Origin of the sequence: Streptomyces sp. NBC_01551 (assembly GCF_026339935.1) — a bacterium.
Lineage (GTDB): Bacteria > Actinomycetota > Actinomycetes > Streptomycetales > Streptomycetaceae > Streptomyces.
Map to the genome: position 1 here is coordinate 2385001 of NZ_JAPEPX010000001.1, position 230686 is coordinate 2615686.

At 72.7% G+C, this 230686-nt stretch carries 190 protein-coding genes, 3 tRNA genes, 5 pseudogenes and 1 riboswitch (1 of these 199 cut by a window edge); of the genes and pseudogenes, 70 read left to right on the forward strand and 128 right to left on the reverse strand.

Annotation, left to right across the window (positions count from 1 at the left end; all coding sequences use genetic code 11):
- On the forward strand, positions 1-897 hold the 3' portion of the coding sequence (locus OG982_RS10680) for an RDD family protein (protein ID WP_266948404.1). Its footprint begins 6 nt before the window's first position; only the last 897 of its 903 coding nucleotides appear in the window; its start codon lies off the left edge, out of view; the stop codon is at positions 895-897.
- A 17-nt stretch (positions 898-914) separates the two neighbouring features.
- On the opposite strand, the gene OG982_RS10685 is transcribed toward OG982_RS10680, so the two are convergent.
- The 8 genes from OG982_RS10685 to OG982_RS10720 form a co-directional block, all read right to left on the reverse strand.
- Complete coding sequence (locus tag OG982_RS10685) at positions 915-1535, reverse strand: hypothetical protein (protein WP_266787847.1); 621 nt, start codon at positions 1533-1535, stop codon at positions 915-917.
- An 89-nt stretch (positions 1536-1624) separates the two neighbouring features.
- Positions 1625-3061, reverse strand: a complete 1437-nt coding sequence (gene ahcY, locus OG982_RS10690) for an adenosylhomocysteinase (protein ID WP_266787846.1) — start codon at positions 3059-3061, stop codon at positions 1625-1627.
- A gap of 251 nt (positions 3062-3312) precedes the next feature.
- Positions 3313-4248 (reverse strand): cation diffusion facilitator family transporter, encoded by a 936-nt coding sequence (locus tag OG982_RS10695; protein WP_266787845.1) that lies wholly within the window; start codon positions 4246-4248, stop codon positions 3313-3315.
- A gap of 92 nt (positions 4249-4340) precedes the next feature.
- Positions 4341-5498: a mannose-6-phosphate isomerase, class I gene (gene manA, locus OG982_RS10700; RefSeq protein WP_266787844.1), complete on the reverse strand. Its 1158-nt coding sequence runs from the start codon at positions 5496-5498 to the stop codon at positions 4341-4343.
- Between the two features lie 56 nt (positions 5499-5554).
- On the reverse strand, positions 5555-6688 hold the full coding sequence (locus OG982_RS10705) for an SIS domain-containing protein (protein ID WP_266948406.1): 1134 nt from the start codon (positions 6686-6688) through the stop codon (positions 5555-5557).
- Positions 6689-6748: 60 nt separating this feature from the next.
- The gene (locus OG982_RS10710) at positions 6749-6934 is read right to left on the reverse strand and encodes a Trm112 family protein (RefSeq protein WP_037797711.1); all 186 of its coding nucleotides are present in this window, start codon (positions 6932-6934) and stop codon (positions 6749-6751) included.
- Between the two features lie 99 nt (positions 6935-7033).
- On the reverse strand, positions 7034-8404 hold the full coding sequence (locus OG982_RS10715) for a phosphomannomutase/phosphoglucomutase (RefSeq protein WP_266787842.1): 1371 nt from the start codon (positions 8402-8404) through the stop codon (positions 7034-7036).
- A 76-nt stretch (positions 8405-8480) separates the two neighbouring features.
- Positions 8481-8885 carry a DUF3499 domain-containing protein gene (locus OG982_RS10720; protein WP_266787841.1) on the reverse strand — a complete coding sequence of 135 codons (405 nt, stop codon included), beginning with the start codon at positions 8883-8885 and terminating at the stop codon, positions 8481-8483.
- Between the two features lie 348 nt (positions 8886-9233).
- Between OG982_RS10720 and OG982_RS10725 the strand changes: the two genes are divergently transcribed.
- Positions 9234-9617 carry a metallopeptidase family protein gene (locus OG982_RS10725; RefSeq protein WP_266787840.1) on the forward strand — a complete coding sequence of 128 codons (384 nt, stop codon included), beginning with the start codon at positions 9234-9236 and terminating at the stop codon, positions 9615-9617.
- A 136-nt stretch (positions 9618-9753) separates the two neighbouring features.
- On the opposite strand, the gene OG982_RS10730 is transcribed toward OG982_RS10725, so the two are convergent.
- The 3 genes from OG982_RS10730 to OG982_RS10740 form a co-directional block, all read right to left on the reverse strand.
- Complete coding sequence (locus tag OG982_RS10730) at positions 9754-11247, reverse strand: DUF5719 family protein (RefSeq protein ID WP_266948408.1); 1494 nt, start codon at positions 11245-11247, stop codon at positions 9754-9756.
- Entirely contained in the window at positions 11244-14837 is a 3594-nt protein-coding gene (locus tag OG982_RS10735; RefSeq protein WP_266787838.1) for a glycosyltransferase family 2 protein, read from the reverse strand. The genes OG982_RS10730 and OG982_RS10735 overlap by 4 nt, the downstream gene beginning before the upstream one ends.
- 254 nt (positions 14838-15091) lie before the next feature.
- Entirely contained in the window at positions 15092-15355 is a 264-nt protein-coding gene (locus tag OG982_RS10740; protein ID WP_003983763.1) for a WhiB family transcriptional regulator, read from the reverse strand.
- A 654-nt stretch (positions 15356-16009) separates the two neighbouring features.
- Between OG982_RS10740 and OG982_RS10745 the strand changes: the two genes are divergently transcribed.
- The 3 genes from OG982_RS10745 to OG982_RS10755 are packed head-to-tail and all read left to right on the forward strand — an operon-like array spanning position 16010 to position 18852.
- A complete protein-coding gene (locus OG982_RS10745) occupies positions 16010-16546 on the forward strand; it encodes a cysteine dioxygenase family protein (RefSeq protein WP_266787837.1) in 537 nt (178 codons plus the stop codon).
- Positions 16547-16588: 42 nt separating this feature from the next.
- A complete protein-coding gene (gene cofD / locus OG982_RS10750; protein WP_266787836.1) occupies positions 16589-17548 on the forward strand; it encodes a 2-phospho-L-lactate transferase in 960 nt (319 codons plus the stop codon).
- Positions 17545-18852, forward strand: a complete 1308-nt coding sequence (locus OG982_RS10755) for a coenzyme F420-0:L-glutamate ligase (RefSeq protein ID WP_266948410.1) — start codon at positions 17545-17547, stop codon at positions 18850-18852. Before cofD ends, OG982_RS10755 begins: the two co-directional genes overlap by 4 nt.
- A 13-nt stretch (positions 18853-18865) precedes the next feature.
- Here the strand turns inward: OG982_RS10755 and OG982_RS10760 are convergent, their stop codons facing one another.
- Positions 18866-19864: a DNA-3-methyladenine glycosylase gene (locus OG982_RS10760; protein WP_266787834.1), complete on the reverse strand. Its 999-nt coding sequence runs from the start codon at positions 19862-19864 to the stop codon at positions 18866-18868.
- 98 nt (positions 19865-19962) lie between these two features.
- Entirely contained in the window at positions 19963-21387 is a 1425-nt protein-coding gene (locus tag OG982_RS10765) for an N-acetylmuramoyl-L-alanine amidase (RefSeq protein ID WP_266787833.1), read from the reverse strand.
- Between the two features lie 140 nt (positions 21388-21527).
- Here OG982_RS10765 and OG982_RS10770 point away from each other — a divergent pair, with 140 nt between their 5' ends.
- The 4 genes from OG982_RS10770 (at position 21528) to OG982_RS10785 (ending at position 27390) form a co-directional block, all read left to right on the forward strand.
- Complete coding sequence (locus OG982_RS10770) at positions 21528-22277, forward strand: TIGR03089 family protein (RefSeq protein WP_266787832.1); 750 nt, start codon at positions 21528-21530, stop codon at positions 22275-22277.
- 179 nt (positions 22278-22456) lie between these two features.
- A complete protein-coding gene (locus tag OG982_RS10775; RefSeq protein ID WP_266787831.1) occupies positions 22457-23704 on the forward strand; it encodes an LCP family protein in 1248 nt (415 codons plus the stop codon).
- A 224-nt stretch (positions 23705-23928) separates the two neighbouring features.
- The gene (locus OG982_RS10780; RefSeq protein ID WP_266787830.1) at positions 23929-25650 is read left to right on the forward strand and encodes an LCP family protein; all 1722 of its coding nucleotides are present in this window, start codon (positions 23929-23931) and stop codon (positions 25648-25650) included.
- A gap of 78 nt (positions 25651-25728) precedes the next feature.
- Entirely contained in the window at positions 25729-27390 is a 1662-nt protein-coding gene (locus OG982_RS10785; protein WP_266787829.1) for an LCP family protein, read from the forward strand.
- A gap of 79 nt (positions 27391-27469) precedes the next feature.
- Here OG982_RS10785 and OG982_RS10790 read toward each other — a convergent pair whose 3' ends face one another.
- Positions 27470-28507: a glycosyltransferase family 2 protein gene (locus OG982_RS10790; RefSeq protein ID WP_266787828.1), complete on the reverse strand. Its 1038-nt coding sequence runs from the start codon at positions 28505-28507 to the stop codon at positions 27470-27472.
- Between the two features lie 278 nt (positions 28508-28785).
- On the opposite strand from OG982_RS10790, the gene OG982_RS10795 reads away from it, so the two are divergent.
- Positions 28786-30168 (forward strand): LCP family protein, encoded by a 1383-nt coding sequence (locus OG982_RS10795; protein ID WP_266792048.1) that lies wholly within the window; start codon positions 28786-28788, stop codon positions 30166-30168.
- 33 nt (positions 30169-30201) lie between these two features.
- Here the strand turns inward: OG982_RS10795 and OG982_RS10800 are convergent, their stop codons facing one another.
- The gene (locus OG982_RS10800; RefSeq protein ID WP_266787827.1) at positions 30202-30738 is read right to left on the reverse strand and encodes an acyl-CoA thioesterase; all 537 of its coding nucleotides are present in this window, start codon (positions 30736-30738) and stop codon (positions 30202-30204) included.
- A 105-nt stretch (positions 30739-30843) separates the two neighbouring features.
- Here OG982_RS10800 and OG982_RS10805 point away from each other — a divergent pair.
- A pseudogene (locus OG982_RS10805) lies at positions 30844-32210 on the forward strand (LCP family protein).
- Positions 32211-32270: 60 nt separating this feature from the next.
- Here the strand turns inward: OG982_RS10805 and OG982_RS10810 are convergent.
- Positions 32271-33353 carry an NDP-sugar synthase gene (locus OG982_RS10810; protein WP_266787825.1) on the reverse strand — a complete coding sequence of 361 codons (1083 nt, stop codon included), beginning with the start codon at positions 33351-33353 and terminating at the stop codon, positions 32271-32273.
- 118 nt (positions 33354-33471) lie between these two features.
- Positions 33472-34644, reverse strand: a complete 1173-nt coding sequence (locus OG982_RS10815; protein ID WP_266787824.1) for an acyl-CoA dehydrogenase — start codon at positions 34642-34644, stop codon at positions 33472-33474.
- Between the two features lie 200 nt (positions 34645-34844).
- On the opposite strand from OG982_RS10815, the gene OG982_RS10820 reads away from it, so the two are divergent.
- Both OG982_RS10820 and OG982_RS10825 read left to right on the forward strand, forming a co-directional pair.
- On the forward strand, positions 34845-36188 hold the full coding sequence (locus OG982_RS10820; RefSeq protein WP_266787823.1) for a UDP-glucose/GDP-mannose dehydrogenase family protein: 1344 nt from the start codon (positions 34845-34847) through the stop codon (positions 36186-36188).
- Between the two features lie 125 nt (positions 36189-36313).
- Positions 36314-37588 (forward strand): glycosyltransferase family 87 protein, encoded by a 1275-nt coding sequence (locus OG982_RS10825; RefSeq protein ID WP_266787822.1) that lies wholly within the window; start codon positions 36314-36316, stop codon positions 37586-37588.
- On the opposite strand, the gene OG982_RS10830 is transcribed toward OG982_RS10825, so the two are convergent.
- The 4 genes from OG982_RS10830 to OG982_RS10845 all read right to left on the reverse strand — a co-directional run bounded on the left by OG982_RS10830 (position 37585) and on the right by OG982_RS10845 (position 41709).
- Positions 37585-38667, reverse strand: coding sequence for a membrane dipeptidase (locus tag OG982_RS10830; RefSeq protein WP_266787821.1), 1083 nt, complete (start codon positions 38665-38667; stop codon positions 37585-37587). The genes OG982_RS10825 and OG982_RS10830 overlap by 4 nt on opposite strands.
- A 167-nt stretch (positions 38668-38834) precedes the next feature.
- Positions 38835-40025 carry a dipeptidase gene (locus OG982_RS10835; protein WP_266787820.1) on the reverse strand — a complete coding sequence of 397 codons (1191 nt, stop codon included), beginning with the start codon at positions 40023-40025 and terminating at the stop codon, positions 38835-38837.
- On the reverse strand, positions 40022-40573 hold the full coding sequence (gene purE, locus OG982_RS10840) for a 5-(carboxyamino)imidazole ribonucleotide mutase (RefSeq protein ID WP_266787819.1): 552 nt from the start codon (positions 40571-40573) through the stop codon (positions 40022-40024). Before purE ends, OG982_RS10835 begins: the two co-directional genes overlap by 4 nt.
- On the reverse strand, positions 40570-41709 hold the full coding sequence (locus tag OG982_RS10845) for a 5-(carboxyamino)imidazole ribonucleotide synthase (protein ID WP_323139245.1): 1140 nt from the start codon (positions 41707-41709) through the stop codon (positions 40570-40572). Before OG982_RS10845 ends, purE begins: the two co-directional genes overlap by 4 nt.
- Positions 41710-41943: 234 nt before the next feature.
- Here OG982_RS10845 and OG982_RS10850 point away from each other — a divergent pair, with 234 nt between their 5' ends.
- A complete protein-coding gene (locus OG982_RS10850) occupies positions 41944-42507 on the forward strand; it encodes a GtrA family protein (RefSeq protein ID WP_266787818.1) in 564 nt (187 codons plus the stop codon).
- 40 nt (positions 42508-42547) lie between these two features.
- Here OG982_RS10850 and OG982_RS10855 read toward each other — a convergent pair whose 3' ends face one another.
- Together OG982_RS10855 and OG982_RS10860 are read right to left on the reverse strand one after the other, a co-directional pair.
- Positions 42548-43816 carry an ATP-binding protein gene (locus tag OG982_RS10855; RefSeq protein WP_266787817.1) on the reverse strand — a complete coding sequence of 423 codons (1269 nt, stop codon included), beginning with the start codon at positions 43814-43816 and terminating at the stop codon, positions 42548-42550.
- Positions 43817-43861: 45 nt separating this feature from the next.
- Positions 43862-44539 carry a response regulator transcription factor gene (locus OG982_RS10860; protein WP_266787816.1) on the reverse strand — a complete coding sequence of 226 codons (678 nt, stop codon included), beginning with the start codon at positions 44537-44539 and terminating at the stop codon, positions 43862-43864.
- Between the two features lie 506 nt (positions 44540-45045).
- On the opposite strand from OG982_RS10860, the gene OG982_RS10865 reads away from it, so the two are divergent.
- The gene (locus tag OG982_RS10865) at positions 45046-46560 is read left to right on the forward strand and encodes a peptide MFS transporter (RefSeq protein ID WP_266787815.1); all 1515 of its coding nucleotides are present in this window, start codon (positions 45046-45048) and stop codon (positions 46558-46560) included.
- Between the two features lie 66 nt (positions 46561-46626).
- On the opposite strand, the gene OG982_RS10870 is transcribed toward OG982_RS10865, so the two are convergent.
- From OG982_RS10870 to hutU, 8 genes are all read right to left on the reverse strand, one after another.
- Positions 46627-47982: a hypothetical protein gene (locus OG982_RS10870; protein ID WP_266948411.1), complete on the reverse strand. Its 1356-nt coding sequence runs from the start codon at positions 47980-47982 to the stop codon at positions 46627-46629.
- 14 nt (positions 47983-47996) lie between these two features.
- Positions 47997-49061 (reverse strand): hypothetical protein, encoded by a 1065-nt coding sequence (locus OG982_RS10875; protein ID WP_266949882.1) that lies wholly within the window; start codon positions 49059-49061, stop codon positions 47997-47999.
- 77 nt (positions 49062-49138) lie between these two features.
- The gene (locus OG982_RS10880) at positions 49139-50116 is read right to left on the reverse strand and encodes a hypothetical protein (protein WP_266787813.1); all 978 of its coding nucleotides are present in this window, start codon (positions 50114-50116) and stop codon (positions 49139-49141) included.
- A 17-nt stretch (positions 50117-50133) separates the two neighbouring features.
- Positions 50134-50829, reverse strand: coding sequence for an LPXTG cell wall anchor domain-containing protein (locus tag OG982_RS10885; RefSeq protein ID WP_266948413.1), 696 nt, complete (start codon positions 50827-50829; stop codon positions 50134-50136).
- A gap of 158 nt (positions 50830-50987) precedes the next feature.
- The gene (gene hutI, locus OG982_RS10890; protein WP_266948414.1) at positions 50988-52166 is read right to left on the reverse strand and encodes an imidazolonepropionase; all 1179 of its coding nucleotides are present in this window, start codon (positions 52164-52166) and stop codon (positions 50988-50990) included.
- 192 nt (positions 52167-52358) lie between these two features.
- Positions 52359-53699, reverse strand: coding sequence for a formimidoylglutamate deiminase (locus OG982_RS10895; protein ID WP_266787810.1), 1341 nt, complete (start codon positions 53697-53699; stop codon positions 52359-52361).
- Positions 53690-54880, reverse strand: a complete 1191-nt coding sequence (locus OG982_RS10900; RefSeq protein WP_266949884.1) for an allantoate amidohydrolase — start codon at positions 54878-54880, stop codon at positions 53690-53692. Before OG982_RS10900 ends, OG982_RS10895 begins: the two co-directional genes overlap by 10 nt.
- Before the next feature lie 35 nt (positions 54881-54915).
- Complete coding sequence (hutU, locus tag OG982_RS10905) at positions 54916-56580, reverse strand: urocanate hydratase (RefSeq protein WP_266948415.1); 1665 nt, start codon at positions 56578-56580, stop codon at positions 54916-54918.
- 104 nt (positions 56581-56684) lie between these two features.
- Between hutU and OG982_RS10910 the strand changes: the two genes are divergently transcribed.
- The gene (locus OG982_RS10910; RefSeq protein ID WP_266948416.1) at positions 56685-58049 is read left to right on the forward strand and encodes a diaminopimelate decarboxylase; all 1365 of its coding nucleotides are present in this window, start codon (positions 56685-56687) and stop codon (positions 58047-58049) included.
- A gap of 82 nt (positions 58050-58131) precedes the next feature.
- Here the strand turns inward: OG982_RS10910 and OG982_RS10915 are convergent, their stop codons facing one another.
- Positions 58132-58974: a MurR/RpiR family transcriptional regulator gene (locus OG982_RS10915; RefSeq protein WP_266787807.1), complete on the reverse strand. Its 843-nt coding sequence runs from the start codon at positions 58972-58974 to the stop codon at positions 58132-58134.
- A 162-nt stretch (positions 58975-59136) separates the two neighbouring features.
- Between OG982_RS10915 and OG982_RS10920 the strand changes: the two genes are divergently transcribed.
- A complete protein-coding gene (locus OG982_RS10920; protein WP_266787806.1) occupies positions 59137-59514 on the forward strand; it encodes a hypothetical protein in 378 nt (125 codons plus the stop codon).
- A gap of 357 nt (positions 59515-59871) precedes the next feature.
- Here the strand turns inward: OG982_RS10920 and OG982_RS10925 are convergent, their stop codons facing one another.
- Positions 59872-61254: a cystathionine beta-synthase gene (locus OG982_RS10925; RefSeq protein ID WP_266792043.1), complete on the reverse strand. Its 1383-nt coding sequence runs from the start codon at positions 61252-61254 to the stop codon at positions 59872-59874.
- Between the two features lie 134 nt (positions 61255-61388).
- On the opposite strand from OG982_RS10925, the gene OG982_RS10930 reads away from it, so the two are divergent.
- From OG982_RS10930 to OG982_RS10940, 3 genes are all read left to right on the forward strand, one after another.
- Positions 61389-62546: an SGNH/GDSL hydrolase family protein gene (locus tag OG982_RS10930; RefSeq protein ID WP_266948417.1), complete on the forward strand. Its 1158-nt coding sequence runs from the start codon at positions 61389-61391 to the stop codon at positions 62544-62546.
- A 51-nt stretch (positions 62547-62597) separates the two neighbouring features.
- Positions 62598-63818 (forward strand): acetyl-CoA C-acetyltransferase, encoded by a 1221-nt coding sequence (locus OG982_RS10935; RefSeq protein WP_266948419.1) that lies wholly within the window; start codon positions 62598-62600, stop codon positions 63816-63818.
- Between the two features lie 357 nt (positions 63819-64175).
- Positions 64176-64988 carry a hypothetical protein gene (locus OG982_RS10940; protein ID WP_266792041.1) on the forward strand — a complete coding sequence of 271 codons (813 nt, stop codon included), beginning with the start codon at positions 64176-64178 and terminating at the stop codon, positions 64986-64988.
- Here the strand turns inward: OG982_RS10940 and OG982_RS10945 are convergent.
- A complete protein-coding gene (locus OG982_RS10945) occupies positions 64972-65304 on the reverse strand; it encodes a hypothetical protein (protein ID WP_266787803.1) in 333 nt (110 codons plus the stop codon). The two genes, OG982_RS10940 and OG982_RS10945, sit on opposite strands and share 17 nt — an antisense overlap.
- Before the next feature lie 101 nt (positions 65305-65405).
- Here OG982_RS10945 and OG982_RS10950 point away from each other — a divergent pair, with 101 nt between their 5' ends.
- Positions 65406-65636 carry a DUF4287 domain-containing protein gene (locus OG982_RS10950; protein WP_048479109.1) on the forward strand — a complete coding sequence of 77 codons (231 nt, stop codon included), beginning with the start codon at positions 65406-65408 and terminating at the stop codon, positions 65634-65636.
- Between the two features lie 125 nt (positions 65637-65761).
- On the opposite strand, the gene OG982_RS10955 is transcribed toward OG982_RS10950, so the two are convergent.
- Together OG982_RS10955 and OG982_RS10960 are read right to left on the reverse strand one after the other, a co-directional pair.
- Complete coding sequence (locus OG982_RS10955) at positions 65762-66622, reverse strand: Bax inhibitor-1/YccA family protein (protein ID WP_266787802.1); 861 nt, start codon at positions 66620-66622, stop codon at positions 65762-65764.
- Positions 66623-66758: 136 nt separating this feature from the next.
- Positions 66759-66840 (reverse strand) — tRNA-Leu (locus OG982_RS10960).
- A 461-nt stretch (positions 66841-67301) separates the two neighbouring features.
- On the opposite strand from OG982_RS10960, the gene OG982_RS10965 reads away from it, so the two are divergent.
- Positions 67302-68066: an ABC transporter ATP-binding protein gene (locus OG982_RS10965; protein ID WP_266792039.1), complete on the forward strand. Its 765-nt coding sequence runs from the start codon at positions 67302-67304 to the stop codon at positions 68064-68066.
- A gap of 55 nt (positions 68067-68121) precedes the next feature.
- Positions 68122-70674, forward strand: a complete 2553-nt coding sequence (locus OG982_RS10970) for an ABC transporter permease (protein WP_266787801.1) — start codon at positions 68122-68124, stop codon at positions 70672-70674.
- 89 nt (positions 70675-70763) lie between these two features.
- On the opposite strand, the gene OG982_RS10975 is transcribed toward OG982_RS10970, so the two are convergent.
- The 9 genes from OG982_RS10975 to OG982_RS11015 all read right to left on the reverse strand — a co-directional run bounded on the left by OG982_RS10975 (position 70764) and on the right by OG982_RS11015 (position 81504).
- Positions 70764-72107, reverse strand: coding sequence for a cyclopropane-fatty-acyl-phospholipid synthase family protein (locus tag OG982_RS10975; RefSeq protein ID WP_266787800.1), 1344 nt, complete (start codon positions 72105-72107; stop codon positions 70764-70766).
- A 197-nt stretch (positions 72108-72304) separates the two neighbouring features.
- The gene (locus OG982_RS10980; protein WP_266787799.1) at positions 72305-73687 is read right to left on the reverse strand and encodes an NAD(P)/FAD-dependent oxidoreductase; all 1383 of its coding nucleotides are present in this window, start codon (positions 73685-73687) and stop codon (positions 72305-72307) included.
- 489 nt (positions 73688-74176) lie between these two features.
- Positions 74177-75130 carry a Ppx/GppA phosphatase family protein gene (locus OG982_RS10985; protein ID WP_266787798.1) on the reverse strand — a complete coding sequence of 318 codons (954 nt, stop codon included), beginning with the start codon at positions 75128-75130 and terminating at the stop codon, positions 74177-74179.
- Entirely contained in the window at positions 75127-75687 is a 561-nt protein-coding gene (locus OG982_RS10990) for a DUF501 domain-containing protein (RefSeq protein WP_266787797.1), read from the reverse strand. Before OG982_RS10990 ends, OG982_RS10985 begins: the two co-directional genes overlap by 4 nt.
- A gap of 45 nt (positions 75688-75732) precedes the next feature.
- Complete coding sequence (locus OG982_RS10995; protein ID WP_266787796.1) at positions 75733-76221, reverse strand: septum formation initiator family protein; 489 nt, start codon at positions 76219-76221, stop codon at positions 75733-75735.
- A gap of 101 nt (positions 76222-76322) precedes the next feature.
- Positions 76323-77609, reverse strand: a complete 1287-nt coding sequence (gene eno, locus OG982_RS11000; protein WP_266787795.1) for a phosphopyruvate hydratase — start codon at positions 77607-77609, stop codon at positions 76323-76325.
- A 273-nt stretch (positions 77610-77882) separates the two neighbouring features.
- A complete protein-coding gene (locus OG982_RS11005; protein WP_266948420.1) occupies positions 77883-78638 on the reverse strand; it encodes a transglycosylase family protein in 756 nt (251 codons plus the stop codon).
- Positions 78639-78640: 2 nt separating this feature from the next.
- Positions 78641-78807: riboswitch (cyclic di-AMP (ydaO/yuaA leader) on the reverse strand.
- 276 nt (positions 78808-79083) lie between these two features.
- Complete coding sequence (locus OG982_RS11010; RefSeq protein ID WP_266787793.1) at positions 79084-80127, reverse strand: transglycosylase family protein; 1044 nt, start codon at positions 80125-80127, stop codon at positions 79084-79086.
- 102 nt (positions 80128-80229) lie between these two features.
- The gene (locus OG982_RS11015; RefSeq protein ID WP_266787792.1) at positions 80230-81504 is read right to left on the reverse strand and encodes a cytochrome P450; all 1275 of its coding nucleotides are present in this window, start codon (positions 81502-81504) and stop codon (positions 80230-80232) included.
- 148 nt (positions 81505-81652) lie between these two features.
- Between OG982_RS11015 and OG982_RS11020 the strand changes: the two genes are divergently transcribed.
- On the forward strand, positions 81653-82846 hold the full coding sequence (locus tag OG982_RS11020) for a globin domain-containing protein (RefSeq protein ID WP_323139246.1): 1194 nt from the start codon (positions 81653-81655) through the stop codon (positions 82844-82846).
- Here the strand turns inward: OG982_RS11020 and OG982_RS11025 are convergent.
- Together OG982_RS11025 and OG982_RS11030 are read right to left on the reverse strand one after the other, a co-directional pair.
- Positions 82843-83823, reverse strand: a complete 981-nt coding sequence (locus OG982_RS11025; RefSeq protein WP_266787790.1) for a nucleoside triphosphate pyrophosphohydrolase — start codon at positions 83821-83823, stop codon at positions 82843-82845. The two genes, OG982_RS11020 and OG982_RS11025, sit on opposite strands and share 4 nt — an antisense overlap.
- A 28-nt stretch (positions 83824-83851) precedes the next feature.
- The gene (locus OG982_RS11030) at positions 83852-84472 is read right to left on the reverse strand and encodes a SurA N-terminal domain-containing protein (RefSeq protein WP_266787789.1); all 621 of its coding nucleotides are present in this window, start codon (positions 84470-84472) and stop codon (positions 83852-83854) included.
- Positions 84473-84665: 193 nt separating this feature from the next.
- Here OG982_RS11030 and OG982_RS11035 point away from each other — a divergent pair, with 193 nt between their 5' ends.
- On the forward strand, positions 84666-87086 hold the full coding sequence (locus OG982_RS11035) for a YfhO family protein (RefSeq protein ID WP_266787788.1): 2421 nt from the start codon (positions 84666-84668) through the stop codon (positions 87084-87086).
- Between the two features lie 15 nt (positions 87087-87101).
- Here the strand turns inward: OG982_RS11035 and OG982_RS11040 are convergent, their stop codons facing one another.
- From OG982_RS11040 to OG982_RS11050, 3 genes are all read right to left on the reverse strand, one after another.
- A complete protein-coding gene (locus OG982_RS11040) occupies positions 87102-88607 on the reverse strand; it encodes a serine/threonine-protein kinase (RefSeq protein WP_266787787.1) in 1506 nt (501 codons plus the stop codon).
- The gene (locus OG982_RS11045; RefSeq protein ID WP_266948422.1) at positions 88604-89215 is read right to left on the reverse strand and encodes a hypothetical protein; all 612 of its coding nucleotides are present in this window, start codon (positions 89213-89215) and stop codon (positions 88604-88606) included. Before OG982_RS11045 ends, OG982_RS11040 begins: the two co-directional genes overlap by 4 nt.
- A gap of 163 nt (positions 89216-89378) precedes the next feature.
- Entirely contained in the window at positions 89379-91493 is a 2115-nt protein-coding gene (locus OG982_RS11050; RefSeq protein ID WP_266948424.1) for an N-6 DNA methylase, read from the reverse strand.
- Between the two features lie 147 nt (positions 91494-91640).
- Here OG982_RS11050 and OG982_RS11055 point away from each other — a divergent pair, with 147 nt between their 5' ends.
- The 3 genes from OG982_RS11055 to OG982_RS11065 all read left to right on the forward strand — a co-directional run bounded on the left by OG982_RS11055 (position 91641) and on the right by OG982_RS11065 (position 94007).
- The gene (locus OG982_RS11055; RefSeq protein WP_266787784.1) at positions 91641-92369 is read left to right on the forward strand and encodes a hypothetical protein; all 729 of its coding nucleotides are present in this window, start codon (positions 91641-91643) and stop codon (positions 92367-92369) included.
- Positions 92369-93097, forward strand: a complete 729-nt coding sequence (locus OG982_RS11060) for a hypothetical protein (RefSeq protein ID WP_266948426.1) — start codon at positions 92369-92371, stop codon at positions 93095-93097. Before OG982_RS11055 ends, OG982_RS11060 begins: the two co-directional genes overlap by 1 nt.
- 73 nt (positions 93098-93170) lie before the next feature.
- Positions 93171-94007: a hypothetical protein gene (locus OG982_RS11065; protein WP_266787782.1), complete on the forward strand. Its 837-nt coding sequence runs from the start codon at positions 93171-93173 to the stop codon at positions 94005-94007.
- Between the two features lie 59 nt (positions 94008-94066).
- On the opposite strand, the gene mfd is transcribed toward OG982_RS11065, so the two are convergent.
- The 3 genes from mfd to OG982_RS11080 all read right to left on the reverse strand — a co-directional run bounded on the left by mfd (position 94067) and on the right by OG982_RS11080 (position 101265).
- Positions 94067-97600, reverse strand: coding sequence for a transcription-repair coupling factor (gene mfd / locus OG982_RS11070; protein ID WP_266787781.1), 3534 nt, complete (start codon positions 97598-97600; stop codon positions 94067-94069).
- 294 nt (positions 97601-97894) lie between these two features.
- On the reverse strand, positions 97895-100480 hold the full coding sequence (locus OG982_RS11075; protein ID WP_266787780.1) for an ABC transporter permease: 2586 nt from the start codon (positions 100478-100480) through the stop codon (positions 97895-97897).
- Positions 100477-101265, reverse strand: a complete 789-nt coding sequence (locus OG982_RS11080) for an ABC transporter ATP-binding protein (protein WP_266787779.1) — start codon at positions 101263-101265, stop codon at positions 100477-100479. The genes OG982_RS11075 and OG982_RS11080 overlap by 4 nt, the downstream gene beginning before the upstream one ends.
- Before the next feature lie 325 nt (positions 101266-101590).
- Between OG982_RS11080 and OG982_RS11085 the strand changes: the two genes are divergently transcribed.
- Both OG982_RS11085 and OG982_RS11090 read left to right on the forward strand, forming a co-directional pair.
- Positions 101591-103183: an MFS transporter gene (locus OG982_RS11085; protein ID WP_266787778.1), complete on the forward strand. Its 1593-nt coding sequence runs from the start codon at positions 101591-101593 to the stop codon at positions 103181-103183.
- 91 nt (positions 103184-103274) lie between these two features.
- Complete coding sequence (locus tag OG982_RS11090) at positions 103275-104198, forward strand: hypothetical protein (RefSeq protein WP_266948427.1); 924 nt, start codon at positions 103275-103277, stop codon at positions 104196-104198.
- Between the two features lie 25 nt (positions 104199-104223).
- Here OG982_RS11090 and OG982_RS31045 read toward each other — a convergent pair whose 3' ends face one another.
- Together OG982_RS31045 and OG982_RS11100 are read right to left on the reverse strand one after the other, a co-directional pair.
- Positions 104224-104409, reverse strand: coding sequence for a CGNR zinc finger domain-containing protein (locus OG982_RS31045; protein WP_353963101.1), 186 nt, complete (start codon positions 104407-104409; stop codon positions 104224-104226).
- Positions 104410-104445: 36 nt separating this feature from the next.
- Positions 104446-104801, reverse strand: a pseudogene (locus tag OG982_RS11100) (ABATE domain-containing protein); the annotation flags it as partial.
- Between the two features lie 81 nt (positions 104802-104882).
- Here OG982_RS11100 and OG982_RS11105 point away from each other — a divergent pair.
- A complete protein-coding gene (locus tag OG982_RS11105; RefSeq protein ID WP_266948431.1) occupies positions 104883-105761 on the forward strand; it encodes an alpha/beta fold hydrolase in 879 nt (292 codons plus the stop codon).
- A 566-nt stretch (positions 105762-106327) separates the two neighbouring features.
- Here the strand turns inward: OG982_RS11105 and OG982_RS11110 are convergent.
- The 3 genes from OG982_RS11110 to OG982_RS11120 all read right to left on the reverse strand — a co-directional run bounded on the left by OG982_RS11110 (position 106328) and on the right by OG982_RS11120 (position 110930).
- Positions 106328-107209: a DivIVA domain-containing protein gene (locus tag OG982_RS11110; RefSeq protein ID WP_266787774.1), complete on the reverse strand. Its 882-nt coding sequence runs from the start codon at positions 107207-107209 to the stop codon at positions 106328-106330.
- A 147-nt stretch (positions 107210-107356) separates the two neighbouring features.
- Entirely contained in the window at positions 107357-109909 is a 2553-nt protein-coding gene (locus OG982_RS11115; protein WP_266948432.1) for an SUKH-4 family immunity protein, read from the reverse strand.
- A gap of 7 nt (positions 109910-109916) precedes the next feature.
- Positions 109917-110930, reverse strand: coding sequence for an SMI1/KNR4 family protein (locus tag OG982_RS11120; protein ID WP_266787772.1), 1014 nt, complete (start codon positions 110928-110930; stop codon positions 109917-109919).
- A gap of 227 nt (positions 110931-111157) precedes the next feature.
- On the opposite strand from OG982_RS11120, the gene OG982_RS11125 reads away from it, so the two are divergent.
- Positions 111158-111781, forward strand: coding sequence for a YwqJ-related putative deaminase (locus tag OG982_RS11125; protein ID WP_266787771.1), 624 nt, complete (start codon positions 111158-111160; stop codon positions 111779-111781).
- A gap of 11 nt (positions 111782-111792) precedes the next feature.
- The gene (locus OG982_RS11130) at positions 111793-112305 is read left to right on the forward strand and encodes an SUKH-3 domain-containing protein (protein WP_266948434.1); all 513 of its coding nucleotides are present in this window, start codon (positions 111793-111795) and stop codon (positions 112303-112305) included.
- Positions 112306-112397: 92 nt separating this feature from the next.
- Here the strand turns inward: OG982_RS11130 and OG982_RS11135 are convergent, their stop codons facing one another.
- Entirely contained in the window at positions 112398-113666 is a 1269-nt protein-coding gene (locus OG982_RS11135) for a sensor histidine kinase (RefSeq protein ID WP_266787769.1), read from the reverse strand.
- Between the two features lie 131 nt (positions 113667-113797).
- Between OG982_RS11135 and OG982_RS11140 the strand changes: the two genes are divergently transcribed.
- From OG982_RS11140 to pth, 6 genes are all read left to right on the forward strand, one after another.
- On the forward strand, positions 113798-114688 hold the full coding sequence (locus tag OG982_RS11140; protein ID WP_266948436.1) for a hypothetical protein: 891 nt from the start codon (positions 113798-113800) through the stop codon (positions 114686-114688).
- 29 nt (positions 114689-114717) lie between these two features.
- Positions 114718-114789, forward strand: a tRNA-Gln gene (locus OG982_RS11145).
- Positions 114790-114898: 109 nt separating this feature from the next.
- Positions 114899-116365 carry a bifunctional UDP-N-acetylglucosamine diphosphorylase/glucosamine-1-phosphate N-acetyltransferase GlmU gene (glmU, locus tag OG982_RS11150; protein ID WP_266787767.1) on the forward strand — a complete coding sequence of 489 codons (1467 nt, stop codon included), beginning with the start codon at positions 114899-114901 and terminating at the stop codon, positions 116363-116365.
- A 124-nt stretch (positions 116366-116489) separates the two neighbouring features.
- Positions 116490-117467 carry a ribose-phosphate diphosphokinase gene (locus OG982_RS11155; RefSeq protein ID WP_266787766.1) on the forward strand — a complete coding sequence of 326 codons (978 nt, stop codon included), beginning with the start codon at positions 116490-116492 and terminating at the stop codon, positions 117465-117467.
- A gap of 182 nt (positions 117468-117649) precedes the next feature.
- Entirely contained in the window at positions 117650-118234 is a 585-nt protein-coding gene (locus tag OG982_RS11160) for a 50S ribosomal protein L25/general stress protein Ctc (RefSeq protein ID WP_266787765.1), read from the forward strand.
- Between the two features lie 99 nt (positions 118235-118333).
- Positions 118334-118924, forward strand: coding sequence for an aminoacyl-tRNA hydrolase (pth, locus tag OG982_RS11165; RefSeq protein ID WP_266787764.1), 591 nt, complete (start codon positions 118334-118336; stop codon positions 118922-118924).
- Between the two features lie 89 nt (positions 118925-119013).
- On the opposite strand, the gene ppc is transcribed toward pth, so the two are convergent.
- Entirely contained in the window at positions 119014-121707 is a 2694-nt protein-coding gene (ppc, locus tag OG982_RS11170; protein WP_266792037.1) for a phosphoenolpyruvate carboxylase, read from the reverse strand.
- 448 nt (positions 121708-122155) lie between these two features.
- On the opposite strand from ppc, the gene OG982_RS11175 reads away from it, so the two are divergent.
- The 3 genes from OG982_RS11175 (at position 122156) to OG982_RS11185 (ending at position 125839) form a co-directional block, all read left to right on the forward strand.
- The gene (locus OG982_RS11175; protein ID WP_266787763.1) at positions 122156-123139 is read left to right on the forward strand and encodes a fatty acid desaturase; all 984 of its coding nucleotides are present in this window, start codon (positions 122156-122158) and stop codon (positions 123137-123139) included.
- Positions 123139-123810 (forward strand): TetR/AcrR family transcriptional regulator, encoded by a 672-nt coding sequence (locus tag OG982_RS11180; RefSeq protein WP_266792035.1) that lies wholly within the window; start codon positions 123139-123141, stop codon positions 123808-123810. The genes OG982_RS11175 and OG982_RS11180 overlap by 1 nt, the downstream gene beginning before the upstream one ends.
- Before the next feature lie 265 nt (positions 123811-124075).
- Positions 124076-125839 carry a VCBS repeat-containing protein gene (locus OG982_RS11185; protein WP_266948437.1) on the forward strand — a complete coding sequence of 588 codons (1764 nt, stop codon included), beginning with the start codon at positions 124076-124078 and terminating at the stop codon, positions 125837-125839.
- 72 nt (positions 125840-125911) lie between these two features.
- Here the strand turns inward: OG982_RS11185 and OG982_RS11190 are convergent, their stop codons facing one another.
- Both OG982_RS11190 and OG982_RS11195 read right to left on the reverse strand, forming a co-directional pair.
- On the reverse strand, positions 125912-126280 hold the full coding sequence (locus tag OG982_RS11190) for a VOC family protein (RefSeq protein ID WP_266948439.1): 369 nt from the start codon (positions 126278-126280) through the stop codon (positions 125912-125914).
- Between the two features lie 2 nt (positions 126281-126282).
- Positions 126283-127140: a trans-aconitate 2-methyltransferase gene (locus tag OG982_RS11195; protein WP_266948441.1), complete on the reverse strand. Its 858-nt coding sequence runs from the start codon at positions 127138-127140 to the stop codon at positions 126283-126285.
- A 175-nt stretch (positions 127141-127315) separates the two neighbouring features.
- On the opposite strand from OG982_RS11195, the gene OG982_RS11200 reads away from it, so the two are divergent.
- Positions 127316-127813: a MarR family winged helix-turn-helix transcriptional regulator gene (locus tag OG982_RS11200; RefSeq protein WP_073778511.1), complete on the forward strand. Its 498-nt coding sequence runs from the start codon at positions 127316-127318 to the stop codon at positions 127811-127813.
- Here OG982_RS11200 and OG982_RS11205 read toward each other — a convergent pair.
- The 13 genes from OG982_RS11205 to rsmI all read right to left on the reverse strand — a co-directional run bounded on the left by OG982_RS11205 (position 127772) and on the right by rsmI (position 143888).
- Positions 127772-128533 (reverse strand): response regulator transcription factor, encoded by a 762-nt coding sequence (locus OG982_RS11205; RefSeq protein WP_266787759.1) that lies wholly within the window; start codon positions 128531-128533, stop codon positions 127772-127774. The two genes, OG982_RS11200 and OG982_RS11205, sit on opposite strands and share 42 nt — an antisense overlap.
- A gap of 473 nt (positions 128534-129006) precedes the next feature.
- The gene (galE, locus tag OG982_RS11210; RefSeq protein ID WP_266948443.1) at positions 129007-129981 is read right to left on the reverse strand and encodes a UDP-glucose 4-epimerase GalE; all 975 of its coding nucleotides are present in this window, start codon (positions 129979-129981) and stop codon (positions 129007-129009) included.
- 87 nt (positions 129982-130068) lie between these two features.
- Complete coding sequence (locus OG982_RS11215) at positions 130069-130749, reverse strand: LuxR C-terminal-related transcriptional regulator (RefSeq protein ID WP_266787757.1); 681 nt, start codon at positions 130747-130749, stop codon at positions 130069-130071.
- A gap of 171 nt (positions 130750-130920) precedes the next feature.
- The gene (locus OG982_RS11220; RefSeq protein ID WP_323139247.1) at positions 130921-132594 is read right to left on the reverse strand and encodes a PQQ-binding-like beta-propeller repeat protein; all 1674 of its coding nucleotides are present in this window, start codon (positions 132592-132594) and stop codon (positions 130921-130923) included.
- A 167-nt stretch (positions 132595-132761) separates the two neighbouring features.
- Entirely contained in the window at positions 132762-134462 is a 1701-nt protein-coding gene (locus tag OG982_RS11225) for a PQQ-binding-like beta-propeller repeat protein (RefSeq protein ID WP_266948445.1), read from the reverse strand.
- Between the two features lie 156 nt (positions 134463-134618).
- A complete protein-coding gene (locus OG982_RS11230; RefSeq protein WP_266787755.1) occupies positions 134619-136418 on the reverse strand; it encodes an ABC-F family ATP-binding cassette domain-containing protein in 1800 nt (599 codons plus the stop codon).
- A 27-nt stretch (positions 136419-136445) separates the two neighbouring features.
- The gene (locus OG982_RS11235) at positions 136446-137768 is read right to left on the reverse strand and encodes an acyltransferase family protein (RefSeq protein ID WP_266787754.1); all 1323 of its coding nucleotides are present in this window, start codon (positions 137766-137768) and stop codon (positions 136446-136448) included.
- 188 nt (positions 137769-137956) lie between these two features.
- The gene (locus tag OG982_RS11240) at positions 137957-138901 is read right to left on the reverse strand and encodes a 4-(cytidine 5'-diphospho)-2-C-methyl-D-erythritol kinase (protein WP_266948447.1); all 945 of its coding nucleotides are present in this window, start codon (positions 138899-138901) and stop codon (positions 137957-137959) included.
- Positions 138898-139800 carry a 16S rRNA (adenine(1518)-N(6)/adenine(1519)-N(6))-dimethyltransferase RsmA gene (rsmA, locus tag OG982_RS11245; RefSeq protein WP_266948448.1) on the reverse strand — a complete coding sequence of 301 codons (903 nt, stop codon included), beginning with the start codon at positions 139798-139800 and terminating at the stop codon, positions 138898-138900. The genes OG982_RS11240 and rsmA overlap by 4 nt, the downstream gene beginning before the upstream one ends.
- Entirely contained in the window at positions 139797-141344 is a 1548-nt protein-coding gene (locus OG982_RS11250; RefSeq protein ID WP_266948449.1) for a resuscitation-promoting factor, read from the reverse strand. The genes rsmA and OG982_RS11250 overlap by 4 nt, the downstream gene beginning before the upstream one ends.
- Positions 141345-141456: 112 nt before the next feature.
- Positions 141457-142332 carry a TatD family hydrolase gene (locus OG982_RS11255; RefSeq protein WP_266787750.1) on the reverse strand — a complete coding sequence of 292 codons (876 nt, stop codon included), beginning with the start codon at positions 142330-142332 and terminating at the stop codon, positions 141457-141459.
- A 10-nt stretch (positions 142333-142342) separates the two neighbouring features.
- Positions 142343-142831, reverse strand: a complete 489-nt coding sequence (locus OG982_RS11260; protein WP_266787749.1) for a hypothetical protein — start codon at positions 142829-142831, stop codon at positions 142343-142345.
- Between the two features lie 160 nt (positions 142832-142991).
- Positions 142992-143888, reverse strand: coding sequence for a 16S rRNA (cytidine(1402)-2'-O)-methyltransferase (rsmI, locus tag OG982_RS11265; RefSeq protein ID WP_266948451.1), 897 nt, complete (start codon positions 143886-143888; stop codon positions 142992-142994).
- 189 nt (positions 143889-144077) lie between these two features.
- Here rsmI and OG982_RS11270 point away from each other — a divergent pair, with 189 nt between their 5' ends.
- Positions 144078-145754 carry a dolichyl-phosphate-mannose--protein mannosyltransferase gene (locus OG982_RS11270; protein WP_266792031.1) on the forward strand — a complete coding sequence of 559 codons (1677 nt, stop codon included), beginning with the start codon at positions 144078-144080 and terminating at the stop codon, positions 145752-145754.
- 153 nt (positions 145755-145907) lie between these two features.
- Entirely contained in the window at positions 145908-147548 is a 1641-nt protein-coding gene (locus OG982_RS11275) for a penicillin-binding transpeptidase domain-containing protein (RefSeq protein ID WP_266787747.1), read from the forward strand.
- Between the two features lie 256 nt (positions 147549-147804).
- Here the strand turns inward: OG982_RS11275 and OG982_RS11280 are convergent, their stop codons facing one another.
- From OG982_RS11280 to OG982_RS11295, 4 genes are read right to left on the reverse strand one after another with little or no spacing between them, the layout of a single operon-like run.
- A complete protein-coding gene (locus OG982_RS11280) occupies positions 147805-148983 on the reverse strand; it encodes a serine hydrolase domain-containing protein (protein ID WP_266948453.1) in 1179 nt (392 codons plus the stop codon).
- A gap of 40 nt (positions 148984-149023) precedes the next feature.
- Complete coding sequence (locus tag OG982_RS11285; protein WP_266787745.1) at positions 149024-149791, reverse strand: energy-coupling factor ABC transporter ATP-binding protein; 768 nt, start codon at positions 149789-149791, stop codon at positions 149024-149026.
- Positions 149779-150540: a cobalt ECF transporter T component CbiQ gene (cbiQ, locus tag OG982_RS11290; protein ID WP_266948454.1), complete on the reverse strand. Its 762-nt coding sequence runs from the start codon at positions 150538-150540 to the stop codon at positions 149779-149781. The genes OG982_RS11285 and cbiQ overlap by 13 nt, the downstream gene beginning before the upstream one ends.
- A gap of 1 nt (position 150541) precedes the next feature.
- Positions 150542-151594, reverse strand: a complete 1053-nt coding sequence (locus OG982_RS11295) for an energy-coupling factor ABC transporter permease (RefSeq protein WP_266787743.1) — start codon at positions 151592-151594, stop codon at positions 150542-150544.
- Positions 151595-151796: 202 nt separating this feature from the next.
- On the opposite strand from OG982_RS11295, the gene OG982_RS11300 reads away from it, so the two are divergent.
- Positions 151797-152222 carry an SsgA family sporulation/cell division regulator gene (locus OG982_RS11300; RefSeq protein WP_266787742.1) on the forward strand — a complete coding sequence of 142 codons (426 nt, stop codon included), beginning with the start codon at positions 151797-151799 and terminating at the stop codon, positions 152220-152222.
- Positions 152223-152295: 73 nt separating this feature from the next.
- Here OG982_RS11300 and OG982_RS11305 read toward each other — a convergent pair whose 3' ends face one another.
- Both OG982_RS11305 and OG982_RS11310 read right to left on the reverse strand, forming a co-directional pair.
- Entirely contained in the window at positions 152296-154545 is a 2250-nt protein-coding gene (locus tag OG982_RS11305; RefSeq protein WP_266948456.1) for an MMPL family transporter, read from the reverse strand.
- Positions 154546-154695: 150 nt separating this feature from the next.
- Complete coding sequence (locus OG982_RS11310) at positions 154696-155298, reverse strand: TetR/AcrR family transcriptional regulator (protein WP_266787740.1); 603 nt, start codon at positions 155296-155298, stop codon at positions 154696-154698.
- Positions 155299-155451: 153 nt separating this feature from the next.
- On the opposite strand from OG982_RS11310, the gene OG982_RS11315 reads away from it, so the two are divergent.
- The gene (locus tag OG982_RS11315; protein WP_266948458.1) at positions 155452-158730 is read left to right on the forward strand and encodes a S41 family peptidase; all 3279 of its coding nucleotides are present in this window, start codon (positions 155452-155454) and stop codon (positions 158728-158730) included.
- Positions 158731-158811: 81 nt separating this feature from the next.
- Here OG982_RS11315 and OG982_RS11320 read toward each other — a convergent pair whose 3' ends face one another.
- The 4 genes from OG982_RS11320 to OG982_RS11335 form a co-directional block, all read right to left on the reverse strand.
- Complete coding sequence (locus tag OG982_RS11320; RefSeq protein WP_266787738.1) at positions 158812-158997, reverse strand: hypothetical protein; 186 nt, start codon at positions 158995-158997, stop codon at positions 158812-158814.
- Positions 158998-159073: 76 nt separating this feature from the next.
- Positions 159074-159970, reverse strand: coding sequence for an SDR family oxidoreductase (locus OG982_RS11325; RefSeq protein ID WP_266787737.1), 897 nt, complete (start codon positions 159968-159970; stop codon positions 159074-159076).
- Positions 159967-160893, reverse strand: coding sequence for an alpha/beta fold hydrolase (locus tag OG982_RS11330; protein WP_266948460.1), 927 nt, complete (start codon positions 160891-160893; stop codon positions 159967-159969). The genes OG982_RS11325 and OG982_RS11330 overlap by 4 nt, the downstream gene beginning before the upstream one ends.
- A complete protein-coding gene (locus tag OG982_RS11335; protein ID WP_266792029.1) occupies positions 160890-162464 on the reverse strand; it encodes an NAD(P)/FAD-dependent oxidoreductase in 1575 nt (524 codons plus the stop codon). Before OG982_RS11335 ends, OG982_RS11330 begins: the two co-directional genes overlap by 4 nt.
- A 164-nt stretch (positions 162465-162628) precedes the next feature.
- On the opposite strand from OG982_RS11335, the gene OG982_RS11340 reads away from it, so the two are divergent.
- Positions 162629-163342, forward strand: a complete 714-nt coding sequence (locus OG982_RS11340) for a MerR family transcriptional regulator (RefSeq protein WP_266949889.1) — start codon at positions 162629-162631, stop codon at positions 163340-163342.
- Here OG982_RS11340 and OG982_RS11345 read toward each other — a convergent pair.
- Positions 163324-164127 (reverse strand): exodeoxyribonuclease III, encoded by an 804-nt coding sequence (locus tag OG982_RS11345; RefSeq protein WP_266787735.1) that lies wholly within the window; start codon positions 164125-164127, stop codon positions 163324-163326. The two genes, OG982_RS11340 and OG982_RS11345, sit on opposite strands and share 19 nt — an antisense overlap.
- Before the next feature lie 38 nt (positions 164128-164165).
- Between OG982_RS11345 and OG982_RS11350 the strand changes: the two genes are divergently transcribed.
- Positions 164166-164666, forward strand: coding sequence for a GNAT family N-acetyltransferase (locus OG982_RS11350; RefSeq protein ID WP_266787734.1), 501 nt, complete (start codon positions 164166-164168; stop codon positions 164664-164666).
- Between the two features lie 137 nt (positions 164667-164803).
- Here OG982_RS11350 and OG982_RS11355 read toward each other — a convergent pair whose 3' ends face one another.
- Entirely contained in the window at positions 164804-166141 is a 1338-nt protein-coding gene (locus OG982_RS11355; RefSeq protein WP_266948461.1) for a CoA transferase, read from the reverse strand.
- Positions 166141-167505: a hypothetical protein gene (locus tag OG982_RS11360; RefSeq protein ID WP_266787732.1), complete on the reverse strand. Its 1365-nt coding sequence runs from the start codon at positions 167503-167505 to the stop codon at positions 166141-166143. The genes OG982_RS11355 and OG982_RS11360 overlap by 1 nt, the downstream gene beginning before the upstream one ends.
- A gap of 104 nt (positions 167506-167609) precedes the next feature.
- Here OG982_RS11360 and OG982_RS11365 point away from each other — a divergent pair, with 104 nt between their 5' ends.
- Complete coding sequence (locus OG982_RS11365; protein ID WP_266787731.1) at positions 167610-168101, forward strand: MaoC family dehydratase; 492 nt, start codon at positions 167610-167612, stop codon at positions 168099-168101.
- A gap of 62 nt (positions 168102-168163) precedes the next feature.
- On the opposite strand, the gene OG982_RS11370 is transcribed toward OG982_RS11365, so the two are convergent.
- The 7 genes from OG982_RS11370 to OG982_RS11400 are packed head-to-tail and all read right to left on the reverse strand — an operon-like array spanning position 168164 to position 175275.
- Positions 168164-169108 (reverse strand): ornithine cyclodeaminase family protein, encoded by a 945-nt coding sequence (locus OG982_RS11370; RefSeq protein WP_266792025.1) that lies wholly within the window; start codon positions 169106-169108, stop codon positions 168164-168166.
- Positions 169109-169134: 26 nt separating this feature from the next.
- Entirely contained in the window at positions 169135-170151 is a 1017-nt protein-coding gene (gene dmpG, locus OG982_RS11375; protein WP_266787730.1) for a 4-hydroxy-2-oxovalerate aldolase, read from the reverse strand.
- Entirely contained in the window at positions 170148-171077 is a 930-nt protein-coding gene (locus OG982_RS11380; protein ID WP_266787729.1) for an acetaldehyde dehydrogenase (acetylating), read from the reverse strand. Before OG982_RS11380 ends, dmpG begins: the two co-directional genes overlap by 4 nt.
- Complete coding sequence (locus tag OG982_RS11385) at positions 171064-171972, reverse strand: CoA ester lyase (protein WP_266787728.1); 909 nt, start codon at positions 171970-171972, stop codon at positions 171064-171066. The genes OG982_RS11380 and OG982_RS11385 overlap by 14 nt, the downstream gene beginning before the upstream one ends.
- The gene (locus OG982_RS11390) at positions 171969-173243 is read right to left on the reverse strand and encodes an aminotransferase class I/II-fold pyridoxal phosphate-dependent enzyme (RefSeq protein WP_266787727.1); all 1275 of its coding nucleotides are present in this window, start codon (positions 173241-173243) and stop codon (positions 171969-171971) included. Before OG982_RS11390 ends, OG982_RS11385 begins: the two co-directional genes overlap by 4 nt.
- Positions 173240-174127, reverse strand: coding sequence for a cupin-like domain-containing protein (locus tag OG982_RS11395; protein ID WP_266787726.1), 888 nt, complete (start codon positions 174125-174127; stop codon positions 173240-173242). The genes OG982_RS11390 and OG982_RS11395 overlap by 4 nt, the downstream gene beginning before the upstream one ends.
- Positions 174124-175275, reverse strand: a complete 1152-nt coding sequence (locus tag OG982_RS11400) for an MFS transporter (RefSeq protein WP_266787725.1) — start codon at positions 175273-175275, stop codon at positions 174124-174126. The genes OG982_RS11395 and OG982_RS11400 overlap by 4 nt, the downstream gene beginning before the upstream one ends.
- 683 nt (positions 175276-175958) lie before the next feature.
- Between OG982_RS11400 and OG982_RS11405 the strand changes: the two genes are divergently transcribed.
- On the forward strand, positions 175959-177458 hold the full coding sequence (locus OG982_RS11405; RefSeq protein ID WP_266787724.1) for an aminopeptidase P family protein: 1500 nt from the start codon (positions 175959-175961) through the stop codon (positions 177456-177458).
- Between the two features lie 87 nt (positions 177459-177545).
- Here the strand turns inward: OG982_RS11405 and OG982_RS11410 are convergent, their stop codons facing one another.
- The 8 genes from OG982_RS11410 to galU all read right to left on the reverse strand — a co-directional run bounded on the left by OG982_RS11410 (position 177546) and on the right by galU (position 184033).
- Positions 177546-178016 carry a hypothetical protein gene (locus tag OG982_RS11410; protein ID WP_266948463.1) on the reverse strand — a complete coding sequence of 157 codons (471 nt, stop codon included), beginning with the start codon at positions 178014-178016 and terminating at the stop codon, positions 177546-177548.
- A 619-nt stretch (positions 178017-178635) separates the two neighbouring features.
- Positions 178636-178709, reverse strand: a tRNA-Ala gene (locus tag OG982_RS11415).
- A gap of 78 nt (positions 178710-178787) precedes the next feature.
- Entirely contained in the window at positions 178788-179843 is a 1056-nt protein-coding gene (locus OG982_RS11420) for a hypothetical protein (RefSeq protein WP_266787722.1), read from the reverse strand.
- Between the two features lie 137 nt (positions 179844-179980).
- Positions 179981-180583, reverse strand: coding sequence for a GNAT family N-acetyltransferase (locus OG982_RS11425; protein WP_266787721.1), 603 nt, complete (start codon positions 180581-180583; stop codon positions 179981-179983).
- 17 nt (positions 180584-180600) lie between these two features.
- Positions 180601-181101 carry a molybdenum cofactor biosynthesis protein B gene (locus OG982_RS11430; protein WP_266792023.1) on the reverse strand — a complete coding sequence of 167 codons (501 nt, stop codon included), beginning with the start codon at positions 181099-181101 and terminating at the stop codon, positions 180601-180603.
- A gap of 92 nt (positions 181102-181193) precedes the next feature.
- The gene (moaC, locus tag OG982_RS11435) at positions 181194-181673 is read right to left on the reverse strand and encodes a cyclic pyranopterin monophosphate synthase MoaC (RefSeq protein WP_008741807.1); all 480 of its coding nucleotides are present in this window, start codon (positions 181671-181673) and stop codon (positions 181194-181196) included.
- A gap of 73 nt (positions 181674-181746) precedes the next feature.
- On the reverse strand, positions 181747-183126 hold the full coding sequence (gene glp / locus OG982_RS11440) for a gephyrin-like molybdotransferase Glp (RefSeq protein WP_266948465.1): 1380 nt from the start codon (positions 183124-183126) through the stop codon (positions 181747-181749).
- A gap of 4 nt (positions 183127-183130) precedes the next feature.
- Positions 183131-184033, reverse strand: a complete 903-nt coding sequence (galU, locus tag OG982_RS11445) for a UTP--glucose-1-phosphate uridylyltransferase GalU (RefSeq protein WP_266787717.1) — start codon at positions 184031-184033, stop codon at positions 183131-183133.
- 94 nt (positions 184034-184127) lie between these two features.
- Here galU and OG982_RS11450 point away from each other — a divergent pair, with 94 nt between their 5' ends.
- A complete protein-coding gene (locus tag OG982_RS11450; RefSeq protein WP_266787715.1) occupies positions 184128-184736 on the forward strand; it encodes a 5-formyltetrahydrofolate cyclo-ligase in 609 nt (202 codons plus the stop codon).
- Between the two features lie 29 nt (positions 184737-184765).
- On the opposite strand, the gene OG982_RS11455 is transcribed toward OG982_RS11450, so the two are convergent.
- A complete protein-coding gene (locus OG982_RS11455) occupies positions 184766-187645 on the reverse strand; it encodes a penicillin acylase family protein (protein WP_266948468.1) in 2880 nt (959 codons plus the stop codon).
- Between the two features lie 260 nt (positions 187646-187905).
- On the opposite strand from OG982_RS11455, the gene OG982_RS11460 reads away from it, so the two are divergent.
- From OG982_RS11460 to mscL, 6 genes are all read left to right on the forward strand, one after another.
- Positions 187906-189384, forward strand: coding sequence for a potassium/proton antiporter (locus OG982_RS11460; protein ID WP_266949890.1), 1479 nt, complete (start codon positions 187906-187908; stop codon positions 189382-189384).
- Positions 189385-189843: 459 nt separating this feature from the next.
- Positions 189844-191166: an MFS transporter gene (locus tag OG982_RS11465; RefSeq protein ID WP_266787711.1), complete on the forward strand. Its 1323-nt coding sequence runs from the start codon at positions 189844-189846 to the stop codon at positions 191164-191166.
- 67 nt (positions 191167-191233) lie between these two features.
- On the forward strand, positions 191234-191545 hold the full coding sequence (locus tag OG982_RS11470) for an FmdB family zinc ribbon protein (protein WP_266787709.1): 312 nt from the start codon (positions 191234-191236) through the stop codon (positions 191543-191545).
- Between the two features lie 90 nt (positions 191546-191635).
- Positions 191636-192469, forward strand: coding sequence for an S-methyl-5'-thioadenosine phosphorylase (locus OG982_RS11475; RefSeq protein WP_266787707.1), 834 nt, complete (start codon positions 191636-191638; stop codon positions 192467-192469).
- Positions 192470-192654: 185 nt separating this feature from the next.
- Complete coding sequence (locus tag OG982_RS11480; protein WP_266787705.1) at positions 192655-193182, forward strand: hypothetical protein; 528 nt, start codon at positions 192655-192657, stop codon at positions 193180-193182.
- Between the two features lie 138 nt (positions 193183-193320).
- Positions 193321-193827 carry a large conductance mechanosensitive channel protein MscL gene (gene mscL / locus OG982_RS11485; RefSeq protein WP_266948470.1) on the forward strand — a complete coding sequence of 169 codons (507 nt, stop codon included), beginning with the start codon at positions 193321-193323 and terminating at the stop codon, positions 193825-193827.
- A 1-nt stretch (position 193828) separates the two neighbouring features.
- Here the strand turns inward: mscL and OG982_RS11490 are convergent, their stop codons facing one another.
- A complete protein-coding gene (locus tag OG982_RS11490) occupies positions 193829-194053 on the reverse strand; it encodes a hypothetical protein (RefSeq protein WP_266787701.1) in 225 nt (74 codons plus the stop codon).
- Positions 194054-194256: 203 nt separating this feature from the next.
- Between OG982_RS11490 and OG982_RS11495 the strand changes: the two genes are divergently transcribed.
- Complete coding sequence (locus OG982_RS11495) at positions 194257-195396, forward strand: low temperature requirement protein A (RefSeq protein WP_266792020.1); 1140 nt, start codon at positions 194257-194259, stop codon at positions 195394-195396.
- 38 nt (positions 195397-195434) lie between these two features.
- Positions 195435-196727: a cytochrome P450 gene (locus OG982_RS11500; RefSeq protein ID WP_266948472.1), complete on the forward strand. Its 1293-nt coding sequence runs from the start codon at positions 195435-195437 to the stop codon at positions 196725-196727.
- A gap of 94 nt (positions 196728-196821) precedes the next feature.
- Here the strand turns inward: OG982_RS11500 and OG982_RS11505 are convergent, their stop codons facing one another.
- On the reverse strand, positions 196822-197316 hold the full coding sequence (locus OG982_RS11505; protein ID WP_266787697.1) for a DUF5949 family protein: 495 nt from the start codon (positions 197314-197316) through the stop codon (positions 196822-196824).
- Positions 197317-197373: 57 nt separating this feature from the next.
- The gene (locus OG982_RS11510; RefSeq protein ID WP_266787695.1) at positions 197374-197994 is read right to left on the reverse strand and encodes a hypothetical protein; all 621 of its coding nucleotides are present in this window, start codon (positions 197992-197994) and stop codon (positions 197374-197376) included.
- A 208-nt stretch (positions 197995-198202) separates the two neighbouring features.
- Here OG982_RS11510 and OG982_RS11515 point away from each other — a divergent pair, with 208 nt between their 5' ends.
- Positions 198203-198622, forward strand: a complete 420-nt coding sequence (locus OG982_RS11515; protein WP_266787693.1) for a DUF6299 family protein — start codon at positions 198203-198205, stop codon at positions 198620-198622.
- A 71-nt stretch (positions 198623-198693) separates the two neighbouring features.
- Here the strand turns inward: OG982_RS11515 and OG982_RS11520 are convergent, their stop codons facing one another.
- The 5 genes from OG982_RS11520 to OG982_RS11540 all read right to left on the reverse strand — a co-directional run bounded on the left by OG982_RS11520 (position 198694) and on the right by OG982_RS11540 (position 204524).
- Positions 198694-198837, reverse strand: coding sequence for a hypothetical protein (locus OG982_RS11520; RefSeq protein WP_266787691.1), 144 nt, complete (start codon positions 198835-198837; stop codon positions 198694-198696).
- A 109-nt stretch (positions 198838-198946) separates the two neighbouring features.
- Complete coding sequence (locus tag OG982_RS11525; RefSeq protein ID WP_266787689.1) at positions 198947-201034, reverse strand: SpoIIE family protein phosphatase; 2088 nt, start codon at positions 201032-201034, stop codon at positions 198947-198949.
- A gap of 14 nt (positions 201035-201048) precedes the next feature.
- Complete coding sequence (locus tag OG982_RS11530; RefSeq protein WP_266787687.1) at positions 201049-201297, reverse strand: hypothetical protein; 249 nt, start codon at positions 201295-201297, stop codon at positions 201049-201051.
- 27 nt (positions 201298-201324) lie between these two features.
- A complete protein-coding gene (locus OG982_RS11535) occupies positions 201325-202608 on the reverse strand; it encodes an NAD(P)-binding domain-containing protein (protein ID WP_266787685.1) in 1284 nt (427 codons plus the stop codon).
- A 383-nt stretch (positions 202609-202991) separates the two neighbouring features.
- Positions 202992-204524, reverse strand: a complete 1533-nt coding sequence (locus tag OG982_RS11540) for an ATP-grasp domain-containing protein (protein ID WP_323139248.1) — start codon at positions 204522-204524, stop codon at positions 202992-202994.
- 294 nt (positions 204525-204818) lie between these two features.
- On the opposite strand from OG982_RS11540, the pseudogene OG982_RS11545 reads away from it, so the two are divergent.
- A pseudogene (locus tag OG982_RS11545) lies at positions 204819-205970 on the forward strand (glycoside hydrolase family 26 protein); the annotation flags it as partial.
- Between the two features lie 656 nt (positions 205971-206626).
- Here OG982_RS11545 and OG982_RS11550 read toward each other — a convergent pair.
- From OG982_RS11550 to OG982_RS11590, 9 genes and pseudogenes are all read right to left on the reverse strand, one after another.
- Complete coding sequence (locus OG982_RS11550) at positions 206627-207769, reverse strand: GNAT family N-acetyltransferase (RefSeq protein ID WP_266787681.1); 1143 nt, start codon at positions 207767-207769, stop codon at positions 206627-206629.
- The gene (locus OG982_RS11555; RefSeq protein ID WP_266787679.1) at positions 207766-208485 is read right to left on the reverse strand and encodes a lipopolysaccharide biosynthesis protein; all 720 of its coding nucleotides are present in this window, start codon (positions 208483-208485) and stop codon (positions 207766-207768) included. The genes OG982_RS11550 and OG982_RS11555 overlap by 4 nt, the downstream gene beginning before the upstream one ends.
- Before the next feature lie 329 nt (positions 208486-208814).
- Positions 208815-209924 (reverse strand): annotated as a pseudogene (locus OG982_RS11560) (glycosyltransferase); the annotation flags it as partial.
- 14 nt (positions 209925-209938) lie between these two features.
- Complete coding sequence (locus tag OG982_RS11565; RefSeq protein ID WP_266787677.1) at positions 209939-210718, reverse strand: polysaccharide deacetylase family protein; 780 nt, start codon at positions 210716-210718, stop codon at positions 209939-209941.
- A complete protein-coding gene (murJ, locus tag OG982_RS11570) occupies positions 210708-212411 on the reverse strand; it encodes a lipid II flippase MurJ (protein ID WP_323139249.1) in 1704 nt (567 codons plus the stop codon). The genes OG982_RS11565 and murJ overlap by 11 nt, the downstream gene beginning before the upstream one ends.
- A gap of 204 nt (positions 212412-212615) precedes the next feature.
- Positions 212616-213980 (reverse strand): O-antigen ligase, encoded by a 1365-nt coding sequence (locus tag OG982_RS11575; RefSeq protein WP_266787673.1) that lies wholly within the window; start codon positions 213978-213980, stop codon positions 212616-212618.
- A 2-nt stretch (positions 213981-213982) separates the two neighbouring features.
- Positions 213983-215487 (reverse strand): annotated as a pseudogene (locus OG982_RS11580) (sugar transferase).
- 2 nt (positions 215488-215489) lie between these two features.
- Entirely contained in the window at positions 215490-216647 is a 1158-nt protein-coding gene (locus tag OG982_RS11585; protein ID WP_266792016.1) for a glycosyltransferase, read from the reverse strand.
- 94 nt (positions 216648-216741) lie between these two features.
- Positions 216742-217923 carry a DUF3344 domain-containing protein gene (locus OG982_RS11590; protein WP_266948474.1) on the reverse strand — a complete coding sequence of 394 codons (1182 nt, stop codon included), beginning with the start codon at positions 217921-217923 and terminating at the stop codon, positions 216742-216744.
- 337 nt (positions 217924-218260) lie between these two features.
- Here OG982_RS11590 and OG982_RS11595 point away from each other — a divergent pair, with 337 nt between their 5' ends.
- From OG982_RS11595 to OG982_RS11615, 5 genes are all read left to right on the forward strand, one after another.
- Positions 218261-218671 (forward strand): rodlin, encoded by a 411-nt coding sequence (locus OG982_RS11595; RefSeq protein ID WP_266787669.1) that lies wholly within the window; start codon positions 218261-218263, stop codon positions 218669-218671.
- Between the two features lie 216 nt (positions 218672-218887).
- On the forward strand, positions 218888-219121 hold the full coding sequence (locus OG982_RS11600; RefSeq protein WP_323139250.1) for a chaplin: 234 nt from the start codon (positions 218888-218890) through the stop codon (positions 219119-219121).
- A gap of 121 nt (positions 219122-219242) precedes the next feature.
- Positions 219243-220052, forward strand: a complete 810-nt coding sequence (locus OG982_RS11605) for a chaplin (RefSeq protein ID WP_266948475.1) — start codon at positions 219243-219245, stop codon at positions 220050-220052.
- Entirely contained in the window at positions 220049-220444 is a 396-nt protein-coding gene (locus tag OG982_RS11610) for a hypothetical protein (RefSeq protein ID WP_266948477.1), read from the forward strand. The genes OG982_RS11605 and OG982_RS11610 overlap by 4 nt, the downstream gene beginning before the upstream one ends.
- A gap of 174 nt (positions 220445-220618) precedes the next feature.
- Entirely contained in the window at positions 220619-220966 is a 348-nt protein-coding gene (locus tag OG982_RS11615; RefSeq protein WP_266787665.1) for a hypothetical protein, read from the forward strand.
- An 81-nt stretch (positions 220967-221047) separates the two neighbouring features.
- On the opposite strand, the gene OG982_RS11620 is transcribed toward OG982_RS11615, so the two are convergent.
- Both OG982_RS11620 and OG982_RS11625 read right to left on the reverse strand, forming a co-directional pair.
- Positions 221048-221287: a chaplin gene (locus OG982_RS11620; protein ID WP_266787663.1), complete on the reverse strand. Its 240-nt coding sequence runs from the start codon at positions 221285-221287 to the stop codon at positions 221048-221050.
- A gap of 135 nt (positions 221288-221422) precedes the next feature.
- Positions 221423-222106, reverse strand: a complete 684-nt coding sequence (locus OG982_RS11625) for a hypothetical protein (RefSeq protein WP_266948478.1) — start codon at positions 222104-222106, stop codon at positions 221423-221425.
- 291 nt (positions 222107-222397) lie between these two features.
- On the opposite strand from OG982_RS11625, the gene OG982_RS11630 reads away from it, so the two are divergent.
- Positions 222398-222808: a rodlin gene (locus OG982_RS11630; protein ID WP_266787659.1), complete on the forward strand. Its 411-nt coding sequence runs from the start codon at positions 222398-222400 to the stop codon at positions 222806-222808.
- Positions 222809-222913: 105 nt separating this feature from the next.
- Here OG982_RS11630 and OG982_RS11635 read toward each other — a convergent pair whose 3' ends face one another.
- Entirely contained in the window at positions 222914-223555 is a 642-nt protein-coding gene (locus OG982_RS11635; RefSeq protein ID WP_266948479.1) for a vitamin K epoxide reductase family protein, read from the reverse strand.
- Positions 223556-223747: 192 nt separating this feature from the next.
- Here OG982_RS11635 and OG982_RS11640 point away from each other — a divergent pair, with 192 nt between their 5' ends.
- On the forward strand, positions 223748-224524 hold the full coding sequence (locus tag OG982_RS11640; RefSeq protein ID WP_266787655.1) for a DUF6227 family protein: 777 nt from the start codon (positions 223748-223750) through the stop codon (positions 224522-224524).
- A 316-nt stretch (positions 224525-224840) separates the two neighbouring features.
- Here the strand turns inward: OG982_RS11640 and pfkB are convergent, their stop codons facing one another.
- The 3 genes from pfkB to OG982_RS11655 form a co-directional block, all read right to left on the reverse strand.
- Positions 224841-225782: a 1-phosphofructokinase gene (pfkB, locus tag OG982_RS11645; protein ID WP_266948480.1), complete on the reverse strand. Its 942-nt coding sequence runs from the start codon at positions 225780-225782 to the stop codon at positions 224841-224843.
- The gene (locus OG982_RS11650) at positions 225779-226540 is read right to left on the reverse strand and encodes a DeoR/GlpR family DNA-binding transcription regulator (protein WP_266787651.1); all 762 of its coding nucleotides are present in this window, start codon (positions 226538-226540) and stop codon (positions 225779-225781) included. The genes pfkB and OG982_RS11650 overlap by 4 nt, the downstream gene beginning before the upstream one ends.
- A gap of 134 nt (positions 226541-226674) precedes the next feature.
- Positions 226675-228237: an MFS transporter gene (locus OG982_RS11655; RefSeq protein ID WP_266787649.1), complete on the reverse strand. Its 1563-nt coding sequence runs from the start codon at positions 228235-228237 to the stop codon at positions 226675-226677.
- A gap of 63 nt (positions 228238-228300) precedes the next feature.
- Here OG982_RS11655 and OG982_RS11660 point away from each other — a divergent pair, with 63 nt between their 5' ends.
- Positions 228301-229248, forward strand: a complete 948-nt coding sequence (locus OG982_RS11660) for a YafY family protein (RefSeq protein ID WP_266787647.1) — start codon at positions 228301-228303, stop codon at positions 229246-229248.
- A gap of 126 nt (positions 229249-229374) precedes the next feature.
- On the opposite strand, the gene OG982_RS11665 is transcribed toward OG982_RS11660, so the two are convergent.
- On the reverse strand, positions 229375-230355 hold the full coding sequence (locus tag OG982_RS11665) for an RNA polymerase sigma factor RpoD/SigA (RefSeq protein ID WP_266787645.1): 981 nt from the start codon (positions 230353-230355) through the stop codon (positions 229375-229377).
- Between the last annotated feature and the right edge of the window lie 331 nt (positions 230356-230686).

Below are 230686 nucleotides of genomic sequence, written 5' to 3' on the forward strand. Positions count from 1 at the left end.
GATCTGGTGACGGGGGACGCGGTCGTCCTGGGGTTGCGGCCGGCGAGGCTGCCGAGCCGCGCGTTGGCGTTCGCGCTGGACCTGCTCGTGTACTTCACCGGCTATCTGATCGCCTCGCTCGGGCTGCTCTTCGCGACGGCCTCGCTCGACGACGCCGCGGCCGCCGCGGTGACGATCGCGAGCTTCCTGCTGGTGCTGGTCGGGGTGCCGATCGCGGTGGAGACGCTGAGTCACGGGAAGTCCCTGGGCAAGCTGGCGTGCGGGCTGCGGGTGGTACGGGAGGACGGCGGGCCGATCCGGTTCCGGCACGCGCTGGTGCGCGGGGCGATGGGGGTCGTGGAGCTGCTGGCGACCTTCGGGTCGGTGGCGTGCATCGCCTCGCTGGCGTCGGAGCGGGGGCGGCGGCTCGGGGACGTGTTCGCGGGGACGCTGGTGATCCGGGAGCGGGTGCCGGGGGCGCGGGTGATGCCGGTGCCCGCGCCGCCGCCGTGGTTGGCCGGGCGGTTCGCGGGGCTGGATCTGTCGGCCGTCCCCGACGGGCTGTGGCTGGCGATACGCCAGTACCTGACGCGGATGAGCCAACTGGACCCGGCGGTGGGCGCCGCGATGGCGGCGAAGCTGGCGGACGAGCTGGTGTCCCGTACGGGCGCGCCGCCGCCGGCGGGGGTGCCGGCTGCCGCGTACCTGATGGCGGTGGTGCACGAGCGGCAGTCGCGGGACGCCGCGCGGGCCTTCGGCCAGCAGCAGCAACAGGCCGTTCCCGCCGTTGCCCCGCCGTACGCGGCTCCGCAGGCCGGTCCTGCTCCGGCTCCTGCGCCGGAGCTGCACGTCGCGCCACCGCAGGTGGTGGCGCCCGTACAGCCGCCGGGTGGGACCGGGTTCGCGCCGCCCGCCTGAGCCGGCCGTCTGCTCGGCTACTCGTCCTCGAACGTGGAGGGCGGCGTCTCCAGGTGTTCCAGTTCGATGCCGGGGGCGGAGAGCACCACGTCCCCGGCGATGTGGACGGTGTGGACCTCGCCGGTGTCCAGGGCGCTGACCTGGTACTCGTCCACCAGGAGCGGGCCGCTGTCCGTGGGGTGCTCCTCGCGCCCGAGCAGGGCCCAGGCCTGGTCGACCGTACGGGGTGCGAGGACCGGGTCGGTGAGGGCGACGAGCCGGACGCGGGTGGCGGGCGCGCCGGGGGTCAGCCGCAGCAGGCGGGCGGTGGCGACGAGGAAGGCCGGGGAAGTGCCGGTGAAGCCGGGGGCCTGGACGTTGCCTTCGGTGGCCTCGGCGCCGGCCGGGTCGGTGCGGACCCAGGTGACGCCGTCGATGGCGGCGCCGCGGACCTGCCAGCTCGCGGCGTTGGCCTCCAGGCGGATGGGGCGGCCGAGCGAGTCGATGGCCAGGTCGAGCGAGCCGCGGTGGTCGCCGTCGGGGCCGGTGAGCTGGGCGACGTACCGCCAGCCGGAGGGGCCGGGGGCGCAGTGGAAGTGCTCCTCGCCGAGCGGGGTGTGGTCGTGCGGGTCGTGGAGCGAGTACCGGCCGCGGGGCATCGTGTGGGTCCTTGCCTGGATACGGGGCAGGCCCCCGGCATCTCCGCCGGGGGCCTGCGTGACGTGCTGCCGTTACTGCCGCGTGGGGATCAGTAGCGGTAGTGGTCCGGCTTGTACGGGCCCTCGACCTTGACGCCGATGTAGTCGGCCTGCTCCGGGCGGAGGGTGGTGAGCTTGACGCCGAGGGCGTCGAGGTGGAGGCGGGCCACCTTCTCGTCGAGGTGCTTGGGGAGCACGTAGACGTCGGTGGGGTACTCGGCCGGCTTGGTGAAGAGCTCGATCTGGGCCAGCGTCTGGTCCGCGAAGGAGTTCGACATCACGAACGACGGGTGGCCGGTGGCGTTGCCCAGGTTCAGCAGGCGGCCCTCGGACAGGACGATGAGGACCTTGCCGTCGGGGAACTTCCAGGTGTGGACCTGGGGCTTGACCTCGTCCTTGACGATGCCCTCGATCTTGGCGAGGCCCGCCATGTCGATCTCGTTGTCGAAGTGGCCGATGTTGCCCACGATCGCCTGGTGCTTCATCTTGGCCATGTCCGAGGCCATGATGATGTCCTTGTTGCCGGTCGTGGTGATGAAGATGTCGGCGATCTCGACGACGTCGTCCAGCGTGGCGACCTGGTACCCGTCCATCGCGGCCTGAAGGGCGCAGATCGGGTCGATCTCGGTGACGATGACACGCGCGCCCTGGCCCCGGAGGGACTCGGCGCAGCCCTTGCCGACGTCGCCGTATCCGCAGACGACCGCGACCTTGCCGCCGATGAGGACGTCGGTGGCGCGGTTGATGCCGTCGATCAGGGAGTGGCGGCAGCCGTACTTGTTGTCGAACTTCGACTTCGTCACGGCGTCGTTCACGTTGATCGCCGGGAAGAGCAGGGTGCCCTCGGCCATCATCTCGTAGAGACGGTGCACACCGGTGGTGGTCTCCTCGGTCACGCCGCGGATCTCGGACGCGAGCTGCGTCCACTTCTGCGGGGCCTCACCCAGGGTGCGGTTGAGCAGCGTGAGGATGTGCGCGTACTCCTCGGAGTCCGCCGTCGACGGGTCCGGGGCCGCGCCGGCCTTCTCGAACTCGACGCCCTTGTGGACGAGGAGGGTGGCGTCGCCACCGTCGTCGAGGATCATGTTCGGGCCGCCGGTGGGGGTGTTCGGCCAGGTCAGCGCCTGCTCCGTGCACCACCAGTACTCCTCCAGCGTCTCGCCCTTCCAGGCGAAGACGGGGACGCCCTGCGGGTTCTCCGGGGTGCCGTTCGGGCCGACGGCGATGGCGGCGGCCGCGTGGTCCTGGGTGGAGAAGATGTTGCAGGAGGCCCAGCGGACGTCGGCGCCGAGGGCGACGAGCGTCTCGATCAGGACGGCGGTCTGCACGGTCATGTGCAGGGAGCCGGTGACGCGGGCGCCGGCCAGCGGCTGGGTCGCCGCGTACTCCCGGCGGATCGACATCAGACCCGGCATCTCGTGCTCGGCCAGGGTGATCTCCTTGCGGCCGAAAGCGGCAAGGGAAAGGTCTGCGACCTTGAAGTCCATGGGTGCTGCTCCTCATGGTTCGAGAGGGTGGGTACGGCTGGGCCGCGCACCGGCCGTGCCTGGGCATGGCGGCGCACCGAGCACAGTCCGTCGGGGGCCCTCTCTCCCCTCGGCCGGTCACGAGGGACCGCCCGACCGCCATCAGCAGCGACGCCTGACACTGGCTACGAATCTACACCGATCGGCCCTGCCCGCCCCAGTGGGTCGGGGGACGAACCGCCTCTGGGACGGGCGTACGGCGGCGGCCGGGGTCAGGCCTTGGCGGAGGTGTCCGACTCCGCGTGGTAGATGTCCGGCTCCAGGTAGATCACCCGGGCGATCGGGACCGCCTCGCGGATGCGGGCCTCGGCGGCGTTGATGGCGTCCGCCACCTGCGTCGCGGTGTCGTTGCCCTCGACCGCGATCTTGGCGGCGACCAGGAGCTCCTCCGGGCCGAGGTGGAGGGTGCGCATGTGGATCACGCGGGTGACGACGTCGCCGTCGACGAGCGCGGTCTTGATCTTCTCGACGTCCTCCGTGCCCGCGGCCTCGCCGAGCAGCAGCGACTTGGTCTCGGCGGCCAGCACGACCGCGATGACGAGCAGCAGGGTGCCGATGCAGAGGGTGCCGATGCCGTCCCAGACGCCGTTGCCGGTCGCGAGCGCGAGGCCGACGCCGCCGAGGGCGAGGACCAGGCCGACGAGGGCGCCGAAGTCCTCCAGGAGGACCACCGGCAGCTCGGGGGCCTTGGCGCGCTTGATGAACTGGCTCCACGACAGGGAGCCGCGGATCTCGTTCGACTCCTTGATCGCCGTACGGAAGGAGAAGCTCTCGGCGATGATGGCGAAGACGAGCACGCCGATCGGCCAGTACCAGGCCTCGATGGGGTGCGGGTGCTGGACCTTCTCGACGCCCTCGTAGATGGCGAACATGCCGCCGACGGTGAAGAGCACGATGGAGACGAGGAAGGCGTAGATGTAGCGTTCGCGCCCGTACCCGAAGGGGTGTTCCGGTGTCGCCTCGCGCTGGGCCTTCTTTCCGCCGAGGAGCAGCAGCCCCTGGTTTCCGGAGTCCGCCAGCGAGTGGACGCTTTCCGCGAGCATCGACGACGATCCGCTGAAGACGAATGCCACGAACTTGGCTACAGCGATGGCGAGATTGGCGGCGAGTGCCGCCACGATCGCCTTGGTACCGCCCGACGCGCTCATGGGTCTGGATGTCCCTTCCTCGTTACGGCGGCCCAGGCCGGAGCGCCGCGCTACGGGCGGACATTGTTGCAGCCGCCGCTACGGACGGTACGTCAGACCACCACCGTGGCACGGAATACCGTACCCGTTCCGGACAGTTCGGACTTTTCGCTTGCCGGGATGAAGACCGCCTCGCCGGGGGCCAGGGTCATGTCGCCGGCCTTCGGGCGGCCCGCCGTGCAGAGCAGGATCTGCGGGGCGCCGGACGGCAGGACGCGGGGCTCGCCACCGGGCGCGAGGACGAACCGGGAGAGCCGGAACTCGTCGATGGGGGACTCGTAGACCTCCTCGACGTCGCCCTCGGGGCGCAGCAGGGCCGGGTCGCCCGACTCGAACCTGACGATCCGCAGCAGCTCGGGCACGTCCACGTGCTTGGGGGTGAGCCCGGCGCGCAGCACGTTGTCGGAGTTGGCGAGGAGTTCGACGCCGAGGCCGTCGAGGTAGGCGTGCGGGACGCCCGCGCCGAGGAACATGCCTTCGCCGGGCTGGAGTTCGACGTGGTTGAGCAGCATGGCGGCGATCACGCCCGGGTCGCCGGGGTACTCGTGGACGAGCGAGGCGTACGGCTCGTACGGGCCGCCGAGGCGGTCCGCGGCGGCCGCGGCCTCGTGGACCGTACGGGCCGTCTCCGCGCGCTCGGCGCCCAGTACGGCGGTGAGCACCTCCCGCAGCGCCGCCTCCTCGGGGTGGGCGCGCAGCAGGTCGACGTACGGCTTGAGGGAGTCGACGCCGAGGCCGGCCAGGAGGTCGGCGGCCTCCTGCGGCGGCCGGAATCCGCAGAGCCCGCTGAAGGGGGTGAGCGCGCAGATCAGCTCGGGCTTGTGGTTGGGGTCCTTGTAGTTGCGGTGGCCGGCGTCGATCGGGACGCCGCGCTCCTCCTCGTCGGCGAAGCCGGCGCGCGCCTGGGCCAGGTCGGGGTGGACCTGGAGGGAGAGCGGGGAGCCGGCAGCGAGGATCTTGAGGAGGAACGGCAGCCGGGGGCCGAACTTGGCGACGGCCGCCGCGCCGAGCTCGCGCTCCGGGTCGGCGGCGATGACCTCGCCGAGGGTGGTTTCGCCGCTGCCCCGGTCGAGGCGGGAGGGGGCTCCGGGATGGGCGCCCATCCACATCTCGGCCTGGGGCTCGCCGCTGGGCTCGACCCCGAGGAGGGCCGGGATGGCGGTGGTGGAACCCCAGGCGTAGGGGCGGATCGTGTTCGTCAGGCGGTCCATCGTCATCTTCCTGGAAGAAGGGCCGGGCGCAGGGGCCTGGCCCCTGGCCTTGTCCCTTAACCGTGTCCCCTGGAGGCCAACGCCAGGTAAGCGGTGGCGAAATCCGTGACGGCGAGGAGTTCCGCGAGCTGCTCCAGCTCGGCCCCCTCCTCCGGTTCGAGCTCGCTGAGCGCCGTGTCGTGGCTGAGCGCGAGCTCGCGCGCCGCCGGGGCGGCGGTGAGGCCGCCGGTCGGCCGGTCGCGCAGCAGGACGACGCGTGCGCGGAGGGCCTGGGGCTCCTCCACCCGGTCACGGAAGAAGTCGTCGGGGTCGCCGCCCGCGGCGAAGGCGCCGGCGAGCAGGACCCCGTGGGCGGGGAGCGCCTCGGGGAGTTCGGCGGCCAGCGCGGGGCGGCCGGCGAGCTCGGCGAGGGTGGCGGCGAACCGGCGCCCGGCCGGGCCCGCCCCGGCGCCCTCGCTCCAGATGAGCGGGAGGGAGTCGGCGAGCTCGGCGGCGAGGGTCTTGGCCGGGTTGGAGTACGTGGCGATGGCGGGCCCGCAGCGCTCGGCGGTGCGGTCGAGCCGGTCGGCGACGCGCTGGAGGGTGTCGGGGGCCGCGCTGATCAGGCCGACCTTGTCGAGCAGTACCAGCAGCGGCGTCAGCAGGGCCCACAGGGCGCCGGGACCGGCCGCGGCGGACTCGTCGTACTCCTGGTACGGGGCCTTGGCCATGGGTACGAGGACCCCGTGCGCGCCGTCCACCGACTCGCTCAGCGGCGAGCGCTCGGGCGCGACGGCGACGACGGCGCAGCCGCGCCGGTAGGCCTGCTCGGCGAGGACGCCGAGGCCGGGCTCGGTGCCGTCGGTGGTGGCGATGAGCAGCAGGTCCACGGGGCCGGCCCAGCCGGGCAGCGTCCAGCGCAGCGCCCCGGGGGCGTGGGCCACGCCGGTGGGGTGCAGCCGGGTCACCGGGGCGGAGGCCCCGGCGAGGGCGCCGAGCAGGTCGGCGACGCCGGTCGCGGCCGTCCCGGGCCCGGCGATGAGCACGGCGCGGGGCCGGCCGTCGGGGCGCAGGTCGGCGAGTCCGGCCTCGGTCGCGTGCCGTGCGGCGGTGCGGACTCTGGCCCCGGCCTCGGCGGCGCCGCGGAGCAGGCCGCGGCGGTCGGCGCGGGCGAGATCCTCCGGTGCGTCGAGGAGCGACTCGTCGAGCATGGCGGCCTCCGGCAGTGGTGGTGACGGACCCAGGGGGACGGACTCGGCTTCCGGCGCGCCTTACGCGGGGCGGCGGGCCTCGTCGACGAGGAGCACCGGGATGCCGTCGCGGACGGGGTAGGCGAGGCCGCAGTCCTGGCCGGTGCAGATCAGCTCGGGGGCCGTCTCGTCGGCCGACTTGTCCTCAAGGGGCGAGTGGCAGGCGGGGCAGGCGAGGATCTCCAGAAGACCGGCTTCGAGCGGCATGGCGCTTCCCTTCAGACATGCGGATTGGGCGAGGTCAGCGTACCGCCGGGCCGCGCGGCGTGCGGCCCGGTGGCGGCGGCGTCAGTGCGGTTGGCGCTGTCAGGCGCGGACGAGCGCGAGGACCTCGTCCTTGACCTTGGCCAGGGTGGCCTCGTCGCGGGCCTCGACGTTCAGGCGGAGCAGCGGCTCCGTGTTGGAGGGCCGCAGGTTGAACCACCAGTCGGAGGCGGTCACGGTCAGGCCGTCCAGCTCGTCGAGGGTGATGCCCTCCTGGCCTTCGTACGCGGTCTTGACGGCGGCGAGGCGGCCGGCCTGGTCGGCGACGGTCGAGTTGATCTCGCCGGAGCCGGCGTAGCGGTCGTAGGAGGAGACCAGCTCGGAGAGCGGTCCCTGCTGGCCGCCGAGGGCCGCGAGGACGTGGAGCGCGGCGAGCATGCCGGTGTCCGCGTTCCAGAAGTCCTTGAAGTAGTAGTGCGCGGAGTGCTCGCCGCCGAAGATGGCGCCGGACTTGGCCATCTCCTCCTTGATGAAGGAGTGGCCGACGCGGGTGCGGACGGGGGTGCCGCCGTTCTCGCGGACGACCTCCGGGACGGACCAGGACGTGATCAGGTTGTGGATCACGGTGCCCTTGCCGCCGTTGCGGGCGAGCTCGCGGGCCGCGACCAGGGCGGTGATCGCGGACGGGGAGACGCCCTGGCCGCGCTCGTCGACGACGAAGCAGCGGTCGGCGTCGCCGTCGAAGGCGAGGCCGAGGTCGGCGCCCTCGGCCAGCACGCGGGCCTGGAGGTCGACGATGTTCTTCGCGTCGAGCGGGTTGGCCTCGTGGTTCGGGAAGGTGCCGTCGAGCTCGAAGTACATGGGGACGAGGTCGAGGGGCAGGCCCGCGAAGACGGTGGGGACGGTGTGCCCGCCCATGCCGTTGCCGGCGTCGACGACGACCTTGAGCGGGCGGATGCCGGTGAGGTCGACCAGGCCCTTGAGGTGCTCGGCGTAGCCGGGGAGGCTGTCCCGCTCGGTGATGGTGCCGGGGACGGTGCCCGCGGGGGCGGCCGGGGCGCCCTCGTCGGACCACTTCTCGGCGAGCTCGCGGATGGCGGAGAGGCCCGTGTCCTGGCCGACGGGGGCGGCGCCGGCGCGGCACATCTTGATGCCGTTGTACTGGGCCGGGTTGTGGGAGGCCGTGAACATCGCGCCGGGCAGGTTCATCGAACCCGAGGCGTAGTACAGCTGGTCCGTGGAACACAGCCCGATGAGGGTGACGTCCACGCCGAGGGCGGCGGCGCCGCGCGCGAAGGCGCCGGACAGGCCGGGCGAGGAGGGGCGCATGTCGTGACCGACGACGATCGCCGTGGCTCCGGTGACCTCGACGAACGCGGCCCCGAACAGCTCCGCGAGGGACTCGTCCCACTCATCCGGTACGACGCCGCGTACGTCGTATGCCTTGACGATGTTCGAAAGATCTGCGGCCACTGCCTGCCCTCCTGAGGTCCTGTGCGCTGGAGCAAACCTACCGTGCAGGGGGCGGCGTTGTTCGGATGAACGGGTGTCAGGAATCCGGCGAACGAAGAACGCGCAGGTGCCCGCGGCGGGCCTGGCCGGTGGCGGGGCCGTTGCCGGTGGGGCCGTTCGGGCCACCGCCCGGGCCGCTTCCGCCGGCCTCGGCGGCGCGGCGGTCGTGCGGACGGGCCGCCTCGCGGACGGCGTTGGCCAGGGCTTCGAGGTCGTCGCCGCTGGGGCGCGACGGCGCGGAACCGTCGGACAGGCGTACGACTTCCCAGCCGCGCGGGGCGGTCAGGCGCTCGGAGTGCTCGGCGCACAGGTCGTAGCAGTGGGGTTCGGCGTAGGTGGCGAGCGGGCCGAGAACTGCGGTCGAATCGGCGTAGACGTACGTCAGTGTTGCGACGGCAGGGCGGCCGCACGCGGTGCGCGAACAGCGACGTACAGGGCTCACGACGTTGGACGGTACCGCACTCTTGACCGGGCCGCGACGACTCGCCCCCCGCTCACTCCCCCGTGTCGCCCCCGGGGCAGGGTGCCAACTCGGCCAAGGGGGCCGGAAAGAGGGGTTCCTTGGCCGGAATGTCCTGGGTGGGAGGGCTACCCTGCGGGGGTGACGGACAGCCCTCTGCCTTCTGGCCCCGCCGGTTCTTCCGGACCTGATGGATCTGTGCCCGGTGCGGTGCCTGGGCCGGTACCGGATGCGGCGCCCGGGGCGGTGCCTGGGCCGGTGCCGGGACCGGTGCCCGGGGCGGTGTCCGCCGAGGCGAGGCCGCGGCGGCGGGACCGGCACGGGCGGGGGATGCGGGGGCCGGTGGCGCCGCCTCAGGTCCCGTTGTCGGCGAGCCGGGCGGAGCTGTTCGGGGACCTCGTACGGGATTCCGTGGAGCGGCTGGAGCGGCGGTGGCCGCAGCTCGCGGAGGTCGAGTTCGTCGTCGCGGACGTGCCGGGGCCGCCGGGCGGGCCGGAGGGCGGCTGGAACGACGAGGCCGTGCCGTTGGGCGGGCTGGTGGAGGCGGCCGGGGGGCGGCCGGCGCGGATCGTGGTGTTCCGGCGGCCGGTGGACATCCGGACGAAGACCCGGGACGAGAAGGCGTTGCTCGTGCACGAGGTGGTGGTGGAGCAGGTGGCGGAGCTGTTGGGGCTGTCGCCGGAGACCGTGGACCCCCGGTACGGGCAGGACTGAGCCGTCCGGCGCCGGTGCGTCCGGCAGGGCGGGGTGGGGGCCGCTGCGCGGGCCTGCTCCCCGCCCCGCCCTTTCGCCGTTTCCCGGGGCTCCGCCCCGCACCCCGGTCCTCGAACGCGGACGGGCTGGACGATCCCTAGCGCGTGGGGACCGAGAGGTCCTGGGTGGCCTTCGGGACCAGGACCGTGGAGCGGTCGTCCGTGAAGGGCTGGACGGTGAACATCGTGATGCCCTCGTGCGGGAGCGTCAGGGTGCGGGAGGCGTGAACCGGGCCGCCCGAGAGGGTTTCCAGGGTGAGGGCGTAGGAGCCCTTGCCGCCCGCGGGCGCCGGGGGCGGGGTCACCGCGAGGGTGGTGCCCGCCTTGACCTCGATCTCCTTGGACTCCGGTTCACCGCCCTCGGTGCCCGGCGAGGCCGTCACCCGGACCTTCGCGGCGGCCTTGCCCGGCGCCGTCACGTACAGCACCGTCGCGTTGTCGCCGATCCGGTTGTCGGCGACGGTGGCCCGCGCCCCGACCGGGCCGCTCGCCGGGATGAAGCCCAGCTCCTGCTTGGCGCCGCTGCCGCGGACCACCCGCAGCGCTGCGACGACCGGGACGGCCTTCTTCGCGTCCGCCGGGGTGAGGACGAGGGAGCCCGCTTCGCCCCGGGTGACGTCCTTGAGGTCCAGGCTTCCCGTCATGCCCGCCTTGAGGTGCAGCGCGTCGTTGCCCGCCGGGCTGATCGTGCCGGACGGTCCGGCCAGGCGGACCGAGACGTCGGCGTCGTCCTCGCCCGGCGCGAACGCGACCAGCCGCACGGAGGTGGCGTCCGCCGGGATGCCGGGGAGCACCAGCGAGCCCGCCGGGTCGGTGGAGGCGGGCAGCCAGTCGGTGCCGACGCCGTCCTCGGCGACCTGTACCGAGGCGCCGACCCGGCCCGAACGGGTCGTCACGTGCGCGGTGACGTCCGCCAGCTGGGTCTCCGGCGCGAGCGTGGACAGCAGCAGCTTCTGGCTGGACTTCGGGGCGATGGTGACCCGGTCCCGGCCGGGCTCGGACTTGACCGCGCCCTCGGGGCCGAAGAGCTTCACGTCGACCTCGGCCGGGGTGTCGTCCGGGTTGGTGAGGTGGACGTAGTCCTCGCGGCCCTTGGAGGTGCCGACCGCGGGGAACCAGAAGTCGGTGCCGGGCATGGCGCAGGCGACGCCGAGGACGCCGCGCGCCCGGCCGACCGCGACCTTGGTGGTCTGCTGGACCGTCCAGCCGGGGGCGAGGGTTCCCTCGGCGATGCCCGTGAGCGCGGGTGCCTCGGAGCCGGAGGAGGTGGCTCCGACGGGCTTGCCGGGCTCCTTGGGCTCCAGTACCGCCTTGGCGTCCTTGGTCGCGCCGAGCAGCCGGGCCGTGCCCTGGGCGGCGCCCTTGGCGCCCGCGGCCGCGCCCGGGGTGTACGAGGTGTACGTGGTCTCGGCGATGTCGGAGGAACTGGGCGCCGGGCAGACCAGCCCGGTGCGCTCCACCGGCATCCGGGCCGCCGCCGTCTTCTTGCCGTCGGCCGCCGGCGCGGCGGGCGCGGTGAGGGAGGCGACGGCGGTGACGGCGGCGAGCGCCGCGGTCACGGCCGCCAGCGTGAGGGGTGCGCGCTGCTTCACTGCTGGGGGCTCCCGTCCGGACGCTGCTGTTCGTGCTGTCCCTGCCCGCCGTACGTGTCGTACTGCTCGTACGGGTAGGAGGGGTACTGCTGCTGTTGCTGCGGGTACGGGTACGGGGCGTAGCCCTCCTGGGCGCCGTACTCGTACTGCTGGGGCATCTGGGGCACCTCGGGCTGCTGGGGCTCGACGGGCTGTTCGTAGCCGTAGCCCTGGTACGCGTACGCGTCCTCCCCGTACGCCGGCTGCGCCGGGATCTGCGCGTACGGATCGGCGGCGGCCGCCGCCTCCACGGGCGTGGGCGCCGCGGCGGACTCGGCCTCGGCGCGCAGCCGGCGGGCGCGGCGGCCCTCGCCGGCCTCGGCCGGGCCGGGCTGGGCCGGGACGGCCCTCTCCTCGTCGGGCAGGTCGTCGTCGAGCCGGGCCCGGCGGCCGGGCAGGGCCATCACCAGCAGCACCAGCGCGAGGACGCCCTGCGCCCAGTGCCAGGCGGTCCGGGTGAGGGAGTCCTCGTGGACGAGGTCGAGGCGGCCGCCGCCGGCGGGCAGCTCGAAGCCCTGCGCCCAGCCGTCCACCGTCTTGGCCTTGAGCGGCTTGCCGTCGAGGGTGGCCCGCCAGCCGGCGTCGGCGCGGTCCGCGATGCGCAGCATCCGGCCCGCTTCGCCGGCCTCGATCTTGGTGTGGGCCTCGACGGGGCCGGAGGCGACCGGGATCGGGGCCTGGCCGTCCTTGCCGGAGAGGATCACGGCGCGGGGCAGGGGCGGGTCGACGGCCCACAGGGCGGTGCCGTCGGGCTGGTGGCGGCGGGTCAGGCCCGGGGTGGCGTCGAGGGTGCGGCGCACCTGTTCCTGGGCGCCGGCGCGGATCATGACGTAGCGGATGGCGAAGCCGCCGAGCTGGTCGGACTGGTCGGCTCCGGAGCCGGAGACCAGGCCGGAGACGGCCTTGTCGAGGCGGGCCTCGCTGCCCGCCTCGGCGGCGAGTTCGGCGTCGCCGAGGCGGACACCGGAGCCGCGGACCAGGGTGTAGGAGACGGTGGCGGGCGAGTCGCCGCCGAGGATCAGCGTGCGGTTCTGGTTGCGGTCGCCGCTCTCGTCGGCGACGAACGCCGGGACCTGGACGGGGTCGCGCCGCTCCAGCGGTCCGGCGGCGCCGCTGAGCACCCAGCCGGCGGCGCCGAGGACCGGTCCGACGGCGGCGGCGAGCGCGATGAGCGCGGCCAGCGGCTGGCGCCAGCCGAAGCTGCTCGCGGCGACCCGGTCCTTGGCGCCGTCCGCGCCGAGGACGGCGGCGGCGAGCAGGGCGAGTCCGTAGACGAGGGTGGCTGGGCCGGCCCAGCCGGTGCGGTTGACGAGGACGGCGAGCAGCAGCGCGGCCAGGGCGGTGGCCCAGGCGGTGCGGATGGCGAACTGCCGGTCGGCGCGCAGCAGGGCGGCCAGGGCGGCGAGCACGATGCCGATCAGCAGCAGGCCGCCGGCGGTGCGGGGTCCGCCGGGGCTGATGCCGAGCAGGTCCAGGGCGCCGGCGGAGCCGGCTCCGTAGGGCAGGCCGGCCTCGCGCAGGAAGCGGCCGGGGTGCGTGAGCAGGCCGAGCGACCAGGGGGCGAGGACGAGGAGCGGTACGGCGAGGGTGGCCAGGAGCCGGGGGGCGTACGTCTTCCAGCCGGCCCGGCGCAGTGCGACGGCGGCGACGGCGAGGGCGGCGGCGAGCGGCCACACGACCGGGGTGAAGGCGGTGGCCAGGGTCAGCAGCAGGGTGTAGGTCCACACCGCGCGCCAGCTGCCCCTGTCCCCGTCGGCCCCGCCGAGGCCGAACGCGGCGACGGCCGAGCGGGCGATGAGCGGGAGCAGGATCGCGAGGACGGCGGTGCCGAGGCGGCCCCCGGCGAGGGCGCCGGTGACGGCGGGGAGGAAGGCGTAGGCGATCGCGGCCCAGGCGCGCAGCAGCCGGGACTCGACGAGCGGCCGGGAGGCGAAGTAGGCGGTGAGTCCGGACAGCGGCACCGAGCAGACGAGCAGCAGGGTCAGCGCGTACTGGGTGGAGCCGAACAGCAGGACGGAGAAGGCGCCGAGGACGGCGAGGTACGGGGGCGCCCCGGCGGTGGAGCCGGTGGCGACGGTCTGCCAGTCGCCGGTGTAGCCGCGCCAGAGGTCGAGGCCGCTGCCGGGGGCGGGCAGCAGGGCGCCGCCCATGAGGGTGCCGCCGAAGAGCAGGCCTCGGCAGGCGGCGAGGGAGACGAGGAGGAGGACGGCGAACAGGACGGGCGCGGGGTTGCGGGCGATCCGCTTGAGGCGCGCGAACTGCTCGATCTCCAGGTAGTCGGCGTCGTCGCCGCCGGGCCCGGACTCGACGGCTCCGCCGTGTCGGCCGGCGGCGCCGCCGTCGGTGTCGCGGTCGCCGCCGAAGTACCCGGCGAGCTGTTCCGCGTTGGCGCGCAGGGTGGCGCCGGGCGGCGGGAAGAGCGGGCGCAGTTCCTTGGCAGGGACGGCGGCGCGGCCGCGGGCCCGGCGGGCGCCGAGGATCCGGCCGGGGCGCAACAGGGTGGCGAGGAGGCCGGTGAACTCGTCGACCGCCTGGCCGGGGGCCTTGCCGACGAGGTAGGCGAGGGTGCGCAGCACGGTGCCGACGAGGAGGCGCAGCAGGACGTACGGGAGGGCGGGGCCGGAGCTGTTGGCGAGGATCGTGTAGACGGCGCCGGCCTTGTCGACGCGGTGCGGGCTGGCGGCGCCGCGGCCGGCGCAGTCGACGGTGCGGCGTTCGCGGGCGGCTGCCTCGGCGTGCCGCAGGACGGCGTCGGGGGCGACGAGGACGGTGTGGCCGGCGCTCTGGGCGCGCCAGCACAGGTCGACGTCGTCGCGCATGAGGGGCAGGCGGCGGTCGAAGCCGCCGAGGGCCTCGTAGACGTCGCGGCGCACCAGCATGCCGGCGGTGGAGACGGAGAGGACGGGGCGGACCTGGTCGTGCTGGCCCTGGTCCTGTTCGCGGCGGTCGAGGCCGGTCCAGCGGCGACCGCTGCGGGCGATGGTGACGCCCGCTTCGAGCAGCTGCTTCTTGTCGTACCAGCCGCGCAGCTTGGGGCCGATGACGGCGGCGTCGGGGTTCTCGTCGGCGACGCGCAGGAGTTCGGTGAGGGCGTCGGCCTCGGGGGCGCTGTCGTCGTGGAGCAGCCAGAGCCACTGGACGGGTTCGCCGTACGGGAGTTCGGGGAGGTCGTACGCGTCGTCGCGCCAGGTGCGGCTGACGGGGTCCCAGCCGCTGGGGCGCTTGAGGTACGGGAGGTCCTCGGGGGTGGGGGTGCCGGCGCCGCGGACGGCTTCGTCGACGGCGGCGCCGAAGCCGGTGCGGCGGGCGAGGTGCAGGACGCGGTCGCCGCCGAGGGCCTCGCCGAGCAGCCGCGCGGAGTCGTCGGCGCTGCCGGTGTCGGCGGCGATGAGGTTCTGCGCGGGGCGCTCCTGGCCGAGCAGGCCGGCGAGGGTCCGGGGGAGCCAGCGGGCGCCGTCGTGGGCGACGAGGACCGCGGTGACGACGTGCCGGGGGAACTCGGGTGTGGCGGCAGCCTGGTGGGAGGCCGCCGACTGGCTGTGCAGGGACATCGCTCTACTGGCCCTCCGGCCTGGGGGTCCCCCCGGACGAGGTCGGGGGGAGGGTCCGGGGGTGGTGTGCCCTCGGAGGCTGCTGGACAGCGCCCCACACTAACGGCTGGGAACACAGCGGTCCGCCTCCTGCGGGGAAGGTGCGGGAGGCGGACCGTTTGCTCTGCTCGATATGTCGTTGTGTGGATCCCCGTGGATCCCGCGGGTGTGGCGGGCCGTGCCGTCCGCGCCGGTCGGGGGGCGCTGGAGGCGTGTCAGACCGCGGCCTTTTTCAGGCGCCGGCGCTCGCGCTCGGACAGACCGCCCCAGATGCCGAATCGCTCGTCGTTGGCGAGGGCGTACTCAAGGCATTCGGAGCGGACTTCGCAGGCGAGGCAGACCTTCTTGGCCTCGCGGGTGGAGCCGCCCTTCTCGGGAAAGAAGGACTCGGGGTCGGTCTGGGCGCAGAGGGCGCGCTCCTGCCATCCGAGCTCCTCGTCCGCTTCCTCGACCAGCAGTTCCTGAAACAGCTCGGTCATGTGCGCCCCTCGCTCTGTCTGTGCGTCCCCGTGGTGTTGCCGTTACCGATCGATATGTAACGACACGAGTGAAATTACAAGTGGGGGGCTCCAGCGCAGTCAAGCCGAGATCTGCTATTGGGCCCCTTATTCACTCTGCGGAACCAAGCGTATGCAGAAAGTGTTCATATCGCCAAAAATCGTGACACAAGGCATGGCCTCCGCGCCGCCCGCCCACGTCCGTAGTCGACGCGCCCCTTCGCGACGGGGGTTGCGATCCGGCCAGACATGCGGCGCAGATCACATTCTGGTCACGAGGTGACATCGACAGGTTTGGACGCTGGACGGGTGGGCCGTGAAGCCCGACTTGGAGCGCCACATCCCCGGGCAGGCACTGCACAAACCTTTCTCCCGGCACAGTAACCGGATGAGGTGAAACTTTTACCCCAAACCGGACATTGGGTTGACAGTCCGACCCTCCTCCCGTTCTCCTTGTCTGCATGTCAGCGCCCGCAGCCGCCACCCGGACCCCCATTCGTGGGTTCCTGTGCGCTGCCCAGGTTCGCTGTTGCTGTTGCAGCTGTTGATGCCTCCGGAGCTTCGGCTCCGTTGAGCTCCGGCCACTCCCCGCAGCAACCGCCAGCACGACTGACATCCGTCGAGGACTCCCCCACGATGAACAGCACCCCGGTCAACGCCACCGCCGCCGTCGCCCCGGTCGCCGCCGAGAGCGACCTGCAGGTCGCCGGCGACATCCTCGCCGTCCAGCACCTCCTCCAGCCCGCCCGCGAGCACCCGGCCACCGTCGCCGAGTTCGCCGGCCTGGCCCGCTCCATCGCCGCGGACCGCGCGAGCTGGCAGCACCTGGTCGAGTACGACGCCACCACCCGCTGGTACCACCGGCTGCGCACCGGACCCGGCTACGAGGTCTGGCTGCTCAGCTGGGTCCCCGGCCAGGGCAGCGGCCTGCACGACCACGGCGCCTCCTCCGGCGTCATGACCGTCCTGGAAGGCGAGCTCACCGAGCACGGCACCCGCGGCGCCCGCACCCTCGGCGCCGGCACGCAGCGCGTCTTCGCCCCCGGCTACGCCCACGAGGTCGTCAACGACAGCCTCGACGGGGCCGTCAGCCTGCACGTCTACTTCCCCGGCCTCACCGAGATGCCGATGCACCACTGCTCCCCGGCGCGCCCCGAGGCGCTCTCCGTCTGACCGGGCGCGCCCGCCCCGCGGGCGCCTGACAGACTGCCGCTCATGCGCATTGTTGTTCTGGCAGGCGGCATCGGCGGCGCCCGTTTCCTCCGCGGCCTCAAGGCCGCCGTCCCCGACGCGGACATCACGGTCATCGGCAACACCGGTGACGACATTCACCTGTTCGGGCTGAAGGTGTGCCCCGATCTGGACACGGTGATGTACACCCTCGGCGGTGGCATCAACGAGGACCAGGGCTGGGGCCGCACCGACGAGTCCTTCACCGTCAAGGAGGAACTCGCGGCGTACGGGGTCGGACCCACCTGGTTCGGCCTCGGCGACCGCGACTTCGCCACCCACATCGTCCGTACGCAGATGCTCGGCGCCGGCTACCCGCTCAGCGCCGTCACCGAGGCGCTCTGCGACCGCTGGCAGCCCGGGGTCCGGCTGCTGCCCATGTCCGACGACCGGGTCGAGACGCACGTCGCGATCACCGACGCCGCCTCCGGCGAGCGCCGGGTCATCCACTTCCAGGAGTACTGGGTGCGGCTGCGCGCCTCGGTGGACGCGGAGGCGATCGTCCCCGTCGGCGCCGAGCAGGCCAAGCCCGCACCCGGCGTGCTTGAGGCCATCGCGGCCGCCGACGTCATCCTCTTCCCGCCGTCCAACCCGGTGGTCTCCATCGGGACGATCCTGTCCGTCCCCGGCATCCGGGAGGCCGTGGCCTCCGCCGGGGCTCCCGTGATCGGCCTGTCCCCCATCGTCGGGGGCGCGCCGGTGCGCGGGATGGCCGACAAGGTGCTCGCCGCGGTCGGCGTGGAGAGCACCGCGGCGGCCGTCGCCCTGCACTACGGGACCGGGCTGCTGGACGGCTGGCTGGTGGACGGCGCCGACGCGGACGCGGTCGCGGAGGTCGAGGCCGCCGGGATCACCTGCCGGGCGGTGCCGCTGATGATGACCGACGTCGCGGCCACGGCCGAGATGGCCCGGGCCGCGCTGGAGCTGGCGGAGGCCTCGCGGTGACCCGCGCCGGGCACGTTCCCTCGTACGAGGTGCGCGCCGTCCCCGGGATGCCGCAGGTGCGGCCGGGGGACGACCTCGCGACGCTGATCGCGGCGGCCGCGCCCGATCTGCGCGACGGGGACGTCCTGCTCGTCACCTCGAAGGTCGTCTCGAAGGCGGAGGGCCGGATCGTCCACGCGGACTCGCGCGAGGACGCCATAGACGCCGAGACGGTACGGGTGGTCGCGCGCCGGGGTGCGCTGCGGATCGTCGAGAACCGGCAGGGGCTGGTGATGGCGGCGGCCGGAGTGGACGCCTCCAACACGGAGCCGGGCACGGTGCTGCTGCTGCCCGTGGACCCCGACGCCTCGGCGGCCGCGATCCGCGCGGGGCTGCGGGAGGCGCTCTCGGTCGACGTCGGCGTGGTGGTGACGGACACCTTCGGGCGGCCGTGGCGCACCGGTCTGACGGACGTGGCGATCGGCGCGGCGGGCGTGCGGGTGCTGGACGACCTGCGCGGCGCCACCGACGCGCACGGCAATCCGCTGAGCGCGACGGTGGTGGCGACCGCCGACGAGCTGGCGGCGGCCGGGGACCTGGTCAAGGGCAAGGCGGCGGGGCTGCCGGTGGCGGTCGTGCGCGGGCTGGCCCACGTACTGGGCGAGGGCGCGACGGCGGCGGAGCTGGTGCGCGCGCCGGCCGAGGACATGTTCCGGCTGGGCACCTCGGAGGCGGTACGGGAAGCCGTGACGCAGCGCCGTACGGTACGGGCCTTCACGGCCGACCCGGTGGACCCGGGCGCGGTCCGGCGCGCGGTGGCGGCGGCGGTGACGGCCCCGGCGCCGCACCACACGACGCCGTGGCGGTTCGTGCTGCTGGAGTCGGCGTCGGCGCGGCTGGAGCTGCTGGACGCGATGCGGGACGCGTGGGTCGAGGACCTGCGGCGGGACGGGAAGTCGCCGGAGTCGATCGCGAAGCGGGTGAAGCGGGGGGACTTCCTGCGCCAGGCCCCGTACCTGGTCGTGCCGTGCATGGTGACGGACGGCGCGCACGACTACGGGCACGCGCGGCGGGACGCGGCCGAGCGGGAGATGTTCGTCGTCGCGATGGGCGCGGGCGTGCAGAACTTCCTGGTCGCGCTGGCCGGGGAGCGGCTGGGGTCGGCGTGGGTGTCCTCGACGATGTTCTGCCGGGACGTCGTACGCAAGGTGCTGGACCTTCCTGAGGGCTGGGACCCGATGGGCGCGGTGGCCGTGGGGCATGCGGCCGAGGCCCCCCGGGAGCGCCCGGCGCGCTCGGCGGAGGCGTTCATCGAGGTCCGGTGACGCCCGGCACCCTCTAGATCTTGCCGATGTCGCCCCGGTACATGCGGGGTGCGCGGCGGGGCGGGGCGTGGCCGGCGAGGAGGATGAGGCGCGCGGCGCGGTGGCGCTGGCCGGCGTACGGGGCGAGGAGCTCCAGCATGGCCGCGTCGTCGGCGTCGCGGTCGCCGGCGAGGGCGTAGCCGATGATGCCGGGGAGGTGCAGGTCGCCGGTGGTGACGGCGTCGGCGGCGCCGTTGCTGCGCTGGAGCGTCTCGGCGGAGGTCCAGGGACCGATGCCGGGTACCGCCTCCAGGCGTCGCGCCGCCGCCGGGAGGTCCATGACGGCGGCCTCTTCGAGCCTGCTCGCGACGCGGGCGGCGCGGACGATGGTCGCGGAGCGTTTGGCGTCGACGCCGGCCTTGTGCCAGTCCCAGGACGGGATCAGGGCCCAGGTGCGGGCGGGGGGCATGACGTAGAGGCCCTCGGGGGCCTCGTCGCCGGGGGCGGGCTCGCCGTACTGCCGTACGAGGCGGCGCCAGGCGCGGTACGCCTCGTCGGAGGTGACCTTCTGCTCCAGGACGGTCGGGATCAGGGACTCCAGGACCAGTCCCGTGCGGGTGAGGCGCAGGCCGGGGCGGCGGCGGTGGCTGGCGTGCACGAGGCGGTGGCGGGGGACGAAGGCGGCGGGGTCGTCGCCGGCGCCGAGGAGTGCGGGCAGGGTGTCGAGCGCCCGCTCGGCGCCGGGACCCCAGGCGTCGGCGTGCACGGCGTCGACGCCGCTGGTGATGCGCAGGGTGACGGGGCCGTCGCCGGTCTGGGCGGTCTTCCACACGGCGCCGTCGGGGGTGACCCGGAAGGTCGGATCGTGCGGCCCCCGCCGCAGCGGGCCGAGGGTGAGCCCGAGGTCCACGACCCCGTCGGGAACCCACACCCGCCGCTTCGCCGCCGCGCCGGGCGCGTGCCGTCCCGCCGGCACGTCGACGCGGCCGCCGCGGGCGGCGGTGCGGGTGAGGGGGTCGAAACGGCCGGCCATGCCTTCGAGCGTAGCCGCGCACCGCACCGCTGAACCCCCGGGCTCCGCCCCGGACCCCGCGGGGCGGTGTTTCGGCTGCCTGCCCGCCGGTCACAGCACTAGGGGCGGCCCTGGAGTTTGGCCGACGTCGTGCGGGTCGGGGGGAGCTGGCCGTAGAGCTTCTTGCCCGGGCATTCCGTCGCGAAGCCGTCCCGGTGGCCCGAGATGACGTTCATCGAGACGACGGTGCCCTTCGGGAACCGGTTGCCGCCGCCCGACTTGAGGCTGGTCTTCGCGCGCGGGTCCCGGCCGAAGAGGCCGAGCTTCCACGCCGTGAGCTGCGCGACCGCCTTCACGGCCGCCGCCGGCGGAGCGCTCGTGGTGAAGGTGCCGAGCACCGCGACGCCCATGCTGTCCGTGTTGAACCCCATGGTGTGCGCGCCGAGCACCGCCTTGGTGACTCCGCCCGCGCGGCCCTCGTAGATCGTGCCGCACTTGTCGACGGCGAAGTTGTACCCGAAGTCCCGCCAGCCGCTGCTGAGCACGTGGTACCGGTACAGGCTGCGGATCACCGCCGGGGCGTCCTTGCAGGCGTAGTTGTTGCCGGAGACCGTGTGGTGGACGAACGCCGCCTTGACCGTGTTCGTGTAGACGAACCCCTTCTCCCGCAGGCCCTCGTCCGCTCCCCACCCCTTCCTCGTCACGATCCGCGGCCGCGGCCCGATGTACGGGGCGGCCGCCGCCGCGAGGGTGCCCTCGCCGGCGAACACCGCGTCGGCCGTCGAGTCGGCCTTGTCGAGCTCCGGGATCTCGTCCGCGCCGAGCGGCGCGTGCGGGAGGTTGGCGGAGGAGGCCTCGGCCATCTCCATCGTCATGCCCGGGGCGGCGGCCCCCGCCTCGCCCTTGCCGTCGCCCGCCGGGTCGTCGTCCGCGCCGCTGTTCTTGCCGTCCGCCGCCCCGGACGCGCTCTCCCCGGGGTCGACGAGCTCGATCCGCATGCCCTGCGGGAGTCGGCCCGCCGCCCGCCCGGCCACCCGGGTGGCGCCCGGTTCCGCCTGGACGCGGACCTCCACGCCGTCGGACTCGCCGACCCACAGCGGGGCGGTGCTGCCGCGGACCTTGCCGGTGCCGCGTTCCGCCGAGTCGAGGTCGGCGGCGTGCTCGCTGTTGTGGGTCTCGACGTCCTGCCAGTCGGACCACACGGCCGTCCGCTTGGCGCGGGTGCGGACCTGGACGCGGCCGAACAGCTCAGCGCTCGCGTCGTCCCAGACGACGCCGACGAGCGAGAACGTCTTGACCTCGCGCGCGCTCAGCCCGCGCGTCTCGGGCAGCCGGGGCGCGGCGCTCATGCCGGGGACGCCGGGGCTCCGGTCCGCCGAGGGCCCCAGCGGGACCAGCGGCAGCGACTGGGTGGACCCGGCGGGGGCCACGGCGGCGACCGCGCTCATGGACGGGATCGCCAGGGCCGGAGTAGAGAGCGCGAGCGGCAGGGCCAGTGCGGCAGCCGTCGCGACGCCGATCGAGGAAGCAAGGAATCCACGCATGAAAAGGATGCTGAACACACGGGCGGCGGCGCGCCATCCGAAACCTGACGCCCCGTCCGCTTTCCGGCCCGATACCCCTCCCCCGTACGGAGGACCGCGTGCCCGCCGGACGGAGGAGGGGCCCGCGTAACCTGGGCCGGGTGAACGCCACTGACCGCACCCCTGCCGACCTGCTGCGATCCGCGCTCGCCGCCGATCCGGGCCGCCCCCTCGTCACCTTCTACGACGACGCCACGGGCGAGCGCGTCGAATTGTCCGTCGCCACCTTCGCCAATTGGGTGGCCAAGACCGCCAATCTGCTCCAGGGCGACCTGGGCGCCGGGCCCGGCGACCGGCTCGCGCTGCTGCTGCCCGCGCACTGGCAGAGCGCCGTGTGGCTGCTCGCCTGCGCCTCGGTCGGGGTCGTCGCCGAGGTGGGCGGGGACCCGGCCGACGCCGATCTCGTCGTCAGCGGGCCCGACACCCTGGAGGAGGCCGCGGCCTGCTCCGGGGAGCGGGTCGCGCTCGCGCTGCGCCCGCTGGGCGGGCGGTTCCCCCAGCCGCCCGCCGGGTTCGCGGACTACGCGGTGGAGGTGCCGGGCCAGGGCGACCGGTTCGCCCCCTTCGTCCCGGTCGACGCGGACGGCCCGGGGCTGGTGGTCGGCGGCGAGGAGCTCTCGTACGCGCGGATCGTCGAGCGGGCGCGCGAGGACGCCGCCGAGCGGGGCCTGGGCGAGGGCTCGCGGGTGCTGTCCGCGCTGGGCTACGACGACTGGGACGGCCTCTCGGCCGGGCTGTTCGCCGCGCTGGCGACCGGCGGTTCCGTGGTGCTGGTCCGGGGCGCGGAGCGGCTGTCGGCGGACGGACTGGCGCAGCGGATCGAGAGCGAGCGCGTCACCCACACCGCGTAGCCGGGGCGCCGGGCCGCCGTCACCCGGACCGCTCAACAGCGCAAACCCGCGATTTGTCACCCACACGGCCCTATCGGGGGGCCCGCCCCCGGGCCTCTCCGGCTTCCCGGGGGCACGATCGGCGAGAGGCCCGTACCCACCCGTACGGCCGACAGTCGCGGTGAGGGGACGGAACGCGAGTGACGGACAGCGCAGGCATACCGGGCGGCGCGGACGCGGCCGGAGGCACCTCGAAGCCTCCCCGCGACCGCGGCCGCCGGCTGCTGCGCCGGCTCGCCCTCGCGATGGTGCTGCTGGTCCTGGTGGGGGCGGGCGGCGCCTGGTGGGTCTACCACAAGCTCGACGGGAACATCACCGAGGACACCTCGGCGGCGGCCGAGCTGCGGCGCTTCGAGCGGGAGCGCCCCACGCCCGCCGTCGGCGGCGCCCAGAACATCCTGCTGATCGGCTCGGACTCGCGCTCCGGCGCGGAGAACCGCCGGTACGGGCAGGACGGCGGCAGTGAGCGCTCGGACACCACGATCCTGCTGCACCTGCCGGCGGACCGGAAGAGCGCGACGGCGGTGTCGATACCCCGGGACCTGATGGCGGACATCCCGAGCTGCCTGCAGCCGGACGGGAGCCGCACGGCCGCCCGGTTCGCCCAGTTCAACTGGGCGTTCCAGTGGGGCGGGGCCGCCTGCACGATCCGTACCGTCGAGAAGCTCTCCGGGATCCGGATCGACCACCACATGGTGGTGGACTTCGGCGGCTTCAAGAAGATGGTCGACGCCATCGGCGGGGTGGAGATCTGCCTCAAGCAGCCGGTGGACGACGCGGAGGCCAAGCTGAGGCTGCCCGCGGGCCGGCAGACCCTCCAGGGCGAGCAGGCGCTGGGGTTCGTCCGCGCCCGCTACAGCCTGGGCGACGGCAGCGACACCGAACGGATGGAGCGGCAGCAGCAGTTCCTCGGCTCGCTGGTCAAGAAGGTGCAGAGCAACGGGGTCTTGCTGAACCCGGGCCGGCTCTACCCGCTGCTGGACGCGGCGACCTCCTCGGTGACCACGGACCCGGAGCTGGCCTCGCTGCGCGGCCTGTACGAACTCGTGCGGGAGGCCCGGGACATACCGACGGCCCAGGTGAAGTTCCTGACCGTGCCGCGGCGGCCCTACACGGCCAACCCCAACCGGGACGAGCTGCTGGAGCCGGACGCGGCCCTGCTGTTCCGGCAGCTGCGGATGGACATGCCGCTGACGGTTACCCCGCCGAAGCCGTCGCCGGAGCCGTCAGCCCCCTCGATCTCCTCGTCGCCCCCGGCCCCCTCGTCGAAGGGCGACCTCACCGGCCCCCGCGAGACGGCCGAGGAGGCCTCCGACGGAACCACCGCCACCCCCAAACCCGTCCCCACCTTCACGGGAACCACGGCGGGCACCGCCGATTGCCGGTAAAGCAATCCCAAAAGGCGGAGACCGAACCGACCTGCTTGCGCGGTTTGGCCCGTTATAAGGGGAGTGGAATTTGTCACCAGCATGGTTTGCAGCTGACCAGGGCGGATAGGGTGAGCGATCCGGTGCACTGGCCAGCGAAGAGGTCGTGCACCAGCAGCCGGATCGTTGACCGAGCGCCTGGGGGGAGGCGCTTCGCGAGGCACCGACGGAGGATTCGAGCAACCGTGGATGCACAAAGCCGTGGGCGGGCGGACGAGATCGACCCCGCAGACCAGTGGGTCCTCAATCCCCGCACCGGCAACTACGAACTGCGACTGGACGACCCCGCTGCGCAGCAACAGCAGCAACGTCCGTCCGTAGGAGCCCCCCGCAGAAGCCGCAAGGCACCCGCCCCCGAGGCTCCGTCGCCGGTGGTGCCGGGGCCGCGGCGCGGCGACGGCCCGCCCGGCGGGCGCCGTGGTGGCCGCTCGCGCAGGATCGGCGGCGGCGGCCGCAAGAAGGCGCTGATGATCACCGGTGGGACGCTGGCGTTCCTGCTGGTCGGCGGCTCGGTCGCGGCGTACCTGTACTACGACCACCTCAACGGCAATCTCAATGTCACCGACATCGGGACCGCGGGCAGCGGTGGTTTCAAGAAGGACCAGCCGATCAACATCCTGGTCATCGGCACCGACAAGCGCAGCGGCGCCGGCAACGAGGGCTACGGGGACAAGGACAGCGTCGGCCACGCCGACACCACGATCCTGTTCCACGTCTCGAAGGACCGCAGCAACGCGACCGCGCTGTCGATCCCGCGCGACCTGATCACGACCATCCCGGACTGCCCGACGAAGCAGCCCGACGGGTCGACGAAGGACATCCCCGGCGAGAAGGGGACGCGCTTCAACACCAGCCTGGGACAGGCCGGGCGCGACCCGGGCTGCACCATGCGCACGGTCAAGGAGATCACCGGGATCCAGGTCGACCACTTCATGATGGTCGACTTCAACGCGGTGAAGAACCTGAGCACGGCCGTCGGCGGCGTTCCCGTCTGCCTGGAGAAGGACGTCAACGACAAGGACTCCAAGCTCAAGCTGACGGCCGGTGAGCACCGGCTGGCGGGCGAGGACGCGCTGGCCTTCGTACGGACCCGGCACGCCTTCGGCAACCAGAGCGACCTCGACCGCATCAAGACCCAGCAGCAGTTCCTGGGCTCGATGATGCGCGAGATGAAGTCCAAGGAGACGCTGACCAGTCCGAAGAAGTTCCTCTCCCTCGCGGAGGTGGCGACCAAGTCGCTGACCGTGGACTCGGGCATAGGGAGCATCGACAAACTCACCGATCTCGCGGGCGAGTTGAAAGACATAAACCTCAAGAACATCTCCTTCACCACCCTTCCGGTGATCGACAACCCGGCCGAGCGGGTGAAGGCGACCGTGGTCGTGGACCAGGCCCAGGCGACTCCGCTGCTGCAGATGATCCGGGGGGACGTCTCGCTCACGGACGTCGAGAAGAAGGAGAAGGCCGCCAAGCAGTCGGCGGCCGCGGAGGACAAGGCCAAGCAGGAGGCGCTGCTCCAGGGCGAGAAGGCCCCGGCCGGCGACGTCCGGGTGGACATCCTCAACGGCGGCGGCCCCTCCGGTTCCGCCTCGACCACGCTGAACTGGCTGCAGAACAGCAAGGGCGTCAACAGGGCGAGCAACCTCGGCAACGCGCCCGCCAAGATCGAGAACACCCAGCTGGAGTTCGCCCCGAACCAGGCCGCCCAGGCCCGGACGCTGGCGGAGATGATGGGTCTTCCGGCTTCGGCGCTGAAGGCGGGGACGGCGGACGCGGGGGCGAAGACCCCGATGAAGCTGACGCTCGGCTCGGATTTCAAGGGGGCGGGGATCGCCCTGACCGCACCGCAGGAGGCCCCGAAGGACATCCAGCGGGTCGAGGCGGACAAGGCGATCTGCGCAAAGTGACCGTCGTCGGCTGACGACGGACCGCGGCCGGCGGGACCGGCACATCAGTCGAGTCATCAGGATGTTGAGGGGGGACACGTGAGGCACAGCAGCGTGCGCGGGGAGGGGGCGCCCGACGACGCCGCCGACATATCCGGCGGCGGCGGTCCGGGCGCGACCGGCGCGGTGCCTTCGCGGCGCAAGGGCGGGGCGGCCACGGGCTCCCGCCGCCGCAAGGGCAAGCGGCGCGTCCTGCTCTGGACGGCCTCGACCATGGCGTTCCTGATACTCGGGACGGCCGGCGCCGGATACCTGTACTACCGCCACCTGAACGGCAGCATCCAGACGGACGCGCTGAACCTCGGCGACAACAAGCTGAGCGGGCCCAAGCCGAACGCGTTCGGGCAGACCCCGCTGAACATCCTCCTCATCGGCTCCGACGCGCGCAACGACAAGGAGAACCAGGACCTGGGCGGGGGCCGGGACACCTTCGACGGACCGCCGCTCGCCGACGTGCAGATGCTGCTGCACCTGTCCGCGGACCGCAGCAACATGTCGGTCGTCTCCATGCCGCGCGACACGCTGGTCAAGATGCCCAAGTGCACCGAGCCCGGACCGAACGGCAAGGTACACCCCGCCAGCAAGGGCCTCGTCCAGACCAACGAGTCCCTCAGCCGCGGCGGCCCCGGCTGCACGGTCGCCGCCTGGCAGGAGCTGACGGGCATACCGATCAGCCACTTCATGATGATCGACTTCAAGGGCGTGGTGTCGATGGCGGACGCCATCGGCGGCGTCCCGGTCTGCGTCCAGGAGAACGTCCACTCGCGCAACCGGGCCGGCAAGGGCTCCGGCCTCAAGCTCCCCAAGGGCGAGAGCGTCATCCAGGGCGAGCAGGCCCTCCAGTGGCTGCGCACCCGCTACGGGTTCGAGGACGGCACCGACCTCGGCCGTACGCACGCCCAGCACATGTACATGAACTCCATGGCCCGCGAGTTCCGCAAGAACGCCAAGCTCACCAACCCGGTGAAGCTCAACAGCCTGGCGAAGGCGGCGATCGACGCGATGGTGGTGGACCCCGGCCTGAACAAGATCGACCGGCTGTACGACCTGAGCATGGAGCTCAAGAAGGTCCCCCCGGGCCGGATCACCATGACCACCATGCCGTGGATCCAGAGCCCGTACGACAGGGACCGGGTCGAGCCCAAGCCGGGTGAGGCCGAGGGCCTGTTCCGGATGGTCCGCGAGGACATCGCGCTCGACGGCCAGGACGCCGCCAAGCAGCCCGCCGCGGCCCCCTCGGCGCCGGCCGCCTCAGGCTCCCCGTCGACCGCGGCCACCGCCGCGGCGCCCGCGGCGATCCCGGTGACGGTCCGCAACGCCACCAGCGGCAAGGACGGCTCCGAGGGCACGGCGAAGGGCCGGGCCTCCGACGTCGTGGCGCTGCTCGTAGGCAAGGGCTTCACGAAGGCCAGGGCCGACAACCTGACGGCCGGCGAGGACGCCACCGTCATCCGCTACGCCAAGCCGGGGCAGGCCGCCGACGCGGCCGCCGTGGCCACCGCCCTCGGTCTCCCGTCGGGCTCCGTCCAGCAGTCGGCCGAGGTCCCCGGGATCACCCTGTTCGTCGGCAAGGACTGGCGGACGGGCAACGCGCCGGCCGCCGCGGCGCCCGCGCCGACCAAGGCCCCGGACTCGGCGCGCCCGCTCAACGGCGACGACGACAAGGCCTGCATGAAGATCCAGGAAGGCTTCACCTGGTAGCGGCTCCCACGCGAAGGGGCCCGGCGGACGCACTGTCCGCCGGGCCCCTTCGTCGTACGTACCGCCTGCGCGGCCCCGCCTAGCGGCCCTGGCCCGCCGGGGCGGAGTCCGCCCGGACCGACGGGCGGCGGCTGGCGATGACCTTGTTCGCGAGCGAGCGCGGGCTGGTCAGGAAGCCGAAGCCCCAGCACATGTGCATGGTGGCGAGAGCCACCGGGATCTGCGCCCGGGCCTTGAGCGACAGCCCCTTGCCGGCCGGGACGGACCCGGCGGTGATCGCCGCGAGGTAGCCCGCCGGGATCAGGAACGCCCACGGGGTGAGCACGGCGCCGGCCACCAGACCGGCCGCGATCGCGCAGACGGCGGTCGGCGGGGCCAGGTAGCGCAGGTTGATGGAACCGGAGTGGTAGCGGGCCACCACGTGCCGCCAGCGCCCGTAGTCCTTGTACTGCTTGGCGAGCGCCCGCACGGAGGGCCGCGGGCGGTACTGGACCTTCAGCTCGGGCGAGAACCAGATGAGCCCGCCCGCCTCGCGGATGCGGAAGTTCAGCTCCCAGTCCTGGGCGCGGATGAACTCCACGTTGTAGCCGTCCTGCTGCTCCAGCGCCTCGCGGCGGAAGACGCCGAGGTACACGGTCTCGGCGGGGCCGGCCTGGCCGCCGGTGTGGAAGGCCGCGTTGCCGACGCCGATCTTCGAGGTCATCGCGGCGGCGACGGCGTCTTCCCAGGCGTTCTCGCCCTCGGCGTGCATGATGCCGCCGACGTTCTGCGCGCCGGTCTCCTCCAGGAGGCGCACGGCGGTGGCGATGTAGTTCGGCGAGAGCATGCCGTGGCCGTCGACGCGCACCACGATGGGGTGGCGCGAGGCCTTGATGGCCGCGTTGAGCGCGGCGGGGGTGCGTCCGGTGGGGTTCGGCACGGTGTGGACCCGAGGGTCCTCGCGTACGAGCTCGGCGGCGATCTCGTCGGTGCGGTCCGTGGACGGCCCGAGCGCGATCACCACCTCCATCTCGCCTGCGTACTCCTGTCCGAGGATGTGCCGGACGGAGTCACGCAGGTGGCGCTCCTCATTGAGCACCGGCATGATCACCGAGACTGCGGGCTGCTGGGCGGGCATGTCGTCCTTCAAGGTCGGGTATCGGTGTCACGTTACCGCGTACGGGGGAAACGGGTGCGCGCCGGACGAGCGGTACGGACAGACGCTGATCGTATGGGCCTACTGTTCGGAAAAATCCCGTCCGGAGAGCCTGACCCACTGCCCCTGCTGCCCCCGCGGAGGTGTCCGCCGTGCCCCAGCCGCACCGTCCCACCCGTCCCGCCAGGCCACCTCAGCCGCAGCGTGCGCGGCGGAGCGGCGGCCGGGCCCGGCGCCGGGGTGACAAGCCCCGGTGGGGCGTGCGGATCGCGGCCGGGCTGTCGGTGGTGGTGCTGGGCTCCGGGGCCGTCGGGCACGCCGTGATGACCGGGCTGGACACCGGGATCGAGCGGGTGGACCCCTTCAAGGACATGAAGAACCGCCCGCAGGCCGGGCACGGGGTGAACTTCCTGCTCGTCGGCACCGACGGGCGCGAGAAGATCACCCCGGAGGAGAAGCGCGAGTACCGCCTCGGCGGGGCGCCGTGCCACTGCACCGACACGATCATGCTGGTGCACCTCTCGGCCGACAAGGAACGGGCCAGCGTGGTCAGCCTGCCCCGGGACAGCTACGCGGAGGTGCCCGCGCACCAGGACCTGGTGACCGGCAAGGCCCACAAGGCGCACCCGGTCAAGCTCAACGCGGCGTACGCGGAGGGCGGGCCCGGGCTGACCGTGCGCACGGTCGAGAACATGACCCGGGTGAAGATCGACCACTACCTGGAGGTCGATTTCACCAGCTTCATGAAGACGGTGGACGCCATGGGCGGCGTCGACATCTGCACCGCCAAGACGATGCGCGACCCCAACACCGGCCTGGACCTGCTGCCCGGCACCCACCGGCTGAGCGGCGGACAGGCCCTGCAATACGTGCGCTCGCGCCATGTGGACGGGGCCTCGGACCTCGGCCGGATGCAGCGTCAGCAGCGTTTCCTCGCCGCCCTGATCAAGGAGGCGACGGGCGGCGGGATGCTGCTGAACCCGGTGAAGTTCAAGCAGGTCAGCTCCACGCTGCTGGGCTCGGTGCGGGCCGACCGGGACTTCGGCTCGGAGCAGATGCTGGCGCTGGGGCAGGCGATGCGGGACTTCACGCCCTCCTCCTCCGAGTTCGCCTCGGTGCCGGTCGGCGACCCCTCGTACAAGGTCAAGGGCATCGGCTCGACGGTGAAGTGGGACGAGCCGAAGGCCGCGAAGCTCTTCGAGGCGCTGCGGTCCGACCGGCCGCTCGCCCCGGCCCGGCCCGGCGGGAGCGGCGCCGCCCGGCCCCCGGCGGTGCCGGTGGACGTGGCGCCGCAGCAGATCCGGGTGCAGGTGGAGAACGGGACCCGGATCGACGGGCTCGGCGGCCGGGTGGACGAGGCCCTGCGCGCGACCGGCTTCGACACCACCCGGGCCCCCGGCAACGGGGCGAGCCGGGACGTCAAGCGCACGGTGATCTCGTACGACCCTCGCTGGGACCGCTCGGCCCGTACGGTGTCCACCGCGCTGCCCGGCAGCGAGCTGCGCGCGGTGACGGGGCAGGGGCGGACGGTGCTGGTGATCGCGGGCGCGGACTACCGCAAGGTGGTCCCCGTCCGGGCGGAGGACCCGTACCAGGGCACGGTCGGCGTGGTCACGGGCGACCAGGTGGTGTGCGGGGACTGACGCCGCAGGGGGCCGGACGCCGGGCGGCCGGGATCAGTCGTCGAGGCCCTCGGCCACCCGGCGCTCGCGCAGCTCCTTGATCGCCTGGCGGCGGGCGAGCCGGTGCGTGCGGCGGATCTGGGCCTCCTGGTAGCGGCGCTTGTCCTGCTCCGTCTCGGGCAGCACCGGCGGGACGGTGCGGGGCTTGCCCTCGGCGTCGACCGCGGTGAACACCAGGTAGGCGCTGCCGACCTGGGTGGGCGGGGTGGACTCGTTCCAGCGCTCCGCGAGGACGCGTACGCCGATCTCCATCGAGGAGCGGCCGGTCCAGTTGCACTGCGCGCGGACGTGCACCAGGTCCCCGACGCGGACCGGGGCGAGGAAGGCCATCTCGTCCATGGACGCGGTGACGGCGGGACCACCCGAGTGACGGCCGGCCACGGCGCCCGCCGCGTCGTCCACCAGTTTCATGATCACGCCGCCGTGTACGGTGCCGAGGAGGTTGGTGTCGTTGGCGGTCATGATGTGGCTGAGGGTGGTCCGGGCAGCCGAGGTCGGCTTGCCGGGGAGTTCGCCCGGTATTTCTGTCATGGAGCCACCTTAGAGCTGTCCGGCGTGCATCAGCTCTGCAACAGCACCGGTACGAACCTCCCCCCGGGCTGTCGGGCATCGGTCCTGGCCAGGCATCCTTGGCGCATGAATGAGTGGCCAGAAGGGTGGGCCGGCGACCGCGACGACCGCGGCCGCCGCGATGACGGGTACGGACGCGGCAGCGCCCAGGCGGAGCCTGAAGGTCCGCAGCGGATGCGGCACGTCCAGCGCGGGCAGCAGCCGCAGGCGCGGGCCCCGCGCCTGCCCGCGCAGCCGCCGGCCGCGCCGCCGGCCCGGCACCCCGGCGTACCGCCGCAGCAGACGCAGAGCCCTGATCCGTACGGCGGCCAGGGCGGCGGCTACGACAGCGGCTACAACACCGGCCAGGTCTACGGGAGCCCCGCGGGCGCCCGGGCCGTCCGCCGGGCGGCCCCGGCGGCCCCGGCGGGCCCACCGGGCCGCAGCAGCCCGGCCGGCGTCCCGGCGCGGCCCCGAACTGGGGCCGGCGGATCAAGATCGGCTCCATCGTGCTGGTCTCCGCGCTGCTGGTCACCACCATCGGCACCTACTTCTGGGCCGACTCCAAGGTGCGCCGCGAGGTCGACCTCTCCAAGGTCATCGAGCGCCCGAAGGAGGGCGACTGCACCACGTACCTGATCGTGGGCTCCGACAGCCGCGAGGGCCTGACCGCCGAGGACAAGAAGAAGCTCCACACCGGCTCGGCCGAGGGCAAGCGCACCGACTCGATGATGATCCTGGCGGCCTGCTCCAGCGGGAACACCATGGTCTCGCTGCCGCGCGACTCGGACGTGGAGATCCCCTCCTTCGTCGGCTCCGAGTCCGGGAAGAAGTTCCCGGGCAAGGGCAAGCACACCAAGCTGAACGCGGCGTACGCGGACGACGGCCCCGAGCTGCTGGTGCGGACGGTGGAGTTCAACACCGGCCTGCGCATCGACCACTACGCGGAGATCGGCTTCGCCGGCTTCGCGAACATCGTCGACGCGCTCGGCGGGGTGGAGCTGAACATCGAGAAGGGCTTCAAGGACGAGAAGTCGGGCGCCGACTTCAAGACCGGCAAGCAGACCCTGAACGGCGAGCAGTCCCTGGCCTACGTACGCACCCGGTACGCCTTCGCGGAGTCGGACCTCCAGCGGACGAAGAACCAGCAGAAGTTCCTGTCGGCCCTCGCCAGCCAGGCGGCCACGCCGGGCACGATCGTCAACCCGTTCAAGCTCTACCCGACGCTGGGCGCGGGCCTGGACACGCTGATCGTGGACAAGGACATGTCCCTGTTCGACCTGGGCGAGATGTTCTTCGCGATGAAGGGCATCAGCGGAGGCGACGGCGTCTCGATGAACATCCCGATCAACGGCGAGCGCGGCGGCAACCTGCTGTGGGACAAGCCGAAGGTCCAGGAGCTGGTGAAGCAGATCCAGAACGACGAGAAGGTCACCGTCAAGTCCAGCCGCTGACGACGGCCGGGGCCGGCTTCCCCGCGGGGGGAGCCGGCCCCGCCGTACGCGGTGGGCGGGTCAGCGGTCGGAGGAGAAGCGGACCGCGCCGGCCGGGAGCTCGGTCTCGCACCAGACGCGGACGCCCGCGCGCAGTTCGTTGTCGGAGCCGACCACCGCGCCGTCGCCGATGACCGCGCCGTGCAGCACCGTGCGGGAGCCGACGCGGGCGCCGGCGCCGATCAGACTGGCCGTCACCCGGGTGTCCGCGCCGACGGTCGCGCCGTCCAGCACGATCGACCCCTCGACCACCGCGCCCACCTCGACCCGGGCCCCGGCGCCGACCACGGTGCCGCCCGAGAGCAGCGCCCCCTCCGCCACCTCGGCGCCCGGGAGCACCAGGGCCTCGCCGCGCGGGCCGGGGACCGCCGGGGAGGACACGACGCCGCGCACCAGGTCGGCGGAGGCCTGCACGAAGGACTCGGGCTTGCCGAGGTCCAGCCAGTACGTGTCCTCGGTGACGCCGTGCAGCCTGGCGCCGGAGGCGAGCAGGCCGGGGAAGGTCTCGCGCTCGACGGAGACGGGTCGCCCGGCCGGGATCGAGTCGATGACGCTGCGCCGGAAGACGTAGCAGCCGGCGTTGATCTGGTCGGTGATGATCTCCTCGGGCGTCTGCGGCTTCTCGGTGAAGGCCAGCACCCGCCCCTCGGAGTCCGTGGGGACCAGGCCGAAGGCGCGCGGGTCCTCGACCCGTACCAGGTGCAGCGAGACGTCCGCGTCGGCGGCGCGGTGGGCGTCGACGAGGCCGGCGATGTCCAGGCCGGTGAGGATGTCCCCGTTGAAGACGAGGACGGGCTCGTCCGGGCCGCCGGTCAGGCGCCGCGCCGCGTTGCGGATGGCGCCGCCGGTGCCCAGCGGCTCGTCCTCGACGACGTACTCGAGGGTGAGACCGAAGGCCGAGCCGTCACCGAAGTAGGGCTCGAAGACCTCGGCGAGGTAGCAGGTGGCCATCACGATGTGCGTGACACCGGCGGCAGCGGCCCTGGCTATCTGGTGGGCGAGGAACGGGACACCCGCCGCCGGAACCATCGGCTTGGGGGTGTTCACCGTGACGGGGCGCAGGCGCGTCCCCTGTCCGCCGACCAGCAGGATCGCTTCCGTCATAGGTATCCCCCCAAGCGGATCGGTCGTAAGGAGCCCCAAACTTAGCCCATCCGGAGGACGGCGCGAGGCCGGAGGCGGCTCGTGGAGCCGACTCCGGCCTCGGACGGGGCACAGCAGGTCAGGGCAGGTTGCGGGCCATGACGATCCGCTGGACCTGGTTCGTGCCTTCGTAGATCTGCGTGATCTTCGCGTCGCGCATCATGCGCTCCACCGGGTAGTCACGGGTGTAGCCGTAGCCGCCGAGGAGCTGGACGGCGTCGGTGGTGACCTCCATGGCGACGTCGGAGGCGAAGCACTTGGCCGCGGCGCCGAAGAAGGTCAGGTCCTCCTTGTCACCTCCGGCGGAAACGCGCTCCGACTTGGCGGCGGCCGAGTAGGTCAGCTGGCGGGCGGCCTCGATCTTCATGGCCATGTCCGCGAGCATGAACTGGACGCCCTGGAAGTCGCCGATCGGCTTGCCGAACTGCTTGCGCTCCTGGACGTAGCCCTTGGCGTAGTCCAGGGCGCCCTGGGCGATGCCGAGCGCCTGGGCCGCGATGGTGATGCGGGTGTGGTCCAGGGTCTTCATGGCGGTGGCGAAGCCGGTGCCCTCGGCGCCGATCATGCGGTCGGCGGGGATGCGGACGTTGTCGAGGTAGACCTCGCACGTCGGGGAGCCCTTGATGCCGAGCTTCTTCTCCGGGGCGCCGAAGGAGACGCCCTCGTCGCTCTTCTCGACGACGAAGGCGCTGATGCCCTTGGAGCGCTTCTCCGGGTCGGTGACGGCCATGACCGTGTAGTACTCGGAGACGCCTGCGTTGGTGATCCAGCGCTTCACGCCGTTGAGGACCCAGAAGTCCCCGTCGCGCACGGCGCGGGTCTTCATGCCGGCGGCGTCGGAGCCCGCGTCGGGCTCGGAGAGGGCGTACGAGAACATCGCGTCGCCCTTGGCCAGCGGGCCGAGGTACTTGGCCTTGAGCTCCTCGGAGCCGGAGAGGATCACCGGGAGGGAGCCGAGCTTGTTCACGGCCGGGATGAGGGAGGAGGAGGCGCAGACGCGGGCCACTTCCTCGATCACGATCACGGTGGCGAGGGCGTCGGCGCCGGCGCCGCCGTAGATCTCGGGCACGTGGACGGCGTGCAGGTCGTTGGAGACGAGCGCGTCGAGGGCCTCCTGCGGGAAGCGGGCCTCCTCGTCGACCGCCGCCGCGAACGGCAGGATCTTCGCCTCGGCGAGAGCGCGGACGGACTCGCGGAGCATGTCGTGCTCCTCCGCCGGACGGTACAGGTCGAAGTCGGCAGAACCCGCCAAGATCTCTCACTCCCCAGGTGTGATGCTAACTACCGTTAAGTAACCCAAATCTTAGTGTCCGGGGAACCGGCAGCGATATGTGACGCGTACGTGAGCTGCGTGACAGCGGTGGCCAAGGACGGGAATCCCCGGGAGCGTGCCCGGTCGCACGGCCGACTATGCTCGGTTGCCGCAATCGCCCCGCCACCTCTGGAGCACGCATGGCCCTCAAGATCACCGTGATCGGCACCGGCTACCTCGGCGCCACGCACGCCGCGGCCATGGCGGAGCTGGGGTTCGAGGTGCTGGGCCTGGACGTGGTGCCGGAGAAGATCGAGATGCTGGCCTCCGGCCGGGTCCCGATGTACGAACCGGGGCTGGAGGAGCTGCTGGCCACGCACGTGGCCGGGCTGCCGGGCTCGACGGGCCGCCTGCGGTTCACGACCTCGTGGGAGGAGGTCGGCGCCTTCGGCGACGTCCACTTCGTGTGCGTGAACACGCCGCAGAAGCGTGGCGAGTACGCGTGTGACATGTCGTACGTGGACTCCGCGATGGAGTCGCTGGCCCCGCACCTGACGCGGCCGGCGCTGGTGGTGGGCAAGTCCACCGTGCCGGTGGGCTCGGCGGAGCGCCTCGCGGCGAAGCTGGCGGAACTGGCCCCGGCGGGCGACGAGGTCGAGCTGGCGTGGAACCCGGAGTTCCTGCGGGAGGGCTTCGCGGTGCAGGACACCCTGCACCCGGACCGCATCGTGATCGGCGTCCAGGGCGACCGCGGCGAGAAGCTGCTGCGCGAGGTGTACGAGACGCCGATGGGCGAGGGCACGCCGCTGGTCGTGACCGACTACCCGACCGCGGAGCTGGTCAAGACGGCCGCCAACTCCTTCCTCGCGACGAAGATCTCCTTCATCAACGCGATGGCGGAGGTCTGCGAGGCCGCCGGCGGTGACGTGGTGAAGCTGGCGGAGGCCATCGGCTACGACGACCGGATCGGGGCGAAGTTCCTGCGGGCCGGGATCGGGTTCGGCGGCGGGTGCCTGCCGAAGGACATCCGGGCGTTCATGGCGCGGGCGGGCGAGCTGGGTGCGGACCAGGCGCTGACGTTCCTGCGCGAGGTCGACTCGATCAACATGCGGCGGCGCGGGCACATGGTGGAGCTGGCGCGGGAGGCGGTGGGCGGGTCCTTCCTGGGCAAGCGGGTGGCCGTCCTGGGCGCCACCTTCAAGCCGGACTCGGACGACGTGCGCGACTCCCCCGCGCTGAACGTGGCCGGACAGATCCACCTGCAGGGCGGGCAGGTCACGGTGTACGACCCCAAGGGCATGGACAACGCGCGGCGCGTGTTCCCGACGCTGGGGTACGCGGACTCGGCGCTGGAGGCGGCGCTGGGGGCGGAGGTCGTGCTGCACCTGACCGAGTGGCGGGAGTTCCGCGAGGACCTCGACCCGGTCGCGCTGGGCGCGGTCGTGACGGAGCGGCTGATGCTGGACGGGCGCAACGCGCTGGACCCGGACGCGTGGCGCGCCGCGGGCTGGACGTACCGCGCGATGGGCCGCCCCCGCGCCTGACCCCGCCGCTCCGGCCTCGCCGGCGTTTGAGGCGCGGGGCCCGGGGCCGGCCCACGGACGACGGGCCGGACGTGGCCGCGGTGGACGGCCCTGGGGGCGGAAACGGGGTGGGTAGACTCCCGCCGGTGACCACGACCAGCGGGCTGCGGCCCTCATCCACCGCCGGCTCGTCGGCGTCGGTACCGGGAAGGCGGGCCGCCCGCCTCGGCGTTCTCGTCGGGATCGCCGGCGTCTGGGCGCTCACGCGGGCCGTGATGCTGGTGATGCTCGTACGCGGATTCCACAGCTCGGACATAGTCCGCGTCGAGGTCAGCGCGACCTATCACAACTGGTACAACGTGCTGGCCACCGGCACGATGCCGCACAACGACATCATGTGGCAGTACCCCCCGGCGGCCGCGGCGATCTTCCTCTCGCCCGACCTGCTCCCCTTCCTCACGTACTTCCAGGCCTTCGTCGCGCTCACCGTGCTCTGCGACGGCCTGATCCTCCTCGGCCTCTGCCGCGCCGCCCGCCGCCGCGACGGCAGCATCTCCGGCGCGCTGCTCTGGCTCGGCGCGCTGCCGCTGCTGATGGCGACCCCGTTCGCCCGCTACGACGTACAGGTCACGCTGCTCGCCGTCGGCTCGCTGCTCTGCCTGCGTTTTCGTCCCCGCCTCGGCGGCGTGGTCGCCGGGATCGGCGCCATGGTGAAGGTGTGGCCGCTGCTGACCCTGCTCGGCACCCCGCGCGGGAAGTCCACGCGGGACGCCGTCGTCGCGGCCGCCGTGTCCTGCGCCGCGCTGCTCGCCGTGTTCTCGCTGCTCTTCCGCGACACCCTCGGCTTCCTCGGCAACCAGGGCGACCGCGGCATCCAGATCGAGTCCCTCGGCGGTTCGGTGCTGATGCTCCTCCGGGTCGTGGAGGTGTGGCCGGGCGAGATCACCTTCCAGTACGGGGCCTTCGAGTACACCGGTCCGTACGTCGCCGCCATCGCGCGCGCCTCGCTCGCGCTGACCGTGGCCGGGTTCCTGCTGCTCCTGCTGTGGCGGGTCAAGGCCAGGCGCTGGACGAGCGCGACGCCGCTGGACGCCGCGCTCTGCGCCATCATGGTGTTCACCGTCACCAGCCGCGTGCTCAGCCCGCAGTACCTGATCTGGCTGCTCGGCCTCGCCGCGGTCTGCCTGACCTCGAAGCACACCACCCAGCGGCCGGTCGCCTGGCTGGTGGTGGTCGCCACCGCGCTCACCAACCTGATCTTCCCGGTGCTGTACGGGACGGACATCCTGGCGAGCACGCCGCTGGGCACGTTCCTGCTCTGCGCCCGCAACGGCATCCTGCTCTACGCGACGGTCTGGTCCGGCATCCGGCTCTGGAAGGCCACCGTGCCGGCCGACGCCCCGACCGCCCCGACCGCCTAGACCGGCCGCCGGTGTTGCGCGGCGCGCGCCGTGAACTCCGCGTCCCGTAGCACCCGCTGTGCGTTGCCCCAGGTCAGCAGCGAGAGCTCGTCCTCCGACCAGCCCCGGTCGAGGAATTCGGCGATCAGCCTCGGGTAGCCCGAGGGGTCGGTCAGCCCGGCCGGCCGGGGCTGGCCCGGCTCGCCGCCGAAGGCCGCGCCCAGTCCGACGCACTCGGGGCCCGCGACCTCCCGTACGTGCTCCACGTGGTCCGCGACGGCGTGCAGGGAGTCCCCGGTCCGCTCGGTGTCGAAGGTGACCATCGCCAGCCCGTTGGCCGCCCGCAGCGCGAGCAGCACCTCGTCGGTGACGTTCGCCGGGTGCGGGTTGAGCGCGGCCGCCGCCGTGTTGGAGATGATCACCGGGGCCTTGGAGGCGCCGGCGAGCTGGCAGGCGGCCACCGGCGGGCAGCCGGTCAGGTCCACCAGCATCGACAGCCGGTTCATCTCCTTGATCACCTCGTGGCCGAAGGCGGTCAGGCCCTCCTCGGCCCACGGTGCCCCGGCGGGCGCGAGGAGGCGTACGCCCAAGGCGTGGAAGGCGCGCAGCGCGCCCAGCGAGTCGGTCAGCGTACGGCCGGAAACCGGGCCGAGGAACGAGGCGATCCGGCCCCGGTTGCGGGCGTCGACCAGGTCGTCGGCGGTCAGGGCCAGGCACAGGCTGTCGGGGTAGCGGCGCATCAGGGTCAGCGCCACGTCGATCTGTTCGAGGGTGTCGGACACCACCTGGTCGGCGGCCGCGGCCTCGCGCTGCGTCAGCAGCGTCCAGAACTGGGCGCCCACTCCCCCGGCGCGCAGCCGCGGGATGTCGGTGTCGACCCCGGCGTCCGGGGTGTCGATGTCGTGGTACGGGCTCTGGCGCAGGGTCCAGACGAGGGTGTTGCACCCGTCCGCGACGGGATGGACGGACAGCAGCGCGGCAGCCCGTTCGAGGGAGCTGCCGGCGACCGCGGGCGCGGGGACGGGGTTGTCTTCGGCTCCGAGGGAGCCGGGACCCACATCGGCGGTCGCCGTGTGGGGGTCATCCTGCAGGTCGGCCATGGCGTTCGCTCCGGTCTCGGCGGCAGCAGGGAGAGATGTTGCCACCGTGACATGTGGGACGCCTGGGCCGCCCGGCGGATGTGGCGTTCGGGTGAAACCCGCAGGTCACGCCCGCCGCTCACCGCGCGGGGTGACCGGCGGGCAGCCGCCGGCCGCCGGGGCGTCCCTCAGGCCGTCCCGTCCAGGACCGCGTTCGACGGCGGTCGGGACGCCGCGTGCTCGCGCGCCACCGCTTCCGCGTCGCGCAGCGCCCGTACCGCGTTCGACCACGTCAGCTTGGCCAGGTCGGCCCGCGACCAGCCGCGCGTGAGCAGTTCCGCGATCAGGTTCGGGTAGCCGGAGACGTCGTCCAGCCCGGCCGGGGTGAAGGCCGTGCCGTCGTAGTCCCCGCCGATGCCGATGTGGTCGACGCCGGCCACGTCGCGCATGTGGTCCAGGTGGTCGGCGACCGTCGCGGCCGTCGCCACCGGGCGCGGGTGCTCCGCCTCGAAGGCCCGGTGCAGGGCCATCGCCTCGGGGGTGGTGTCGAGGTGGTGCAGGCCGTGCGCGCGCAGGTTCTCGTCCGCGGCCTGGGTCCAGGCGACCGCCGCGGGGAGGATGAACTTCGGTACGAAGGTGGCCATCGCCACGCCGCCGTTGGCGGGCAGCAGTTCCAGTACGTCGTCCGGGACGTTGCGCGGGTGGTCGCAGATCGCCAGCGCGGACGAGTGCGAGAAGATCACCGGTGCGGCCGAGACGGCGAGGGCGTCGCGCATCGTCGTCGCGGCGACGTGCGAGAGGTCGACGAGCATGCCGACGCGGTTCATCTCGCGGACGACCTCGCGGCCGAAGTCCGTCAGGCCGCCGTGGCGGGGCTCGTCGGTCGCGGAGTCCGCCCAGTCGATCGTGTCGTTGTGCGTGAGCGTCATGTACCGCACGCCCAGGCGGTGCAGGGCGCGCAGGGTGGCGAGGGAGTTGTTGATGGAGTGGCCGCCCTCGGCGCCCATCAGCGAGGCGATCCGGCCGTCCGCCCGGGCCGCCTCCATGTCGTCGGCCGTCAGCGCCCGGACCAGGTCGCCGGGGTAACGGGCGATCAGCTGGTCGACCGCGTCCATCTGCTCCAGCGTGGCGCTGACCGCCTCGTCGCCGGTGAGCTCGGTGCTGACGTACACCGACCAGAACTGGGCGCCGACCCCGCCGGCCCGCAGCCGGGGGATGTCGGTGTGCAGGAACCGCGACTGGTCGCCGGCGATGTCGCGCCGGTCGAGGTCGTAGCGGACCTGCTTGCGCAGCGCCCAGGGGAGGTCGTTGTGGCCGTCCACGACGGGGTGCTCGGCCAGCAGCTCACGCGCCTCGCCCAGGCGCCGCGCCGCGCTCACTTGCCGAATCCGAAGGACTCCGCGCCCGCCACCTTCGCGCGCAGCCGCTTGCCCTTCTCGGTGGCCTGGTCGTTCAGCTCCTGCTGGAACTCCCGCATCCGGCCGAGCAGCTCGCTGTCGTGCGCGGCCAGCATCCGTACGGCGAGCAGCCCCGCGTTGCGGGCGCCGGCGACCGAGACGGTGGCGACGGGAACCCCGGCGGGCATCTGGACGATCGACAGCAGCGAGTCCATGCCGTCGAGGTACCTCAGCGGGACCGGGACGCCGATGACGGGCAGCGGGGTGACGGAGGCGAGCATGCCGGGCAGGTGGGCCGCCCCGCCCGCGCCGGCGATGATCGCCTTCAGGCCTCGGTCGGCGGCGCGCTCCCCGTACTCGACCATCTCGCGCGGCATCCGGTGGGCGGAGACCACGTCGACCTCGTAGGGGATCTCGAACTCGTCCAGGGCCTGGGCGGCGGCCTCCATGACCGGCCAGTCCGAGTCCGAGCCCATGACGATGCCGATGACGGGCGCCCGGCGGGAGCCCGCGGTGCTGGAGGTGCTCATTCGGTGATCGTTCCTCTGAGGTAGCCGGCTGCGTGACGTGCGCGCTCCAGCACATCGTCCAGGTCGTCGCCGTAGGTGTTGACGTGGCCGACCTTGCGGCCGTGTTTCACGTCCTTGCCGTACATGTGGATCTTGAGCTGCGGATCGTGCGCCATGCAGTGCAGGTACGCCGCGTACATGTCGGGGTAGTCCCCGCCGAGCACGTTGGCCATGACCGTCCAGCGGGCCCGGGGGCGCGGGTCGCCGAGGGGGAGGTCCAGGACCGCGCGGACGTGGTTGGCGAACTGGGAGGTGATCGCGCCGTCCTGGGTCCAGTGGCCGCTGTTGTGCGGGCGCATGGCCAGTTCGTTGACGAGGATGCGGCCGTCGGTGGTCTCGAACAGCTCGACGGCCAGGTGGCCGGTCACGCCGAGTTCCCGGGCGATGCGCAGGGCGAGGGCCTGGGCCTCGCCCGCCAGGGCCTCGGGGAGGTTCGGGGCGGGGGCGATCACCGTGTCGCAGACGCCGTCCACCTGGACGGACTCGACGACGGGGTAGGCCACCGCCTGGCCGTGCGGGGAGCGGACGATGTTGGCCGCGAGCTCGCGGACGTAATCGACCTTCTCCTCGGCGAGGACGGGGACACCGGCCTTGAAGGGGGCCTCCGCGTCCTCCGGGGAGCGGACGAACCACACCCCCTTGCCGTCGTACCCGCCGCGGACGGTCTTGAGGATGACGGGGAAGCCGCCGACCTCGTCCGCGAAGGCCGCCGCGTCCGCCGGATCGCTCACGATCCGGTGGCGGGGGCTGGGCGCGCCGATCTCGTCGAGCTTGGCGCGCATCACCCCCTTGTCCGCGGCGTGCATCAACGCGTCGGGCCCCGGGCGGACGGGGATGCCGTCCGCTTCCAGGGCCCGCAGGTGCGCGATGGGCACGTGCTCGTGGTCGAAAGTGATCACATCGCAGCCGCGCGCGAAGGCGCGCAACGTCTCCAGATCGCGATAGTCGCCGATGACGACATCGCTCACGACCTGGGCCGCCGAGTCCTGTGGGGTGTCACTGAGGAGCTTGAATCTGATGCCGAGGGGGATGCCCGCCTCGTGGGTCATGCGGGCGAGCTGACCGCCGCCGACCATGCCGACTACCGGGAACGTCACTCCTCCAGGGTATCCGTCTGTATTGCGCCATCCGGACGTGACCCTTGCGAGGTCCCGCCCCCGGCGGTGTGTGCCGTGTGTCGCACGTGGTCCGAAGGCACAGACGCGGTCGCGGGGCGACACTTAGCATGGGCGGGTTGAGGTACACGAGTGGCGCCCGAAAGCGAAGCATCGAGACATCCCCGCACCCCGCAGCCCCGCGCATCCCCTACCGGACAGGGACCGAACCGACTCATGAGCACGCCGAAGCACGGATCCGCCCTCGACCGCGTACGCGCCCTCTCCAGGGAGGTCGCGAAGTTCGGGGCCGTCGGCGGCATGGGCGTGCTGGTCAACCTGGGCGTCTTCAACCTGATCCGGGCCACGACCGACCTCCAGGTCGTGCGGGCGAGCGTCATAGCCACCGTGGTCGCCATCGCCACGAACTACCTCGGTTTCCGCTACTTCGCCTACCGGGACCGCGCCCAGTCCGGGCGCACCCGCGAGCTGGCCCTGTTCGTCGCGTTCAGCGTGATCGGGCTGGTCATCGAGAACGGCGTGCTGTACACGGCCACCTACGGGTTCGGCTGGGACGGCAAGCTGGAGACCAACGCGTTCAAGTTCATCGGGATCGGTGTCGCCACCGTGTTCCGGTTCTGGTCCTACCGGACCTGGGTCTTCAAGGCCCTGCCCACCCCGGCCGCGGCCTCGCTGGTCGTCGAGCAGCGGGACGGGCAGGCGGAGGGCCAGAGCGGCGCTCCGGGCGGCGGTGCCCCCAGCGCACCCGCCGCCCGTACGCCGCAGCCCGCGGGGAAATAGCGGCGTACCGCGGGGACGGCGTCGTCGGCCTCCTGCCGCGCTAGCGGACCGTCTGCTCCCGCTCCGCCCGCTCTTCCGGGGCGGTCATGCTGAGGAACAGCGCGAACACCGGCGGCTGCGTCTGGAGCAGCTCCAGGCGGCCCCCGTCCGCCTCCGCCAGGTCCCGGGCCACCGCCAGGCCGATGCCGGTGGAGTTGCGGCCGCTGATGGCCCGCTCGAAGATCCGGTTGCCGAGGTCGGCCGGGACCCCGGGGCCCTCGTCCGTGACTTCCAGGACCGCCTGGTTGCCGATCACCCGGGTGCGCAGCGCGACCGTGCCGCCCCCGTGCATCAGGGCGTTCTCCACAAGCGTCGCCAGCACCTGCGAGACCGCGCCCGGCGTGCCCACGGCCCGCATGCCCGTCTTCCCGGAGCGCACGATGGCCCGCCCGGCGCTGCGGTAGGCCGGCCGCCACTCCTCGACCTGCTGCTTGACGACCTCGTCGAGGTCGAAGGGCACGGCCGAGCCGGTCCGGGGGTCGCGGGAGTTCGTCAGGAGCCGCTGCACCACGTCGGTGAGCCGCTCCACCTGAGTGAGGGCGATGGTCGCCTCCTCCCGTACGGTCTCCAGGTCATCGGTGACCGTGATCTCCTCCAGCCGCATCGACAGGGCCGTCAGCGGGGTGCGCAGCTGGTGCGAGGCATCCGCGGCCAGCCGCCGCTCGGCGGTCAGCATGCGGGCGATCCGCTCGGCGCTGGAGTCCAGTACGTCGGCGACCCGGTCCAGCTCGGGCACTCCGTACCGCTTGTGGCGCGGGCGCGGGTCGCCGGAGCCCAGCCGCTCGGCTGTCTCCGCGAGGTCGGTGAGCGGGGAGGCGAGCCGGTTGGCCTGGCGTACGGCGAGCAGCACGGCCGCGACGACGGCCAGCAGGGCCACCGCGCCGACCACGGCCAGCGTCCGCCCGACCTCGCGGGTCACGGTGGAGCGGGACTCCTCGACGACCACGAGCTCGCCCTGCTCACCGCGCGCACTGCCCCGGATGACGCTGTCGGGGATCCGCTCGCCGACCTCCACGGCCGGCCGGCCGGGGACCTGGACGCGGGCGTAGCGGCCCGCGTCGAGCTGCTCGGCGAGCGCCTGGGCGTCGACGGGCTGCTTCTCCAGGATGTTCGCCTCGACGATGCCGACCAGCCGCAGCGCCTCGGACTCGATGCGGTCCTGGGCGCTGCTGGTGATGGTGCGGGTCTCGACGATCACCAGGGAGACCCCGAAGACGGCGATGACGACGAGCACCACGGCGAGCGTGGAGTTGATCAGGCGGCGGCGCATGACTCAGTACGACCGGCTCTTCTCGGACCTGGCTCTTCTCGGGACCTAGCTCTTCTCGAACCGGAAGCCGACGCCCCGCACGGTGGCGATGTAGCGGGGGTTGGCGGCGTCGTCGCCGAGCTTCTTGCGCAGCCAGGAGATGTGCATGTCGAGGGTCTTGGTCGAGGACCACCAGGTGGTGTCCCAGACCTCGCGCATCAGCTGGTCGCGGGTGACGACGCGGCCGGCGTCGCGGACCAGGACCCGCAGCAGGTCGAACTCCTTGGCGGTGAGCTGGAGCTCCTCCTCGCCCATCCAGGCGCGGTGCGACTCGACGTCGATCCGCACCCCGTGGGTGGCGGGCGACTGCGCGGCCTCGTTGGCGCCGCGCCGCAGCAGGGCCCGGACCCGGGCGAGCAGTTCGGCGAGCCGGAACGGTTTGGTTACGTAGTCGTCGGCGCCGGCGTCGAGGCCGACGACCGTGTCGACCTCGTCCGCGCGGGCGGTGAGCACCAGGATCGGGAAGCCGTGCCCTTCGGCGCGCAGCCGGCGGGCCACCTCCAGGCCGTCCATGCCCGGCAGGCCGAGGTCGAGGACGACGAGGTCGACGCCGCCCTGCAGTCCCGCGTCCAGGGCGGTGGGGCCGTCCTCCCGGACCTCGACCTCGTACCCCTCCCGGCGCAGGGCGCGGGCCAGGGGTTCCGAGATGGATGCGTCGTCCTCGGCGAGCAGTACACGCGTCATGTGGGTGATGGTAGTCCGCAGAGGCTGAAAGCAGAGGCGTGCTTCAGCACCCCTGGGCTTCGGGTGTGCTGAACTACTAACGGCCTTCGAATGTGGCCGAACGGTTCCCACGCAGCCTGTGATCCATGTCTCAAGTCCTTCCATATGCCGCAGTGTCGTGTCGTATGGTGGCGAGACGCCTGATGCACTACCCAGGGGACCTTTGTGCCGAAAAGCGAGCACGAGGTCTCGATTGTGTTCCGGCCGGTTCAGCGGTCTTGCGCGTACTGACGTGACGGACCGCCACCCCCGGCCGGATGACGGTGAATGACCTGTGGGCCGGGCCCTGCGCGTGAAGGTGCGCGTCAGGGCGTGGATCCCGGTGACGGACCTCCCCTCGCTCCCGCACCCCTGTGGGGCGAGCCCCCGGGCGTGGGGCAAGGAGGTGCGTAGCCGGTGCCGGCCACCCCCCACCGGGCGCTGATGAGCTCACGAAGCGCAGCGTCCCGAGCAAGCAAGGATCGACCATGGCTTCCAGCCTGACGACGGCTTCTCAGAGCCCCGCTCACGAGAAGACCTTCCTCGGCCACCCGATCGGCCTGGCCACGCTGTTCATGACCGAGATGTGGGAGCGCTTCTCCTACTACGGCATGCGTGCGCTTCTCGTCCTGTACCTGGTCTCCGGCGGCGTGGACGCCGCGACCGGGAGCCAGGGCGGCGGCCTCGGCTTCAAGATGGGCGCGGCCACGGCGATCTACTCCGTGTACGTGGCCATGGTCTACCTGATGGCCATGCCCGGCGGCTGGTTCGGTGACCGCGTCTGGGGTGCCCGCAAGACGGTCGCCATCGCCGGTTTCGTGATCATGGCGGGTCACGTGGCGCTGGCGCTGCCCGGCCAGCTCGCGTTCTTCGGTGGTCTGGCGCTGGTCGCCGTGGGCTCCGGTCTGCTGAAGGCCAACATCTCCACGATGGTCGGCCACCTGTACAAGGGTGCGGACGACCCGCGTCGCGACGGCGGCTTCACGCTGTTCTACATCGGCATCAACCTGGGTGCCTTCGGTGCGCCGTTCCTGATCGGCACCGTCGGCGAGGTCGTCAACTGGCACCTCGGCTTCCTGCTCGCCGCCATCGGCATGGGCATCGGCCTCACGGTGTTCCTGCTCTTCGGCCGCACGCTGAGCCCGCAGAGCAGCATCGTCCCGAACCCGCTGTCGGCCACCGAGCGCAACGGCATCATCGTCAAGGCCGTCGCCGTCTTCGCGATCGTCGCCGCGTTCTACGGCACCGTGACCGCCATGGGCATGTTCACGATCAACTGGGCGCTGTACCCGATCACCATCGCCGGCCTGATCATCCCGGTCGTCGTCCTGGTCCGCATCAAGCGCGACAAGGACCTCTCGGTTCCCGAGCAGTCGAAGATGACCGCGTACATCTGGTTCTTCGTCGCCGCCGCCGTCTTCTGGATGATCTACGACCAGGGTGGCTCGACGCTGTCGCTGTTCGCCGACTCCAAGACCGGTGGCATCCTCGGCTGGACCCCCTCGACCACCTGGTACCAGTCGCTGAACCCGCTGTTCGTCATGGCGCTGGCCCCGGTCTTCGCCTGGCTGTGGCTGTGGCTGGCCCGCAAGAACCAGGAGCCGAACACCATCGTGAAGTTCGCGATGGGCCTGGTCCTGGTCGGCGCGTCCTTCTTCGTCTTCATCGTCCCGATGAGCATGGCGGGCGACGGCACCAAGGTGTCGCCGATGTGGCTCGTCTCGATCTACATGATCCAGACCATCGCCGAGCTGTGCCTCTCCCCGGTCGGCCTCTCCGTCACCACGAAGATGGCCCCGCAGAAGTACGCCTCCCAGATGATGGGCGTCTGGTTCCTCGCGGTCACCGCCGGTGACTGCACCACGGGTCTGCTGTCGCTGGCCGGCGTGGACCTGAACGGAACCTCGATCATCGGCATGCAGGCGGCGCTCGCCGCCGCCGCCGGCTTCGCGGTGTACATGTACCGCAAGAAGGTCCAGTCCCTGATGGGCAGCGTCCACTGACGCACCCCGCACGCTGAGAGCGGCCCGGCACACCCCACGGTGTGCCGGGCCGCTCCGCTGTACGGGTCAGCGGCCGCCGCGCAGGCGGCGCCAGGGGGTGAAGGTGAAGACGGCCGCGCCGAGCAGGATGACCGTGCCGGCCACCAGGGCGAGGGCCTGGATGCCGCCCTCGTCCTCCGCGCCGGTCTCGGCGAGGTTGCCGGTGCTGCCGGTGCTGCCGGTGCTGCCGGTGGTGGACGGCGAGCCCGAGCCGCCCGGCTGGGCGGTGGTGTCCAGCTCCAGCGAGACGCCGCTGCTGGCCGCCTTGCAGGGCACGTTGATCGGGGTGGATCCCGGGGCCATCGTGACGTCGATCGTCAGCTGGTCCGGGCTCAGCGTGACCTTGCCGCTCTTGCCGGGCTTGTAGGTGCCGGTCATGTCGCTCAGGCTGACCGGGGCCTTGTCCGGGATGGGCTCCGCGTTGGCCGGGCCGGACACCTTGACGGTGCCGGAGTCGGCGCCGCCGAGCTTGATGTTCATCGAGGGCTTGAGGGCCCCCGCCGGGAGGGCCATCGGGCTGGCCATCGCGCCCTTGGCGGTCTTGACGGTCAGGTCGTAGTTGCCGCCGTTCTTCTTGGCGTTGACGGTGACCGGGGTCTTGATGCCGCCGGGGACGACCGGGCCGCAGTCGAAGGAGACCTCGACGGGCTTGCCCGGGAAGTCGGTCTGGCCGCCGCTGCCGCCGCTCGTACCGCCACCGCTGGTGGATCCACCGGTGGTCGAGCCACCGCTGGTCGAGCCACCGCTGGTGGATCCACCGGTGGTCGAGCCACCGCTCGTGGTCCCACCGCTGGTGGTCCCGCCGCTCGTCGAGCCGCCGCTCGTGCTGCCGCCGGTCGTGCTGCCGCCGCTGCCGGAGCCCTGCGCCACGTCGATCGTGGCCCCCACGCCCACGCTGCCCGTCGGCGCGCACTTGGTGACGAAGGTGCCGAACGAGAAGGTGACGGCGACGTCGTACTTGCCCGGGGTCAGGGTGATCTTGCCGGCCTTGGTGAGCTTCAGCTTGCCCTTCATCGTCGACATCTGCATCGGCGCCTTCTTCGGGATCGGCGGGTTCTTCTTCTCCCCGACGACCTTCAGCTCACCGCCCCCGCCGCCCACCGTGATCCACCCGGTGGGCTGGACCGAGTCCTTCGGGATGTCCATCAGGTCCGTGTTGTTCGAGGCGGGCTTCACCGTCTCCCAGGACACCTCGACCTCGTCGCCGACCTTGGCCGACGCCGGAGCGCTGACCTTGGCGGTGGTCTCGCCCTCCACCGGGCTGCCGCCGCCCGCCGGCGGCACGCACTTGACGTTGAACTTGGTCTCGGCAGCCTGGGCAGGGGTGGCCCCGATGGCGATGCCGGCGCCGCCGAGCAGCAGCGCGATCACGGCCGCGCTCACCCTCCGTTGGGTTTTCACGAATGTCCCTTCGTCGTCGAACGGTTCTCAGACGGTGCGGACGCCTGTGGTGCTGTCTCCGGCGCGCTGTCCGGGGTGAACCACGGCAGGACCGCCGTGGAGGTCTGGGGGGACGCGTCCGGCGGCCCGGGACGCGGCGGCGCTGCGCCCCGTACCGCCGGGATCCGCGGCAGCCTGGCGGTCACCGCGGCCGCCGCGTCGAGCGCGTTCGCGCCCCGGTGGCGCCCGCCCGGCGGCGCGGGGCGCGGCCGGACCCGGTCCACGACGGCCATGCCGGTACGGAAGACCGCGGCCGGGATCACCAGCAGGAGCAGGCCCCAGAACAGCACCACCCCGTACGGGCGGTCCACGCCCCAGGGCTGGGTGGCCACGACCTTGTCCCCGTACTTGAGGGAGACCGTGTAGTCGCCGTGGGCGCCGGCGGACAGGGTGACGTTCAGCTTGACCTCCGCCTTGCCGCCGGGCGGGATCGTGCCCTTCCAGCGGGCCTCCTCCCACACCGGGGCGAAGACGCCGTGGGCGGTGCCGAGCTGGAAGACCGGGTCCTTGACGGGGGCCGAGCCGAGGTTGCCGACGGTGACCGTGAACGTCCGACCGGGCGGGGCGCCGAACCAGGTCAGCACGCCGTCGTCGCCCTGGAGGCGGACCCCGGTGAGCATGGCGAGGCGGGCCGTGCCGCTCTCCTCGGGCAGCTCGGCCACCGGATGGTCGGTGATCTTGACGGGGACGGCGACCGTGGACTGGTCCCCGTTGACGGAGGTCACGTTCACGACGCAGGGGCAGGGCTTGGGCGGGGCCGCGAGCGGCAGCCGGGCGGCGAAGTGCCCGTCGGCGGCGACGGCGACGGCGACGCCGTCGGAGTTGGCGCAGCTGTTGGTGCCGCCGATCATGTTCTGGCCGCAGACCAGCAGCATCACCATGGTCTTGGCCGGCCAGCCGGTGCCGGTGACGCTGATCTCCGTCCCCTTGGCGGCCTCCTTGAGCGAGAGCTCCACCGCCGGCTTGCCCGCCTCGGCCGCGGCCGGGGCCGCCGGGAGAAGCGCCAGGGCGCACACCGCCAGCCCCGCCGCGAGGAGGGCCCCGAACCGGGACGCCGTGCTCCGCCGGGCGTTCCCGCCGGCCTTGGCGACCTTGGCGCTCACCTGGATGCTCCCGTCAGCTCGTGTTCCGGTGCCGCGGCCCGTACGGATGCGGGCGGGTGGGCCGGCTCGCGCCGGGTACGCCGCGTGCGTACGAGGAACAGCGCGGCCAGGGTCGTCGCGCCGAGGGCGAGCAGCCCGGCGCCCGTGCGCCCGGCGATCCCCCAGGGCACGCACCACACCGAGGCGGCGGCCGTGGCCCGGGCGCCACCGGGGGCGGTGACGGTGAGGGTGAGGCCGACCTTGTCGAACACGGGCGCGCCGGGCCAGGGCTCGGTCAGCTCCACCCGCTGGCCCGGCAGGAGTTCCACCGGGACCGGGCGCCGGGCGCGCCCCGGGACCTCGCCGAACCGGCCCTCCGCGCGGATCGCCAGCTCGGGGGCGAGGGCCACGTTGCCCCGGTTGACCAGGGTGTACGCGACGACACGCCCCGCGCCCCGGCCCCGTACGGCCACGTCCTCGACGGTGAGGGCGGCCAGCGTGGGGCCGCTGACCCGCAGGTGGACCCGTACGCCCACCTCGCGGCCGGCCTCGGTGGCGACCACGGCGGCCGGGTGGTCCCCGGGCGGGGAGGCGGGCGGCACGGTGACGGTGAAGGGGACCACGGCCCGGGTGCGGGGCGGGATCCTCACCGTCGCGCCGCCGCCGAAGCTGATCCAGGAGCCGGCGCCGGTGGACTCCCTGGCCGGGCGCACCGCGAAGGCGCCGCCCGCCGTGTTGTAGGCGTCGGCCCCGCGCAGGGTGAGGGTGCGCTCCTGGTCGGTGGTGTTGGCCAGGGCCAGCCGGTCCTCCAGCACGGCGCCGGCCGGCCCGGCCAGGTAGAAGTACGGGCGGGCGGCCGAGTCCGGGCGGGCGGAGACGGGTTCCGCGGTCCAGCCGGGTTCGTCGGCGGCGGCGGGCGGCGCGGCGGCGGCATGGAGCGCGGCGACCGCGAGGAGCGGGACGCCGAGCCGGGTGAGCGCGTGGAGCACGGGCATGGCCGGGGGCGCTCCGTTCAGGACTCGGCCTGCCGGCCGCGCCGGGTCAGCCAGAGCACACCGGCGGCGCCGGTGAGCAGCACGGTGGCACCGAGGGTGCCGAGGGCGAGGGCGGAGTCGGTGGGTCCGGTCTGCGGCAGGGCCTCGGCGCCTGCGGAACCGCCGCCCGAGCCGCTGCCCGAGCCGCCGGAATCCCCGCCGCCGGCCGCCGTGACGTCGAGTTGCAGGGAGGGCCCGGGGCTGTTGCCGGGGGTGCAGGTGGTGGTGGTGCCGAGCGCCTTGATGGTGAGCACGCCGGCGGTGAAGGTGGCCTTGCCGCTCTTCTTCGGGGTGTAGGTGCCCGAGAGGTCGGTGATCTTGATGGGGGTGTTGGCGGGCACGGCCTCGGGGTTGGGCGGCCCGGTCACCGGGACCGCGGCCTTCTCCGCGCCGCCCACCTGGATGACGGCGCTGGGGCTCATCGCGCCCTTGCCGAGTTCGACGGGGCTGGAGGAGACGCCCTTCTGGAAGGACATCGTCAGCTTGTAGCCGGCGCCTTCCTTGACGGCCTTGATGTCGATGGGCGAGACCGCCGACTTGTCGCCGATCGGGGTCTGGCAGTCGTAGGCGACGTCGACGACGTCGGCGTGGGCCGCTGGGGCGGCCAGCAGGACCGCCGCTGCGGCCAGCGCGGAGGCCAGCGCTGGCGCGGTGGAGCGTTTCCGGTCGGTCACCTTCGTCTTCCCCTCAGGCCACAAGTTACTGACGACACATCAGATTGGTGGCTCAAGGTACGCCCGGGACCTTACGGAGGGAAGACACGGGACAGGCCTGGATCCACGGCCTTTCGGCCGCCCGGATTCAGGCCATGTCCGTGCGGGGCGGGGGCGGTTCAGACGGCGCGGACACCCCGCTGCCAGACGGCGGAGACGAGCGGGACACCGGGCCGGTAGGCGAGGTGGACGTGGCTCGGGGCCTCCAGCAGGGCCAGGTCGGCGCGGGCTCCGGGGGTCACGACGCCCACGTCGGTGCGACGCAGCGCGCGGGCGCCGCCGGCGGTGGCGGACCACAGGGCCTCGTCCGGGGTCATCCGCATGTCCCGGACGGCGAGCGCGATGCAGAACGGCATCGAACTCGTGTAGGAGGAGCCGGGGTTGCAGTCGGTGGACAGCGCGACGGTGACGCCCGCGTCGATCAGGCGGCGGGCGTCGGGCCACTGGGCGCGGGTGGAGAACTCGGCGCCGGGCAGCAGGGTGGCGACGGTCGTCCCGGCGGCCTGCGCGAGGGCGTCCACGTCGGCGTCGGTGAGGTGGGTGCAGTGGTCGGCGGAGGCGGCCTCCAGCTCCACGGCGAGCTGCACGCCGGGTCCGTACGAGAGCTGGTTGGCGTGCACGCGCGGGATCAGCCCGGCGGCGGCGCCGGCGGTGAGGATCGCGCGGGCCTGGTCGCCGTCGAAGGCGCCCTTCTCGCAGAACACGTCCACCCAGCGGGCGTACGGGGCGCAGGCGGCCAGCATCTCGCCGGTGACGAGTGCGACGTACCCGGCCGGGTCGTCGGCGTAGTCGGGGGAGACGATGTGCGCGCCGAGGTAGGTGACCTCCTCGGTGTGCGCGGCGGCGATGCGCAGGGCGCGGGCTTCGTCGGCGACGGTCAGGCCGTAGCCGGACTTGGTCTCGAAGGTGGTGGTCCCCTGGCGGCGGGCCTCGTCGAGGTGGCGCAGCAGGTTGGCCTCCAGCTCCGCGTCGGTGGCGGCGCGGGTGGCGGCGACGGTGGTGCGGATGCCGCCGGCGGAGTAGCTGCGGCCGGACATCCGGGCGTTGAACTCGGCGGTGCGGTCGCCGGCGAAGACGAGGTGCGAGTGCGAGTCGACGAAGCCGGGGATGACGGCCCGACCCTGCGCGTCGAAGGCCTCGTCCGCGGCCGGCGCCTTGGCGGCGGGGCCGACCCACGCGACCTTGTCGCCGTCGATGACGACCGTCGCGTTCTCGATCAGGCCGAGGGGTGAGCCGTCGCCCAGGGCGGGGTCGTTGGTGACGAGGCTGCCGATGTCGGTGATGGCGGTGGTGGTCATGGGGGTTCCTCTCAGAGGGTTCGTTCCCCCACCCCTTCCTTTCGCCGTTTCCTGGGGCTCCGCCCCAGACCCCGCGCCTCAAACGCCGTCGGGGCTGATTTCAGTCCGTCCGGCGTTTGAGGACCGGGTCCGGGCAGAGCCCGGTTTCGGGAAGGGGCGGGGTGGGGGAAAGGCCCGCCGCAGGCGCCGCGGTCAGGCGCGCAGGGCTGCGATGGACTCGGACAGGGCCGTCGGGACGTCCCCGACCAGAGTGTGGTGGCCGTCGCGGACCACGTGGCGGCCGGCCACGACCGTGTGGCGGACGTCGGCGGCGGTGGCGGCGAACACCGCCGTCTCGGCACCCAGCCGGGCCGGCGGACCGGCCGTGCGGACGGAGTCCAGCGCGATCGTGGTGAAGTCCGCGAGCGCGCCCGCCTCCAGGCGGCCCGCGTCGGCCAGGCCGAGCGCCGCGTGCCCGTCGGCGGTGGCGGCGGTGAGCAGGGCGTTGGCCGTCCAGTGCCCCCGCGTCCGGCTGCGCAGCCGCTCGTTGAGCTCCATCGCCCGCGCCTCCTCCAGCAGGTCGATCACCGCGTGGCTGTCGCTGCCCAGGGACAGCGGGCTGCCCGCGTGCTGGAGCCGGCCGGCCGGCCCGATGCCGTCCGCGAGGTCGCGTTCGGTGGTGGGGCACATGCAGGTGCCGGTGGTGGTGCCGCCGAGGAGCGCGATGTCGGCGTCGGTGAGGTGCGTGTTGTGGACGCCGGTGGTGCGCGGCCCGAGCACGCCGTGATCGGCGAGGAGCTGCGTCGGCGTACGGCCGTGGGCGTCCTGGCAGGCCTCGTTCTCGGCGGTCTGCTCCGAGAGGTGCACGTGCAGCGGGGCCCGCCGCTCGTCCGCCCAGCCCGCGACGGTCGCCAGCTGCCCCGCCGGTACGGCGCGCACCGAGTGGATCGCGGCGCCGATCAGGGCGTGCTCGCGGGGCTTGAGCGCGCTGACGCGCTCGGCCCAGGCGTCGGCCGTGCCGTCGGAGAACCGCAGCTGGTGCGGGTTCGGGGCCTGGCCGAAGCCCGACGAGAGGTACGCCGTGTCGAGCAGGGTGATCCGGATGCCCGCCGCGGCGGCCGCCTCGATCAGGGCCTCGCCCATCGCGTTCGGGTCGGCGTACGGGGTGCCGCCGGGCGCGTGGTGGACGTAGTGGAACTCGCCGACGTTGGTGATGCCGGCCAGTGCCATCTCCGCGTACACGGCCCGGGCCAGCGCGAAGTAGCTGTCGGGGGTGAGGTTCTGGGCGACCTTGTACATGACGTCGCGCCAGGTCCAGAAGGTGCCCGAGCCGACCTGGACCACCGAGCGCAGCGCCCGGTGGAAGGCGTGGGAGTGGGCGTTCGCCAGACCCGGGACCGTCAGCCCGCGCAGCACCCGCGCCCCCGGCGGCGGGGTCTCGGCCCCGGTGCGCAGGGCTGCGATCCGGCCGTCCTCGCCCGCCTCCAGGGCGACGCCCGGCTCGACGTGCGTGCCGAGCCAGGCGTGCTCCAGCCAGTACGTCGTCAGCGGCATGCCAGGCCTTCCAGTACGTCGGCGAGGGCGAGGACGCCGGCCACGCAGTCGTCCTCGGCGGCGAACTCCCGCGGGGAGTGGGAGACGCCGGTCGGGTTCCGTACGAACAGCATGGCGGTCGGGACGGCGGCGGAGAGGATTCCGGCGTCGTGTCCCGCCCCGGTGCCCAGGACGGGGACGGCCCCGCCCAGGATCCGGTTCATCTCGTCGCGCAGGGCGTGCTCGAACTCCACGACCGGGGTGAAGGACTCCCGGACGATGGCGAGGTCGATGCCGTCCTGGTCGGCGCGCTCGCGGGCGGCCTTCTCGATGGCGGTGACCACGGTGTCGAGGGTGGCCTGGTCGGCGGCGCGGGAGTCGAGCCAGCCGCGCACCAGCGAGGGGATGGCGTTGACCCCGTTGGGCTCGACGGCGATCTTCCCGAAGGTGGCGACGGCCCCGGCGAGGGCCGCCTCGGTGCGGGCCGCGAGGACGGTCGCCGCGTACGTGAGCATCGGGTCGCGGCGGTCCACCAGGCGGGTGGTGCCCGCGTGGTTGGCCTCGCCGTGGAAGTCGAACCGCCAGCGGCCGTGCGGCCAGATCGCGGACGCGATGCCGACGCGGTCGCCGGACAGGTCCAGGGCCCGGCCCTGTTCCACGTGGAGTTCGACGAAGGCGCCGATCTGGGCGAGGCGTTCGGGGTCGGCCCCGATGGCGTCGGGGTCGTACCCGGCGGCCTCCATGGCCTCGGGCAGCCGGATGCCGTCGGCGTCGCGCAGTTCGTACGCCTTCTCCTTGGTCAGCTGCCCGGCGGCGAGCCGGGAGCCGACGCAGGCGAGGCCGAACCGGGCCCCTTCCTCGTCGCCGAAGTTGGTGATGGCCAGCGGCCTGGAGAACTCCGCTCCCCTGCCGCGGAGCTCGTCCAGGGCCGCGAAGGAGGACACCACCCCGAGCGGGCCGTCGAAGGCGCCGCCGTCGGGGACGGAGTCCAGGTGGGAGCCGGTGACGACGGCGTCGCCCGCGAGGGGGTCGCCGAGCCAGGCCCACTGGTTGCCGTTGCGGTCGGTCTCGTACGTGAGGCCGCGGGCCTCGGCCTGTGCCTGGAACCAGGTCCGGCAGTCGGCGTCGGCGCCGGTCCACGCGTAGCGGCGGTACCCGCCGGTGTCCGCGTGGCGGCCGATGGGGGCGAGCTCGTCCCACATGGTGTGGAACGAGGCCGCCCCTGCGGGGTTGTCGCTCACGCGTCGTCGCCCTCGCGCATGGGGACGCGGACGCCGCGCTCGTCGGCCACCGACTCGGCGATGTCGTAGCCGGCGTCGACGTGGCGGATGACGCCCATGCCGGGGTCGTTGGTGAGGACGCGGCGGATCTTCTCGCCGGCGAGCTTGGTGCCGTCGGCGACGGTGACCTGGCCCGCGTGGATCGAGCGGCCCATGCCGACGCCGCCGCCGTGGTGGATGGAGACCCAGGAGGCGCCGGAGGCGACGTTGACCATGGCGTTCAGCAGCGGCCAGTCGGCGATCGCGTCGGAGCCGTCGAGCATGGCCTCGGTCTCGCGGTACGGGGAGGCGACGGAGCCGCAGTCGAGGTGGTCGCGGCCGATGGCCAGCGGGGCGGCCAGGGTGCCGTCGGCCACCATCTCGTTGAAGCGCTCGCCCGCCTTGTCGCGCTCGCCGTAGCCGAGCCAGCAGATGCGCGCCGGCAGGCCCTGGAAGTGGACGCGCTCGCCCGCCATCTTGATCCAGCGGTGCAGGGACTCGTTCTCCGGGAAGAGTTCGAGCATCGCCTTGTCGGTCTTGTGGATGTCCGAGGCCTCGCCGGACAGCGCCGCCCAGCGGAACGGGCCCTTGCCCTCGCAGAACAGCGGCCGGATGTAGGCCGGGACGAAGCCGGGGAAGTCGAAGGCGCGGTCGTAGCCGGCCAGCTGGGCCTCGCCGCGGATGGAGTTGCCGTAGTCGAAGACCTCGGCGCCGGCGTCCATGAAGCCGACCATGGCCTCGACGTGCTTGGCCATCGACTCGCGGGCCCGCTGGGTGAAGTCGGCGGCCTTCTCGGCCGCGTAGGAGGCCATGTCGTCGAAGTCGACGCCGATCGGGAGGTAGGCCAGCGGGTCGTGCGCGGAGGTCTGGTCCGTGACGATGTCGATCGGGGCGCCCTCGGCGAGCATCTGCGGCAGCAGCTCGGCCGCGTTGCCGAGGAGGCCGATGGAGAGCGGCTTGCGGGCGTCGCGGGCCTCGACGGCGAGCTGGAGCGCGTGCGCCAGGTTGTCGGCCTTGACGTCGAGGTAGCGGTGCTCGATGCGGCGCTCGATGGCGCGCGGGTCGACGTCGATGCAGATCGCGACGCCGTCGTTCATCGTCACGGCCAGCGGCTGGGCGCCGCCCATGCCGCCGAGGCCGGCGGTGAGGGTGATGGTGCCCGCGAGGGTGCCGTTGAACTTCTTGGCCGCGACGGCCGCGAAGGTCTCGTACGTGCCCTGCAGGATGCCCTGGGTGCCGATGTAGATCCAGGAACCGGCGGTCATCTGGCCGTACATGGTGAGGCCGAGGGCCTCCAGGCGCCGGAACTCCTCCCAGTTGGCCCAGTCGCCGACCAGGTTGGAGTTGGCGAGCAGGACGCGCGGGGCCCACTCGTGGGTCTGCATCACGCCGACCGGGCGGCCGGACTGGACGAGCATGGTCTCGTCCTGCTTGAGGGTCCGCAGCGTGCGCACCATCGCGTCGAAGGAGCGCCAGTCGCGCGCGGCCTTGCCGGTGCCGCCGTAGACGACCAGCTTGTCGGGGTGCTCGGCGACCTCGGGGTCCAGGTTGTTCTGGAGCATCCGCAGGGCGGCCTCCTGCTGCCATCCCAGGGTGCTGAGCTGCGTGCCTCGCGCTGCCCGTACGGGGCGGGGTCCTGACATGGCGGTGCCTCCTCCGATGTTGGTCAATCTATTCACATCCTCGCTCCCTGAATAGATCCAGTCAACAGCTGCGGGCGGACGCGCCGGGTGATTGGCTTTTCCGCATGGCTGACGAGACGCACACGGCGGCGGACGCGGCGGACGCCGCCGCCCGCCGGGACCTGGCCGTACGGGCCGCCGTCGAGCAGGGCCTGGTGGGCGGTACGGAGGGGACGGAGCCGCTGGTCTGCCTGCTGGACGTGGCCGGAATCCGGGCCTCGGCAGGCGCCCTGACCGCCGCTTTCTCGGCCGCGCTGCCGCCCGGCACCCCGGTGCTGCACGCCTTCGCGGTCAAGGCCGCACCGCTGGTCCCCGTGCTGCGGCTGCTCGCGGAGGCCGGGCTCGGCTGCGAGGTGGCCAGCCCCGGCGAGCTGGCGCTGGCCCGGGCTGCGGGGGTGGCGCCGGACCGCACCGTGCTGGACTCCCCCGCCAAGACCGCGGCCGAACTGCGCGAGGCGCTGGCCCTCGGGATCGCCGTCAACGCCGACAGCCGGCAGGAACTGGAACGCCTGGACGCGCTCGTCGCCGCCTCGACCACCGCCTCGCCCGTCGGGATCCGGATCAACCCGCAGACGGGCGCCGGCGCCATCGACGCCCTCTCCACCGCCACCGCGACCTCGAAGTTCGGGGTCGCGCTGCGCGATCCGGGGGCGCGCGAGTGGCTCGTACGGGCCTTCCTGGAACGACCGTGGCTCACCCGGCTGCACACCCACTCGGGCTCCCAGGGCGTCCCGCTGTCCCTGATCGCCGAAGGCGTACGGGAACTGCACGCCCTGGCCGAGGAGATCAACGCGGCGGCCGGGCGCCGCCAGGTCGACACCCTCGACATCGGCGGCGGCCTGCCGGTGAACTTCACGTCGGACGCCTCGGCGCCGACGTACGCGCAGTACGTGGCGGCCCTGCGCGCGGCCGCCCCGGCCCTGTTCCGCGGCCGCTACGGCCTGGTGACGGAGTTCGGCCGGTCCCTGCTGGCCAAGCACGGGCTGGTGCTCTCACGGGTCGAGTACACGAAGACCACCGGGGGCCGCCCGATCGCGCTCACGCACGCGGGGGTCCAGCTGGCCACCCGTACGGTCTACGCGCCCCAGGCGTGGCCGCTGCGGATCCTGCCGTACGACGCGAAGGGCGCCCCGAAGACGGGCCCGCCCGTCGCCCAGGACATCGCGGGCCCGGCCTGCTTCGCGGGCGACCTGCTGGCCACGGCCCGGGAGCTGCCGGAGCTGGCCCCGGGCGACCTGATCGCGGTCCCGGACACGGGCGCGTACTTCTTCACGGCCCACTACGGCTACAACAGCCTCCCGCGCCCGGCGGTCCACGGCTTCACCACGACCCCCTCGGGCGCGGTCCGCTTCGCCCTGGCCCGCCCGGCGCAGTCGCTGTCCGCCCTGACCGCGGAGGCCGGAGCCGCCCTCCGCGACGCGCTGCTCTGACCCCGCGGACCCGGCCCGGCGAACCCGGCCGAACCCGGGGTCCGGGGTCGGCGCCCCCCGCCGCGACGCCGCGGCCGGCGCCCTACTCCACGAACAGCCCGCGCGCCGCGGCCCGGGCGTCGAAGGCCTCCAGGCGGGCCTGGGCGTCCGGCAGGGCGTCCGCCATGGCCTCCAGCAGCACCCGGCCGAGCAGCATCGGCGCGCAGGCCGTGTCGAAGGCCAGCCCGGTCCCGACGGGCGCCGGGATCAGCAGGTCCGAGTGGCGGGCCACGGGGGCGAACGCCGAGTCCGCGACGGTGACGACCGTCAGCCCGGCCGCGCGGCTGTGCTCCAGGGCCTCGGCGACCTCCCGGGGGTGCCGGGGCAGCGCGAAGCACAGCAGCGCGGAGGCGCCGGCCGCGACACAGGCGTCGATCCGGTCGGCGAGCATCGAGCCGCCCTCGTCGAGGAGGCGTACGTCCGGATGCACCTTGGCGGCGAAGTACGCGAACCCGCGCGCCTGCGAGGACGCCGCGCGCAGCCCGAGCACCGGCAGCGGCCTCGACCCGGCGAGCACCCGGCCGGCCTCCTGGACCGGGGCGGGGTCGGCGAGCATGGCCGACAGCCGGCGCAGGTTCTCGATCTCGCCCTGGACGGCCTGCTGGTACTCGTTGTACGCGTCCTCGCCGGCGGCCTCCGGGCGCTCGGCGGGGGCCACCTCGCGCAGGTGCCTGCGCAGCGCTGGGTACCCGTCGAAGCCGAGCGCCACCGCGAACCGGGTCACCGACGGCTGGCTGACCCCCGCCAGCTCCGCGAGCTCCACGCTCGACAGGAACGGCACCTCCGCCGCCCCGCGCACCATGCAGTGTGCGATCCGCCGCTGGGTGGGTGTCAGCCGGTGCCCCTCGAACAGCTTCTGCAGCCGCGCGGCCGGGCTGTCGCTCATCCCGTCCCCTCCGTCCCCGTCCCGGTGAATATTCACTTACGGAGCACTCTGCATGCGGTTATGCAGGACGGCAAGCGCGTGGCCGCTCCGCGAGACGGGACACGGGGAGAGACGGGGGCTACCCCCAGTGCGGCGGCCCCGCCCGCTTCCTACGCTGACGCCATGGAGCGCCAAGAACTGAAGCGGGACCTCGACGCCGCGTTGGACGCGCGGCGCGAGCTGGGCCCCGAGTACGAGTCCGCGCTGGTGGAGTCCTTCGTCGAACGGGTCGACACCCAGGTCCGCCGCCGCCTGGCGGAGGAACGCCTCGTCGCCGCGCGCGGCGGCGCGGTCTCCGGCCCGCCGGGCGCGGGCACCTTCGCCGAACGCTTCGGCTTCGCCGTCGTCACCCTGGTCCTGGCGATCCCCCTGACCGCGATCGGCGCGGCCCACGCCCACCTGAGCGGCCTGCTGGTGGTCTGGGCCGGCATCGTGGGCGTCAACTTCATCCACGCCAGGTCGCTGCGCGACCGGAACCGGACCCACTCCCCGCAGGACTGACGTGGCCGGACGCGGCGGCCCGCCGCGTCCGGCCCCGGGAAAAGAAAACGGCGGGGACCGCCGCACCCCGGTTGCCCGGGGGCGGGACGACGGCGGTCCCCGCGAAGGACACGGGCCGGGTCAGGGCCGTCCGCGTCCAACGGCGTCCAACACGGTCCGGGAGCCGCTCCGGAGTCACGCCGACGCCAGTCGGTGGTGTCGGCCGGGGAGGCATCCGGGGCATCCCCGCCGACAACCACCACTGTGCAGGAGCCGTGTTAAGCCGGTGCTGCCGCCACATGTCGGGCCCGTACCGTTTGAACGGCTACTTCGGCTGCTTCGGCTGCTTCGGCCGCTTAGGCAGCCCGGCCGGTCCGGCTACTTCGGCGCCTTCGCCAGGAACGCCAGCAGGTCCTGCCGGCTGACCACACCGGTCGGCTTGCCCTCGACCAGCACGATCGCCGCGTCCGCCTCGCCCAGCACCGACATCAGCTCCGACACCGGCTCGCCCGAGCCGACCTGCGGCAGCGGCGAGCTCATGTGCTTCTCCAGCGGGTCCGTCAGCGCGGCCCGCTGCGCGAACAGCGCCGCCAGCAGCTCCTTCTCCACCACCGAGCCGATGACCTCGGCCGCCATCACGTCCGGGTGGCCCGCGCCCGGCTTGACGATCGGCATCTGCGAGACGCCGTACTCGCGCAGCACCTCGATGGCCTCGCCCACCGTCTCCTCGGGGTGCATGTGGACCAGGGAGGGGATGCCGCCCTCCTTGTCGTTCAGCACGTCGCCGATGCGCGCGGCGGGGCCGGCCTCCTCCAGGAAGCCGTGTCCAGCCATCCACTCGTCGCTGAAGATCTTGCTGAGGTAGCCGCGGCCGCTGTCCGGCAGCAGGACGACGACCACGTCGTCCGGGCCGAGACCCTCGGCGGCCTTCAGCGCCGCGACGACCGCCATGCCGCAGGAGCCGCCGACGAGCAGGCCCTCCTCCTTGGCGAGGCGGCGGGTCATCTGGAAGGAGTCCTTGTCGGACACCGCGATGATCTCGTCCGTCACGTTCGGGTCGTAGGCGGTCGGCCAGAAGTCCTCGCCGACGCCCTCGACCAGGTACGGACGGCCCGAGCCGCCGGAGTAGACCGAGCCCTCGGGGTCGGCGCCGATGACCTTGACCGTGCCGCCGGACACCTCCTTGAGGTAGTTGCCCGTACCCGAAATCGTGCCGCCCGTGCCGACGCCCGCGACGAAGTGGGTGATCTTCCCGTCCGTCTGGTCCCACAGCTCGGGACCGGTGGTCTCGTAGTGCGAACGGGGGTTGTTCGGGTTGCTGTACTGGTCGGGCTTCCAGGCGCCGGGCTCGCGCGCGAGGCGGTCGGAGACGTTGTAGTACGAGTCCGGGTGCTCCGGGTCGACGGCGGTCGGGCAGACCACGACCTCGGCTCCGTACGCGCGCATCACGTTGATCTTGTCCATGGACACCTTGTCAGGGCAGACGAAGATGCACTTGTAGCCCTTCTGCTGGGCCACGATGGCGAGTCCTACACCCGTGTTGCCGCTGGTCGGCTCCACGATGGTGCCGCCGGGCTTGAGGGCTCCGCTCTGCTCGGCCGCCTCGATCATCCGAACGGCGATCCGGTCCTTCACCGAACCGCCGGGATTGAAGTACTCGACCTTCGCGAGCACGGTGGCCTGGAGGCCTTCGGTCACACGGTTGAGCTTCACCAGCGGGGTGTTGCCGACGAGGCTGATCATCGAGTCGTGGAATTGCACCATGTTCTCCAAGGAGGGGACTCCACGGGTTCTCCGGGAGGTCCGGCCAGAGTATGCGGAAAGGGATTGGCCGACCGGCACTACGGGGCAGGTAGCTCATCGAGGCCAGGCAGGGAAGCGAGGTGGCCCGCAGGGTGTCCAGAGCGAGGACGGCCCGCCGGATCGCGGCGGGAGCGGCGTACGGCGGTGGCGGGATCGGACTCATCGGGGTCGCCGCAGTCGGCGTGGTGGTGGCCGAGCTGCAGTTCGCGAAGCGGACGGTGGGGAGCGGGCTGCCGGATCCGCCGCGCGCCGACGGCCTGTACGGGAGCGAGTTCGGCGGGCCGGAACTGAGCCCGGGCCCGTTGCGGCTGGCCATGCTGGGCGATTCCACGGCCGCCGGGCTGGGCGTGAGACGGGCGAGACAGACCCCGGGCGCCCTGCTGGCCTCCGGCCTCGCGGCGGTGGCCGAGCGGCCCGTGGAGCTGCGCAACGTGGCCCTCTCGGGAGCGATGTCGGACGACCTCGACAGACAGGCGGGCGTCCTCCTCCAGGATGGCACCCCGCCCCCGGATGTGGCGGTGATCATGATCGGCGCGAACGACGTGACGCGCCGGATGCCGCCGACCCAGTCGGTCCGCCTCCTCACCGCCGCCGTGCGCAGGCTGCGCCTGGCGGGCACCGAGGTCGTGGTCGGCACCTGTCCCGACCTGGGGACGATCGAGCCCGTCTACCAGCCGCTGCGCTGGATGGCCCGCCGCGTCTCGCGCCAGCTGGCCGCCGCCCAGACGATCGGCGTGGTCGCGCTGGGCGGCCGTACGGTCTCCATGGGCGACCTGCTCGGCCCGGAGTTCGCCGCGAACCCGCGCGAGATGTTCGGCCCGGACTCCTACCACCCCTCCGCCGAGGGGTACGCGACCGCCGCGATGGCCGTCCTGCCCACCGTGTGCGCCGTGCTCGGCGTCTGGCCGGAGTCCGACCGGCTGGACCACACCCGCGACGAGGACATGCTCCCCGTGGCCAAGGCGGCGTCCGCGGCCGCCGGACAGGCGGGTACGGAGGTCACGGCCGCCCGCGCCCCCTGGGCCCTGCTCAAGCACCGGCGGCGCCGGCGGATGCCCAGCGGGCCGGAGATCGGCCAGCCGGGAGACCACGAGGCAGACCACGAGGAGCCGCCCGCCGACGCGCCCCCCGAGGACCCGTCGCGGGGCCCGGCACAGGGCCCGGTGCAGGACCCGGCGCGGGCCGGGGACGCGCCGAAGCGACCCTCATCACACGCCAAGGCCGGTGACCTCGACGGTACGGGCCGGTAACTTCGCATGCGGTCCCGGTAAGAGCCGCAACTCAACCCCCTTGGAGCCCCGATGCCCGAAGCCGTCATCGTTTCGACCGCCCGCTCTCCCATCGGGCGCGCCGGCAAGGGGTCCCTCAAGGACGTCCGGCCGGACGATCTGACCGCGACGATCATCCAGGCCGCCCTCGCCAAGGTCCCGGAGCTGGACCCGCGCGACATCGACGACCTGATGCTCGGCTGCGGCCTGCCCGGCGGCGAGCAGGGCCACAACCTGGCCCGCATCGTGGCCGTGCAGATGGGCATGGACTACCTGCCCGGCACCACGATCACCCGCTACTGCTCCTCCTCGCTCCAGACCTCCCGGATGGCGCTGCACGCCATCAAGGCGGGCGAGGGCGACGTCTTCATCTCCGCGGGCGTCGAGACGGTCTCCCGGTTCGTGAAGGGCTCCTCGGACGGCCTGCCGGACACCCACAACCCGTTCTTCGCCGACGCGGAGGCCCGTACGGCCGCCGTCGCGCAGAGCGAGGGCTCCTCCTGGCGCGACCCGCGCGAGGACGGCCTCGTCCCCGACGCGTACATCGCGATGGGGCAGACCGCGGAGAACCTGGCCCGCCTCAAGGGCGTGACCCGCCAGGACATGGACGAGTTCGGCGTGCGCTCGCAGAACCTCGCCGAAGAGGCCATCAAGAACGGCTTCTGGGCCCGCGAGATCACCCCGGTCACGACCCCGGACGGCACCGTCGTCTCCGCGGACGACGGCCCGCGCGCCGGGGTCACGCTGGAGGGCGTCCAGGGTCTGAAGCCGGTCTTCCGTCCCGACGGCCTGGTCACGGCCGCCAACTGCTGCCCGCTCAACGACGGCGCCGCCGCGCTGGTCATCATGAGCGACACCAAGGCGCGGGAGCTGGGCCTGACCCCGCTGGCGCGGATCGTCTCCACCGGCGTCACCGCCCTCTCCCCCGAGATCATGGGACTGGGCCCGGTCGAGGCGTCCAAGCAGGCACTGAAGCGGGCGGGCCTGACCGTCGGCGACATCGACCTGTTCGAGATCAACGAGGCGTTCGCGGCCCAGGTCATCCCGTCCTACCGCGACCTGGAGATCCCGCTGGAGAAGCTGAACGTCAACGGCGGGGCCATCGCCGTCGGTCACCCCTTCGGGATGACCGGTGCCCGCATCACCGGCACCCTGATCAACAGCCTGCAGTTCCACGACAAGCAGTTCGGTCTGGAGACCATGTGCGTGGGCGGCGGCCAGGGCATGGCCATGGTGATCGAGCGCCTCAGCTGAGGCGGCGACCGGTCCGGACCCGGCCCGCGCCGGGTTTCAGCCGGTTTGATCGCCCCTGACCGAAGCGATCAAGACCGGAGGCCAGACGCCACAAGGGAATCCGCTCGATCCCTTGCGCCGTACTGACGCCGGATCTAATCCCGTCGCGGCCGACCTGTGACCGAATCTCCCCCAGGATGTGACCTTTGTCCTGGGGGATCGGCATTTGCCCAGGTCAGACGGCATGCACTCAGACGTCCCAGGACGAAAGACCTGTCCAATTCATGACGTAATGCACTGCATGCCATTCCCAGGTCGGGTCAAGCTGATGTAGGAAGTCGGGGGATCGAATCAACCAGGAGTTAGTCAGTGAGCGCCATGTCTCTTGCCCTGCTGCTGACCACGGCCGCTGCCACGGCCGTGGGCGCTGCTGCTCTGCACGCCGTCCACGGACTGCGCAAGCAGGTCACCGCCCTGCGCGGTGACCTGTCGGTGTCGGCCCGCCCGCGCGGCGCCGCCGTCCCGCACGCCCGCAGCGCCGTGGAATCCCCCGCCGCCGAGATACGAGCCGCCGTGGCCGAGGCCCTGGCCGAGGAGCGCGAGCGCGAGCTGGCCGAGGCGCGGGCCTTCTGGGCCGCGCAGGAGGCCCGCGACGCCGCCGACGCGCCCTCCCTGCTGGGCGGGCTGACCGGCCTGGGCGAGGACAGCCCGGTCTTCCTGCCCCGGCAGGCGGACATGGTCGGCCTGGAGCCCGTGCTGGGCGAGGAGCTCGACGACTACCCGGTGTACCCGGAGGACTCGGCCGAGCTGGCCGCCGCCCGCCGGCGCCACCCCTCGCACCCCGACTTCGTCCCCGTACAGGCCTCGCACCCGGGCGCCGACCACGAGCGCACGGTCAGCCGCCTGGAGGAGCTCGCGGAGGCCCGTACGGCCCTCGCGGACGTCCGCCCGGGCCCGCTGGGCACCCTGGACGTGTACGTCTTCACCGACGGCACCACGCTGTGCATGACCCCGGGACACCGCGAGACCGCGGAGCGCCTCGCCGAGGCCCTGCGCTCGGGCACCGCGCCGGTCCTGCTGGGCGGCTCGGGCATTTCCGGCGCCTACGCGCTGACCTTCTCCTGCGGTGACTCCGAGGACCCCGAGAGCAACGTCTACATCCTCGCGGACCGCGTCATCGCATCGCTCTGACTTCCGCCCGCTCCACCAGCCGCACGGCCTCGTCCAGCATCCCGGACGGGGCCTTCGCGCTGTCCCGCAGCGCGTGGGCCAGGTCCTGCCCCGCGACCACCAGCTGATCCCCCACGACGAAGATCCCGGCGTCCGGCATCAGCCGCGGGCCGGCCGCCGCGTCCGGGTCTTCCAGCCGCTGCGCCCGTACGGAGAGCTCCCGGGCCACCTCCAGCGCCTCGGCGGCGGCGCCGCGCTGGAGCCGGCTCTGGGGCGCGGACCGCAGCCGGTCGGCGAAACGTTCCACGACGGCGGTCAGGGGCGAAGTATCAAGCACCCGGCCGACCTTACGCGCCGCCCGGGCACCATTGCCAACGGGCGAACTCTCCGGCACGGTGGCGTGAAGAGAACAGCACGGCGATACCTCCGGAGGCGCCCATGTCCGTAGAGTTCTCCGAGCAGACCCACCGCAACATGATCGACAGAATCCCCCTGACCACCGGTCGTGAAGTGTCCGACTGGCTCCGCACCGTGGACGACGGCCCCTCCCTCGTCCGGTTCGAGGAGAAGGTCAGCTGGCTGCGCGGCGCGCACGAACTGTCGTACGGCCAGGCCAAGGCGATCATCCACGAGTACGACCTGCGCAGGGCCGCGAGAAAGTTCGGCTGAGCCCCGCGTCCCGACCGACCCCCGATCCCCTGCCCCCGACCCGTGACCCTCCAGACGCGGGAAGGCCCCGCGAGCGGTGTGCTCGCGGGGCCTTCCCCATGCCGGACGGCGGTGCGCCGGTACGGCTAGTCGTCGCCGGAGAGGATCGAGAAGAGCCGCAGCATCTCCAGGTAGATCCACACCAGGGTCATGGTGAGGCCGAAGGCCGCCAGCCACGCCTCCTCGCGCGGGGCGCCGTAGGTCACGCCGTCCTCGACCTGCTTGAAGTCGAGGGCGAGGAAGCAGGCGCCCAGGATGATGCCGATGACGCCGAAGAGGATGCCGAGGCCACCGCTGCGGAAGCCGAGGCCGTCACCGCCGCCGAACACCGAGAACAGCAGGTTCGCCAGCATGAGCAGCATGAAGCCCACGGCGGCGGCCATCACGAAGCCGTAGAAGCGGCGGGTGACGCGGATCCAGCGCATCTTGTACGCGAAGAGCACGCCCGCGAAGACGCACATGGTGCCGAGCACGGCCTGGATGACCACACCGTCGCCGATGTAGGTGCTGACGGCCGCGCTGATGACACCGAGGAAGACGCCCTCGAAGGCGGCGTAGCCGATGATCAGCGCCGGCGCGGCCTTGGCCTTGAAGGACTGGACGATCGCCAGGACGAACGCGACGAGCGCGGCGCCGATGGCGATGCCGTACGACTTGTTGATGTTCGCGGGGTCGACGGGCAGCGCGATCCAGGCGAGCGTCGCCGTCAGGATCACGGTGCCGAGCGTCATGGCCGTACGGCTCACGACGTCGTCGATCGTCATCACACTGCCGCGGGCCGGAGCCTGCGGCATGCCCGTCGCCGCGTCGGTCGCGTAAGGGTTCGTCGCGTACGGGTTGGTCGCGGCCCCGGCCTGCTGCGCCTGGTGCTGCGCGCCGAAGCCCGCGTAGCCGCCGGCGTCGCGGCTGAACCCCCGTCGCGAGAAGACCGGGTTACTGCTCCTCATCTCACTCCTCCATGGCCACCGTGCGCAGCCTTGCCACAAGAGTAATGCGCTCGCAAAGAAAGCACCCTACTGCTGGAGGAGGATCTTAGGAGAAGGCGCGGCGAAGCCACAGAGGATTAAAGGGGCGCTGCGGGAGTGCCCGAAGCCGGACTTGAACCGGCACGGCCCGAAGGCCAGCGAGGTTTAAGCTCGCCGTGTCTGCATTCCACCATCCGGGCAAGGCCCAGCAGCCCCCGCGTAAAAGCCATGAACGCTGCGTCGAGCCTATCCGGAACACCTACTCGGCGGTTCGGCCGTCAATCCGATGTTGTCTGATTTTATTGGCGCCTGAGGGTTCATCAGACACAAGAACACGGGGTCGGCCCGTTCTGGGCGCCCCTCGCCGACGATCACCGGCGACATGGGAATGACGTAATTTCGATGGCCCGCACAGGCGCCGCGCCACCTCTGGCGCCACCCGCGCGCCACCCCGGGCCACCCCGGCCGCCGCGCGCCGCTTCTCGGGGCTCATGTCATACCAAAGGAGGAGGCGAACCGCCTCCCGGTCAGACTCCAGTGGGCCGGAGAACGGGCACCTCGGCTGATCCGGAGGGGGTAGGGGCGCCGTGAGGATGGATACGTCCCGCAAGTCCGCAGTCCGCGGCCGCCCCGCTCGACAGGAGTCCCCCCTGTGACCACCATGAACTACGCCCCGCACACCACCCAGGCCGTGGCCGCCCGCGCCACCCAGCTCTCCAAGGTGTACGGCCAGGGCGAGACCCAGGTGGTCGCCCTGGACAACGTCTCCGTCGACTTCGCGCAGGGCCAGTTCACCGCGATCATGGGCCCCTCGGGCTCCGGCAAGTCCACGCTGATGCACTGCGTCGCGGGCCTGGACACCTTCTCCGCCGGCTCCGTCCGCATCGGCGAGACCGAGCTGGGCACCCTCAAGGACAAGCAGCTGACCCAGCTGCGCCGGGACAAGATCGGCTTCATCTTCCAGGCCTTCAACCTGCTGCCGACCCTGACGGCCCTGGAGAACATCACGCTGCCCATGGACATCGCCGGCCGCAAGCCCGACCAGCAGTGGCTGGACAACGTGATCGAGATGGTCGGCCTCTCCGGCCGCCTCGGCCACCGCCCGACCCAGCTCTCCGGCGGCCAGCAGCAGCGCGTGGCCGTGGCCCGCGCCCTGGCCTCCCGCCCCGAGATCATCTTCGGCGACGAGCCCACCGGCAACCTCGACTCCCGCTCCGGCGCCGAGGTCCTCGGCTTCCTGCGCAACTCCGTCCGCGAGCTCGGCCAGACCGTCGTGATGGTCACCCACGACCCGGTCGCCGCCTCCTACGCGGACCGCGTCATCTTCCTCGCCGACGGCCGGATCGTCGACGAGATGCTCAGCCCCACCGCCGACGGCGTGCTCGACCGCATGAAGGCCTTCGACGCCAAGGGCCGCACCAGCTGACCCGGGACACCTCCCCAGCCCTCCTCCAGACTTCCAGCCCCAGGACTCGAATCCCATGTTCCGTACAGCCCTGCGCAACGTCCTCGCGCACAAGGCCCGGCTGCTGATGACGGTGCTCGCCGTCACCCTCGGCGTCGCCTTCGTCTCAGGCACCCTCGTCTTCACCGACACCCTCAAGAAGTCCCTCTCCGGCCAGTCCGCCAAGGACTACGCGGGCGTGGCCGTCTCCGTCACCTCGTACGGCCAGGGCCGCAACGACCAGGGCGAGAAGGAGGGCGAGCCGGGCCTGAGCCAGGCCACCCTCGACAAGGTCAAGGCGCTCCCGGGCGTCGACTCCGTCTCCGGACGCGTCACCGGCTTCGCCGGCGTCGGCGACGAGAACGGCAAGCTGATCGGCGCCGGCTGGTCCAACCAGGGCGCCAACTACACGCCCGTCAAGGACGGCAAGAACCCGCGCTACAGCTTCGTCCAGGGTGCCGGGCCGGCCAAGGCCGACGAGATCGCGCTCGACAAGGCGACCGCGGACACGGGCAAGTACAAGGTGGGCGACAAGGTCCGCGTCGCGACCAACGGCCCGGTCAAGGAGTACTCCCTCGCCGGTGTCTTCACCACCGAGGACGGTGCCGTCCAGGCCGGCGGCAGCCTGGTGCTCTTCGAGACCAAGGTCGCCCAGGAGCTCTACCTCAAGCCCGGCTACTTCCAGGAGATGTCGGTCGCGGCCAAGGACGGCACCTCCGCCGACAAGCTGCTGTCCGACATCGAGCCGCTGGTCGACAGCAAGCACACCAAGGCGCAGACGGGCGCGGCCCTCGCCGCGAAGCAGGCCAAGGACATCGAGGAGGGCCTCGGCCAGATGGGCACCATGCTGCTCGTCTTCGCCGGCATCTCGCTCTTCGTCGGCATCTTCCTGATCTACAACACCTTCACCATGCTGGTCACCCAGCGCACCAAGGAGCTGGCCCTGCTGCGCGCCGTCGGCGCCAACCGCGGCCAGGTCATGCGCTCGGTGCTCGCCGAGGCCCTGGTCGTCGGCGCCGTGTCCGCCGTCGTCGGCCTGATCAGCGGCATCGGCCTGGCGGTCGCCATGCGCTCCGTGATCGGCTCCTTCGGCGCCAAGCTCCCGGGCGGCGACATCGTGATCGCCCCGGGCACGATCATCGCGGCCCTGGTCATCGGCATCCTGGTCACCACGATCGCCGCGGTGCTGCCCGCCTGGCGCACCGGCCGGATCGCCCCGGTCGCCGCCATGGGCAGCGCCCACCTGCCGGCCACCGCGAAGTCGCTGGTCGTGCGCAACGTCATCGGCTCGATCATCAGCGTCCTCGGCATCGGCCTGGTCATGATGGGCGTGTCCACGGGCGGCGACACCGGCCGCATGACCATCGGCGCGGGCGCCTTCTTCATGCTCATCGGCATGATCGTGCTGCTGCCGCTGCTGTCCAAGCCGGTCATCGGGGCCGTCCGCCCGCTGCTGCAGAAGGTGTTCGGGATCCCCGGCAAGCTGGCCTCCCAGAACGCCGTCCGCAACCCGCGCCGCACCGCCGTCACCGCCGCCTCCCTGGCGATCGGCCTGACCCTGGTCACCACCCTGTCGGTGCTCGGCATCACCGTGGGCAAGGTCGTCGACCGGATGAGCACCGAGAAGCTCAAGGCCGACTACAAGGTCTCCATGGCCGGCGGCATGGGCTACCTCGACAAGTCGGTGGCCGAGACCCTCACCAAGACCCCCGGCATCAAGGCGGTCTCCCCGCAGACGGCCGGCTACTTCATGGTCGGCGACGACTTCCGGTCCGCCTCCGGCGTCAACCCGGCCGCCATCGGCCAGCTGCTGAACATCGAGACCGTCAGCGGCTCGGTGGACTCCCTCGGCAAGGGCGAGATCCTGGTCGCCGAGAAGACCGCGAAGAGCCAGAAGCTCGCCGTCGGCTCCACGCTCAAGGTGAAGTACGAGGACGGCAAGCAGGAAACCCTCAAGGTCGGCGCGGTCTACAAGGACATGGAGGGCCTGCTCTCCCCCTACGTCCTCGACGACAAGATCCTCACCCAGCACACCGATGAGAGCGCCGTCTCCGAGGTGTACGTCAACGTCGAGGGCGGGGCGTCCAAGGCCGGCCAGCAGAAGGTCGTCGACGCCCTGGGCAAGAACCCGGCCATCAACGTCGCCACCCAGCAGGACATGCGCAACGAGATGGGCGGCATGATCAACACCATGCTGAACGTCATGTACGGCCTGCTCGGCATGGCGCTGATCATCTCGGTGCTCGGCGTGGTCAACACCCTTGCGATGTCCGTCTTCGAGCGGACCCAGGAGATCGGCATGCTGCGGGCGATCGGCCTCGACCGGGGCCGGGTTAAGAACATGATCCGCCTTGAGGCCGTGGTGATCTCGCTCTTCGGAGCGGCCCTGGGCGTCGCCATCGGCGTCTTCCTCGCCTGGGCGGTCGGCACCACCATGGCGAAGTCCATGCCGAACTACGAGCTGATCCTCCCGTGGGACCGGATCGGGATCTTCCTCCTGCTCGCCGCCGTGGTCGGCGTCCTGGCGGCCATGTGGCCCGCCCGCAGCGCCGCCCGCCTGAACATGCTGACGGCCATCAAGACCGAATAGCGGGCCTGCGAGAGACACGGGCAGGGACACGGAAGGGCCCCGGGGCAACACGCCCCGGGGCCCTTCCCGTTGCCCGCAGCGCCCAGGCCCTACGGGGGCGGCGGCGCGCCCCAGGTGCGCAGCCGCAGCGGCAGCCCCGACCGGCCCGTCCCCGCGGGCCGCACCGCGAGGACCTGGTTGACGCCGAGCCGGTTGTGCTCGAAGCCGAGCGCGCTGGCCGCCATGTACAGCAGCCACACCCGGGCCCGCCCGGGTGAGGTGAGCCGGACGGCCTCCTCCCAGTGCCGCTCCAGCCGGGCAACCCAGGCCCGCAGGGTGAGCGCGTAGTGCTCGCGCAGCGCCTCCACGTCGCGGACCTCGAAACCGGCCCGCTCCAGCTCGCCGACGGTGCTGCCGAGCGGCGAGAGCTCCCCGTCGGGGAACACGTAGGCGTCGATGAACTCGTCGACGCGGTACGCCGCTTCGTCGGCCTCCGGGGGCCGGGCGATCTGGTGGTTGAGCAGCCGTCCGCCGGGGCGCAGCAGGCCGTGCAGGGTGCGGGCGTACTCCCGGTAGCGGGCGGCTCCGACGTGTTCGGCCATGCCGATGGACGAAATGGCGTCGTACGGGCCGTCCTTGACGTCCCGGTAGTCCTGAACCCGGATGTCGACCAGGTCGGCCAGGCCCTCCTCGGCGGCTCTCTTGCGGGCGTACGCGGCCTGTTCGCGCGAGAGGGTGATGCCGGTGACCTGGACGCCGTACGCGCGGGCGGCGTGCAGGGCCATGGAGCCCCAGCCGCAGCCGACGTCGAGGAGCCGCTGGCCGGGCTCCAGGGCGAGTTTGCGGCAGACCAGGTCGAGTTTGTCGCGCTGGGCGTCCTCAAGGGTGCCGCCGGGGCTCCAGTAGGCGCAGGAGTACACCATGGAGGGGCCCAGGAGCCGCTCGTAGAACTCGTTGCCCACGTCGTAGTGGTGACTGATCGCCTGGCGGTCGCGGCCCTTGCTGTGGCGGGTGCCGCCGCGCCGGTCGGCCTCCTCGGGCGGCGGCGCGGGCGCCGGCCACGGCCCGGCGAGCGTGAGCAGCTCCCGTACGGCGGCCCGCCGCGCCGGGTCGCGCAGCAGCGCGAGGCCCCCGGCCGGCCTCGGCGGGGCGGCGGCCGGGACCGGTGCGCCGTCGGGGTCCGGGCCGCGCTCCCACAGCAGGCCCGCCACCCGGTCCAGCAGGGCGAAAAGGTCGCCCTCCACGGTCATGTCACCCGCGACCCACGCGCGGGCCAGGCCCATCTCGCCCGGCTTCCACAGCACGCGGCGCAGCGCGCGGCGGCGGCGGACCACGAGAACGGGCCCGCCGGGTGGACCGGCCTCGCTGCCGTCCCAGGCCCGGATGCGCACGGGCAGGGGAGCGCCCAGCAGGGTCTCGGCAACAACGGCCAGCCGCGGCGCGGCGTCGGTCATGGCGCACACCTCCAGAAAGGCTCCGACCCATGGCTCTACCCCGCCGGGGCCCCGGGCAATCAGCGGCGCGGCGGACGAGTGGCCTCCACTCGTGCGGGCACGCCGAAGAGGCCGCCCGCACCACGGATGGCGGGCGGCCCCTTCGGGGTCGTGCAGGGTCTAGCGGGTCGTGCGCGGGTCCTGCCGGACGAGCCGGGTCAGGACGCCTTGGCCTTCTGGGCCGGGGTGGCGGCGGCCGGGGCCGGCGCCGGCTTGGCGGCCTCGTAGAACTCCTCGCGCGGGCTCTCCAGAGCACCGAGGGAGACGACCTCGCGCTTGAGGAACATGCCGAGGGTCCAGTCGGCGAAGACGCGGATCTTGCGGTTCCAGGTCGGCATGGCCATGCCGTGGTAGCCACGGTGCATGTACCAGGCGAGACGGCCCTTGAGCTTGATCTTCATCTTGCCCATGACGATCATCGCCACGCCCTTGTGGAGGCCGAGGCCCGCCACAGCGCCCTTGTTGGAGTGGCTGTACTCCTTCTGCGGGAAGCCCCGCATGCCGGAGACCACGTTGTCGCCGAGGACCTTGGCCTGGCGCAGCGCGTGCTGGGCGTTCGGCGGGCACCAGGCGTTCTCGACGCCGGCCTTGCGGGAGGCGACGTCCGGGACCTGGGCGTTGTCGCCGGCGGCCCAGATGTAGTCGCTGCCCTGGACCTGAAGGGTCGGGGCGGTGTCGACGTGGCCGCGGGGGCCGAGCGGCAGGCCGTAGCGGGCCAGGGCCGGGTTCGGCTTGACGCCGGCGGTCCACACGATGGTGTTGGAGTCGACCTCGAGGCCGTTCTTCAGCACGACGTGGCCGTCGACGCAGGAGTCCATGGAGGTCGAGAGGTAGATCTCGATGCCGCGGGACTCCAGGTGCTCCTTGCCCCAGGTGCCCAGCTTGGGGCCGACCTCGGGAAGGATCTTGTCGGCCGCGTCCACCAGGATGAAGCGCATGTCCTCGCGCTTGATCGTGGTGTAGTACTTCGCGGCGTCGCGGGCCATGTCCTCGACCTCGCCGATCGTCTCGGCACCGGCGAAGCCGCCGCCGACGAAGACGAAGGTCAGGGCCTTGCGGCGGACGTTCTCGTCCGTCGTGGACTCGGCCTTGTCGAGCTGCTCGAGTACGTGGTTGCGCAGGCCGATGCCCTCTTCGACGCCCTTCATGCCGATGCCCTGCTCGGCGAGGCCGGGGATCGGGAAGGTGCGGGAGACGGCGCCGAGCGCGATCACCAGGTAGTCGAAGGGCAGCTCGTACGCCTCGCCGACGAGCGGCGTGACGACGGCGACCTTGCGGTCCTGGTCGATGGTCGTGACCCGGCCGGTGAGAACCTCAGCCTTGGGCAGCACGCGTCGCAGCGGGACGACGACGTGCCGAGGCGAGATGCTGCCTGCGGCCACTTCGGGGAGGAAAGGCTGGTAGGTCATGTACGAGCGCGGGTCGACGACCGTGACGGTCGCCTCGCCGTAGCGCATCTTCTTCATGATGCGCTTGGCTGCGTACAGGCCTACGTACCCACCTCCTACAACGAGGATCCTGGGACGCTCCGTGGTGCTCATGCAACGAGTATCCAGCACCCTCAGGGGTGATGCTCGTGAGCCCCTTCACAAGGAGTGGGAACACCTCTGCTACACTCCGCCGCCCACGTGACCGAGGTCATGGCGCGAAACGGGAACCAACGTGTAACGGGAGTCGTTGTGCACCCGTCCTGAACTGGCCACACGGGCTGAAAGCGGAGTAGACCACCGGGTTCGTGGATACCTACCGACGCGACCCGGCGACCTCCCCGATTCGCACGAACGCTCGCACAAATGGGGCCCGATGACCCCGGGAAGACCCCGAAGCACCCCTCGGGTGACCCGCCAGGCGTCTTTTCCTTGTGAAGAACTTCACGAACCTTCTTTGCCCGACGCCACCTAAGACCCCCGTAAAGGCCCTCCCGAACCCCCGGAAACAGCGGAACGCCGGATTCCGGCCGCCCTCCCCATCGATTCCCAGGCCCCCGCCGCCCTGACCCTGCGGGGTCTCCCACAGGGCCGGGGCACGGGTCACGCGGGATCGAGGACGCAGCTCCAGGCGATGCCGTCGAGGATGTCGTGCTCCGAGACCACGACCTCCGAGGCGCCGAGGCGCTCCATGACGGCCAGCAGGACCAGCGCGCCCGCGCCGATGACGTCCACCCGGCCCGGGTGCATCACCGGGATCGCCGCGCGTTCGGCGTGCGTCGCCGTCAGCATGCGCTCGCTGACCTCGCGGACCCGCTCGTAAGGGATCCGGGCGTGGTGGATCGCCGACGAGTCGTACTCCGGAAGGCCGAGGGCGATGCCGGCCACCGTGGTCACCGAGCCGGCCAGGCCCACCAGGGTGCGGGCCTCGCCCAGCGGGACCGTCTCGGCCGCCAGGTCCAGCGCGGCCTCGATGTCGGCCCGTATGGCGGCGATCTGCTCCGGCGTCGGCGGGTCCGTGACGACCCCGTCGACCACCAGGTGGCGTTCGGTCATCCGCACGCAGCCCACGTCGACCGAGCGGGCGGCCCGCACGTGCTCCTCGCCGACCACGAACTCGGTCGAGCCGCCGCCGATGTCCACGACCAGGAACGGCCGTTCGAGGTGGTCCAGCCCGGTGAGCTCGCGCGTGGCGCCGGTGAAGGAGAACTCCGCCTCCTGGTCGCCGGTGATCACCTCGGGCTCGACGCCCAGGATGTCCAGCACGCCCCGGACGAACTCGTCGCGGTTCTCGGCGTCGCGCGAGGCCGAGGTGGCCACGAAGCGCACCCGCTCCGCGCCCAGTTCCTTGATGACGGCCGCGTACTCACGGCAGGCGGCGAAGGTGCGCTCCAGCGCCTCCGGAGCCAGCCGGCCGGTCTTGTCCACGCCCTGGCCCAGGCGGACGATCGTCATCCGCCGGTCCAGCTCGACCAGCATGCCCGTGGCGGGGTCGCAGTCCGCGACGAGCAGGCGGATGGAGTTCGTACCGCAGTCGATGCCGGCGACCCGGGTCACGCCCGCTCCCCCGCCTGCTCCGCCGTCTGCTCCGCCTTCTGCGCGCACGGGGTGACGCAGGCGCCCTTGGCCCACCACTGCGGCAGCATCGCGAGGGCCTCGTCGCCGAACGGGTTCACGCCCGGACCGGCGGCCAGCGAGTGGCCGACCAGCACGTGCAGGCACTTCACCCGGTCCGGCATGCCGCCGGCGCTCGGGAAGCCCTGGAGCACCTCGATGGCGTCGCGGCGCCGGATGTAGTCCTCGTGCGCGGCCTGGTAGGCGGCGGCGAGCTCCGGGTCCTCGGCGAGCCGGGCCTGCATCTCCTTCATCACGCCGTTGGCCTCCAGCGTGCCGATGGCGGAGGCCGCGCGCGGGCAGGTCAGGTAGTACAGCGTCGGGAAGGGCGTGCCGTCGGGCAGCCGCGGGGCGGTCTCGACGACGTCCGGCTGACCGCAGGGGCAGCGGTGCGCGATGGCGCGGAGCCCGCGCGGCGGGCGGCCGAGCTGCTGCTCGAACGCCTCGATGTCCGCGTCGGTCGGCTCGGTCCGGTCGGTCTGGGGCGGGGGCGTCTGCATGCCTGGAGGAAGTCTCTTCGTTCTCGTGGATGGGTGCGGTACTCGTCAGTCGCCGGGGCGGTCGGCCTTGTCGACGCCGTCCCAGACGTTCGAGTACCAGGGGCGGTCGGAAGCGGCCTGTCCGGTACGGTGCCGCTCCGCGGCCTCGGCCCCGGGGTCCTTCATGATGTAGCCGATCTCTCCCGGCCGCAGGAAGTGCAGGTGCTTGCGCGCCTGCTGCTCCGCGTAGGCCGGGTCCTGCCAGCGGGCCTTCTCGTCCCGGAGTTCCTCCAGGCGCCGGCGCGCGTCGTCGGCGGCCCGCTGCTGCTCCGCGATCTCCGAACGCTGGGACACGTACTGGCGCATCGGATACGCGAGGGCGACGACCAGCGTACAGAGGACGAGCACGAGCAGCGCGGCCCGGCCGGTGAGCCGGCTGCGGCGGACCTGGCGGCGCGACTGCGACCGGTAGACGTGTGCGGCGGTCCGCTCGCCGAGCTGCTTGAGCCTCGTCGCGGTCGAGAAGGTGGAGAACCGGTCCCGGTTCCCGGCCATTGGTCCCGCCTCCCCTCTGTACGCACTACGCACTACGTCCCCGCACACGGTACGGGACCGAGTGCGGGGACGTAGGGAGGCTTGCGCCCCTAAAGGACGGTTCAGCCCTTGAAGCGCGGGAAGGCGGAGCGACCCGCGTACACCGCGGCGTCGTCGAGGATCTCCTCGATGCGCAGCAGCTGGTTGTACTTGGCGACGCGGTCCGAGCGGGCCGGGGCGCCGGTCTTGATCTGGCCGCAGTTCACGGCGACGGCGAGGTCGGCGATGGTGACGTCCTCGGTCTCACCGGAGCGGTGGGACATCATGCACTTGAAGCCGTTGCGCTGGGCCATCTCGACGGCGTCGAGGGTCTCGGTCAGCGAACCGATCTGGTTCACCTTCACGAGCAGGGCGTTCGCGGAGCCCTCCTCGATACCGCGGGCCAGACGCTCCGGGTTGGTGACGAACAGGTCGTCACCGACGATCTGGACCTTGGTGCCGAGGCGGTCGGTGATGGTCTTCCAGCCGGCCCAGTCGTCCTCGAACAGCGGGTCCTCGATGGAGACCAGCGGGTACGCCTCGACGAGCTCGGCGTAGTAGTCGGTCATCTCGGCGGCCGAGCGGGACTGGCCCTCGAACTCGTACTTGCCGTCCTTGTAGAACTCGGACGCGGCGACGTCGAGCGCGAGCGCGATGTCCTTGCCCGGGGTGTAGCCGGCCTGCTTGATGGCCTCGACGATGAGGTCGAGCGCGGCGCGGTTGGACTCCAGGTTCGGGGCGAAGCCGCCCTCGTCACCGAGACCGGTGGAGAGGCCCTTGGTGTGCAGGACCTTCTTGAGGGTGTGGTAGACCTCGGCACCCCAGCGCAGCGCCTCGGAGAAGGACTCCGCGCCGATCGGGGCGATCATGAACTCCTGGATGTCCACGTTGGAGTCGGCGTGCGACCCACCGTTGAGGATGTTCATCATCGGAACGGGCAGCAGGTGCGCGTTCGGGCCGCCGAGGTAGCGGAAGAGCGGGAGGTCCGAGGCCTCGGACGCGGCGTGCGCGACGGCGAGGGACACGCCGAGGATGGCGTTGGCGCCGAGCGAGCCCTTGTTGTCGGTGGCGTCGAGGTCGAACATGGCCTGGTCGATCAGGCGCTGCTCGGTCGCGTCGTAGCCGACGAGCTCCGGGCCGATCTGCTCGATGACGGCCAGGACGGCCTTCTCGACACCCTTGCCGAAGTAACGGTTGGGGTCACCGTCACGGAGCTCGATGGCCTCGAATGCACCGGTGGAGGCGCCGGACGGTACTGCAGCACGGCCGGTGCTGCCATCGTCGAGGCCCACCTCGACCTCGACCGTGGGGTTGCCTCGGGAGTCCAGGATTTCCCGGGCTACGACGACGTCGATGGACGGCACGAGCATCTCCTTCTGGGATGTGACGCTGGGTGTGCGGTGGCGTGTCAGGCCGTGGGATGGCCTTGCCGCCTAGAGCCTAACCGGATCCGGGGACTCGGCCGCCCGACCGCCCGGGTCCTGGGACGAAAAAGGGTCCGAATACCCGTCTTCCGGGACATACGGATCTTGATCATTCGGCCCGACCGGCACAAACGGCACCGCCCGGCGCGTAGGGGAAGACGCGCCGGGCGGTGGGGATCCCGTGTGTTGCTGACCCTCTGTCGGTGGTTACCGAGAGATTCAGCTGAGCTTCAGCTTCTGACCCGGGAAGATCAGGTCGGCGTCCGAGACGATGTCCTTGTTCAGCTCGAAGAGCTGCTGCCAGCCGCCCTTGACGCCGTTCGCCTCGGCGATGGTGCCCAGGGTGTCGCCCGGCTTGACCTCGTAGGAGCCGTTGCCGGTCTTCGGGGCGCTGGTCGTCGGCGCGGCGGGCTTCGGCGCGGCAGGCTTCGGCGCGGCAGGCTTCGGCGCGGGCTTGGACGGAGCCGGGGCCTGGGCGCGCTCGGAGCGGGTGACCGGGGCCTCGGAGCGCTTGGTCTCCTTCTTCGGCTCGGCCTTCTGCTGCTTCTTCGCCTCGGGCTTCGCCTTCGGCTTGGGGGCCTCGGCGGCGCCGCCCTTGTACGAGGAGGTGGACAGGCCCTTGCCGCAGACCGGCCAGGCGCCCTTGCCCTGGCCCTTGAGGACCTTCTCGGCGATGGCTATCTGCTGCGACTTGGAGGCCTTGTTCGCGGTCGCGGCGTACGCCTTGCCGCCGTAGCCGGCCCACGTGGAGGCCGAGAACTGCAGGCCGCCGTAGTAGCCGTTGCCCGTGTTGATGGACCAGTTGCCGCCCGACTCGCACGCGGCGACGCGGTCCCACTCGGAGGCGGTGGCGGCGGAGGCGGAGCCCGCGGCCATCAGGGGCGCCGCGACGGCCACGCCGGCGACACCGGCGAGCGTGACGATGCGGACGGCCTTGGAACCGCGGCGGTGCTTGCCCTTGCCGGAAAGCAGCATGGAGTTCTCCTCACCGACGCCTACGAGGTGAGCTGTCGGGTTCGGGCGAGTGAGTGCCCGGCCACACGTGGCGTGTGGCTTAACCCCTAGCCGTTCCTGACCGTCTCTCAACGGCCCCTCCCGGCGCCTACCTTGGTTCCCCCGCTCCTGCCTTCGGCGCTTGACGCGACGACTGTTCTCTCCGGCCGCCGGCAGGATTCGGCGATGCGGTCGAAGAGGCCCGCGGTGGCGAGCGATTCAGAAGGTAGACAGGTCTCCCCCCGATGTTCAACGAGGAACATCGGGGGTAGACGACCCCTACTTGCGCTCTCCGCAAGGACGTTTGCGCAGGTGAGGGCGGGGTTTGCGGAACGCTACCGGCGTGACACGCCAGTTGAACGGAAGAGACGCATGTCTCACTTACGGATATCCGACATTCAGGCCATTCCGGATGTCCGAAGTGCCCCTATTTCTTAGCTAGATCCAGGTTCTGGCCCGGCTTGATCAGATCCGCGTTCCCGCCGATGACCTGCTCATTGGCCTGGTAGAGCGCGTTCCAGCCGCCCTTGACGCCCTTGGCATCCGCGATGGCGGCCAGGCTGTCGCCCGCCTTGACGGTGTACGTGGGGTCCGACGCGGCGTCAGGCGCGCTGGCCGTCTCGACCGCGGGCGCCCCGCGGTGCTTTCCAGCACTCTCGCCCGCGGCGCCGGCCGCGCCGGACGGGCTCGGAGAGGCGCTGGGGCCGGTGGTGGCGCCCGGGGTCCCCGGGGCGGCCGGGTTGCCCGGCGTGCCGCTCGGGGAGGTCGGGGCCGTCGGCGAGGACGGGTCGACCGGAGTCGTGGGCGAGGTGGGGTCGGTCGACGGACCGCCCGGCGTCGTGGGGCTCGTCGGCGTCGTCGGGGTCGTGGACGGCAGGTCCGGCTCGGGCATGACGGGCAGTCCGAGCGAGGGGCCCTGCGGCAGGTCGGGCAGTCCGGTGGGCGAGCCGGACAGGCCGGGCTTCGGCGTCGGGGCGCCGTAGTCCCTGGCGGGCGTGTTGCCCTGCACCGGCACCTTGGCGTCCGGGCGGGACGGGCTCGGGGCGACCGGGCCGGGTGCGTCGGCGTTGCCCGGGTTGACGTCCGCCGACGGGCCGTCCTTGGTCAGACCCGCCGGGCTGGCGCACGTCGACCACGCCTCGGGGCCCTGGGAGGCCAGCACCCGCTCGGCGACGGCGATCTGCTGCGAGCGGCTCGCGAGGTCGGCGCGCTCGGCGTAGGACAGCCCGCCCGCGTTCTTCCACTCCTCCTGGCTGAACTGGAGTCCGCCGTAGGCGCCGGTGCCGGCGTTGGCGCTCCAGCTGCCACCGCTCTCGCATTCCGCAACCTTGTCCCAGGTGGCGGCGTCAGCGGCGCTCGCGTTGGTTGCCGCGAGCAGCGGCAGCGCCAACGCGGAGCCTGTGACTCCGGCGGTGACGACTATGGCGGGCACCTGGCGGGGGCGTCTGTGGCGGCCGTTCCCGGAACGCATGAGCTGCACCTTTCGCATAACGGCGGGGTAACGGCAGAACCTAGCCGCGTTAGCACGATCGTGACAACTCCGGTCGGAAACTGACTTCGGGTCAAGCGCTCCTCAGTCGTTTCGGGGTGTGAAGCGCACCGGAAGAGTGCGCAGGCCACGCATGATCAACCCACCGCGCCAGCGCAGCTCTTGGGCCGGCACGGCGAGTTCCAGGTCGGGAAGACGCGTCAGCAAAGTCGCGAGCGCGGTCTGCCCCTCCAGTCGTGCCAGCGGAGCACCCAGGCAGTAGTGGATCCCGTGCCCGTAGCCGAGGTGCTGGTTGTCGGTGCGGGAGAGGTCGAGGGTGTCCGGGTCGGCGAACCGCGCCGGGTCGCGGTCGGCGGCCGCGAGGACCACCAGCACCGGGTCGCCCGTCGCGATGTCCTGCCCGCCGAGGGTCAGCGGCCCGGTGGCGAACCGCCACGTCGCCAGCTCCACCGGGCCGTCGTAGCGCAGGAGTTCCTCGATTCCGGTTTCCAGCAGCGCGCTCTCGCCGGCGGCGAGGGAGGACTGTAGGCGCGCGCGCTGGTCCGGGTTCATGAAGAGGGAGTGGACGCCGTTGCCGATGAGGTTGACCGTCGTCTCGAATCCGGCGAAAAGCAAGATAAAGGCCATGGCGGTGGCCTCGGCCTCCGTCAGGTGGTCTCCGTGGTCACTTGCCCGGATCAGATCGGAGATGAGGTCATTGCCCAGATCATCCCGTTTGCGGTGGATGAGTTCACCGAGATAGGTCCGCATCTGCTTCACGGAACGGGCGACGCCGCCGCGCGGGCCGCCGCCGTGCCGGATCATCATCCCGGCCCAGTCCCGGAAGTCGTCCTGGTCCTCGCGCGGTACGCCCAGCATCTCGCAGATGGCGTAGATGGGGAGCGGGAAGGCGAACTCGTGGATGAGATCCGCCTCGCCCTTCGCGGCGAACCCGTCGATCAGGTGGTCGGTCAGCTCCTGCACCCGCGGGGCGAACTCGGCCACCCTGCGCGGAGTGAACGCCTTCGACACCAGCCGCCGCAGCCGGGTGTGGTCCGGGGGGTCGATGTTGAGCAGGTGCGTCATCAGCTCCGCCTTGCGCTCCCCCGGGATCCCGGTCTTGCCCTTGGCGTGCGCCGGCTCCGCGTGGTGCGCCGGGTTCTTGCTCAGCCGCTGGTCGGCGAGGGCCTGGCGGGCATCGGCGTACCGGGTGACGAGCCAGGCCTCGACCCCGCTGGGGAGCTTGGTGCGGTGCACCGGGGAGTGCTCGCGCAGCCAGGCGTAGGCCGGGTAGGGGTCGGTCGCGAACTCCCAGTCGAACAGGGTCGGACCCTGCGGGGTCGGGGGGTCTGCGGGGGCTTCGGGAGTCTGCTCATGCACCCGCAGACCGTATCCCGGCCGTCACCCGTCATCCCATATAGGTGGATCGTCGCGGCTGTCCGTAGATCCGCCATGACTTGACCTCGCGTGGTCCGCCGTTCCTACTTTCGGTTTTGTGGATGTGAGGATCTTGAAAAGCAGCTTCGCGGTGGTGGAGAGACGGGCCGAGCACGCGGTCAAGTTCTTCTACTCCCACCTCTTCTGGCACAACCCCGGGATCCGCGCCCTCTTCCCGGCCTCCTTCGAGGACATGGAACGCCAGCGGGACCGGCTCTTCGCCGCGCTCACCCATGTGATCGCCCACCTCGAACACGAGACCCTCCTCCCCTATCTCCGCGAGCTCGGCCGCGACCACCGCAAGTTCCTCGTCGGGCCCGAGCACTACGCGGCCGTCGGCGCCAGCCTGATGGCCGCCCTCGCCCAGACCTCCGGCGATGCCTGGACCCCGGACGTCGAGAAGGCGTGGGCCGAGGCCTACCAGGTGATCGCCGACGCCATGACGGAGGGCGCCGCGGCGAGCGAGGACCCGCCCTGGTGGGACGCGGAGGTCGTGCGCCACCTCCAGTACGGCCAGGACATCGCCGTCCTCACCCTGCGGCCGCACGTCCCGCTCCCCTATCTACCGGGCCAGTACGTGAGCGTGAGCAGCGAGCGCGTGCCGACCACCTGGCGCACGTACTCCATAGGCAACGCGCCCCGCCCCGACCACACCGTCGACCTGCACGTCAGCCGGATCGAGCGGGGCCGGCTCAGCACCGCCCTGGTCCGCGAGGTACGGCCGGGCGAGACGCTCCGGCTCGGCGCGGCCGGCGGGCAGCTGACGCTGCGCCGCACCGACCGGCCCGTCAGCCTGATCGCCGCCGGGACGGGCTGGGCGCCGATCCGGGCGCTGCTGGAGGAGCTGGCCGAGCATCCCCCCGACCAGGACGTACGGCTCTTCGTGGTCGCCCGGGACGCCGCCCACCTCTACGACCGGCCGCTCATCGACCGGTACGCGGCCTCGCTCCGCCGGCTCGGCGTCACCTACATCACGCCCGCGCCCGGGCAGCACCGCAACCAGGCCACCGACCGGCTGACGACCGCGCTGGCCAACCGGGCGCTCTGGCCCGAGCATGACGTCTACCTCAGCGGGCCGCCCCAGTTCATCGACGAGACCGCGTACGTCCTGGAGGAGCTCGGCGCGCGGCCCGACCGCCTCTTCCACGACTCCGTACCCACCGGCGGGAAGGGCCACGGCCAGGGCGGGCGTCCGCTGGGGTTCGGCGAGTGGTTCCTGAACCGCCCGGCCCCGCACTGGCACAACCCCTCGGCCCGCGCGCCGCGCGCCCGCGAGGAGGGTTAGGGGGTGTCGACGCCCTCGGCGGCGCGGATCGCGTCCCGGTAGGCGCGGGCCGCCGCGCGCAGCGCGGCCTCGGGGTCCACCCCCGCCGACTCGGCGCGCGCCGCCAGCGCCAGCAGCTCGTATCCGATGCCCTCGCCGCGCGGCAGTTCGACGGCCAGTTCCCCCGCGCGCACCCGGCCGGCCAGCTTGGCCGCGAGGGCGAGGCCCGGCTGGCCGAGCGGGATGCCGTCGGTGACCGACTCGCGCTGCTTCTCGACCGCCTTGGTGCGCTGCCAGTGCGCGCTGACGTCCTCCGGGGTCCGCGCCTCGGCGTCCCCGAACACGTGCGGGTGGCGGTGGACCAGTTTCTCCACGAGGCTGCCGGCCACGTCGTCGACGGAGAACGGCTGGTCGGGGTGCTCCTCGGCGATGCGCGCGTGGAAGACCACCTGGAGGAGCACGTCGCCGAGTTCCTCCCGTAGTTCCTCCCGCTCCCCGGTCTCGATGGCCTCGACCAGCTCGTACGCCTCCTCGATGGCGTACTTCACCAGCCCCTCGTGGGTCTGGCGCGAGGTCCAGGGGCATTCCCTGCGGACCCGGTCCATCACCTGGACCAGGTCCAGCAGCCGGGCGCCCGGCAGGTCGTACGAGCCGGGCAGCAGCTCCAGGTCGGGCATGGCGACGCGGCCGGAGCCGGCGAGGCGGGCCAGCCCGTCGGTGAGCCGCTGGTCGCCCTCGCCGGCCGGGATGACCACGACGGTGCGGCCGCCCGCGCAGGCCTCGACCAGGCTCTGCGCGTCGGGTGCCTCCCGCACGACCTCGACGCCCGCCTCCCGCAGGTACGGCAGCTGCGGGTGCTCCGGGTCGGCGCACAGCACCCGGTCCGCGGCGCGCAGGGTCTGCCACGCCGGCCAGGACAGCAGGCCGGGCGCCACCCGGTGGCTGGCGGTGAGCAGGACGATGCGGCCGGTGGGCTCGGCGGGTACGTGGTCGGTCACCCTCCGAACCTACCTCCGCGCGTCCGGCTCAGACCCCGGCGGGGGGCTGCTCGGGCCGGGTCCGCTGGGTGATCCAGGGGGTCTCGCCCTCGCCGAGCGCGATCTGCTTGGCGTCCCAGCCGCCGTAGCGCGGGTTCACCTCGATGTGCAGGGCGCCGGAGGCCTTGGTCAGGGCCGGCACGAAGGCGTCGTCGCCGAACTTCTCCCGGATCTTGCCGAGGAGCAGCTGGAAGCGGATGTCCTCGTCGATCTGGTCCGGTGCGACCGGGAGCCGCCGCGCGAGCGCCAGCTGCTCCATCTTCTGCGCGCCGCCGCTCTGGGTGGCGGTGTCCTTGCGGACGTCCTCGATCTCCCGGGTGGTGACCGTGATGCCTGCGTCCTTCGCGGTCTTCTCCAGGATCCGCAGCTGGATCATGTTGTTGAGCTTCATCCGCTCCAACCGCGCGGTGCCCGCGGCCTGGGCGCTCTGCGCGGACCGGCTCTGCGCGGTGCGCACGTCGTTGACCTGGACCTGGAGCGCGGAGGTGGTGATCCGTTCCCCGCCGACGACGGCCGCGGTGCCGGGCCGGGCGTCACTGGAGCAGGCGGACAGCAGGGGGGCCGCCGCGAGCAGGACGGCGGAGACGGAGAGCGCAGTGCGACGGTGCAAAGGAGCCTCCAGGGCCGGGAGATTGTGCGTCGGTGCACAAGGGCCGTGCGGTGATCGATGGTATGCAGTGTGGGGGTTCCGAGCCACCGGTTCGACCAACGATTCGCGGGGGTGTCGGGGTACGCCGCTGTTAGTGTTCCTGCCACTCTGCGGCCACGCTTCGTACGCCCTGCGCTGTCAGGGTCGGGCCACCATGTCGACTCCGCACCCCTCCCCGCGGCGCCACAGCCTGTTCGGCTCGGCGCTCGCCGCCCTGCTCACGGCCGCGGCCGTGTGTGCCGGAGACGCCGTCGCGGGCGTCTTCCCGTACGGGCCGCGCAACCGCAGCATCAACGACCTCGGCAATCAGTTCGTGCCCTTCCACGCGCACCTGTGGGACATGCTCCACGGGCAGGCGCGGGGCGGACTGCTGTTCAACTGGCAGTCCGGCTACGGCACCAGCTTCCTGCCCGACTTCGGGACGTACCTGACGAGCCCCTTCGCGGTGCTGGTCGCGCTCTTCCCGCGCGAGGACATCGACCTCGCGGTGTACGTCGTCACGGTGCTGAAGATGGCCGCCGCCGCGGCCGCGATGGCCTGGCTGCTACGGACCCTGCGGCGCGGGCCGTGGTGGGCGGCGGGGCTGCTGGGGGCCTCGTACGCGCTGTGCGGCTGGTCGGTGATCGAGGCCTCGTACAACCCGATGTGGCTGGACGGGCTGATCGCCTTCCCGATGCTGTGTCTGACGGGTGAGTGGGCGCTGCGGCGGCGCCGACTCGCGGTGGGGACGCTGGTGGTCGCCGTCTGCTGGACCGCCAACTTCTATACGGCGTACATGGCGACGCTGGGCGCGGCGCTGGTGCTGGTGGTACGGGTGGTGCTGACCCGGGACGGCGTACGGGAGCGGCTGCTCGTGATCGGCCGGGCGGCGGGGACCACGCTGCTGGGCATCGCGCTGGCCTCGCCCGTCCTTGTCCCCCTCTTCCTCAGCTCGGGGCAGGCGTATCCGGGGCTGGTGCGGGAGTTCCAGCCGGTGTCGTGGGCGGACACGTTCGCCCGGCTGCTGCCGGCGACGTACTCCTTCTCCTCCCCGGCGATCTTCGTGGGGACGGGGACGCTGCTGCTGGTCGCGGCGCTGCCGTTCCACCGGGCCGTGCCCAAGCGCGTGCGGTGGTGGTGGGCGGGGCTGACGGTGGCCGTGCTGCTCTCGTTCCAGTGGACGCCGACGCACCTGGCCTGGCACGTGTTCGCGACGCCGAACGGCAGCCCGTACCGGCAGACGTTCGTCCTCGCCGGGATCGTGGTGATCGCCGCGTGGACCGCCCTGGCGGCGGGCCTGCCGGGGCCCCGGGCGCTGGCGGCGGGCGCGGGCGTGCTGGTGGCGGTGGCGCTGTGGGCGAGCGGCAGCGAGCTGGTCACCGGCTGGACCTACGGGCTGTTCGGCGGCGGTCTGGCGATCGCGGCCGGGGCATGGTGGGCGCTGAAGCACCGCAGGCTGGTGCTCCCGGCGGCGGGGCTGCTGGCCCTGGTGCTGATCGGGCAGGGCGCCGCGACCACCGCGTGGGGGATGCAGGGCAAGCTCGGCGGGCTGGACGACTACCCGTCCTGGGGCGCCGCGCACAGCGCCCGCGCCAAGGCGCTGGCGGGGGCCGAGGGCTGGCCCGCGTACCGGACGGACCCGAGCCGGCCGGCGCTGAGCGGCAACGACCCGATGCTGCTCGGCGGCGAGGGCGGCGCGTACTACAGCAGCCACACCCCGGACGTGTTCACGCGCACGATGGTGGCGCTCGGCGCGGGCTGGACCTCGCGCGGGCGCAACGTACAGAGCATCGACAACCCGGTCACCGACGCCGTCTTCGCGGTCGGCGCCCGCCTCCAGCCGAACGGCGCCGTCGCCAGGGCCGAGGTGCCGCCGCTGATCACGACGCGGCCGCCGGGGCCGGAGCTCTCCTACGCCGAGGACGCGCCGTTTCGCAACCAGGAACTCCTGCTGGGCGCGAAGGTGTACGAGGACCCGGTCGCGCCCGGGGTCTGCCGCGCGGGCACCGAGGCCTACCTGTGGGCGCCGGAGTACAACGCGTACGCCCGCCTCACGGGCGGCCCCGGCTTCCGCCTGGACGGCAACTCCCCTCGCAACCGGGCCGCCGTCCAGCGGCTCGGCGTCTCGCGCGGGCCGGCCTCGGCGCTGCGCTTCGACTCGGCCCCGCCGCCGCGCTGGACCCTGGCCTGCCTGGACCGGGAGAAGCTGACGCGGGCGTCGGCCCTGCTGCGCGCCACGGCGGCCACCGGCATCAAGGTCGGCTCGTCGGGCATCTCGGCCACGGTGGCGCCGGGCACGAAGGGCACCGCGGTGCTCTCCTCCCCCGCGATCGCCGGCTGGACCTGCAACGGCCGCCCGGCCTCGGCCCACCTGGGCCTGGTCGCGATCCCGCTGGACGGCCGCACCACCACCGTCGACTGCTCGTTCCGGCCGCCGGGGCTGGTCCCGGGCGCGGCCGTCGCGGGGGCGGCCCTGCTGGTGCTGGCCTGGCTCCTGGCCGTGGGCGCGCGGCGCGCGCGGCGGCGGCCGCAGGAGGCCGACGGGCTCCCGCCGGTCGCGGCCGACGCCGAGGTGGAAGCCTCCGTACCCGCCTGAGGCGGGGCGGGGCGATCAGCCCCTGACCTGCCCCAGCCAGTGCAGGGTGCGCCGGATCTCCGCCGGGAACGGGTGGTTCGGGCCGTGCAGCCGCTCGGCGTCGAACAGCAGCCGGGCCAGGGTGTCGTGGGCCGCCGGACGGTCCCCCAGGGACAGCAGCAGGTGCGCGATCCGGCGGCGGACCTCCAGCGGCAGGCCCGGGTCCGGGTTGGCGTAGTGGTTCTCGAACAGCGGCAGCAGCGAGCGGTACTCCGCGAGGGCCGCCGCCGGTTCCCCGAGCTGCTCCAGGCATTGGGCCGCGTCGTAGCGGAAGCGGTGCGACTGGGGGTCCCCGGGCGGGAACTCGTCCGCCAGACGGCGCAGTTCGGGCAGCGCGCGGCGGTACTGGCCGTCGTCCATCAGCGTGGCGGCGTACTGCTTGCGCAGCGAGCGCACCACCGGCGAGTGCTCCCCGTGCTGCGCGGCGGCCGCCGGGAGGATGCCGCCGAGGATGTCCACGGCCTGGGTCAGACGGCCCTGGTCCAGCAGCTGCCGGGCCTCGTCCACGGCCGCCGGGATGTCCGGGCGCTGCGGGGCGGGCGGCTGCGTCGGCTGCGGCGGGATCACGGCCGCCCGGTCCGGCCAGGGGGCCTGCGGGCGCAGGAAGGGGCGGGTGGGGTCGAGCGGGCCCGCCGGCGCGCCCTGCTTGGGCAGCAGCGGGACGAGCGACTCGTACACCTCCTGGGCGGAGCCGGGGCGGTCCTGCGGGTCCTTGGCCAGCAGGTGCAGCAGGATCGCCTCCAGCTGGTGCGGGACCTCCGGACGCAGCTGGCGCACCGGCACCGGCGGCTCGTACAGGTGGCGGTGCAGCACCCCGAGCGCGGTGGACCCGGCGAACGGGACGTTGCCGCTGAGGAGTTCGTACAGCAGGACACCGAGCGCGTAGAGGTCGGTGTACGGGCCCACCGCGCCGCCCATGGCCTGCTCGGGCGCCATGTAGGCGGGGCTGCCGATGGGCGAGCCGGTGCTGGTGAGGCGGGTGGTGTCGGTGTCCATCACGGAGGCGACACCGAGGTCCAGGACGAGCACGGTGCCGTCCGGGCGGACCATCACGTTGCGGGGCTTCAGGTCGCGGTGGACGATCGGCACCGCGTGCACCGCGGACAGCACCCCGCACAGCTGCGCGACGACGGAGACCGCCCACTGCCAGGGGTACGGGTCGTGCTCGGCGAGGTGGTCGGCCAGGTCGGAGCCCTCGACGTAGCCCATGACGAGGAAGAGTTCGTCGCCGTCGCTGCCCGCGTCGTGCACGGTGACCAGCCCGGGGTGGTCCACCTGCGCGGTGACGCGGCATTCGCGGACGAAGCGGCGGCGCAGTTCCTCGGCGACGGTGCCGGGGCCCGCCACCTTGTCGGGGCGCAGCAGTTTGACGGCCACGCGCCGGTCCAGGCGCCGGTCGTACGCCGTCCAGACCTGGCCCATGCCGCCCTGGCCCAGGATGGTGGCCAGCTGGTAGCGCTCGCCGATGATCCGCTCGGTCACTGGTCGGGGTCCTGGAACGCGGTCTGGCTCGGGTCCTGGTACGGGTGGCCCGGGTTCGGGTTCGGCGCCGGGTTCTGGCTCGGCGTCTGGCGCCGCAGCAGCTCGCTGAGCTCGTCGAGTTCGGCGCGGACCTGCCCGATGCGCGGCGGCGGGGTGGTCGCCGGAGGCATGTTCGGGGCGGGGATCGGGGCGGGCGTGGGCGTCGGGGTCCGCGGGGCGGGCGGGTACCCGTAGCCGGGCACGGTCTGGTGCCCCTGCGCGTACGGGGCGGGCGCCTGGTAGGGGCCCGGGGCCGCCCAGTGCGCCTGCCCGGCCGCCGCCTTGGCCTCGTGGTGGCGGATGTCGCCGACGAGGAAGTACACGCAGATCGCGAAGCCCGACAGGATCGAGCCGCCGGCCCCGAGGTCGCTCTGCCAGCCGCTGGTGTCGGGCGTCTTGTCCAGCCCGACCAGCACGATGCAGGCGACGGAGACCACGAACCCGACCACCAGCAGGGTCCAGTCACGGTTCTTGCGGGTGACCAGGGCGAGCCGCAGCAGCGACCCCCAGGCGAAGAAGCCGCAGCTCAGGATGGGCAGCGCCGCGAACAGCACGCGCAGTGCCACCACGCTCCCGGACTGGGGCCGGGGGGCCTGGTGACCATGCTGCGGCTGGAGGCCGGGGCCGTGCATCGCTGCTCCTGACGGGCCGTGCGGAAAGGGTTTCGGGTCTGAGCGTATACAGCCTTTCCGGCCGCCAGTGAGGGGATGCGCGCAACCGTTGCACGGTCGGTTACCCGGGCGTGACCGAGCCGTCCGACAGACCGTCGTACAGGCCCTGTACGAGCTGCTCCCCGAGGCGGCCCGCGAGCCGCAGCGCGTCCTCGAACTCGGCGAGGGCGCGGAAGCGGTCGCCGTAGTGCCGCTGTTCGGCCAGCGGCAGCCGGGGCAGCCGCAGCCGGCGCACGTCGAGGCGCGTCGCGGTGGAGGCGTGGCTGCTGGCGCGGCGGTTGTTGGCGGTGCCGCGCAGGAACCCGGCGAGGAACCAGGGGTCGAGCGCGGCCGGGTCGGGGCGCAGCAGGTGCAGGTTGCGGCCGAGCACCGCTCCCGCGGCGTCCGCGGTGATGACGCGGGCCGTTCCGCCGCCGCCGACGACGGGGACGACCACGTCGCCGGCCGCGGTGAGCACGGGCTCGTCGGTCGCGGCCGCGGTGCCGGCCGCCGTGGCGGTCGCCGCCCCTCCTCCGGTGCCGGTCGCCGCCCCGGTGGGGCCGCTTCCGGTGTACACGTCGTGTTCGGTGAGGACCGGGGCCCCCTCGGGGCCGGTCCCGGTCCCGCCGCGCAGCAGCAGCGCGCCCGCGCGGGCGAGTTCGCCGATGGTGGTCAGCGGCTGCCGCGCCCCGCCCGGGTCCGCGTCCGGCGCGGCCGAAGGCACCGGCGGGGTGGTGCGGGCCGCCCGGCCCAGCGTCTCGTCCAGCCGCTCCCGTACGGCGGCCAGTTCGGCGATCCCGCCGCCCGCGGCCGGCGGCGGCAGGTGCCGGGCGGGGGTCAGGTCGACCTCGTCGTCGAGCAGCTCGATGACGGGGACGGTCCGGCTCACCCCCGCCACCTCGGGCACCGAGCCGGACCGGTCGTAGGCGGTCCAGGCGTCCAGCACCGTCCGGTGCACGGCGGGCCACGCGGCCCGGCCGCCCTGCCCCTCGGCTGCGAGCGCGGCGGTGTCCACCAGGAGCAGCCCGGCCGGGGGCGCGGCCTGCGGCGCGGGCTTGCGCAGCACCCACAGCTGGAGCGGGATCCCGTACGGCGGCGCGGCCCCGGCCGGCAGGGCGACGACGGCCCGCAGCGCGCCGCGGCGCAGCAGGTCGGCGCGGATGCGGCGGCCGGAGCGGCGGGAGGCGACGGCGGGCGGCATCAGCAGCACGGCGGTGCCGCCCTCGCGCAGGTGCGCCAGCGCGTGCTGGATCCAGGCGAGTTCGGATTCCGTGCGGGCTGGGAAGCCGTACTCCCAGCGGGGGTCGTAGGCCAGTTCCTCGTGTCCCCAGTTGCGTTCGTTGAACGGCGGGTGGCAGAGCACGGCGTCGACCGGGCCGGTGGCGGAGGGCGCGAACGCGTCGGCGCGCAGGCTGTCGGCGGCGGCCGCTCGGACCTGGGCGGAGCCGTGCAGGGCGAGGCGCAGGGCGGCGAGCGCGGCGAGTTCGGGCGCGGAGTCCTGCGCGTACAGGGCGGTGGCGCCGGGGACGGCCCGCAGCAGGGTGCCGGTGCCGCAGGCCGGGTCGAGCACGGTGCGGGCGGCGGGCCCGGCGAGGGCGGCCATCAGCGCCGCGCAGCCGTCCGGGGTCAGCGTGTACTGCCGGGGGTTGGCGTCGAGGTGGCGGCCGAGGAGGAACTCGAAGGCCTTGCGGGCGCCGAGTTCGGCGGCCAGTTCGGCGGCGGCGCGCAGCAGCGGCATGCCCGCGGGACGCGGCGGGGCGGCCGCGGCGCCGGGCAGCGGCCGCCCGGGGCCGAGCCGGGTGGCGAGCACCCGGGCGAGCAGGGGCGCCAGCCGGGCGGCCATCCGTTCGTCGGAGCCGGCGGTCAGCTCCAGCCAGTCGGTGGGCCGCTCGTGTACGAGGAGCAGCGCGCCGCCGGTCTCGACGAGCGCGGCGACGGCCCCGGCGGGGTGGGAGGCGATCTGCTGCCAGACGCGTTCGCGCAGCGGGACCTCGGCGAGCTTGCCCTGGGCGCGCAGCCAGTCCTCGACTTCGGGCAGGGCGAAAGAGGGGCTGGTCTCGGTGCCGCCGACGGGTTTGGGGAAGTCGGCGTGGCGGCGGCGCCAGTTGCTCACGGCGGCGCGGCCGACCCCGGCGAGGCGGGCGATCTCGGCTGCGGTGACCTCGGGTGCGGCGTCTGCGGCGGTGTCCTCCAGCATGCGGGCGAGCATACCCGTACACACGCCAGAGACCACTTCACAGCGTGAATCGAAGAAGCTTCGCAAATCGTGTTGACTCGGTTCACAGACTCTGTTGAGATGATCCCGTCAACAGCAAGCAGGCACAGCGAGGCAGGAGTCACACCCATGTCCCACACCCCGCGCACCGCCCGTAACGCCCAGACCGCCCGCCGCACGGTTCTCACGGGATGCGGCGTGCTCTTCGCGCTCGTCGCCGTGAGCGCGTGCGGCGGCGCCGACACCGCGAAGGACGGCGCCAAGAAGCCGGCCGCGTCCAAGAGCGCCCCGAAGGCGGCCGACGGCAAGAAGAAGGCCGCCGAAAGCAAGGACGGGGACCCGGCCGCGGTCGCCGTCAAGGGCAGCGGGACCTTCCAGGTCGGCAAGGACGTCCAGCCCGGCACGTACCGCACCAGCGGCAACAAGAGCGGTGACAACTGCTACTGGGAGCGGGCCAAGGACTCCTCGGGCGAGCTGGAGTCGACGCTTGCCAACGACAACGTCACCGGCACGAGCTACGTGACCGTCAAGGCCACCGACAAGATCTTCAAGTCCAGCGACTGCAAGGGCTGGGAGGCGGTGGACCCCAAGGCCACAAACGGAACCCCTCGTTCCGAGTTCTCCGGTGACGGCGGTATGTTCAAGGTCGGCTCCGACATCGCCCCGGGCACCTACACGTCCGAGGGCCCCGCCGACGGCGGCGCCGGCTGCTACTGGGAACGCGCCAAGAACGCCGACCACGAGCTCGACTCGATCATCGCCAACGAAAACCCCGAAGGCTCGGCGGTCGTGACGATCGGCGCCAAGGACGCCTACTTCAAGACCACCGGCTGCACGAATTGGAAGAAGAGTTCCTGATGCGTTCCACCAGATCCGGCCTGAAGGCCACCGCGGCCACCGCCGCCACCCTCCTCGGCCTGACCGCCCTCACCGGCTGCTTCCCGTCCGGCGACAAGGGCCCCTTCGCCGGCCAGAACGGCTCGCAGGTCGCCGACAAGTCGGTGGCCGCCCTGCGCACCGCCGACTCGCTGACCGTCAAGGGCTCGGTCCGCGACGAGGGCAAGGCGATCCGCCTCGACATGGCCGTCAGCAAGTCCGGCGACTGCAAGGGCACCATGCAGCTGGAGGGCGAGGGCTCCTTCGAGCTGATACGCAACTCCGAGTACGTCTTCATCAAGGCGGACGAGGCCTTCTACCGGACGCAGGTCAAGGACATGCCGAAGGACCAGGCCGACGAGGTCCTGAAGATGCTGGCCGGCCACTGGGTCAAGTCGAAGAACACGACGGAGGACTCCAAGGACCTGGCCGCGATGTGCGACCTGGACGAGCTCCTCAAGGAGTTCGACAAGAGCGCGGGCGCGAAGAAGGGCAAGGTCGTCACGGAGGGCGGCCAGGAGGCGCTGACGCTGGCCACCCGCATCAGCGACGACGACATCGAGACGCTCTACGTCGCCACGAAGGGCACCCCGTACCTGCTGCGGGCCGTCGAGACCGGCAAGGACCCGGCCGACCTCGCCTTCTCCGGGTTCAACGCGCCGGTCAAGGCCGAGGCCCCCACCGGGGACGTCATCGACGCCGACGAGTAACGGGGCGGCGGGCCGGGGGCGGGGCGGCGGTTAGGCTCCAGCGACACATGGTCTTTCCAGGGGGGAACTTCACATGCGCAGCCGCACGGTCGTCACCACGGCGATCGGTACCACTGCCCTGCTCGCGCTGACCGGGTGCCTGCCCGGCGGCGACAAGGCCGCCGTCCTCGGCAAGGCGGCCCGGGCCTCGGCGGGCGCCACCGCCCCGGCGCCCTCCGCCTCGCCTTCCGCCCCGGCCTCCGGCAAGCTCGCGGACCTGTCCGGCCGGGAGATCCTGAGCCAGGCCTACGAGGCCACCCGCAAGGCCGAGTCCGCCCATGTCGTCGCCACGGTGCGGATGGACGGCAAGCCGATGGCCATCGACCTCTCGCTGGACAAGAAGGGCAACTGCAAGGGCGTGATCCGCCTCGACGGCATGGGGAAGATGGACCTCATCAAGTCCGAGGACCTCCTGCACTTCAAGGGCGACGAGGCCTACTGGCGGGGCGCGGCCAAGCTCAAGCACGCGCCGAAGAAGCAGACGGACCAGATGGTGGCGGCGCTCGCCGACCGCTGGGTGAAGGTGTCCACCTCCGATCCGCAGGCCTCCTCGATGGCCGGCATGTGCGACCTGGACAAGCTGACGCGCGACACCGGCCGCAACAGCCTCCTCGCCCGCAAGGGCGCCACGGCCACCGTCGACGGCAAGCCGACGGTGATGGTCACCTCCCCGGTGAAGGAGGGGACGGAGACCGACTACGTGGCCACCGAGGGCACCCCGTACATCCTCAAGTCCACCCTGAGCGGCGACCAGGAGGGCGAGGTCGCGTTCTCGGAGTTCGGCAAGCCCGTCGACGTGACCTCGCCGAAGGACTCCGACGTCCTCGACATGGGCAAGGTGCGCGGCGGCGGCCCGGGCGAAGCGGTCTGACCCGGGCGCGATCGGGCCGCGTGCGGCCGGGGACCACGAGGTCCCCGGCCGCACGCGTCTCAGGAGCCGAGGATCGTGGTGAGGAACTCCCCGGTCCAGGCCAGCAGTTCCCGCCCGACCAGCGGCTTCCCGCCGACCCGGGCGGTCTTCGGCCGCGGGATCAGCACCTGCGAGGTGGCCGGCTTGAGCACCGAGCCCGGGTAGAGGCGCTTCAGGCGCAGCTCCTGCGACTCGCGCAGCTCCACCGGCCCGAAGCGGATGTTGGGGCCCTGGAGGGTGATGTCGCCGACCCCGCAGGCCCGCGCCAGCATCCGCAGCCCCGCCACCAGCAGCAGGTTCTCCACCGGCTCCGGCAGCTTGCCGTAGCGGTCGTGGAGCTCCTCCCGGACGGCCTTGACGTCGGCCTCGGAGTTCGCCGAGGCGATGGACCGGTAGGCCTGCAGGCGCAGCCGCTCGCCGGGCGCGTAGTCGTGCGGGACGTGCGCGTCGACCGGCAGCTCGATCTTGACCTCCAGCGGCGGCTCCTCCTCCACCCCGCCCTCGACGGCGGCCCGGTAGTCGGCCACGGCCTCGCCGACCATGCGGATGTAGAGGTCGAAGCCGACGCCCGCGATGTGGCCGGACTGCTCGCCGCCGAGCAGGTTGCCCGCGCCGCGGATCTCCAGGTCCTTCATCGCCACGTACATGCCGGCGCCCATCTCGGTGTGCTGGGCGATCGTCGCGAGCCGCTCGTGCGCGGTCTCGGTCAGCGGCTTCTCCGGCGGGTAGAGGAAGTACGCGTACCCGCGCTCGCGGCCCCGGCCGACGCGGCCGCGCAGCTGGTGCAGCTGGGAGAGGCCGAAGTTGTCGCCGCGCTCCACGATCAGGGTGTTGGCGTTGGAGATGTCGATGCCGGACTCGACGATCGTCGTCGAGACGAGCACGTCGAACTTCTTCTCCCAGAAGTCCACGACGACCTGTTCCAGGGCCTGTTCGGACATCTGGCCGTGCGCCGTCGCGATCCGCGCCTCGGGCACGATCTCGCGCAGCTTGGCGGCCGCCCGGTCGATGGACTCGACCCGGTTGTGGATGTAGAAGCACTGGCCCTCGCGCAGCAGCTCGCGGCGGATGGCCGCGCCGATCTGCTTCTCCTCGTAGGGGCCGACGAAGGTCAGGACCGGGTGGCGCTCCTCCGGCGGGGTGGTGATCGTCGACATCTCGCGGATGCCGGTCACCGCCATCTCCAGGGTGCGCGGGATCGGGGTCGCGGACATGGTGAGCACGTCCACGTTGGCGCGCAGCTTCTTGAGCTGCTCCTTGTGCTCGACGCCGAAGCGCTGCTCCTCGTCGACGATGACCAGGCCGAGGTCCTTGAACTTCGTCTCCTGCGAGAACAGCCGGTGGGTGCCGATGACGATGTCGACGGCCCCTTCCTTCAGCCCTTCCAGGGTGGCCTTGGACTCGGTGTCGGACTGGAAGCGGGACAGTGCCTTCACGTTGACGGGGAACTGCGCGTACCGCTCGGAGAAGGTCCCGAAGTGCTGCTGCACCAGCAGCGTGGTCGGCACGAGGACCGCGACCTGCTTGCCGTCCTGGACCGCCTTGAAGGCCGCGCGGACCGCGATCTCGGTCTTGCCGTAGCCGACGTCGCCGCAGATCAGGCGGTCCATGGGGACGGACTTCTCCATGTCCTCCTTGACCTCGGCGATGGTGGTGAGCTGGTCGGGCGTCTCCGCGTACGGGAAGGCGTCCTCCAGTTCGCGCTGCCAGGGGGTGTCGGGGCCGAAGGTGTGGCCGGGGGCGGCCATGCGGGCGCTGTAGAGCTTGATGAGGTCGGCGGCGATCTCCTTGACCGCCTTCTTCGCGCGCGCCTTGGTCTTGGTCCAGTCGGCGCCGCCGAGCCGGTGCAGGGTCGGGGCCTCGCCGCCGACGTACTTGGTGACCTGCTCCAGCTGGTCGGTGGGGATGTAGAGGCGGTCGCCGGGCTGGCCGCGCTTGGCCGGGGCGTACTCGACGAGGAGGTACTCGCGGGTGGCGCCCTGGACGGTGCGCTGCACCATCTCGATGTAGCGGCCGACGCCGTGCTGCTCGTGGACGATGTAGTCGCCGACCTCCAGGGTGAGGGGGTCGATGGACTTGCGGCGCCGGGTCGGCATCCGGCCGAGGTCCTTGGTGGCGGTGCGCTGGCCGGTCAGGTCGGTCTCGGTCAGCACGGCGATCTTGAGGGCGGGGTCGACGAACCCGTTGTCGAGGGAGCCGCACGCCACGTGGACGATCGACGGCTCCAGGGTGCGCAGGTCGGCCTCCAGGCGGGCCGCGATGCCCTCGCCGCCGAGCACCTCGACGGTGCGGGCGGCCGGGCCGTGGCCCTCGGTGAGGTAGACGGTGTGCCAGCCGTCGGCGATCCAGCCCTTGGTGTCGGCGAGCGCGCGGGCGGTGTCGCCGCGGTAGGCCTCGGGGGCGTGCATGCCGAGCGCCAGCGTGTCCCCGCCGCCGTCGACCGCGTCGGCGGCGAAGGGGGACACCGACCACCACATCATGCCGAGCTCGCGCGCGTGCTCCCGTACGTCGGCGATCCCGCGCAGCGAGGCCGCGCCGACGTCGATGGGGGCCTGCCCGCCGCCCGCGGTGGCCGCCCAGGAGGCCATCAGGAACTCCTGGCTGGTGGCGACGAGGTCGGCGGCCCGGGTCCGTACCCGCTCCGGATCGCAGACGACGGCCATGGCCCCGGCGGGCAGGACGTCGATCAGCAGTTCCATGTCGTCGACGAGGACCGGCGCGAGGGACTCCATGCCCTCCACGGCGATCCCCTCGGCGATCTTGTTCAGCAGTTCGCCGAGCTCGGGGTGCTCCTCGGCGAGGGCCGCCGCCCGCTCGCGCACCTCGTCGGTCAGCAGCAGCTCGCGGCAGGGCGGCGCCCACAGGCCGTGCTCGGCGACCTCCAGGGAGCGCTGGTCGGCGACCTTGAAATAGCGGATCTCCTCGACGTCGTCGCCCCAGAACTCCACGCGCAGCGGGTGCTCCTCGGTGGGCGGGAACACGTCGAGGATGCCGCCGCGCACGGCGAACTCCCCGCGCTTCTCCACGAGCTCGACGCGTGCGTAGGCGGCGGCCGCCAGGGCCTGCGTCACCTCGCCCAGATCGGCGCTCTCGCCCTGCCGCAGGCTCACCGGTACGAGGTCCCCCAGCCCCTTGACCTGCGGCTGGAGCACGGAGCGGATCGGCGCGACCACGACGGAGACGGGCCCGGCGGCCGGGTCGTCCTTGCTGGGGTGCGCGAGCCGGCGCAGGACGGCGATCCGCCGGCCCACGGTGTCGCTGCGCGGCGAGAGCCGCTCGTGCGGCAGCGTCTCCCAGGACGGGTACTCCGCGACCTCGTCGGGCGGCAGCAGGGAGCGCAGCGCGGCGGCGAGGTCCTCGGCCTCGCGCCCGGTGGCGGTCACCGCGAGCACGGTCCGCTCGGTGCGCCGGGCCAGCGCGGCGATCGCGAAGGGCCGCGCGGCGGGCGGGCCGACGAGGTCCACGTGCATCCGGTTGCCGTCCCCTGCCGCGGTGACCGCCTCGGCGAGGGCGGGGTCCCGGGTGACGGCGTCGAGCAGTCCGTGCAGGCTCATGAATGGAGGCTTCCGTCCGGTGAAGGGGCAACGCGAAGGGCCCGACACGTCGCACGGGCCGGGGGTTCCCACCCTACGACGCCGGTCCGTCACTCGCGCGAGGGATTGAGGTCCCCCCGAGGAGTGAGCGAGCGGGCCCCGACCCCTCGACCCGCCCCGAACCCTCACCCTGCCCCGAACCCTCGACCGGCCTCGCGCCGGTCCCGGCTGAAAGCCCGCCGGCCCCGGACCGCCCTGGGTGGGCGGGCCGGGGCCGGCGGGTCCCCCGTACTACCAGCGGAGCACTCGGCGGAGCTACTCGCTGGCGATCGCGTTCAGGACGTTCATGCGGCCCGCCCGGAAGGCCGGGACCAGGGCGGCGAACAGGCCCACGAAGGCCGAGCCGATGAACACCCCGATGATGGTCGGCCACGGGATCTCCAGGACCTTCAGGCCCTGCAGCTCCAGCAGCTTCTGCGCGGTCGCGCCCCAGCCCATGCCCAGGCCGAGGCCGAGGAGGGCGCCGAAGAGGGCGATGACGACCGACTCCAGGCGGATCATGCGGCGCAGCTGGCGGCGGGAGAGGCCGATGGCGCGCATCAGGCCGATCTCGCGGGTCCGCTCGACCACCGAGAGCGCCAGGGTGTTCACGACACCCAGCACCGCGACGATGATCGCGAGGGCCAGCAGCCCGTAGACCATGTTCAGCAGCGTGCCGACCTGGTCCTTGAGGGCCTGCTTGTAGTCGGCCTGGTTGAGCACCTGGTACTGCGGGTAGTCGGCCAGCGCCTTCTTGACCGCGGTGTACGCGGCCGCGTCGGACTCCCCGTCCTTCGCCGAGGCCAGCAGCATGAACGGCCGCGGCATCTTGTCGGCCGGCACGAACTGCTCGGCCGTCGCGGTGCTGACGTACATCGAGCCCTTGTCGAGGTTGCCCTCGTCGGAGGTGATCGCGACGACCTTCAGCTTGGTCGTCCGACCGCCCTTGAAGGCGACCGCCATCTCGTCGCCGACCTTGACGCGGTGCTCGTCCGCGAAGTCCGAGCCGACCGACATCGCACCCTTGCCGTACGCCGCCGCGTGCTCCCCGGCGATCATCTTGCGCCGGACGTCCTGCGGGTACGTCGGGTCGGTGACGCTCAGGCCGTCGTCCTTGACGCTCCCGTCGGGGGCGGTGACCTTGGCCTCCACCTGGCGGTACGCGGTGACGTGGTCCAGGCCCTTGGTGGCGCGCAGCGCCTCCTCGGCCTGCGGCACGACCGGCTGCCCCGTCTGGGACTGGACGATGTAGTCCGCGCCCACCGACTTGTCGAGCTCGTCGGTGGCGGAGGCCACCATCGAGGAGCCGACCACCGACAGGCAGGCGACCAGCGCCAGCCCGATCATCAGCGCGGCGGCGGTGGCACCGGTACGGCGCGGGTTGCGCAGCGCGTTGCGCTCGGCGAGCCGGCCGACGGACCCGAAGGGCCGCAGCACCGGGCCGGACAGGGCCCGTACGACGACGCCGGCGAGCAGCGGGCCGATGACGATGAACCCGATGAGCGTGAGGACCACGCCCAGGCCCAGCCACATCGATCCGGCGGCGGCCTTCTCCGCGGACCCGGCGAGGAACAGGGCCGCGCCGCCGATGCCGGTCAGGACCAGACCCAGCGCGGCGCGGATGCGGCCGGCCTTCTTGTCGCCGGGGGTGCCCGACTCGCGCAGGGCCGCCATCGGGGAGACCTTGCCTGCCCGGCGGGCCGGGACGAAGGCGGAGACGACGGTGACGACGACACCGAGGAACACGCCGATGACCGGCGTGGTCCAGGCGACGGTCAGATCGTCGGTCGACAGGTGCATGCCCATCTGGCCCATGAGCTTCATCAGGCCGACGGCCAGGCCCACGCCCGCGCCGACGCCCAGCACCGAGCCGACGACACCGAGCAGGAAGGCCTCGACGACCACCGACTTGAGGACCTGGCCGCTGTCCGCGCCGATGGCGCGCATCAGGCCGATCTCACGGGTGCGCTGGGCGACCAGCATCGAGAACGTGTTGAAGATCAGGAAGATGCCGACGAGGAAGGCGATGCCCGCGAAGCCGAGCATCACGTACTTCATGACGTCGAGGAACGAGCCGACGTCCTTGCGGTTGGCGTCAGCGGCTTCCTTGGCGGTCTGGAGCTTGTACGTGTCCGCGCCGACGGCGGCGGCGACGTTGCGCTTGAGCTGCTCGTCGCTCACCCCCTCCTTCGCGACCACGTTGACGTGCGTGAAGGCGTCGGCGGAGCCGAGCAGGCCGCGCTGGGCGGTGGCGGTGTCGAAGTAGACGACGGCCGCGCCCGGGTTGGTCACGGTGAAGGAGGCGATGCCGGAGATCTTGGCGCGGATGTCGCCGGTGACGGCGATCGTGCGCAGCTCGTCGCCCAGCTTCAGGTGGTGCTTCTTCGCGGTGTCGGCGTCGACCATCACCTCGGTGGGGCCGCGCGGGGCCTGACCGGAGGTGATCTTCATGGACTTGAGCTCGTTGTCGCTCCAGTTGCCCGCGATGGTCGGGGCGCCGGTGGTCGAGCCCATGTTCTCGTTCTTGGAGTTGACGACCGTGACGGCCATCGAGACGACGCCGCCCTCGGCGGACTTGACCCCCTGCGCCTTCCCGACCTTCTCGACGGCCGAGGCGGGCAGCGACTCGGGCTTGCCGGTGGCCGCGATCTCCTCGCCGCCCTCGGCCGCCTTCGGGCTGACGGTGACGTTGGAGTTCGTGACCGCGAACAGCTTGTCGAAGGTGGTGTTCATGGTGTCGGTGAACACCAGGGTGCCGCACACGAAGGCGACGGAGAGCAGGACGGCGACGGCGGAGAGCGCCATGCGCCCCTTGTGCGCGACGAAGTTGCGCCGCGAGGTCTTCAGGACGGTGTTGCTCATGAGGTGCGTCCGCGCGCGTCGAAGTCCTTCATGCGGTCGAGGACCTGGTCCGCGGACGGCGCGTACATCTCGTCGACGATCCGGCCGTCGGCCAGGAAGATGACGCGGTCCGCGTACGAGGCGGCCACCGGGTCGTGCGTGACCATGACGATGGTCTGGCCGAGCTCGTCCACGGAGCGGCGCAGGAAGCCGAGCACCTCGGCGCCGGCCCGGGAGTCCAGGTTTCCGGTCGGCTCGTCACCGAAGATGATCTGCGGGCGGGCGGCGAGGGCGCGGGCGACCGCCACGCGCTGCTGCTGGCCGCCGGAGAGCTCGGTCGGGCGGTGCTTGAGGCGCCCCGCGAGGCCGACCGTCTCCACGACCCGGTTCAGCCACTCCGCGTCGGGCTTGCGGCCCGCGATGTCCATGGGGAGCGTGATGTTCTCCAGGGCGTTCAGCGTCGGCAGCAGGTTGAACGCCTGGAAGATGAAGCCGATCCGGTCGCGCCGCAGCTGGGTGAGCTTCTTGTCCTTCAGGCCGGTGATCTCGGTGTCGTCCAGGTGGATCTGGCCGCTGGTGACGGTGTCCAGGCCGGCGAGGCAGTGCATCAGCGTGGACTTGCCGGAGCCCGAGGGGCCCATGATCGCGGTGAACTGGCCGCGGCGGATGTCCACGTCCACCTCGTCGAGGGCGACGACCCGCGTCTCCCCGGAGCCGTAGGCCTTGACGACCTTCCGCGCCCGGGCCGCGACGGCTTCATGCCCTCCAGTACCCCCGTGCCTGGTTTCGGTCATAGCCGTTGTCACGGTGCTTCCCCTCGTTGATGTCCTGCGCCTGCTCTGACGTGGTTGAAGTCTGTTGCCCGGGGGGTCACGAACACCCTGGTGCCCGTGTCCGTATCCGTCCGGGGGTTAACCCCACCCCGGGGCTACCCGCCCCATGTGAATCAGTTAAAGACGCGGAACGTCGCTCTTCGTCCTCCGCCGGGACGAACGGCCCCTGGGCCTCAGTGAGGAGCGCCCCCTAGGGGATGTCAGCCCTGCGGGGGATCCGGTGTAAGGGATACCGTCCGCCCGCCCGGAGTGAGAGGGTGTTCCCCGGCACATGCGTGCAGCATGAAAGGACTTTCGGGTGGGGACAGAGGAGAGCGCCGACCGCATACCCGGGGCGACGGTTTCGGCGGAATCCGCCGAAACCGACGCCGGCGCCGCCGATGCCGGGGCGCCGGCCGGCCGGCCGCCCACCCCCGTGGTGCTGTCCCTGATGCTCGGCATGGCCCTGGTCGCCCTCGACACCAGCATCGTCTCCACCGCCGTGCCCCAGATCGTCGGCGACCTCGGCGGGTTCTCCGTCTTCTCCTGGCTCTTCTCCGGCTATCTGCTCGCCGTCACCGTCACCCTCCCCGTCTACGGCAAGCTGTCCGACACCTTCGGCCGCAAGCCCGTGCTCCTCTTCGGCATCGCCCTGTTCCTCGTCGGCTCGGTGCTGTGCGCGTCCGCCTGGAACATGGCCTCCCTCATCGCCTTCCGGATCGTCCAGGGGCTGGGCGGCGGCGCCCTCCAGGGCACCGTGCAGACCCTGGCCGCCGACCTGTACCCGCTCAAGGACCGGCCCCGCATCCAGGCCCGGATGTCCGCCGTCTGGGCGACGGCCGCCGTGGCGGGCCCGGGGATCGGCGGGCTGCTCGCCTCGTACGCGAACTGGCGCTGGATCTTCCTGCTGAACATCCCGCTGGCCGGCATGGCCCTGTGGATGGTGGCCCGTCACCTCGTCGAGCCCGCACGGTCCGTCGCGCGCCGGGGCCGCATCGACTGGGCCGGCGCCCTCGGCATCTTCGCCTGCGGCGGCCTGCTGCTGTTCGCCCTGGTCCAGGGCGGGGTCGCCTGGCCCTGGCTGTCGGCGCCGTCGCTGGGACTGCTGGGCGCGAGCGCGCTGCTGGGCGGCGTGGTGTTCTGGGTGGAGCGCCGGGCCGAGGAGCCGATCCTGCCCGGGTGGGTGTGGCGCAGGCGGACCATCGCCGCCGTCAACCTGGCCCTGGGAGCGCTCGGGCTGCTGATGGTCGCCCCGATGCTGTTCGTCCCGACGTACGCCCAGTCCGTGCTCGGCCTCGGCCCGACCGGCGCCGGGTTCGTCATGTCCACCATGACCCTGAGCTGGCCCATCTCCGCCGCCCTGAGCCAGCACGTCTACCGGCGCATCGGCTTCCGCAACACCGCCGTGGTCGGCAGCTCGCTGGCCGCCGTGATCCTGTTCTCCTTCACCCTGCTGCCGCCGGACGCCGATCCCTGGCTGCCCGCGCTGATCATGCTGCTGCTGGGCGGGGCGCTGGGGCTGTGCCAGCTCCCGCTGATCATCGGGGTCCAGTCCACCGTGGGCTGGGCGGAGCGCGGGGTCGCGACCGCCTCGATCCTGTTCTCCCGTCAGGTCGGGCAGAGCGTCGGGGCGGCCCTGCTGGGCGCCGTCGCCAACGCGACCATCGCCGCCCGGCTGGCGGACGCCCCGATGCCGGGGCTCCCGGACAAGCTGGACGACGTGACCAAGGCCCTGGAGGCGCCCGCGCGCCTGCCCGCCGCCGGCGCCGGCTACCTGCGCGAGGCCGTGGCCGCCGCCGTGGAGCACGTCTTCTACGGGGCGACGGCGGCCGCCGTACTGGCGCTGCTCGCGCTGCTGTTGCTGGCGCCGCGGCGGTTCCCCGTACTGCCGGAGCAGCACGAGCAGGAGTAGCGGGCCGGGGGTGCCGGGTTGTCATGGCCGGGGCGAGAGGGTATCTCTCTGCCAGGTACCTGATCCCAGGCACCGCATCCGGGGGGACAGCATGACTTCCGCACTCTTCGCACTCGCCTTACTGGCCGCCGTGGCCACCCCGATCGGCCTGCGCCTGCGCCGCGCACCGGGCTTCGTCACCGGCCGCGACGGCCGGCTCTCCACCTCCACCACCCTGGCCCTGGCCTGGACGGTGATCCTGGTCTGGCTGCTGCTCACGATCCTCGCGTACGGCCTGACGGCGGGCGGCGGCGCCGACTACTTCCAGGGGGAGCACGGCCCGCTCTCCTCGCTGACGACGGTCTACCTGCCGCTGCTCGGCGGCCCGTACGTGGCCCTGATCGCCGCCAAGGCGGTCGTCGGCATCCGCGTCGAGAGCGGCACGATGGCCAAGCCCGCGCCGAAGCCCACCGCGACCGGGCGGCGCCCGCTGCGGGAGCTGATCGCGGGCGACGGCGGGCGCACCGACCTCGTCGACCTGCAGTACGTCGCCCTCAGCGCGGTCACCATGCTCTACGTCGCGCTGTTCTTCCTCTCCGACGTGGGCGCGGGCCTGCCGAGGCTGCCCGAGGAGATCTGGGCCCTGACGGGCGCTCCGGCGGGGGCGTACCTGGTGAACAAGATGGCCACCCGGGCCAACCCGGTGATCACCCACGTGAGCGTCGCGGACGGGGACCTGACCGTCGAGGGCGGCGGCTTCGCCCCCGACCAGGCGGGAGTCCCGGCGCGGGTCACGGTCGACGACACCGCGCTGGCGACCACCCCGGACCCGCTGACCGGCGCCCTGACGGGCCCGCTGCCCGAGGGCACGGCGGCCCCGTTCACGGTCGTGGTCACCGCACGGGGGCTGCGCAGCGACCCGTACCGCTACGAGCCGACGGCGGGGCCGGCCGGCCCGGCGGCCAGCCCGGCGACTGCGGGCCCGGCCGGCGCGAGTGCGGGCCCGGCGGCTGCGGGCCCGGCCGGCGCGGCTTAGGCAGCCCGCGGCTCAGGAAGGCAGCTCAGGAAGACTCGGACCCGCCCTTGCCGTGGCGGGCGTAATACCGGGCCACCCGGGCGCGGTTGCCGCAGACCGAGGCCACGCACCAGCGGCGGCGGGGGTTCGCCGGGAGGAACAGCAGGACGCACTCCGCCCCCTCGCACTCCCGGACCTCGCCCACCCGGGGGTCGGTCAGCAGCTCCGCCACCGCCTCGGCCAGCTCCGCCGCGAGCCGCCGGGGCGGGGCCGCCGTGCGGTGCGAGGCGGCCGCGAGGCCCCCGCCCCCGCCCTCGCCCCACACGAGCTCCCGGTGCGCGGGCGCGCCGGCCAGCGCCGCGTTCAGCGCGCGCAGCGCCCGGCCGGGGGCCGTTCACCGCGCCGCGCGGCGGCCAGCGCCGGACTGGCGGCCTCCCGTACGGCGTGCACGGCGGCCACCTCGGCCGCGCCGACCTCGGCGACCGGGGTCAGCCGGCCCGCCTGGGCCTCCAGCCAGGCCGCGAGCCCCGGCGGGGCGGCGATCAGGTCCCCGGACTCGGCGGGCCGGGTGTTGAGCAGGTCCAAGGCCAGGGGTTCACCGGTGAGCGGAAAGGTCACTGTCACGCCACTAATGCTACCCAACCCCCTTGACCCATTACCGCCCCCGGGTCAAACTAATGCCACAGACACCCCTGGAGGCATGTGATGAGCACCGCTGGCGGCACCCTTCCGACTGTCCGGCACCGCACCGTCGAGGTGGCCGGCGTGCGCGTCGCCTACCGCGAGAGCGGCCCCGCGGACGCGCCGGTCATGCTGCTCCTGCACGGCTTCCCGACCTCCTCGCACCAGTTCGCCCGCCTGATGGACGCCCTCGGCGACACCCCGTACCGCCTGATCGCCCCCGACTACCCCGGCTTCGGCCGGACCGAGGCCCCGCAGGGGTTCACGTACACCTTCGACCGGCTCGCGGACATCGTGGAGGGCTTCACCGACGCCCTCGGCCTGGACCGCTTCGCCCTGTACGTCTTCGACTTCGGCGCCCCGGTCGGCCTGCGGGTCGCGGCGCGGCGGCCGGGGCGGGTGACGGCGCTGATCGTGCAGAACGGCAACGCGTACGAGGAGGGACTCTCGGACGCGGCCCGGGAGTTCGCCGGGCTGCGGCGCGAGGTGCCGGGCAACGAGGAGAAGGTGCGGGCCCTGTTCACCGAGGAGGGCACCCGCTTCCAGTACGAGACCGGCGTCGGCGACCCGTCCCTGATCTCGCCGGACTCCTGGACGCTGGACGTCCACTACCTCGGCCTGCCGGGGCGCGCCGACGCGCAGGCCGACCTGGCCTTCGACTACGCCTCGAACTTCGCGCACTACCCGGCCTGGCAGGCGTGGCTGCGCGCGGCGCGGATCCCGGTCCTGGTGCTGTGGGGCGCCGGCGACCCCTTCTTCACCCCGGCGGGGGCGAAGGCCTACCTCCGCGACGCCCCGGACGCGGAGCTCCACCTCTTCGAAGACGCGGGCCACTTCGCCCTGGAAACCCACCTCCCGGCGATCACCCCCCTGATCACCACGTTCCTCAGCCGCCTGCTCTGACCCCGCGGCGCCCCCCGCCCCAACCGATCCCGGTCGAGACCCCGCCACCCCCGGGCGCCACCGCACCGCGACCCCACCGGAGCCGGGCCTCCACGACACCGCGGCGGCACCACACCGGGCCCCACCGGACCGGGGCTCCACGGCGCTGCCGTGCCGGGGCTCCGCCCCGGGGAAGTTCTCCCCGCCCCGCCCTTTCACCGTTTCCCGGGGCAAGCCCCGGACCCCTTCCCATGCTGCGGCGCCGCTGCTGGGGGCCAACCCCCAGACCCCCGCGCCTCAAACGCCGGCGAGGCTGGAATTAAGCCGAGGCCGGAGCTGTCCTAGGGCCGGAGTTGAGGGGGTGGGGGTGGGGTGGGTGTTGTCCGGGACGTAAAACGTGATTTGTGGCGCGGAACGCCGCCGCACGACGACAGCTCCCGAGCAGGCGCCATAAATCATGCAGTCCCGGACAACACCCACCCCACCCCCACCCCGGCCCCGGCACACCCCCGGCAGGGGAGCGGCACCAAGCCACCAGCGCACCGCCAACCGCCCGGCAGCGGCAGCGGCAGCGGCAGCGGCAGCGGTCAGCCCTCCGCCGGCGCGCGCCCCGTCAACGCGGCCAGGCTGGAGCGGACGTGGTTCATGTGCGCCCGCATCTCCTCCTGCGACTCCGCGTGCTCCCGCAGGATCCGCTCCGTCTCCCGCCCCACCCGCTCCTCCCGCACCCGCGCCGCCGCCACCAGCTCCGCACCCCGCGCCTCCGCGTCCTCCTGCCCGTGCCGCGCCGACTCCTCCGCCTCCGCGAACGCCCGCCGCGCCTCCGCCAGACGCGCCTCCGCGTACCGGTCCAGCTCCAGGTGCCTCGCCTCCGACTCCTCCACCCGCGCCGCCAGCTCCCGCTCCGCCGCGTCCCGGCGCTCCACCCGCTCCTGCTCCCGCTCCGCGAGCAACGCCTCCGACCGCCGCACCATCTCCGCCAGCGCCGCCTGACCCTCCGCCCGCCACTGCGCAGCCGCGTCCCGCGCCTCGGCCCGCACCCCGTCCGCCTCCCGCTGCGCCCGCAGCAGCAACTGCCGCGCCCGCACCTCCGTCTGCTCGCGCACCGCCTCCGCGTCCTGCCGCGCCAGCTCCGCCGCCCGGTCCGCATGGGCCTCCGCCGCACCCTGGATGGCCAGGACGTCCGCCCGCGCCTCACCCCGTACCGCCTCGGCCTCCTCCTCCGCCAGCAGCAGGATCCGACGGGCCCGCTCGCTCAAGTCGTCGTACCGCTGCGGAGCCAACGCCGACACCGCTTCCCGCAGCCGCCCCGCCTCCGCCTCCATCCGCTTCGCGAGGACCGTCAGCCGCGCCACCCGCTCCCAGGCCTCGTCCCGGCCGTCCGACAGCCGCGCGAGATACCGGTCGACCTGATCCGTCCGATACCCGCGACCGCGCACGGTCCCGAAGCCCTGGCCGTGAGGTGACATGGGTGCACTCATCCTGGAAGCGCCTCTCTCGCGGGGATTCCTGTCAAGGATGCGTCATTTGCTCCCAGAAGCCGGAATGGCCGGGCCGAGACCCCCCGCAAGGGGTCCCGGCCCGGCCACCGAACCGATCACACGCTCAACAGGCGCTCAGAGCAGCCCGTCCCACATCTGCTCCAGCAACACCGACCACCAGTTCTCCGGCGAAGCCAGCGCCGCGCTGTCCAGGCCCGCCAGATTCGCCTGGAAATCGACGGTCCACCGGCCCGCCTGCTCCGGCGTCAAATGCTGACGCAGCCGCCACATGTGACCCAGCATCGCCAGCGAACGCGCGAACTGCGGCAGGCTCGAATTCACGAACTGCGGCGCCGCCGGCGCACCACCGGGCCCGGCCTCCACCGGGACCGCCACTATGTGCGCCGTCCCGTACTGCACGCACAGCGCCTTGCCGAAGTCGCTGCCGACCACCAGGTACGAACCCGCGTCCGACGCCGCCTGCACCTGCCGCTGCGCGGCCAGCTCGGCCAGCGTCGGCACCGGCGCGCCCGGCACCGCCTGCGCCCAGAAGAACGGCCCGAAGTCCGTCGGCAGACCCGCCCACACCAGGGTCTGAGCCACGATGTCCGGCACGCCCTGGCGGGACACGGCCCGCTGCTCGAACCGGAACACGCCCTGCGGACCGAACGCCCCGACCAGCTCCTGGCCGATGGCCTCCAGCGGAATCGCCGGCTGCAACGGCACCTGAGGCAACGGGGCGCGCACCGGCGCGGGACGCGCCGGACCGTCCGCCACCTGGTGCAGCTCACCCTGGTGGGTGAGCAGGTGCCGCATGCCCTGCTGACGTCCCGCGTGGTCCTTGCCGTACGGGGCCACGCTGGTGATGCGGACCTGCGGCCAGGTCTCCCGGATCATCCGGGCGCAGTAACCGCCGGGCAGCTCACACGACTCCAGCTCGGTGTGCAGCTCCAGCACCTGCTGCGGCGGCACGTTCATGGCGCGCAGCTCGTAAAGGATCTGCCACTCCGGGTGCGGAGTACCGGGCGCCGAGCGGCGGATGAGCTGCTGCTCGGAACCGTCGGGCGCGCGGTAGCGCAGTACGGCCTGGTAGCCGGGGCCGACCGTGGGCGCCCCGGAGGGAGCCGCAGCGGGACCGGGACCCTGCGGCGCCGGACCGGGCGGCTGCGGAACGACACCGGGACCCGCCAGCATCGTCGCGGCGTGATGCGCCCCGCCACCGGGAGCCCCGGGCGCACCCGGCGCACCGGGAGGACCGGGCGGACCGGGAGGCTGCGGAACGACACCGGGACCGGCCAGCATCGTCGCGGCATGATCCAGCCCACCACCGAGCGACCCGGGAGCCCCGGGAGGCCCCGGAGGCGTCGGCGCACCAGGCACCCCGGGCGGACCGGGAGGCCCGGGCGGCGTCGGCGCGGCACCGGGCGCCCCCGGCGGACCGGGAGGACCGGGCCGCTGCACGACGGCCGGACCGGCCAGCATCGTCGCGGCATGATCGAGCCCACCGCCCAGCGACCCGGGAGCCCCGGGGGGCCCGGGCGGCCCAGGAGGCGTCGGCGCACCGGGCACCCCCGGCGGACCGGGAGGACCGGGAGGACCGGGAGGCTGCGGAACGACACCGGGACCGGCCAGCATCGTCGCGGCATGATCCAGCCCGCCACCGAGCGACCCGGGAGCCCCAGGAGGCCCCGGAGGCGTCGGCGCACCGGGCGGACCCGGCGGCTGCGGTACGACACCCGGACCGGCCAGCATCGTCGCGGCATGGTCCACCCCGCCACCGGGCGGCGGCGTCGGCGGACCCGGCGGCGTCCGCGGCGCGGCCTGCGCGCCCGGCCGCTTCACCGTGGCCTTGCCCGTCGGCGCGTCGGCGATGTCCGACGCCCCCGTCACCACGGCGGGCGCGATCGCGGTCGCCGGCAGCCCGCTGCCCCCCGCCATCAGGGTGGTCTTCGCCTCCGGGGCGACCCCGGACGACAGCACGTCCTCCAGGTCCGACCCGGACAACGGCGGCGCGAACACCGTCGCCGGCAACGGTACGGACGCGTCGTCCGCACCGGAGTTCACATCGGTCCCGGCCCACGGCGTGGCCCCGGCCGGAACCCCGTCGTTGGCGGTCGGCTCGTACGCCACCTCGCCGCCCCGCCGCAACGGCACGGGGTCGCCCGGAGCCGGAGCCGGAGAAGCCACGGGCGCGGCCACCGCGGCCGGCACGGGCTCCGCATCCACCGGAGCCGAAACAGCCTCCGCGGCAGAAGCGGCAGGCCCGGCGGGAGCAGCGGGCACAGCAGGCGCGGCAGGCGCGGCCACCGGCGGAATCCCCGCCCGGTCCGCCGCCTCCTGCAACCACGCCGGCGGGCTCAGCATGAACGAGGTCTGCTCCGCGTCGATCCGCGGCGTCGGCACCGAAGCCTCCGCCACCGGCGCGGCCGCGACCCCGTACTCCTCCTCGTACCGGCGGATCACCTCACCCACCGGCAGACCCGGCCACAGCGTCGCCTCACCGCTGTCCCGCGCGATGACCAGCCGCTGCCGGCCACCCCCGGACACCGGACCCGCCGCACGGTCCTCCGCCCACACCACGAACCCGAGCCCGAACTCCCGCACCCGCACCTCACGGTGCTGGTACGCGGGCACGTCCCCGTTGATCCACTCCTCGGCGCGCTCCTGCGCCTGCGCAAACGTCACCATCGCGCCATCACCCCTCCACCTGCGCGGAACCCGCCGCCGCGGCCGTACCGGCCACGGGAACCGAGCGCGCGAATCCGCCGTCCACCATCAGACCGGCCACCGTCTCCAGCTCCGGCGGGTTCCCCGCCAACCGCTCAAGAAAGGCGTCGAAATCGGCACCGCACGGCAGCAACAGACGCTCCACGCGCTCCTGCACCGACCAGCCGTCCCGGTCGCGCGCGTCGTCGTACGGGGAGAACCACACCGAGCCGAGACCCTCGCCCTTGACCTTCACCGCGAGCAGCCCGCCCTGCACGAAGGCCACGCACAGGTAATCCTTCGTCAGATGGTCCCGCAGACACTTGTTGACGTAGACCAGGTCGTTGACCGCGGCCTCCTCGCGCACCGTGAAGAACGGCTGGTCCACGAGCAGACCCAGCTCCACGTCCAGCCCCGCGCCCACCGGCGCACAGCCGCCCGCGGCCTTCAGGAACGCCCGGTACGCCTCCGGCAGCCGGTACCCGAGGTCCTCCTCGACGCCCTGCACCTGCTGCTCCGACACCGACACCACCGACTTCGGCAGCCCCAGGTGCACCGGACGCAACTCCTGCAACGGCCGCGTCCCGCGCTTCTCGTGGTCCGCCGGCGCCGTCGCCAGCCCCGCGTGATGACGGAGCAGCGCCTTCACCTCGACCGGCACCAGTTCCATACGGCGAGAACCGGCCACGTGGTGCCACGTCCAGCCGTGCGGGGTCGCCACCGGACCGACCGTGTCCCACAACGCGTGCCCGGCGGCCTGCATCGCCGCGTTCGCCGACACGTAGTCCGTGAGCCGCAACTCGTCCACGCCGAAACCCTCCGGCGGCTCGGCGATGTCCACCGCGGCGCGCGCGTACGGCGCGAAGTCCGGATGGCCCTCACCGTCCATCCGCACACCGTGGGGATGCCGAGCGGCCCGGACCGGGTCCGGGAAATGCACGACCTGCCCCGAGTAAGCGGCGTTGGGTGGCGCGGCCTGCTGCCCGAGCCGACCTGTCGTCATGGCGGTAGCCCCCTGCTGGATCTGGCTGGTTCACCACAGCCTATGTGGTCCGGCAAGAGCCTCACCCGCCCGCGACCCGCCCACACGCACCAGGGCCGGGAACATCCGAATTGATACGAATATTCGACCCCGCTTCCACACGGCAGAGGACATTTGACAGGCTGTCCCCGCGGCACGGGGGCGTGCGCGACAGCGGCCACCACCGCAGCCACGGGAGGGAAACGACCATGCACAACACGGCGACACGTACGGACCCGACACCCGCCGACGACGACAACACCGCGGCCACGGCGGCCGGACACAACCCCGCCGCCCCCGCCACGGGCGCCACGGACACATCGGGCCCCACCAGCACCACGGGCCCCACCGGCGACCCCCGGCTGCGCTGGAGCGCCACCGACGGCCCCACCGTCCCCGTGCTCCGCTTCCGCCGCGACGGCATCCTCCCCACCGTCGCCGCCGCCCTCTCCGTACGCGGCGAAACCCTCACCAGCACCGCCGGCAAGGCCGACCAGCCACCCGCCCTGCACCCCCTCGTCCAGGACTTCCTCGACACCCTCACCAGCGGCCAGCGGGAACGCTTCACCGGCCGCTGCCCCGAAGCCATCCTCGTCTCCCGCCACCTCACCGCGGTCGAAGGCGCCCGCAGCAAACGCGCCTCCCGCAAACCCCTCACCGCGAGCGAAGCCCGCCGCTCGCTCAAGCAGGCCAAGATCACCGCCCGCCGCATCCGCGAGGACGGCGACCCCCTCCACGGCAGCTACGCACCCCCCTGCCGCTCCTGCGACGCCCTCCTCTCCCACTTCGGCGTCCGCTCCATCGACCTCACGCCCGCCCCCCAGAAGGCCTGACCGCACCCACCATGAGCGCCACCTCATCCGCGTCCTACGACCGCTCCTCGGCCACCCGCTTCCCGGCCGCCGTGGACTCCGCGCTGCGCACCGCCGGCTGGGAACCCGGCCGCTGGGACATCAAGCAGGCCGAATACTGGGCCGACGCCCTGCGCGACCACACCACCCCCGCCGGGCACCGGCACACCGTCTTCCCCGCCGCCGTCGAGGCCTGGGCCGAATTCGGCGGCCTCCACATCACCGCGCCCGGCCCCGGCCGCCAGATAGCCCCCACCCCGGTCCACCTCGACCCCCTCACGGGCCTCTACCTCGCCCGCACCTTCGCCGACCTCGGCCGCGCCCTGTCCACCGAACTCTGCCCCCTCGGCGTCGACGCCGACGCCGGCTCCCACCTCGCCATCGACTGCGAGGGCCGCGTCTACGGCATCGACCACACCGGCGACTGGTTCCTGGGCCCCGCGGTAGACGAAGCCCTGACCCTCCTCCTCACAGGCCTCCAACCCACCCGCCTCACCACGCACTAACCCAGCCCACCCGGCCGCAGCCCGGGGCGGACGCGGCTCGGCCGGGCCCCGGCGCGGAAGGGGTCAGCCCCGCCCGTCCGGGCCGCCCGTCTTCAGGGCTGGGCGCACGGGAGGACCGCCGAGACCCGGAAGCCGCCCTCGTCCGTCGGGCCGGACACGAAAACGCCGCCCAGGCCGAGCACCCGCTCACGCATGCCGACCAAGCCGTTCCCGCCGCTCGGCAGACCCGGCTCCGCCGCCTTCCCGTCACACGGCCCGTTCTCCACCTGCATCGCCACCTCCCCCTCCCGATGCGCCAGCCGTACGACGACCCGCGCACCCGGCGCGTGCTTGTGGCAGTTGGTCAACGCCTCCTGCACCACCCGGTACGCCGTCTGCTCCACCTCCGGCGGATACCCGTCCCCCGAAGCCACCCCACCCCGTACGTCCAGCTCCACGGCCATGCCCGCCGCCCGGGACTGCCCCACCAGCGCATCCAGCTCCGCCAGCGACGGCCCGTCCTCGAAACTCCCCGCCAGCGCCACCGCCGCCACCGCGACCACCGCCGGCTTCGGCGACTCCGCCCGCAGCACCCCGAGCATCTCCCGCAACTCCGTCAACGCCTGACGGCCCATGTCCCCGACCAACGCCGCGTTCCGCGCCGCCTTCACCGGATCCTTCGCCGCCACCGCCTGCAACGCCGCCGCGTGCACCACCATCAGCGACACCCGGTGCGCCACCACGTCGTGCATCTCCCGCGCGATCCGCGTCCGCTCCTCCGTACGCGCCCACTCGGCCCGCTCCTCCGCCCGGTCCGCCAGCAGCGACAGCTCCCGCTCCAACGAGTCCGCCCGCTCCTGCAAGCTCTCCATCAGCCGCCGCCGCGCCCCGATGTACAGCCCGAACAGCACCGGCGGCACGGACAGCGCCACCGCCACGAAGACGGACAGCGAGATCACGAGCGTGTGCTCGTCCGCCGCGCCCTCGCGGGTCCGCAGGTACATCACCACGAACGTCGCGACCATCGACATCGACGTCAGCGTGGCCGTGATCCGCCGGGGCACCTCGGAGGAGGCCAGCGTGTACAGCCCGACCACCGACAGCAAGAACCCCATCGCCGCCGGCGACACCGCGATCCCGACGAGCACCACGGCGATCGGCCAGCGCCGCCGCAGCACCAGCACGGCCCCGACCACGATCCCGAACAGCGCCCCCAAGACGACCGGCACCCCGGCCTCGCGGGCGAACGCCACCCCCTCGAAGGCGCACTCGACGGCGGACACCGCGCCGAGCCCGACATCCAGAACGGCCTCCCGCGGCCGCTCCCACCACCAGGGCCCATCCCGCCCGGCCCCGCCCCGCTCTTCCCCCGTAATGGTCATGCCGTCCAGCCTACGCAGGGGCCCCAGCACAGAGCCCGGGGAAATTCCCGCAAACCCCGGGTAATCGCACATACGACTGAATCGTCCGCTCACCGAGACCTGAATCCCGCATTCCAGACGACATTGGCGACATGACCGAAATTCGACGCCGCCCCGGCGACGGCACCGGCGGCCTGCGCAGCGGAGCCGCGACCTTCGACGAACTCCGCGAACAGGCCGTGGCCCTCCGCCGCGAGGGCCTCAGCCGCCGCCAGATCCGCGACCGCCTCCAGGTCCACAACAACGACATCCTCAACGCCCTGCTGCAGGGCGAGCCGCCACCCGCATGGACCAAGCGCCCCAACGCCAAGGACGACCTCCGCGACCGCGCCCGCGAGCTCCGCCTCCAGGGCATGACCTACGACCAGATCCAGGTCGAGCCGGGCTGCTCGAAGAGCTCCATCTCCCTCTGGGTCCGCGACCTCCCCAAACCAGAGCGCAGGCCCCCCGGGGAGCAGGGTCGGGACGCGGCCCGGAAGCGATGGGCGCACGAGGGGCCCATCCGGGAAGCCGCCCGGGACGCGGAGATCGAGGCGGCGCGCGACTCCGTCGGCGCGATGAGCGAGCGGGAGCTGCTCCTGGTCGGCACCGCGCTCTACTGGGCGGAGGGCAGCAAGAGCAAGACGTACCGGCGCTCCGAGACCGCGATCTTCATCAACAGCGACCCGGGAGTCATCGCCGTCTACCTCGCGTGGCTGAACCTCCTGGGGATCACCCCCGATCGGCTCCGCTTCCGAGTGATGATCCACGAATCCGCCGACGTCGTCGGCGCGGAGCAGTACTGGGCCGACTTCGTGGGCGTGGACCGGGGCCAACTCCAGCGGACGACCCTCAAGAAGCACAACCCCAAGACCGTCAGGAAGAACACCGGCGCCGACTACCGCGGATGCTTGATCGTCCGCGTCTCCGCGAGCTGCGACTTGTACCGTCGCATTGAAGGCACTTGGTGCGGCATAGTTGGCTCCGCCGGTTCGACCAAGTGACTAAATGTCCGGTTTCATCGGCTTTGCCATCCCCTGTGGTGTAATCGGCAACACGGGTCACTTTGGATGATTTGTTCCAGGTTCGAGTCCTGGCAGGGGAGCTTCGCGCGTTCGGGTCCCGACCTCACGGTCGGGACCCGCGCTCGTTAGGGGCCCGTAACGCCCCGGTATCCTTCACGGGTCCACCACCCAAAGCCGAAGGGCACACCCGTGAGCGCCAACCGCCCGGCAGCCGTCGTCGTACTCGCAGCGGGTGAAGGCACCCGCATGAAGTCGGCCACTCCCAAGGTCCTGCACGAGATCTGCGGGCGGTCGCTCGTCGGACACGTCGTCGCCGCCTCGCGCGAGCTCGACCCCGCGCACCTCGTGGTCGTCGTCGGCCACGCCCGCGAGCAGGTCACCGCGCACCTCGCCGCCGTCGACGCGGGCGTCCGCACCGCCGTGCAGTACGAGCAGAACGGCACCGGCCACGCCGTCCGCATGGCCCTGGAGGAGCTCGGCGGCGAGATCACCGGGACCGTGGTCGTCGTCTGCGGCGACACCCCCCTGCTGACCGGCGAGACCCTCGCGCAGCTCACGGCCACGCACGAGGCCGACGGCAACGCCGTCACCGTGCTGACCGCCGAGGTCCCGGACTCCACCGGCTACGGCCGGATCATCCGGGGCGAGGACGGCGCCGTCACGGCCATCGTCGAACACAAGGACGCCACCGACGCCCAGCGCGCGATCCGCGAGATCAACTCCGGTGTCTTCGCCTTCGACGGCGCGCTGCTCGCCGACGCCCTCGGCAAGGTCCGTACGGACAACAGCCAGGGCGAGGAGTACCTCACGGACGTGCTCGGCATCCTGCGTGAGGCGGGTCACCGCGTCGGCGCGGCCGTCGGCGCGGACCACCGTCAGATCCTCGGGATCAACAACCGCGTGCAGCTCGCCGAGGCCCGCGCGCTGCTGAACGCGCGCCTGCTGGAGCAGGCGATGCTGGCGGGCGTGACCGTGGTGGACCCGGCGAGCACGTTCGTGGACGTGACGGTGACGTTCGGGCAGGACGCGATCGTCCACCCGGGCACGCAGCTGCTGGGCGCGACGCACGTGGCCGAGGGGGCCGAGGTCGGCCCGAACACCCGGCTGAAGGACACGCGGGTCGGTCCGCGGGCGCGGGTGGACAACACGGTGGCGGACACGGCCGTCATCGGCGAGTCCGCGACCGTCGGCCCGTACGCGTACCTGCGTCCCGGCACGAACCTGGGTCTGAAGTCGAAGGCCGGCGCGTACGTGGAGATGAAGAACGCGACGATCGGCGAGGGCTCGAAGGTGCCGCACCTGTCGTACGTGGGTGACGCGACGATCGGCGAGTACAGCAACATCGGCGCCGCGAGCGTGTTCGTGAACTACGACGGTGAGCACAAGCACCACACCACCATCGGCTCACATTGCAGGACGGGTTCGGACAACATGTTTGTGGCTCCCGTCACGGTCGGGGACGGCGCCTACACGGCCGCCGGGTCCGTGATCACGAAGGACGTGCCGGCCGGTGCGCTGGCCGTGGCCCGTGGTCAGCAGCGCAATATCGAGGGCTGGGTGGCCCGCAAGCGTCCGGGCAGCGCCGCGGCGACGGCGGCCGAGTCGGCGGCCCAGGAGGACTCCGACCCGCGTCCGGGTACCGCTGAGGTGAACTGACCGGAAACAGGTACGTCCGCGACGGCGTACCGTGATAGGTGCACGCAATTCGGCTGGCTCACCGTGTGCGGGACGGACGCACATGGGGGCGAGCAGCTTTCCACACGTCTGAGGAGACAGTGCTGTGACCGGGATCAAGACGACCGGCGAGAAGAAGCTGATGCTCTTCTCCGGCCGCGCCCACCCCGAGCTGGCCGAGGAGGTCGCACACCAGCTGGGAGTCGGCCTCGTGCCGACCAAGGCTTTCGACTTCGCGAACGGTGAGATCTACGTCCGTTTCCAGGAGTCGGCTCGCGGCGCGGACTGCTTCCTGATCCAGAGCCACACGGCTCCGATCAACAAGTGGATCATGGAGCAGCTGATCATGATCGACGCGCTGAAGCGCGCGTCGGCACGCTCCATCACCGTGATCATCCCGTCCTACGGGTACGCCCGTCAGGACAAGAAGCACAAGGGCCGTGAGCCGATCTCGGCGCGCCTGGTGGCCGACCTGCTGAAGACGGCGGGTGCGGACCGCATCCTGACGGTCGACCTGCACACGGACCAGATCCAGGGCTTCTTCGACGGCCCGGTGGACCACCTTTCGGCGCTGCCGGTCCTCGCGGACTACGTGGGCGCGAAGGTGGACCGCACGAAGCTGACGATCGTGTCTCCGGACGCGGGCCGTGTGCGCGTGGCCGACCGCTGGTGCGACCGACTGGACGCGCCGCTGGCGATCGTGCACAAGCGCCGTGACAAGGACGTCGCCAACCAGGTGACGGTCCACGAGGTCGTCGGTGAGGTCAAGGGCCGCGTCTGTGTCCTGGTCGACGACATGATCGACACCGGTGGCACCATCTGCGCCGCGGCCGACGCGCTGTTCGCGCACGGCGCCGAGGACGTCATCGTGACGGCCACGCACGGCATCCTGTCGGGCCCGGCCGCCGACCGTCTGAAGAACTCCAAGGTCAGCGAGTTCGTGTTCACGAACACCCTGCCGGATCCGTCCGACCTGGAGCTCGACAAGATCACGGTGCTGTCGATCGCCCCGATGATCGCGCGCGCGGTGCGCGAGGTCTTCGAGGACGGTTCGGTCACCAGCCTCTTCGAGGAGCAGCAGTAACCGCTCCGCGGTAGATCCTTTTTGGTACGGCCTCCCCTGCCGGGTACACTCGACGAGTTGCTCGGCGAGGGAGGCCGTACCTGTTTTCCGGTACGGATGCTCCGTTATCGACGCGCTCTTCGTAGCAGGCCGTTCCGGCCGGGTGACTCTGTCCGTTTTCCGTCACCCCACGAGGAGTGAGCATGTCCGAGATCAAGCTTGCCGCCAAGATCCGCAACGACTTCGGCAAGGGCGCTGCCCGTCAGGCCCGTCGTGACGCCCTGACGCCCGCCGTCATCTACGGCCACGGCACCGACCCGAAGCACGTCAACGTCGACGCCCACGCCCTGCAGCTGGCGCTCCGTACCCCGAACGTCCTGATCTCCCTGGACATCGAGGGCGACTCGGCCGAGCTGGTCATCCCGAAGGCCGTGCAGAAGCACCCGCTGAAGCGCTCGATCTCCCACGTCGACTTCCTGATCGTCAAGAAGGGCGAGAAGGTCACCGTCGACGTCGCGATCGTCACCGAGGGCGAGCTGGCGGCCGGCGGCAACATGCTGGAGACCCTCCAGAACACGATCTCCGTCGAGGCCGAGGCGACCCACATCCCGACCGAGGTCACCGTCTCCATCGCGGGCCTCGAGGCCGGCGACACCATCCACGCCAAGGACCTGGTCCTCCCGGCGGGCACCACCCTGGCCGTCGACGGCGACATCGCCGTCCTGCAGGTCGTGGCCCCGCAGGCCGAGGAGCCGGCCGCCGAGGCCGCCGAGGGCACCGAGGCCTGAGCCTCGCCTTCCTCCCTCAGCAGTTGCTGACCGACCGCCGTCCGGCTCCACTGGAGCGGGACGGCGGTCGTCTTCGTTCAAGGCCTTAAGGAGCTTTTGATGTCGGACGACGCGGCACCCTGGCTGATCGTCGGCCTCGGCAATCCCGGACCGGAGTACGCGGGCAACCGCCACAACATCGGCTTCATGGTGGCCGACCTTCTGGCGGAGCGGATCGGCGGGAAGTTCAAGGCGCACAAGGCGCGGGCGCAGGTGGTGGAGGGCCGCATGGGTCCTCCGGGTCCGGCGAACCGGCGGGTGGTGCTGGCGAAGCCGATGTCGTTCATGAACCTGTCGGGCGGGCCGGTGACGGCGTTGCGCGATTTCTACAAGGTGCCGTTGGAGCGGATCGTCGCGGTCCATGACGAGCTGGACATCGACTATCCGACGCTGCGGCTGAAGCTGGGCGGCGGGGACAACGGGCACAACGGTCTGAAGTCGATGACGAAGTCGATGGGGCCGGATTACCACCGGGTGCGGTGCGGGATCGGTCGTCCGCCCGGCCGTATGCAGGTGGCGGATTTCGTGCTGAAGGACTTCTCGTCGACGGAGCGCAAGGAGCTGGACTGGTTCGTGGACCGGTCCGCCGATGCGGTGGAGTGCCTGATCGCGGAGGGTCTGGAGCGCGCCCAGTCGGCGTACAACTCCTGAGGCCCGTTCGCCGTACGGGGAAGCCCCCGCGCTCCGGTTGGTCCGGAGGGCGGGGGCTTTCGTGTGTCCGCGGTGGTGTGTCGGAGGGGTCAGCCGGTGTTGCGCAGGCCGGCGGCGACGCCGTTGACGGTGAGCAGGAGGGCTCGGGAGAGCAGCGGGTCGGGGTCTTCGCCGCGGGCGGCGGCTGCGCGCTGGCGGGCGAGCAGGGAGACCTGGAGGTAGGAGATGGGGTCGAGGTAGGCGTCGCGGACGGCGAAGGTCTGCTGGAGGACGGGGTTGGAGTCCAGGAGCTTGTGGCCGCCGGTGATGCGCAGGACTTCGCGGACGGTGAGCTCGTGTTCGGCCTGGATGCGGTCGAAGACGTGCTTGAGCTCGTCGGGGACGAGGGTGTCGACGTAGTGGCGGGCGATGCGCAGGTCGGTCTTGGCGAGGGTCATCTCGACGTTGGAGAGGAAGTTGCGGAAGAAGTGCCACCGCTCTCCCATCTCGGTGAGGGCGTGTTCGCCGCCGGCTTCGCGCAGGGCCTTGAGGCCGGAGCCGACTCCGTACCAGCCGGGGACGATCTGGCGGGACTGGGTCCAGCCGAAGACCCAGGGGATGGCGCGCAGGCCGTCGAGGCCGGCGCCTGAGTCGGGGCGTCGGGAGGGCCGGGAGCCGAGGTGGAGGTCGGCGAGCTGGTCGACGGGGGTGGCGGCGAAGAAGTACGAGGGGAGGTCGGGGTCCTCGACGAGTGCGCGGTAGGCGCTGTGGGCGGCGTCGGAGACGGTGTCCATGGCCGCGTCCCAGCGGGCGAGGTCGTCGTCGGACTGGCGGGGCGCGGTGTGCAGGGCGGAGGCCTGCAGGGTGGCGGCGACGGTCAGTTCGAGGTTTTCGCGGGCGAGGGAGGGGACGAGGTACTTGTCGGAGATGACCTCGCCCTGTTCGGTGACCTTGATCTCGCCTTCGAGGGTGCCCCAGGGCTGGGCGAGGATCGCGTCGTGGGAGGGGCCGCCGCCGCGGCCGACGGTGCCGCCGCGGCCGTGGAAGAGGCGCAGGCGCACGCCGTAGCGGTGGGCGACGTCGCGCAGTCGGCGCTGGGCGCGGTGGATCTCCCACTGGCTGGTGGTGATGCCGCCGAACTTGCTGGAGTCGGAGTAGCCGAGCATGACCTCTTGGACGTCGCCGCGCAGGGAGACGAGGCGCCGGTAGGAGGGGTCGGCGAGCATTTCGTCGAGGATGACGTCGGCGGCGCGCAGTTCGTCGGTGGTTTCCAGGAGCGGCACGATGCCGATCTTGGCCCAGCCGGCGTGGAGGTCGACGAGGCCGGCTTCGCGGGCGAGGACGGCGGCGGCGAAGACGTCGTCGGCGCCCTGGCACATCGAGATGATGTAGGACTCGATGACTTCGGGGCCGAACTTCTCGAAGGCGTCCTTGATGGCGAAGAAGACGCCGAGGGTCTTGTGGCCGGCCGCGTCGAGGGGTGCGGGGGTGGGCGCGAGCGGGCGGCGGGAGCGCAGCTCCTTGGCGAGGAGCTTTTGCCGGTAGTCGCGCGGCATGTCGGCGTAGCGCCAGGATTCCTCGCCGAGCCGGTCGAAGAGCTGGCCGAGGGCGTGGTGGTGGGCGTCGGCGTGTTCGCGGACGTCCATGGTGGCGAGCTGGAGGCCGAAGGCGGCCAGGGTGCGGATGGTGCGGTCCATGCGGCCGTCGGCGAAGAGGGCGCCGCGGTGTTCGCGCAGGGAGGTCTGGATGAGGGTGAGGTCGGTGAGTAGCTCGGCGGTGCCGAGGTAGTCGCGGCCTTCCTCGTGGGGGATGCCCTGGGCCAGTCGGCGGCGGGTGTTGACCAGCTTCTGCCGGATGCAGGTGGCCTTGAGGCGGTACGGCTCTTCGGCGTTGAGCCGCTTGTAGCGCGGGCTGATCTCGGGGAGGCGTTCGAGGTCGGCCTGGAGGGAGGCGAGGAGTTCCTCGGTGGCTCCGGTGTAGCGGATGGAGTTGGAGAGCAGGCCGCGCAGGAAGTCGACGAGTTCGAGGGCGTCGGTGATGCCGTGTTCGTGCTGGAGGATCAGCACGTCGCGGGTGACGTCGGGGGTGACGTTGGGGTTGCCGTCGCGGTCGCCGCCGATCCAGGTGCCGAAGGTGAGGGGGCGGGTGCCGGGGGGCAGGTCGACGCCGACGCGCTGGAGTTCGGCGGCGAGGTCTTCCAGGACGTCTCCGACGGCTCCGGCGTGGAGTTCGTCGAGGTAGTAGATGGCGTTGCGGGCTTCGTCGGCGGGCTCGGGGCGCACGACGCGCAGTTCGTCGGTCTGCCAGACGAGGTCGATGTTCTCGGCGAGGCGCAGGTCGTGGCGGCGGCGTTCGCCGGCGCCGGCGACGGGCTCTTCGAGGAGGGCGGCGATGCGGCGCAGCTTGTTGAGGACGCTGCGGCGGGCCGCTTCGGTGGGGTGCGCGGTGAAGACGGGGCGGACGTTGAGGTTCTTGACCGTCTCGCGCAGGTGTTCGGGGTCGGCGTCCTTGAGCATGTCCGCGGTGCGGGCGAGGAGGCCGCCTTCGGCGGCGCGGTGGGCGCGCAGTTCCTTGCCGCGGTGCACCTGCTCGGTGACGTTGGCGAGGTGGAAGTAGGTGGAGAAGGCCCGTACGAGCTTGGCGGCGGTCTCCAGGTCGGTGTCGCCGAGCAGCTCGGCGGCGGCTTCGCCGTCGGTGCGGGTGAGGGCGCGGACCTTTTCGACGAGGTCGAGGAGTTCCTGGCCTTCCTGGCGTACGAGGGTTTCGCCGAGGAGGTCGCCGAGGCGGCGGATGTCGGCGCGCAGCTCGGCGTTGGCCGCGCCGGCGGCGGACGTCGCCGTGGGGGTGGTGGAGGGGGCCTGGTCAGCACTGCTCACAGGTGCGGCTCCTTGCGGTGTTTCGAGCGCTACTGGGAGGTGGGTTCCCGGGGTGCGCGCGGCGGTACCTGTCTCCGGGCCCTGTCCGGTGGGGTTTCCCCCGGACGGGGTCTGGGGGGAGTACCTCCACCCTGATGCGCAGCTCGGGCTGCCCGTGCGGACCGCGCTGTCCGACGTGAACAGGATAGGTGTCCGCTCCCGGTGCCTCGGCAATACCGGCTGGTTGCCGGGGCGTCGTCTCGAAGGGTGGTCATGGACGGCCACGCTCCTCTTGCCGGGGAGCTCGGCTTTGCCATACTTACGTTGCCGTAGGTTACGGATCCGTAGGTCTGTGATCAGGGCACCTGCCGACTCCTCACCCCCCAGGGGATGCCTCATGACCATCAGCCCGGATTTGATTGAGGACGCCTCGGCGCCCTCCGATTCCCCCGAGGCGCCGTCGGCGACGCTCGGGGGCGAGAAGAAGCGGTCGATCGAGCAGATCGCGCTGCTGCTGTTCATCACCGTCCCGTTCGTGGCGCTGCTGGCGGCGATCCCGCTGGCCTGGGGGTGGGGGGTGAGCTGGCTGGACGTCGGCCTGATGGTGTTCATGTACTTCCTGGCCTGCCACGGGATCACGATCGGCTTCCACCGGTACTTCACGCACGGTTCCTTCAAGGCGAAGCGGCCGTTGCGGATCGCGCTGGCGGTCATGGGGTCGATGGCGGTGGAGGGTCCGCTGGTGCGCTGGGTGGCGGATCACCGCAAGCACCACAAGTACTCGGATCACGAGGGTGACCCGCATTCGCCGTGGCGGTTCGGGGAGACGGTGCCGGCGCTGATGAAGGGCCTGTGGTGGGCGCACATCGGCTGGCTGTTCGACGAGGAGCAGACCAATCAGCAGAAGTACGCGCCGGATCTGATCAAGGATCCGGCGCTGCGGCGGATCTCGCGGGACTTCGTGCTGTGGACGGTGGTGTCGTTGGCGATCCCGCCGCTGGTGGGCGGTCTGGTGACCATGTCGTGGTGGGGGGCGTTCACGGCGTTCTTCTGGGGTTCGCTGGTGCGTGTGGCGCTGCTGCACCATGTGACGTGGTCGATCAATTCGATCTGTCACGCGGTGGGCAAGCGTCCCTTCAAGTCGCGGGACCGCAGTGGCAACGTGTGGTGGCTGGCGGTGCTGTCGTGCGGGGAGTCCTGGCACAACCTGCACCACGCGGATCCGACGTCGGCGCGGCACGGTGTGCTGCGCGGCCAGGTGGACTCCAGCGCGCGGCTGATCCGCTGGTTCGAGCAGCTGGGGTGGGCTTCCGACGTGCGGTGGCCGTCGGGTGCGCGGATCGACGCCCGGCGCAAGGAAAAGACATCGAACGCGGCATGATGGGGGACGTGGCGATCGACGGCAACAGTTCCAGCAGTGACAAGCCCAGGCGGGGTCGCCGGGTCCGGATGACGGGCGCCGAGCGGCGTCAGCAGCTGCTGGACATCGGCCGTGCCCTGTTCGCCGAGAAGGGCTTCGAGGGCACGTCGGTGGAGGAGATCGCGGCGAAGGCCGGGGTGTCCAAGCCGGTGGTGTACGAGCACTTCGGCGGCAAGGAGGGCCTGTACGCGGTCGTCGTGGACCGGGAGATGCGCCAGCTGCTCGACGGGGTGACGGGCGCGCTGACGGCGGGACATCCGCGGGAGCTGCTGGAGCAAGCGGCGTTCGCGCTGCTGGACTACATCGAGAGCTATACGGACGGGTTCCGGATCCTGGTGCGGGATTCTCCGGTGGCCCAGTCGACGGGTACGTTCGCCTCGCTGATCAGCGATATCGCCACCCAGGTCGAGGACATCCTGGGGATGGAGTTCAAGAACCGCGGCTTCGATCCGAAGCTCGCCCCGCTGTACGCGCAGGCGCTGGTGGGGATGGTGGCGCTGACCGGTCAGTGGTGGCTGGAAACGCGTCGCCCGAAGAAGGCGGAGGTGGCCGCCCACCTGGTGAATCTGGCCTGGCACGGGCTGGACGGGCTGGAGGCGAAGCCGCAGCTGGTGGGCCGCCGCAAGAGCTGAGGGCGTGGCTGAAACCGCATGGATGCCCGGGCCTGATGGCCCGGGCATCCGCATGCCCGGAGGGGTGCCGGGGAGGATGATCTGAACGTGATCAAAATCCGGTTGGAAACCGCTTCTGTCACCCCTTCCCCAGAGGTACTCTTCGGTTACTTCCCGGGGGGGTAATGGCAACCTCTGCGCAATGTGCTGCGCCTTCGCGCGCCCTGCGCGAGTGCCTTCAACCCGGTTTCGCCTGATTTTTCAACAGGGAGACCTCTTGTCTTTCATGCGCCCCAAGCGCGCCGGCCGCATCGCGGCCTGCACCGCCGTCGCCCTCGCGGCCGGCATGCTCCTCGCCGGCCCGGCGTCCGCCGACGGCACCCCGAAGGCCCCCGCCGACATCGAGCGGCCCACCCTCGACCAGCGGGCCGGCGGCCACCTGTCGGACGTCGCGCCGAAGGCGACTCCGAAGGCACAGAAGCAGCAGCTCCAGCGTGGAGCCGAGGGCGCGCCGTCCGTCGCGACCGCCGGGACCGCAGGCGGTCCCCTCTTCGACGTGGACGGTGACGGCCGCGACGACATCCTCTACCGCACGCTCAACGGCAAGTCCTATCTCAAGGCCACGAAGAACGAGAACGGCGACACCGCTTTCGGCGTCCACAAGGCCGACGACAACGAGGACTTCAAGGACGTCGTCCCGGTGGGCGACCTCGACCACAACGGGCTCCCGGAGCTGCTCCAGCTGTCGGTCACGGGCCGCCTCTCGCTCGCCGAGGCCTCCACCACCGGCTCCGGCTTCTCGTCGTGGTCCGGCGGCGGCTGGGGCGTCTACAACAAGCTGATCGGGGCCGGCGACCTGACCGGCGACGGCAACCCCGACGTGCTGGCCCGCACGCCCGGCGGCTCCCTCTACCTCTACCCGGGCAACGGCAAGGCCGGGTGGAACGACCCGTTCGGCGACCGCATCTACATCGGTGGCGGCTGGGACATGTTCTCCCAGATCATCGGTGGTGCCGACTACGACGCCGACGGCAAGGCCGATGTCCTGGCCACCACGCCGTCCGGCCTCATGTACTTCTACAAGGGCACCGGCGCAGCCGGCACCTTCGCCTCGGGCAAGAAGACCGGTACCGGCTGGACGATCTACAACCAGATCACCGCGCTGTCCGACCGCTCCGGCCTCAGCTGGGTCCTGGCGCGCGAGGTGAACGGCCAGACCTGGGTCTACCCGGTGCAGGGCGACGGCGTCCTGGGTGACCGCACCAAGCTCAGCTCCGGCTGGGAGTACGTCAACCTGATCTCCGGTCAGGGCGGCGTCCCCGCGCACGGCAAGTCCGAGGTCTTCGGCCGCACCAGCGGCGGCGCCCTCTACGGCTACTTCGGCCGCCAGAACGGCAACTTCGAAGACCGCCAGCAGCTCGCCGAGAACGGCAGCTTCCCGGCCGAGGTCGGAATGGCGCTGGTTTCCTCGCTGGACACCAACGCCGAAGCCAACATGCTGTGGTGGTACGGCGGCGACCTGTACAGCGGTGACACCTACATCGGCGGCGGCTGGGACATCTACAACTCCATCGTCGGCGTGGGTGACCTCAACGGCGACGGATACGGCGACCTGCTCGCCCGGGACAAGTCCAACGTCCTGTGGTTCTACGAGAGCAAGGGCACCGGCACCGGCTTCTTCAGCCGCGTGCGCGTCGGCGGCGGCTGGGGCATCTACAACAAGCTGCTCGGCGCCGGTGACGTCACCGGCGACGGCGTCGCGGACCTGGTGGCCCGCGGCACCGACGGCACCCTGTGGGCCTACCCGGGCACCGGCCGCGACGCCGGCGTCCTGGGCGACCGCGTGCAGATCGGCAGCGGCGGCTGGAACAGCTTCAACAAGCTCGCCGCCGTCGGTGACATCACCGGTGACGGCCGGGCGGACCTGATGGCCGTGGACTCCGCCGGTACGGCGTACCGCTACTCGGCCACCGGCCAGGGCGGTCTGAGCACCTTCAACGGCCGTTCCACCATCGGCAGCGGCTGGAACACGTACAAGGAACTGCACTAGCGGCTCCCGCACACGACGGCGCCCCGTCACCGGATCTCCGGTGGCGGGGCGCCGTCGCGTCGTCATGTCACATCAGGCCGCGTCGTGCGGCTCCAGGAACTCCAGCCGGTTGCCCACCGGGTCCTCGGAGTAGAACCGCCGGTGCCCCGGCAGGCCGTCGTCCCACACCACCTTGGCGCCGCGCTCCTCCAGGCAGCGCGCGTACGCCTCGATCCCGGTGACGCGCAGCCCGGGGTGGGCCTTGCGCGCGGGACGGAAGTCCTCCTCCACGCCCAGGTGCAGCTGCACCGGCCCGGCCGCGAACCAGCAGCCGCCGCGGGCCGCCAGCAGGGGAGGTTTGGGGATCTCCGCCATCCCCAGCACGTCTCTGTAGTACGCGCGCAGCCGGTCCTCCGATCCCGGCGGTGCGGCGAGCTGTACGTGGTCCACGGCTGCGAGCACGGTCAGGCCTCCCTGCGGGCGACGGCGAAGATGCGGCGGAACGGGAACACGGTGCCGCGCGGGCCCCGCGGGTAGGCCTCGCGCAGCAGGTCGCGGTACTCGCCGAGGAAGGCCTCCACGGCGCGGCGGTCGTCGCCCAGCGCGGTGAGCACCGGGCGCAGCGCGGTGCCCTTGACCCAGTCGAGCACCGGGTCGGGCCCGTCGAGCAGCTGGTGGTAGGTGGTCTCCCAGATGTCGGCGGAGCAGCCCAGCTCGGTGAAGCGGGCGAGGTACTCGGCGGGTTCGAGGAGGTGGATGTAGCGCGCGCCGTGGCCGGCGAGGCGCGCGCGCCAGCGGGGGGCGTCGCAGAGTTCGGCGAGCAGGCCGTGGCTGGGCGCGGTGAAGTTGGCGGGGATCTGGAACGCGAAGGTCCCGCCGGGGCTCAGGCCGTTGATCCAGGGGGCGAAGGAGCCGGGGTGGCTCGGGACCCACTGGAGGGCGGCGTTGGAGACGATCAGGTCGTACGGCTCCTCGGGGAGCCAGTGGCCGAGGTCGGCGCGGCGGAAGTCGAGGCTGCCGCCGCCGTCGGTGGGGCCGGCGTACTCCTCGGTGGCGCGGTGGAGCATCTCCGGGGAGAGGTCGTAGCCGGTGATGCGGGCCTGGGGCCAGCGGTCGGCGAGGAGCGCGGTGACGTTGCCGGGGCCGCAGCCGAGGTCGGCGATGCGCGGGGCGCGGGTGGGGAGCTCGGGTATGCGGGTGAGCAGGTCGAGGAAAGGGCGTGTGCGGTGTCCGGCGTGCCGCAGGTACTGCTGGGGGTCCCAGGTCGGGGCGGAGGGGGCGGCGGCCAGGGGGATCCTGGCAGAGGCGGTATCGGAATGCATGTTCGAGCCTCCCTACTGGTGGGGCGGGCGGAAGCGGAAGCCGTTCCGGCCCCCTCCATGCCCCGTGCCCTGGAAAATATATCTCGATGTCGAGAATCTCGCCATCAAGAAGATCGGCGCGAAAAAGATCGACATGAAGAGACTTCATATCGACAGACCCCTTACACTGATCGGCATGGAGGACGAGGTCGACCGACTGGTCGCGGCATGGCGGCGGGAGCGCCCTGACCTCGACGTGGAACCGCTCGAGGTGCTCAGCCGCGTCAGCAGGCTCGCGCGCCACCTCGACCGCGCCCGCAGGCTGGCCTTCTCCGAGCACGGCCTGGAGCCCTGGGAGTTCGACGTCCTGACCTCGCTGCGGCGCGCCGGCGCGCCGTACCAGCTCTCCCCCGGCCAGCTGCTGACCCAGACGCTGGTCACCTCGGGCACCATGACCAACCGCATCGACCGGCTCGCCAAGAAGGGCCTCGTCGAGCGGCTTCCCGACCCCAACGACCGGCGCGGGGTACTGGTCCGGCTCACCCCCGAGGGGCGTGACCGCGCCGACCAGTCCCTGGCCGGACTGCTGGCCCAGGAGCGGGCGATCCTCGCCCAGCTCTCCCGGGGCCAGCGCGGTGACCTCGCCGGGCTGCTACGCCAGTTGACCGCTCCGTTCGACAACATCCCCGGCTAGTTCCGCGGGCCGTACGCCGGCCCGCCGGGCCAGTGCCACGGCGGCGAGCGTCGAGTGCACGCCCAGCTTGCCCAGCACGTTCTGCATGTGGGTGCGGACCGTGTGCGGGGACAGGAACAGCCGGGCCGCCACGTCCTTGCGGCCCAGGCCCGCCACCATGCAGCGCAGCACCTCGTGCTCGCGCGGAGTCAGCGACTCCACCAGCCGTTCGCTGTCGGTGCGGTGCTTGCGCGCCGCCGTCAACTCGCGCAGCACCCCGGTCAGCAGGGCGGGCGGCAGGTGGGTCTCCTCCCGCAGGACGCCCCGGATCACGGCGAGCAGCCGCGACAGCGAGGAGTCCTTGGCGACCCAGCCCGAGGCCCCGGCCTGGAGCGCGAGGGCGGCCCGGCGGGGGTCGTCGCGTTCGGCGAGGACCACGGTGCGGACCCCGGGGTGCGACACCCGTACCCCGGCGACCAGGGCGATCCCGTCCGAGCCGGGCGGTGGCCCGGACCCCGGCTCCCGCTGGGCGGGCACGGCCCCGGCGGCGCCGAGATCGGCGTCCACGAGCAGGACGTCGAAGCGGCGGCCCTCGGCCGCCGCGCGTTCGAGGCAGCGCAGCGCGGCGGGGCCGCTGCCGGCCGCGGACACGTCCACGTCCGGCTCGGCCGCGAGCGCGGCTGCGAGCGATTCGGCGAAGATGCGGTGATCGTCGACGACGAGAACCCGGATACGAACCACAAAACCCCCAAGGGTCGGGGAACGGACGACGGCGGGTACGGCGCCCGGACCGGGTGATCCGCAGCCGCCGCGGCCGCCGCCGAGACATCTCTGCACTACCCCGGACCGGACGTCGTACCCGACTTGTCTCGACCCCTGAATCAACACCGGCCCCCACCGGTGTCACGCATCAGCGTAGGGCCGGGCGCGGCTCACGGTTGGCCGAATAGCAGAAGTTTTCCGAGCGATTTTCGGGGGCGCGCGCTCCGAACCCGCTTGCCGGTGGCTGGAAATCAACCGCCCGGCGGGTAGGGATGGCGGTTTACGGCCCGGCGCGTGCCTCGGGCAGATGCACGGGGTGCGTTTCACCCGGCGTACGCACGCCGGGCGCCCGCGCACAGCGCCCGGCCACGGCGTGCGCCGGACACCGGGCGCCCCCGCACCCCGCGGTGCGGGGGACGCGGACGGGCGGTGCCGAAGGGCTCGGGAGGCGCTCAGGAGGCGTGTGCGCGCGCGAAGTTCCAGGCGTCGGTCACGATGCCGGTGAGGTCGGAGCGGGTCGGGGTCCAGCCGAGCCGCTCGTGGGCGGTGCGGGCCGAGGCCACCAGCACCGCCGGGTCGCCGGCGCGGCGCGGGGCGACGACCTCCGGGATCTCCCGCCCGGTGACCTTGCGGACGGTCTCGATGACCTCCCGCACCGAGAAGCCGCTGCCGTTGCCGAGGTTGCACACCAGGTGCTCCCCGGGCGCCGCGGCCCGCAGGGCGGCCAGGTGGGCCTCCGCCAGGTCGGCGACGTGGATGTAGTCGCGCACGCAGGTGCCGTCCGGCGTCGGGTAGTCCTCGCCGAACACCGAGATGGACTCCCGCTGTCCGAGGGCCACCTGGAGGACCAGCGGGATCAGGTGGGTCTCCGGGTCGTGCCGCTCGCCGAACTCGCCGTAGGCGCCGGCCACGTTGAAGTAGCGCAGCGAGACCGCCGCCAGGCCGTGCGCCACGCACTCCCCCGCGATCATGTGGTCCACGGCCAGCTTCGAGGCCCCGTACGGATTGGTCGGCGCGGTCGCCGAGGACTCGGTCAGCGCGGCCTCGGCCGGCTCCCCGTAGGTCGCGGCGGTGGAGGAGAACACCAGCCGGCCCACGCCCGCCGCGCGCATCGCGGTCAGCAGGGCGAGCGTTCCGCCGACGTTGTTGTCCCAGTACTTGCCGGGGTTGGCGACGGACTCCCCCACCTGCGAGGAGGCCGCGAAGTGCAGGACCGCGTCGAAGGACGGGTCCAGGTGTGCGGCGGCGTCCTGGATCCGGCCCTCGATGAAGGAAGCGCCGCGCGGCAGTCCCGCGCGGAAGCCGGTGGCCAGGTCATCGAGGACGACGACCTCGTGCCCGGCCTCCAGGAGGTGGGCGGCCACGACGCTGCCCACGTACCCGGCGCCGCCGGTGACCAGGTACTTCGATGTCGCCGTGTCGCTCACTCGCCTGCTGCCTCTCGCGGGGGAACGCACGCGCGACGGCGCGTGCTGACCACTGGCATACCGGATCACGCCCCGCCGGGGAAAGCGTCAGAGCGTCCGGGTGGCCGAACCCGCCCGGTCCAGCAGGCCCGTCCGGGCGGCCAGCGCGGCCGCCTCCAGCCGCGATCCCACGCCCAGCTTCATCAGCACCCGCTGGACGTGCGTACGGGCGGTGCTCGGCGCGATGGCCATCCCGGCGGCGATCAGCCGGGTGTCCTCGCCCTCCGCGACCCGTACGAGGACCTCCACCTCGCGCGGGGTGAGCAGCCGCAGCAGCCTGCTGCCCTCGTCGTCGGGCTGGGCGGCGGGGTTCAGGAGCTCCGAGAACGCTCCCTGGAGCAGCTGCGGGGCGATGGCGACCTCCCCCGCCCGGGCCTTGGCGAGCGCCCGCTCGACGCCCTCGATGCGCTCGTCGTGGCGGACGTACCCCGAGGCGCCGGCGGCGAAGGCGGCCGCGATCCCGCGCGGGCTGGGCACCGGGCCCAGGACCACGACGGCGATCTGCGCGCGCTCCCGCTTGATGCGCACCACGGGTTCGAAGACCCCGGGGTCGGCGGGGGTCGCGGTGCCGAAGAGGCAGACCTCCGGGGCGCGGCTGATGACCAGTTCGGCGGCGCCCGCGGCCGGGGCCGCCGCCGCGAGCACGCGGTGCCCGCGCAGCTTCAGGGCCGAGGCGAGCGCCTCGGCCAGCAGCCGGTGCTCGTCGACCACCATGACCCGTACGCCCATTGAGGCACCCCACCCCCGACCCTTCTGACCCGGAAGCTACACGCTTGTTCGACGTCGCGCGGGGGATACCGCGCAGAAGCCCCCGGAAGGAGGGACCTTCCGGGGGCTTCTGCCGGCTTCGGTGCGACCGTGCGGTGGCCGCGGAGCGGCTCCGCCGCGGTCAGCTCGCCGTCAGCTCGCGGTGAAGGAGACGAAGAGGTAGCGCGGGTCGCCCCCGGTGGAGGTCGACTTGCGGGCGTACTTCCCGGCCAGGAACAGCTTGCCGTTGTTGTAGCGGAGCTCCGCGTGGTCGACCAGGAAGGAGGTCTCGGCGCGCTGGCTGGTCTTGTCCGCCGGGTTCTCCATCAGGACGGTCTGCTTCATCGTCTTGCCGTCGACGGAGACGATCTGGCCGCCCTTGTCGTACGGGGGCACCTTGTAGACGATGACGTTCGAGCCGTCCATGCGCAGCGGGTACAGGGTGTACCGCTCGCCGGCGTCGGCGCGGTCGCTGGTCTGCTTGCCGGTCTCCAGGTCGAAGGAGAGCAGCTCGTTGGTCTTGCCGTACTCCGAGGTGCCCGCGTGCTCGTAGGAGGGCAGGTAGACCTTGCCGTTGCCGACGACCATGCCGGAGCACTGCTCGACGTCGTTTGCGGGGCAGTCGGGACCGAAGTTGCCGGAGGCCAGGCCGATGCGCGTCTTGAGCTGGCCCGCGTCGTCGAGGACGAACAGGTCGCTGACGTTGGTGGCGTTCTTGGCGGTGTTGCCGACGTTGGCCGCGATGACCATCGGCTTCGTGGAGATGATGCCGGCGTAGGGGATGCCCGCGGACAGCTTGTACGAGTACTTCGGCGCGCCCGAGGTCGCGTCGAGGAGCTGCGCGTACAGGGTCGGCTCGGAGGCACGGCCGCAGGAGCGGATCACGCCGAGCGCGTCGCCGCCCGCGTAGCCGACGTCCTTGCAGCCCTCGCCGTCGACCTTAGGCGACCACAGGGGCTTGCCGTCGGCGAGGTTCCAGGCGGCGCCGCCACCGAGGCCGCCGGCCGCGACGGTCTGGCCGCTGATGGTGACTTCGCTGAAGGTGACGGGCTTGTCGCCGCCGGTGGAGGACTTGGCGGTGGCGGACCACAGGAGCTTGCCGGTGTTCAGGTCGATGACGCCGACCTGGGTGCACGCCGGGTACTTCTTCTCCGCCGAGGGCTTGGCCTCGTCGAAGAGGATGGCCGACTTGTTGTCGGTGATGTACTTCGTGGCGCCGCAGACGTTGGCGGGGAGCGGGGTCTCCCACTTCTTGCCGCCGTCGACCAGGTTGTAGCCGACGACCTTGCCCACGTCGGACTTGGCGTAGACGGAGTCGGTGAGCCAGGAGCCCTCGACGGTGACCTGCTCCTCCGGCTCCGGGAGCGGGACGTTGACCAGGGTCTTCGACTTGGTGTTGGAGGGCACCTTCTCGGTGCCGCCGGGCGCGGCCGGCTCCTTGGCCTTGGACTCGCCCTTGCCGCCGCCGTCGGTGGCGGTGGTGCTCGTGCCGCCGTCGTCGCCGGAGACGTACCAGAAGCCCCCGCCGACGATGAGGACGATGGCGAGCAGCGCCGCGCCGACGATCATCAGCTGGGTGCGCACGTCACCGCCGCCACCGCCACCGCCGCCGGGCGCGGCCGGGACCGGGGCCTGGGGCGTGGGGACGGTCGCGGGCATGCCGGGGGCGCTGGGGGCGCTGAACTGCCCCGGGGCGCCGGGCTGCTGCGGGTAGCCGTAGCCCGCCTGCGGGTATCCGTACGCGGGCTGGCGCGGGTCGCCGGCCGGCGGTGCGGGCGGCTGCTGCGGGGGCGCGGGCGGCTGCTGCTGGGGCATCTGGGGCGGCATGGGCGGCTGCTGCGGGGGCGCCGGCGGTACGGGCGGCACCTGCTTGCCGAATCCACCGGGAGGGGGATCCTGCGGGGCGCCGAACCCGCCGGCAGGCGGCTGGCTGGGGGGTGGCGGGGTACTCATGGCGTGCTGCTGCCTCTCGGTGGGCGACTCGGTGGACTCGTTCACTTGCCGAAGACCATCAGGAACTTCTCGTCCTTGCCCCGGGCGATCAGCCGGGTGGCGGAGATGAAGAACCGGCCGTCCACGTAGTCGGCCCTGGGGGTGAAGAAGGAGCTCTCGACCTCGGCGGCGGCGCCCGACGGGTGGCGCAGCAGCGCGGTGGGCTGGCCGCCGGCGGCCGGGATCGAGAGGATCTCGCCGCCCTGCTCGCTGGTGGCCTCCCGGTAGAAGACCAGCTTGCCGTCGGCGGCCTTGAGCGGGACGAGGGTGCCCTTGTCCCCGGCCGGGGTGCGCCACTTGACCTTGCCGGTGCCCAGGTCGAAGGCGACGATCTCGTTGGCCTTGCCGACGTCGGCGGAGGTGGCGAGGTAGAGGGTGCCGGAGTCGACGGCGGAGTCGCCGCAGCCCTGCAGGACGTGGTCGCGCTTGCCGCAGTTGACGGGGAAGCTGCCTTCGCCGCTGACGCTGGTGCGGGGCTTGCCGTCGGGTCCGAGGACCACGATGGAGCGCTCCTTGGAGGTCTCGTTGCCGAGGTCGAGGACGACCGGGTCGACGGAGTAGACGCCCTTGACCTTGAAGCCCTTGGGGAGCCGGTAGGACCAGCTCTTCTTGCCGGTGACCGGGTCGGCGTCCTGGACCTCGACGGTGCGGTCGGGGTCCTGGCAGGTCGCGACGCCGATCATCTTGCCGTTGCCGGCCGCGTAGGCACCGGGCTGGCAGCCGTCGGCGCCGTTGCCCGCGAAGAGCTTGTCGCCGGTGCTGATCTTGTAGGCGCTGGTCTTGACGAGGCGGTTGATGGCGACGGTGTCCCCGGTGAGGGTCAGGTCGGCACTGCTGTCGATGTCGAAGGCGCCTTCCTGGGCGATCTCCTTCGTCCAGCCCTCCTTGCCCGCCTTGAGGTCGATCATCTTCATCTGGTTGCAGGCGGAGGTGTCGGCGTCGTTCGCGCGGACGACGACGATGGTCTTGCCGTCGGTCGTGGTCTTGCCGGCCGTGGCACAGATCTCGGTCTTGAAGTCGAGCTTCCACTTCTCCTTGCCGTCGGCCGCGGAGTAGGCGACGAGGGACTTCCAGGCGCTCTTGACGACGGCGTCGCCGGCGACCCACTGGCCCTTCGCCTCGACGCCCGACCCCGGACCGTCGATCTTGGTGGTCTTGAACCAGAGGACCTTGTCCTCGCCCTGCTTGCGGCCCGCGTTGAGGTCCTCCTGCTCCCCGCCGCCGTTCCCGCTGCCGTCGCCGTCGTCCACGGACGCGGAGGCGGACGGCTTGGGGTCGGCGGGGGCGGGGCTCTGCGCGACGGGCTCCTTCGGGTCGTCGGAGCCGCCGTCGGCGAAGGCGAAGTACGCGCCGGTGCCGAGGACGAGGACGCCCGCGACGGACGCGGCGATCAGGGCCGTCAGGTTCCGCCTCCGGCCCGGGCCGGGGGCGCCGGGCTGCGGCGGGCCGGGGAATCCCATCGGCGCCGTCGGGGGCATCCCGGGGCCCGTGGGGGGCGGGTACGCGTAACCGGGCTGGGGCGGCATCGGCGGCTGCATGGGCTGCGTGGGCGGCTGCTGCGGCTGCTGCGGCTGCTGCGCGTACGGGTTGTCGCCCGCCTGCGGGTACCCGTACCCGGGCGGCTGCTGGGGCGGTGGCCCGGGCAGGTGTCCGTAACCGGAAGGTGTCGGCGGCTGGTTCGGCGGCTGGGGCGGCTCGGTCATCAGCGCATACCTTCGGCGTCGGGCGGGTTGAGGAGGATCACCTTTCTATCACCCGTGGCCGACAAGCACCGGGCCGGTCCAGCCCCTGTACCCAAGGGAGAACCGGCCCGTGACACCGCCGTTATCCGGCCAGTTGGCCTCGGTGGCGGGCCGAACTCACGCGTCCTCGGCCAGTTCCAGCCAGCGCATCTCCAACTCGTCCCGCTCGGCGATGAGTTCGCGCAGCTCCGCGTCGAGCTTGGCGACCTTGTCGTAGTCGGTGGAGTTCTCGGCGATCTGGGCGTGCAGGTTCGTCTCGCGGTCCGACATCTTGTTGAGCTGCCGCTCGATCTTCTGGAGCTCCTTCTTCGCGGCGCGCGAGTCCCCGGAGGCGCTCGACTTGGCGGCGGCGGCCGGGGCGGGCGCCGGGGCGGCCGCCTCGATCATCCGCTGCCGGCGCTCCAGGTACTCGTCCAGGCCGCGCGGCAGCATCCGCAGGCTCGCGTCGCCGAGCAGCGCCATCACCGTGTCGGTGGTGCGCTCGATGAAGAACCGGTCGTGGGAGATCACGATCATCGAGCCGGGCCAGCCGTCGAGGAGGTCCTCCAGCTGGGTCAGGGTCTCGATGTCGAGGTCGTTGGTGGGCTCGTCGAGGAAGAGGACGTTGGGCTCGTCCATCAGCAGGCGCAGGATCTGCAGCCGGCGGCGCTCGCCGCCGGAGAGGTCGCCGACGGGCGTCCACTGCTTCTCCTTGGTGAAGCCGAACTGCTCGCACAGCTGGCCCGCCGTCATCTCGCGGCCCTTGCCGAGGTCGACGCGGTCGCGGACGCGCTGGACGGCCTCCAGGACCCGCAGGGACGGGTCGAGTTCGCCGACCTCCTGGGAGAGGTAGGCCAGCTTGACGGTCTTTCCGACGGTGACGGTGCCGGCCGCCGGCTGGGTCTCGCCCTGGGTACGGGCGGCCTCGGCGAGAGCGCGCAGCAACGAGGTCTTGCCGGCGCCGTTGACGCCGACGAGGCCGACGCGGTCGCCGGGGCCGAGGTGCCAGGTGAGGTGCTTGAGCAGGGTCTTCGGCCCGGCCTGGACGGTGACGTTCTCCAGGTCGAACACGGTCTTGCCGAGACGGGCGTTGGCGAACTTCATCAGCTCGGACTTGTCGCGCGGCGGCGGCACGTCGGCGATGAGCTCGTTGGCGGCCTCGATGCGGTAGCGCGGCTTGGAGGTCCGGGCGGGGGCGCCGCGGCGCAGCCAGGCGAGCTCCTTGCGCATCAGGTTCTGCCGCTTGGACTCCTCGGTGGCGGCGATGCGGTCGCGCTCGGCGCGGGCGAAGACGTAGTCGCTGTAGCCGCCCTCGTACTCGAACACGGCGCCGCGCTGGACGTCCCACATGCGGGTGCAGACCTGGTCGAGGAACCAGCGGTCGTGGGTGACGCAGACGAGCGCCGAGCGGCGCTCCTGGAGGTGCTTGGCCAGCCAGGAGATGCCCTCGACGTCGAGGTGGTTGGTGGGCTCGTCGAGGACGAGGAGGTCCTGGTCGGCGATGAGCAGCTTGGCGAGCGCGATGCGGCGGCGCTCGCCGCCGGAGAGCGGGCCGATGACCGTGTCGAGGCCCTGGCCGAAGCCGGGCAGGTCGAGCCCGCCGAAGAGGCCGGTGAGCACGTCGCGGATCTTGGCGTTGCCGGCCCACTCGTGGTCGGCCATGTCCCGGATGATCTCGTGCCGGATGGTGGCCGAGGGGTCGAGGGAGTCGTGCTGGGTGAGGACGCCCATGCGCAGGCCGCCGGACTGGGTGACCCGGCCGGTGTCGGGCTCCTCCAGCTTGGCGAGCATGCGGATCAGGGTGGTCTTGCCGTCGCCGTTGCGGCCCACGACACCGATCCGGTCCCCCTCGGATACGCCGAGGGAGATGCCGTCGAGCAGGGCACGGGTTCCGTACACCTTGCCGACTGCCTCGACATTGACCAGATTGACGGCCATCAGACGCGCTCCAGGGAAGGGTGTGGATCAGCCCCTCAGCCTAACCCTCCGAGCCGACGCGGAGCGTTCCACCAGGAGCCAGCCTCCCAGAGCCATGCCGATGGCGGCGGGCGCGGTGAGCGGGACGGCGATCAGGGTGGCGCTGTGACCCTCCAGCAGGCCGCCGAGGCCGGTCATGGACAGGCCGAGGACGCCGAGGAGGCAGAGGGTGATGCCGAGGGCGGCGCGGGGCCCGGATCCGGGGTCGGTGCTGCCGTGTCCGGGGGCCTCGAAGCGGCGGAAGACGGCGACGAGTGCGCCGGTCAGCGCGGCGGCGGCGAGCAGCCGGACGGGGACCTGGGCCCACCAGGCGGCGGTGGCGGGCTCGGGGAGGCCGAGGCCCAGGCCGAGCTGGGCGGCGTACACGGCGAGCATGGCGGTGAGGTGCCAGAGGAACGCGGTCATGGCGATCCCGTTGGCGGCGACGACGGCCCGCCAGACCCGGGGCCGGGCCAGCAGGGCGGCGGCGGGGCGGGCGAGCAGCTGGACGGCGCCGACGAGCCAGACGCCGTGCGCGAGCAGGGCGAGGGTGGGCGGGGCCATGTTGGAGACCTTCTCGCCCGGCATCCCGACCATGGAGAGCGGGTACGGCCCGTACGCGACGAGCAGCGCGGCGCCGGTGAGCCCGGCGGCGGCGAGGAGGGCGGGGCGGGTGAGGCGGCCGTCGGCGCGCAGGAAGCCGAGCTGGTGGACGGCGAGCCAGACGAAGGCGAAGTTGAGGAACTCGACGTACGGGACCCCGGCGGCGAAGCGGAGCAGGTCCACGGCGCCGGCGGCCGCGAGGAGGGCGGCGAAGGCGGCCCAGCCGTGGCGCTCGTGGAACCTGAGGAGCAGCGGGGTGAAGGCGACCATCGCAAGGTAGATGCCGATGAACCAGAGCGGCTGGGTGACGAGCCGCAGCGCGGCCCCGGCGAGGCGGCCGCGGTCGGCGCCGGCGAGCTGCACGACGAGCGCGGCGGCGGTCCAGACGCCGACGAACACGAGCGTCGGCCGCAGCAGCCGCCGCAGCCGGGCCCGCAGGAAGAGGGCGTAGCCGCCGGGGCCGGGGTGGCGGCGGTGCAGGGAGCGGTAGGAGAGGGCGTGCGAGAACCCGCCGACGAAGAAGAACACCGGCATGACCTGCAGCCCCCAGGTGAGCACCTGGAGCGGGGGTACGAGGGCGAGCAGGTTGCCTATGCCGTCGCTGCTGACGGCGGCCATCAGCCAGTGCCCGGCGATGACGGTCGCGAGCGAGGCGACGCGCAGCAGATCGACGTACCGGTCCCGAGCGGCGGGCGTGGCCGCGGCCATTTCGCGTGCGCTGGCTGTCATGCCGCTTACGCTGCCGCGCCGCCGGGCGCGCGAACAGGGCGCGGATACTCATCTCGCCCCTAGGTACCGCTCCCCGCGGCGCGGGGCCGCGCCTAGAACGCCGGCGGGGCTGAAAGATCCAGCCCCGCCGGCGTTTGAGGCGCGGAGGTCCGGGGGCGGGGCCCCCGGCGGCGGGGCCGTGGGCCGGGTCAGAGGACGGTGGCGCCCGGGGCCGGGGCGGTGGCTGTGCGGGTGGTGCGGCACAGGCCGGAGGCTTCCAGGGCGGCGGAGACCTTGGCGGCGGATTCCGCGTCGCGGACCAGGAACGCCGTCGTCGGCCCGGAGCCCGAGACCAGCGCGGCCAGCGCCCCGGCGTCGGTCCCCGCAGCCAGCGTCCCGGCGAGCCCCGGCCGCAGCGACAGCGCCGCCGGCTGGAGGTCGTTGACCAGGGTCGCGGCCAGCGCGTCCGGGTCGCCCGAGGCCAGCGCCGCGAGCAGCGCCGGCGACGCCTGCGGGGCCGGGATGGTCCGCCCCTGCGCCAGCCGGTCGAACTCGCGGAACACCGCCGGGGTCGACAGCCCCCCGTCGGCGACCGCGAACACCCAGTGGAACGTACCGGCCTCGGCCGGGGTGAGGATCTCCCCCCGGCCCATGCCGAGCGCCGCCCCGCCGACCAGGCTGAACGGCACGTCGCTGCCGAGCTCCGCGCACATGTCCAGCAGCTCCGCCACCGGGGTGTCCAACCCCCACAGCGCGTCGCACGCCACCAGCGCGCCCGCGCCGTCCGCACTGCCGCCCGCCATGCCGCCGGCGACCGGGATGTGCTTCGCGATGTGGATGTGGACGGCCGGAGCGGGCAGCCCCTTTCGCTCCGCCAGGATCTCGGCAGCCCGCGCGACCAGGTTCGTACGGTCCAGCGGGACCTGGTCCGCGTCCGGGCCGGCGCAGGTCACCGTCAGCTCGTCGGCCGGGGTGACCGTCACCTCGTCGTACAGCGACACGGCGAGGAAGACGTTGGCCAGGTCGTGGAACCCGTCCGGCCGCGCGGCGCCCACCGCCAGCTGGACGTTGACCTTCGCGGGGACCCGTACGGTCACGGCGCGGGGGTTCTCGGCGCGAGGGACCTCGGCGCGGGGGTTCTCGCCGCGGTTCACAGCGCGGGCCTCTGCGCCGCCGGCTTGTGCTCGGCGATCGCCGCGAACTCCTCCACCGTCAGCGACTCGCCGCGCGCCTGCGGGGAGATCCCGGCCGCGACCAGCGCCGCCTCGGCGCCCGCCGCGGAGCCCGCCCATCCGGCCAGCGCGGCCCGCAGCGTCTTGCGGCGCTGCGCGAAGGCGGCGTCCACGACCGCGAACACCTCCGACTTCGAGGCGGTGGTCTTGATCGGCTCGGCCCGCCGCACCAGCGAGACCAGACCCGAGTCGACGTTCGGCGCGGGCCAGAACACCTTGCGGCCGATGGACCCGGCGCGCTTGACGTGGGCGTACCAGTTGGCCTTGACGGAGGGCACCCCGTAGACCTTGTTGCCCGGCTCGGCGGCGAGCCGGTCGGCGACCTCGGCCTGCACCATGACCAGCGTCCGCTCGATGGTCGGGAAGCGGTCCAGCATGGTCAGCAGCACCGGCACGGCCACGTTGTACGGCAGGTTCGCGACGAGCGCGGTCGGCGCCGGACCCGGCAGTTCCGTCACCAGCATCGCGTCGGAGTGCACGAGCGCGAAGCGGTCCTTGCGCTGCGGCATCCGCGCCTCGATGGTGGCGGGCAGCGCGGCGGCGAGGACGTCGTCGATCTCGACGGCGGTCACCCGGTCGGCGGCCTCCAGCAGGGCCAGCGTCAACGAGCCCAGCCCGGGCCCGACCTCGACGACCACGTCGTCGGGCCGCACCTCGGCGGTCCGCACGATGCGGCGCACCGTGTTGGCGTCGATGACGAAGTTCTGCCCCTTCTGCTTCGTCGGCCGCACGCCGAGTACGGCGGCCAGCTCCCGGATGTCGGCCGGGCCGAGAAGGGCGTCGGAGGTCGTGCTTTCAGGCTGCTGCTCTGCGGTGCTCACCGGTAAAGCCTACGGCCGCAGTGGGGCCACGGGGTCGCCCCCCGCTGGACGTAGAGCTTCTTGGCCCGGTACGTCTGCTCCTGGCCCGGGGCGTCCTGGGGGCGGCCGGTGCCGCCGAGGGACTGCCAGGTGTGTACGTCGAACTGGTAGAGGCCGCCGTAGGTGCCCGAGGGGTCGGTGGCGGCGGGGCGGCCGCCGGACTCGCACTGGGCCAGCGCCGCCCAGTCGAGGCCGTCCGCGCCGGCCACGGAGGTGGGCAGCGGTTTGGTGCCGACCTTGATCCGCTGGGTGACGGGCTCGCGGACGGTCTCCTCGGCGATCTTCCGGGGCTTCTGGCGGACGCCGTTGACGGTGCGCAGGCCGTAGGTGACCCGGCGGGCGCCGGGGCGGCCGGCCTGTTCGACGACCTCGGTCCCGGCGAAGAGGGTGGGGTCCTTGACCTTCTCCGTCTCGTACGGGACGCGTTCCTCGCGGACCTCGCGGGTGCCGGTGATCCGCAGCACGGTGACGGTCTGGCCGTCGCGGGGGAAGGAGGCCGGGGGCACGGAGGTGGTGTCCTGGTCGTGGAGGGTGATGCCGGCCTGGTCGAGGGCCTCCTGGACGGTGGCGGCGTTGGTGCGGATGGTGCGTTCGCGGCCGTCGGCCATGAAGGTGACGCTGCGCTCGGTGCGGACGCTGAGGGTCAGGCCGGCGCGGGGCACCGGGGCGGTGCGCGGGGCGGACAGGTAGGCGCCCTCGGCGCGGACGCCGAGCTGGCGCAGGGCGCCTTCCACGGTGCGGGCGGTGGTCCACACCTGGCGGTGGTCGCCGTCGAGGGTGAGGCGCAGGGGGCGGCCGTAGCGGACGATGATCTCGTCGCCGTCGTCGAGGGCGGCTCCCCTGGCCGGGGCGACGAGGTCGTGGGGGCCGACGCCGAGGCCTTCGGCGGCGAGCAGTTCGTCGACGTCGCCGGCGAAGGTGTGGAGGGTCTGCGGGACCCCGTCGACGGTGAGCCGGACGGACTTGTCGGCGGCCACGAAGGCGGTGGTGCCGCCTGCGAGGAACGCGACGACCAGCGCCTGCGGCACGATCCGCCGCCAGTTGTCGCGCGCGGCGGCCGAGGGGGCCGGCGCGGCCGCCCGCCGCCGCCCGCTCCCGGAACCCGCCCCGGCTGGCGCCCCGGCGGGCGCGGCCCCGGGGCTCCGCCGCCGGCCCGTACCCGCGCCCGGCGCTTCCTCCCCGCCGTCCGGCGCGGCCGCGCGGCCGCGCCGGCCCGTGCCCGGTCCCGGGTCGACGTCCAGCGCGGGGGCACGCCCCCGGCGGCCCGTGCCCGGTTCCGGGGTGGGGTCCAGCGAGGGGGTACGCCCCCGGCGGCCGGCGCCCGGCTCCGGGTCGGCGTCCGGCGAGGCCGTGCGGCCGCGGCGGCTCGTGCCCGGGGCGGGGGGTTTGCGGCGGCGGGTGCCGCGGCGGGGGGTGGGGACGCCTGCCTCGGGTTCCCCCGCGGGGGCGACCGGGCCGCCGAGGTCCGGGGCCGGCCAGGCCCCCGGCAAAGGACTATCGCTCACGACGCTCGCTCCAGTGGTCCGGCCCCGGTGCTACGGGCACGGCACCCTAGCGGGCGAGACCATCACTCACCAAAGTCACGTCGCTACCCAGCGTGTCGGAGGGCGGGGGTGCTCAGTACCCGAAGGCCCGCGCCGTGTTGGCCGCCAGCGCCGTCGCCATGGCGTCCTCGTCCAGGCCGCGGACCGCCGCCATCGCCCGCACCGTCAGCGGAATGAGGTACGGCGCGTTCGGCCGGCCGCGGTACGGCGCCGGGGTCAGGTACGGCGCGTCCGTCTCGACCAGCACCAGTTCCAGCGGGGCCACCGCCAGCGCCTCGCGCAGGGGGGCCGCGTTCTTGAAGGTGACGGTCCCGGCGAAGGACATGTAGTACCCGGCGGCGGCGCACTCGCGGGCCATCTCGGCGTCCCCGGAGTAGCAGTGGAACACCGTCCGCTCCGGCGCGCCCTCCTCCCGCAGCACGCGCAGCACATCGGCGTGGGCGTCGCGGTCGTGGATGACCAGGGCCTTGCCCTGCCGCTTGGCGATCTCGATGTGGGCTCGGAAGGAGCGTTCCTGGGCGGCCATGCCCTCGGGTCCGGTGCGGAAGTAGTCCAGCCCGGTCTCGCCGACCGCCTTGACGTGGTCGAGGGCGGCCAGCGCCTCGATCTCCGCGAGCGCCTCGTCGAGGGCCGCCTCGCCGCCGCCCGCCCGGGCGCCCTGGCGCGACCAGCCGTCAGGGTCCCCGAGCACGATGCGGGGCGCTTCGTTCGGGTGAAGGGCGACGGCGGCGTGGACGTTGTCGTACGCGGCGGCGGTCTCGGCCGCCCAGCGGGAGCCCTTCACGTCGCAGCCCACCTGGACCACGGTCGTCACGCCGACGGAGGCGGCCTTGGCCAGCCCCTCCTCGACGGTGCCGGACTGCATGTCCAGGTGGGTGTGGGAGTCGGCCACCGCCACCCGGAGCGGTTCGGGCAGCGGGGGCGGGGCGTCGTTCGAGGTACGGCTCATGCGGCCGATCTTATGACCGGAACATCGCCCTCAGCCGGGCCAGCAGCCCGCGCCGCTCGTCGCGCCCCTCCGGGTCGATCGCCACCGGCCCGGGCGCGTCGTGCCTCGGCCGACGCGCCTTGCGCGGCTTCGGGGTGCGGGGGACGTCCACTCCCGCCGGCACCGGACCGGCTATGCCGGGGGCCACGGGGTGGTGGTAGATGCTGTCGAGCGTGCCGCGCACCGCCGAGACCTGGCCCTCGCGCATGATCCGCACCACGTGTCCGCCGCAGTTCATGCAGGTCGGATTGGACAGCGGCGACGGAACCCGCTCACCGCTCACCGTGTACATGATGAACGGCTGGCCCGTGCCGTCGACGTGGTGCTCGATCTCGTACCCCTGCTCCCAGCTGTAGCCGCACTTCATGCAGGCGAACGAGTACGCCTCGTGCACGGTGTGCACGGGAGGGGTGGACAGGACCGGGGGCGCGGGTACCGGGGTGTCAGCGATGTCACTCATGCCAGCTCCTCTTTTTCCACTGGTGCACAGCCAGTGGACGCCTCTTGGGGCGGGAGCGCATCAGGCCATGTCCAGTATTGGACGGTCTTTGGGTGACTCCATGCCCAAAGCGCCCGGTGCGCGGTCTGAGCTTTGCTTTTCAGGTTAGCTCTTTACCGTCTTAGAGCACCTTTTGTGCCGCGTTCTTTGCCGCCACGACCGCGTCGAACACCTCGCGCTTGGGTACCCCGGCCTCGGCCGCGACCGCCGCGATGGCCTCCTTGCGCCGCTCGCCCGCCTCCTCGCGCACCCGCACCCGGCGCACCAGCTCCTCGGCGTCCACGTCGCCGGGCCCGGCCTCGGGCGCGCCCTCGACCACGACGGTGATCTCCCCGCGCACGCCTTCCGCGGCCCAGGCGGCCAGTTCGCCGAGCCCGCCGCGCTTGACTTCCTCGTACGTCTTGGTCAGCTCGCGGCAGACGGCGGCCCGCCGGTCGGCTCCGAAGACCTCGGCCATCGCGGCCAGGGTGTCGTCGAGCCGGTGCGGGGCCTCGAAGTAGACGAGCGTGCGCCGCTCGCCCTCGACCTCGCGCAGCCGGCCCAGGCGCTCGCCCGCCTTTCGCGGCAGGAACCCCTCGAAGCAGAAGCGGTCCACGGGCAGCCCGGACAGGGCCAGCGCGGTCAGGACTGCGGACGGCCCGGGCACGGCGGTGACCTTGATGTCCTTCTCCACGGCGGCGACCACGAGCCGGTAACCGGGGTCGGAGACGGAGGGCATCCCGGCGTCGGTCACGAGCAGCACCCGCTTGCCCGCCTCCAGGGCCTCGACCAGCTCCGGGGTGCGCGCCGACTCGTTGCCCTCGAAGTACGAGAGCACCCGGCCGGTGGTGTGCACGCCGAGCCCCTGCGTCAGCCGGCGCAGCCGCCGGGTGTCCTCGGCGGCGATCACGTCGGCCCGCTCCAGCTCGGCCGCGAGCCGCGGCGGGGCGTCGGCGAGGTCGCCGATGGGGGTGCCGGCGAGCACGAGGACGCCGGTCGGGGCGGAGGAATCGGGGCCGAGGGGCTGGTCAGTCGTCACCCACCCATCCTCTCAGCCCGCCCGGCCGTCCCACCCCGCGCGCCCCGGCGCTGGGGTTCCCACAGGCGCGTTCCCTACGATGATCCGGTGACCAGTACCGCGACGCCGCCGAACAGCCCCGCGGGGGCCCCGCCCGCCCCTTCGGCGGGGCGCGACCCCGACGTGGGAACGTCCCCCTGGCTGCGCCGTCTGCGCGCCTTCGGGTACGCCCCGCCGGCCCGCGGCGGGGCCCGTGACGCGGACGTCCGCACCCGTCTGGTGCCCCCGTACGCGAAGCCGTCCGCGCAGCTGTGGACGGCGCTCGGCGTGCCGCCCTCGTCGGTGGACGCGGTGCTGCGGGTGCTGGCGTGGGCGGGGCCGCTGCTGGTGGCGCTGGTGGCGGGCGTGCTGCGGTTCGTGCACCTGGGCAGCCCGAAGGCGGTGATATTCGACGAGACGTACTACGCCAAGGACGCCTGGGCCACGGTCCGGCAGGGCTACGAGGCGAGCTGGCCCAAGGACATCGACAAGTCGATCCTCGCCAACCCGGACGGGATCTCGCTGCCGCTGGATCCGGGGTACGTGGTGCACCCGCCGGTCGGCAAATGGGTGATCGGCGCCGGTGAATGGATGTTCGGCTTCACCCCGTTCGGCTGGCGGTTCATGACCGCGGTGCTCGGCACCCTGTCGGTGCTGATGCTGTGCCGGATCGGGCGCCGCCTGTTCCGTTCGACGTTCCTCGGGTGCCTGGCGGGCGCGCTGCTGGCGGTGGACGGCCTGCACCTGGTGATGAGCCGGACCGCGCTGCTCGACCTGGTGCTGATGTTCTTCGTGCTGGCCGCCTTCGGGTGTCTGCTGATCGACCGGGACAAGGCGCGGGCCCGGCTCGCGGCGGCGCTCCCGGTGGACGCCGAGGGGCGCACCCGTCCGGATCTGGAGATCGCGGAGTCGCTGCGGCTGGGGTGGCGCCCGTACCGGGTGCTGGCCGGTGTCTGCCTGGGCCTGGCCTTCGGCACGAAGTGGAACGGGCTGGTCGTGCTGGCCTTCTTCGGCGTCCTCACCGTGGTGTGGGACGCCGCCGCGCGCCGCACCGCGGGGGCGGGCGCCCCGTACGCGGCGATGCTGCGCCGGGACGCGGTGCCCGCGTTCCTCTCCACGGTCCCGGTGGCGATCGCGGTGTACGTGGCCTCGTGGACGGGCTGGATCCTGAGCTCGGACGACGGCAAGGGCGGTTACTTCCGCGACTGGGCGGCCAAGCACGACCAGGGCAGCTCGCTGGCGTTCCTGCCGGAGTGGCTGCGCAGCCTGTGGCACTACGAGACCGAGGTCTACAAGTTCCACGTCAACCTGCACGACGGGCACACCTACGAGTCGAACCCGTGGAGCTGGCTGGTCCTGGGGCGGCCCGTCTCCTATTTCTACGAGTCCCCCGCACCCGGCACCGACGGCTGCCCGGCGACGGAGGCCGGAAAGTGCGCCCGCGAGGTGCTGGCGCTCGGCACGCCGATGCTGTGGTGGGCGGGCTGCTTCGCGCTGCTGTACGTGCTGTGGCGGTGGTTCTTCCGCCGCGACTGGCGTGCGGGCGCGATCGCCTGCGCGCTGGGCGCGGGTCTGCTGCCCTGGTTCAACTACCAGGAGCGGACCATCTTCTTCTTCTACGCGGTGGTCTTCGTCCCGTACCTGTGTCTGGCGGTGGCGATGATGATCGGCGCCCTGCTGGGGCCGGCGGGCTCCTCGGAGCGGCGCCGGGCGCTCGGTGCGATCTGCGCGGGTGTCCTGGTGCTGCTGATCGTCTGGAATTTCATCTATTTCTGGCCGATCTTTACCGGCCAGACCCTGCCCATGGACTCCTGGCGGAACCGGATGTGGCTGGACACATGGGTTTAGGGGGACGGTGGTCGCCTCCGCGCCATGGCGGGATCGGCGGCATTGCGGTCCGGTAACGAGCTGTACGCACTTCGTTCGCACAACGTAAGGTCTTGCACCCGGGGTTCTTTGAACGCGTTCAGAGAACCGAGGTTCCTGGGGGAGGGGACGCAAGTGAACGGGGCGGCCAAGGGTGCCATCGTCGGCGGGGTGTTCCTCGCGATGATCGGCGGAGCCGGGTACGGGGTGTACGCACTGGTCGGCGACGCCGGCGAGCAGGACGGTACGGACGGGGCCAAGGGCGACGGGACCACCGTCCAGGCGGAACGGGGCAGCGGCCCCGTCACCGAGAAGGAGGCCGCCAAGACCGCCAAGGCCTTCCTGGCCGCGTGGGCGGCCGGCGACGACCGCGCGGCCGCGGAACTGACCAACAACGCGCAGGCCGCGCAGCCGGCGGTGGCCGACTTCAAGGGCAAGGCGTACGTGTCCAAGGCGGTGATCACGCCCGGCGCCCAGAACGGGGCCACGATGCCCTACAAGGTCGCCGCGGAGATCACCTACGAGGGCGTCACCAAGCCGCTGGAGTACTCCTCTGAGCTGACCGTCGTCCGCGGAGTGACCAGCGGGCTGCCGCTCGTCGACTGGCAGCCGTCGATCATCCACCCGGAGCTGAAGAAGGACGAGAAGCTGCGCGCGGGGGCGCCCGCGACCCCGCCGGTCAAGGCGGTGGACCGCAGTGGCGAGGAGCTGACCGCCGAGAAGTACCCCTCGCTGCGGCCGGTCCTGGACCAGCTGCGCGAAGCGTACGGCGACAAGGCGGGCGGCAAGGCGGGCGCCGAGGTGTGGATCGAGCCGGCCGCGCAGGACGGGGCGAAGCGGACGCTGCTGACCCTGGTCGAGGGCGAGCCGAGCACCCTCAAGACGTACCTGGACGCGAAGGTCCAGGCGGCGGCGGAGAAGGCGGTCGCCCGGTTCCCGGAGTCCTCGGTGGTCGCCGTCAAGCCGAGCAACGGGCACATCCTGGCCATCGCCAACCACCGCAAGGACGGCTACAACGCGGCGATCCTGGGCATGCGGGCCCCCGGCTCGACGATGAAGATCGTGACGGCGGAGATGCTCCTGGACCGGGGCAAGGTGGCTGCGGACAAGCCGGCCGAGTGCACCAAGGACGCCGCCTGGGGCGGCCGCACCTTCCACAACCTCGACAACTTCGAGCTGCCCGGCGCGACCTTCGCGACCAGCTTCGCCAAGTCCTGCAACACCGCGTTCATCAAGCAGATCAACGACGTGGGCGACGACTCGGCGCTGTCGAAGGAGGCCCGGGAGGTCTTCGGCATAGGCCTGGAGTGGCAGACGGGCGTCAAGACCATCGACGGCAAGGTCCCGGACGCGACGGGCGCGCAGGCGGCCGCCGCGTACATCGGGCAGGGGCAGGTCACCATGAACCCGCTGAACGTCGCGTCCATCACGGCGACGGCGCGCAGCGGCGTGTTCCACCAGCCCGTGCTGGTCTCGCCGGAGCTCGACGGGCGCGAGATCGCGACGGCGGCGCGCCGGATCAAGCCGGGGGTGCAGCAGCAGCTCGTCTCGATGATGCGGCTGACGGCGACCAGCGGTACGGCCCAGAAGGCGATGGCCTCCGTCGGCGGCGACAAGGGCGCGAAGACCGGCTCGGCCGAGGTCGACGGCGCGGGCAGCCCGGACAGCTGGTTCACCGGGTTCAGCGGTGACGTGGCGGCGGCCGCGATGGTCGAGGCCGGCGGCCACGGCGGCGACGCGGCGGGCCCGATCGTGGCGGCGGTCCTCTCCTCTTGACGCGCCGCTCACACGACTCGGCCCTGGCGGGCCTCCCCTCTTGACGCGCCGCTCACACGGCTCGGCCCTGGCGGGCCTCCCCGGCTTCACACCGCTGCGCCGGACTCCGTCCGGCGATGGCGGGGGCCGTGGCCGATCGCCACATGGCGGGCTCGACGTTGGCGACAGCGGTCTTGCGACGCAGTCGGACGGGAGCCCATCGGGCACGCCGGGGCCGTACCGGCCGGCGTACGGGAGGCGCGGTCCGGTCACAGCACTAGAGCGAGGCGCGGACCGCGCGGACCAGGGCCTGGGCGCGCGGGTCGGCGGTGACCGACTTGGCCAGGGAGTTCGTGACGTACCCGAAGCCGATCCCGGCCTCCGGGTCCGCGAAGCCCAGTGAGCCGCCGCGCCCCGGGTGGCCGAAGGAGGCCGGGGACAGCAGCGGGGACGCCGGACCGTGCAGCATGTAGCCCGGTCCGAAGCGGGTGTTGACCACCAGCACCCGGTCCGGGCCGGAAGACAGCTCGCGGGCCGCCAGTTCGGTGGTCTCGGGGGTGAACAGGCGGGCGCCGTCCTGGGTGTCGCCCAGCGTGGCCGCGTAGAACCCGGCCAGGGCGCGGGCGGTGCCGATGCCGGCCGAGGCGGGGAGTTCGGCAGCCCGGTAGGCGGGCTCGTTCTCGTCCGGGAGCGGGTCGATCGCCGCGAAGGCGCGCCGGGTCAGCGACGCGGGGTCCGCGTAGGCCTCCGAAACGTTTCGGCGCGGCCGGGTGCGCAGCCCGCCGGCGCTCTGCGGCGGCTCCACGGGGGCGACCCGGCCCACCCGTCCGGCGGCGGCTTCCGCTTCCGGCAGGCCTATCCAGAAGTCCAGCCCCAGCGGGCCCGTGACCTCCTCGGCCAGCCACTTGCCCAGCGAGGCCCCGGTCACCCGCAGGACCAGCTCCGACAGCAGCCAGCTGAAGGTCTGCGCATGGTAGCCGTGCTCGGCGCCGGGCTCCCAGAAGGGCGCCTGCGCGGCGACCGCGCGCGCCCCGGACATCCCGTCGGCGGCCTCGGCCGGGGTCAGACCCCGGTCCAGGGCGGGGACGCCCGCCCGGTGCGCGAGGAGGTCGCGGACCCGCGCGCGGTCCTTGCCGCCCGCCTTGAACTCCGGCCAGTAGGCCCCGACCGGCGCGTCCAGGTCGAGCAGCCCCCGCTGGTGGAGCAGCAGCGGGACCGCCGCGGCCACGCCCTTGGTCGCCGAGCGCACCACCTGCGCGGTTCCCTCGGTCCAGGGCCCGCCGCGGTCGCCGTCCGCGGGTTCCGCGTCCCTCGTTCCGGCCCACAGGTCCACGACCCGTCGTCCGTCCCGGTACACGGCCACCGCCGCGCCCCGGTCCCCGAGCGCCTCGAAATTGCGTACGAAAGCCTCGCGGACGGCCTCGTAGCCCTCCGCCACGTCACCCTGGATGTTCACGAGCGCTGCAACAACCGCGGGCCTCCGCTTATGCCGCGCCTTATGCCGCGCCGACCGTCACGGAGCGGGGGTCGAAGCCGAACGGGAGCTCCAGGCGGTGGGCCCGCATCAGCTTCTCGTCGCACAGCAGCCGCTGCGTCGGCCCGTCGGCGGCGATGACGCCCTCGCTGAGGATCACCGACCGGGGGCACAGCTCCAGCGCGTAGGGCAGGTCGTGCGTGACCATCAGCACCGTCACGTCCAGCGCGCGCAGGACGTCCGCCAGCTCGCGCCGGGAGGCCGGGTCCAGATTGGACGAGGGCTCGTCCAGGACCAGGATCTCCGGCCGCATGGCCAGGACGGTCGCCACCGCGACGCGGCGGCGCTGCCCGAAGGAGAGGTGGTGCGGCGGCCGGTCGGCGAAGGCCGCCATGCCGACCTGCTCCAGGGCCTCCCGGACCCGGGTCTCCAGTTCCGCGCCCCGCATCCCGGCGGCCGCCGGGCCGAAGGCGACGTCCTCGCGCACGGTCGGCATGAACAGCTGGTCGTCGGGGTCCTGGAAGACGATGCCGACCCGGCGGCGGATCTCGGCGAGGTTCCGCTTCTCCACCGGCAGCCCGGCCACGGACACCGTGCCGACCCCGCCGCCGAGGATGCCGTTGAGGTGCAGCACCAGGGTGGTCTTGCCGGCGCCGTTGGGGCCGAGCAGCGCGACGCGCTCGCCGCGTCCGACGGTCAGGTCGACGCCGAAGAGGGCCTGGTGCCCGTCCGGGTAGGCGAAGGCGAGGCCGGACACTTCGAGGGAGGGGGAGTCGTTCACAGCGTCCATCCCATCAGACAGACGGCCAGGGCCGTCACCGGGAGCACGGCGGCGTACGCCCACTGGGCGCGCGTGGCCGCGATGTCGTCGATCACCGGCATCGAGCCGGCGTAGCCGCGGCTGACCATCGCGAGGTAGACCCGCTCGCCGCGCTCGTAGGAGCGGATGAAGAGCGCGCCGGCCGTCATGGCCAGCACCCCCCAGTGCCGCACGCCCCGCGCCTCGAACCCGCGCGAGCGGCGGGCGATCGACATCCGGCGCAGCTCGTCGGTGATCACGTCGCCGTATCGGATCATGAACGAGGCGATCTGGACGAGCAGCGGCGGCAGCTTGAGCTGCTGGAGGCCGAGGAGCAGCGCGCGCAGCTCGGTCGTCGAGGCGAGCAGGACGGAGGCGGCGACGCCGAGGGTGCCCTTGGCCAGGACGTTCCAGGCGCCCCAGAGGCCGGAGACGCTGAGCGACATGCCGAGGACCTCGACCCGCTCGCCCTCGGCCACGAAGGGCATGAGGACGGCGAACAGGACGAACGGCACCTCGATCACCAGCCGGCGCAGCAGGAATCCGGCGGGGATCCGGGCCACGGCCGTGACGGCCGCGATGAGGACGGCGTACAGGCCGAAGGCCCACATCGCCTCACGCGGTGTGGACACGACGACCAGCACGAAGGCGAAGGTCGCGGCGAGCTTGCAGTGCGCCGGCAGGTCGTGGACGGGCGAGTGGCCGTGCCGGTAGAGCTTGTGGGCGTGGCCCGCGCCCACCTCAGGCCACCGGGGCGGCGGTGGACGCGGCCGTCAGGTCCTGGGCGCGGCGGCGGCGCACGGCCCAGAAGATCCCGGTGCCGACGGCGACGGTGGCGCCTACGCCGATGACCCCGGCGAGGCCGCCGGAGAGGCGGGCGTCGGTGACGTCCTTGACGCTGTAGTCGGCCAGCGGGGAGCCGGCGGCCGCGTGCTCCTCGGCCTTCTGGTCGATGCCCTTGTCGGCGGCGACCTTCTCCAGGCCGTCGGGGCTGGCGGAGGCGTAGAAGGAGACGAAGCCGGCCAGGACGAGGGCGGTGACCAGGCCGGTGGCCCACACCTTCTTCGTGGAGCGGGCGGCGGCGGGGACGGCGGCCGGGGCCGGGGCGTCAACCAGCTCGCCGGCGACGCGCAGCTTGAGCGGCGCGGTCAGCCCGCGCGCCCCGTGCACCAGGTCGGGCCGTACGGCGAGCACGGCGCCCACCGTCGCGGCGGTGATGGCGGCCTCGCCGATGCCGATGAGGACGTGCACGCCGACCATGGCGGTGAAGACCTTGCCGACGGGTACGTCGGTGGTGCCGCCGACGGCGTAGATGGCGGTGAAGGCGGCGGCCGCGGCGGGCACCGAGAGCAGGGCCCCGGTGAAGGCCGCGGCGGTGATCGAGCGGCGGGTGGCCGGCAGCACCTTGAGCAGCCCGCGGAAGATCGCGTAGGCCACGACCACGGTGACGACGCCCATGACGCTGACGTTCACGCCGAGGGCGGTCAGGCCGCCGTCGGCGAAGAGGATGCCCTGCATGAGCAGGACGACGGACACGCAGAGCACCCCGGTGTAGGGGCCGACGAGGATCGCCGCGAGCGCACCGCCCAGCAGATGGCCGCTTGTACCGGCGGCGACGGGGAAGTTGAGCATCTGTACGGCGAAGATGAAGGCGGCGACGAGACCGGCGAGCGGCGCGGTGCGCTCGTCGAGCTCCCGGCGGGCGCCGCGGAGGCTGATGGCCACGGCACCGGCAGCCGCCACACCTGCGGCTATGGAGACGGGGGCGTCGATGAAGCCGTCGGGGACATGCATGGGCTGCTCCGCTTCCTGCGGTGAACTCACGCTGCGTAGAACGGTTCCTACTCACAGCGTCTTTAACCGTTCAAGAATAGTGCCCAGTTGCAAACCATTGGCAAGAGCGGGCGCATCACAAATGGTGGCGCGCACATTCGTGGGAATGTGCGAGGCTGGGGGGAATACGGACGCATATGTTCCGATTCGAGGAGTGTTGTCGATGTCAGCCACCGCCGAGAATGCGACCGCGACCGCGACGGCCACCGCGACCACCACGACCGCCCGCACCTCCCTCCCCGCCGTCGTCGAGGAACGGGTGCGCGGCCGTGTGATCACGGACGACCCGCTCTACCGGGCCATTCCGGTTGCCCTGCGCTTCACTCCCGCCGAACCACTGGCCGTGCGGATCGTCTTCCCCGCCGACCTCTCCCCCGAGGGCTCCGAGAACGAGTGGGTCTTCCCGCGCGCCCTGCTGGAGGCCGGGCTCCAGGCCCCGACCGGCACCGGGGACGTACGCGTCTGGCCCTGCGGCCGCGTCCAGGCGGTCGTCGAGTTCCACTCCCCCGACGGAGTCGCCGTGATCCAGTTCGACATCAAGGCGCTGCGCCGCTTCCTGCGCCTCACCTACGGCGCCACCACCCGGTAGGAGCAACGGCCCGGGCGAACGCGAGCGAGCCCCGCCCCACCGGACGGTGGGACGGGGCTCGGCTGTCACCGGATCAGTCGCTGACCAGCTCGATCAGTTCGCTGACCAGCTCGCGGTCCTTGCCCTTGCCCTTGCCCTTGTCCGAGTCCTCGGATCCCTTCGGGGACGTCTCGGCGAGGTGCTTGCGCAGGCTCTCGCCCTCCACGTCCACGTTCGGCAGGATCCGGTCGAGCCAGCGCGGCAGCCACCAGGCCTTGTGGCCGAGCAGCGCGAGCACCGCCGGGACGATGGCCATGCGGACCACGAAGGCGTCGAAGAAGACGGCGATCGCGAGACCGAAGCCGATCATCTTGACCATCTGCTCGCTGGACCCGATGAAGCCCGAGAACACCGCGATCATGATGACGGCGGCGGCCACGACCACCCGCGCGCTGTACTGGAAGCCGGTCACGACGGCCTGGCCCGGGCGCTCGCCGTGGACGTACGCCTCGCGCATCCGGGTGACCAGGAAGACCTCGTAGTCCATGGCCAGACCGAAGACCACGCCCACCATGAAGATCGGCATCATCGACATGATCGGTCCGGTCTGCTCCACGCCGAAGACCGAGCCGAGCCAGCCCCACTGGAAGACCGCGACGACCGCGCCGAGGGCCGCGACGACCGACAGCAGGAAGCCGAGGGCCGCCTTGAGCGGGACCAGGATCGAGCGGAAGACCAGCATCAGGAGCAGGAACGCGAGGCCGACCACCAGGGTCAGGTAGGGCAGCAGCGCGTCGTTCATCTTCTGCGAGAAGTCGATGTTCATCGCGGTCTGGCCGCTGACGAGCACGTTCTTCCCGTTGCCCGCGCGGATCTCGTGGACCAGGTCCTCGGTCTCCACGGAGGACGGGCGGTCCTTCGGGATGACGTTGATGATCGAGGCGTCCTTGGCCTCGTTGGGCATCGGCGGGGTCACCGCGGCGACGCCGTCCAGGCCCTTGATCCGCTCGACCGTGGCGTCGGCGAGCTTCTGGTCGCCGTCCACGACGACCATCAGCGGGCCGTTGAAGCCCGGGCCGAAGCCGTCGGAGAGCAGGTCGTACGCCTTGCGCTGGGTGGTGGACACCGGCTGGGCGCCGTCGTCGGGCAGGCCCATCTCCAGCTTGCTCGCCGGGATCGCGATCGCGCCGAGGCCGATCACGGCCACCAGCAGCACCAGCACCGGGCGGCGCAGGACGAAGCGGGCCCAGCGGGTGCCGCCGTTGGGCTTGGGCTCGACGCCCTCCGCCAGGGTCTTGCCCTTGCCGAACAGCTTGCTCTTCTTGCCGGCCGGCAGGACCGTGCGGCCCGCGAAGCCCAGCATGGCCGGGACCAGGGTGAGCGCGACGAGCACCGCGATGACCACCGTGCCGGCGGCTGCGAAGCCCATCTTGGACAGCATGGGGATGTTGACGACGGCCAGGCCCACCAGGGCGATGACGACGGTCAGACCGGCGAACACGACGGCGGAGCCGGCGGTTCCGGTGGCCCGGCCGGCCGCCTCGTCACGTGCGTGGCCCTCGGCGAGCTCCGCGCGGTAGCGGGAGACGATGAACAGGCCGTAGTCGATGCCGACGGCGAGGCCGATCATCATCGCGAGGGTGGAGGTGGTGGTGCCCAGGTCCAGCGCGTTGGCGAGCGCGGCGATCGAGGAGACGCCGATGCCCACGCCGATCAGCGCGGTCAGCAGCGGCAGCCCGGCCGCGATCAGCGAGCCGAAGGTGATGACCAGGACGATCGCGGCGACGAGGATGCCGACGATCTCACCGGGACCGGACTCGGGCGCCGCCATCAGCGCGTCGCCGCCGATCTCGACGGTCAGCCCGGCGGCCTGGGCGTCCTTGCCGGACTCCTTGAGCGCCTCACGGGTCTCGTCGGTCAGCTCCATGCCGCTGACCTTGTACTTCGTGCTGATGTAGGCGGTGGTCCCGTCCTGGCTGACCGCCTGGGCCTCGTACGGGTCGGCGACCGAGGCGATCTGGTCGGCGCCCGCGCCGTCCTTCAGACCGGTGATGATCTTCTGGACCTCGGTCTTGGTGGCGGGGTCGGTGACCTTGGCGCCGTCCGGGGCCTTGATGACGATACGGGCGGTGGCGCCGTCGGCGGCCATGCCCGGGAAGCGCTCTTCGAGGAGGTCGAAGGCCCGCTGGGCCTCCGTGCCGGGTATCGAGAAGGAGCCGGAGCTGGGTGCCGGCGCGGTCGCGGCGCCGAAGACGGCGGCGAACAGCAGCGCCACCCAGGCGAGGGCGACGAGGCGGCGGCGCCGGAAGGCGCCCCTGCCGAGCCGGTAGAGGAAGGTGGCCACGTCGGTGGTTCTCCCGTTCAGGTCGTGGATGGATCCGGGATCGGATCAGGGCATGGAGAGCCGGCCCGACGACGAGAGCGGCGTGTCAGGAGCAGCAGGAAAGGTGGTGCGGGACCGCGGGGACTGCGGCTTCGTGCGGGGAGCTCGTACTCAGACGCCGAGGGCGGGGAACACCACGGAGTCCATGAAGTCGGCGAGGAACGCCTGGTCCACGGATCGGTCCTCCATCAGCGGCAACGCGATGAAGGCGCCGATCAGCATGTGCGGCACGAAGCGGATCGCGGGACAGTCCGGGGCGATCTCGCCCCGCTCCACGGCCCGTCGCAGGATCTCGTCGAGCCCGGAGATCTCCGGCTCCATGAGCAGCCTGCGCAGCGCCTGGTGCAGTTCGGGGCTCTCGTGGACGGCGTGGGCGAGACCCCGCAGCAGTGCGGTGTCCTTCGCCATCTGCGCGTTGTCGGAGAGCTCGACCATGCGGTGGAAGTCGCCGCGCAGCGTGCCCGTGTCGATCTCCCGGAGGGAGGTCGGCTGGGTACATCGCAGGGCTCTGGCGACCAGCTCGGGCTTGCTCCCCCACTGGCGGTAGAGGGTGGCCTTGCTGGACTTCGTACGGGCGGCGACCGCGTCCATGGTCAGCGCCTCGTAGCCGACCTCGCGGAGGAGGTCGAGGACCGCCTCGTGGAGTTCGGCTTCCCGTTCGGGGGTGATCCGGCTGCGCCGCGACGAGACCTCTGACGAGACTTCTTCGGACATCTCCGACCCCTCCCATCCGAACGAAACTGTTTCGTACACCGATGACGATACCCCCCTCACCAACGAAACGAAACCGTTCCGTTTCGCTTGGCGGCGTGGCATGGATCACGTGTACGAGTTGCCAGGCCCCCTTGGCGCGGAAAGCATTGGGGGGTGAGTCACGACGGCGCGTACCTCCGCTTCCCGCACCTGCACGACGACCTGCTGTGTTTCGCCACCGAAGACGACCTCTGGGTCGCCCCGCTCGTCGCCGGGGGCGAAACCCCCGGCCGGGCCTGGCGGATCACCGTCGACCGGACCCGGGTGGGACACCCCCGGTTCTCCCCCGACGGCCGCCACATCGCCTTCACCACCTGGCGCAGCCTCGACCCCGAGATCCATCTCGCCCCGGTGGACGGCGGTCCGGCCCGCCGGCTCAGCTACTGGGGCGCCACCGACACCCGGGTCTGCGGCTGGACCCCGCCCGACAAGGACGGCCGCAGCGACATCCTGGCCGTGTCCTCGCACGACCAGCCCTTCTCCTACTTCGCGTGGGCCTACTGCCTGCCGACCGACGGCTCCCCCGGCGGCAAGCTCCCCTGGGGCCCGGTCTCGGACATCGCCGTCCACGAGGAGCCCGGCGGCGAGCGCCGCACGCTGCTGCTGACCGGCAAGCCCCCGCACGAGCCGGCCGCCTGGAAGCGCTACCGGGGCGGCGCGACCGGCCGCCTGTGGCTGCACGGCGAGAGACTGCTGGAGGACATCGAGGGCCACCTGGACTCCCCGATGTTCGTGGGCGGGCGGATCGCCTTCCTCTCCGACCACGAGGGCATCGGCAACGTCTACTCCTGCCTGCCCGACGGGAGCGACCTGCGCCGGCACACCGACCACGACGAGTTCTACGCCCGGCACGCCTCCAGCGACGGCTCCCGGATCGTCTACCAGTGCGCCGGGGACCTCTGGCTCGTGGACTCGCTGGCGCCGGACGCCGCCCCGCGCCGGCTCGACGTCCGCCTCGGCGGGCCCCGCGCGGGCCGCCGTACGTACCAGGTGTCGGCCGCCAGCCACGTCGACTCGCTCTCCGTGGACGCCACCGGCCGGGCCAGCGCGGTCGTCGTGCGCGGCAGCCTGTACTGGCTCACGCACCGCGACGGCCCCGCCCGGACCATCGCCGACACCCCGGGCGTGCGGGTACGGCTGCCCGAGATGCTCGGCAGCGGCGGGCAGGTCGCCTACGTGACGGACGCCGAGGGCGAGGACGCGATCGAGATCGCCTACCTGCCCCGGGCCTCCGGGGACCGGGAGCCGCGCCGGCTGGCCTCCGGCGAGCTGGGCCGCGTACTGGAGCTGCTGTCCGACCCGGAGGGGGAGCGGCTCGCCATCGCCTCCAACGACGGGCGGCTGCTGCTGATCGACGCGACCGAGGAGTCCAACGGGGAGGTCACCGAGCTCATCCAGTCCATCAACGGGCCCGTCACCGACCTGGCGTTCTCGCCCGACGGAGCCTGGCTGACCTGGTCGCACCCGGGCGTCGGGCGCTCGCTGCGGCAGATCAAGATGGCCAAGATCTCCGGCCCCGGCGCCCGCCTCATCGTCGACGTCACCAACGGCCGCTTCGACGACGAGAACCCGGTGTTCACCCGCGACGGCCGCTACCTGGCGTTCTTGTCCTGGCGCGGCTTCGACCCGGTCTACGACGTGCACACCGGCGACCTGTCCTTCCCGCTGGGCTGCCGCCCGTACCTGGTGCCGCTGTCCTCGGCGACCCCCTCGCCCTTCGCGTTCACCCCCGACGGCCGCCCGGCGGCGGGCGGACTGGACCCGGTGGAGGGCGAGTCCGGCGAGGGCGACGGCTCGGTCACCGTCGAGGTGGAGGGGCTGGAGAGCCGGGTCACCCCGTTCCCGGTCACGGCCTCCAAGTACTCGGCCCTGTACCCAGTCAGCGGCGGCGGTCTGGTCTGGCTGCGCTGGCCGATCTCGGGGGCGCTCGGCGAGACCTTCGCCAACCCGAACGACACCAGCGGCAAGCCGACGCTGGAACACTTCGACATCACCAAGGCCCGCAAGAGCGAACTGGCCTCCGGGCTGGACTGGTTCGCGGTCAGCGGCGACGGCACCCGACTCGTGGTCAACGACGACGGGGACCTGCGCGCGGTCCCCTCGACCGAGTCGGGCGACGGCGACTCCACCGTCTACCTGGACCTGCGGCGCATCCTGCACGAGGTGGACCCGGCCGCCGAGTGGCGCCAGGCCTACGAGGAGGCGGGGCGGCTCATCCGCGCGTACTTCTGGGAGCCGAAGATGTGCGGCATCGACTGGGACGGGGTGCTGCGCCAGTACCGGCCCCTGGTCGAACGGGTCGCCTCCCCCGACGAGTTCGCGGACCTGCTGCGCGAGGTGCTCGGCGAACTCGGCACCTCGCACGCCTACGTCTCCCCCGCCCGGCGCAACGAGGGCCCGCCGCACTACCAGCGGGCCATCGGGCTGCTCGGCGCCAACCTGGTGCCCAGGGAGGAGGGGTGGGTGGTCAAGCGGATCCTGCCCGGCGAGTCCTCCGACTCCAAGGCCCGCTCCCCGCTGGCCGGCACCGGCATGCGCGAGGGCGCGGTGCTCACCCACGTCGACGGGCGGCCGGTGGACCCGGTGACCGGCCCCTACCCGCTGCTCTCGGCGGCCGGCGGCACCACCGTCGAGCTCACCTTCACCCCGGCCGAGGGTGAGGGCCGCTCCCGACGGGTCGCGGTGGTCCCCCTGATCGACGAACGGCCGCTGCGCTACCAGGACTGGGTGTCCAAGCGGCGCGCCGTGGTCCGGGAGGTCAGCGGCGGCAAGTGCGGCTACCTGCACATCCCCGACATGGGCGGCTCCGGCTGGGCGCAGTTCAACCGGGACCTGCGCGCGGAGATGTCCCGGCCGGCGCTGATCGTGGACGTGCGCGGCAACGCGGGCGGGCACATCAGCGAGCTGGTGGTGGAGAAGCTGACCCGCTCGATCCTCGGCTGGGACCTGACGCGGGGCGCCCAGCCGGTCTCGTACGCCTCGAACGCGCCGCGCGGTCCGATCGTCGCGCTGGCCGACGAGGCGACCTCCTCCGACGGCGACATGATCACCGCGGCGTTCAAACTGCTGGGCCTGGGCCCGGTGGTGGGCCAGCGCACCTGGGGCGGGGTGGTCGGCATGACCGGCCGGCACCGCCTCGGCGACGGGACGGTGATCACGGTGCCGATGAACGCCGCCTGGTTCCCGGAGTACGGCTGGTCGGTGGAGAACCACGGCGTGGAACCGGACTTGGCGATCCTGCGCACCCCGCTCGACTGGGCGGAGGGACGGCACGCGCAGCTGGACGACGCCGTGCACCTGGCGCTGGAGCTGCTGGAGCAGGACCCGGCCGCGGTGCCGCCCGGCTACACGGACGTACCGGACCTGCGGCGTCCGAAGCTGCCGCCGCGGTAGGGCCCGCGGGCTGCCGCCCGCGGGCACGGCGAAGGGGCGCGACCCGCGCTACGGGTCGCGCCCCTTCGGACGTGGGTCAGATCAGATGTCCCAGTTGTCGTCGAGCTCGTCGTGCACCTTGGGCGCCTTCGGCTTGCCCTGGCGCTTCTTGTCGCCGGGCTGCTGGGCGGCGCGTTCGGACGCTTCGTCCTTCGCGCCCTGCTGCGCCTGCTGCGCCTTGTTCCTGAGCTCTTCCGCCTTGTCCTGGAACTGGTCCTTGATGCCCATGCTGGTCACTCCTGGAGGGGTGTAGGGGACTGGGCCTCGACCAGACTTGCACGGGCGGACAAAGCTCGCATTTCGATCAGTGACGCTGGGTGTCGGTGTCCGTCCGCGCCTTCTCGTCGGCGGCGCCTCCGGCCCCCACGAGCCCGCGCGAGACGCCGGCCAGCCTGGGCTCGAACCGCTTCATCTCGCGCTGCCCGACGGTCGCGATCACCCCCGGCAGGTAGCCGCGCACGCCCTGCATCCCGCGCAGCCACCACTGCGCGTACACGTGCGGCGAGCGACGCTCGATGCCGGCCACGATCCGGTCGACGGCCGGGCCCAGCGGGTACGTCCGGTTCGACGGCCACGGCAGCCTCTGACGCAGCTCCCGCATCACCTCGTCCTGGTCGGCGCCGCGCACCATGTCGGTGTCGGTCCAGGAGAGGTAGCCGACGCCCACCTTGACGCCCTTGTACCCGACCTCGGCGCGCAGGCAGTGCGCGAAGGCCTCGACGCCGGACTTGGAGGCGCAGTACGCCGTCATCATCGGCGCCGGGGTGATGGCGGCGAGCGAGGCGATCTGGAGGAAGTAGCCGCGGCTCTCCGTCAGTACGGGCAGGAAGGCGCGGGCGGTCACCGCCCCGCCGATCAGGTTGACCTCGATCACCCGGCGCCAGGCCTGCGGGTCGGAGTCCGCGAACGGCCCGCCCGCGGCCACGCCCGCGTTGGCGACGACGACGTCCACCTTGCCGAAGCGCCGCTTGACCTCCTCGGCGACTTGGGCCATCGCCTCGTGGTCGGTGACGTCGGCGTACCAGTGGTCGCTGTCGGTGTGCAGCCGCTCGGACACCTCCTTGAGGGCCTCGGGCTCCAGACCGACGAGCGCCACCTTCGCGCCGCGCGCGGACAGTTTGCGGGCGAGCAGCTCGCCGACCCCGCGGGCGGCGCCGGTGACGACGGCGACCTGGCCTTCCAGACTCCTGCGAGCGCTCACGGCGTCTTCTCCTTGTCGGTGGTGTCGAGGTACAGCGCGGTCAGGTCGCGCACGGCGTTGGTCACGGCCTCGGGGGCCTCGATCGGGGTCATGTGCCCCATGCCGGTGAGCTCGGTGAGCCCGACGCAGTTCGGGAGGGCGGCCGCGAGGGCGCGGGCGTGCACGACGGGGGTGAGCCGGTCGCCGGTGCCGCCGATGACGGCGGTCGGCACGGTGAGCGCGGCCAGGTCCGCGTCCAGGTCCAGCCCCGCCAGCACCTGGGACCAGGCGCGGCGCACGCCGGTCGGGCACGCGTGCACGATCCGGGCGCAGGCCTCTACCCGGTCGGGCGCCGATCCGGGGCCCATGGTCGCGTACTTGAGCACCGTGCGGGCGACCGGCGTGACCGGTCCGAGCGGGGCGCGCGAGCCGAGTACCGCGCCGGTGATACGGGTCCTCGCGCGCCCGGCGCGCAGCGGCACGACCAGGGCCTGCGCGACCAGCCGCGAGCTGCCGGTGCTGCACAGCAGCGCGGCGGCGGCGTGCTCGGCGAACTCCGGCCGCCCGGCGGCGGCCATGATCGTCATGCCGCCCATCGAGTGCCCGGCGACGACCGCGCGCTCGCCGGGGGCGAGGGTGGCCCCCAGCACCGCGACCAGGTCGTCGGCGAGGGCGGTGGTGCTGTGCGTACGGGAGGCGGGGCTTCGGCCGTGGCCGCGCTGGTCGTAGGCGATGACCCGGTAGTCGGCGGCCAGCGCCCGTATCTGCGCGGCCCAGAAGGCGGTGGAGCAGGTCCAGCCGTGCGCGAGCACCACGGCCGGGGCGTCCTCGTCCCCGTGCACCTCCGCGTGCAGCCGGGACCCGTCGGCGGAGACGGCGGTGAGCTCGCGGCGCGCGACGGGCGGGGCGTAGGGCCCGCTGGTCACATGGGTCAGCCGGGTCACGCCGCCCCCTCCCCGGCCACGGCAGCGGCCCCGGCGACCGGGACCGGCACGCGCTCCGGGTTCCGCACGACCTCGTACTCGGCCAGGTCCACCCCCCGGGTCTCGCGGCGGAACTCGCCGGTCGTGCCCGGCCAGACGGTCGTGTTGCGGCCCTGCGCGTCCAGGTACCAGCTGGTGCAGCCGCCGGTGTTCCAGACGGTGCGCTGCATCCGGGCCTGGACCTGCCGGTTCCACCGGTTCACGGCCGACGGCCGGGCGGCGAGCGCGACCCGCCCGCCGAGGGTGTCGAGCTGGCGCAGGTAGTCCGCCATGTAGTTCAGCTGTGACTCGATCATCAGGATCATCGAGCTGTTCCCGAGCCCGGTGTTGGGCCCGATGATCGTCATCCAGTTGGGGAAGCCCGCCGCCGTCGCCCCGCGCAGCGACTGCATGCCGTCCTTCCAGTGGTCGGCGAGGGTCCGGCCCTCCGCGCCCACCACCCGGTCGGCGATCGGCATGTCCGTCACGTGGAACCCGGTGCCGAAGACGATCGCGTCGACCTCGGTCTCGGTCCCGTCGGCGGCGACCAGCGTGTTGCCCCGGATCTCCTTGAGGCCGGAGGCGACCAGGTCCACGTTCGGGCGGGCCAGCGCCGGGTAGTACTCGCTGGAGAGCAGGATCCGCTTGCAGCCGATCCGGTACGAGGGCGTCAGCTTGGCCCGCAGCTGCGGGTCCTTGATCGAGCGCGCCATGTTCGCCTTGGCCAGCGATTCGATCAGCCCGAGCTGGTTCGGCCGCTTGGTGAAGGCACTGACCTGGAGCTCCCTGATCCCCCACAGCAGCCCGCGGCGGGCGGCCCGGGTGAACGGCAGCTGGCGGTGCAACCAGCGCTCGACGGTGGAGATCGCCCGGTCGGTACGGGGCATCACCCAGGGCGCGGTGCGCTGGAAGAGCGTGAGGCGGGCCACGTCGGGGGCGATGGCGGGCACGATCTGGATGGCGGAGGCGCCCGTCCCGATCATGGCGACGCGCTTGCCGCGCAGGTCGTAGTCGTGGTCCCAGCGGGCGGAGTGGAAGACCTTGCCGGGGAACTCGGCGAGCCCGGGGATCTCCGGCATCTTCGGGTCGGACAGCGGCCCGGTCGCGGACACCACCACGTCGGCGGTCAGCGATCCGCCGGAGGTCTCGATCTCCCAGCGCAGCGCGTCCGCGTCCCAGCGCATCATCCGGACCTCGGAGTCCAGCCGGATGTGCGGTCGCAGCCCGAAGGTGTCGGCGACGTGCTCCAGGTACGCCCGGATGGCGGGCTGCCCGGAGAAGGTCCGGGGCCAGTCGGGGTTGGGCGCGAAGGAGAAGGAGTACAGGTGGGACGGCACGTCACAGGCGCACCCGGGGTAGCTGTTGTCCCGCCAGGTCCCGCCGACGGAGTCGGCCCGTTCCAGTACGACGAAGTCCGTGATCCCCTCGCGCCGCAGCCGCACGGCGGCGCCCAGCCCGCCGAACCCGGACCCGATCACCGCCACCCGCACGTGCTCCCGAACGTGCTCCCCCACGTGCCCGTGCTCCCGCGCGCGCTCGCCCTTGCCGCCCATGCCCGCCGCCTTCCGCTTCCGCAGTCCAGCCCACACAACCACCCGAGCCATGCTGCCAGCAATCACTGGCACAATCGGGAGGGTAGAGCAGCCCCGTACCCATGGGTAGGGGTCGCGCCCGGAAAGTTACCGGGAGTACGCCCTAGGCTGCGGGTGTGGCTGAGATGGATACGGACGCGGAAGCGGAAGCGGGGACGGCAGTGCGTGAGTACCGCACGGAGGAACTGGCCGAGGCGGCCGGCATCCCCGTCCGCACCCTGCGCTTCTACCGGGAGCGCAAACTGCTCCCGCCGCCGCGCCGCGAGGGCCGGATCGCCTGGTACGACGACCACCACCTGGCCCGGCTGCGCACCATCGCCGCGCTCCTGGAGCGGGGCCACACCCTCGGCGGCATCGCCGAGCTCACCGCCGCGTTCGAGAACGGCCGCGACGTCGGCCAGCTCGGCGAGCTGCTCGGCATCGGCTGGTCCGAGGAGACCCCGGTACGCCTGTCGCCCGAGGCCCTGGCCGACTACTTCGAGGGCGAGGTCACCCCGGAGAACCTGGCGGCCTCCCTGGACCTCGGCTACCTCGCCACCGACGGCGACGCGATCGTGCACGTCAGCCGCCGCCTGCTGGACGTCTCCTCGGCGCTGGTCCGCGAGGGCGTCCCGCTGTCGGCCGTCCTGGAGACGGGCCGCCGGGTCCGCGAGCACGCGGACGCGATGGCCGCCGTGTTCACCGAGCTGATCACCGCCCACATCGGGGAGGACGCCGTCGCGCGGCTGCGGCCGCTGGCCAAGAGCGTGGTCGAGGCGGAGCTCACCATGGCGATGGACCGCCTGCGGGCCCCGGCCGCGCCGGACCAGCGGCGCCCGGATCAGACCCCGAGCTCGTAGACGACCGTCACGGGCGCGTGGTCGGACCACCGCTCAGGGTGCGTCTCGGCCCGCTCCACGAACGCCTTCACGGCCCGCTCGGCCAGCCCCGGGGTCGCGACCTGGAGGTCGATCCGCCACCCGGCGTCGTTGTCGAAGGCCCGGCCCCGGTAGGACCACCAGGAGTACGGCCCCTCCGTGTCCGGATGCAGTGCCCGCACCACGTCCACGTACCCGGCCTGCTCGTAGACCTGGCCGAGCCACTCCCGCTCCTCGGGGAGGAACCCGGCGTTCTTGCGGTTGGTCTTCCAGTTCTTCAGGTCGGCTTCCTGGTGGCAGATGTTCCAGTCACCGCACACCACGACCTCGCGCCCCTCGGCGGCGGCCCGCTCCCGCAGTTCCTTCAGGTAGGCGAGGAACTCCCCCATGAACCGGTACTTCTCGTCCTGCTTCTCGGTCCCGGCCTCACCGGAGGGCAGGTACAGGCTGGCCACGGTCACCCCGGGGAGATCCACTTCGAGGTACCGGCCCGCCGTGTCGAATTCCACACTCCCGAACCCGACCCGCACCCGCTCCGGCTCGCGCCGCGAGTAGACCGCGACCCCGGCCCGGCCCTTGACGGCGGACGGCGCGAACACGGTGTGCCAGCCCTCGGGAACCCGTGCCTCGTCCGGGATCTGCCCCTCTTCGGCCCGTACCTCCTGGAGGCACACCACGTCGGCGTCCGACCCGGCGAGCCACGGCACGAAGCCCTTCTTGGCGGCGGCGCGGATCCCATTCACATTCACGGAGGTCACGGTGAGCATCCCAGCACCATAGCGGGACGGTTCCGTACGATGTTCGGATGTCTCACGGGATCCAGCTCCGCGCCGTGCCGTACGACCACCCGGACGCGCTCAAGCTCAACGACCAGGTCCAGCTCGAATACCAGGAGCGGTACGACGGCGAGGGCGACGTCACGTTCCTCGACCCGGCGATGTTCGCTCCGCCGCGCGGGCTGTACCTGCTGGCGTACGACGCCCAGGACGCGCCCGTGGCCAGCGGCGGCTGGCGCAGCCAGGACCTCAACGACGAGGGCTACTCGGACGGCGACGCCGAACTGAAGCGCATGTACGTCATACCGGAGGCCCGCGGCCTCGGCCTCGCGCGGCGCATCCTGGCGGCCCTGGAGGCGGACGCCGGCGCGGCGGGCCGCGTGCGCATGGTCCTGGAAACGGGCGACCAGCAGCCGGAGGCGATCGCCCTCTACCTCTCCTCGGGCTACACCCTGTCCGAGAAGTTCGGCCACTACCGCTTCCACGACTCAAGCCGCTGCATGACGAAACCCCTGCGCGCCTCTTCCTGACGCGCCCCTCGCACCGCTCGGCCCCGGCGGGCCGTCCGGGCTTCGGCCCGCTGCGCCGAACTCCGTCCGTCGTGCGCCGGGGCATCCGCGCCCCGTGCCCGGGGAGGCCGGGCGGCGCCCGTGACCGCGGCGGGAGGTCAGCGCGGGAGCCACGTCGGGTCGTCGGTGCCCCAGCGGGACGGGCCGCGGAGCCACTGCGCCCCCGGCAGCGGTGACGCCGCCACCCGGAGCCGGCCGTAGCCGGAGGGCACCTCCCGCAGCCACGGTCCGGCCGTGTACCCCACCGGCGCGACGGGGGCCGGCTCGACGTCCCGGACCAGCCACGACGCCGTCCCGGCCAGGGAGTACCGCAGCGCCCGCCCACCCCCCTGCGCCAGCGCCCGCAGCACGCCGGCCGCCACCAGATACCCCGTCCCGTGATCCAGCGCCTGCGCCGGCAGCACTCCCGGCCCGGCCTCGGAGCCACAGGCCGCGGAGATCCCGTACCCCGCCTGCACCAGCGAGTCGAACCCCCGCCGCCCCGCCCACGGCCCGCGCCACCCCCACGCGCACAGCTCCGCCACCACCAGCCCCGGCCGGCCGCGGGCCATCAGTTCCCGGACCCCCAGCCCGTACCGCTCCAACGCCCCCGGCCGGTACCCGCTCACCACCACGTCCGCCTCGGCCAGCAGCCCCTCGAACACCGCCCGGTCCCCCGACACCGCCAGGTCCAGCAGCGCGGACCGCTTCCCGAACCCGGTGTCCGCGTACGCGTCGTCCGACTCCGCCAGCCCCGGCGCGTCGATCCGCAGTACGTCCGCGCCCAGCAGCCCCAGCGTCCGCGTCGCGACCGGCCCGGCGATGACCCGGGTCAGGTCCAGCACCCGCACCCCCGACGCGGGCAGCGCCCCTGCGCCCCAGGCGGGCCGCCGCCCCGCGAACTCCCTTACCTCCACCAGCGGCTGCGGCGCCCCGTACTCCCCCGCGACCGCGACCGCGAGCCCGCCCTCCCCGTACGCCCGCTCCTGCACTTCGACGGCGCCCCGCCCCGCCACCGCCTCCCGCAGCGCCTCCGGGGTCGCCTCCCGCAGGCCGAGCGCCCGTACCAGCGCCCGCTCGTGGTGCGGGTAGTTCGCATGCGTGCGCACCCACCCGTCGGCCGCCCGCCAGAACCCCGACAGCGGGGCGAAGCTCACCGGAGCCCGCCCCTCCACCCGCAGGTGCCGCTCGCTGACGAACGCCGTCGCCACCGCGCCCTCGTCCACCACCAGCGGAGCCACATCGTCCGCCCCGCCGCCCGCCCGCACCGCGGCCAGCTCCGCCGCGGCGAGCGCGCACACCCCGACCGTCGCCCGCGCCGACTCCCGTACCGGCAACGGCCCCTCCCCGAGCCCGCCGGCCCCCCGGTACCCCACCCGCCCCACCAGCCCGGCGTCCCCGCCCAACGCCCGCCACGCCTGCGCCGTGGCCCTGTCCCCCGCACCCTCGCCCGCCATCAGAGGGCCACCACGCTGTCGTCCGCGCTGTACGTCCCCTTGAGGCTGACGACCCCCGCCTTGCCGTCGGCGAAGAAGCGGGAGAACAGGCCCGCCGGGCGGCCGTTGAAGAGCAGCGGGCCGAACACCGGGGCGATCTCGGCGTCGTGCGGCGCGTCCGCGTCCTCGGCGAGCACCGCCAGGCGGCAGGTGCGCGGCTCCACGAACTCCTGCACGATGCTCGTGCCCGTCTCCGCGGCCGCCGTCACCGCCGCTTCCCACCGCGCCGGCTCCGCCTCCCGCCCGAGGACGACCTGCATGCCGCTCATCCCGATGCTCTCCTTCAGCACGAGCCGCTCCCGGTTCTCCACCGCGAACGGAACCAGGTCCACCTTCCGGTCCCCCCGGTTCGTCCACCGGTGGGACAGCACCCGCGTCCACGGCAGGTACCTCTCGACCAGCGCCCGCTCGGCCGCCGTCATCCACGGCCGCCCCTCCGACAGCATGCCCATCGCCAGCTTGCTGGACAGGAAGGTGGAGGTCTGGGTCCCCACCAGCAGCACCCCGTGGTCCAGCGCCTCCCGCACCGGCGCGGTGTCGATGCCCAGCTCCAGCCAGTCCGGGATCGTGAAGTCCCGCAGCCCCAGCGGGTAGCGCAGTTCCGCCGGGCAGTCCCAAGCCTCGTGCAGGTTCGCCGGCTCGAAGAAGCGCGCGGTCAGCCCGTGGCTGTTGAAGTGGTCGACCTGGACGTCGAAGTACCGGGTGAGGTCCCCCTGGTCCCGCGCGTCGCCCAGCAGCGCCACCCGCGGCGCCACCCCCAGCTCCGCCGCCAGGTCCCGGAACATCTCGGTCCGGACGGCGAACGGGTCCTGGTACGAGAACGGCAGCCGCCCCTGCCCGTCGGCGTAGAGCTTGCGCCACACCTCCAGCCGCGAGTGCGTCTCCACCGGCCCGCCGAGCGCCCCGCTGACGTTGAACTCCAGGAACCTCGGACCGTCCGGACCGATCACCACGTCCGGCCGCGCCACGCAGTCCGCGTACCGCTCCTCGACGAACGGGTCGTCCAGGAACAGCTGGTGCTCGCTCTCCGGCATGTTGAAGGCCGCCAGCCGGCCCTCCGTCGTCGGCGCCGCCTCCAGCGCGGTCCGGCGTACGAGGCCCAGCAGGGCCGCGCTCACCCGGAACAGCTCCGCGTACGAGGCGCGCGGCAGCGCGACCGGCGCCGCGGGCAGCACCGCCTGGTACGGATGGCCGGTGTCGCGGATCTCGTGGACCAGCATCTCCCGGATCGTGTGCGCCGACGCCGCCGGCGGCGCCAGCCGGTGCCTGCCGAACCACGGGTGGCCCGAGGCCGCCCGGGTACCGATGTCCTCGACCGCGCTCATCCGCCTTCTCCCCAACCTGTGTTGTCCCCTCGGGGACGCTCCGAAATCAAAACTGACAGCCGACTAGCCTGTGGGCCCGACACCGCACGCACAGGGGGTACGACATGACGCTGCGCCGCGTCCAGGACAACGAGTACGTCGAAGAACACGGCGGGGACTACGAGGACTTCGAGCCCGGCATGACCATCCGGCACTGGCCGGGCCGGACCCTCACCGAGACCGACAACACCTGGCTGACCCTGCTGACCATGAACCAGCACCCGCTGCACTTCGACCGCCACTACGGCGAGGGCGCCGAGTACGGGCGGGTGCTCGTCAACAGCGGCATCACCCTGTGCCTGGTCGGAGGCATGACCGTGCAGGCCCTGTCGGCGCGCGCGGTGGCCAACCTCGGCTGGGACAAGGTCCGGCTGAAGGACCCGGTGTTCGTCGGCGACACGCTGTACGCGACGAGCCGGATCCTCGACAAGCGGCTCTCCAAGTCCCGCCCGGGCAACGGCATCATCACCGTGGAGACCACCGGCACGAAGTCGACCGGCGAGGCCGTCATCGTCTTCGAGCGCTCCTTCATGGTCCGCTGCCGCGAGACGAACTGATCCGCGCCGGCCGATGACGGCCGCGCCGCCCGGCCGGGGCATCCCCCGGCCGGGCGGCGGCATCAGCCCGCCCCGGCGCCCTCGTGGAGCGCCGCCGCGGCGGCGGTGTCCTCGATGGCCATGCCGACGCTGCGGAACACCGAGGTCCGGCCGCCCGCCGCGCTCGCGCCCGTCACCAGGGCGCCGAGCTCGTGCAGGTCGTCCGGGCCGATCAGCCCGGCGGCCAGCGCGGCCCGTACCTCGCCCGCCTCCTTGATCGCGGTGGCTCGCTCCTCGACCAGGACGAACGCGGACGCCAGCAGCGCCGGATCGACCTCGACGGCGTCCTCGTGGGTCCCGCCGATGGCGTTGACGTGCGCCCCCCGGGCGACCCAGTCGGCCTCCACCAGCGGCGTGCTGCCGGCCGTGGAGGTCGTCGTACAGATGACCGCGGCGTCGACGACGGCCTCCTTGGCCGTACCGCACACCCTGACCCCGACCCGCGCCCCCGAGGTCTCCCGGACCCACTCGGCGAACCGCTCCGTGCGCTGCGGCGTACGGGAGAACACCCGCACCGACCGGATGGGCCGGACCGCCGCCACCGCCCGCACCAGCGCCCGGGCCTGCACCCCGGCGCCGATCACGGCGAGGTCGTCGGCGTCGGCCGGCGCGCACAGCCGGGTCGCGAGGCCCGCGACCGCCCCGGTACGGACGGCGGTCAGCTCGGCCCCGTCCAGCAGTGCGGTGATCCGCCCGGTCTCCAGGTCGGTCAGGACGACCACCCCGTGGATCAGGGGCAGTCCGCGCCCCGCGTTGTCCGGGGTCAGTGTGGTGATCTTGACGCTGCCCACCCCGTGCCGCTCCCAGACCGCCGTGCCGGCCAGCAGCTCCCGCCGCGGGCCGTGCTGGACGATCGTCCGGGGCGGTGAGGAGGTGCGGCCCGCCGACAGGTCGGCGAACACGTCGGCCAGCGTGTCCATCACCCGCACCAGCCGCTCGGGCCCCGCCATGTCGCCGGCACCGATCATCACCGGCCCGAGCGCCTCCGGCCCGCTCACGCGGCGGCCCCCTTCGCGCTCAGCTCGGCCACGACGTCCACGATCAGGTCCTCCTGGCCGGCGATGGCCTGCCGCCTGCCCAGCTCGAAGAACACGTCGCGCGGATCGACCCCGGCGCGCCCGGACAGGTCCAGCACCTGGTGCTTGAACCCGGAGAACACCCCGGCCAGGCCGCTGACGATGCTCAGCGAGCCGGTGACCGGCGGCGCGGGCATGAGCTCGCGCTCGGCGAACTCGGCCGCGTCCAACAACCCGTACAGGTCGATGCCGGTCCGGAACCCGGTGCGCTCCAGCACCGGAACCAGCACCTCCAGCTGGGTGTTGCCCGCCCCGGCGCCGAAGCCGCGCGCGCAGCCGTCGATGATCCCGGCGCCGGCCTCGGCCGCCGCGACGGAGTTGGCGACGGCCATGCCGAGGTTGTTGTGCCCGTGGAAGATCACGGGCACGCCCTCCCCGACGGCCTCGCCGATCGCGCCGATCCGCTCGGTGACGTCCCGGGGCAGGAAGTGCCCGGCGGAGTCCATGATGCCGACCGCCCGCGCCCCGTACCCGACGGCGCGGACGGCGTGCTCGGCCAGTTCGGCGGGCGATGCCATGTGGCTCATCATCAGCACGCAGTGCGCGTCGGCGCCCTGCTCCGCCAGGTAGCCGAGGTGCCGTTCGGCCAGCGAGGTCTCGGTGCAGTGCACCCCGATGCGGATCACGTCGGCGCCGTGCTCGACGGCCTTGCGCAGGTCGCCGGAGGTGCCCCAGCCGGGCAGCATGAAGACGCCCATCCGGCTGTTGGCCAGCGCCTCGCGCACGGTCGACAGCATCAGGTCGTCGCTGACGGCGGCCCGCCCGACCTGGAGGGAGGAGGCGCCCAGTCCGTTGCCGTGCCCCACCTCCACGACCGGGATCCCGGCCGCGTCGGCGGCCAGCGCGTAGCCGCGCAGCGCGGCCACGCCGAGCTGGTGGCGCACCGCGTGCTGGCCGTCGCGCAGGGTGGGGTCGTGGATGACCACGGTGCTCATCGGGCGGCCCCCGTCCGGGCGGCCGGGGCGAGCCGGGCCGCGTGCTGCTCGGCGACCAGGATCGCGGCCGCGTTGATGATGTCGAGGTTCCCGGCGTAGCGGGGCAGCACGTCGCTGTCCGCGATGACCTCCACGGAGACGGTGACCCGGTCGCCGGTCACGGAGCAGGCGGTGACCTCGTAGCCGGGCGCGAAGGCCCGTACCCGCTCGGCGGCTTCGGCGACCACGGCGCGCACCGCTTCCTCGGTGGCTCCGGGGACGACGGCGTGGACGGCGGTGCGGAAGGTCGCCGGCGGCAGGGCCGGGCTGATGTTGAGGATCGCCTTGGTGTCGGGCACGCCGGAGAAGGCGGTGAGGGCGTGTCCGGTGGTGGCGACGTACTCGTCGAGGTTGAGGCGGGTCGCGCGGCCGGCGATGCTGCTGGCCACGGTGGAGACGACCTCGATGTACTCGACGTCGAAGGCGGCGGCGAGCGCGTGCGCGATCGGCGTCGAGGCCTGTCCGCCGCAGCTGATCAGGCTGACGTTGCGCTCGGTCGGGGCGTGCGTCCCGGTCAGGGTCGGCACGACCATCTGCCCGGCCTTGCTCGGGGTCAGGTCGATCAGCAGGGTGTCCAGGGGCCGCAGCAGCCGCCAGTGCTCGGCGTGCGACTGGGCGTTGGTGGCGTCGAAGACGACGTCGAAGGGGCGCGGGGCGGCGAGGACCGCGGCGATCCCGTCGGTGCTGGTCGGGTAGCCGAGCCGGGCGGCGTGCTCCAGGCCGCCGGAGTGCGGGTTGCGGCCGGCGACGAGGGCGCATTCCAGTACGGCGGACCGGTGGATCTTGCTGACCAGGTCCTGGCCGATGGCCCCGGTGCCGATGACCGCGACCGCGATGGGGGGTACGGTGGCCGGCTCGGCGGCGGTGAGGTCCTCAGCGACCATCATGGCCGGCCTCCTCGCCGCCGCCGAACCGCTGCGCCCAGGCATCGCCGAGGGCCACGGTGTCGCGGGCCATCCGGGCGAACGGCGGGCCGACCATGTTCCCGTCGAGGACGGCGATCCCGCCGGCCGCCGACCGTACGGCCTCGGTGACCCGCCGGGCGGCCCGCAGGGCCTCCGGGTCGGGGCGCAGGGCCGCGTTGATCGCGGCGAGCTCGTCCGGATGCACGGTCGCCTTGCCGTGGAAGCCCAGTTCGCGCGCCTTCGCGATCTCGTCGGCCAGGACGGCCGGCTCGGCCAGGCGGTAGTTGGCGGTGTCGATGCAGGCGGTGCCGTAGCGGGCGCAGGCCATGGCCATCGCCTGCCGGGCGGAGAGCATCCCGGCCCAGGTGATCTCGACGCCCAGGGTGGCGGCCAGGTCCGCCGAGCCGAAGATCAGCCCGTCGGCGGCCTCCGCGACGGCGTCGATCGCGGCGACGGCGGCGGGGGTCTCCAGCGTGACGTAGATCTGCGGGTGGGCCCCCGCCGAGGCGAGGGTGTCGCGCATCAGCGTCACCTCGACCGGGGAGTCCACCATCGTCATCACGACGAAGCCCGGCCGGGCCGGCGACTCGGTGAGCATCGCGAGGTCGTGCACGGCCGCGAGGGTGCCCAGTTCGTTGACGCGCACCGCGATGTTGCGGGGGTCCGGGGCCTTCTCCAGCGCCGCCCGGCACACGAGGCGCGCCGCCGCCTTCTCCTGCGGCGGGACGGAGTCCTCCAGGTCGATCAGGTGCACGTCCGCGTCGTAGGACCACGCCTTGACGACCCGTTCCAGGGACAGCGCGGGCGTGTAGAGGAAGCTGCGCGGGATGGCTCTGGCGGTGCCCGTAGTGCCCGCCGCCTCCCTCGGTTCCGTCATCGGACCGCCTCCCCCGGTATCGGGGCCGTCGGCTGGGCGCCGACCTCGGCGAGGACCGCGCACAGCCGGCGGATCTGGTCCTCGGTCTGGCCGGCGCGCATCATGACGCGCAGGCCCGCCGTGCCGCGGGCGACGATCGGGAAGAACACCGGCGAGACGTAGAACCCGGCCTCGAACACGCGGCGGCCCGCCTCGATCACGGTGTCGTCGCCCATCGGGACGAGGCGGATCGGGAAGGTGCTGCCGCTCTGGTCGGTGTGGATCAGCGAGTCGAAGAGCTCGATGTTGCGGTACAGCGTGTTCTGCAGGGCGACGAGTTCGCCGGTGCGGTGGATCTCCGCCGAGGCCAGGCCCGCGCCGACGGCGGGGGTGTTGAGCAGCTGCGAGTAGTTCAGGGCTCCGCCGAAGCGCTCGATGACGCGGAGGGTCTCCTTGTCGTACCCGTCGAGCACGATCGCCGCGCCGCTGGTGCCGAACGCCTTGTTCAGGGTCATCACGACGATGGTGCGCTCGTCGAGGACGGGGCTGTGGGTGCGGACGTAGCCGACGCCGCGCTCGCCGTACGCGGACATCGAGTGCGAGTCGTCGTAGTAGACGATCAGGCCGTACTTGTCCTGGAGTTCGGCGAGTTCCTTGACGGGCGCGTAGCCGCCGAGGCTGTCGCTGCCGTCGCAGACGTAGGCGACCTGCTCGTACTTCTTGCAGGCGTCCTCGATGAAGTCGAGGTCGTGGTGCCCGGAGGTGACGACCTCGGTCTCGTCGGCGCAGACCGGCTTGACGTTGGCCATCGAGACGTGGGCGTTCTTGTCGAAGATCATCAGCGGCCGCTTGCCGGTGCCGAGGTGCCCGGAGGCGATCAGCGGGAGCAGGCCGAACGTCGCGGTGCTGGCGGCGATGGAGCACACGACGTGGGCGCCGAACAGCTCGCCCAGGGACGCCTCCAGCTCCAGCATGGCGGGAATCTGGACGCGGCTGCGCGCGATGCAGTGGTCGAGGACGCCGTAGCGGCGCAGCGCCTCGATGCCGCCCTCGATGACCTTCGGGTGGGAGTCGAGGTCGAGGTACGAGCAGCAGCTGAAGTTGACGAACTCGTGGCCGGCCTCGATGAACTCGTGGCTGGCGTCGGTGCGCAGCACGCCGTCGCCGTAGTCGGCGACGATGCCGGCCAGGCCGTTGCGCTCGGACATGTCCCAGAACGCGTTGCCGATGCCGATCAGCTTGTCGTTGTTGCGGTACTTGTGGGCCGGCGTGATGCTCAGGCGCTCGGTCATGAGGTCCCCTCGGCGGGCTCGTAGTTGTAGACGCCCTTGAGCTTGCGGAACACGGCGGTGTAGAGCGCCACGCCGAGGACGTACGGCCTGCGGAAGATCTTCGGATCACGCAGCCAGAAGTTCACGTTGATGTTCATCTCGTCCAGCGACTCGGCCTGGTGCCACCAGCCGAGCGGCAGGTAGAGCATCTGCCCGGGTTCGAGGATGAGTTCGCGGCGCTGGGCCAGCTTGGAGGCGAGCTTGGGGTAGCGCGCCCAGTCCACGTCGTCGAAGTCGAAGACCTGGGACTTGTCGCCGAAGCCGTCCTTGAGCGAGCGCGGGTAGTACTCCCAGAACCCGGGGGGTGCCAGGACGAACCGCTTGCGGCCCTCCAGGGCTATGTTGAAGTTCTCGAGCTCGTCGAAGTGGCTCTGGGTGAACACGCCCTTGTGGCTGATCCACAGGTTGGCCGCGTTCATCGGGCGGCGGTAGTCGAACAGCCTGGCCGCGTCGAAGCCGAGGATGGCGTTGACGTCGGCGGGGCTGTTGCGGAAGTTCGAGACGATGCGGTTCCAGGTGCCCGGGTCGCTCAGGTACCGCTCGTCCTCGAAGAACTCGCGGAGCCTGATCTCCTTGGTGGTCCACCGTTCGGAGTTCTGCTTGTTGCTCGGCTCGGTGAACAGGGTGACCATCAGGTCGCCGAGGCGCTTGGCCACGCCTTCCCTGCCGAGGCCCTGCGCGCCCTGCGGCAGGGTGATCACCACGGGGACGTCGGCCCGGATGAGGGCCTCGCGCCCGAAGGCCATGAACTCGTCGAACGAGATGCGGGGTACCGGTAGGCCCCCGAGGCTCTCTCGCCCGGACACAGGATGTGCTGTATTCACCACTCTGTCCTCATCGTTCATTGTTCTTGTACCGCCATTTTTTTGGTGGCCGGTTCCTGGACCGGCCTGCTCCCGCGCAGGGCCGACTGGCCCGCGAGGCTCAGTACGAGGGCCACGGCCCCGCCGCCGACCCCCGCCCACGCCGCCCACGCGGAACTGCCCGTCTCGGCCAGCCGGCCGCCGACGGCCGTGCCCGAGGCGATGCCGAGGGCCCCGAAGCTGGTGAGCCACGAGAACGCCTCGGAGAGCGCGGACTTGGGGGCGAGCGACTCCAGCAGCGTGCTGCCCGCGATCAGCGCCGGGGAGATCGCGATCCCGGCGACGACGGCGAGGAAGCACATGAGGAGCGGGGAGCCGACGAAGGCCAGCGGGACCACCCCGAGGGTCAGCACCCCGGTGGTGACCGAGAGCAACCGGGCTTGCGAGAGGCGCCAGTTCGCCGATCCGTAGACCAGTCCGGCGATCAGGCTGCCCACCGCGATCAGGGAGATGAACACGCCGGCGAGTCCCGGTGTGTCCCGCTCCTGGGCGAAGGCGATCATCGTGACGTCGACCGCGCCGAACTGGAAGCCCATCCCGGCGTAGGCGATCATCAGCACCCACACCCCGGGCACGCCGAGCGCCCGCTCCGGGCCGCGGCCCGGCGTCGGCTCGGACGCCGCCTCGGACACCGGCTCGGAGCGCCGGTGCAGCGCGACGGCGACGGAGCCGACGGTGGTCAGGACCAGGCAGGCGACCAGGCCCGCGGCGGGGTGCACCGCGGACGCGAGCACCGTGACCAGCAGTGGTCCGACCAGGAAGATCGTGTCGTCCAGCATGGATTCCATGGCGTAGGCCGCCCGCAGCAGTCCCTGGTCGACCATCGTCGCCCAGCGCGCCCGCATGAACGAGGTGAACGAGACCGCGGTGCACCCGGCGGCCACCGCCGCGATCACCATCACCCACAGCGGGGCCTCCAGCACGATCGACACCAGCAGCGCCGTCATGCCGACCGCGTGCGCCACGCAAGCGGTGAGCAGCACCCGCCGCTGGCTGAGCCGGTCGGCCAGCCGGCCGAGCACCGGGCTGGCCACGCCCTGGGAGATCAGCATGGCCGCCGCGACGGTGCCCGCCGCGGCCATCGATCCGGTGAACGCGGAGATCAGGAGGAGACAGCCGACGGAACGCATGGCAATGGGGAATCGACCCACCATTCCCCAGAATCCCAGCGCCGCGGCGCCGGGTTCCCGGAGCAGTCGAAAATAGGTCCCGAGCCCAGACTTCGGCTCAGACGTACCCTCGGACACAAATGCCCCCGTCAGTGCGAAATGGCCATCCGGAACGTTCCGGCGATATGAGCCGGAAAACCCAGTCCCACCACACGTCAGGAGTCAATTGAGTTCGATTGACTCCCCACTGACCGTGCCGATGCCCGCGCCCCCGCTGCCCAACAGCGGCTTGACTCTAGGGGCGTTGCCAAGCCGCGTCAATAGCCTGAATGCGACCCCCACAGGCGGCCGATCAGGGCAGATCACGCTCCGCGAACCCCGGGAGGAATGTTGGACTCCGGGTCACATACGTGAACTCGCGACGAGTCAAGGCACTTTACGGCCAACCAGGCCCGAAATCTTTTGATCGGCATTCAATTTCCGCCCGCCAATTCCCGGATCGACCGGCAATACGCCCGCCGGAGTTCACGCGGCGCCGGGCCGCCGCTCGACCGGCTGATTCAGGACAACCTGCGGACCTGCGCCCGTCGCCGGTGGCTCATCCCAACAGCCGAGATCATCCCGGGAGTCGGCCACCCATACGATGGCGACGGCCTCGCGCGGGTGCGGAGGCAGTCGTGACCGATTCGATTCAGGAGGCAGTCGTGACCCAGGCGACGTCCCAGAGCCAGGACCCCGGCCAGGAGCTCCAGACCCCGGAGACCACCGAGGACGAGCAGACCGAGGCCATAGAGCAGCGGAAGAACGGTCTGACCGGCGGCGTGAGCGACGCGCTGGCCGAGAACATGAAGCAGGGCTGGGCCGACACCGAGCGCCACGACCTGGAGCCCATCGCGCAGGCCGCGCACACCGCCCGCCGCCGCTCCGCGCTCTCCGCCCGCTTCCCCGGCGAGCGCCTCGTGATCCCGGCCGGCAACCTGAAGATCCGTGCCAACGACACGGACTACCCCTTCCGTCCGTCCTCGGACTACGCCTACCTGACGGGTGACCAGACCCAGGACGGCGTGCTCGTACTGGAGCCGGAGGAGGACGGCGGCCACCAGGCCACCGCGTACCTGCTGCCCCGCTCCGACCGCGACAACGGCGAGTTCTGGCTCTCCGGCCAGGGCGAGCTGTGGGACGGCCGGCGCAACAGCCTCACCGAGAACGAGCGGCTCCTCGGCCTGCCCTGCAAGGACGTGCGCGCGCTCGCCGAGGCGCTCAAGGAGGCCACCGGCCGGGTCCGCGTCCTGCGCGGCTACGACGCCGGCATCGAGGCCGCCCTCAACGACAAGGTGACCGCGGAGAGCGACGAGGAGTTCCGCGTCTTCCTCTCCGAGATGCGCCGGATCAAGGACGACTTCGAGATCGCCGAGCTGCGCTACGCCTGCGAGTCCACCGCCCGCGGCTTCGAGGACGTCGTCAGGGCCCTCGACAAGGCCGAGGCCACCAGCGAGCGCTACATCGAGGGGACGTTCTTCCTGCGCGCCCGCGTCGAGGGCAACGCGGTCGGCTACAGCACGATCGCCGCGGCCGGCCCGCACGCCACCACCATCCACTGGGTGCGCAACGACGGCGCGGTCCGCTCCGGCGAACTGCTGCTGCTCGACGCCGGCGTGGAGACCCGCAACCTCTACACCGCCGACGTCACCCGCACCCTGCCGATCGACGGCCGCTTCACCCCGCTCCAGCGCAAGATCTACGACGCCGTGTACGAGGCCCAGGAGGCTGGCATCGCGGCCGTGAAGCCGGGCGCCGAGTACCGGGACTTCCACATCGCCGCGCAGCGCGTACTGGCCGAGAAGCTCGTCTCCTGGGGCCTGTTCGGCGACATGGACCTGGAGAAGGTCTGGGAACTCGGCCTGCACCGCCGCTGGACCATGCACGGCACCGGCCACATGCTCGGCATGGACGTCCACGACTGCGCGGCGGCCCGCACCGAGCTCTACGTCAACGGCACGCTGGAGGCGGGCGTGTGCCTCACGGTCGAGCCGGGCCTGTACTTCCAGGAGGACGACCTGACGGTGCCCGAGGAGTACCGCGGCATCGGCATCCGCATCGAGGACGACATCCTCGTCACGGAGGACGGCAACGAGAACCTCTCGTCCTCCCTCCCCCGCCAGGCGGACGAGATCGAATCCTGGATGTCCACCCTCCGCCCCTGACCCCCTGCCCCCCGCCCCGGCACCCGGCCCGCCCCTGCTTCCCGGGAGCGGGCCGGGCCCGCACCAGCGCCGGGAGCAGGGAGTCGGTCAGCTGCGGGAGTGGCTGCCGAGGCCGATGAGGCAGTAGACGTACTGCTCGACGGGGACGCCCGCGACGGTCCTGCTGTACGAGAACCTGTACTCGGTCTTGGGGTTGGCGTTGCAGCGGTCCAATTCGGTGGTGTTCGGGATGCGCTGGATGACGCGGTAGTGGGCGTCGGGTGCGGAGCAGGGGACCTCCTCGTTGTAGACGGGGGTGGGGGTGGGCGTGTCGGGGATGGTGCCGTTGAGGCAGGTCCCCTTTTCGTAGGGGAGCGGCTCGGGAGCCACGGGAGTGGGGGTCTCCACGACGGGGAGGTCCGGGGCGGTGCCGGCGATGGCGGTGCCGCTGCTGCCGATGATGGCGCCGACGGCGCCGCACGCGACGAGGAGGCCGACCAGGCGGCCGGGGGATTTGGCCTTGCGGGGTGCGGCTCGTCGCGGCGTGAGGAGGACAGGGGTTTCCTGCGGGGTGGTCACCGGATGCTCCAAGGGTGGGTGGTGCGGGCGCCGGGTGGTGATCTCCCGGGCGTGCCGCGTACGAGGGCGACGCGGTCATTGCCGGTGGTGTGCAGATGCACGGTGCGCCGCACGGGTAGTGCGCCGCACGGGTACGCCCGGGGTGGCCCGGGTTCTGGCGATCATCACGAAGCCCGCTGCTTCGGGGACACGACGGTCATCGAGTGCCGCGGGATCCGGGCACCGGGGATGTGGTGAAGTCGGCCCCGTGAGCGGGAGGAGCGCTTCCAGGCTCAAGAGGCAGAGGCCGGCCGCGCGGAACATGCCGGCTCGCGGCCGGCGACCGAAGTACCGGCAGGCAGTGGCACATCGGCACCACCCCAACATAGAACAGGCCCGGGCCGCCCGCACCTTGCTCAGCACGCCCCTCCGGACCGGGCCGCCCTCCGGCCTCGATGGCGACGCCGTACGCGGCATGCACGGCACCGGCCGTTGGTGCGCACCGGCCATCTGACGCCCCGGCACCACACGGCGGGCCCGCGCACGTCCGGCAGACCCCGGAACGCCGAGATCCCGCCCGGTCTTTCGACCGGACGGGATCTCGTGACGTTCACGAGAGCTACTCGCGAACTGTCGTCTGTGGACCTGTGGGGATTTGAACCCCAGACCCCCTCGATGCGAACGAGGTGCGCTACCAGACTGCGCCACAGGCCCTTGCGACGTGTGAAACATTAGCATCCCCGCGCCGGTGCTCCAAAATCGCTATTCGGGAGCGTCCGCGCAGGTCACCGATCACTCGTTCGCGGCACGCGGGCGGTCCTCGCCCTCGTACTGGTCGAACAGCGGCGTGCGGCCCCGGTCGCGGCCGCGCGGGCGGGACGGGGACGGCTTGGCGTCCGCCTCCGAGGGCTCCGGCTTCGCGGGAGCCGGTACGTGGGGCTGGGCTCGCAGGCGCGGCTCCGTCGGCTCCGCCGTGCTGGAGCGGGCCGAGCTCCAGCCGTCCGGGGAGGCCGGGCCGGTGGCGCGCGGGGCGACCGGGGCCGTCACGTACGTCGGCAGCGGGACCGGGACCGGCTCCCAGCTGTCCCCGCGGGCCGGGCCGCGCTCGCGCTCGCGCTGCTGGTCCACCCACTCGGCGTGGTCGGTCTGCTCGACCAGAGCGCGACGCCCGGCCTCCTGCGGGGAGACCGGTGGAGCGGGGTCCGGCTCGGCGCCCTCACAGGCGGCGTCCTCGGGGTGGCGGCGCCGCTGACGGCTCTCCCGCAACTGCCGGGCGGCCGCCTCGGCGCGACGCCGGTCCATCGTGAACTCGTAGCGGCGCCGCTCCTGCACGCGCAGGTGGACGATGTACGCGCTCAGCAGGACCGCCGGCACCGCCGGGGCCCACAGGAAGCTCAGCCCGCCCACGGCGGCGACGACGGCGCCGAGGGTGAAGACGAGGAAGAGGAGCGCGGTGGTGCGCCGGCGGCGCGCGAGCACCTGGAGACGCTGTTCGCGCCGGGCGCGCTCCGCCCGTTCCACCCGGTCGGCCGCGGCCGACCGGGGCTCCGCTCTGGTCGGGGGCACGACGACGGCCCGGGCGTCGGCGTCCACGGAATTCACCGTTTCCGTCGCGGCGTCCGGGTCCGCTTGGGGTCGGGCCTCCGCCTCCTGGTCACCGCGCTCACGCAGCCCCTTGGCGTAACGGCGCTCCATTCCCGCCCGGCCGGAAAGCAGCCGAATGGCAGTGGAGAAGCGTTCCGTCGGACGGGCTTCGTTCAGCTCGTCCTGCCTCCGGAGCCACATGGGCACCAAGTAGGCGGCCCAGGCCCCGACAATGACTGCGTAGATGAGGCCGCTGCTGCTCACCCCCACACCGTAGTTGGGCGCGGCCGAGCGGATCCGCCAATTGAGCCGGTGTGTCGCACGATCCGGCTGATATCACGGACTTTTTTTGTGATTCTTCGGATCAGGTTATGGACGATTCCGCTTCGAATTCGAACGCATTAGCGATTCAGCTCCGGATTGGCCCGCCGCCAGCGCCGCAGCAGCCCCTCAGGAACCTCCTCCGCCGTGAGCGCGTAGACGAGGTGGTCGCGCCACGCGCCGTCGATGTGGAGGTAGCGCGGCCGCAGCCCCTCCTCGCGGAAGCCGAGCTTCTCGACGACCCGGCGGCTCGGCCCGTTCTCCGGGCGGATGCACACCTCGATGCGGTGCAGCCCGACCTTCGCGAAGCAGTGGTCCACCGCCAGCGCGACCGCCGTCGGCATCACGCCCCGCCCGGCGACCTCGCGGTCGACCCAGTACCCGACGTGGCCCGCGCACATCGAGCCCCAGGTGATCCCGGCGACCGTCAGCTGGCCGACCAGCCGGCCCTGGTACTCGATGACGAAGGGCAACATCCGGCCCGCGTTCGCCTCCGCCCGCAGATGGCGGACCATCTGGCGGTACGTCGGCCGCTGGATCACCGGCCCCCACGGCGCGGGCGGCGGAATCGTGGCTTCCCACGGCCGCAGCCATTCGCGGTTGCGGCGGTTGACCTCGCGCCAGGCTCGCTGGTCCCGCAGCTTTATCGGCCGGAGCGTGACATCGCCGTCCGACAGCACCACCGGCCAGGACGGGCCGTTCAGCTCTCGCTCCCGGTCGGTCCGGCCGGTCTGGGGTGGTCGCCGCCCCGGATCTGGTCCACGGCGTGCGCCAGGATCCGGCCCAGCACCGCGAGGCCGTCGCGGACCCCGCCCGTCGAGCCCGGGAGGTTCACGATCAGGGTGTGGCCGGCCACGCCCGCCAGGCCCCGGGACAGCGCCGCCGTCGGCACCTTCGCCAGGCCCTCGGCCCGGATGGCCTGCGGGATCCCCGGGATCTCGTAGTCCAGCACCCGCGCGGTGGCGTCCGGGGTGCGGTCGGTCGGCGAGATGCCGGTGCCGCCGGTGGTGAGGATGACGTCGTACCCGGCGGCCACGCCCTCGCGCAGCGCCTGCTCGACGGGGTCCCCGTCGGGGACGACGCGCGGGCCGTCCACCGTGAAGCCGAGCTTCTCCAGGGCCTCGGCGAGCAGCGGTCCGCCCTTGTCCGCGTACACGCCCCGCGAGGCCCGGTTCGAGGCGGTGACCACGAGCCCGCGCAGCGGCGCACCCGCGACGGCCGGCGGCTCGGTCTCAACGGGGCCGGGGCCGGGGCCGTGACTGTGGCTGTGTGCCTCGCCTGCGCGCGGGGGGTTCACGCGCGGCTCCAGTCGCCGGACTTGCCGCCGGTCTTCTCCTCCACCCGGACGTCCGTGATGACGGCTCCCTTGTCGACGGCCTTCACCATGTCGATCACCGTGAGCCCGGCGACCGCGACGGCCGTCAGCGCCTCCATCTCGACGCCCGTACGGTCGGTCGTCTTGACGGTGGCCAGGATCTCGACGGCGTCGTCGGCGACCGACAGGTCCACCTTCACGCCGGACACGGCCAGCGGGTGGCAGAGCGGGATCAGGTCCGGGGTCTTCTTGGCCCCCATGATCCCGGCGATCCGCGCGGTGGCGAGGGCGTCGCCCTTCGGTACGCCCTCGCCCCGCAGCAGTTCGATCACCCGGGGCGAGACGAGGACGCGCCCGCTGGCTCGCGCCGTCCGGGTGGTGACGTCCTTCGCCGAGACATCGACCATCCGGGCCGCGCCGGCCTCGTCGATGTGCGTCAGCCTGCTGTGCGTGCTCATATTTCGTGCCGCTCCCGCTCCGGGCCCCGCAAGGGCCTGTGTGGTGCAACACGCTACCCGCACCCGCGGTGTCTCAGCCGAGCAGGATCACTTCCAGCTCCGCCCCGGGTTCGGCCGAAGTGACCTCCTCCGGTACGACCATCAGCGAATCCGCGTGCGCCAGCGCCGCGATCAGGTGCGAGCCCGATCCGCCGACCGGGCTGACCGTGCCGCTCTCCGCGTCGTACCTCCCGCGCAGGAACTGGCGGCGGCCCGCCGGGGAGCCCAGCGCCTTGTCCGCCTTCAGCACCGCGCGCACGCTCGGCCGGCTCACGTCGGGCAGGCCCATCAGCGCCCGGATCGCGGGGCGCACGAACAGCTCGAAGGAGACGTACGAGGACACCGGGTTGCCGGGCAGCGCCAGCAGCGGCGTGTGGTCGGGGCCGATGGAGCCGAAGCCCTGCGGCTTGCCGGGCTGCATGGCGAGCTTGCGGAAGTCCACCCCGCCACCGGCGACGTCCTCGTCCGCGGAACCGTCGGAGCCGGCCGAACCGGCCGAGCCGCCCGAACCGGACCCGCCGACGGAGGTCAGGGCCTCCTTGACCACGTCGTAGGCCCCGACGCTGACGCCGCCCGTGGTCACCAGCAGGTCCGCCCGGATCAGCTGGTCCTCGATGGTGGCGCGCAGCGTGTCCGCGTCGTCGGAGACCGCGCCGACCCGGTAGGCGATGGCGCCCGCGTCCCGCGCGGCCGCGGCGAGCGCGAAGCTGTTGGAGTCGTAGATCGTCCCGGAGGTGAGCGGTTCGCCGGGCTGGACCAGCTCGCTGCCGGTGGACAGCACGACCACCCGCGGCCGCGGCCGTACCCGTACGGCGCCCCGCCCGATGGCGGCCAGCAGCGCGATCTGCGGCGGCCCGAGCACCGTGCCCGCCGCCAGGGCCAGGTCACCGGCCTGTACGTCGCTTCCGCGCGAGCGGACGTGCGCCCGCGCCTCGGCCGCGCGGTGCACGCGTACCTCTCCGGCGGCGCCCTCGGGCGCGGCGCTGGCCGGGGTCATCCCGGAGGCGGCGCCGCCGCCCGTACCGCCGTCGGTCCACTCGACCGGGACGACGGCTTCCGCGCCGGGCGGCAGTGGGGCGCCGGTCATGATCCGGGCGGCCTGGCCGGGTCCTACGGTGGGCAGCTCGCCGCTGCCCGCCGCGACGTCCCCGATGACCGTCAGCACCGCCGGGAACTCCTCGCTGGCACCCTGGACGTCGGCCACGCGGACGGCGTACCCGTCCATGGAGCTGTTGTCGAAGGGCGGGAGGGCGACGGGCACGGTGACGTCCTCGACCAGGACGCAGCCCTGGGCGTCGAGCAGCTGGAGCTCGATGGGCTCCAGCGGCCGGATCGCGGCGAGGATGTCCGCGAGGTGCTCGTCCACCGACCACAGACGCTGTCGGCCGGTCTCCTGCGGTGCGGAACTGCTCAAGGTGCTACATCTCCTCCGTGACGTAACGGCGAAGCCAGGTGCGGAACTCCGGGCCCAGGTCCTCACGCTCGCACGCGAGTCGGACGATGGCCCGCAGGTAGTCCCCGCGGTCTCCGGTGTCGTAGCGGCGGCCGCGGAAGACCACGCCGTGCACCGGGCCGCCCACGCTCTCGTCGGCGGCCAGCTTCTGCAGGGCGTCGGTGAGCTGGATCTCCCCACCGCGGCCCGGCTCGGTCTCCCGCAGTATGCCGAAGATCGCGGGGTTGAGGACGTAGCGTCCGATCACCGCGAAATTGCTGGGCGCGTCGGCGGCGTCGGGCTTCTCGACCAGACCCGTCACACGGACGATGTCCGGCTCCTCGGTCGGCTCGACGGCGGCGCAGCCGTAGAGGTGGATGCTGGAGGGGTCCACCTCCATGAGCGCGACGACGGTGCCGCCGGTGCGCGCCTGGAGGTCGACCATGTCGCGCAGCAGCGGGTCGCGGGGGTCGATGAGGTCGTCGCCGAGGAGGACGGCGAACGGCTCGCGGCCGACGTGCGGCTCGGCGCAGAGCACGGCGTGGCCGAGGCCGCGCGGGTCGCCCTGGCGGACGTAGTGCATGGTCGCCAGGTCGCTGGACTCCTGGACCTTCTTGAGCTTGTCGTCGTCACCCTTGGCGATGAGCGCGGACTCCAGCTCGTAGTTCCGGTCGAAGTGGTCCTCGAGGGGCCGCTTGTTACGCCCTGTGATCATGAGCACGTCGTCCAGCCCGGCCGAGACGGCTTCCTCGACCACGTACTGGATCGCCGGCTTGTCGACGACCGGCAGCATTTCCTTGGGCGTCGCCTTGGTCGCCGGGAGGAAGCGAGTGCCGAGGCCCGCGGCCGGGATGACGGCCTTTTTGATCACGGGGTGCGACTGAGTCATGGCAGCACGATAGTGGGTCGTTCAGTACGTCCAGGTGAGATTCGAATGAATAGATCCACTTACACACCCATTCCACAGGAGATTTGAGGCCGTTGTGGTAGCTACTCCACCAAACCCGTCGGAGAAGGCGGCACTGCGCCGGGAACTCCTCGCCGCCCGCCGCGCCTTGGGCCCCGAGCAGTGCCGTACGGCGGCCCGCGCGCTCTCCCGGTCCGCCCTCGGGCTGCCCGAGCTGGCCGGGGCGGGCACGGTCGCCGCGTACGTCTCGATCGGCACCGAACCCGGCACCCGCGAGCTGATCGACGCCCTGCGCGCGGCCGGGAAGCGGGTGCTGCTGCCGGTGCTGCTGCCCGACAACGATCTCGACTGGGCGGGGTACGAGGGCCCCGGCAGCCTGGCCGAGGCCGCGCACCCGGGGAAGATGCGGCTGCTGGAGCCGTCCGGGCCGCGGCTGGGGCCGGACGCGGTGACCGGCGCCGACGCCGTGCTGCTGCCGGGGCTCGCGGTGGACGCGCGCGGGATGCGGCTCGGCCGCGGCGGCGGCTCGTACGACCGGGTGCTGGCGCGGCTGGAGCGGGCCGGGGCGCATCCGGCGCTGGTGGTGCTCCTCTACGACGAAGAGGTGGTCGCGCGGGTCCCGGAGGAACCGCACGACCACCCCGTCCAGGCGGTGGCCACCCCGTCGGGGGTGGTCCGTTTCTGAGGCCTCGGCCCCAGGGCTTCAGCGCGCCGCTACGGCTTCAGCGTCAGGGTGTCGACCGTCGCCTTGTCCACGGCCTCCTTGCCGAAGGGCCACTCCAGCAGCTCGCCCTTGGCCCACATCGTCGTCTGGTCGGTGTAGTGGGAGTGGTACGCGTGACCCGAGGCGCCGGTCAGGTTGATCCAGCGGGACTTGTCCAGGTCGTTGAGGTTCACGACCATCCGCATCGAGGGCACCCAGGTGACGTCGTACCCGCTGGACGCGTTCCAGCCGGTCGCGTTGACGGTGGCCTCGCCGCCGCCCAGGTTCCACGGGCCGCGGTTGAGGAGCCACTGCATGAAGCCGGGGCCCTCGGTGCCGATGGTCTGGTTCTTCAGCGTCAGCTGGTGCAGGCGGCCCCAGGTCCAGGTGGACTGGTCCTTGCCGAGCTTCGCGGTGAGCTCCCAGCGGGCGTCCTTCATGGCCCGGGCGAACAGCTCGTCGCGGGTGGTGGTCGGCTTCTCGTGGATGTTCGGGGCGGGCGACTGCCACCACTGCGACTTCTCGTCCTTGACCAGGCGGCGGACCACCTCGAACCAGCGGTCGCCGCCGTCGGGCTGCGCCGAGTCGGAGTCGCGGGTACCGCACTCGCGGACCGTCTTGGCGAGGTCGTCGACCGGGCCGGACTCGGCCTCCTGGACGTTGCTGCAGCTGCCCTCGACCCTCAGCTCCTTCGGCATCTTGTCGCCGAAGGACAGCTTGAGGATGTTGCGCCAGACCGCGTTGAAGTACGCGGCCGCGGCCGAGTCGGGCTCCTGCGTGTAGTTCCAGCCGTCCAGCAGCTTCTGCGCGGAGCGCACGTCCGGGTCCTTGACCTGGATCTTGGCCAGCATCGGGGTCAGCAGCGCGGCGATCTCGCTGCTGTTGTCCATCTGCATGGTCCGCATGTCGTCGGTCGAGATCTTGCCGTTGTCCTTGATCTTCGCCTCGATGAGGTCGTTGATCCGCTGGCTTCGGGCGCCGTAGCCCCAGTCGGTGGTCAGCGTGTACGGGTACTTGCCGGCGCCGGTGCCGCTCTCGGCGACCGCCTGGTTGGCGGTGACGATGTAGCCGCGGGCCGGGTTGAGGTCGTACGGCATCTCGTCCTGCGGGACGTAGCCGGCGTTGCCGTCCTTGCCGCCCTTCCACGCGTACTTGGGGTCCCAGCCGGGGGCGGGCATCCGGCCGTCACCGGAGGTGCGGATCGGGATGCGGCCCGGGGCCTGGTAGCCGATGTTGCCGGTGGCGCCCTTGTTGTCGGCGTAGATCAGGTTCTGGGACGGGACCTCGAAGTCGCGCGCGGCGGCCCGGAAGCTGTTGAAGTCCTTGGCCCGGTCGAGCTTGAAGACCGCGTCCATCGACTTGCCGGGGTCCAGGGCCGTCCAGCGCAGGGCGACGGCGTAGCCCTCGCCGCGGTCCGGGGCGGAGCTGGCGACGGGGGCGCGCTCGCCGACCGTGCCGAGTTCCTCGCTGCGGTCGGAGACCAGCGGGCCGTTGTTGGTGCTGCGGACCCTGATCGTCTTCTCGCCGCCGCCGGCGATCTTGATGACCTCGTCGCGGACGGTGAAGGGGAGCACCTTGTTGTCGTAGACGTAGCCCTCGGGCTTGACCTGCTCCAGGTAGAGGTCGGTGACGTCGGCGCCGAGGTTGGTCATGCCCCAGGCGATGTCGGCGTTGTGGCCGATGACCACGCCGGGCATGCCGGAGAAGGTGTAGCCGGCCACGTCGTACTGGCACTTTTCGGAGACCGCGCGGCAGTGCAGGCCCATCTGGTACCAGACGGAGGGCAGCTGCGGGGAGAGGTGCGGGTCGTTCGCGAGGAGCGGCTTGCCGGTGGTCGTGTACTTGCCGGAGACGACCCAGGAGTTCGAGCCGATGCCGCTACCGTTGGGGCCGAGGATCGCGGGGATCTTGTCGAGGGTGTCGGCGAGCGCGCTCATCTGGGTGCGCAGGCCGACGGTCGCGCCCTGGGCGCTGGCGTTGCCGGCGAGGCCGGTGTCCGTGCCGGAGCCGGTGCCCGTGCCCGTGCCGGTACCCGTACCCGTGCCGGATCGGTTGCCGGAGCCCGTGCCCTTGCCGTTCGCCGGGTTGTTCGGCGTACCGGAGCCGGTGCCCGCGTCCGCGGCGGCGCCCTGCGGAGTGTACTTGCCGCCGTCGGTCTTGCCGCCCTCGACGATCGGCTTGTTCCGGTCGAACGGGTACGGCGGGTAGAGCTCGTCGATCTGCGCCGGCGTGAGCTTGCCGGACATCAGCGCGCGGTCGATCTCGTCCTGCATGTTGCCGCGCAGGTCCCAGGCCATCGCCTTGAGCCAGGCGACCGAGTCGACCGGGGTCCACTGCTCGGGCCGGTAGTCGCCGCTGATCCCCAGCGCCGCGTGCTCGACGGAGAGGTCCTTGCCGGACTTCCCCTTCAGGTACGCGTTGACCCCGTCGGCGTAGGCCTGCAGGTACTTCTTCGTCTCGGCGGAGAGCTTGGTGTCGTACTCGGCCTGCGCGACCTGTCGCCAGCCCAGCGTGCGCAGGAAGGCGTCGGTCTCCACCTGGCCGGATCCGAACATCTCGGAGAGGCGCCCGGAGGTCATGTGGCGGCGTACGTCCATCTCCCAGAAGCGGTCCTGGGCGTGGACGAAGCCCTGGGCGCGGAAGAGGTCGTCGTCGTTGTCGGCGTAGAGCTGCGGGATTCCGTTGGCGTCGCGCTTGACCTCGACCGTCCCGGTCAGGCCGGGCACCTTGAGGGACCCGGTCGTCTGCGGGTACGAGGCGCGCACGGTGTCCACGCTCCAGTACGCGCCGTAGCCGAGGCCCGCGAAGAGCGCCAGGACCAGCACGAGCACGATCAGACGGGCGCGTCGTCCCTTCTTCTTGACGGAAGGGGCGTTTTCGTTGGCGGGCATCGCTGTCCTTAGAGGGGCAGGGTGGTCCTGGGAGTGCTGGGAGCAACCATAGGCGCAGGACCCGGTTCGTTGATCCGGCAGGGGTGGAGCTGCTGAGGACAGGGCGGATCAGGGGTTTCACAATGTGGTTATCGCGTAAAGAGCGCGTCAAATATTAGGTAAGGTAACGAAGTACTTGCCGAACTTGTCGCCGGGAGGAACGATCCGCCAGGCGCGTTGAGGAGGGCCGCCCGCTGACCGTCCACACGCTCAATGAGCTCCTGCTGGTCTGCTCGCTCGTACTGCTCGTCGCCGTCGCGGCGGTGCGCATCTCCTCACGCAGCGGCCTCCCCAGCCTGCTCATCTACCTCGGCATAGGCATCGCGATAGGCCAGGACGGCATCGGCAACGTCGTCTTCGACAATGCCGAGCTGACGCAGGTCATCGGTTACGCCGCGCTCGTCGTGATCCTCGCCGAGGGCGGTCTGGGCACCAAGTGGAAAGAGATCAAACCGGCCCTGCCCGCCGCGATCGTGCTGTCGCTGGTCGGCGTCGCCGTCAGCGTGAGCGTGACCGCGGCGGGCGCGCACTACCTGGTCGGACTCGAATGGCGCCAGGCCCTGCTGATCGGCGCGGTCGTCTCCTCGACCGACGCCGCGGCCGTCTTCTCCGTCCTGCGCAAGGTGCCGCTGCCGTCGCGGGTGACGGGCGTGCTGGAGGCGGAGTCCGGGTTCAACGACGCCCCGGTGGTCATCCTGGTGGTGGCCTTCGCGACGGTCGGCCCGGTGGACGAGTGGTACGTCCTGATAGGCAAGATCGCGCTGGAGCTGGCGATCGGCATCGCGATCGGCCTGACGGTGGGCTTCCTGGGGGCGTACGGCCTGCGGCACGTGGCGCTGCCCGCCTCCGGCCTCTACCCGATCGCCGTGATGGCGATCGCGGTGACGGCGTACGCGGCCGGCGCGATGGCGCACGGCTCCGGCTTCCTCGCGGTGTACCTGGCGGCGATGGTCCTCGGGAACGCGAAGCTCCCGCACTGGCCGGCGACGCGGGGGTTCGCGGACGGGCTCGGCTGGATCGCCCAGATCGGCATGTTCGTCCTGCTCGGCCTGCTGGTCACCCCGCACGAGCTGGTGAACGACTTCTGGCCGGCGGTGGTCATCGGCCTGGTGCTGACGATGGTGGCGCGGCCGCTGGAGGTCTTCATCAGCCTGCTGCCCTTCCGGCTGCCCTGGCAGGAGCAGGCCCTGATGTCGTGGGCCGGCCTGCGCGGCGCGGTGCCCATCATCCTGGCGACGATCCCGATGGTGTCCGGGATCGAGGGCAGCGACCGGGTCTTCAACATCGTCTTCGTGCTCGTCGTCGTCTACACCCTGGTGCAGGGGCCGACCCTGCCGTGGCTGGCGCGCAAGCTGAACCTGCGCGACACCGACGAGTCCGCCGCCGACCTCGGGATCGAGTCGGCGCCGCTGGAGAAGCTGCGCGGGCACCTGCTGTCCTTCGCCATCCCGCCGGCCTCGCGGATGCACGGCGTCGAGGTGAGCGAGCTTCGGCTGCCGGCCGGGGCCTCGGTCACGCTGGTGGTCCGGGACGGGAAGAGCTTCGTACCGGCGCCTTCGACCGTGCTGCGGCGCGGGGACGAGCTGCTGGTGGTGGCCACGGATCCGGTGCGGGACGCGGCGGAGGCGCGGCTGCGGGCGGTGGCCCGGGGCGGCAAGCTGGCCGGGTGGCTGGGGACGGGCAGCGAGACCTCGCACTGAGCTCGTTCGGGGTCTGATCGAGAGCCCGTCCGGGGGCCCGTTCGGGGGCCTGAACAGGCCTGTGACCAGGCAGGATTGCACCGATTTCCGCTTAGAGCAACGTTCTAATTGGCAATTTCGTTGGCGTGCGGCGCGGTTTGCCCTTGTTTCATGGGGGCCGGAATGCGAAGTTCCAGTTAATCGCAGGTGAAGACACGGATTGTCGTCGGAATCACAGGGCGTGACAGCCGCCTCCCCTGTACGATAAAGGCACAACAGATCGAACCAACTCTGCCTGACGCAGAGCTGGCGCGACCGCAAAGCGGCCGTGGCTCCCTCCCGCAGTGGGTGCCCAGGTATCACTCGGTTCTGCGCAAGAGGACAGCTCTCGGGGCTCCCACATGTACGGGTGCGGCCGCTCACAAAGCGGGACACCGTCCGCAGACGGGGAGTTCTACCAGGCAGCGGAAAGGCAAGGCCGTGACATCCGCGGTCACGACCGAGAACTCCGCCCGCCCCGGCTACGGACAGCTGCTGCGCACCCCCGGTGCCGCCGGCTTCCTGCTCCCCGGCTTCGCCGCCCGGCTTCCCTTCGGAATGCTGACCATCAGCATCCTGCTGCTCGTCCAGCACACCACCGGCTCCTACGGCAGCGCCGGCATCGTCGCCGCCGTCACCGGCATCTCCATGGCGCTGTGCGCCCCCGTGACGGGCATGCTCACCGACCGCTTCGGCCAGAGCGCCGTGCTGGTCCCGGGCGTACTGCTGCACTCCGCCGCCGTGAGCGGCCTCGCCGCCCTGGCACTCGCCGACGCCCCCGTCTGGGCCCTGGCGCTGGCCGCCGTCCCGGCCGGCGCCTCGGTCCCCCAGGTCGGGCCGATGGTGCGGGCCCGCTGGGCCGCCAAGCTGGAGGGCTCCCCGCTGCTGCCGACGGCCGCCGCGTTCGAGTCCGTCACCGACGAGTTCACCTTCGTCGTCGGCCCCGTGCTGGCCACCGCCCTGTGCACCGGCATCCACCCGGCCGCCGGTCTGGTCACCGAGGCCGCGCTGACGCTGCTCGGCGGTCTGGTCTTCGCCGCCCGGCGCGCCAGCCAGCCCAAGCCGCACGCGCAGAGCGCGACCGGTGCGCCGCACGCCTCGGCGCTGTCCTTCCCCGGCCTGCGCGTCCTGATCGTGGCGTTCCTCGGCATCGGCGCCGTCTTCGGCGGCATGCAGGTCTCGCTGGCCGCCTTCACGGCCGAGGCCGGCAATCCCGGCGCGAACGGTCTGCTGTACGGCGTCTTCGCCGCCGGCAACATGATCGCGGGCATCGCCTGCGGCGCCGTCGCCTGGAAGATCGGCCCGCGCCGCCGGCTGCTGCTGGGCTACGTCGGCCTCACCGCCGCCGCGTCCCTGCTGTGGACCGCCGACTCGATGCTGCTGCTGGGCGCGCTCGGCCTGGTCGTCGGCCTGTGCATCGCCCCGGCCCTGATCACCGGCTACACGATGGTCGAGGCACTGATCCCGGCGAACGCCCGCACCGAGGCCTTCACCTGGCTCACCGGTTCGGTCGCCTTCGGGCAGGCCGTCGCGGTGATCGTGGCCGGCCGTCTGACGGACGCGCACGGGGCCTCGTACGGCTTCCTGGTGCCGATGGCGGCGACCGCGCTCGCGCTGGTCACCCTGCTGGCGCTGCGCGCCAAGCTGGCGCCGACGGCCCCGAGCCGGATCGTGAACGCGTCCCCGGGCCAGGTCCACGCCGACGCCTGCGAGCCGGCCGGCGAGCGTGGCATCGGTCACCGAGTGCCGGTGACGGTGGACTGATCGCCCGGAATACGTCACCATGGAACGTCGTTAGCACTCATAGAGTCAGAGTGCCAGGAGGAAATTCGTGCCGACCTACCAGTACCAGTGCACCGAGTGCGGTGAGGGCCTTGAGGCCGTGCAGAAGTTCACCGATGACGCGCTGACCGTGTGCCCGAACTGCGACGGACGCCTGAAGAAGGTGTTCTCCGCGGTCGGCATCGTCTTCAAGGGCTCCGGTTTCTACCGGAACGACAGCCGCGGCGCCTCGTCGAGCAGCACGCCTGCCTCGAAGCCGTCCTCGTCGTCCTCGACGTCGACCGCCGCCCCGGCCGCCGCCGCGTCGTCCTCGACGTCCGGTTCGTCGAGCACCGGCGGCAACTCCAGCTCGGCCGCCTGACCGGCCTGCCGACCCGACTGGCTCTTTCGCCAAGCCCCGCCGCCCCGACCGGGCGGCGGGGCTTCGCGCGTGCCCCGTTAGGGTGGCGCCATGGCGAACGCAGAGATCGGTGTCATCGGCGGCTCGGGCTTCTACTCCTTCCTGGAGGACGTCACCGAGGTCGCGGTGGACACCCCGTACGGCCCCCCGAGCGACTCCCTGTACCTGGGTGAGCTGGCCGGGCGCACGGTGGCCTTCCTGCCCCGGCACGGGCGCGGGCACACCGTGCCGCCGCACAAGATCAACTACCGGGCCAACCTCTGGGCGCTGCGCTCGGTCGGCGTCCGCCAGGTGCTGGGCCCGTGCGCGGTCGGCGGCCTGCGGGCCGAGTACGGCCCGGGCACGCTGCTGATCCCCGACCAGCTGGTCGACCGTACGAAGTCCCGGGCACAGACCTACTTCGACGGGGAGCCGCTGCCCGACGGCAGCGTTCCGAACGTCGTGCACACCGGTTTCGCCGATCCGTACTGCCCCTCGGGGCGCGAGGTCGCGCTGGCCGCGGCGCGCGGGCGGGAGTGGGAGCCGGTGGACGGCGGGACCATGGTCGTCATCGAGGGACCGCGGTTCTCGACGCGCGCCGAGTCGCGCTGGCACGCGGCGGCGGGCTGGTCGGTGGTCGGCATGACCGGGCACCCGGAGGCGATCCTCGCCCGCGAGCTGGGGCTCTGCTACACCTCGATGGCGCTGGTGACCGACCTGGACGCGGGCGCGGAGGTGGGCGAGGGCGTCTCGCACGCCGAGGTCCTGAAGGTGTTCGGGCAGAACATCGGGCGGCTGCGCGAGGTGCTCTTCGACGCGGTGTCGGCGCTGCCGGCGACCGAATCCCGCACCTGCTCGTGCGCCCACGCGCTCGACGGGTGGGACCTGGGCTTCGAGCTGCCGTAGGGGTATCCGGCCGAGCCGGGGCGGTGTCGTACGGGGACGGGACGTAGCTCGCACGGGTGAGCGGGTTGTCCACAGGCTGGGGATCGTCCACAGGCCGGAGCGGGATCCGGCGGGGCGGCGGATCGTGAGGGGTGTCCGGGCGCCGGGTCCGGACACCGGAACTCACACAGCTCGGCGGTGCCGTCATGTCCAGGACCTCGACCTCTCCCTCTCCTTCCCTTTCTTCCCCTTCTACGTGTCCTCCCGCGCGCCCCGTTCCGCTCTTCCCGCCGCTGCGCGTGGGCCGGGGCGGGGACCGGCTGCGGCGGGCCCTGAGGCGCCGGCGGCGGGTCGTGTCGGCCGGGCTGGCCGTCGCGGCGGCCGCCGCGCTGGCCGTCGGCGGGGCACAGGCCCAGGCCTCGCGGGGCGCGGCGCCGCCGGGCGCGAGGCCGCAGCCGCCCGCCGCGGTGCGGCTGGTGTCGGCCCCGGTGCGGATCGCCGACGGGGCGACGGTGCGGCTGCTGCGGCCCGGCGACCGGGTCGACGTGGTGGCGGCCGAGCGCGCCGGACCGCCCCGGGTGGTGGCGGTCGCGGCCCGGGTCGCCGAAGTGCCGCCTCCCGAGCGGGACATCGGTGACGGCGGGGCGCTGGTGGTCCTGTCCGTGCCCCGGGAGACCGCCCGGGCCCTCGTGGGGGCCGGCGCCTCGGCCCGACTGGCGGTGACGCTGTGCTGACGCGACGCGCACCGTATCGAACGGACGCCCTGTCAACTCACCTCGGGACGGCGCCCGATTGGACACGCCGGGCCTTGACTGCCGTAGCTTTCGGAACCGTTGGCTCCGCGTTCGGCAGATACGAAGAGAGGCTCAATTGTGAGCAAGAAGAAGCAGAGCACACTGGCGGGCTTCAAGGCCTTCCTGATGCGTGGCAACGTGATCGACCTCGCGGTGGCCGTGGTCATCGGCGCCGCGTTCACGAACATCGTGAACTCGGTGGTCAAGGGGATCATCGGCCCGCTGGTGGGCGCGGTCGGCACGAAGAACCTGGACGTCTACTCCTCGTGCCTGAAGGACCCTTGCGGCATCGACGCGAAGGGGGAGCCGACGGGCGTCAACATCCTGTGGGGTTCGGTGCTGAACGCGACCCTCACGTTCGTGATCACCGCCGCGGTCGTCTACTTCCTGATGGTCTTGCCCATGTCGAAGTACCTCGCCCGGCAGGAGGAGCGCCGCAAGGCCAAGGAGGGCGTCCAGGAGACCATGGAGATCACCGAGCTGGAGGTCCTCAAGGAGATCCGGGACGCGCTGGTCGCCCAGCGCGGCGCTCCGGGTCCGGCCAACGGCCACGGCCCGGGACAGGGCCGCGACGGGTCGTTCTGACTCAGATGTGGTGCGGCGGCTTCTCGTCGAGGAAGCGGGCCAGGTCGGCGGCGCTTCCGCCGGCGGGCGGCCGTTCGCCCCAGCCGCGGTCGGTGTCGTCCGAGGACTGCTGGTCCAGCGGGTCGTCGAAGATCAGCTTGGGCCGGGGCCTGGGCTGCGGCGCGGCCCCGGGCTTCGGGTCCTGCGGGTCCTGCGGGCCGGAAGCGGGGGCGGGGGCGGTGCTCATGCCTCCAGGGTACGGCCGCCCCCGCCCGCGGCTCCGGTCAGCCGGGGGCCCCGGCGCCCGGGTGGCATCCGGTCCGGTCCCCCGCACCCCATGGGGTACTGGGCCACCGGGCCACTCGGGCCACACCGGCCCCGCGGGCACCGCGCGCCTCGCCTGCCGACCACCGTACGGCTGCTGTCCTGTGCGGTGTGACCTATGTACCGATGACCGCCCGCAGCCGGGAGGAAGGCCACCGGGCCGCGACCCCCCTGGAGCTGTTCTTCGACCTCTGCTTCGTCGTCGCGGTCGCCCAAGCCGGCCGGCAGCTGGTCCACGCCCTCGCGGAGGACCACATCGGCGACGGCATCGCCGGCTACCTGTTCGTGTTCTTCGGCGTCTGGTGGGCCTGGATGAACTTCACCTGGTTCGCCTCCGCCTACGACGTCGACGACGTGCCGTACCGGATCGCGACCCTCGTGCAGATCTCCGGCGTCCTCGTCTACTCGGCCGGGATCCCCCGCGCCTTCAACGACAACGACTGGACCGTCGCCGTCATCGGGTACGTGGTGATGCGTCTGGCGCTGACCACGCAGTGGCTGCGCGCGGCGGCCGGGGAGAGCGGCGCGGCCCGCCGCTGCGCGCTCACCTACGCGATCGGGCTGGTGATCTGCCAGGCGGGCTGGGTGGCCCTGCTCGCGGTGCCCGAGCAGAGCCGCAGGTGGCTGTTCCTGGTGCTGGTGATGGCGGAGCTGCTGGTCCCGGTGATCGCCGAGCGCGGCTACCAGACCCAGTGGCACCCGCACCACATCGCCGAGCGGTACGGCCTGTTCACCATCATCGTGCTCGGCGAGACCATCGCCGCGAGCACGGTCGCCGTCCAGTCCGCCCTCGACGAGCACGAGGCACTGGGCGAGCTGCTGCCCATCGCGGCGGGCGGGCTGCTGATCGTCTTCGCCGCCTGGTGGATCTACTTCGCGGTCCCGGCGCACGACCGCCTGCGGAGCAACCGCGAGGCCATCCCGTGGGGTTACGGGCACTTCGTGATCCTCGCGTCGGCCGCCGCCGTCGGCGCCGGCATCGAGGTGGCGATCGAGCACGCCGTCGGCAAGGCCCATCTCTCCCTGGTGGCCGCCAACCTCAGCGTGATGATCCCGACAGCGCTCTTCCTCGCCTTCGTCTGGCTCCTGCACTCCCGCCACTTCAAGCGGGGAACGGCCCAGCAACTGGTGCTGCCCGTCTCCGCTCTGGCCGTCCTCGCCTGTGCCTGGACCGGACCGCAGGCGGTGCTGTGGGCCGGGCTGGTGGCGGCCGCCACCGTCGCCGTGGGCGTGACCTTGGCAGGCCGGACGCGTTTGGGTGCGTGAGGACGGGGGCTTTGACCCGGCGAACGGAAGAAGAAGCGATGACGGTCCCGGCACAGCGGTACGAGGACGCGGGCGCGGGCACGGCCCCGCACCTCGCGGACCCGGCGTTCTGGCAGCAGGCCCCCGAGGCCCGGCTCGCGGCCTTCGCCGCCCTACGGGCCCTCGACTCCCCCGTGTACGTGCCCGAGGGGCCGGGGCGCGGCCACTGGGCCCTCGTACGGCACGCGGACGTGCAGGAGGCGAGCCGGCTGCCCAAGGTGTTCGCGAGCGCGCCGGGGGTGACGACGCCCGAACCGGCCCGTTGGGTACGGGCGCTGTTCGGGGACTCCATGGTCAATCTGGACGGCGCCGACCACGCGCAGCTGCGGAAGATCGTGCAGCGGGCGTTCACGCCCCGGCTGCTGGCGGCGGCCGAGGAGGACATCCTCGCGGTGGCCGCCCTGATCGTGGACGACGTCCTGGCGGAGGAACCCGAGGAGTTCGTCTCGGCCGTGGCCTCCCGGCTGCCGCTGGAGGTCATCTGCAACATGATGGGCATCCCGGAGCGCTACCGGGCGGAGATCGCCGACCGGGTCAACCACGCCTCCGAGAACATCGGCGTGGAACGGGGCCTGGCCTCCCGGCTGCGGATGCCCGGGCGCGGGCTGCGAGCCCTGGCCAAGATGCAGCGGATGGTGGCGGGGATCGGCCGGGAGCGGCGCAAGAACCCGACCGACGACCTGATCTCGGCCCTGGTCACCGCGGACGTGGACGGGCAGGCGCTGAACGCCCGCCAGCTGGGGGCGTTCTTCTCGCTGCTGATGGTGGCGGGTGTGGAGACCACCCGGAACGCGATCACGCACGGGCTGAGCCTGCTGACCGACCATCCCGCCCAACGGGATCTGCTGCTCGGGGACTTCGAGACGTACGCCGACGGCGCGGTGGACGAGATGATCCGGCACTCGACGCCGATCATCCAGTTCCGGCGCACGGTCGCGGCCGAGCACACCCTGCGCGGGCACCTGTTCCGGCCTGGCGACAAGGTGGTGCTGTACTACGCCTCCGCCAACCGCGACGAGGCCGTCTTCCCCGATCCGGACGCCTTCGACATCACCCGCTCGCCCAACCCGCACCTGGGGTTCGGAGGCGGCGGACCGCACTTCTGCCTGGGCGCGCACCTGGCCCGGGTGGAGATGAAGGCGCTGTTCCGGGAGCTGCTGACCCGGCCGGTCGGCCTGCGGGCGGTGGGGCTGCCGGATCTGGCGGGCTCCAACTTCGACAACCGGGTCCGCTCGCTCCGGTTCACCTTCGAGCAGCCGGGGGAAGAGCCGGCCGAGCGCGCCGCCCCGTAGCACCGCAGACCCATGGCTCCGGCGTGCCCGCGAGCCCGGCCACCGGGCAGGCTGGGAGCCCGGCGGCCGGAGTGGGCGGCGCCCGCGCGGGCGGCTACTTCTGGAGGCGCTGCACCGTGAGCACGCAGTGCGCGCTGCTGGTGAGCACCTCCTCGTCGCCCGCGAACTGCTGGAGGAGCTCCGCGGTCACCGGGCGGCCCGGAACCGCCTCGGGCCAGGCTCGCGTGGCGAACAGGAAGTACGCCTGGCCGCTCTCGTTCGCCGCCGCGACCCACTCGTCGGGGGCGGTACAGGTCGCGTTCAGCCCGGGCATGGTCAGCGCGACCTGGTTGTCCGTGAGCAGGATCTGCACCGGGAAGGTGGACGCCTTGAGGGTGCCGTCCATGACCACGTCGCCGATGGGCAGGCCGATCTCCTCCAGCAGCCCGCGGGCGGCCGCCTCGCCGGCCTCCGGGCCCTTGGGGCCGTCGCCGAGGGTGTAGGCGAGGAGGTACGGGATGTCGTGGCCGTCGGAGGGGTCGCCGATCCACGCGAGCACCGAAAGGGTGCCGAGCTGGGTCCGGTCGATTTCGGCTTGAGTTGAAGTCATGCGCCGCACCCTAGTCGCCTCTCACCCGGCGCTTTCACGGCCTTTCACCCGGGCGGGCTAGACCGCCCAGTAACCCGTTCTCGAATTCGCCTGAATGTTCGCGTCCTGGTACTGGAGCCGCACAATGCGCGTGTTTTCCGGAACTTCGAACACGACCCAGCCCTCGGCCCGCTCACCGACCTCCAGGGAATCGAAGACGAGGGGTTTGCCGGTCGTCAGTTCACCGGCGGGCACCACCGGGTGGCGCTTGCCCGCGCCGTCGAGCGCCCACATGCGACCGAGCGCCCCGTACGAGGCCCCGCCCACGTTGACGAACGACATCGAGGCCGCCACCCAGCGCTTCCCGGCGGGCGCGGTGAGGTCCTTCGCGACGCTGATCGCGGGATCCACGTACGCGTTGAGCACCGCCTCCAGGTGCCGGCCCACCTGGCGGCCGTGCACCCGCACGGAGTCACCCACATGGGCATCCTTCGCGACGGCCCCCGCCGCCCCTGGGGCCGGGACGGCGTCGTCTTCCGCACCACCGCCCGGAACCCCGTCGTCCACCGGGACGGCGGGCACCGCCGCCGGGGCGAGCGCGGCCCCGTCTGGGGCGCTCTGGCAGGCGGTGGCACCGAACAGCAGGGCCGGGAGGAGGGCGGCGACGGCGAGGACGGGTGCGGAGGCGGACTGGCGCATGCGGGATCCCTTCGGGGACCTTCGGGGATGTATTCGGGCCAGTCTCACGCGCCCGAGCGGGCAATTGCGTACAACGACACGGCCGTAGGGAGCGAGTTGCCGCCCGACTGCCAGCACAATTCGTTCCGGCGGATTCCCGCCGCACGGATTCACCGCATCCGCTTCACCGCATCCACCCGGAGGAACGATGGGCACGACCGGCCCCCGAATGGCTCTCGCCGCACTGTCCGCCCTGGCGGCCGCCGCGGTATTCACCGTCCCGGCGAACGCCACCGTATTCGAGAATCACATTTCCGTATGGCAGGACGCCCACATCGGCGACGACCACACGGTCACCCTTTCCGGCACCTACGTGTGCAACGACCCGTCACCCGCACGGGTGCAGCTCTCGACCGCCGTCGTCCAGAACGGCATCCGCCTGGGCAAGAGCGCGGGCAACGTGGTCTGCGACGGCGAGGAGCACGAGTGGCAGACCACCGCCTCCATGCGCTTCACCAAGGGCCTCAGCGCCGGCGAGGCGCTGGGCGAGGCCCGGCTGGAGGTGATCCACATGGGCGGCCTGCTGCCGAAGGCCATCGACACGCTCGCCGAGGACAGCCACGAGATCCGGCTGATCGACCACCGCTAGGCCCGTCCGCGGCGCTGCCCGGCCGCGGCGCTGCCCGGCCGGTGGCCGCCGCTGCCGGCAGGCGGGCGCGGCTACCGGCAGGCGGGCGCCACGCCGGTCATCGACATGAACGCGACCGTCTGGCATCCGGGGTCCGCGTGCGGGCGGCCCGTCGTCCAGTCCACGACGGTCGGCACCCCGGCAGCCACCAGGAGCAGCGCCAGGATCCCGGTCACGGCGCCCCTGTTCAGCCGGCGCACTGCACGGTCCGTTCCCCATCCGTACGTCTCATGGCCGCATCATCACCCCGACCCCGGACGGTCACAACTCGGCGTGAGCGGCCGGTCACCCCGAGGCGCGGGCGATCGCGGCCGCGTCGAACTCGCACCACACCGCCTTGCCGTCGCCCCGGGACTCCACGCCCCAGTGCGTGGCCAGCGCGTCCACCAGCAGCAGCCCGCGCCCCGTGGTGGCCGACTCCCCCGGGGTGCGCCGGCGCGGCCACACGCTGGAGCGGTCCTTGACCCACAGCCGGATGCGCCGCACCGGCTCCGGCAGCACCTCCATGGTCAGCACCGCCCCGCCGTCGGTGTGCAGCAGGGCGTTGACCAGCAGTTCCCCGGCCGCCAGCTCCACGTCGTCGGCGAGTTCCGGCATGCCCCAGTCCCGCAGGGCCTGGCGCAGCGCGTAGCGGGCCTCCGACAGGCCCTCCGGGTCCGCCTGGTGGACGTACTGGTGGATCCGGGGCGCCCGGTGGGTGCCCGGGTCGGGGGCCCGGCGCAGCACCAGCAGGGCCACGTCGTCGCCGGAGCCCCAGCGCTCCCAGAGCCGGTCGGAGAGGTGGTCGGCGAGCGCCCCGGCCTCCTGGGGACCGCTGCGCACCGCGTGGGCCAGGGCCTCCATGCCCTGGGTGATGGCCGTCCCGGGCTCCTCCACGAGGCCGTCGGTGCACAGCACCAGGGTCTCGCCGGGAACCAGGTCGAGCCGGGTCTCGGGGAACTCCTCCTGCTCGAAGACGGAGGCCAGCCCGAGCGGCAGCCCGCCGCGCACGTTGGGCCAGCCGGTGCGCCCGTCCGTGTGCCGGATCAGCGGGCCCATGTGGCCCGCCCGGACCGCCCGTACGCCGCCGGTCTCCAGGTCCACCTGCGCGTACATGCAGGTCGCGAAGCGTTCGGTGTCCAGCTCGGCGAGGAAGCGGGAAGCCCGGGCCAGCACGGTGGACGGCGGATGACCCTCGCCCGCGTACGCCCGCAGGGCGATCCGCAGCTGGCCCATGATGGCCGCGGCGTGCGTGTCGTGGCCCTGGACGTCGCCCACCACGATGCCGACGCGGTCGCGGGGCAGCGAGATCACGTCGTACCAGTCCCCGCCGACCTCCCGGCCGCTCCACGCGGAGTGGTAGCGGACGGCGATCTCCCCGCCGGTGATCTCGGGGATCCGGCGCGGCAGCATCGCCGCCTGGAGGCCGGTGGCGAACTCGCGCTCCTGGTCGAACAGCAGGGCCCGCTGGAGCGACTGGGCGACGATGCCCGCCAGGCCCAGGCTCAGGTTCCGCTCCTCCGGGCTGAACTCGCTGCGGCGCCGGTAGAACAGCACCAGGCCGCCGATGGCCTTGGCCTGCGCGATCAGCGGCAGGTAGGCGGCCGCGTCGAAGCGGATCCGGTCCAGGTAGTCCGCGAGCAGCGGGAACTCCAGACCCAGTTCGGTCAGCGAGGTGACGAAGCGCGCCTTGCGGGTGAGCACCGCCTGCGACAGCGGCAGCGATCCGTCCAGCCGGGTGAACCGGCGCTCGCTGAGGATCTCCAGCGACTCGCCGCTCAGCGCGATGATCTTGATGGCGCCGTTCTCGACCAGCCCCAGGGCCAGCCCGTCCGCGCCGAGCCGCTCCAGCGCGCCCGCGCCGGTCAGCGCGGCCGTGACGTCGTCCACCGTCACCGCCCGCGACAGGGCCTCCGTGGTGCGCTGCACGATGGTGGCCTGCTGGGCCCGCGCGGTCTCCAGCTTCCGCAGCAGCGTGGCGTGCTCCAGCTCCGCCGTCGCGTCCCGGACGATGCCGACGACCCGCCGGGGACTGCCGTCGGGGTCCCGCAGCACCCGGCCCTGGGTGTGCGTCCACTGGTCGCGGCCGTCGCGCCGGTGCACCGTGAAGTACAGGCCGTACGTCTCCTCGTCGCCCTCCAGGACGGCCAGCACGGTGTTCGCGTGCCGCTCGCCGTCCTCGCCGGGAACCCGCAGGCTCAGGGCCTGCGGGGTGTGGTCGAACTCCTCCGGCTCCAGGTCGAGCACCGCCATCCCGGCCGTGTCCAGCTCCAGCGTCCCGGCGTCCAGGTCCCACTCGAAGCTGCCCATGCCGTTCAGCGCGAGCCGCTCCCCGGGCCCGGTGACGGGACCCTGCCGGCCCGTTTCGGGTCTGTCGTGCTCCGCCGCTGCCATGAGAGTCACACCACCTAACGGCCGGGCCAGCACGGCTGGGAGATCAGCCGCTCCCACTCCTCGTCAGGATGCCCCGGAAGGGTCCGCCCGGCCTCCCGCCAGCGCTTGACGAGGGAGAGGTAGATCGTGGGCTGGTCGCCGCCGGGGTGGAACGCCGCGGCCGGGGGCGGCGGGTGCGCGGCGGACCTGGCCCGGGCGGGCTGTTCCGCACGGCTGGCGGGAATGCGGACCCAGCCGTGGCCCTGTGCTCGCTCCGCACCCATCACGGACCCCTCTCACCGCAGGAACCTCTACCGCAGATACGTCTTCGGATGTTTCGGATGCCCGGCGGACGCCCGGTCGGCCCGGACGCCGCCGGTGGAGCCCGGCAGCGGGCCCCGGGCGCCGAGACGTCCCAGGACTCCCTTCACCAGTCTCCCCGCCGTGAAGCCGGCGCCGTGTACGAATCGCATGGAAGGGCCGAATGAGGGAGCCGTCAGCAGCCCCGCGAAGAACAGTCCGGGCCAGGAGGACTCGAATCCGGCGTCCAGGTCGGGCGTGACGCCGCCGCCCACGGTCGCCAGCGCGGAGCGCAGCCCCGCGTCGAGGAGGCCCAGCCGCCCGAGGTCCGGGCTGAAACCCGTCGCAGCGATCACGTGCGCCGCGTCCAGTACGACGGGCTCCCCGGCCGGTGAGGTCAGGCGCAGCCGGGTCCGCTCGCCCACCGCCACCGCGCGGTGCAGCCGGTGTCCCAGCAGCGCCGGCACCCGCCGCTCGAAGCGGTCCCGCAGCCACCAGGCCCCGGCGGGGCCCAGGGCGGTCGCCGCGATCCGCTCGCGGGTGGGCGCGGGCAGCCTCCGTACCGCCCAGGGCAGCTCCGCCCAGACCCAGCTGCGCCAGCCGGTGCCGAGCCCGCTGTGCGGCTCGCGCAGGGCGCGCAGCACGGGGCGCTCCAGGGGCTGCGGGACGGTGTTCCAGTTCAGCCGGGCCCGGCGGGCGATCAGACAGGGCCGCGCCCCGCGCTCCGCGAGCAGCGCGGCGGTCTCCAGCGCGGCCTGCCCGGCGCCGAGCACGGCGACCTCCCGGCCCGCGAAGCGGGACAGGTCGCGGTGGCCGCTGCTGTGCGAGTAGTGGCCGGGCGGGAGGCCGCGGAGCGCTTCGGGGTGGTGGACGAACGGCATCACCCCGACCGCGAGCGCCACCGTACGGGCGAGGAGCGGCGGGCCCTCGGCGGTACGGATCCGGAATCCCTCCCCCTGCGGGGTGACCTCGGTGACGGTGACCTCCTCGACGGCGGGCGCGGCGTGCCGGGCGAACCAGAGCCCGTACGCGCTGAACGTGCCGATCGGCAGCGGAGTGCCGTGTTCCGCGGTGATTCCGCGGGTGGCGCAGTAGGCGGCGAGGGTGTAGCGGCCATCGGGGGAGGAGAGGTTGGACGACCAGGGCTCGGACTTGAGGTACATCCCCTCGGGCATGTGATCCCGCCAGGAGGCCATGGGCCTCCCGAGCAGCCGCACGTCGAGCCCGGCGGCCGCCGCGTGGGCGGCGATCGACAGCCCGTACGGGCCCGCGCCGACCACCACGAGATCGTCCATCCGCGTCACCGCTGTCCTTCCAGTCGCATGGGTGGTGTTGCGCCGTGTCCGCCCTGGTCGGCACGGCCGCGGGAGGCCCGGACACACCGCCGCCATCCCTTCCCGCTCCGGCACCCGCCACCCCGCCCCGACGCCTCAACCACCCCGACGCGCGGACTCCGCCACAGCCTCCCCCACCCCAACCGCCCCGCCCCGCCCCCGCTCACCGGGCCAGGGCCCGGCCACCGGGCCGCCGGCTCCTCACGCTTCGGACGCCCTGGCCGGGGCGGGGCCGGCGGGATCGGCGCCGCCGGGTCGGGACCGGTCAGCGAGTCACCGGCTCGCCCGGCTGGGCCGCCGGTGCCGGGGGAGCCGGCCGGATCAGCCCGCCGGGTCCCGGCCGGTCACCGAGTGACCAGCTCGTCGGGCTCGGCCGCCGCGGCCGGGGGCGGCGACGCGGACGGAGCGGGCGGAGCGGATGTGGCGGGCGGGGGTGGCGGGGTCACGTCGCGGGCACGCTGGCGCGGGGCGCGCACCACGGCACGGGCCGTGCGCCGGCCGTGCGCCGGAACCCGCCTCAGCACCCGCGCGCCCTTCCCCGCGCCCCGCCCCAGGAACGCGGCCAGCATCGCCAGGAACGGCATCAGGTCGTCGGTGGCGAACCACGCCGCCTCGACCCGCCCCCGCTCCCCCCGCACGACCACCCGCGCCCCTTCACGCGCCGAACCCGAACCCCGCCCCCCGGCGCCGGCCCGGGCGGCCGCCCCAGCAGCGGTCCCGCCGCCGGCCCCGGCCGCCAGTCCTGCCCCGGACCCGGACCCGGTGCCGGCCGCAGGCCCGGCCGCGGTGTCGGTCTGGGGCGGCGGCCCGGGCGCCGGGGCGGGGGTGGATTCGGGTGGGGTCGGGCGGCGGACCGACGGGACGGCCGGGGTGGGCTGTTCCGGGGCGGGGTGGGCAGCCGGCGGTCGGGCGGCGGGCGTCGACGGCTCGCGGCGGAACGGCAGTTGGCGGCCCCGTACCGCCGCCAACAGCGCGTAGTTCTCCGCGAGGAACACCCGCCCCGGCCACGGCACCGGCTCCGGGACACGCTGCCCCGTCAGATCCAGGTACATCGCCTGGACGACGTCCAGCCCGGCCGCGTCCGTGAACAGCCGGAACTGCGCCCCCGGGCGCGGGTTGAAGTCCACCAGCCGGAAGCACCCCCGCTCGTCCCGGCGGAAGTCGAGGTCCAGGATCCCCTGGTAGCCCAGCCGTTCGGCGATCCTCAGCCCCGCCTCCTCCACCGCCGGATCCGGCAGCCAGCGCCCCACCGCCGTCAGCCCCGTCCGTACCGGCCAGGACAGCTCCTTGCGCCCCGACCCGGCCAGCAGCGGGTGCCCGCCCCGCGCGAACGCCCCGTGGAAGAACCAGTCGGTGTCCGGCCCGGCCGGCAGGAAGCGCTGGAGCAGCAGCCTGCTGCCCGCCTCGGCGGACCGCTCGTACAGCCGCCGCGCCTCGGCGGCGGTGTGCACGAGGGTGGTGCTGCGCAGGCCCGAACCCGCCGGCAGCAGCCAGGGCCGGCTCCATTTGGCGACCGCCGGCAGCCCCAGCCGCCACGCGGCCTCCGCCGCCTCCGCCCCGCTCGCCGGGATCACCGTCTCCGGGTGCGGGATGTCCCACCGCGCGCACAGCCGCGACAGCTCCGCCTTGTCGGCCACCCGCGCCGGCAGCCCGTCCGGCTGATGGGGGATCCGGAACCGCTCGCCCAGCATCGGAGCGATCCGGGCGACGGCGATCGCGCTCAGGTCGTCCATCGCGACGAGGACCGCCGGCCGGCCGATCCGCTCCGAGACGCCGACCAGGCATTCGAGCAGCGCCTCCGGCGCATCGGGATCCAGCCCGTCCGATCCCCCGTCAGGACCCGCGTGCACGGCGCGCAGATACCGCGAACGCCCCATGGGGCCACCCCCGGCCTCGACGACGGCATGCACTTCCACGCCCTTGCGCCCAAGGGATCTGACGGCGCCGAGGGTCCCGTGGTGGAACGGATTGCGATCGAGTCGGAGCAGAACAGCAGGCACAAGGTTGCCGAACGCGTGCATGGAAGCGGTGTCTTTCACCTAGTCGGACCAAGCGGGGAGGATGCGCACCTGCGAATGGCCTATGCGGCGGTCACCGAACAGGCCGTTCATCAGATCTGATGCCTAACGTCTTCGACAAGCACACCGATTCAGGAAAGCTCGGGAGACGCCATGCCCAGACCACGCCGCCGACTGGCGAGCACCTGCGTCGGTACGGTCACCGCCGGACTCCTCGCCACCGGCGCCGCGCTGGCGGCGCCCGACGAAGGCGAGGGCAAGGACGGCAGGGGCACCGACATCGCCATGGGCGCGTACCTCGACTACGGGCCGCCCGGGATCGCCCGGATCCCGTCCCTCTCGCGCTGGCTGGGCGGCAAGGAGATCCGGGTCGGGCACACCTATCTGCCCGGCGACCGCTGGGCCGGCATCGAGGGGAACGTCAGCTTCCTGGAGGACTGGGCCGAGTGGCGCCAGGCCGAGGACGACCGGATGTTCGTCCTCAACGTGCCCATGCAGGAACGCAACGAGGGCCGGGTGCCCGACTACCAGGTGGCCCAGCTGATCAGGGCGGGCGCGGACGGCGCGTACGACCGGCACTTCCGCAAGCTCGCCGAGCGGCTCGTGGACCTGGGCGTCCCGGACACGGTGATCGTGCTGGGCTGGGAGATGAACGGCGTCACCTACACCCACCGGTGTGCGCCGGACCCGGAGAACTGGAAGGCGTACTGGCGGCGGGTCGTCACGACGATGCGCTCCGTGCCGGGGCAGGAGTTCAAGTTCGACTTCGCCCCCAACCGGGGGAAGGACGCGATCGGCTGGACCGAGTGCTACCCGGGCGACGACGTCGTCGACATCATCGGCATGGACTCCTACGACCAGGGCCCGGGCCGGGACTTCGACGACCAGGTGTCCCAGCCTTACGGGCTCCAGCAGCACGTGGACTTCGCGAAGGCGCACGGCAAAGCGATCTCGTACCCGGAGTGGGGGCTGTTCCGGCGCGGGGACAACCCGGAGTACGTGCGGCGCATGCTGAAGTGGATCGAGCAGCACCGGCCGGTCTACCACACCATCACCGACTACTGCCCGCACGGCGTGTGGCAGTGCAAGCAGAACCCGCGCTCCTCGGAGGCGTTCCGCGACGCGCTGACCCCGGACCGGCCGGGCCCGGTGATCCCCACGCCGGTGGTCCCCACGCCGGTCGTCCCGACCCCGGTGGTCCCGACCCCGGTCGTGCCCACGCCGGTCGTCCCGACGCCCGTGGTGCCGACCCCGCAGATCCCGACTCCGCAGATCCCGACTCCGTCGCCGGTCGTCCCGACGCCCTCGCCGCTGCTCCCGACCCCGGAGGTCCCGGCGCCCGTGACCCCGAGCCCGGTCAGCCCCAGCCCGGTCAGCCCGAGCCCGAGCCCGGTGGTCCCCATCCCCGAGGTCCCGGTGCCCGTACCCTCGCCGGCGGTCCCCAGCCCGGAGATCCCGGTCCCGGTGAGCCCGAGCCCCGTCAAGCCGAGCCCGGTGAGCCCGAGCCCGGTCAGCCCGAGCCCGGTCACACCCAGCCCGCAGGCCCCCAGCCCGCAGGTCCCGAGCCCGGAGGCGCCGGCTCCTGTCAGCCCCGCGCCGGTCGTGCCGAGCCCGGCCGAGCCGAGCCCCGTCACCCCCGACCCGGTCGAGACCCCCGTCCCCGTCCCCGTGCCCTCGTCCGAGAGCCCGAGCCCGAGCCCCCGCCCGAGCGCCAGCCCCAGCCCGGTCCCGAGCCCGAGCCCGACTCCGGTCGTGCCCAAGCCGGAGCCCGTGCCGACGGCGCCGCCGGCCCCCAACAGCACGCAGTGGTGCCTGCCGCTCAACTTCGGCGAGTGGCTCTCCAAGCTGGTCGGCACGCAGTCGCTCTGCGTGCGGTTCGACTGGGGCAAGGACTCCGGCTTCTGGCCGTTCTAGTTCCAGGGCCAGTTGCGGTTCCGGTTCACCTCCCGGCAGGGGCCGGCTCATCGCACGCGCAGTTCGTTCAGCCTGGCCCGCCAGTCCCGGGCGGCCGGCAGCGTCTCGCGCAGCGCGTCCACCGCCCGCTCGCGCCCCGTCACCTGCGACTCGTGCAGCCGCAGCAGGGGCGCGAGCGCGCTCGTGGCCAGCAGGAACCGCTGGTTGACGATCGTCTCGGGCCGCCAGTGGTTCTTGTACGGCTCGTTGCCGCGCAGGAAGCTCACCACCGGGCGGTCCTCCGCGAGCGCCTTGCCGGCCTCGTAGCGCAGCAGCAGCGTCGCCACGTCCACCTTCCTGGCCCGCAGATCCGGGTCGGCCCCGTACAGGTAGCCGCCGCTCAGCGCGGCCGACAGCAGCGTGACGTTGGCCGCCATCACCTTCCCGTCGAGCCGGAACTCGGTCAGCCGGGCCTCGCCGGCCCGCACCATCCGCCGGGTGGCGCGGGTCAGGTGCTCGGCGAAGCGCGGCTTGAGGTGCTCCGGGGTCACCCCGCGGCCGCGCCACTGCTTCTCGTGCAGCCGCAGCAGCGTCCGTACGGCGCGCGGCACCTCCTGCTCGGTGACCTCGCGCTCCTCGATGCCGGCGGCGTCGGTCTTGCGCAGCTTGGCCCGCACCCGCTGGGCGCCGGAGCCCGGCATCCGCTTGACCAGCTCGTCGAACGGCAGCGCGGGCAGCTCCATGCAGGTGGAGTCGGCCAGCTTGCTCCGCGCCCCCGGCCAGGCCTCGAACACGGCCTCGGCGGCGGCCCCGGGGCGGACCTCGCGCAGGTCGACGACCGCACCCCGGGCGGCCCGGTGCAGGCCGCGGGCCAGCGCCGGGACGACCTGGTCGGCGTGCCCGGCGGCCACCAGCACGTCGAAGTAGTCGGTGATCCCGCCGCCGAGCGGCACCAGCAGCGGCAGCGGCCGGTGTACGAGCATCAGCGCGGCGGCGCCGACCAGTTCCTCGCCGCGCCGCACGAGCACGATGCGGAGCCGGCCGTCGCGGCCGTAGGACAGCCACCAGGAGTGGAGCCAGGCGTGGCTCTGGAAGGGGGTGGCGGTGGGGCAGCCGCGCAGGAGCCGGTTCCACGGCTCCTCCAGCGCGGCGAACTGCCGGGGGTCGCGGCACAGCGTCACCGACAGGGCCCCGGCGGAGCCCGTCGTCATCGCACGGACTCCTTCTCCTTGGTCTCGGAGTGCTCGCCCTGCGCGGGCAGCGAGGCGTACTCCTCCACGGCAGCGGGCGAATCCGCCGCGGGCGTCTTCGCGGCGGGCGTCTCGTCGCCGGCCTCCTGCGGGCGGCGGCGGGGGCGCGCCAGCATCCACAGCCCGCCGAGCAGCCCGCCGGCGCACAGCCCGACGGCTCCGCTGACGGGGGCGGACGGCGAGGCCGGGGCGGCGGGGGCGACGGCCTGGTTGAACAGCAGCAGCTGCACACCGGTGTTCTTGGCGGCCTGGTTGCTGCTCAGCGAGAGCGCGTCGGCAACCGCGTTGGCGATGTCGGCGGCCTCGGCCGGGCTCTTGGACGTCCCCGTGATGGCGATCATCGGGGACTCGGGGGACGTCTCGGCGCGGACCTGCGTACGGAGCTTCTGGGCGCTGAGGCCCGCGCGGGGCTGGGCGTACGCGAGGGTGGAACTGCTGGTGGCGATGCGGGCGTAGGCCTGGGCGAAGCCGAGGGCGGTGGCCGGCTCGGTGGTGTCGTCCGGGACGGCGACGACGTAGCTGGTGGCGGCGTACTCGGGTGCCTTGAGCACCCCGTACGCCCCGCCCGCTGCCAGCCCGAGCAGGGCGACGGCGGGCAGGGGCCACCAGGCGGGCGGCGCCAGCAGCCTGGCCCGGCGGCGGTGGTCGGACTTCTTCTGGTCGGCGGTGTCGGCCATGTGCGTGCTCACTTCCTGGGTGGAGGGGGAGGTTCCTTCGAGACGGATCAGCCGGTCGCCTGCGGCGCGCCCGGCAGGTATTCGGCGCCCGGCGGCCCGGGTTCGTCCGGCCGCGCCCGGCCTCCCACGCCACAGGCCGGCCCCCCACCGGACAGCGGGGCCGCCCCGGCGTCATCCCCGGCCCCGGCGGAGCCCTGGCCGGCGGGGTCCGGGGCGCGGTCCCGGCCCGACCCGGTCGGCTCGGCGCCCGCGGAGGCCGGCGGGGCGGCGGACAGGGGGCGTCGGGGGGTGGGCGCGGACAGCGCGCGGGCGGGGAGCGGAGGGGGCGCCAGGGCGTGGGCGTAGACGTCGAGGAGCTGCTCGGCGGTGCGGGTGATGTCGTAGCGGCGGACCACGGGGGGCTGCGGCAGGCGCCGGGCGCCCGCTTCCATGTGGCCGCGCAGGGCCGCGACCAGTTCCTCCGTGCCCGTCCCGATCCGCCGCGCGCCCGGCGCCTGCGCGGCCGGCAGGTCGTCGATCGCCGGGCAGGTGACGTGCAGGACGGGCAGCCCGGCGGCCAGGGCCTCCACCACGGCCAGGCCGAACGCCTCCTCCCGCGACGGCGACACGAACACGTCCATCGCCGCGAGCAGCGCCGGGATCCCGGCGGTGCGGCCGTCCGCGCTGTCGCCCAGCGGGTCCCGCTCCCCCAGCAGGTGGATCCGGCTCTGCGCCCCGAGTTCGGCGGCGAGCCGGCGCAGCGTGGCCCGCTCCGGCCCGTCCCCCGCGATCAGCAGGTGGGCGCCCGGCAGCGCCGCCACCGCCCGTACCAGGACGTCGAACCGCTTGCCCGGCACCAGCCGGCCGACCCCGCCCACCACGAACGCGCGCTCCGGCAGCCCGGTGCGGGCCCGGGTGGCCCGCCGTACGCCCTCGTCGAAGCGGAACCGGACGGCCTCGATCCCGTTCGGCACCACGTGCACCCGCGCCGCCGGGACGCCCCAGCCCTCCAGGCGGGCCGCGACCGTGTCCGACACCGCGACCGTCGCCGCGCCCAGCCGCTCGCTCCCCAGGTACAGCGCCCGGACCCCGCGCGACAGCGGCCGACCCTCGATCTCGCCCTCGCCGAGCGAGTGTTCGGTGGCCACCGTCGCGCTCACGCCCGCCAGGCGCGCCGCGAGGCGCCCGTACACGCAGGCCCGGTACAGGTGCGTGTGCACCAGGTCGTACTGCCCGCGCCGGATGAACGTCACCAGCCTCGGCAGCGCCCCCAGGTCGCGGTTGCCCCGCATCCCGAGGTTCACCACGCGGACCCCGTCGGCCCGCAGCCCCTCGGCCACCGCCCCGGGGTTCGTCAGCGTCAGGACGTCGCAGCTCATCGGCATGTGCCGCAGCAGCAGGCGCAGTTGCTGCTCGGCGCCGCCGACCCCCAGCCCGGTGATGACGTGCAGCGCCCGCACCGACTTCAGGGCGGTCATCCGTGCTTCACCCCCCGCCGCATCTCCCGCACCTGGTGGCGCACCTGCTTGATCCGCAGCCGCGCGGCGCCGTCCGCCTGGCTGACGTGCGTACGGGGCAGGGCGTGCGGGCCCGCGAGCCGCCCGGGGTCGATCGCGCAGGCGTACCCGTACCCGGCGGCGCGCGTCGCGTCGACGACCCGGGCGTCGAGGTGCCCGTACGGGTAGCAGAAGCCCTCCGGCAGCGTCCCGGTCAGCTCGCGCAGCAGCTCCCGGCTGCCCCGCAGCTCCTGCTGGAGCACGTCGTCGGGCGCGGCGGTGAGGTCCTGGTGCAGCAGCCCGTGCGAGCCGATCTCCTGCCCGGCGGCGGCGACTTCGCGGATGCCCTCGGCGGTGAGCAGCGACTTGCGCGGCCCCAGCGGGTCCCAGACGTTGTCCACGCCGAGCCTCCCGGGCAGCACGAACAGGGTGGAGGTGCAGCCGTAGCGGCGCAGCAGCGGCAGCGCGCGGGTCAGGTAGTCGGTGTAGCCGTCGTCGAAGGTGAGCCCGACGAGCCCGGCCCCCCGCCCGGCCGCGCGCGCCCGAAGGAGCTCGCCGACGGAGACCCCGCGCAAGCCCCTGGAGCGCAGCCACAGCAGCTGGGCCTCCAGCACGGCCGGGGTGACGGTGATGCCGTACGGGTCCTCGGCGGGATCGGTGAACTCGGCGACCGAGTGGTACATCAGGACCCACGGGGACGCGGACCGGCGGGTGGGTACCCCCACGGCGGCGGGCGCCGTGTCGGTGTCAGCGGACATTGCGGAACCTCTGGGTGAGCTGGGAGGTGAGCTGGGCGATCTGGCTGGGCAGGGCGATGACCTCAAGGGCCCGTATGGCCGTCCCGGTGGCCCCGAACATGGCCGGGACCAGCAGGCAGCCGAGCGCCGCGCTCAGCAGCGGGTCGGGGATCATCGGCCCGGCGATCCACCCGGTGACGCAGGCGGCGAGGGCGGATACCGCCAGCCGGGCGATGCTGACGGCGACCCGGCGGACCTGGATTGCGATGATCCGCGAGCCGAGTCCGGTGAGCAGCAGGGCGGCGGTGGTGGAGATGCCGGCCGCGTTGGCGGCGGCGATGCCGTACGTCCCCCACCAGCGGACGGCGAAGGCTCCGGCGACGATGTTGACGAGGAGCCCGGCGCCCATCGCGAGCGCCGGGAACCAGGTGGGCCGGGCGGTCGAGAAGAAGGGCCGGGACAGGGCCCCGACGAGGCAGTGGCCGAGCAGCCCGAGGCTGTAGACCCGCATGACGGAGGCGGTGGCGAGGGTGTCCTGGTGGGTGAAGGCGCCCCGCTCGAAGAGCACCTGGATGATCTGCGGCGCGTACCCGATGACGAGCGCGGTGCCCATCAGTACGGCGAGGGAGGCGAGCGCGAGGTCCTGCTCGACGCGCCGGCGGGCCTTCTCGCGCTCCCCGCCGGCCATGGCCTGGGCCACGACCGGGAAGGTGACGGTGCAGATCATCAGGGACAGCACCATCGGCATCTGCGCGACCTTCTGCGCGTAGTTGAGGTGCGAGATGGCGCCGGGGGGCAGCGAGGCGGCGAGGAACCGCTCGACCAGGACCTGCGACTGCCGGAAGACGGCGAAGAAGATGACGGGGGCGATCAGCCCGAAGGCGATCAGGGTGGGCCGGTCCCGGTCCCGTTGGAAGCGCGGGGCGCCCTGGGCGCGCGGCGGCCCGAAGCCCACGTTGCGGATGAACGCGGGTAGTTGGACGAGGACCATCAGCAGCCCGCCGACGGCGACCCCAGCGGCGGCGGCCCGCACGCCCCACACGGCGTGCAGGGCGACCATCGTGGCGATGATGCCGACGTTGTACGAGACGTAGATCGCGGCGGGTGGCAGGAAGGAGCGGTGGGCCCGCAGGGCGGCGCTGAAGTATCCGGCGATGCCGAAGGACAGCACGGTCAGCGCGGTCATCCGGGTGCACTCGACGGCCAGCCCGGGATCGGGCAGGCCGGGCGCGAGCACGCCGACGACGAGCGGCGCGGCGACGACGAGTACGGAGGCCACCGCGGCCAGGAGCACGACGAGGCGGGGCAGCGTCGCGCCGACGAGGAGGCGTACGGGGTCCTGGGCGCGGGCCTCCTTGCGGGTGAGCCCGGCGCGGCTGGCGGCCCGCCGGGCCAGGGCGTGGCTGAAGGCGGGCACCATCAGCAGCGCCATGGCGTCCTCGATCAGCAGCGTCGAGGCCATCTCGGGGACGGTCCAGGCGATCAGGAACGAGTCGCTGTCGTGCCCGGCGCCGAAGAGGTGGGCGATGGTCTGGTCCCGGACCAGCCCGAACAACGCCCCGGCGGCGGTGAGCCCGGCGGTGACGGCGGCGGCCTTGGCGAGGAACCGCCCGAGCGGCGCGGGCGCGTTCCCGCCGCTCCCCGGCCCCGCATCGGTCCGCCGGACGCCCGCCGCCGACGCCTTCGCACGGCCCGCGGCGCCGGTCTGCAACACCGACGGCCGGACGGAGTCCCCGGCGGCACCCGAGTGAGCGGACGCTCCGCCCGGCAGGACCGACGGCCGGGCCGAGTCCGGCGCGGCCGCGGTCGGGAGGACCGGGGGCGCGCCGGGGCCGGCTCGGGCGGGCGTGGGTACGGCCCGCAGCCGCGGCGACTTCGGTCGCCGCGGCCGCGGGCCGCCGCCAGGGCGTCGTGTCCGTCACCGGCCGTCCGCACCCGCGGCGGCGCGCCCGGTGAGGCAGTCCCCACCCGGCGAAGGCAGCGCCCACCACGCGGCGAGTCCGATGATCACCCCGGTCAGGACGGTGGACGGCCCCCCGATGTCCGCGTAGAGGAAGTCCGTCAGCTGCCACACGAACATCCCGATCGCGACCAGCCCGCAGTCCCGGATCCCGCGCGCGGAGCCGTCGGCGTACCGCCGCAGCCCCGCCACCAGCAGCGCCGCCCAGCCGCCCGCCAGCGCGACCAGCCCGATCAGCCCCTGCTCGCTGAGGATCAGCAGGTACATGTTGTGCGGGGACAGCAGCGGCTGGCGCAGGTAGGCCTGGCCCGCGCCGGCGGTGTCGCTGCCGGAGGACAGCGCCAGCGAGGAGTGCCCGTCGCGGTGGGCCGGGAAGCCCTTGAGGCCCACCCCGGCCGCGGGCCGCTCGCGCCACATCGACTCGGCGGCGGCCCACATCGTGTAGCGGTCGGTCACCGACTGGTCCGGCGCGCTGGAGACCTGCGTGATCGAGGTCAGCCGCTCCGCCACCATCTCGGAGCCGATCCCGAACCCGCCCACCAGCACCACACCGGCCGCGCCGAGTGCCACCAGCACCTTCAGGGCCCGCCGGATCCCGGCCATGGCCATCACCAGCACCGCCGCGCCGAGCGTCGCGATCCACGAGCCCCGGCTGAACGACAGCACCAGCGGCACCACCAGCACCAGCGCGCAGCTCCCGGCGATCCGCCGGACCCGCTGCGACAGGCCCGGCGCCAGCGCCGCCGCCGTCGCGACGACCAGCCCGTACGCCACGACCGTGGCCATGCCCATCACGTCACCGGGGCCGAAGGTCCCGACGGCCCGGATGTCCTCGCCCTGGTAGGAGGCCCCGGTGTGGGTCGCGTACTGGAGCACCCCCACCGCGCCCTGGAACAGCGCCAGCACCACGAAGCACCCGGCGGCGATCCGGAACTCCCGCGCGTCGCGCACCAGCAGCACCACCGCCGCCGGGACGAGCACGAACACCTGGAGGTAGCGCACGAAACCGGGCAGCGCCGCGTACGGATCGCCCGCGGTCACCGTCGCCACCGCGAGCCCGACGGCGGGCAGCCCGAGCACGAACGCGCCCAGCGGGCTCAGGGCCCGCACCCGGCCCCGTAGCGCCTGGAGGGCGCAGACGAAGACCAGCAGCAGCGAGGCTGCGTCGGCCGGCCCGACCTTGCCCGAGGCGGTGGCGTCACCGGCCGGCAGCGGTGCGAGGAGCAACAGGACGGTGCCGGCGAGCGGCAGCAGCGGCCAGTGCCGGCGCAGCGCCCCCGCGAGCACGGGCCGGCCCCACGTCCCTGACAGTGCGAGGCTCATGGTCAGCTCCCCCCGAGCCGGAAGCGGAAGAACGAGGCCGCGGTGCGGGCGAGGATCCACAGGTCCTGCCACAGCGACCAGGTGTCGATGTAGTGGTTGTCGAAGCGGGCCCGGTCCTCGATCGAGGTGTCCCCGCGCAGGCCGTTGATCTGGGCGAGCCCGGTGATGCCGACGGGCATCCGGTGGCGGGCCTCGTAGCCGGGGTGGACGGTGCTGAACTTGGCGACGAAGAACGGCCGTTCGGGCCGGGGTCCGACCAGGCTCATGTCCCCCCGTACGACGTTCCACAGCTGCGGCAGCTCGTCCAGCGAGGACTTGCGCAGGAAGGAGCCGACCGGGCTCATCCGGCGGTCCCCGGCGACCGTCCAGCGGGTGGCGGACTCGTGCTCGTCGGCGCGCAGGGTACGGAACTTCAGCAGCGTGAAGGGGCGCCCGTACAGGCCGACCCGCTCCTGCCGGAAGATCACCCCGGGCCCGTCGGAGAGCCGTACGGCCAGGGCGCACAGGCCCATCACGGGCGCTGCGGCGATCAGCGCGACCGCGGCGAGCACCCCGTCGATGGCCCGCTTCACCCAGCGCTCGACGGGCCGGGACGGGCGCGGCAGCAGCGGCTGTACGGCGTACCCCCACAGCTGGTCGGCGGGCTGGGCGACCCGCATGCCGGTCACCTTTGCGGTGCCGGCCGGGTCGGCGAGCCAGAGCCGGCAGCCGTGGTCGTGGAAGAGCCGGACCAGCGAGGCGGTGCGCTCGTCGGCCTCGGGCGGACGGGTGAACACCGCCTCCCGGACGGAGTTCTGGATGACCGCGCGGCGGATGTCCTCGTGGGTGGCGAGGACCGGCATCTGGGCGTTCTCGCCGTCGGCGGCGGAGCCGGCGATCCCGACGGGCCGCAGCCCGTACTCGCGGCGTCCGTGCAGGGCGGCGGCGACCGCGCTCGCACCCTCCCCGGATCCGACGACGAGGACGGAGGCGGGCCTGCGGACGGCGGAGCGGCGGCGGGCCGTGTTCACGAGCCCGCGGCCCGCGCACGCCAGGACGACCTGGAGGCAGACGGCGGTGAGCAGGGCGCTCCAGCCGAGCGCCTGGCCGGGCCGGACGGCGGCCACGACGGCGGCGGCGCCGCACCACAGCACGGCGGCCCGCCCGGCCAGCGCGGGCAGTTCGAGGAGCGCGGAGGGCGCGAGCCGCGGCCGGTACAGCCCGGCCTGCGCGTGCAGCGCGGTGAGGAGTACGGCGACCGGCGCGGCCGCCTCGGCCGGCAGGCCGAGCCCGGGCAGGGCGGCCGTGGTGAGGACGACGGCCAGCGCGTCGGCGGCCAGCAGCGGGCGGCCCCGCCGCGCCGGCGGATCCGCCGCGGCCGGACGGCGGGCCGGGCCTGGTCGGCCCGGGGCCGGCGCGGGGGGTGGATGGCGGTCACGGAACGGCGGACGGCGGTGGTGTTGCCGGCGCTGCCGCCGGCCGGCCCCGTACCGCCCTGCCCCGTGTGCCGGGCGGGTGCGCTGTCCATCGTCATCGGCTGATGCGCTCCTGGTTCAAGGGACGGGGCCTGCCCAGCAGTTCGTAGTACAGGCCGGTGACCGCGTCCGTGGTCCGCCGCACGTCGAAGTCGGTCCGGGCGTGCTGCCGGGCCTGCTCCCCGAGTTCGGCGAGCAGGCGCGGCTCGGTGAGCAGCCGGCCCAGGCCCTTGGCCAGCGCCGTCGGGTCCTCCGGCGGCACCAGGCACAGTCGTGCCTGGCCGGGCGGCAGGCTCTCCCGGGCGCCGCTGACGTCGGAGACCAGGACCGGGCGACCACAGGCCATGGCTTCGAGCGGGGCGAGCGCCATGCCCTCCCACCGCGACGGCAGTACAACGAGATCGGCGGCCCGAAGCCACGGTCGGATGTCCCGGGCGGCTCCGGCGAAGAGCACCCCGGGTGGTGCGGCGCGGCGCAGCGCCTCCGTGTCGGGCCCGTCGCCGACGAGGGCGAGGCGGGCGTCCGGGACCGTGCCCAGCAGCTCCGGCCAGGCCCGGAGCAGCACGTCCTGGCCCTTTTGCGGGCAGAGCCGGCCGACGCAGACGACGAGCGGCCCGTCGCCCCGGAAGGCGGCGGGCAGCGGGAGTTCGGCACGGGCCAGGGCCCGGTCGTGGTCCCGGTCGGGGGCCGCGGGGCGGAAGTGTTCGAGGTCCACGCCGTTGCGGATCACCGTCCAGCGGGCGTGGATCCCCTCGCTCTCGCCGGCCCGGCGTTCGGCCTCGCTGACACAGAGCACCCGGTCGGCCCAACGGACCCCGTACCGCTCCCAGCGCAGCGCGAGAGCGGCGGTGGCGCCGCCGACGGCGTCGAAGGACCAGGCGTGCGGCTGGAAGACGGTGGGCACGGCGCCGCGTACGGCGAGCCGCCCGGCGAGGCCCGCCTTGGCACTGTGGGCGTGCAGGACGTCGGGCCGGACGCGGCGGACCAGCCGCCGGGCGCCTGGCACTTCGGCGGCGAGCGCGGGCCCGGGGGCACGTCCGGCCCGCCAGGCGAACACCTCGGCGCCGGCCTCCCGGGCGGCGTCGGCGAGCCCTCCGCCGGGCGGGCAGCCGACGACGGCCCGCAGCCCGGCGGCGGACTGGCCGCGCACGAGGTCGACGACGACCCGGGCGACGCCGCCCTCCACGGGCTGCACGAGGTGGAGGACGGTCAGCGGACGCGGGGCGTCCGCCGCGGCGTCTTGCGGAGCTGGAGCCTCTCGCGAGGCTTTCGAACGGTTAGTCGGCACGTGGAGTGGTCTCCTGCGTTCAGCGGCGCGCGTCTGTCTGAACGAAGAGCACACCGAGGAAATGACCCTGACTTTCGCCCGCGAACTTGAAGTTCAGGCTGCGGGCACCACCGGACAGGGCGGGACTCAGATCGAACACGTCCGCGTCATATCCGAGATTATTCATATGATCAGGCTGTCGCACGAAGGCGTTCTGTCCGAATTCCGTGATCGTGGAATTCATGACGTCGTCGAAAGGATTTTCTCCGTCGCTGAGACTCACCCGACGGCCACTGTCGGCGGTCACCGTGAGTGAGTCCCCGAGGGTCCCCCGGTCCCCGTCGTACGCGACCACCCCAGCCTTGCCCGAAGACCCGGGCCGGGCGTCCAGGCCGGCGATCTCCACCGTCTCGCCCGCCGCCTCCCCGGCGCCCGCGGCGAGCCCCTCGAACCCGTCCCACAGCGACAGCCGGCGCACCGGCTCCTGCGGGTGCTCGTACGCCACGACCAGCGTCCAGCCGCCCCAGGCGCCCACCTCGGAGTGGCCCATGGCGATGTTCAGCTGCGCCACCGTCCACATCCCGGCGCCACCCTTGCGCACCAGCGGGGTCACGTCCGCCGAGGCCTGGTAGGCGTCGCTGCCCGCGTCGCTCTTGTGCCCGACGACGGTGTCGGCCAGCACTTCCTTGTACGCGCCGCCCGGCTCGGCGACCAGCACCCGGCCGTTGTCCTCCGGCGGCTTCTGCTCGCCCACCCGCAGGTTCCCGCCCCAGTACAGCCGGGCGTACGAGACCGTCGCGCCCTGCGGGACCTTGAGCTCGGCCCGGGTGGAGTTGTAGGTGTCGGGGTCCTTGTCGACCTCGCTGTAGAACATCTCGAAGTCGCTGTTGACGCCGGCCGCGCCCTTCTTCACCTCGGCGCACGGCTCGGCCTGCGGGGACTCCTCGCGGCGGCAGCTGATGCCCGAGTTGGAGGCCCGGACCAGCCCGCCGTGCTGCACGGCCTGGTAACGCTGGGTGAAGGGAACCCGGACGGCCTCCCGCTGCGTCGGCGCGGGCGGGACCGCGGCCCCGGCCGCCGGGACGTCCACGGAAAGGGTGAGGCAGGACAGCAGACCGAGCGTGCCGAGGATTCTGCGGGAGGAACCCATGACCCTGTCTCCATTTCCGATCAAGGGGACAAAACAGGAGTGAACTTTGTCAGAACTCGGGCGGGAAATCACGCCGGACTCGCACGTACGGCCTTTTGGGCGATAGCACGCACCCCCGCAGTGGGCGGGTCGTTATGCGATGCACCATTGTTCGAGCCGAATGGGAAAGCGGAGGCTTCACCGGCGAGTCCCCGGCGTCCCGGTCGGCAACCCGGTGCGGGCTCCCGCCGCCCGCCGCCTCAATGCCTGACCGACGGCGCCCGGCCCCGACGGAGCCCGACCGTCAGCCCGTTCGTCAACCGTGTCGCCCGAAACGTCGGCATCCGAGTGAACCCACGCAACCCGAGCAGGGGCCGCCGCGTTGATCCGGGTGCTCCACTACCGGGCAATCCAGCAAAAAGGGACGACAATGATCAAGAAGATGATGGCCTCGGTCGCGGTTGCCGCCTCGGTCGTGGGCATCGGTGCCGCCATGGCGCCCCAGGCGATGGCCATCGGCAACGACAACGGCGTCAACACCGTGAACGGCAACGGCGCCTCGCAGATCTACGGCAACCAGGCCACCTACGGCAACATGAGCCCGCAGATGGCGCTGATCCAGGGCTCCTTCAACAAGCCCTGCATCGCCCTGCCCGCCAAGGCCAACATCCAGTCGCTCCTCGGCGCGGTCCCGATCGGCCTCCAGGACATCAACGTCCTGTCCAACCCGCAGAACCAGCAGTGCACCGAGAACTCCACCCAGGCCAAGGGCGACGAGGCTCTCTCGCACATCCTCAGCAACATCCCGATCCTCTCCGGCAACGTCTCCGCCGGCAGCTGATCGCACGCCCTGCCCGAGGCCGCCGCACCTTCCGGTCGCGGCGGCCTCGCCGCGTGCACGGGTCGAAATGGTGACACAAATCAGCCCTGAATTCCGAACACTCGGACATCGGGGTGAATTGTGGAACGACCGCCGGAGATCTCCGGTTTCTTTTTCCCGAACCACTCGTTGTTATTTCTGCAGCGGATACGCCTCTGCGGGAAGGATCGAAAACAAATGACGTACAAGAAGGCAGTGGTGCTGGCCGCCGGCGTTCTGATGGCAGCCGGTGCCGCCTCCCCCGCCATGGCCGACGCGGCGGCGGACGGCAAGGCCGTCGGCTCCCCCGGCGTCCTGTCCGGCAACCTGGTCCAGGTTCCGGTCCACGTCCCGATCAACATCTGCGGCAACACCGTGAACATCATCGCGCTGCTGAACCCCGCGTTCGGCAACGTCTGCGTCAACCACTGACGCAGCCCCCGCGCCCGCCAGGGCAGACCTCCTCGGGGTGGCCTCGGAGTGCACGGCGGTGCACTCCGAGGCCACCTTCGATTCACCACCGGCGGGAGTGCCGGTAGACAGGGAAGGACCCATGCGACAGGTACTGAGCCGACAGGTACTGGGCAAGGGGATGCTCACGGCGGCGGCCGCGTCCAGCCTGCTGTCGATCGCGACCGGCGCGGCGTACGCGCACCCCGGGGCGACGGCCGAGGCCTCGCATTCGCCGGGCGTGCTGTCCGGCAACAGCGTCTCGGTACCCATCACCTTCACGCCGAACGTGTGCGGCAACAGCGTGGACGGCGGGGCCGCCCTGAACCCCGCGATGGGGAACACCTGCGCCACCTCGACCGGCTCCCACGTCAGCCGTGACGAGTACGAGCACCACCTCAGCCCCGAGCACGCCGAGGCCTTCGAGCGCTACCTCGACGAGAGCCGGGGGCGGCACGCGCTGCCGCGCCAGCGCGAGGAGGAGCACGGCGGGTACGGCGAGGAGCGCGCGCACGAGGAGCAGCGCCACCCCGCCCCCCGGCACGCGGCCCCGCGCCACGAGGAGCGGCACGACGAGGGCGGCTACGGCGACTCCGAGGAGCGCGGCGGCGGCGAGGAGGAGTGCGACGACCACCCGCGGCCCGAGGCGCAGCGTCCGGCCCCGGCGCCGCCCGCGCCGCCGCGCTCGCACCCCCGGCCCGCCCCGGAGCACCCGGCTCCGCAACCGCGTCCGAAGCCCGTCCCGGCACCCGAGATGCCCGCGCCCGCCCCCGCGCCGCAGGCCCGCAGCCGCTGCCCGCACCGGAGCCCGTCCCGGCCCCGGAGGCGCCCGCGCCGCTGCCCGCACCGGAGCCCGCGCCCGCTCCCGCGCCCCCCGCGGCGGAACAGCCCGAGGAGGAGGCGCCGCCCGTGACGCTCCCCGCGCCGGCGCCGCCGGAGGCGGAGGAGGTCCCCGCGCCGCGTCCGCCGCACGGCAGCCAGCCCGTCGAGCACCCGGCGCCCGCCCCCGCGCCGGAGGCCGTCCGTCCCCCCGCCGACCAGCCGCCGGCCGCTCCCGCCGGTGACACCCCGGTCCACCTGCCCCCGGCGGCTCCGGCACCCGCGCCCGTCCCGGCGCCCCTGCCCGCCCCCGCCCCGGTCGCCCCGCCGCAGGAGGCTCCGGCCGTCCCCGCTCCCGCGCCGGCCCCCGCGGTCACGCAGGAACTCGCCGCGACCGGTGCGGGCCAGCCCGCCGCCGCGGCGGCCCTCGCCTCGGCCCTGATCCTGGGCGGCGCCATTCTGTACCGGCGGTCCCGTATCTCCTGACGGCATTACCGGTAATCGGAAAAAATATCGGCCGGAGAATCCCTTGTCGGATTCTCCGGCCGTTGCCGTGTCAGCGGCCGCGTTTCCGCAGCGGCGGGGAATCGTTACCCAGGTCGAAAGTGGCGCGACGGTCGCCACTGACGCCTCTGTCCACGAAAGAAGAGGATTTCGATAATGAAGCTCACGAAGGTCGCCGCTGTCGTCGCCGGCTCCGTCGCCGCCCTCGGCGCCTCCGCCCCCGCGTTCGCCGTCACGGCCCCGGCCCAGATGCCCCCCATGAGCGTGACGAGCGGGGCGACGGAGGTTCTGAACGCGGTCAACCCCGTCTCGGAGGCGCTCCCGCAGACCGTGGGCAATGCGCTCGCCGAGCAGGGCGACGGCGTCGGCAAGGTCGTGGGCACCGTGCAGAACGTCAACAAGGTCCGCAACGACGTGCCGGGGGAGGTGCTCCACGTCGCGAACGGAGCCACCCAGGCGTCCCCGCTGCTCGGTGGCGTGAAGCTCAACGGCGGCTCCAACTGAGCGAACGCCGCCCTCCACCGCACATGACTGTGGGCGCCACCGGCGAGGCCGGGGCGCCCACAGTCATGTGCGCGACTGACGTCAGTCGTTGACGCAGACGTTGCCGAACGTGGGGTTCAGCGCCGCGATGATGTTCACGGTGTTGCCGCACAGGTTGATCGGCACGTGGACCGGAACCTGGACCAGGTTGCCCGACAGGACACCGGGGGAACCCACGGCCGCGCCTTCGGCCGACGAGTCGGCGATGGCGGAGCCGGCGGCAGCGCCCGCGGCGAGACCAGCGGTGGCCAGGACCAGGGCGGCCTTCTTGGCAGAGTTCATGGGAAGTGCACCTTCTGTTCGATGTTCTGCCCCGTCCGGGGCTCACACCGAGCGAAACGGTCCACACTGCCAGACCGACACGGCCTCAGGTGCGAACAGACCTGTTCAGCTCAATAGTCGTAACCATGTACCCGGTTACGGCAGGTCGGGGACGGCCGGAGCGTCGGGGACGTCCGGGAGCTCGGGGGCGGCGGGTACGGCGGGGGCGGCGGGCGCCGGGCCGGCCGGCGGGAGCGCCGGGTCGACGACCGGTTGTGCGGGGACCTGCACGTCCGGGAGCGCCGGGTCGACGACCGGGAGTGCGGGGACCTGCACGTCCGGGAGCGCCGGGTCGACGACCGGGAGTGCGGGGACCTGCACGTCCGGGAGCGCCGGGTCGACGACCGGGAGTGCGGGGACCTGCACGTCCGGGATCGTCGGGACGGTGACCCCCGGGACGGTGACGTCCGGGATCTCGGGGACCGGGATGTCCGGGATCTCGGGGACCGGGATGTCGGGGATGCCCGGGATCGCAGGGATCGCCGGGAGGGCCGGCAGCGTCGGGAGCTTGATCTCCGGGAGCGTCACCCCGGGCAGCAGCGTCTGAAGGGACGTGAGGAGGTCCGCCAGGGTCTTGGAGACCCCCGCGAGGAGGTCGTCGAGCGGGCCGGCGGCCGCCGCCCTCTCGTCGACCTGCTGCTGGGCCGAGGCGACCCGGTCGATGGCGGCGGCGCCCTCACCGTCCGCGGCACCCGCGGGACCAACCGCGCCGGACAGTATGACGACCGCGAGGGCCGTCGGGACAAGGACGCGGGTGCGGAGCGGCTTCGTGCGCTGCATGGAGATTCCTTCTGGTGGTCGCGGGGACGCGCGAGAAGCGGATCAGTGCAATCCGCTTCCTCACTCACCGTGCGAACGCCTGACACGGAGCGCAACAGGATCATGAAGCGCTTCCGGGCCGCTGAGGGCTGCGTACGGGCTTCGCGCAGGCGTCCGGGGCGGCCTCACCCACTCCGGGGAAAAGCCCGCCCCGAACGGGCCGTTTGAGTGAAGCAGCGGAACCAACCCCACGAGAGGCCAGTTGAGCAGGGCGCTCCACTAGCGGGCACTCGTGCGACAAAAGGACCAATGATGCTCAAGAAGATCATGACCGCTGCCGCGGCTACCGCCATCGCGGTCGGCGCGGGCGCTGCTGTTGCGGCCCCGGCCATGGCCATCGGCAACGACAACGGGATCAACACCGTCAATGGCAACGGCGCCTCGCAGATCTACGGCAACCAGAAGACCCACGGCGACATGAGCCCGCAGCTCTCCGTGGTCCAGGGCACCCTCAACAAGCCCTGCATCGGTCTGCCGGTGAAGGGCAACCTCCAGGGGCTGGTCGGCGCCGTCCCGATCAACGTCCAGGACATCAACGTCCTGGCCAACCCGCAGAACCAGCAGTGCACCGAGAACTCCACCCAGGCCAAGGGCGACGAGGCCCTGTCGCACATCCTGGACAACATCCCGATCCTGTCGGGCAACGCCTCCGTCGGCAGCTGATCTCCACTCCTCCGCCTTCCGCGGTCCGGGCCCGTTGCGCCCGTGGAGCGATGTGACGAGGGCCCCGGCAGCCTCCAGCTGCCGGGGCCCTCGCGCGCGGCGGGGTCAGGAGGTCCAGAACTCCCACCACCGGGTGAGGATGAGCATCCCGATCACCCCGAGGTGCAGGGCGGGCGGGGCCCAGCCGAACTCGGCGCAGAAGTCCCGTACCTGCTTGGGCGCGGGCAGTCGGCCCGTACGGACGTTGTCCGCGGTCACCGCCCAGAACATCAGCAGCGTCGCCGCCCAGGTCAGGCAGCACCACAGGCACAGGGCGTTGATCTCGTAGAGCGACTGGACCATCAGCCAGGTGCAGAAGCCCACGCCGAACGCCGTTCCGGCGTTCAGGCCGAGCCAGAACCAGCCGCGGTAGCGGGCGCCGGCCAGCAGCCCGGCGCCGACGCAGACCACCGCGCCGAAGGTGACGAGTCCGAGCATCGGGTTGGGGAAGCCGAAGGCCGCCGCCTGCTCGCTCTTCATGACGCTGCCGCAGGAGACCACGGGGTTCAGGCTGCACGCCGGCTTGAAGTTCGGGTCCTCCAGCAGGAGGAACTTGTCGAGGGTGATCACCCAGGAGGCCAGCACTCCGGCCGCCCCGGTGAGCAGCAGCAGCCAGGCCAACACCCGCGGGGTCGCCTCCGGTTCGCCCTCGGGTCGCCCGGGGGGCCGTCTCTGTTGGCGGGGAACTCCCACCGTATTCGTTGCCATGTGGCCCATACTCCCGCGCTTGCGGTCAGACCGGCACCAACCATGCCCGGTCGTACGCAAGTTGACCTGAAGGTGTGGCGGGAACCACGGATGCGTCCCGGACGTTTTACCGAACCCCGGACGTGATGTCCGAACCAGGGGCTACGTTGTGCTTCCGCTAAGTCACAAGCTGCGACGGCCTGGAGACCCACCTTGAGCGATCCGTACGAGACAACCGAGGCGCACCTCGAGCGACTCCTGGGCCGCGCCCTCAACTCCTATGACCTGGAAGACCGGTTGGTCGAGCGCCTGGGGACGGCGCTCGCCCACAGCTCTTCGCTGTACACCACGCACCACAGCCCGGCGGCGGGGCTGTGGCGGGAGACCCACCGGCACACGTACCTGCTGGCCGACGGCGGGGCCGTGTCCCTGTGGGAGCTGGTGTACCGGCTGGAGGGCGACCGGACGATACGACACGAGGTCTTCGCCGGGAAGGCGGAGGCCTGCCTGGCGGTGGCCCGGCTGTTCGGGGAGCCGCCGTCGCGGGTCGCGCGGGACCTGGCGCCGCCGGCGGCCGAGGACTCCTCGGAGGGCGACGCGGCCGCGCTGAGCGCCCTGTTCGCGGCCCCGGGGCGGGATCCGGGCGCGCGGCACCGGGACTACGCGGTGGACGACTCCGCCGACCACGCCCGGCGGGTGCTGCGGCGCGCGGAGAACGCGGACCGGCCGGGCGAGGAGCTGGCCCGGCGGCTGCGGTCGGCGTACGCGCACCAGATCACCCAGGCGTTCGGAGGCCGGCCCGGCCTGGCGGGTGGGCGGGACGCCGGATTCAGCCTGTACGAGCACGCGTTCCTGCTGCTGGACGGTAGCGAGCTCAGCCTGTGGGAGGTCGAGCACACGGCGACGCCGGACGGGCGTCACATGTGCGAGGTCTACGGGACCGAGTCGGCCGCACGCGGCGCGATGGACCACCGCTCCCGCGTCCGCTGACGCCGCAAAACGCTGCCGCTGCGGGTACGGGGTTCCGGGCCCGGGTCACCACCCGAGGCCCGTCGCCCCGCGGGGCGACACACGCCCGCGGGCGCTGCCGCTGCCGGTGTGGGACTCCGGGGCCGGGTCACGACCCTGGGCCCGACGCCCCGCGGGGCGGCACACGCCGGCGGGGCACGTCACGCCCGCGGGCCGGGTCGCCGCACCCGGGCAGGCCGCGCCTTGGGCGTGCGGCGGCCTGGGGCAGGTCACGCCCGCGGGGCCGGGCACCGCGCTCGGCAGGCCGCGGCGTGGGTGGGTGGCGGGTTGGGGTGGGTCACGTCGTGGTCAGGAGGAGGTCCAGGGGGAGGTCCTCGGTGACGCGGACCTCGTCCGGGTGGAGATCCGCAGGGGTGGGCATGGCGGCGGCGGGGAGGCGGGCGGCGGCCGCGGCGTGGGCCAGGGCCGAGGTGAGGGCGGCGGGGCCGCTGCCTCCGGCGAGCAGGAAGCCGGCCAGGGCGGCGGCGTCCGCGCCGGCGTCGCCGCGGACGGCGGTGACGGGCGCCGTGCCGTGGAACGTCCCCTCGGCGGACACCAGCAGCCGGCCGTCCGCCCCGAGGGAGGCCAGGACCGCGCCCGCGCCCCGGGAGCGGAGCTCCTCCGCCGCCTTGACGGCGTCGGCCAGCGTGACCAGGGGGCGGCCGGTGGCCGCCGCCAGCTCGGACAGGTTCGGCTTGATCACGTCCGGGCGGGCCGGCAGGGCCGCGAGGAGGGCGGGGCCGGAGGCGTCGAGCGCGACCCGGGCGCCCGCCGGGTGGGCCCGGGCGACGAGTTCGGCGTACCAGTCGGGCCGCAGGCCGCGAGGCAGGCTGCCGCCGCAGGCGATCCAGTCGGCGCCGCCGGAGCAGGCGCGGACGGTCTCCAGCAGGAGCGCGGATTCCTCCGGGGTGAGTTCGGGGCCTGGCACGTTGATCTTGGTGAGGGTGCCGTCGGGCTCGGCGACCGCGATGTTGGAGCGGGTCTGCCCGGCGATGGAGACCGCCGTGACGTCCACGCCCCGCGCGCCCAGGAGTTCGGCGATCAGCGCGCCCGGGGCGCCGCCGAGCGGGAGGATCGCCGTCGTGCGACCGCCGGCCGCGGCGATCGCCCGGGAGATGTTGACGCCCTTGCCGCCGGGGTCGACCCGCTCGCCGCCGGCGCGCAGCACTTCGCCGCAACCGAGCGAGGGGACCTCGTACGTCCGGTCGAGCGAGGGGTTCGGCGTGACGGTGAGGATCATACGAGCGCAACTTCCGTACCGGCGGCTTCGATCGCCGCTTTGTCGTCGGGGGTGAGGCCGGTGTCCGTGACGAGGAGGTCCACGGCGGCGAAGGAGCCGAAGCGGGCGAAGTGTTCCGCGCCGGCCTTCGAGGAGTCGGCGAGCAGCACGACGCGGCGGGCGGCGGCCATCGCGGCCCGTTTGACGGCGGCCTCCGCGAGGTCGGGGGTGGTCAGCCCGCGCTCGGCCGAGAAGCCGTTCGCGGCGAGGAAGGCGACGTCCGCGCGGACCTCGGCGTACGCGCGCAGCGCCCACGCGTCGACGGCGGCCCGGGTGCGGTGGCGGACGCGGCCGCCGACGAGGTGGAGGTCGATGCCGGTGTGGCCGGCGAGCCGGGCCGCGACGGGCAGGGCGTGGGTGACCACGGTCAGCGCGGCGTCGACGGGCAGGGCGGCGGCGAGGCGGGCGACGGTGCTGCCGGCGTCGAGGATGACGCTGCCGCCGTCGGGCAGCTGGGTGAGGGCGGCGGCCGCGATGCGGTCCTTCTCGTCGGCGGCGGTGGTCTCGCGCTCGGTGAGGTCGGGTTCGAAGTCGAGGCGGCCGGCCGGGATGGCCCCGCCGTGAACGCGGCGCAGCAGACCGGCCCGGTCGAGGGCCGTGAGGTCGCGGCGCACGGTCTCGGCGGTGACCTGGAAGCGCTCGGCGAGGGAGAGGACGTCGACCCGGCCGGCGTCGCGGGCGAGGTGGAGGATCTCCTGCCGCCGTTCCGGTGCGTACATGTGGGTTCGGGTCCGTTTCGTGTCCGATTGGGTGGATTGCTCCCCTACCGTACGCCCCATCGGGCCCGAAACAAAACAAACGGGCACGCCCGCCCACAGAGGCGGACATGCCCGTTCGGGACCGGCGACCGGGACTACGCGGCGGCCTTCGCCACCTCCGGGCCGCCCGAGCGCTGGTCCATCGGGACCGCCTTGCGCGGCAGCATGAACATCACGGCGAAGATCACGACCATGACGGCCACGACCCACCACAGCGCGCCGCGGAAGGCGTCGACGTACTGCGGACCGAAGGGCACGCCGTCGTCGATCCAGCCGAAGTAGACCACCGAGGTCAGGCCGAGGCCGAGCGCGTTGCCCATCTGGCCGGTGGTGTTGATCAGGCCGGAGGCCGAGCCGGCGTGCCGGGGCGGCACCTCGGACAGCACGGTGTCGGTGAGCGGGGCGACGATCAGGCCCATGCCGATGCCCATGACGACCAGCGGGAGCGCCATCTGCCAGGAGGCGATCCCCATGCCGTAGCGGTCGGACTCCCAGATGTAGAGGAGCAGGCCCGCGGCCATGGTCAGCGCGCCGGCCTGGAGGACCTTGCGGCCGAACCGGGGTACGAGCTTCTGGACGGACATGCCGGCGGCGGCCGAGACGGCGAGGGAGAACGGGATGCCGGTGGTGCCGGCGCGCAGGGCGCTCCAGCCGAGGCCCATCTGCATGTAGAGCGTCCAGACCAGGAAGAAGATGCCGGTCGCGATGCCGAAGGTCAGCTGGACGGCGATGCCGCCCGCGAAGCTCTTGACCTTGAACAGGGAGAGCTCGACCAGCGGGGAGCCGTCCTTGCGGATCTTGTACTTCTCGTACGCGATGAAGGCGGCGAAGACGAACGGCGCGCCGATCATCAGGGCGAAGCCCCACAGCGGCCAGTCGTTCTCGCGGCCCTGGGTGAGCGGGAAGATCAGCATGACCAGGGCGAGGGTGGCCAGGACCACGCCGACCAGGTCGAGGCGCAGCGCGTCGGGGGCCTTGGACTCGGTGATGAACTTGCGGCCCAGGATGACGCCGGCGATGCCGACGGGCAGGTTGATCAGGAAGATCGGACGCCATTCGAGGCCGAGGATGTTCCACTCGCTCAGCAGCGCGCCGAGCATCGGGCCGGAGACGGCGCCGAGACCGACGATCGCGCCGAACATGCCGAACACCTTGCCGCGCTCGTGCGGCGGGAAGGTGACGTGGATGATCGCGAGCACCTGCGGGACCATCATGGCCGCCATGCCGCCCTGGAGGAGGCGGGAGGCGACGAGCATGGCCGGGTCCGCGGCGATGCCGCAGAGCAGCGAGGCGGCGGTGAAGCCGGCGATGCCGATGAGGAAGAGGCGCTTGCGGCCGAATATGTCACCGAGACGGCCGCCGGTGATCAGGCCCGCGGCGAACGCGAGGGCGTAGCCGGCGGTGATCCACTGGATCGCGCTGGTGGAGGCGCCGAGGTCCTGGCGCATGCTGGGTATCGCGATGTTGACGATGGTGACGTCGACCAGGTCCATGAAGGCCGCGGTCATCACGATGGCGAGCGCCAGCCAGCGGCGGCGGTCGGCGGGCGAGCTCGATGCCTCGCCGGTGGAGGGGGGCGGCGGGGTGGCTTCGGTCCGCTCTTCTCGTACGGGCCCGTTCTTTCTTTCGGGCGATGTCTTGGACGTCTCGGTGGTCATGAGGAGAAACCTAGACGGCATGTAGGCCAGATGGTGTCCTAATTCCCTGGCAATCTGGGTGTCATGAACGACACCGCGGCCCGCCTGCTGTCCCTGCTGTCCTTGCTCCAGACCCCGCGCGAATGGCCCGGGAGCGAGCTGGCGGTGCGGCTGCGGGTGAGCGCGCGGACGATCCGGCGGGACATCGAGCGGCTGCGGGAGCTCGGGTACCCGGTGGAGGCCACGCTGGGCGCGGAGGGCGGGTACCGGCTGGTCGCGGGGGCTGCGATCCCGCCGCTGGTGCTGGACGACGAGGAGGCCGTGGCGATCGCGGTGGGGCTGCGGGCGGGGGCCGGGCACGCGATCGAGGGGGTCGAGGAGGCGTCCGTACGGGCGCTCGCGAAGCTGGAGCAGGTGCTTCCGGGGCGGCTGCGGCACCGGGTGAACGCGCTGCAGACGGCGACGGTCGCGCTGACGCGGGGCGACGGGCCGAGCGTGGACCCGCGGACGCTGACGGCGATGGCGTCGGCGGTGGCGGGGCCGGAGCGGCTGCGGTTCGCTTACGAGGCGCGGGACGGGGCGGGGTCGCGGCGGCTGGTGGAGCCGTACCGGCTGGTGAGCGCGCGGAGCCGGTGGTACCTGGTGGCGTACGACCTGGAGCGGGAGGACTGGCGGACGTTCCGGGTGGACCGGGTGAGCGAGGCGTTCGCGACGGGGGCGAGGTTCGCGCCGCGGGAGCTGCCGATGGATGCGGCGACGATGGTGGCGCGGGCGCTGGTGGGGCGGCGGCCGTACGAGGTGGACCTGGCGTTCCCGGGGGTGGCTGTGGGGGAGCTGCCGGCGTGGCTGCGGGGGGCGGCGGTCGCGGAGGAGGGGAGTTGCCGGGTGCGGTTCGCCAGCGGGGACGCGCCGGAGTGGCTGGTCGCGCGGGTGGCGATGACGGGGCTCCCCTTCACGGTCCGCGGCCCCGACTCGCTGGCGTCCGCGGCCGCCGCCCTCGCGGCCCGCCTGACCACGGCCGCCGCCGGCTGACGGGCCGGGCCCGCCGCGATGCGGGGCCACGGGGACGGAGAGAGCCCCCGGCGCCTGGGGGGGATAGGCACCGGGGGCTCGTACGGGGGCGGCCGCCGACCGCGTCGGGCGCGGCCGCGGGCCGCGTCAGGCCACGGCGTCGAAGCCGGTGTCGCGGGCCATCTTCTTCAGCTCCAGCAGCGCGTGCTTCTCGATCTGGCGGATCCGCTCGCGGGTGAGGCCGTGCTGCTTGCCGACCTCCGTCAGCGTCCGCTCGCGGCCGTCCTCGATGCCGTACCGCATCTTGATGATCGACGCCGTCCGCTGGTCCAGCTTGCCCAGCAGGTCCTCCAGCTCCTCGCTGCGCAGCAGCGACAGGACGGACTGCTCCGGGGAGATCGCGGAGGTGTCCTCCAGGAGGTCGCCGAACTGCGTGTCACCGTCGTCGTCGACCGACATGTTCAGGCTGACCGGGTCGCGCGCCCAGTCCAGCACGTCGCCCACGCGCTTCTCGGTGGTGTCCAGCTCGGCGGCGATCTCCGCGTGCTCCGGGTCGCGCCCGTTCTCGCGGTTGAACTCGCGCTGCACCCGGCGGATCCGGCCGAGCTCCTCGACCAGGTGGACGGGGAGGCGGATCGTACGGGACTGGTCGGCGATGGAGCGGGTGATGGCCTGACGGATCCACCACGTCGCGTACGTGGAGAACTTGAAGCCCTTGGCGTAGTCGAACTTCTCGACCGCCCGCACCAGGCCGGCGTTGCCCTCCTGGATCAGGTCGAGCAGGGGCAGACCGCTGCGCGGGTAGCGGCGGGCGACCGCGACGACCAGGCGGAGGTTGGAGCGGATGAAGACTTCCTTGGCCCGCTCTCCCTCGGCGGCGAGCGCTTCCAGCTCCTCGCGCGCGGGGCTCTCGCCGCCCTTGCGCTCTATCTCGCCGTCGAGGATCTGCTGGGCGTACACGCCCGCCTCGATGATCTGGGAGAGCTCTACTTCCTTGGCGGCGTCGAGCAGCGGGGTGCGCGCGATCTCGTCCAGGTACATGCCGACCAGGTCGCGGTCGGCGATTTCCCCGCCCACAGCGCGTGCGCTGCTCGTGGACTGACGACGGGCGACGGCGCGGGTTGCCATGCGTGCTCCCTTGCGAAGTGTTCGGTCGCGGTGCGTGCGGCTGTGTCTTCGGACACTCTCCCGAGTGCCCGCTTCCGAAGGAAACAACGACTGGAATCGGGACAGAATTCCCACGCTGGTCCCTCTTTTTCGAGATCTTGCAGTATCCTGCCCCGCCGATGCCCCGCGAGGGCGGCGGCGGAATCCCGAAGATCCCGAAGAGGTGCAGGTCAGGCCCGGTGCCGGGGTGGACTTGGAGGACCTTTCGGACCTTTACAACTCCCACAACAGTGAGACCGCCGTCACACATCCGGCCCGTCGCCCTGCCTGCACCCCCATCCGGAAGACGGCC

Bases quoted from the DNA above. Each gene is read 5' to 3' on its own strand.
- dmpG (WP_266787730.1), bottom strand. From the start codon at position 170,151: ATGAGCACCGTGGTCATCCACGACCCCACCCTGCGCGACGGCCAGCAC.
- OG982_RS11500 (WP_266948472.1), top strand. From the start codon at position 195,435: ATGACGGTCCCGGCACAGCGGTACGAGGACGCGGGCGCGGGCACGGCC.
- OG982_RS11480 (WP_266787705.1), top strand. From the start codon at position 192,655: ATGTCCAGGACCTCGACCTCTCCCTCTCCTTCCCTTTCTTCCCCTTCT.
- OG982_RS11260 (WP_266787749.1), bottom strand. From the start codon at position 142,831: ATGAGTGACATCGCTGACACCCCGGTACCCGCGCCCCCGGTCCTGTCC.
- OG982_RS10865 (WP_266787815.1), top strand. From the start codon at position 45,046: ATGGCTTCCAGCCTGACGACGGCTTCTCAGAGCCCCGCTCACGAGAAG.
- OG982_RS11340 (WP_266949889.1), top strand. From the start codon at position 162,629: ATGGATACGGACGCGGAAGCGGAAGCGGGGACGGCAGTGCGTGAGTAC.
- OG982_RS11295 (WP_266787743.1), bottom strand. From the start codon at position 151,594: ATGCATGTCCCCGACGGCTTCATCGACGCCCCCGTCTCCATAGCCGCA.
- OG982_RS11595 (WP_266787669.1), top strand. From the start codon at position 218,261: ATGATCAAGAAGATGATGGCCTCGGTCGCGGTTGCCGCCTCGGTCGTG.
- OG982_RS11310 (WP_266787740.1), bottom strand. From the start codon at position 155,298: ATGTCCGAAGAAGTCTCGTCAGAGGTCTCGTCGCGGCGCAGCCGGATC.
- manA (WP_266787844.1), bottom strand. From the start codon at position 5,498: ATGGACCGCCTGACGAACACGATCCGCCCCTACGCCTGGGGTTCCACC.
- OG982_RS11510 (WP_266787695.1), bottom strand. From the start codon at position 197,994: ATGCGCCAGTCCGCCTCCGCACCCGTCCTCGCCGTCGCCGCCCTCCTC.
- OG982_RS10745 (WP_266787837.1), top strand. From the start codon at position 16,010: ATGAACAGCACCCCGGTCAACGCCACCGCCGCCGTCGCCCCGGTCGCC.
- OG982_RS11620 (WP_266787663.1), bottom strand. From the start codon at position 221,287: ATGAACTCTGCCAAGAAGGCCGCCCTGGTCCTGGCCACCGCTGGTCTC.
- OG982_RS10695 (WP_266787845.1), bottom strand. From the start codon at position 4,248: ATGAGCGCGTCGGGCGGTACCAAGGCGATCGTGGCGGCACTCGCCGCC.
- hutI (WP_266948414.1), bottom strand. From the start codon at position 52,166: ATGACCACCACCGCCATCACCGACATCGGCAGCCTCGTCACCAACGAC.
- OG982_RS11115 (WP_266948432.1), bottom strand. From the start codon at position 109,909: ATGGTGACGTTTGCGCAGGCGCAGGAGCGCGCCGAGGAGTGGATCAAC.
- OG982_RS11180 (WP_266792035.1), top strand. From the start codon at position 123,139: ATGGGGGACGTGGCGATCGACGGCAACAGTTCCAGCAGTGACAAGCCC.
- mfd (WP_266787781.1), bottom strand. From the start codon at position 97,600: ATGAGCCTGCACGGACTGCTCGACGCCGTCACCCGGGACCCCGCCCTC.
- OG982_RS11220 (WP_323139247.1), bottom strand. From the start codon at position 132,594: ATGCCGCCCCAGATGCCCCAGCAGCAGCCGCCCGCGCCCCCGCAGCAG.
- OG982_RS11455 (WP_266948468.1), bottom strand. From the start codon at position 187,645: ATGCCCGCCAACGAAAACGCCCCTTCCGTCAAGAAGAAGGGACGACGC.
- pth (WP_266787764.1), top strand. From the start codon at position 118,334: ATGTCGGACGACGCGGCACCCTGGCTGATCGTCGGCCTCGGCAATCCC.
- OG982_RS10880 (WP_266787813.1), bottom strand. From the start codon at position 50,116: ATGCCCGTGCTCCACGCGCTCACCCGGCTCGGCGTCCCGCTCCTCGCG.
- cofD (WP_266787836.1), top strand. From the start codon at position 16,589: ATGCGCATTGTTGTTCTGGCAGGCGGCATCGGCGGCGCCCGTTTCCTC.
- OG982_RS10895 (WP_266787810.1), bottom strand. From the start codon at position 53,699: ATGCCGCTGACGACGTACTGGCTGGAGCACGCCTGGCTCGGCACGCAC.
- OG982_RS11135 (WP_266787769.1), bottom strand. From the start codon at position 113,666: ATGACCATTACGGGGGAAGAGCGGGGCGGGGCCGGGCGGGATGGGCCC.
- OG982_RS11345 (WP_266787735.1), bottom strand. From the start codon at position 164,127: ATGCTCACCGTGACCTCCGTGAATGTGAATGGGATCCGCGCCGCCGCC.
- OG982_RS11625 (WP_266948478.1), bottom strand. From the start codon at position 222,106: ATGCAGCGCACGAAGCCGCTCCGCACCCGCGTCCTTGTCCCGACGGCC.
- galU (WP_266787717.1), bottom strand. From the start codon at position 184,033: ATGACTCAGTCGCACCCCGTGATCAAAAAGGCCGTCATCCCGGCCGCG.
- OG982_RS11565 (WP_266787677.1), bottom strand. From the start codon at position 210,718: ATGTCCGCTGACACCGACACGGCGCCCGCCGCCGTGGGGGTACCCACC.
- OG982_RS10935 (WP_266948419.1), top strand. From the start codon at position 62,598: ATGCCCGAAGCCGTCATCGTTTCGACCGCCCGCTCTCCCATCGGGCGC.
- OG982_RS11665 (WP_266787645.1), bottom strand. From the start codon at position 230,355: ATGGCAACCCGCGCCGTCGCCCGTCGTCAGTCCACGAGCAGCGCACGC.
- OG982_RS11505 (WP_266787697.1), bottom strand. From the start codon at position 197,316: ATGACTTCAACTCAAGCCGAAATCGACCGGACCCAGCTCGGCACCCTT.
- OG982_RS10760 (WP_266787834.1), bottom strand. From the start codon at position 19,864: ATGGCCGGCCGTTTCGACCCCCTCACCCGCACCGCCGCCCGCGGCGGC.
- OG982_RS11575 (WP_266787673.1), bottom strand. From the start codon at position 213,980: ATGAGCCTCGCACTGTCAGGGACGTGGGGCCGGCCCGTGCTCGCGGGG.
- OG982_RS11540 (WP_323139248.1), bottom strand. From the start codon at position 204,524: ATGGGGCGTTCGCGGTATCTGCGCGCCGTGCACGCGGGTCCTGACGGG.
- OG982_RS11370 (WP_266792025.1), bottom strand. From the start codon at position 169,108: ATGATCGGTGCCGGCGACATGGCGGGGCCCGAGCGGCTGGTGCGGGTG.
- OG982_RS11380 (WP_266787729.1), bottom strand. From the start codon at position 171,077: ATGATGGTCGCTGAGGACCTCACCGCCGCCGAGCCGGCCACCGTACCC.
- ahcY (WP_266787846.1), bottom strand. From the start codon at position 3,061: ATGGACTTCAAGGTCGCAGACCTTTCCCTTGCCGCTTTCGGCCGCAAG.
- OG982_RS10910 (WP_266948416.1), top strand. From the start codon at position 56,685: ATGGCTGACGAGACGCACACGGCGGCGGACGCGGCGGACGCCGCCGCC.
- OG982_RS11050 (WP_266948424.1), bottom strand. From the start codon at position 91,493: ATGCTGGAGGACACCGCCGCAGACGCCGCACCCGAGGTCACCGCAGCC.
- OG982_RS11655 (WP_266787649.1), bottom strand. From the start codon at position 228,237: ATGACCACCGAGACGTCCAAGACATCGCCCGAAAGAAAGAACGGGCCC.
- OG982_RS11530 (WP_266787687.1), bottom strand. From the start codon at position 201,297: ATGGGTGCGGAGCGAGCACAGGGCCACGGCTGGGTCCGCATTCCCGCC.
- OG982_RS11195 (WP_266948441.1), bottom strand. From the start codon at position 127,140: ATGCATTCCGATACCGCCTCTGCCAGGATCCCCCTGGCCGCCGCCCCC.
- OG982_RS11010 (WP_266787793.1), bottom strand. From the start codon at position 80,127: ATGCGTTCCGGGAACGGCCGCCACAGACGCCCCCGCCAGGTGCCCGCC.
- OG982_RS10980 (WP_266787799.1), bottom strand. From the start codon at position 73,687: ATGAGCACCACGGAGCGTCCCAGGATCCTCGTTGTAGGAGGTGGGTAC.
- OG982_RS11615 (WP_266787665.1), top strand. From the start codon at position 220,619: ATGAAGCTCACGAAGGTCGCCGCTGTCGTCGCCGGCTCCGTCGCCGCC.
- eno (WP_266787795.1), bottom strand. From the start codon at position 77,609: ATGCTCGTGCCGTCCATCGACGTCGTCGTAGCCCGGGAAATCCTGGAC.
- OG982_RS11600 (WP_323139250.1), top strand. From the start codon at position 218,888: ATGACGTACAAGAAGGCAGTGGTGCTGGCCGCCGGCGTTCTGATGGCA.
- OG982_RS11055 (WP_266787784.1), top strand. From the start codon at position 91,641: ATGTCCCACACCCCGCGCACCGCCCGTAACGCCCAGACCGCCCGCCGC.
- OG982_RS11160 (WP_266787765.1), top strand. From the start codon at position 117,650: ATGTCCGAGATCAAGCTTGCCGCCAAGATCCGCAACGACTTCGGCAAG.
- OG982_RS11110 (WP_266787774.1), bottom strand. From the start codon at position 107,209: ATGTCACCTCACGGCCAGGGCTTCGGGACCGTGCGCGGTCGCGGGTAT.
- hutU (WP_266948415.1), bottom strand. From the start codon at position 56,580: ATGTCAGGACCCCGCCCCGTACGGGCAGCGCGAGGCACGCAGCTCAGC.
- OG982_RS11535 (WP_266787685.1), bottom strand. From the start codon at position 202,608: ATGGACGATCTCGTGGTGGTCGGCGCGGGCCCGTACGGGCTGTCGATC.
- pfkB (WP_266948480.1), bottom strand. From the start codon at position 225,782: ATGATCCTCACCGTCACGCCGAACCCCTCGCTCGACCGGACGTACGAG.
- OG982_RS11490 (WP_266787701.1), bottom strand. From the start codon at position 194,053: ATGAGCACCGCCCCCGCCCCCGCTTCCGGCCCGCAGGACCCGCAGGAC.
- OG982_RS10940 (WP_266792041.1), top strand. From the start codon at position 64,176: ATGTCTCTTGCCCTGCTGCTGACCACGGCCGCTGCCACGGCCGTGGGC.
- OG982_RS10735 (WP_266787838.1), bottom strand. From the start codon at position 14,837: ATGTCCCTGCACAGCCAGTCGGCGGCCTCCCACCAGGCTGCCGCCACA.
- OG982_RS10860 (WP_266787816.1), bottom strand. From the start codon at position 44,539: ATGACGCGTGTACTGCTCGCCGAGGACGACGCATCCATCTCGGAACCC.
- OG982_RS11065 (WP_266787782.1), top strand. From the start codon at position 93,171: ATGCGCAGCCGCACGGTCGTCACCACGGCGATCGGTACCACTGCCCTG.
- purE (WP_266787819.1), bottom strand. From the start codon at position 40,573: ATGAGCACCTCCAGCACCGCGGGCTCCCGCCGGGCGCCCGTCATCGGC.
- OG982_RS11350 (WP_266787734.1), top strand. From the start codon at position 164,166: ATGTCTCACGGGATCCAGCTCCGCGCCGTGCCGTACGACCACCCGGAC.
- OG982_RS10740 (WP_003983763.1), bottom strand. From the start codon at position 15,355: ATGACCGAGCTGTTTCAGGAACTGCTGGTCGAGGAAGCGGACGAGGAG.
- OG982_RS11385 (WP_266787728.1), bottom strand. From the start codon at position 171,972: ATGACGGAACCGAGGGAGGCGGCGGGCACTACGGGCACCGCCAGAGCC.
- OG982_RS10920 (WP_266787806.1), top strand. From the start codon at position 59,137: ATGGAGCGCCAAGAACTGAAGCGGGACCTCGACGCCGCGTTGGACGCG.
- OG982_RS11395 (WP_266787726.1), bottom strand. From the start codon at position 174,127: ATGAACGATGAGGACAGAGTGGTGAATACAGCACATCCTGTGTCCGGG.
- OG982_RS11005 (WP_266948420.1), bottom strand. From the start codon at position 78,638: ATGCTGCTTTCCGGCAAGGGCAAGCACCGCCGCGGTTCCAAGGCCGTC.
- OG982_RS11255 (WP_266787750.1), bottom strand. From the start codon at position 142,332: ATGAGCCGTACCTCGAACGACGCCCCGCCCCCGCTGCCCGAACCGCTC.
- OG982_RS10950 (WP_048479109.1), top strand. From the start codon at position 65,406: ATGTCCGTAGAGTTCTCCGAGCAGACCCACCGCAACATGATCGACAGA.
- OG982_RS11285 (WP_266787745.1), bottom strand. From the start codon at position 149,791: ATGGACGCTGTGAACGACTCCCCCTCCCTCGAAGTGTCCGGCCTCGCC.
- moaC (WP_008741807.1), bottom strand. From the start codon at position 181,673: ATGAGCACGCACAGCAGGCTGACGCACATCGACGAGGCCGGCGCGGCC.
- OG982_RS10790 (WP_266787828.1), bottom strand. From the start codon at position 28,507: ATGCCCGCCCAGCAGCCCGCAGTCTCGGTGATCATGCCGGTGCTCAAT.
- OG982_RS11235 (WP_266787754.1), bottom strand. From the start codon at position 137,768: ATGACAGCCAGCGCACGCGAAATGGCCGCGGCCACGCCCGCCGCTCGG.
- OG982_RS11650 (WP_266787651.1), bottom strand. From the start codon at position 226,540: ATGTACGCACCGGAACGGCGGCAGGAGATCCTCCACCTCGCCCGCGAC.
- OG982_RS10830 (WP_266787821.1), bottom strand. From the start codon at position 38,667: ATGGCCGACCTGCAGGATGACCCCCACACGGCGACCGCCGATGTGGGT.
- OG982_RS11660 (WP_266787647.1), top strand. From the start codon at position 228,301: ATGAACGACACCGCGGCCCGCCTGCTGTCCCTGCTGTCCTTGCTCCAG.
- OG982_RS10995 (WP_266787796.1), bottom strand. From the start codon at position 76,221: ATGGCCGGGAACCGGGACCGGTTCTCCACCTTCTCGACCGCGACGAGG.
- OG982_RS11495 (WP_266792020.1), top strand. From the start codon at position 194,257: ATGACCGCCCGCAGCCGGGAGGAAGGCCACCGGGCCGCGACCCCCCTG.
- OG982_RS10850 (WP_266787818.1), top strand. From the start codon at position 41,944: ATGAGCACGCCGAAGCACGGATCCGCCCTCGACCGCGTACGCGCCCTC.
- OG982_RS11525 (WP_266787689.1), bottom strand. From the start codon at position 201,034: ATGGCAGCGGCGGAGCACGACAGACCCGAAACGGGCCGGCAGGGTCCC.
- OG982_RS11605 (WP_266948475.1), top strand. From the start codon at position 219,243: ATGCGACAGGTACTGAGCCGACAGGTACTGGGCAAGGGGATGCTCACG.
- OG982_RS11400 (WP_266787725.1), bottom strand. From the start codon at position 175,275: ATGCGTTCCGTCGGCTGTCTCCTCCTGATCTCCGCGTTCACCGGATCG.
- OG982_RS11230 (WP_266787755.1), bottom strand. From the start codon at position 136,418: ATGGCCGTCAATCTGGTCAATGTCGAGGCAGTCGGCAAGGTGTACGGA.
- OG982_RS11120 (WP_266787772.1), bottom strand. From the start codon at position 110,930: ATGACGACAGGTCGGCTCGGGCAGCAGGCCGCGCCACCCAACGCCGCT.
- OG982_RS10915 (WP_266787807.1), bottom strand. From the start codon at position 58,974: ATGAGCGACAGCCCGGCCGCGCGGCTGCAGAAGCTGTTCGAGGGGCAC.
- OG982_RS10955 (WP_266787802.1), bottom strand. From the start codon at position 66,622: ATGAGGAGCAGTAACCCGGTCTTCTCGCGACGGGGGTTCAGCCGCGAC.
- OG982_RS10855 (WP_266787817.1), bottom strand. From the start codon at position 43,816: ATGCGCCGCCGCCTGATCAACTCCACGCTCGCCGTGGTGCTCGTCGTC.
- OG982_RS11365 (WP_266787731.1), top strand. From the start codon at position 167,610: ATGACGCTGCGCCGCGTCCAGGACAACGAGTACGTCGAAGAACACGGC.
- OG982_RS11360 (WP_266787732.1), bottom strand. From the start codon at position 167,505: ATGAGCGCGGTCGAGGACATCGGTACCCGGGCGGCCTCGGGCCACCCG.
- OG982_RS10685 (WP_266787847.1), bottom strand. From the start codon at position 1,535: ATGCCCCGCGGCCGGTACTCGCTCCACGACCCGCACGACCACACCCCG.
- OG982_RS11300 (WP_266787742.1), top strand. From the start codon at position 151,797: ATGTCAGCCACCGCCGAGAATGCGACCGCGACCGCGACGGCCACCGCG.
- OG982_RS10705 (WP_266948406.1), bottom strand. From the start codon at position 6,688: ATGCTCGACGAGTCGCTCCTCGACGCACCGGAGGATCTCGCCCGCGCC.
- OG982_RS11630 (WP_266787659.1), top strand. From the start codon at position 222,398: ATGCTCAAGAAGATCATGACCGCTGCCGCGGCTACCGCCATCGCGGTC.
- OG982_RS11515 (WP_266787693.1), top strand. From the start codon at position 198,203: ATGGCTCTCGCCGCACTGTCCGCCCTGGCGGCCGCCGCGGTATTCACC.
- OG982_RS11185 (WP_266948437.1), top strand. From the start codon at position 124,076: ATGCGCCCCAAGCGCGCCGGCCGCATCGCGGCCTGCACCGCCGTCGCC.
- OG982_RS11130 (WP_266948434.1), top strand. From the start codon at position 111,793: ATGAGCGCCACCTCATCCGCGTCCTACGACCGCTCCTCGGCCACCCGC.
- OG982_RS11140 (WP_266948436.1), top strand. From the start codon at position 113,798: ATGACCGAAATTCGACGCCGCCCCGGCGACGGCACCGGCGGCCTGCGC.
- OG982_RS10800 (WP_266787827.1), bottom strand. From the start codon at position 30,738: ATGACAGAAATACCGGGCGAACTCCCCGGCAAGCCGACCTCGGCTGCC.
- OG982_RS10710 (WP_037797711.1), bottom strand. From the start codon at position 6,934: ATGCCGCTCGAAGCCGGTCTTCTGGAGATCCTCGCCTGCCCCGCCTGC.
- OG982_RS11090 (WP_266948427.1), top strand. From the start codon at position 103,275: ATGACTTCCGCACTCTTCGCACTCGCCTTACTGGCCGCCGTGGCCACC.
- OG982_RS11200 (WP_073778511.1), top strand. From the start codon at position 127,316: ATGGAGGACGAGGTCGACCGACTGGTCGCGGCATGGCGGCGGGAGCGC.
- OG982_RS11060 (WP_266948426.1), top strand. From the start codon at position 92,369: ATGCGTTCCACCAGATCCGGCCTGAAGGCCACCGCGGCCACCGCCGCC.
- OG982_RS11075 (WP_266787780.1), bottom strand. From the start codon at position 100,480: ATGAGCAACACCGTCCTGAAGACCTCGCGGCGCAACTTCGTCGCGCAC.
- OG982_RS11215 (WP_266787757.1), bottom strand. From the start codon at position 130,749: ATGGGCGTACGGGTCATGGTGGTCGACGAGCACCGGCTGCTGGCCGAG.
- OG982_RS11475 (WP_266787707.1), top strand. From the start codon at position 191,636: ATGGCGAACGCAGAGATCGGTGTCATCGGCGGCTCGGGCTTCTACTCC.
- OG982_RS11320 (WP_266787738.1), bottom strand. From the start codon at position 158,997: ATGGGCATCAAGGACCAGTTCCAGGACAAGGCGGAAGAGCTCAGGAAC.
- OG982_RS10970 (WP_266787801.1), top strand. From the start codon at position 68,122: ATGTTCCGTACAGCCCTGCGCAACGTCCTCGCGCACAAGGCCCGGCTG.
- OG982_RS10900 (WP_266949884.1), bottom strand. From the start codon at position 54,880: ATGTGGGACGAGCTCGCCCCCATCGGCCGCCACGCGGACACCGGCGGG.
- OG982_RS11105 (WP_266948431.1), top strand. From the start codon at position 104,883: ATGAGCACCGCTGGCGGCACCCTTCCGACTGTCCGGCACCGCACCGTC.
- OG982_RS11390 (WP_266787727.1), bottom strand. From the start codon at position 173,243: ATGACCGAGCGCCTGAGCATCACGCCGGCCCACAAGTACCGCAACAAC.
- OG982_RS10810 (WP_266787825.1), bottom strand. From the start codon at position 33,353: ATGACGGAAGCGATCCTGCTGGTCGGCGGACAGGGGACGCGCCTGCGC.
- OG982_RS10725 (WP_266787840.1), top strand. From the start codon at position 9,234: ATGCGGGGGCCGGTGGCGCCGCCTCAGGTCCCGTTGTCGGCGAGCCGG.
- OG982_RS10965 (WP_266792039.1), top strand. From the start codon at position 67,302: ATGAACTACGCCCCGCACACCACCCAGGCCGTGGCCGCCCGCGCCACC.
- OG982_RS11550 (WP_266787681.1), bottom strand. From the start codon at position 207,769: ATGACGACGGGCTCCGCCGGGGCCCTGTCGGTGACGCTGTGCCGCGAC.
- OG982_RS11355 (WP_266948461.1), bottom strand. From the start codon at position 166,141: ATGGCGGGCGAGGGTGCGGGGGACAGGGCCACGGCGCAGGCGTGGCGG.
- OG982_RS11635 (WP_266948479.1), bottom strand. From the start codon at position 223,555: ATGGCAACGAATACGGTGGGAGTTCCCCGCCAACAGAGACGGCCCCCC.
- OG982_RS10820 (WP_266787823.1), top strand. From the start codon at position 34,845: ATGGCCCTCAAGATCACCGTGATCGGCACCGGCTACCTCGGCGCCACG.
- OG982_RS10765 (WP_266787833.1), bottom strand. From the start codon at position 21,387: ATGCGTGGATTCCTTGCTTCCTCGATCGGCGTCGCGACGGCTGCCGCA.
- OG982_RS11175 (WP_266787763.1), top strand. From the start codon at position 122,156: ATGACCATCAGCCCGGATTTGATTGAGGACGCCTCGGCGCCCTCCGAT.
- OG982_RS11225 (WP_266948445.1), bottom strand. From the start codon at position 134,462: ATGACCGAGCCGCCCCAGCCGCCGAACCAGCCGCCGACACCTTCCGGT.
- OG982_RS11335 (WP_266792029.1), bottom strand. From the start codon at position 162,464: ATGGGCGGCAAGGGCGAGCGCGCGCGGGAGCACGGGCACGTGGGGGAG.
- OG982_RS11035 (WP_266787788.1), top strand. From the start codon at position 84,666: ATGTCGACTCCGCACCCCTCCCCGCGGCGCCACAGCCTGTTCGGCTCG.
- OG982_RS11555 (WP_266787679.1), bottom strand. From the start codon at position 208,485: ATGGCCGACACCGCCGACCAGAAGAAGTCCGACCACCGCCGCCGGGCC.
- OG982_RS10975 (WP_266787800.1), bottom strand. From the start codon at position 72,107: ATGACCGACGCCGCGCCGCGGCTGGCCGTTGTTGCCGAGACCCTGCTG.
- OG982_RS11125 (WP_266787771.1), top strand. From the start codon at position 111,158: ATGCACAACACGGCGACACGTACGGACCCGACACCCGCCGACGACGAC.
- OG982_RS10990 (WP_266787797.1), bottom strand. From the start codon at position 75,687: ATGCAGACGCCCCCGCCCCAGACCGACCGGACCGAGCCGACCGACGCG.